Below are 225,326 nucleotides of genomic sequence, written 5' to 3'. Positions count from 1 at the left end.
CAACTGGTTCGCGCCGAATCTGACCGAGTGGCTGGAACCGATGCTCGCGCATCTCAAGCACCAGGGCGCCTTCTCGGTGAAGATGGGTCCGCCGGTGATCATCCGGCGCTGGGAGGCCACCTCCATCAAGGCGGGCATCCAGAACCCGGATGTGAAGCGTCTTCGCGACATCGAGGCCGACTTCATCGAACCGCGCGCCTTCGAGGTCGCCGACAAGCTGCGCCGCATGGGCTGGCAGCAGGGCGAGGACGGGGGAGCCGGTTTCGGTGACGTGCAGCCCCGTTACGTCTACCAGGTGCCACTCGCCAACCGCTCCCTGGAAGAGGTGCACAAGAACTTCAACCAGCTGTGGCGCCGCAACATCAAGAAGGCCGAGAAGGCCGGCGTCGAGGTCGTCCAGGGCGGTTACCAGGACCTCGAGGAGTGGCAGCGGCTGTACGAGATCACCGCGGTGCGCGACCATTTCCGGCCCCGCCCGCTGTCGTACTTCCAGCGGATGTGGACGGCCCTCAACACCGAGGACCCCAACCGGATGCGGCTGTACTTCGCCCGGCACGAGGGCGTGAACCTCTCCGCGGCGACCATGCTGATCGTCGGCGGGCACGTCTGGTACTCCTACGGCGCCTCCGACAACATCGGCCGTGAGGTCCGGCCCTCGAACGCTATGCAGTGGCGGATGCTGCGCGACGCCTACGCTCTCGGCGCGACTGTCTACGACCTGCGGGGCATCTCCGACTCGCTGGACGAGACCGATCACCTCTTCGGCCTGATCCAGTTCAAGGTGGGCACGGGCGGCCAGGCCGCCGAGTACCTCGGCGAGTGGGACTTCCCGCTCAACAAGCTGCTCCACAAGGCGCTCGACATCTACATGTCGCGCCGCTGATGTCGCGATCTTCGCTTCAATAGCTCCCATACCTCTGATACACCGCAGCCACTAGAAAGGTTCCGGGTCCGGCCATGGCGCTCACGCTCTACGTCGACACCGCGCGCTGGCGGGCGCACCACAAGCACGTGCAGGAGCAGTTCCCGGGGCTGGTCCCGGTCTGCAAGGGCAACGGCTATGGCTTCGGGCACGAGCGGCTGGCGGAGGAGGCCACCCGGCTGGGCTCGGACGTCCTCGCCGTCGGCACGACCTACGAGGCCGCGCGGATCAAGGACTGGTTCGGCGGTGACCTGCTGGTGCTGACGCCGTACCGACGGGGCGAGGAGCCTGTACCGCTGCCCGACCGCGTGATCCGCTCGGTGTCGTCGATCGACGGGGTCTACGGCCTCGTGGGCGCCCGCGTGGTCATCGAGGTGATGTCCTCGATGAAACGGCACGGCATCAGCGAGCAGGATCTGCCGCAGCTGCACTCCGCCATAGAGAATGTTCGCCTCGAGGGCTTCGCGATCCACCTGCCGCTGGACCGCACCGACGGCTCGGACGCCGTCGAGGAGGTCATCGGCTGGATGGACCGGCTGCGCGCGGCCCGGCTGCCGTTGCACACCATGTTCGTCAGCCATCTCAAGGCCGAAGACCTCGCCCGGCTGCAGCAGCAGTTCCCGCAGACCCGCTTCCGCGCCCGCATCGGGACCCGGTTGTGGCTCGGGGACCACGACTCCACCGAGTACCGCGGCGCCGTCCTGGACGTCACCCGCGTCTCCAAGGGGGACCGCTTCGGCTACCGGCAGCAGAAGGCGGCCTCAGACGGCTTCCTGGTCGTCGTGGCCGGCGGTACGTCGCACGGCGTGGGCCTGGAGGCTCCGAAAGCCCTGCACGGTGTCATGCCGCGCGCCAAGGGGGTCGCCCGCGCCGGTCTGGCCACGGTCAACCGGAACCTTTCTCCGTACGTCTGGGGTGGCAAGCAGCGCTGGTTCGCCGAACCGCCACACATGCAGGTGTCCATCCTGTTCGTGCCCTCGGACGCCCCGGAACCGAAGGTCGGCGAGGAGCTGGTGGCCCATCTGCGGCACACCACCACGCAGTTCGACCGGATCGTCGACCGCTGAGCGACGCGAGGCGACCGTTGAGCGCCGTGAGAACGGGTCACTGAGCGCCCCCTGGACCGGACGAAGGGCCGTCCACGGAAACTTCCGTGGACGGCCCTTCGCGTGCGTGCCCCAATCGGCGTACGCCACGCAGGCTCTGTTCGCTCAGAGCGAACGGTCGGCGGCTCCCTGGTCGTTGCCCCACTCCACCTGCGGTCCGTCGAAGTGAGCCGCGTGCCGTGGTGGATGGGCGGCTGGGCCGAACACGAAGACGTCCTCCGCTCCGTCGAGCACACCGCCCGAGGGATCGTCGTCGCCGGCCCGCCGTACCACGTCCCGTTCCGGCATGAGGATGTCGCGCAGGACCATCGCGCACAGGTAGGCAGTGCCCAGGAGATGCAGTCCGATGGCCCAGTGATAGCCGTCGGTCGGCAGGCCCTTGTGGGCGTTGCCGCTGGTCGTGTACGCGAGGTACAGCCAGATCCCCAGGAAGTACGCCACCTCGCACGCCTGCCAGATGAGGAAGTCCCGCCACTTCGGCCGAGCCAGCACGGCCAGCGGCACCATCCACAGGACGTACTGCGGCGAGTAGACCTTGTTGGTGAGGATGAACGCGGCGACGATCAGGAACGCGAGCTGGGCGAAACGCGGCCGGCGCGGAGCCGTCAGGGTGAGTGCGGCGATACCTGCGCAGGACAGCAGCATCAGCAGCGTGGCAAAGGTGTTGACGGTCTCGGTGCTCCACGGGTCGGTCGAGTTCTGGGCCAGGATCAGCCAGAAGGAGCCGAAGTCCACGCCCCGCTCCTGGCTGAATGTGTAGAACTTCGACCAGCCGTCGAAGGCGAAGAACATCACCGGCAGGTTCACCACGAGCCAGGAGACGGCCGCGCCTCCCAGGGCCTTGCCGAAGTCCCGCCACTTGCCCGCGCGCCAGCACAGCACGAACAGGGGCCCGAGCAAGAAGATCGGGTAGAGCTTGGCGGCCGTGGCGAGCCCCAGGAGGACACCGAAGGCGAGCGAGCGTCCCCGCGCCCACATCAGCATCGCGGAGGCCGTCAGAGCGACCGCCAGCAGGTCCCAGTTGATGGTGGCCGTCAACGCGAAGGCGGGCGCCAGAGCGACCAGCAGACCGTCCCAGGGCCGACGGGCATGCGTACGGCTCACGCAGACGACGATGATGGCCGCGCACACCATCAGCATCCCGGCGTTGACCATCCAGTACCACTGCTCCTGGTGCTGGATGCTGCCGCTTCCGGGCGTCAGCCAGGCGGCGACCTCCATGAACACACCGGTCAGCACCGGGTATTCGAGGTACTGCATGTCACCGGGAAGCTTGTCGAAGTACGGGACGAGTCCGTCGGCGAAACCGCGTCCCTGATAGAGGTGCGGGATGTCCGAGTAGCAGGCATGGGTGTACTGGGAGCTGGCGCCGAAGAACCAGCCACCGTTGTAGCAGGGCGCCTTCTGGACCAGGCCCAGCGCGAACACGCCGATGGCCACGAGCGCGATGACCCGGACGGGGGTCCACCAGGACGTCCCCAGCAGGGCACGTCGCCCTAGTGGGCCGCCGATGAACTCGCTGCCGCTCCTGGAGACCTCGTCGTCCTTGGTCGGATGCACTGGATCCGGCTCGTGCACGCTCGTTGGCGTCGATTCAGCACTGGGCATGCGGCCCATCCTGCCGTACGAGGCTAGGAGTACGCCGAGGGCCGCCGCACCTGGTGGGTGCGACGGCCCATGTTTCACGTGAAACACCCTCGACGGGGCATTTGGTGACTAACCGCTTGAGCCGCTGAAGAGGCCCCCATTGCCGTTGCCGTTGGTGTTGCCTCCGTTCGTGTCCGTCGACGTGGCCGTGGGCGTCGAGGTCACACCTCCGTCGGTGCCACCGTTGTCCGTACCGCCCGCGTCGCTGCACTGCCAGTCGAACCGGCAGGACTCGGTCGCGGTGGGCGTCGGTGTGATGAAGGTCTGGCTGGGCGTCGGGGTCGGAGTCGGGGTGGGCGACTCGGTCTCCGTGGGCGTCGGAGTGGGGGTCGGGCTCGGCTCCTCATTGACGATCTCGCCGATGGGCTCCGGCGTCGGGAAGTCGATCGACTTCTCGTTCTTCAGCGCCTGCTCCATGTAGTCGTGCCAGATCTCGGACGGGAACGAGGCACCGTGGATCTTCTCCTGGCCACCCGTTCCGTACATCTCCAGGAAGGTGCGGTTCTTCTTGGTCTCGTCGTCGTCCAGCCGGAACATCGTGATCGCCGTGGACAGCTGCGGGGTGTACCCGACGAACCAGGCGGACTTGTTGCCGTCGGTGGTACCGGTCTTGCCCGCCACGTCACGGCCGGTCAGCTGGGCGTTGGTACCCGTACCGTCCTCGACCACGGTCTTGAGGACGTCGGTGACGTTGTCGGCGACCTTCTTCTCGAAAGCCTGCTTGGGCTTCGCCTCGTGCGTGAAGACGTCGCCGTCCTTGCTCGTGACCTTCTCGACGGAGTACGGCTCGTTCTGCTTGCCGCTGGCCGCGAAGGTGGCGTACGCGCCCGCCATGCGGATCGCGCTGGGGTCGGAGATGCCGATGGAGAAGGACGGGAAGTTGGTGCCGGCCAGGCTGTTCTCCTTGAGACCCGCGTCCATGGCCGATTCCTTCACCTTGTCCAGGCCGACGTCCATGCCGAGCTGCACGAAGGCGGAGTTCACCGACTCCCGCATCGCCTCACGAAGGTCGATCTGGTACTTGGGCGGAGAGCCGTAGGACTGCTTGCCGTCGTTCTCCTGGAGCCACTCCTTGCCCTCCTCGTTCTTCCAGATCGTACGGTCGTAGTTCTTGATCTTGAGGTCGTTCTTGCCGCTGAACAGGCTCTTCGCGTTGACGACCGTACGCTCGTCCTGCGCCTGGCTCTCGCCGAGATCCGGATCGCGCACGCCCCACTTCATCGCCGCGGCGAGCACGAACGTCTTGAACGTCGAACCGACCTGGGCACCGGTCGAGTCGCAGTTGTTGGTGAAGTGGGTGGTCGCGTCCTCGCCTCCGTAGCAGGCCCGGATCGCCCCGGTGGACGGCTCCACGGACGCCCCGCCGAATTGGACATAGGTGTCCTTCGTCGGGCGCTTCTTCGGATCGATGTTCTCCTTGCGGACCTTCTTGACCGCTGCCTCGAGCTCGCCGACCTTCTTCTTGTCGAAGGTCGTATAGATCGAGAAGCCGCCCTGCTGGAGCCTGTCGGCACTGACGATCTTGTTGTTGATCAGGTAGGCCTTGGCGAGGTCGACCAGATAGCCGGTCTGTCCCTTGAGCTGGGTGTTGGACCGAGGGTTCTGCCACTTGGGAAGCGCGGTGTACCTGGCCCGCTCTGTCGCGCTGAGGTGGCCGTACTCGACCATCTTGTCGAGGGTGTCCTGCATCTGCCGCAGAGCACGCCTGGCGTTGTCCTGCGGCTTGGCGTTCGCCGGGTCGATGGAGATCGAACCCGCCGGGTCGTAGTACGTGGCGCCCTTCAGCATGGCGGACAGGAAGGCACACTCGCCCGGGTCGAGGTCTTTGGCCTGCTTGTTGAAGTACGCGCGTGCGGCCGCCTGGATGCCGTAGGCGTTGCGACCGTAGTACGCGGAGTTCAGGTAGCCCTCCATGATCTCGTCCTTGTTGACCGTGGCACCCACCTTGACGGAGATGAAGATCTCCTTGAACTTACGGGTGACGGTCTGGGACTGATCGTCCAGGCGTGCGTTCTTGACGTACTGCTGGGTGATGGTGGAGCCACCCTGGGTGTTGCCGCCCCTGGCCATGTTGAACACGGCGCGGGCGATGCCCTTGGGGTCGATGCCGCTGTCGGTGTAGAACGTCTTGTTCTCCTGCGAGACGACGGCGTATTGCATCGCCTTCGGGATCTGCGCGAGGTTGACGATCTGGCGGTTCGTCTCACCGCCGGTGGAGACCATCTCAGTCTTGTCGGACCAGTAGTAGACGTTGTTCTGCGACGTCGCGGTCTCGGCGACGTTAGGAACGCTCACGAGCGCGTACCCGACGCCGGCGATCGCGACCAGGCCTCCGACGAAGCCGATGAACAGGCCCGTCACCAGCTTCCAGGACGGCACCCAGCGCGCTACGCCGTACTTACCCGCGCGCGGGTAGTCGATGAACCGCTTCCTGCCGGGGTCGGACGCGCGGCCCCGGCCGGGCGGCGCCCCGCGCCGACCTCCGCGGCCCTGCTCCGGCACTCTGCGGCGACCGCCGCCGGTGCTTCTCTGGGCCGCACGTCGTGCCTCGGCGCGGCTGCCGTACGGCCGCTCCTCGCCTCCCGGACCGTAGGAATCCGACTCTTGGGAGCTCGTCCCATAGGAGTCGGCAAGAGACCCGGTGGCGCCTCGCGGAGCCGCGCGGCGGCCGGAGGACGAGCCGGACTGGCCGCGTCGGGCCGCGGCACGTCCGCCTCCCTGCGGCTGCGGCTGTTTGCGACGGTGCTCGCTCATCGAACGACTACTCCTCGGGCAGGCGCACCTTTGCGCGCCTGGAAACGGCGGCTGGTTTCCGGTCCCCCCGAAGTACGGATGTGGTCGGTCCCGCATTCATCCGTACTGCACCGGGACAGCGACGCCCCCCAGGCGTCACTCGGTTCCCGGTGGTTTGCATGCCGCACAGACTACGCACCGTCAAAACCAGCCGAGCCCCGAAGTTCACCCCAAATCAGGCAACTTGGTGCGCATGAATCATTGATGTGATCCCGTTCACCGTCCCCCCACTTGTCGCTTCCGGATGAGCGTTCTATCGTCTTGATGTATCGAGTCGATACATCGGTGCGAGATAGAGACGAGGAGGCGACGATGAGCCGGCGTTCCGGGATCCTCGAATTCGCCGTACTCGGCCTGCTCCGTGAGTCCCCGATGCACGGCTATGAGCTGCGCAAACGCCTCAATACATCGCTGGGCGTGTTCCGCGCGTTCAGCTACGGCACGCTCTACCCCTGCCTCAAGACGCTGGTCGCCAACGGCTGGTTGATCGAGGAACCGGGGCACACCACCGAGGACGCCCTCGCCGCACCACTCGCAGGGCGTCGCGCCAAGATCGTCTACCGGTTGACGGCCGAAGGTAAGGAGCACTTCGAGGAACTGCTCTCGCAGACGGGTCCCGACGCGTACGAGGACGAGCACTTCGCCGCTCGTTTCGCCTTCTTCGGGCAGACCTCGCGCGACGTCCGCATGCGAGTCCTCGAAGGCCGCCGCAGCCGCCTCGAGGAGCGCCTGGAGAAGATGAGTGCCTCGCTGGCACGCACCCGGGAGCGCCTCGACGACTACACGCTTGAGCTCCAACGCCACGGGATGGAGTCCGTGGAGCGCGAAGTGCGCTGGTTGAACGAGCTCATCGAAAGCGAGCGGGCCGGCCGGGACCTGAAGGGTCCCGGCCATGGAGAACCCACTCGCGACACCACAGAGGGAGCGCCGGGCGTCCTGCCCCGGACCGGGGACACACCCGGTCCGGATACGCCCGGCGACACCGCCACGTGAGGTCCCTGCCAGGACCTCACTCGTACACACAGGGAGCAACCGGAATGGGTTCGGTTCGCGTAGCCGTAGTCGGCGTGGGCAACTGCGCCGCGTCGCTGGTTCAGGGAGTCGAGTACTACAAGGACGCCGATCCGGCGGCCAAGGTCCCCGGGCTGATGCACGTCCAGTTCGGCGACTACCACGTTCGGGACATCGAGTTCGTCGCGGCGTTCGACGTGGACGCCAAGAAGGTCGGCCTCGATCTCGTGGACGCCATCGGCGCCTCCGAGAACAACACCATCAAGATCTGCGACGTGCCCAGCACCGGTGTCACCGTCCAGCGCGGCCACACCCTCGACGGTCTCGGCAAGTACTACCGCGAGACGATCGAGGAGTCCGCCGAGGCCCCGGTCGACATCGTCCAGGTCCTCAAGGACAAGCAGGTCGACGTCCTGGTCTGCTACCTGCCCGTCGGCTCCGAGGACGCGGCGAAGTTCTACGCCCAGTGCGCCATCGACGCCAAGGTCGCGTTCGTCAACGCCCTCCCGGTCTTCATCGCCGGCACCAAGGTGTGGGCGGACAAGTTCACCGAGGCGGGCGTCCCGATCGTCGGCGACGACATCAAGTCCCAGGTCGGCGCCACCATCACGCACCGCGTCATGGCGAAGCTGTTCGAGGACCGGGGCGTCGTCCTGGACCGCACGATGCAGCTGAACGTCGGCGGCAACATGGACTTCAAGAACATGCTCGAGCGCGAGCGTCTGGAGTCCAAGAAGATCTCCAAGACGCAGGCCGTCACCTCCCAGATCCCCGACCGGGACATGGGCGCGAAGAACGTCCACATCGGCCCGTCCGACTACGTCGCGTGGCTCGACGACCGCAAGTGGGCCTACGTCCGCCTTGAGGGCCGTGCCTTCGGCGACGTCCCGCTGAACCTCGAGTACAAGCTCGAGGTCTGGGACTCCCCGAACTCCGCCGGTGTCATCATCGACGCCGTACGTGCCGCGAAGATCGCCAAGGACCGCGGTATCGGCGGCCCGATCCTGTCGGCCTCCAGCTACTTCATGAAGTCCCCGCCGGTCCAGTACTTCGACGACGAGGCCCGCGAGAACGTCGAGAAGTTCATCAAGGGTGAAGTCGAGCGCTAAGGCTCACTCAAAACGCTCCTGCCAGGGCTACAGAGGGTCTCCGGGCGGTATCGCCCGGGGGCCCTCGCCGTATGTGAGGCTGTGCCCATGTCCGTCGTGCGTGATCTGCGGGTTCTGCTGCGCTTGCGGGACTTCCGGCGCCTGCTCTCCGTGCGCCTGCTCTCCCAGGGCGCGGACGGTGTCTACCAGATCGCGCTCGCCGCCTACGTCGTCTTCTCCCCGGAGAAGCAGACCTCGGCCACGGCGATCGCCTCCGCGATGGCGGTCCTGCTGCTCCCTTACTCCCTGGTGGGCCCCTTCGCCGGCGTCCTCCTGGACCGCTGGCGCCGCCGTGAGGTCTTCCTCTACGGCAACCTCTTGCGCGCCCTGCTGGCTTCGGTGACGGCCGTCCTGATGCTCAGCCACGTCCCGGACTGGCTCTTCTACGTCTCCGCCCTGTGTGTCACCGCCGTCAACCGTTTCGTCCTGTCCGGCCTGTCCGCCGCACTGCCTCGTGTCGTGGACGAGGAACGGCTGGTGATCGCCAACTCTCTCTCCCCGACGGCCGGAACTCTTGCCGCGACCGCGGGCGGCGGCCTCGCTTTCGTCGTACGACTGCTGGTCGCCGACTCCAACGCGGTCGTGGTGCTGCTGGGAGCGGGGCTGTACCTGTGCGGTGCGCTCGCCGCATTGCGCATACCACCGGAGTTGCTGGGCCCGGACCGTGCGTTGATCAAACCCCACCTCGGTACGGCGCTCGCCGGAACGGCCCGCGACCTGTTCGCCGGTATCCGGCACCTGGCCGCACCCTCACGACGGTCGGCCGCCCGGGCGCTCGGCGCGATGTCACTCATGCGGTTCTGCTACGGCGCTCTGCTCGTCATGGTGCTGATGCTCTGCCGGTACGCCCTGACGTCCGATCCGGACGACGGACTCGCCCTGCTGGGGCTGGCGTTGGGAATCTCGGGCGCCGGCTTCTTCGTCGCCGCAGTCATCACCCCATGGGCCGCAGGGAAAATCGGGCCGGAGCGTTGGATCGCCGTGTGTGCGGCAGCCGCTGCAGGTCTGGAGCCCGCTCTCGGACTCCCCTTCGCCACCGTCCCGATACTCATCGCGGCGTTCGTCCTGGGCCTGATCACCCAGGGCGCGAAGATCGCCACGGACACGATCGTGCAGTCCTCCGTCGACGACGGATTCCGAGGCAGGATCTTCTCCGTCTACGACGTCCTGTTCAACATCGCCTTTGTGGGCGCCGCAGCCGTAGCCGCGCTGATCCTGCCGCCGGATGGCCGCTCGGTGACCCTGGTCCTCACCGTCGCCGTCCTCTACGCAGCGGTCGCCGTGGTGATGACGAAGGAACGACGGATGGCAAGGGAACGATGAAGGGGCGATGTTTCACGTGAAACACCGCCTCTCGATGCGCCGGGGGTCATGTTTCACGTGAAACATGACCTCGCTTCACGGCCTCAGTCCTGCGTGGCCCACCACTCCTTGAGCGCGGCCACCGCTTCGTCGTGCCCCATCGGCCCGTTCTCCAGACGAAGCTCCAGCATGTACTTGTAAGCGCGGCCCACGGCAGGGCCTGGTCCTACGCCGAGGGTCTCCATGATCTGGTTGCCGTCGAGATCGGGCCTGATCGAGTCCAGCTCCTCCTGCTCCTGAAGCTGGGAGATCCGCTCCTCCAGACCGTCGTACGCACGCGACAGCGCGGCCGCTTTGCGCTTGTTCCGGGTCGTGCAGTCCGAGCGGGTCAGCTTGTGCAGCCGGTCGAGCAGCGGTCCCGCGTCCCGCACATAGCGGCGCACCGCCGAGTCCGTCCACTCCCCGGTGCCGTATCCGTGGAACCGCAGATGCAGTTCAACGAGCCTCGAGACGTCCTTCACCAGCTCGTTGGAGTACTTGAGCGCCGTCATCCGCTTCTTGGTCATCTTCGACCCGACCACTTCATGGTGGTGGAACGAGACCCGGCCGTCCTTCTCGAAGCGCCGAGTGCGCGGCTTGCCGATGTCGTGGAGCAGTGCGGCCAGACGGAGGGTCAGGTCGGGCCCCTCCTTCTCCAGCGCGATGGCCTGCTCCAGCACGATCAGCGTGTGCTCATAGACGTCCTTGTGCCGGTGGTGCTCGTCACTCTCCAGACGCAGGGCCGGAAGCTCGGGCAGCACGTGCTCGGCAAGCCCCGTGTCGACCAGCAGCGTCAGGCCCTTGCGCGGATGGGCGGACAGGACGAGCTTGTTCAGCTCATCGCGCACCCGCTCGGCGGAGACGATCTCCAGACGCCCGGACATCTCCGTCATCGCGGTGACCACCTCGGGCGCCACCTCGAAGTCGAGCTGCGCCGCGAAGCGTGCGGCCCGCATCATCCGCAGCGGGTCGTCCGAGAAAGACGCCTCCGGGGTACCGGGCGTCCGCAGCACACGCGCGCCGAGGTCGTCGAGGCCGCCGTGCGGGTCGATGAACTTCTTCTCCGGGAGAGCGACGGCCATCGCGTTCACGGTGAAGTCACGCCGGACGAGGTCCTCCTCGATGGAGTCGCCGTACGACACCTCGGGCTTGCGTGAGGTCCGGTCGTACGCCTCGGACCGGTAGGTGGTCACCTCGATCTGGTAGCCGTCCTTCTGCGCCCCCACGGTGCCGAAGGCGATCCCGACCTCCCAGACGGCGTCCGCCCACGGCCGAATGATCTTCAGAACGTCCTGCGGTCGGGCGTCGGTCGTGAAGTCCAGGTCGTTGCCGAGCCGGCCGAGCAGTGCGTCCCGGACCGAACCGCCGACCAGGGCGAGTGAGAACCCGGCCTCCTGGAAGCGGCGGGCGAGGTCGTCGGCGACAGGTGCGACCTCGAGCGGTCCGTTCACCGCGGGGTCCTGCACCTGGCTCGGGGCACTGAGGTTGTCTTTGTTGGCGTTCGGCACAACAGAAGAGGGTACGTGGCCCGGGCGTCTCCCAGCGCCTTCATTAAACGTGCACAGACTCGCCATCCGGACCTGCACAAGGTCTGCTCCGGAGACTCACCTACACGCTCCCCTTTATACGTGCACATTCAGGACAGTGCGGCAGTGTCTCCCGATCTTGTGGAGCAGTCCGCGGCACTTCCCCTCAGCGCGCATCGTTACCATGCGGGGACGCACATTCCGACGACCACTGACGACGACGAGGGACGGGCGAGCGCGTGGCCGAGGCGGCAGACTTCCAGGGGACGAGTCCCTCACCTGCCCGTCGCTGGCTGCGGCGCACCGGGGCCCTGCTCGCAGGGGCACCTCTGCTGGCCGGACTGTGCCAGCTGTCCACCGCGGCTCCCGCTCGGGCCGCCGACGACTCCGGATCGGTGTCCGTCGCGGTCGACACACTCAGCCCGAGTGCCCCTACGGACGGTGACACGCTCACCGTGTCGGGGACGGTGACCAACAACGGCAAGCAACCCGTCACGGCCGCCCATGTGGGTCTGCAGGTAGGCCCCGAGTTGAACACCCGCTCGTCGATCGACACCGTCACCGACGACAGGGACTCGCTCCAGGGCGCCACGGGATCCGAGGTCGGCGGCAAGTATGTGGCGAAGTTCGCGAAGCTGACCCCCGGGGTGGCCGAGTCCTTCTCCATCTCCGTGCCGGTCGACGAGTTGGATCTCGGCGGCGCCGGCGTCTACCAGTTCGCCGTCTCCCTCTCGGGCAAGACCTCGGCGCAGCCGTGGGACCGGACACTGGGCATCCAGCGGACTTTCCTGCCCTGGCAGACCGACGAAGTGGACACGAAGACGAAGACCACCTTCCTGTGGCCACTGATCTCCACTGTGCACATGACGGCGGAGACCGGCTCGAACGCGCAGCAGACACCGGTCTTTCTCAACGACGACCTCGCCGAGGAGATCTCGGCGGGCGGCCGACTGGACCAGATGCTGTCGCTCGGCGAGAACCTGGACGTCACATGGGTGATCGACCCGGACCTGCTGGCGTCCGTCGACGCGATGACCCGCAGCTACCGGATTCAGGGCGAGGGCGACACCACCACTGCGGGCACGCACCAGGCACTCGCCAAGCAGTGGCTGGCCAGGCTGCAGAAGGCGGTGGAGGACAAGGAGGTCGTCGCACTGCCCTTCGCCGACCCCGACCTCGCCTCACTGGCCCACAACGGCACGAGCGTCACCGGTTCGCTGAGCCACCTCGACGAGGCCACCGACGTCGCGGCCACCACGGTGAGGACCGTGCTCCATGTGACGCCGAGCACCGACTTCGCCTGGCCCGTGAACGGCGCGGTGGACCCGTCGATCGTCAAGGTCGCCACCTCCGCCGGCGCCGACAAGGTGATCGCCCGCAGCGACAGCCTCCAGGAGACCGCCGGCCTGTCGTACACGCCCTCCGCGGCCCGCCCCATCGGCGGGGGCACCACAGCGGTCGTCGCGGACGCCCGGCTGTCGACCGCGTTCCAGGGTGATCTCACGAGGGCCTCCTCCGCCGCACTCGCCGTCCAGCGGTTCCTTGCCCAGAGCCTCACTCTCGACCTCCAGACGGACAAGCAGCGCAGCATCGTCGTCGCCCCGCAGCGCATGCCCACGGCGAGCCAGGCCGGCGCCATGGCCGAAGCGATCACCGCTCTGCAGGGCGGGAACTGGTCCCAGACGCAGAAGCTCACGGCGGCGGCCGCGGCCAAGCCCGACCCCGAGGCCACCACCAAGGTGCCCTCGGCGTCCGCCTACTCCTCCTCGCTGCGCAAGCAGGAGCTGTCGAAGTCGGCCTTTCAGCAGATCGCCAGCACACAGAACAAGCTCGACAACTTCAAGGTGATCCTCTCCGACCAGTCCCGCGTTGTGACCCCCTTCGGACGGGCCGTGAACCGCGAGATGTCCACGTCGTGGCGAGGCCGCGCCATCGAGGCGAGCGGCTTCCGCAACGACGTCGAGGCCTACCTCGACGAGCTGATCTCCCAGGTCAGCCTGATCGACAAGTCGGAGACCAAGCTCTCCGGCCGCAGCGCCACGATCCCCGTGACGGTGCAGAACAACCTGGTTCAGGGTGTGGAGCACCTGAGGCTGCGGCTGACCTCGCTGAGCCCGAACCGGCTCGAGATCGGCGGCTCCTCCTACTACGAGCAGCCGGTGGAGGTCTCGGGCGGCCACAGCCAGACCGTGAAGTTCACCACGACGGCCAACGCCAACGGCAAGGCCTCGGTGGTCGCCCAGCTGTACACGGAGGACGGCCAGCCGTACGGCGACGCCGTCAAGTTCGACGTGAAGGTCACCGAGTTCACGGCCACCGTGATGCTGGTCATCGGCGGCGGTGTCCTGCTGCTGGTCCTGGCAGGCTTCCGGATGTACACCCAGCGCAAGCGCGCGGCCGCCCACGCGGCCGAGCAGAACGGCCCCGACGACGAGGCGGCCGAAACCGTGGACGGTCCGGAGAACCCCGGGGGCCCCGACGACCGTCTCAAGGAGGAGTCCGGCACCGGCACGGGGGCAGGCGACCCGGAGCAGCCGAGTGACCTGACAGCGGACACCGCAACGGAAAGCGCCGACCCGTCCGGCACGGGTGAGAGAGTGGACCGTTGAGGATGTCGTGGCCGGTGGGCCCGGGACGATGAGGTGGGGTAACCATGAACGCGCCGTACGACGGTGATCGCGGTCAGGGCGCGGACAGCTCGGGTAACCCCGAGGGGCCGCCGCCCGAGCATGGCCAGGTGCCGCCGCAGGCTCCCGCGGACATGTATCTCCAGGACGCGTACGACCAGGACCCCTACCGGGCCCAGGACCTCTATGCCCAGGACCCGGTCGCCGAGGCCCTCTACGACCGTGCCGCACATCCCCCGCCGCCTCCCGGCACATATCAGCCGCAGCAGCCTCTGTACTCCCAGCCGCCCCAGTCCCCTTACGCCCCCGACCCGCACGTGTGGGCACAGACTCCGGCGCCCGAACCGGAGGGTCCGACGCAATACCTGCCGTACGGCGACAACCCTCGCACCACTCAGTTCGTGGGTGTCGACGACCTGATGAGCCAGGCCGGGGACGAACGCCATGAGCCGGACGCCTTCGCCCATCTCTTCCGTGACCAGCAGCAGGGCGGCGGCCGTCCGACGGATCCCCCGTCGGTGCCGGGGCCGTCGTCGCCCGCAGCGCAGTTCCAGGCACCCGCGGCCACAGCTCCCTCGGCCGACGAGACCATGAATCTCGGTACCGCGCCGGCTGCGACGGCGCACGCCTCCCCCGCTCCCGGGAAGAAGGACGGGAAGGCGGGGGGCCTGCTGAAGTCGAGTGCCGTGATGGCGGCGGGCACGATGGTCTCGCGTCTCACCGGTTTCGTCCGCTCGGCGCTGATCGTGTCGGCGCTGGGTGTCGGTCTGCTCGGTGACACCTTCCAGGTCGCCTACCAGCTGCCCACGATGATCTACATCCTGACTGTCGGCGGCGGCCTCAACTCCGTGTTCGTACCGCAGCTCGTGCGCGCCATGAAGGAGGACGACGACGGCGGCGAGGCGTACGCCAACCGGCTGTTGACCCTGGTGATGGTGGCGCTCGGCGTACTCACCGGGCTCGCGGTCCTCGGTGCCCCGTTCCTGATCCGGCTGCTGTCCGACTCGGTGGCCGGCGACCCTGCGGCCAACGAGGTCGGCATCACCTTCGTCCGCTATTTTCTGCCCTCGATCTTCTTCATGGGCATCCACGTGGTGATGGGCCAGATCCTCAACGCGCGCGGAAAGTTCGGCGCGATGATGTGGACCCCGGTCCTGAACAACATCGTCATCATCGTGACGCTCGGCATGTTCATGTGGGTCTACGGCACCGCGGCCGACTCCGGCATGAAGGTCACGAACATTCCGCCGGAGGGGCAGCGACTCCTGGGCATCGGCGTCCTGCTCGGCCTCACCGTCCAGGCGCTGGCGATGATCCCCTACCTCCGCGAGACCGGCTTCCGGATGAGGCTGCGCTTCGACTGGCGGGGCCATGGCCTCGGCAAGGCCGTGACGCTCGCCAAATGGACCGTGCTGTTCGTCCTGGCCAACCAGGCCGGCGCGATCGTCGTCTCGCAGCTGTCCACTGCGGCGGGCAAGGACTCCCCGGTCGACGGCACCGGCTTCGCCGCCTACGCCAATGCCCAACTCATCTGGGGCCTGCCACAGGCCATCATCACCGTCTCCCTGATGGCGGCTCTGCTGCCGCGTCTGGCCCGCTCGGCGGCCGAGGAGGACGGCGGCGCGGTCCGTGACGACATCTCCCAGGGCCTGCGCACCACGGCCGTCGCGATCGTGCCGATCGCCTTCGGGTTCGTCGCCCTCGGCATCCCGATGTGCACGTTGATCTTCGGCTCGTCCGGTATCAGCGAGGCCACGAACATGGGCTTCATGCTGATGGCCTTCGCCCTCGGCCTGATCCCCTACTCCGTGCAATATGTCGTCCTGCGGGCCTTCTACGCCTACGAGGACACTCGCACCCCCTTCTACAACACGGTCATCGTGGCAGCGGTCAACGCGGGTTCCTCAACGCTGTGTTACGTGGTGCTGCCACCGCGCTGGGCCGTGGCGGGCATGGCCGCCTCGTACGGTCTCGCCTACGCGATCGGTGTCGGCGTCGCCTGGAACCGGCTGCGCAAGCGCCTCGGCGGCGACCTGGACGGCAACCGTGTCCTGCGGACCTACGCCCGGCTCTGCATCGCCTCGGTACCGGCGGCGTTGCTGAGCGGCGCAGTCTGCTACGGCATCGGTCACTCGCTCGGCCAGGGAGTTGTCGGTTCGTTCGCCGCTCTGATCGCGGGTGGAGCGGTTCTGCTCGGGATCTTCTTCGTCGCCGCTCGCAAGATGCGGATCGAGGAGCTCAACTCGCTGGTCGGCATGGTCCGGGGGCGTCTGGGGCGCTGAGCCAGGGGTACGCGCACAACCATCGTCCGCCACTGTGTGTCGTGCATAGCGTCGGACTGTGGGCACAATTGGATTCTGCGTCGCACGGCGCGCAATGTATGGGGAGGCAGGGAACGACGGTGGCGGAACGGAGCACGGCTGCCGTCGACGTGGCAGACAACAGCGGTGACGAACCGCTGACCGCCCAGGCGGACCAGTCCACGGCCGACGGCGTGGCCAAGAACCGGGAGCTGGACACGGAAGACGTCGAGGCACAGGGGAGTGGTGGGACCGAGGGTCCTGGCAAGGCGTCACCGCCGGAGTTGCACAGCGGCCACAAACTCGCCAGACGCTACCGTCTCGAGGAGTGCGTCACCCGTCTGGACGGGTTCAGCAGCTGGCGTGCCGTCGACGAGAAACTCCGTCGGGCCGTCGGCGTGCACATCCTGCCTGCCGACCATGCGCGGGCGCGTTCCGTCCTGGCCGCGGCCCGTTCGTCCGCGTTGCTGGGCGACCCGCGTTTCGTCCAGGTCCTCGACGCCGTCGAGGAGAACGACCTCGTCTACGTCGTCCACGAGTGGCTGCCCGACGCGACCGAGCTGACCACGCTCCTCGCTCCGGGCCCGCTGGAGGTGTACGACGCCTACCAGATGGTCAGTCAGGTGGCGTCCGCCATGGCCGCGGCCCACCGCGAGGGGCTCGCACATCTGCGGCTGAACCCGAACGCGATCCTGCGTACGTCGAGCGGGCAGTGGCGCATCCGCGGCCTCGCCGTGAACGCCGCGCTGCGGGGCGTGAGTTCGGAGAGTCCGCAGCGCACGGACACGGAGGCGATCGGCGCGCTCCTGTACGCGGCGCTCACTCAGCGGTGGCCGTACGAGAGCGACGCCTACGGTCTGGCCGGTCTGCCCAAGGACGTCGGTCTCATCGCGCCCGACCAGGTGCGGGCGGGTGTCCACCGCGGGTTGTCCGAGCTGTCCATGCGCGCGCTCGCCAACGACGGGGCCACCGCCTCGCGGCACGAGTCGGCGTGCACCACTCCCGAGGAACTGGTCAAGGCGATCGGCGAGATGCCCCGCATCCGCCCGCCGGAGCCGACGTTCACGGCCCCTCCGGAGTACCAGCGCACGACCTACCAACAGGGCACGTACGGCCGCCCGGCCCCTCACTCCGGCGTCACTCAGCCGGTCCCGGCCCCGCCTCCCCCCCTTCAGAGCCGCACCGGCAGGGCTCTGAAGTGGGCGGTCTCGGCCCTCCTCATCGCCGCGCTGGGACTGGGCAGTTGGCAGCTGGCGGACGCGCTGATGGACCGGGGCGGCAAGTCGGACGAGAACCAGACCCAGACGACCGACGACGGCGACAAGACCCCGACGAAGGCGGCCAGCGCTCCGATCACCATCGCCAAGGGGTTCGACTTCGACCCGTTCGGTGACGGATCCGAGAAGCCGACCGACATAAAGAAGGCCTACGACAACGACATCTCGTCGTACTGGCAGACGGACTTCTATCAGGGCGCCAACTTCGGAAACCTCAAGCCCGGCCTCGGGATAATCCTCGACCTCGGCAAGGTCCAGGACGTCGGGAAGGTCACCGTCACGTTCAAGGGCAACACTTCCGTGGAACTGCGTGCCGCCTCGAGCGACGCGAGTTCCAGGCCGACGGCCTTCGACGCCTACACCAAGGTCGCGGAGGGCTCGGGTACCGGAGTCCCGCTCAAGCCGGACAAGGCCGTGAAGTCCCGCTACCTTCTGATCTGGCTCACCAAGCTGCCCCTGACGGAAGAAGGCACTTACCGCGGCCGGGTGGCGGACATCAAGGTCGCCAGTTAACGCACTGAGGGAGGGGGTCCGATGGCAGATGACACCGCGTACGGCGACACCAGCGATCAGGACCTCCTGGCCCTTCACGTAGACGGCGACCCCGACGCCTTCGGTGAGCTCGTGCGGCGGCACCGCGACCGGCTCTGGGCCGTCGCCCTCCGCACGCTCGGAGACCGCGAGGAAGCCGCTGACGCCGTTCAGGACGCCCTTGTGTCCGCCTACCGGGCCGCGCACACGTTCCGGGGCCAGTCCGCGGTCACGACCTGGCTGCACCGGATCACGGTCAACGCCTGCCTTGACCGGGCCAGAAAGGTGGCCTCCCGCAAGACGTCTCCTGTGGACGACACCGAGCGCCTGGAGCAGCTCCTCGAGCCGCACGAGTCCGCTGCGGCGCCCGCAGAGCGCAACGACCTCCACCGCCAGCTCCTGGAGGCCCTCGGCACGCTCCCGCCCGACCAGCGGGCCGCCCTCGTCCTGGTGGACATGCAGGGCTACCCGGTCGCCGAAGCCGCTCGGATGCTCGACGTGCCGACGGGGACGGTGAAGAGCCGCTGCGCGCGAGGCAGAGCCAGACTGCTCCCCCTTCTCACTCATCTGCGGCCGGAAAGAGCCGGAGACGGCAGAGAAGCGGGCGCTGGACGGAACCGGACGCAGGGGACATCCGTCCCACCCGCAGCGGGACCTCCGTCGGAAGGCCCGCCGGATTCGGGATCAAGCGATTCAGCTGCAGTGAAGGGCGGAGGTGGGCGAGCGTGAGTTCCACGACAGACACAGCCGGGCACCCGGACGTCGCGGAGATCTCCGACCTCACCGAAGGCCTCCTCCCCGCCTCCAGGACGGCAGATGTACGTCGCCATCTGGACGAGTGCGAACTCTGTGCGGACGTGCACGCGTCGCTGGAGGAGATCCGCGGACTGCTCGGCACACTGCCGGGCCCACCACAGATGCCGGCCGACGTCGCCGGCCGGATCGACGCCGCCCTCGCTGCGGAAGCTCTCCTGCAGGCAACCGCTCCCGAGGTTGTGAACGCACCGGCGCCGGTCGAGACGACGCATGTTTCACGTGAAACATCGACCACCGTCGCCCGCCCCACGGGACATGCCCGTACTGCCACCACCGGCCCCGGCCGCAAGGACCGCAAGAGGAACGGACGCCGCAAGGTTGCCGTCCTCGGTGCCGTCTTCACGGTCGCCGCACTGGGATTCGGCTCCGTTCTGCTGTCAGCGTTGGACGGCGGCAAGCCGACCGGCGCGGCACACGGACAGGCGACCACCTCCGCCGACACCTTCTCCGCGAGCGGGCTTGAGGAGCAGGTCTCGGAACTTCTCACCGAGAAGAAGAGTGCGAGCAGCGGCGGGTCTCGGGCTCCGCACACCAGCATGGGTGCAAATAACATCCCGGACTCCGGAGATCCCCACATTTTCATGACTCCCGCGGTTCCCCAGTGCATCCAGAAGGGCATCCACAGCAGTGACTCGCCGCTCGCGACCGAGGAGGGCGTCTACAAGGGCACGGACGCGCTTCTCGTCGTGCTGCGAGACCCTTCTGACAGCACCCGGGTCACCGCCTACGTCATGGATGCGTCCTGCGTGAAGAACGCACCGACGGGCACCGCGAAGCTTCTGCTGAAGCAGTCCTACACACGCTCCTGAGCGCTCACGCTTCGTCTCGTTCCTGCGTGGTAATCCGTACGATGTGGCCTCTCCGTGTGCCCGGACACACCGGGAATGCGCGCCCCTTAGGATCCGTTGGGTGGGGTGAGAGTTCTGAGTGGGCTCCACAGGTCCGACGACGCAGTCCAGAGACGAGGAACCAAGCCGTGAGCGACGTCCGTAACGTGATCATCATCGGCTCCGGGCCCGCCGGCTACACGGCGGCGCTCTACACCGCGCGCGCGTCGCTGAAGCCGCTGGTGTTCGAGGGCGCCGTCACCGCCGGCGGCGCGCTGATGAACACCACCGAGGTGGAGAACTTCCCCGGCTTCCAGGACGGCATCATGGGCCCCGAGCTCATGGACAACATGCGCGCCCAGGCCGAGCGCTTCGGTGCCGAACTCGTCCCTGACGACATCGTCAACGTCGACCTGACCGGCGAGATCAAGACCGTCACCGACACCTCGGGCACAGTGCACCGGGCGAAGGCAGTGATCGTCACCACCGGCTCGCAGCACCGCAAGCTCGGCCTCCCGAACGAGGACGCTCTCTCCGGGCGGGGTGTCTCGTGGTGCGCCACCTGTGACGGCTTCTTCTTCAAGGACCAGGACATCGCCGTGATCGGCGGTGGTGATACCGCGATGGAGGAGGCGACCTTCCTCTCCCGCTTCGCCAAGTCCGTGACGATCGTCCACCGTCGTGACACCCTGCGCGCCTCCAAGGCGATGCAGGAGCGCGCCTTCGCCGACCCGAAGATCAAGTTCGTGTGGGACAGCGAGGTCGCCGAGATCCAGGGCGACCCGAAGCTCTCGGGCCTGAAGCTGCGCAACCTCAAGACCGGCGAGCTCTCGGACCTGGCGGTCACCGGCCTGTTCATCGCGATCGGCCACGACCCGCGCACCGAGCTGTTCAAGGGCCAGCTCGAGCTGGACGGCGAGGGCTACCTGAAGGTGGAAGCACCTTCGACCCGCACCAACCTGACCGGTGTCTTCGGCGCCGGTGACGTGGTCGACCACACCTACCGCCAGGCAATCACCGCGGCCGGCACCGGATGCTCCGCCGCTCTCGACGCCGAGCGCTTCCTCGCCGCCCTCGCGGACGAGGAGAAGGCCGAGCCCGAGAAGACCGCTGTCTGACCCCCATCCCGCCCCACCGCACCAACCCAGTTAAGGAGCCCGCCGTGGCCGGCACCCTGAAGAATGTGACCGACGATTCCTTCGAGCAGGACGTCCTGAAGAGCGACAAGCCCGTTCTGGTGGACTTCTGGGCCGCCTGGTGCGGTCCGTGCCGTCAGATCGCGCCGTCCCTCGAGGCGATCGCCGCCGAATACGGCGACAAGATCGAGATCGTCAAGCTCAACATCGACGAGAATCCGGGTACGGCCGCCAAGTACGGCGTCATGTCCATCCCGACGCTGAACGTGTACCAGGGTGGCGAGGTCGCCAAGACCATCGTCGGTGCCAAGCCGAAGGCCGCGATCGTCCGCGACCTCGAGGACTTCATCGCCGAGTGATGTTTCACGTGAAACACGATGGGGCCGGCCCGAAAGGGCCGGCCCCATCGCATTACAGGGGGCGCAGCGCTGGTTCCTTCTGTACCGCCCCCAGAAGCCGGTCCAGTGCCATCTCCACGTCTTCCTTCCACGAGAGCGTGGTGCGCAGTTCCAGCCTCAGTCTCGGATACGCGGGATGGTGCCTGACCGTCTTGAAGCCCACGGCGAGGAGATGGTCCGCGGGAAGCAGGCAGGCGGGCTCTTTCCAGCGAGCGTCGCCGAAGGCCTCGATGGCCTTGAAGCCCCGCTGCAGCAGATCCTTGGCGACCGTCTGCACCATCACCCGGCCCAGTCCCTGTCCCTGATAGCCCGGCATGATGAACGAGGTCATCAACTGGACAGCGTCCGGAGAGACAGGGCTCGTGGGAAACGCCGTCGAGCGGGGAACGTACGCGGGAGGGGCGTAGAGGACGAAGCCGACCGGTACGTCGTCGACGTAGACGACTCGACCGCACGATCCCCAGTCGAGGAGGACGGCGGAGATCCAGGCTTCCTTCTCCAGAGCGGGTGTTCCCGCCTTTACCGCGGCTTCTCCGCTGACGGGGTCCAACTCCCAGAAGACGCACGAGCGGCAACGCCGGGGGAGGTCCGGGAGGTTGTCCAGCGTGAGCGGTACGAGCCGACGCCCCATGAAGGCTGATCCTCGCTTCCTTCGCCCGCCGCGTCGCGGGCTGCCGTCAGAGCGCTCCGTTCCCTGAGCAGGCTGCCGACGAATCCGCCGACCGCCCCCAGTCCCAGGCCCGCGCTCACCAGTCCGCTTCGGCTCATCGTTCGCATGGCCCCTGCCTCTCCTCAGAGGTACTGCCGGGTGGATGTGCCGCACCCATTCGCATCGTATCCACACAGCGATTCCATCGATACCGCCTGAAAGCAAAGAGCGGGTCGTGTCCGGTACACACCGGACACGACCCGCTCTTCATGCCTCGCCCGGGCGGTGCCGCGATGGCAGGCTCAGGCGTCCGTCTCCTCGGTGTCGTCATCCAGCAGGCTCTTCTGCAGAACCGGTCCTTCACCCGGGGCGAGGGAGCTGAGGATGCGCTCGAGGTCCTCCATCGAGGCGAACTCGACCGTGATCTTGCCCTTCTTCTGTCCCAGGTCGACCTTCACCCGTGTCTCGAAGCGGTCCGAGAGACGGGTCGCCAGGTCGGTCAGGGCCGGGGAGACGCGGGCGCCGGCACGTGGCCCCTTGGAGCGTTGAGCGGTCTGCGGCCGCGACCCCATGAGGGTCACGATCTCCTCCACTGCACGCACCGAGAGCCCCTCGGCCACGATCCGGTGCGCCAACCGGTCCTGCTCCTCCGAGTCATCGACGGAGAGCAGCGCCCGGGCATGTCCGGCGGAGAGAACTCCGGCAGCCACCCGGCGCTGGACCGCAGGGGAGAGCTTCAGCAGACGCAGTGTGTTGGAGACCTGCGGGCGGGACCGCCCGATACGGTCCGCCAACTGGTCGTGCGTGCAGTTGAAGTCCTTCAACAACTGGTCGTAGGCGGCTGCCTCTTCCAGCGGGTTCAGCTGAGCACGGTGCAGGTTCTCCAGGAGGGCGTCCAGGAGAAGCTTGTCGTCGTCCGTGGCCCGCACGATCGCCGGGATCGCCTCCAGGCCCGCCTCACGGCATGCCCGCCAGCGCCGCTCGCCCATGATGAGCTCGTAGCGGGCGGGACCCAACTGCCGCACGACGACCGGCTGGAGGAGGCCGACCTCCTGGATGGAGGTGACCAGTTCCTGAAGGGCGTCCTCGTCGAAGACCTCACGCGGCTGGCGCGGGTTCGGCGTGATGGAGTCGAGAGGGAGCTCCGCGAAGTGGGCGCCCATGGGAGGCGCGGGCGCCTCCGCGTAGCCGTTGAGTGACGACTCCTCGGTTTCATGTGAAACAGGCGGCAGCGTAGCCACCTTCGCCGCGGCCACCCCGCGGTCGGTCGTCAGCACCGGGAGAGCCGTCGGGGAGGCGGAACCCGCGCCCCCCATCGCCGCCGGGGTCGGCGTCTTCTCTGTCGGGGCAGCGGGGATCAATGCGCCGAGCCCACGGCCCAAACCCCTCCGTCGCTCGCTCACTGGATCCCCTCCACCATGCTCGGGTTGCTCTGTGCGCCGATGTGCGCCTGAGTCGGGTCATAGCTGACGCCGACTCCCTTCAACGCGATCTCTCGCGCCGCCTCAAGATAGGACAGGGCACCGCTCGATCCGGGATCGTAGGTCAGCACCGTCTGTCCATAGCTCGGCGCCTCGGAGATACGGACCGAGCGAGGAATGCTCGTCCGTAGCACCTCGTCGCCGAAGTGGGTGCGCACCTCGTCCGCGACCTGGGACGCAAGGCGCGTCCGGCCGTCGTACATGGTGAGCAGGATCGTCGATACGTGCAAGGTGGGATTGAGGTGACCCCGCACCAGGTCGACGTTACGCAGCAGCTGGCCCAGGCCCTCCAGCGCGTAGTACTCGCACTGGATCGGGATGAGGACCTCCGCACCAGCCACCAGCGCGTTGACCGTCAACAGGCCAAGTGAGGGCGGGCAGTCGATGAGGATGTAGTCCAACGGCTGCTCGTACGCCTGGATCGCCCGTTGCAGTCGGCTCTCACGTGCCACCAGGGACACCAGCTCGATCTCCGCACCGGCGAGATCGATCGTGGCGGGGGCGCAGAAGAGCCCTTCGACATCAGGGACCGGCTGGACCACCTCGGCCAGCGGCCTGCTCTCGACCAGGACGTCGTAGATCGACGGGACTTCGGCGTGATGGTCTATGCCCAGCGCGGTGGAAGCGTTGCCCTGGGGGTCGAGGTCGATCACCAGGACTCGGCCGCCGTGCAGAGCTAGCGAAGCGGCAAGGTTGACGGTCGTCGTCGTCTTGCCCACCCCGCCCTTCTGGTTGGCGACGACCATGATCCGGGTCTGCTCGGGCCGTGGCAGGCCCTCGCCGGCACGGCCCAAAGCCTCTACCGCAAGTTGGGCAGCACGACCGATCGGAGTGTCGTCCATCGGGGGCGGTGTTTCACGTGAAACATCCTCCCCCATCGACTCGGTTCGGGGACCGGGGACCGGATCGGTCATCGGTCCCGCGATGTTGGCGTCGGACCGCAAGGATTCACTCTCCTCGACTTCAGGCTCGCAATGAACAGAGCCTCCCATGCCATCGGGGTCGTGAACCAGTGAGGCCTGTTGTTCTGTGGAGAAATCCACCTCTGTGGACAACTCCGTTACCTCTCCGAGTGACCCAAGAGGCTTTCGGTCCCGGGGTTCGGCCGCGGCGCGGCCCCGGCTGATGATGCCGTGCAGCAGTGAGCGACGTTTCACGTGAAACACGATGCAGGGCGATCGTGCCCGTTCTGCCGCGACACTCCGGCATGTAGAGGTTCGGCAGCTTGTGTGGAGTACGTCTCGCCGTCAGGTGGGATCAGCGACGTCGACGAGTGCGGCCGGTACGGGCCGCCTTGGCGCGCTTGGCCGCGAAACGCACACCGCCGGGACTCTCCCCGACCTCGACCCTCACCACCGTGGACAACGGGTCGACCACACCCTCACCCACATGCAGGATGGAGGTCTCCACGGCGCCGAGCTTGCTCAGGGCCGTACCTGCCGCCTTGAGCTCCTCTTCCGCGGTGTCGCCCTTCAGCGCGAGCATCTCGCCGTAGGGACGCAGCAGCGGGACGCCCCACGTCGCCAGTCGGTCGAGCGGAGCCACGGCCCTCGCTGTCACCACATGCACGGGGGTCAGCTTGCCCATGACCTCCTCGGCACGGCCACGCACGACCGTCACATGGTCCAGGCCCAGCAGCTCCACGACCTCGGTCAGGAAGGTGGTGCGGCGCAGCAACGGTTCCAGCAGCGTGATCTTCAGATCCTCGCGTACGAGGGCCAGGGGGATGCCGGGCAGACCGGCACCGGAGCCGACGTCGCAGACCGTCACGCCCTCGGGAACCACCTCCGAGAGCACCGCGCAGTTCAGCAGATGCCGCTCCCAGAGGCGGGGCACTTCACGCGGGCCGATGAGACCGCGCTGCACCCCCGCCTCGGCGAGCAGCTCCGCGTAGCGAACCGCGTCGTCGAAGCGATCGCCGAACACCTCACGCGCCTGCTCAGGCGCAGGCGGGAGCTCCGCTGCCTCCGTCACGGGGAACCGTCCTTCCGTACCGCATCAGCGCACGTGCGCCGACAACCAGAACTATCAGGCTGACAAGGTTCGGCCCCGCCTGCTCTACAGACAGACGGGGCCGGAGGAACGTACGGGCCGATCAGGCGGGAAGCACGACGACGAAGCGCTGCGGCTCCTCGCCCTCGGACTCGCTGCGCAGGCCGGCGGCCTTGACCGCGTCGTGCACGACCTTGCGCTCGAACGGCGTCATGGGCGCGAGCTTCACGGATTCGCCGGTGTTCTTGACCTCGGCGGCGGCCTTGGCACCCAGCTCGGAGAGCTCGGCGCGCTTCTTGGCCCGGTAACCGCCGATGTCCAGCATCAGCCGACTGCGGTCCCCGGTCTCCCGGTGCACGGCCAGGCGGGTGAGCTCCTGTAGGGCTTCCAGCACCTCGCCGTCCCGGCCGACCAGCTTCTGCAGGTCGCGGCCGCCCGCGTCGCTGATGATCGAGACAGCGGCGCGGTCGGCCTCGACGTCCATGTCGATGTCGCCGTCGAGATCGGCGATGTCGAGCAGACCCTCGAGATAGTCCGCCGCGATCTCGCCCTCCTGCTCGAGGCGGGTCAGGGTGTCTGCACCGTCGGCAGCGGCGGAGGTGGTGCCTTCCGTCACGGGATGGACTCCTTCTTACTTCTTGGACGGGGACTTGGGCCGCTGCGGACCCTTGCGCTGTCCGGACTGGGCCTTGCTGCGGGTACCGCCGCCGGGCTGCTTCTTGACGGGTGCGGCGGGCTTGGCGTCCTCGGGCTCGTCGGACTTGCTCAGCGAGATCGGCTCCGACGACGAGGCGTCACCGGCCGCCTTACCACCCGTGGCCGCCGCACCGCCCGACTGCCGCTGGGACTTGCTCTGCCGCTTGGGCTGCTGACGCTTGGGGGCTGCCGCGCTGGTCGACGTGCCGTCCTCGGTCTGGACCGCGGCCTGGGCCTCACTCTGGATCACGGAGCCGTCGGCCTGGGCCGCCAGGCCGGCCTTGTTCAGACCGTTGATGAACTTGCGCTCGAACTCGTTGCGGTCGCGGCCCTTGGCGACGATCGCCTTGATGATGGTGCGCTCGCTGCGCTTGCGGGCCTTGCCGTGGTTCGTGACGTGGTGGGTGAGGCGCTCCAGGTAGGCGGCCTGGGCCTTGGAACCCGGCGTCGGGTTGTTGCGGATGACGTACATCTGCTGGCCCATGGTCCACACGTTGGTGGTCAGCCAGTAGACGAGGACACCGACCGGGAAGTTGATGCCGAAGACGGCGAACATGAGCGGGAAGACGTACATCAGCATCTTCTGCTGCTGCATGAACGGCGTCTTGACCGTGGTGTCGACGTTCTTCGTCATCAGCTGGCGCTGCGTGTAGAACTGCGACGCCGACATCATGACGATCATGACCGCAGTGACGACCCGCACATCGGTGACCGTGGCGCCCAGAGCCTGGACGGTGGCGGAGCCGTCCTTGAACTTCGCGGCGAGCGGGGCGCCGAAGATGTGTGCCTTACGGGCGCTGGCCAGCAGCGAGTCGTTGATGACACCGATGGTGTCGCCCGTCGCGATGCCGTTGAGCACGTGATACAGGGCGAAGAAGAACGGGGACTGCGCCAGGATGGGAAGGCACGAGGAGAGCGGGTTGGTGCCCGTCTCCTTGTACAGCTTCATCATCTCTTCGGACTGACGCTGTTTGTCGTTCTTGTAGCGCTCCTGGATCTTCTTCATCTCGGGCTGGAGCGTCTGCATGGCCCGCGTCGACTTGATCTGCTTCACGAAGAGCGGGATCAGGCAGATACGGATCAGGATCACGAGGGACACGATCGACAGGCCCCAGGCCCACCCGGTGTCAGGGCCGAAGATCTTGCCGTACACCGTGTGGAACTGGACGATGACCCAGGAGACGGGTGTCGTGATGAAGCTGAAAAGACTGGCAATCGTGTCCACTAATCATGCTCCTTGGGCATGGGACGGAGTCTCTGCGGCCGGGCTCGAAGGAGTCTGTCCCTCGGTGGCCGAGGCGGCGGAGGGCCCGCCCCTACGTGCACGCCAGGCGTTACGCAGCATTTCGTGCCACCGCGGACGCTTGCGCGGCGGGACATGGTCCACACCGCCCAGCGACCACGGATTGCACCGCAGGATGCGCCAGGCGGTGAGTGCCGTTCCCTTGATCGCACCGTGCCGGTCGATGGCCTGGTAGCCGTAGTGGGAGCACGACGGGTAGTACTTGCACACCGGCCCCAGCAGCGGGCTGATGGTCCACTGGTACAGCTTGATCAGCGCCAGCAACGGGTACTTCATCGTGCGCCCCCTCCCAGCAGCCGCTGAACGGCGGCATCCAGGTCTCGGGCCAGCTGTTCGTGATCGGCGTCGCCCGCCTCGGGCAGCGCTCGTACGACTACCAGGCTACCGGGGGGAAACAGAGCGACCCTGTCGCGCATCAGATGACGCAGTCTGCGCTTCACCTTGTTGCGTACGACCGCGCCGCCCACGGCCTTGCTCACGACGAAACCCGCACGCGTCGGGGGAGCGCTCTCCCCAGGCGCGTGCGGGTCCGTGGCACCGCTACGAAAATGGACGACGAGGGACGGGCGTCCGGCCCGGCGCCCTCGTCGTACTGCGGTCGCGAAGTCCTCGCGCCGCCTCAGCCGGTTCTCGGTGGGCAGCACGACGGCATGACCTGACCGGGATCAGGCGGACAGGCTGGCGCGACCCTTGCTGCGGCGGTTCGCCAGAATCGCGCGCCCGGCACGGGTACGCATCCGCAGACGGAAGCCGTGGGTCTTCGCACGACGACGGTTGTTCGGCTGGAAGGTGCGCTTGCTCACTCGGGGGCTCCAGAAATAAATCGGTGGTTGCGGGTGCCGTCCTGGCTGTCACCGTGCGCCCACGAGTAGCTCGCAGTAACGCCCGAGTGCACCGCTTCCCGATCACCCGAAGCGATCTGTGCCCATCGGAGGCAGGCGGCAGCAGCCATCGACAACTCGACCTGGTTACGGTACGCGCGGCTGCGCCATCCGGTCAAACCAGTGGTCACCAGGAGACACTATCCACAGGCTGGGGACAACAACTTGAACCGCACCCGTCGCCCTGACTACCGTGGCTGAACTCCGATTCGTTCCGTTGACCCCTCTGTTTCGGCTCCACCCCATTTGAATCCCAACTCGTCCCACAACCACACGTTCGTGGGACCCGCGAGAGAGCGTGCCCTGTGGCTGACGTACCTGCCGATCTTGCCGCAGTGTGGCCACGCGTACTCGAGCAGCTTCTCGGCGAGGGCCGCGTCCAGGGTGTGGAGGCGAAGGACGAGCACTGGATCCGGCGCTGCCAGCCGCTGGCGCTGGTCGCCGACACCGCTCTGCTCGCCGTACCGAACGAATTTGCGAAAGGCGTACTGGAGGGCCGGCTGGCCCCTGCGGTCAGCGAGACGCTGAGCCGCGAGTGCGGTCGTCCGATCCGTATCGCGATCACGGTCGACGACTCCGCGGGCGAGCCCCAGGCACCGCCCGCGCCTCCCGCCCCCCGGCCCCAGTCGCGCTACGAGGAGCCGGAGCTTCCCTCCGGCCAGTACGACAACCAGTACGAGGGCTACGGCCGTCACCGCGCCGACGACTCCCGTCCCAACCGCGGCGAGCAGCGCCCCGGGCAGGGCGATCACGCGCCCCGCCCCGACCAGCTCCCGACCGCCCGCCCCACCTACCCCTCGGAGTACCAGCGCCCCGAGCCCGGCGCCTGGCCGCGGCCGCCACAGGACGAGTACAGCTGGCAGCAACAGCGGCTCGGCTTCCCGGAGCGCGACCCGTACGCGTCGCCGTCGCAGGAGCCGTATCCGCAGGAGTCGTACGGCCCCCCGTCGCAGGACTACCGCCCGCAGCATGTGGAGCGCCCGTCCTACGACAGTCCGCGCCGCGACTACGACGAGCGGCCGGACTACGACAAACCGCGTTCCGACTACGACCAGCCCCGGTCCGACTACAGCCAGCGCGACACCCGCCGGGACCTGCCCGATCCCCCGCCCGGCTCCGGACACGTGCATCGCGGCGGCCCGGTCGGCTCCAGCCTGCCCACCACCGGCGCTCCCGGTCCGCTCGCCGCGCAGCCCGCGCCGGCGACCGGCCCCGGTGAGCCCACCGCGCGGCTGAACCCTAAGTACCTCTTTGACACCTTCGTCATCGGCGCCTCCAACCGCTTCGCCCACGCGGCCGCGGTGGCGGTCGCCGAGGCGCCCGCCAAGGCCTACAACCCCCTCTTCATCTACGGGGAGTCGGGACTCGGCAAGACCCACCTGCTGCACGCGATCGGGCACTACGCGCGCAGCCTGTATCCCGGCACGCGCGTGCGGTACGTGAGCTCGGAGGAGTTCACCAACGAGTTCATCAACTCCATCCGCGACGGCAAGGGCGACAGCTTCCGCAAGCGCTACCGCGAGATGGACATCCTGCTCGTCGACGACATCCAGTTCCTCGCGGACAAGGAGTCGACGCAGGAGGAGTTCTTCCACACCTTCAACACGCTCCACAACGCGAACAAGCAGATCGTCCTGTCCAGCGACCGGCCGCCCAAGCAGCTGGTGACACTGGAGGACCGGCTGCGGAACCGTTTCGAATGGGGTCTGATCACCGACGTCCAGCCGCCCGAGCTGGAGACGCGGATCGCGATCCTGCGCAAGAAGGCGGTGCAGGAGCAGCTCAACGCCCCACCCGAGGTCCTGGAGTTCATCGCCTCCCGGATCTCGCGCAACATCCGCGAGCTGGAGGGCGCGCTGATCCGGGTGACGGCGTTCGCGTCGCTCAACCGGCAGCCGGTCGATCTGGGCCTGACCGAGATCGTCCTCAAGGACCTGATCCCCGGCGGCGAGGACTCGGCCCCGGAGATCACCTCCACGGCCATCATGAGCGCCACGGCGGACTACTTCGGCCTGACCGTCGAGGACCTGTGCGGCACCTCGCGCGGGCGGGCGCTCGTCACGGCCCGCCAGATCGCCATGTACCTGTGCCGCGAGCTGACGGATCTGTCGCTGCCGAAGATCGGCGCGCTGTTCGGCGGCCGCGACCACACCACGGTCATGCACGCCGACCGCAAGATCCGCAATCTGATGGCCGAGCGGCGCTCCATCTACAACCAGGTCACCGAGCTGACGAACCGCATCAAGAACGGCTGACCGAGGCAGAGTTACGACGGTTTCGACGCTGAAGGGCGCCGCTGGGACGAGATCCCGGAGGCGCCCTTCTTCATGCCGCCGTAGCCGGCTGTTCGATTCCCCGCCGGGTTACGGCCTCTCTCCACAGATCCGGTGACTTTCTCCCGTCCACATCCTGGGGACTGCGAAGTTGTCCAGAACACGGTCCACAGGCTCCCTGCCGAAGGACCATCACACCAGGTCAGGTGGCTGTGGATTCGTGGACGAACGATCTCCACAGACTGTGGACAACGAGAAGATCCACAGGCTGTGCACCGAGTTGTCCACCGCCAACCCACAGGCCGGGGTCGGTTGTCCCCAGCGATCAGCGAGTTCTCCACATGCCTGTCCACTGTTCGGCAACGCGACGCGCCTGATCACCGGGTCGAGTGAAAGGCGTCACACGAAGGTGCCGGGTTGGGCTGTGGGAAACGTGGGTAAAGCTGGGGACGGCCCTGGGGAGAACTCACCTCAGGCTGTGCACGGAGTGTGCAGAACTTTCTGTTCTCCACAGATACGGCAAGTTGTCCACCGCCTCCGCCCACAGGGCCAGTGGACAAAATTTGCCCTCTGAGCTGGGAAAACGGGGTTATCCACGGTATCCACAGCCCCTACTACTACTCCCAACTAGAGAGAGCTGGGAATCCGTTTCGAAGTGGGGCCTGTGCACAACTCGCTGTCCGGCTCCCGACTGCCCCTCGTCACGACTTGACCCCGATAGGCACCTACTGTCAGTGGGGTGCGTCAGACTGTTCCCCGGTGTCCTTCCCGGCACAGGGACCGACGACACCGAGACAGACGACGAAGCCAGGCAGGCCGAGCAGCGCCGGCAACAGCAGGAGGCGGCAACAGTGAAGATCCGGGTGGAACGCGACGTACTCGCGGAGGCAGTGGCCTGGGCGGCGCGCAGCCTCCCGGCCCGTCCGCCGGCGCCTGTCCTCGCCGGCCTTCTCCTGAAGGCCGAGGAAGGCCAGCTGAGCCTGTCCAGCTTCGACTACGAGGTCTCCGCGCGGGTGTCGGTGGAGGCCGAGGTCGAGGAGACGGGCACGGTGCTGGTCTCCGGCCGTCTGCTCGCCGACATCTGCCGCGCCCTTCCCAACCGTCCGGTGGAGATTTCCACAGACGGTGTACGGGCCACGGTGGTCTGTGGCTCCTCGCGATTCACACTCCACACCCTGCCTGTGGAGGAGTACCCGGCGCTGCCGCAGATGCCGAGCGCGACCGGCACCGTCCCCGGTGAGGTCTTCGCCTCCGCCGCCGCCCAGGTGGCCATCGCCGCGGGGCGTGACGACACGCTTCCCGTCCTGACCGGTGTGCGCATCGAGATCGAGGGCGACACCGTCACGCTGGCGTCCACCGACCGCTACCGCTTCGCCGTCCGCGAGTTCCTGTGGAAGCCGGAGAACCCCGAGGCGTCCGCGGTCGCCCTGGTGCCCGCCAAGACGCTCCTGGACACCGCCAAGGCGCTCACGAGCGGCGACAGCGTCATCCTCGCGCTGTCCGGTTCGGGCGCGGGCGAGGGGCTGATCGGCTTCGAGGGCGCGGGCCGCCGTACGACCACGCGTCTGCTCGAAGGCGACCTGCCGAAGTACCGCTCGCTGTTCCCGACGGAGTTCAACTCCATCGCCGTGATCGAGACCGCCCCCTTCGTGGAGGCCGTCAAGCGTGTGGCCCTGGTCGCTGAGCGAAACACCCCGGTGCGGCTGAGCTTCGAGCAGGGAGTGCTGATCCTGGAGGCCGGCTCCAGCGACGACGCACAGGCTGTGGAAAGGGTGGACGCACAGCTGGAGGGCGACGACGTCTCGATCGCCTTCAACCCGACCTTCCTGCTGGACGGCCTGAGCGCCATCGACTCCCCGGTGGCCCAGCTGTCCTTCACGACGTCCACCAAGCCCGCGCTGCTGAGCGGCAAGCCGGCTCTGGACGCCGAAGCGGACGAGGCCTACAAGTACCTGATCATGCCGGTGCGGCTGAGCGGGTGACCATGCCGACCGGCTTGGGCTGGACGGCTGCTGGGGGTGTGGGGGTCGTCCCCCACAAGATCGCAGTATGCCGGTGCGCCTCAGCGGCTGAGTCAAAGCCCCAGGTGGGGGCATACGTTTGAGCGCGTATGCCCACAGGTGTGCGTGAGCGTCCGGGTTTAGGCTCGTACGTGGGTACGAGAGTGCTCTCACGCCACAGCAACCTAAGGAACCACTGATGGAGCTCGGTCTCATCGGCCTCGGCAAGATGGGCGGCAACATGCGCGAGCGGATACGCCGCGCAGGCCACACCGTGATCGGATACGACCGCAACCCGGACCTCGCCGATGTCCACAGCCTGAAGGAGCTTGTGGACGCGTTGCAGGGACCGCGGGTCGTGTGGGTGATGGTCCCGGCCGGCGCGCCGACCCAGGCGACCGTCGACGAGCTGGCCGAGCTCCTGGAGCCCGGTGACGTGGTGGTGGACGGCGGGAACTCCCGCTGGACGGACGACGAGAAGCACGCCGGGGAGCTGGCCGCCAAGGGCATCGGCTTCGTCGACTGCGGCGTCTCCGGTGGTGTGTGGGGCCTAGAGAACGGCTACGCGCTGATGTACGGCGGTGACGCGGAGAACGTCGCCAAGGTGCAGCCGGTCTTCGACGCCCTCAAGCCCAAGGGCGACGCCGGTGCGGTGCACGCCGGCAAGGTCGGCGCCGGCCACTTCGCGAAGATGGTCCACAACGGCATCGAGTACGCGATGATGCAGGCCTACGCCGAGGGCTGGGAGCTCCTGGAGAAGGTCGACTCGGTGACCGACGTCCGGGAGGTCTTCCGCTCCTGGCAGGAGGGCACGGTCATCCGTTCCTGGCTCCTCGACCTCGCGGTCAACGCCCTCGACGAGGACGAGCACCTGGACAAGCTGCGCGGTTTCGCACAGGACTCCGGCGAGGGCCGGTGGACCGTGGAAGCCGCCATAGACCACGCGGTGCCGCTGCCGGCGATCACCGCGTCGCTGTTCGCGCGGTTCGCGTCCCGTCAGGACGACGCGCCGCAGATGAAGATGATCGCGGCGCTGCGCAACCAGTTCGGCGGCCACGCGGTCGAGACGAAGTAATCCACAGGGCTGCGGAGCGATCCACAAGTCCGTAGTCCACAACCTGGGGGAGGTCGGCGACCGACCATGCACGTCACGCACCTGTCGCTGGCCGACTTCCGCTCGTACGCCCGGGTCGAAGTCCCGCTCGACCCGGGCGTCACCGCGTTCGTGGGCCCCAACGGGCAGGGCAAGACGAACCTGGTCGAGGCGATCGGCTACCTCGCCACCCTCGGCAGCCACCGGGTCGCCTCCGACGCCCCCCTGGTCCGGATGGGCGCCGACCGCGCGATCGTCCGGGCGCAGGTCAGACAGGGCGAGCGGCAGCAGCTGGTCGAGCTGGAGCTCAACCCCGGCAAGGCGAACCGTGCCCGGATCAACAGGTCCTCGCAGGTCAGGCCGCGTGATGTGCTCGGGATCGTGCGGACCGTGCTGTTCGCGCCGGAGGATCTCGCGCTGGTGAAGGGCGACCCGGGCGAGCGGCGCCGCTTCCTGGACGAGCTGATCACCGCCCGCTCCCCGCGCATGGCCGGCGTCCGCTCGGACTACGAGCGCGTCCTCAAGCAGCGCAACACCCTGCTGAAGTCGGCAGCGCTCGCGAGGAGGCACGGCGGTCGCTCGATGGACCTGTCGACCCTCGACGTGTGGGATCAGCACCTCGCGCGCGTGGGTGCCGAGTTGCTCGCCCAGCGGCTCGATCTGATCGCCGCGCTCCAGCCGCTGGCCGACAAGGCGTACGAGCAACTGGCGCCCGGCGGCGGCCCGGTGGCCCTGGAGTACAAGCCGTCCGCGCCGGGCGAGGCACACACGCGTGAGGATCTCTACGAGCAGTTGATGGCCGCGCTCGCGGAGGCGCGCAAGCAGGAGATCGAGCGGGGTGTGACCCTCGTGGGACCGCATCGGGACGATCTGCTTCTCAAACTCGGTCAGCTGCCCGCCAAGGGATACGCCTCGCACGGCGAGTCTTGGTCGTACGCGCTGGCGCTGCGCCTCGCGTCGTACGACCTGCTCAGGGCCGAGGGCAACGAACCCGTGCTGATCCTCGACGACGTGTTCGCCGAGCTGGACACCCGTCGCCGTGAGCGCCTGGCCGAGCTCGTCGCGCCCGGTGAGCAGGTTCTGGTGACGGCGGCGGTCGACGACGACGTGCCGCACGTGCTGACGGGGACGCGGTACACCGTGTCCGAGGGGACGGTGGAGCGCGTATGACCGACGAACAGCCCCCCGCCGAGATTCCCAAGCCCGCCGAGCCGTCCGGCGTCGACCTCGCGCGCGTGGCGCTCAGGGCCGCGAAGGAGCAGGCACGCGCGCGTGGGGACGCGGCGCAGCAGAAGCGCCAGGCCCGGCGCGGTGGCGGGCTTCGCTCCGGGGCGCGCGCCGACGGACGCGATCCCATGGCGTTCGGGGCGGCGATCAACCGCCTGATCACCGAGCGTGGTTGGGAGACTCCCGCCGCGGTCGGCGGGGTGATGGGGCGCTGGCCGCAGATCGTGGGCGAGGACGTGGCCAAGCACTGCGAGCCGGAGAAGTACGACGAGGACGAGCGGGTCCTGGTGGTGCGCTGCGACTCGACCGCGTGGGCGACGAACCTGCGGCTGCTCGCGCCCCAGCTGGTGGCCCGTCTCAACGAGGATCTCGGGCACGGCGCCGTGAAGTTGATCAAGGTGAACGGCCCCGGCGGCCCCCCTCGTCGCTACGGTCCGCTGCGCGCTCCCGGCAGTACGGGACCCGGTGACACCTACGGGTGATGGACATCACATCAAGGGCGTCGGCGGTGCCATCGAGGCATCGGCGGCGCCTTTGTCGTAGCCCCGTACGCGGTGGCGAATTCCGACCTGACTCCCAAGTAGCCATGGGTTGACAGCTCGAAGCGCTGAGCGCCTGCGTGAGCCTCTTGGAGCCCCGCTCCGTATATGGGGACCCGGAAGACGCCGGTTGAGGGCGGCACATGAGGACTCAGGTACCGGCAAACCCCCATCACTGTCGGCGCTACCGGTAGACTGGAAGCGAATCCCGCCCCAAACGTGGGGACCGCCCGGGAAACGCTGAGCAACGCTGATCAAGGCTTACCAACGCAACATGCCGCAGCCGCTCCGGCAACCCGCCGACGAGCCTGGCTCGTGCTGTGCCAGAAAGGGCGCTTCGTGGCCGATTCCGGCAACCCCAACGAGAACATCCCGTCCACCGACGCCGAGGCGACCTCGTCGAACGGCGAGGTAACCGCCTCGTACGACGCCAGCGCCATCACCGTCCTCGAGGGTCTGGACGCGGTCCGCAAGCGACCCGGTATGTACATCGGCTCGACCGGCGAGCGCGGCCTGCACCACCTGGTGCAGGAGGTCGTCGACAACTCCGTGGACGAGGCGCTGGCCGGTCACGCGGACACCATCGACGTGACGATCCTGGCCGACGGCGGCGTGCGCGTCATCGACAACGGCCGAGGCATCCCGGTGGGCATCGTCCCCTCCGAGGGCAAGCCGGCCGTCGAGGTCGTGCTGACGGTGCTGCACGCGGGCGGCAAGTTCGGCGGCGGCGGCTACGCGGTCTCCGGCGGTCTGCACGGCGTGGGCGTCTCCGTGGTGAACGCCCTGTCCAGCAAGGTCGCCGTCGAGGTCAAGACCGACGGCTACCGCTGGACGCAGGACTACAAGCTGGGCGTCCCGACGGCCCCGCTGGCCAAGCACGAGGCGACGGACGAGCACGGCACGTCGGTCACCTTCTGGGCCGACGGCGACATCTTCGAGACCACCGAGTACTCCTTCGAGACGCTCTCCCGCCGCTTCCAGGAGATGGCGTTCCTCAACAAGGGTTTGAGGATCAAACTCACCGACGAACGCGAGTCGGCGAAGGCCACCGCCGGAGCGGACGAGGCGGGCGCCGACGAGAAGGACGAAGTCAAGGTCGTCGAGTACTACTACGAGGGCGGCATCGTCGACTTCGTGAAGTACCTCAACTCCCGCAAGGGAGACGTGGTGCACCCCACCGTGATCGACCTGGAGGCCGAGGACAAGGACAAGCTCCTGTCCCTCGAGGTCGCGATGCAGTGGAACAGCAGCTACACCGAGGGCGTCTACTCCTTCGCGAACATCATCCACACGCACGAGGGCGGCACGCACGAGGAAGGCTTCCGCGCGGCGCTGACGAACCTCGTCAACAAGTACGCGCGCGACAAGAAGCTGCTGCGTGAGAAGGACGACAACCTCACGGGTGACGACATCCGCGAGGGTCTGACCGCGATCATCTCGGTGAAGCTGAGCGAGCCGCAGTTCGAGGGCCAGACCAAGACCAAGCTGGGCAACACCGAGGTGAAGACCTTCGTCCAGAAGGTCGTCTACGAGCACCTCACCGACTGGCTGGACCGCAACCCCGTCGAGGCCGGGGACATCATCCGCAAGGGCATCCAGGCGGCCACCGCGCGCGTGGCGGCCCGCAAGGCCCGTGACCTGACGCGCCGCAAGGGCCTCCTGGAGACCGCGTCCCTGCCGGGCAAGCTCTCCGACTGCCAGTCGAACGACCCCACCAAGTGCGAGATCTTCATCGTCGAGGGTGACTCCGCCGGCGGTTCGGCCAAGTCCGGCCGAAACCCCGAGTACCAGGCGATCCTCCCGATCCGCGGCAAGATCCTGAACGTCGAGAAGGCGCGGATCGACAAGATCCTGCAGAACCAGGAGATCCAGGCGCTGATCTCGGCCTTCGGTACCGGGGTCCACGAGGACTTCGACATCGAGAAGCTGCGCTATCACAAGATCATCCTGATGGCGGACGCCGACGTCGACGGCCAGCACATCTCCACGCTGCTGCTGACCTTCCTGTTCCGCTTCATGCGGCCGCTGGTCGAGGCCGGGCACGTGTATCTCTCCCGTCCCCCGCTGTACAAGATCAAGTGGGGCCGGGACGACGTCGAGTACGCCTACTCGGACCGCGAGCGCGACGCACTGATCGAGATGGGCCGGCAGCGCGGCAAGCGCATCCGCGAGGACTCCATCCAGCGCTTCAAGGGTCTCGGCGAGATGAACGCCGAGGAGCTGCGCATCACGACCATGGACCAGGAGCACCGCGTCCTCGGCCAGGTCACCCTCGACGACGCCGCCCAGGCGGACGACCTCTTCTCCGTTCTGATGGGCGAGGACGTGGAGGCCCGCCGCCAGTTCATCCAGCGCAACGCCAAGGACGTCCGCTTCCTCGACATCTGAGTCGGTCTCAGCTGACCGCACCAGGAAGGATCTTCACCCGCAATGGCCGACGAGAACACGCCCGTCACCTCTGAAGAGGGCGGCGTCATCGCCCAGCGTGTCGAGCCCGTCGGGCTCGAGACGGAGATGCAGCGTTCGTACCTGGACTACGCGATGTCCGTCATCGTGTCCCGTGCGCTGCCGGACGTCCGGGACGGTCTCAAGCCCGTCCACCGCCGCGTCCTGTACGCCATGTACGACGGCGGCTACCGCCCCGAGCGCGGCTTCTACAAGTGCGCGCGCGTGGTCGGCGACGTCATGGGCAACTACCACCCCCACGGCGACTCCTCGATCTACGACGCCCTGGTGCGCCTCGCCCAGCCGTGGTCGATGCGGATGCCGCTGGTGGACTCCAACGGCAACTTCGGCTCCCCGGGCAACGACCCGGCGGCGGCGATGCGCTACACCGAGTGCAAGCTCGCGCCGCTGTCGATGGAGATGGTCCGTGACATCGACGAGGAGACCGTCGACTTCACGGACAACTACGACGGCCGCTCCCAGGAGCCGACCGTCCTGCCGGCCCGCTTCCCGAACCTGCTGATCAACGGCTCGGCCGGTATCGCGGTCGGCATGGCGACCAACATCCCGCCGCACAACCTGCGCGAGGTCGCTTCCGGCGCCCAGTGGTACCTGGAGAACCCGGAGGCCTCCCACGAGGAGCTCCTGGACGCCCTCATCGAGCGCATCAAGGGCCCCGACTTCCCGACCGGCGCGCTGGTCGTCGGACGCAAGGGCATCGAGGAGGCGTACCGCACCGGTCGCGGCTCGATCACCATGCGCGCGGTCGTCGAGGTCGAGGAGATCCAGAACCGCCAGTGCCTGGTGGTCACGGAACTGCCGTACCAGACCAACCCCGACAACCTCGCGCAGAAGATCGCCGACCTGGTGAAGGACGGCAAGGTCGGCGGCATCGCGGACGTCCGAGACGAGACGTCGTCGCGTACGGGCCAGCGGCTCGTGATCGTTCTGAAGCGTGACGCGGTCGCCAAGGTCGTACTGAACAACCTGTACAAGCACACGGACCTGCAGTCGAACTTCGGCGCCAACATGCTGGCGCTCGTCGACGGCGTCCCCCGCACCCTCTCGCTCGACGCGTTCATCCGGCACTGGGTGGCGCACCAGATCGAGGTCATCGTCCGCCGTACGAAGTTCCGGCTGCGCAAGGCCGAGGAGCGGGCGCACATCCTGCGCGGTCTCCTCAAGGCCCTGGACGCCATCGACGACGTCATCGCGCTGATCCGGCGCAGTGACACCGTCGACATCGCGCGCACGGGCCTGATGGAGCTCCTGGAGATCGACGAGATCCAGGCCAACGCCATCCTCGAGATGCAGTTGCGCCGCCTCGCCGCCCTGGAGCGCCAGAAGATCGTCCAGGAGCACGACGAACTCCAGGCGAAGATCACCGAGTACAACGAGATCCTGGCCTCGCCGGTCCGCCAGCGCGGCATCGTGAGCGCCGAACTCACCGCGATCGTCGAGAAGTACGGTGACGACCGCAAGACCATGCTGGTGCCCTACGACGGCGACATGTCCATCGAGGACCTCATCGCCGAGGAGGACATCGTCGTCACGGTGTCGCGGGGCGGTTACGTCAAGCGCACCAAGACCGTCGACTACCGCGCCCAGAAGCGCGGCGGCAAGGGTGTACGCGGTACGAAGCTCAAGGAAGACGACATCGTCGACCACTTCTTCGTCTCCACCACGCACCACTGGCTGCTGTTCTTCACCAACAAGGGCCGCGTCTACCGGGCCAAGGCGTACGAACTGCCGGACGCCGGCCGTGACGCGCGTGGACAGCACGTCGCCAACCTGCTGGCCTTCCAGCCGGACGAGGCGATTGCCGAGATCCTCGCGATCCGCGACTACGACGCGGCGCCTTACCTGGTGCTCGCCACGAAGGCGGGTCTGGTCAAGAAGACGTCACTGAAGGATTACGACTCTCCGCGTTCCGGTGGCGTCATCGCCATCAATCTGCGTGAGCGCGAGGACGGTTCTGACGACGAACTGATCGGTGCCGAACTCGTCTCGGCCGACAGTGATCTGCTTCTGATCAGCAAGAAGGCGCAGTCGATCAGGTTCACCGCCTCGGACGACACCCTGCGTCCCATGGGCCGTGCGACCTCGGGTGTCAAGGGCATGAGCTTCCGTGAGGGAGACGAGCTGCTCTCGATGAATGTTGTTCGACCCGGTACGTTCGTGTTCACTGCTACGGACGGCGGGTACGCGAAGCGGACCCCTGTCGACGAGTACCGCGTCCAGGGTCGCGGCGGCCTCGGTATCAAGGCCGCCAAGATCGTGGAGGACCGCGGATCGCTCGTCGGAGCGCTGGTGGTCGAGGAGACCGACGAGATCCTCGCCATCACGCTGTCCGGCGGTGTGATTCGTACGCGAGTCAGCGGGGTCAGGGAGACGGGCCGTGACACCATGGGCGTCCAACTGATCAACCTGGGCAAGCGCGATGCCGTGGTCGGCATCGCACGTAACGCCGAGGCGGGACGTGAGGCGGAGGAGGTCGACGGCGATGTGGCCGACGACGAGACCGTCGAAGGTGCCGCCGAGACCATCGGCACGGACGAGGGTGAGGCACCCTCGGTCGAGTAGCACGAGGAGAGAGTCATCGTGAGCGGAGCCACGGGCGCCGGATCGACCGGAACCTCTACGGGGTCTTCCCCCGGCTCGGAGGCGGACGGCGGCGGCCGTGGCTCTGCCGCGCGTGGGGCAGAAACGCAGCCAACAGATACGCACACGACTCAACTCAAGGCGATCAAGCCGCCCGCGACGGACTCGCGCTCGCCCGAGACTCATGGATCCCAGGGGGGACCTGTGACGGACACCCAGCCGCCGGCCCGGCCGACGGCGCCCGCCGCACCGCCGACGGCGGCGGCCCAGCCGCAGCCCGCGGTGCAGCCCCAGCCTTCGCCCTCTCCGCTGCCGGGGGAACGCCGGCCGCAGCAGCAGGCCGGTCCGTACCACCCACCGCAGGCCTACCCGACGCAGGCCACCCCGGCCGGTGCCGTACGCCGCCCGCGCACCGGCGCGCGCACCATGCCCCGTACCCGCAAGGCACGTCTGCGGGTGGCCAAGGCCGACCCGTGGTCCGTCATGAAGGTCAGCTTCCTGCTCTCCATCGCGCTGGGCATCTGCACGATCGTCGCGGCCGCCGTGCTGTGGATGGTCATGGACGCGATGGGCGTCTTCTCGACGGTCGGCGGGACGATCTCCGAGGCGACCGGCTCGAACGAGTCGAACGGCTTCGACCTCCAGGCGTTCCTCTCCCTGCCGAACGTCCTGATGTTCACGTCGATCATCGCGGTCATCGACGTCGTCCTCGCGACGGCTCTCGCGACCCTCGGCGCGTTCATCTACAACCTCTCCGCGGGCTTCGTCGGCGGCGTCGAGCTGACGCTGGCGGAGGACGAGTAACGCTGCCTCAAACCTGCGGAGGCGGTCCTCGGAGAACCGATTTTGGGACTGCCCACGTCGTGCGCTAATCTTCAGGAGTCAGCGCGCGGGACACACCCCGCAGAGCGCGGCGGGGCTATAGCTCAGTTGGTTAGAGCGCATCCCTGATAAGGATGAGGCCACAGGTTCAAATCCTGTTAGCCCCACCAGCACGAAGGCCCCCAGGCGAGCACGCCTGGGGGCCTTTGACATTTACGGCAGACATCAGCCGATGATCGGCCCGCACCGGGAGGGGGCGCCGCCGACCGCGGGCCCGTGGTGGCGTGCGCGGGGGGTGGCGTCCAACTTGTTCCTGCACCGGCAAGCAGGAACGGCGTAGGTTGCCGGATCAAGGCCCTGCGCCGGCTCAACCCCCTTTGGGAGAATCCCAGCACCGCACTCCTTGAAGACGACAAAGGTGGTTCGACCTCATGAGATCGACTCGCGTGATCCTCGCTGTGGCCGCAGGCGCTCTTGCCCCGGCGCTGTTACTCACTACGCCGTCCATGGCCGCCCCCATCGCCCCCGCTGTGACCGCCGCGACGGCCGACTCGCCCTACGACGAGATGAGCGCGGACGACCTGCGGGTGGCGATATCCCGCATCCTCGCCGACCCCGACAGCGGCAAGCGCGTGATCCGGGAGGCGAACGCGCTCCTCGACAGCGGCACCGTGGAGGAGATGCGCGCTTGGCTGGAGACGGGCTACCCCCTCGCCCAGGCCGAGGACGACCGGGTCGCGCTCGCCAGGATTCTCGCCGACCCGGACAGCGGCAGGCGCGTCCGTGCGGAAGTCAACCAGCTTCTCGACAACGACAATCCCCAGCAGACGCGCGCCTGGCTGGAGACGGGCTACCGCCTGGCCCAGGCCGAGGACGACAGGGTCGCCATTTTCCGGCTCCTCGCCGATCCCGGCATCAGCGACGCCCTGCGCGCAGCGGCCGGCGCCGCCCTCGACGACAACACCCCGGAAGCGCTGCGCCACTTCCTGGAGGTCGGCCAGTACGAGGTCGACTAGCGGCCGGTCCGACGGATCACGTTCTGAGCGTGGGGCACCCTGCGTCGACTCCTTGTCCGTGAGCCCCCGGTGTCGCCGGCTGGGTTGATGTCCCTCTCACGGTTCCTGCTTCGGCACCGTCGATGAGCCGGACCGCCCCGCCGCGTGACACCAGCAGCTGACACCAGCAGACGCGAACCAGCCCAGTCACTGCCGTATCGCGGACGTCCGCCCTGCGGTCAACGGCGAAGATTCGTGGCTGAGCAATGCCTGTGACCGACCAGCCCCACCAGCACGAAGGCCCCCAGCCGATCTTGGTTGGGGGTCTTGTCATCGTCGGCGAATATCAGTCGCGGAGGCCGCCTCGCGCGTGCCTAGACTCGGCAGATGACCTTGGAATGGGAACAGGTAATCGTTCACTCGGTGGATCCGGCGGCCCTGGGGCAGTGGTGGGCCGAGGCTCTTGGCTGGGTGGTGGCTCACACGTCCGATGACGAGTTCGAGATCCGCCCGGAGCCGGACCGCCTGCCAGGGCTGGAATTCGTCAGGATCGCCGAGAGCAAGAAAGTCAAAAGTCGGCTGCATCTCGACTTCAGGCCTGATGACCAGGCCGCCGAGGTGGCTCGCCTTGAAGCTCATGGTGCCAAGCGTGTCGACATCGGTCAGGGTGACCAGTCGTGGGTCGTCATGGCGGACCCTGAAGGCAACGAGTTCTGTGTGCTGGGCCAACGGCGTCAGTGAGAACGCCTGAGCGGGGGCTGGGGCCGGCGCACACGGATGGCGTGTCCATCGTGTGCTGCGTCGTCCGAAGCCCGTCCTCCTGGCTCCACCGGACACGAAGACCTTCAGCCGGTTCCGGTTGGGGGTCTTCGGCGTACGGGCGGGTGTTTCCGTGCGGTGCTGTGCGCGACGTCGTCATTTCTTCAGCGCTTCTTTTATGCGTCTTCGGTGCGTCTTTGCGGAGTCTTTGATGCGTATTCAATGCGTTTAGGCGTTTTATCGCGTACTGCAATAGTGCGTAGCGACGTCAGGCACAGTCCGCTGCAGCCGGTTCGGCTGGGTCCGCTTCCGTGGTTGCGGCCGCGTCGGTGTCGGCGAGGGAGCGGGAGCGGCAGCTGGGGGTCTTGCCGTGGGCCTCGGCCCGGATGCGCTGCTTCATCGTGGGAGGCAGGGATCTGACGTAGGACCAGAGGCCATGGGCCATCGCCAGGGGCTCCGGGTGTGCGACGGCGCTGTTGCGGGCCGGCTGGGTCTGCGGTACGGCAGCGGCGGCGGTCGTCGTGATGAGTCCGAGCGCCGTGAACAGCGCGAGGAAGGCGGTGATGACGACGGTCCACAGCTTCATGACCTTGTTCAGGGCCATGGTCCCTCACTTTCGGGTCGGTCGATTTGCGTACTTTCCTCATGATGTGTATGGGCGTCGCGAAATCACGGACCCGGGCCTGTGGCGCGTCGATCTTCGGATGAACACCACACGGATGGGTGCATAGAAGAGGAAAAGCGGAGAAATGCGGTTGACAGGGGCTGAAGTGACCGTCCGTGGAGGTGTGATCACCCTCTGATCGGAGGTCTCTGCTCCGCTTCTACTGGGCCGTCCGCGACGGGAGTTGAGGGCCGGGACGCAGGTCACCGATCGGTATCGGTCGGTGTGTATAGTCGGGCGCCAGAGGTCCCCTACGTCAAGGAAAGACGAGGTCGCGCGGTGAAGAAGCTTCTCCTGGTCGCACTGGCCGCCATCGGCGGGCTCCTCGTGTACCGCCAGATCCAGGCGGATCGCGCCGAGCAGGATCTGTGGACGGAGGCGACTGACTCCGTGCCCACGGGTTCGTGAGTACCGAGATCCGATTCTGAACAGACCCCGGCCGTTGTTGCGGTCGGGGTTTTGTGTTGCCCGGGGCCGGCGACCGGGGGTTTCGGATGGTCCTACGGATTGCGAGGGTGCGTGGCGGTCCTGCGGGGCAGGATGGGCCACGGTCGGCCGCACAGGTGGTCGAGTCGCATCGATGGACGGTCGTAGGAGCTCGGGCGCGGGCACGGAGGGGTGGCGCGGGATGGGGCGGCGTACGGCGTGGTGGCAGTTGGCCGTCGTGGGGATCGTGCTGGGCGCGGTAGCTGGTGCGCCGGGGTCTCCTGGCTTCGCCGCCTCGGCCTCGCCCTCCACATCTCCCCCCGCCTCTGCTTCGTCCTCCGTCTCTCCTTCTTCCTCCGCTACGACTTCCTCGTACGCCTTCGCCGAAGGCGCCCCGTCGATCACCGGAGCGGCGGACACCGCGGACGCCGAGAGCCTTGAACCCGGCACGACCTACCGGAGTTCGCTGCCGAGTGACGGCAAGGTCTACTACCGCCTCCAACTCGACGGCACGTCGACCGTGTACGTCGCCGCAACGGCCGTACCCCCGACGAACCTGGCGGTCACCCCCACCGAAGGCGTCAGGGTGTCCGTGCAGGACGCCGACGGCCGTTCCTGCTCCGCGGCGGACACCGCCAGCATCGGCGCCGGCCGCAGCCCGCGTCCCCTCACCGTGTGGGGCGCTCGTCAGCTCTCGCCGAGCCGGTCGCTGTGCCAGGGCGCCGGTACGTACTACGTCGTCGTCGAGCGGGTGCTGCGCACCGAGTCCTCGCCGGGCGACTGGGACCTGGAGCTCGCGCCCGTGCTGGAACCGCGGTTGCGGAAGACCGGTTCCACCAGTGCGCCCGAGGCCTGGGACTCGGCCACGCCCTCGCCTCCCGCCGGCGCTGCCGTGCGGGTGCGCGGCGGCGGGGGGTTCGGCTCGGCGACCGCGCTGGAGCAAGGGGTCTGGCGCGACGACGTGAGGCCCGGGCAGACGCTGTTCTACGAGGTGCCGGTCGACTGGGGACAGCAGGTGTACGCCACTGCCGACCTGAGCAGTTCGAGCAGCAGCGGGACGGGTGGGGGATTCGTGCCGGGCGGCGTGAATCTGGCGCTGTACAACCCCGTGCGCGGCCTCGTCGACGACACCAGCATCAGTTACAACGGCAGCCAGAAATCGGGTGCTCTCGCTGCACTGCCGCCGGTCGGGTACGACAACCGGTACGCCGTTTCCGACCGGGTGAACGGGATGCGGTTCGCGGGGGCCTATTACCTCGTCGTGCATCTCGCTGCGCGGGTGGGTGAGGAGTTCGGTGACGGGCCGGTCGGCCTGATGCTGCGTGTGCGGGTGAAGGGGGAGGCGACGGTCGGGCCCGGTTACGCGGGACAGTCCGAGCCGTCGGGAATCTTCCAGGTGGGGCTGCTCGGGAGGGGCTCCGGGGCGGCGGGTGAGGCGGACTCGAGCGACGGTGACGGTGGTGGGGGCGGCGGTGGTGATGCCGGAATGAGGCTGGTGGCCGTCGGGGGGATCGGGGCGGGGACCGTGGTGTTGGTGGTGCTCGGGGTGTGGGTTGTGGTGGGGCGGCGGAGGGCTGCCGGGGTGTAGGGGGCGGGGCTGCCTGGGCGGTTGGCTGCGGGCCGCGGACCTGCCGGGGTGCGGGGTTCATGGGGTGCTGGGGCTTGGGCATACCGGGGCGGGGATTCCGTGGTTCTTCGGATCACGAGTGGCTGCCTTGCCGCAGGTCGGTGCCTGCGTGGGATGTCGGGCGCGGGTGAGTCAGGACCGTGGCTGAGTCGGGCTACGGCTGGGTCCCCCTGCGGTTGGTGCGGGCCTGCAGGTGATTCAGGACTGCAGGCGCCCGTGGGACGAGCGGCTTGGGATTGCGGCCGCCCGAGGTGCCGGGCCCTCAGATCTGGGTGAGTGCCCAGAACCCCACGGCGTAGCAGGCCAGGGCCAGCAGCAGGAGGGGGATCGCCACCTTTGCGGGTGGGCCGCTGCGGCGTGCTCGCGAAAGTGACGGGGCGGGGGGTGGAACCTGCGGGCTCTGAGCGGTGTACGAAGCAGTAGAGGGATCAGCTTGGGGCTGGTGCCGGACTGGTGTCGGGGTCTGCGCGGGGAAGCGTGGGGCGTGGGGTTGGGCGGAGGGCAGGACATGAGTGGGGGGTGTGGGGTCGTGGGAGGAGACGTAGGCGGAGTGGGCCGGGGCGGGCTGGTACGGCTGTGCCTGGGCCTGCGGGTGGTAGTGATGCGGTTGTGCCTGGCGCTCCGGTGGGGTGGAGGGCTGGGAGCCGGAGTCTGCGGGCCGGGGTGGTGGCAGATGGAAGCTGCCGGTGTCCGATACCGAGGGCGGCTGGGTGGGGGCGGGCGGGGCGTACTGCACGGGCCAGGGTGTTTGGGAGCCCGTTCCGGGGGCGGTGGCCGGGAAGGACGCGTCGTTGCCTCCCGCACCGGTGTTGGGGTGAGCGGCCGGGGCGTGGGTGCCTGGGGAGGACAGGGGGCCCGCCTCGTCGGCCCAGGGCGGCTGGTTGGCGGGTTCGGGCCATGGCGCCGGGTTCGTTTCCCTGGGCCAGGACGTCGAATTCGCCTCACTCCGCCAGGGCGGCGTATGTCCTTCGACAGGCGGAGATACGGGACTGCTCTGTCGGGCATGCCGAGCGGCCTTGCTGCCTTCGCTGAGCCAGGGCGCGGCGTTACTTTGCCCGGGCTGGGGAGGTTCGCTTCTCTCACTGGGCCGGGGCGACTCGCTGTCCTCGGGTCGGAGGGCTGCTTCGTTGCCTTCGCCGGGCCAGTAGGGGACCTCGCTCGCTTCCCGGGGCTGGGAGGAGACTGGCCCATTCCCGTCGCCGGGCCGGAATGGGGCCACGTCCGCTTCACCGGGCTGGGAGCCCACCCCGTTTCCCTCTCCGAACCAGGAGGACGCTCCACCGCTCCCATTGGCCGCACCGGGCCGAGAAGTCATGCCGTGGCCCTGACCGGGCCAAGACGACGCCCCGTCCACCTCACCGGCACCGGAGGCAACATCGGCATCGGCACCGAATCCAACACCGGCACCAGAGCCGGCTCCCGCCCCAGCACCAGCGCTGGGTCCAGCAGAAGCACCGGAGCCGACACCGGCGCCCGGTCCAGTGCCGGCGCCCGGCTGAACACCGGCGTTCGGTCCAGCACCGGCGCCCGATCCCGTACCGGCCCCCGGCCCAGCACCGGCCCCACGCCAGTCAGCCGCCCCGTCCCCTCCGCCGACGGCAAAAGCCCCCGAGGTTCCTCCGCCCCGGCGGGAAGGCGCACCACTCCCTCCGTCGGCGCCGGAAGGCACTCCGCCTCCGCCGACTCCGGAGGGCACCCCGCCTCCTCCACCCCCGGAGGGCACCCCGCTCCCCCCGGCGCCCCAAAACGACCCCCCGCTCCCGTCACCGGTCCCGAAGCGTGGATCTCCCCCCGCCCCGGAGGCCCCGTTCCGTGTCCTGCTCGGGTCCACGCCCGGGGCTCGCTTGAGGGGGCCTTCCGGGCCGAACCCGGGAGGCAGGGAGCCGAGTTGGTCGAAGATTTCGATGGTCTCGTCGTCGGGGCCGGGCTCCGGGAGGAGTTCTCTGGCGGCGGCGAGTGCTTTGCGGGCCCCCGTGGCGGTGCGGAAGCGGGCCTGGGGATCCGGCTGGAGGAGCGAGGCCACGACCTGCCAGAGCGGTTCGGGGACGCTCTGAGGTGCTCCGGGAGTGCCATGGGTGGCGAAGTACTCGATGAGTGCCTTGGCGTCGGGCTTGGCGCCCTCCAGGAGGTACAGCGCGACCAGACCGACGGCGAACAGGTCGGCGGGGAAGTCCGGTTCCGCGCCCATCATCTGCTCGGGGGCGAGATAGCCGGGCGTGCCCACGACGAGGTTGGTCTCGGTCAGGCGTGGTTCGCCCAGCCGCATGGCGATGCCGAAGTCGGACAGCCGCAGTCGTGGGCGGGCGGTGCCGGTGGCTTCGAGCAGGATGTTGGCGGGCTTGATGTCACGGTGCACGACACCTTCCGCGTGCACCGCGGCCAGCCCCGCGAGGAGTTGGTCGAGCAGGGTGCAGACGAACACCGGTGGCAGGGGTCCGTAGTCCCCGACCAGATGGACCAGCGAACCGCCGGCGACCAGGTCCATGGTGAACAGGACCTTGTCGTCATCGGCGGCCCAGCTGGCGGGCGCGAGGACATGGGGGTGATCGATCCGCAGGGCCTGTTCGCGGACGAAGCGCAGCAGGGAATGCGCGTCGCTCTGCAGCAGGACCTTGGCGGCCACATAGCGGCGGCGCCGGTGGTCCCAGGCACGCCAGACGGCGCCGACGCCTCCGCGTCCGATCGGATCGGCCAGCTCGTACCGGCCGGCGAACACCTCACCCATGACTGCGCGTCGCTCCTCCCCCTGCGGTTACCCCCCTTGCTTCCCCCTCGATGAGCGATACGACCCCTCGTGGCCTCCCGGATGAGAGATACGGCCCCGTGTTCCTCGTCTCCTCGGCGGCTGACACACCCCCGTGTGTCAGCCCCCGGCGAGAAGCGCGACCCCCTCGCGCTCCTCCGTGCTGCCTGCACATCCACGACCCGGCTGCCGAACCCCCTTCGGCCACCGGGCGGACGGCTCAGTTCTGGTGGGACTGGTAGTGCGTGACCGCGTCCGAAGTGCGGCCGGCGCCGTAGACCCGGAGGAACTCTGCCAGTTCCGGGTGGGTCGGGGCGAGGGTGTCCGCCGCGTCGATTATGTCTCCGGCGGCGGCCACCGAGCGCAGCAGCGACTGGATCTCGCGGACGACCCGTTTGACCGTCGGCGCTCCCGAACTGCTCGTCGTGGTCGTGGTGTTGCTGAGCACCGAGCCCCCCTGCGACTTCTTGATCTCGTCCATGCGCTCGGTCGCCTCGGCCGCGCTCACGCTGCCGTCCGCGACCTGCCCCGCCAGGTCCTGCAGCAACTGCACCCGCTGGACCACGGCGGGATTACCGATCTTCGCCCGCTGACCGCTCATCAGCTGAGACAGCATCGGAGCCGACAGCCCCAGTACCCCCGCGAGACGAGCCTGGTTGAGGCCCAGGTCGTCTATGAGCTTACGGAAGAGCGCCCCCAGCGGCTCCCCATACCAGTTCCGCTGCAGTTCCCGCGCTCTTGCGGTCGCTTCCTGCTGTGCGGCGTCCATGTGCGTCTCCCCATCGCTTCCCCAAAAAACCGTGGTTCGCGACAGCGAACCACGCCGAGCATCTTACGGAGAGTGGTCGTTCGCGGGGACCCCCAATCTTTTTGCGGAATACCCGGGGTGACCCGGTACTCTGGTCTGCGACGCCCACCGGTAAGTGGTTTTTCCGGCGGACGTCTCTCTTCCCGGGGCCTTAGCTCAGTTGGTAGAGCGCTGTCTTTGCATGGCAGATGTCAGGGGTTCGACTCCCCTAGGCTCCACTTCAGGAGACCCCTCCGACCTGCGGATACGCGGGCGGAGGGGTTTTTCGTGTGCCACCGACGCCTGGGCCGCGGTCCGCACCGAGAACGCGGTACCGCCGACCCGCTCACCACCCGCCCGCAGGACGCAGGCCACGTGGCTGACGCCGCGTACCAGGGGCCCCGCGGTGCCTCCTCCGGGACTATGGCGACTCCATCACCGAGGGGCTCGGCGACCCGGGATGCTCTCGTCATCGTCGAGCCCCGCGCCATCCCACTCAGCAGCCCCAACTTCCACAACTCGGTGGTGATCCGGAACCCCCGGGCCGCACCCTGAGAACCCCGCCCACCGGTGAGTAAAGCAGCCGAGGAAGTCACACGGCACTCCGCGGGCCGGCGCGGACCCACCGGCCTACCTCATCAGGGAGCGGTAGGCCGCCGACGACCTCGGATGGGCCCGGCAGCCCCACACTCCGTGCGGGCAGTAGTCGGTGATCGCCTGGTAGAGGGGGCGCTCCCGGGCGAACCAGGTGAGCATGCCGTACACGTAGGCCGGGTTGTCACCGTTCTCATACAGGCCCCACTCCTGGTACGAGAACGGTTTGCCGTGGGCGCGGGCGAAGCGGACGTGGGCGAGCAGGCCGTACGGCTCGCTCACCTGGTCGGTGAAGCTCAGGCCGCGCGGGGCGTCGTAGGCGTCCATGCCGACGATGTCGACGACCTCGTCGCCCGGATAGCAGCGCGGCCACGGGATCGCGTCGCGGCCGCGGTTGGGCGTGAACTCGAAGCGGAAGCGCTGACCGGGTACCGAGCGCATCGCGCGCACGATCCTCGTCCAGTACGCCTTCCACGCGGCCGGATCGGGGGCGCAGCGGTGGGTGTAGGTGGTGCCGTTCATCTCCCAGCCGAGCACGATGATCGTGTCCGGGACGCCGAGAGCCGTCAGCCGGCGGGCCAGGGTGCGGAAGTGGCCGTCGTAGTCGCCGTCCGCCCCGCGCCGCAGCTCGGTGCGGACCGCACTGTCGGGGAGGTCGGCCTCGGTGCGTTCCAGCATCGGCACGTCGAGGACGAACATCCGCCGCGGGTCGGCCCGCCGCCATGACGCCCAGGACTCCAGATAGTCCGGCGCGCCCTCGATGTTGCTCCAGCGGTCGCCGGGCAGATACACGTGCCCGACACGGGGTGCGGGCCCGCCGAGCCAGGCGCCCAGTTCGCCGAGACGGCCCACGTCGGCGGGCTCGTAGCCGACGTACGCGCCGTACGCGGAAACCGCCGAGGGCTCGGGGGCGCGAGCGGTGCAGGCCGAAGCCAGGAGCAGCAGTACGGCGGCCAGGGCGGCCGGCCCACGGCGCGAGGGCTTCATCAGGGCGGCGGTCCATCCGGTGCGAAGACATGTCCCTGCGAACTGTGACGCACGCAGGCCCTGCCGCACCGGTTGGCTCACACCGTCGGGTGAACACGACGGTGGGGCGGAAAACTTCCGCCCCACCACTGGTACACGCCGATGTCGGCGTCAGCGCCCTTCGTCGTGCTTTGCGGCGTCCTCCTCGGCCTCCTTCGCCTGGACCTCCGGATCCAGGACGGACTGACCGCTGCCGTCCACGGACGTCAGCCGGCCCGTCTCGGGCACCTCGGTCGCGGCGGGCGGCTCGACCAGCCAGTCGGGGTTGGCCTGCTTGTCCCACCACTTCCAGGCGGCGAAGGCGCCCCCCGCGACGAGACCAGCGACCGCCAGCGCCTTGGCAAGGCGTCCTGCACGGGCCCGCCGCTCGTGCTTGCGGACCAGCTTCTGGACCTCCTTGGCCGTGATCTGCCCCCGCAGTGCGGCCAGCGCGGCCACGCTCCGGGCCGTGGCCTCATCGCGGACCGGACCGGCCGCGGCGACGGCCTGCTCGATCATCGGGCGGGAGTAGTCGGCGGCCTGGCGGGCCGCCTTGCGGGTGCGTACGGCGGCCTCGTGGGCGGCCTGGTCGACCTTCGGCGGAACATGCGTGCGGGCCTGCTCCAGGCGCGGCGCGACATGGGCGCCGTACTGGACACGCGCCTGATCGGCCGCCTGCGAGACCTTCGGCGCGAGCCGTACGCGCGCCTCCGTCGCGTAGTGCGAGGCCTTGTCCTTGGCCGTGTCGGCGTAGGGCGCCACCACTTCCGCGGCGTGCAGCACGCTGTCCTTCGCCGAGCCGGTCGCGGCGCGCACGCTGTCGATGCGGGTCACGGGATCCTCCTCCTCGGTGGCGTATGGTATTTCGACTTTCCACCCTTTTACGGATCATGCCTGCCGGAGTGCAGCCCGGCACCTGAGGGCGGGCATCCGGATCAATAACGGATGAATACGTGGCAACAGGAGCTTGTCGACGACAATGCCACGGATCGCCGCTCCGCGCCCCTGCCCGGACCCTCCTCGGCCGGATCCGTGCGAGGATCGGTCGGGCACAAGCAGACAACGGAAGGCAGATCGTGGCCGAGCAGCTTTACGCCACCCTGAAGACCAACCACGGCGACATCGAAGTCCGGCTTCTGCCGAACCACGCCCCGAAGACGGTCAGGAACTTCGTCGAACTCGCCCAGGGCGAGCGCGAGTGGACGCACCCGGGCACCGGGGAGAAGTCCACCAAGAGGCTCTACGACGGCACGATCTTCCACCGCGTCATCAGCGGCTTCATGATCCAGGGCGGCGACCCGCTGGGCACCGGCATCGGCGGCCCGGGCTACGAGTTCGAGGACGAGTTCCACCCGGACCTCGGCTTCAACAAGCCCTACCTCCTCGCCATGGCCAACGCGGGCCCCGGCACCAACGGCTCGCAGTTCTTCATCACCGTCTCCCCGACGGCCTGGCTGAACCGCAAGCACACCATCTTCGGCGAGGTCACGGACACGGCCAGCCAGAAGGTCATCGACGCCATCGCCGGCGTCAAGACCACCCGCCCCAACGACCGGCCCGTGAACGACGTCGTCATCGAGCAGGTCGTCGTGGAGACCCGCCAGGGCTGAGCCCCGGGCGACCACCACGAAGGGAACCAAACGCCCCGCTCAACCGTAAGGATGAGCGGGGCGGTGCACGTGGGCACGACGACTCAGGGCGACTTAGGGGATGGCATGAATCAGGAGGCGGGCAGCACACCGGAGGCCCAGAACCTGCCTGGCTGCTACCGGCACCCGGACCGTGAGACCGGCATCCGCTGCACCCGCTGCGAGCGCCCGATCTGCCCCGAATGCATGGTCAGCGCCTCCGTCGGCTTCCATTGCCCCGAGTGCGTGCGCGAGGGGGGCGGACCGGCTCCGACCGCGGCGAGGCCCCGCACCATCGCGGGCGGGACGGTCACGGCCGACCCCCGGCTGTTCACGAAGATCCTGATCGGGATCAACGTCGCGGTGTTCATCGCCATCCAGGCCAAGGATTCCCTGGCGACTGACCTCAGCCTCATCGCTGCCTGGCCGCCGGCGCCGTTCGCGCCCACCGAGGGAGTCGCGGACGGGCAGTACTACCGCCTGGTGACCTCGATGTTCGCGCATCAGGAGATCTGGCACATCGGCTTCAACATGCTGAGCCTGTGGTGGCTCGGCGGCCCACTCGAAGCGGCCCTGGGCCGCGCGCGTTATCTCGCGGTCTACTTCGTCTCCGGTCTCGCGGGCGGCGCCCTGGCCTATCTGCTGGCCGATCCGGGCACTCAGACGCTCGGCGCCTCAGGCGCCATCTTCGGCCTCTTCGGTGCGACCGCTGTCCTGATGCGGCGGCTCAACTACGACCTGCGGCCGATCATCGCCCTCCTGGTGATCAACCTGATCTTCACCTTCGGCTGGAGCAGCATCTCCTGGCAGGCCCACATCGGCGGACTGGTTGCCGGTGTCGTCACCGGGTACGCGATGGTCCACGCCCCACGGGAGCGGCGGGCGCTGGTGCAGTACGGCACCTGCGCGCTGGTCCTGCTGGTCATCGTGGGCATGACGCTGTTCAGGACCGCCCAGCTGACCTGAGCGGGCCCGTTGTCCACAGCGAGTGCCGGATCTTGTGCATACAGTGCCAGAACAGCTGTGCTCCCTGGTGCTGACCTGCGTTTGGGCAGGTCAGGCAGGGGGCGAACAGGCTTGCGGGGGCTGGTGCGATGGTCGTACCGGCGTCAACGCTCGATGGGTTATCCACAGATCGTCGTCTTTTCCCCAGGTCCTGTGGAAATTGCTCCAGGCTGTGGATAACTCAGCGGATACCCCTGGGGAGAGCTACTTCCACTGGGTGGAGACGCCGAATCCGGCGGCGATGAAGCCGAAGCCCACCACGATGTTCCAGTTGTCCAGAGCGTCGATGGGGAGCGAGCCGTCCGTCACATAGAAGACGACGATCCAGGCGAGCCCGATGAGGAACATGGCCAGCATCACGGGGGCTACCCACGCGCGGCTGGTCAGCTTGATGGCGGTCGCCTGCTTCGCCGGGGGCGGCGTGTAGTCGGCCTTCTTGCGGATACGTGACTTCGGCACGAGGGTCTCTCCTGTCGATGCGCTGCGTGGCCGCGCAGGTAACTGGTCGGGCTCGGGGCAGCGTACAAGGGGACACTGAGTGCTCCCCCGGGCGTCCGTTAGCGTAGTGCTTCCGTAGCGCCGAAGGAGATAAGGGTACGTTGAGCAATTCTGCCGACTCACCCCAGTCCGGATCCAGTCCTGTCCGCAGGCGGGGTTTCCGGCCGGTGAGGGTGCTCACGGTGGCCGTCTTCGCTCTCGCGGGACTCATTTTCTTCACGAGTTTCAATACGGCCAAGGGCACCAACATCCGCACGGACGCGTCCCTGCTGAAGCTCTCGGACCTCATCCAGGAGCGCAGCCGCAGCAACGGCGGGCTCGACGAGTCGAACGGCTCGCTGCGCCGGGACGTCGAGGCGCTGGCCGAGCGCGACGACGGCAGCACCAAGGCCGAGGACGACAAGCTCGCCGCCCTGGAGGACAGGGCGGGCACCCAGAAGATCAAGGGGAAGGCGGTCACGGTAACGCTCGACGACGCCCCGCCGAACGCCACCGCCAAGCTCCCCGGCTACCCCGAGCCCCAGCCCGACTACCTGGTCATCCACCAGCAGGACCTCCAGGCCGTGGTCAACGCCCTGTGGAAGGGCGGCGCGCAGGGCATCAAGGTCATGGACCAGCGGCTGATCTCCACGAGCGCCGTGCGCTGTGTCGGCAACACCCTGATCCTCCAGGGCCGTGTCTACTCGCCGCCGTACAAGATCCAGGCGGTCGGTGACCCCGGGAAGCTGAAGCAGGCGCTCGCGGACTCCAAGGCGATCCAGAACTACATGGTCTACGTCAACGTCTACGGCCTCGGCTGGAATGTCGTCGACGACGGCACGGTGACTCTTCCCGGCTACTCGGGCACAGTGGATCTGCAGTACGCCAAGCCCGTGGAGTGAGCACGGTGTGAGCCCCTGGAGCCGCCGGTGCGTGTCGTCGTCAGGACCGTCAGCGAGCTGTGCATCACCGTCGGCGCCCTGATCGTGTTGTTCGTCGCCTATGTGCTGTTCTGGACCGGTGTGAAGGCCGACACCGTCATGGACGACCAGATCGACCAGTTACAGAACCAGTGGTCCAAGGGGAGCGTGCAGCAGCCGAAGGTGACGGCCGGTGCCACCGCGACTCCGGCGGAGCCGGCGCCGTACCGGAGCGGGCAGCCCTTCGCGATCATGTACATTCCGCGGCTTGGTTTCACGTGGAACAAGCCCGTGCTCGAAGGCACCCGGGTCGGCACCCTGAAGAAGGGGCTCGGCCACTACGCGAACACCGCGCAGCTCGGCCGGCGGGGCAACTTCTCGGTCGCCGGGCACCGGCGCACCTACGGGGATCCGTTCAAGGACTTTCCGAAGCTTCGGCGCGGTGACGCGGTCGTCCTGACCGACGGGACCACCTGGTTCACGTATCGGATCGACAAAGGGCCATACAAAACAGTGCCCACCGACATTGAGGTGATCGATCCTGTGCCACGTAAATCCGGGTACACGCGGCATGGCCGCTATCTCACGCTGACCACGTGCGATCCGGAGTGGGGACACAGTCACCGGCTGATCGTCTGGGCACATCTGGACTCCACACAGCCTGTGGAGGACGGCAAGCCTGTTGCCCTGCGCCGTTAGTCTGGTGCGGTACGGCGTGTGTGTGGGTGCCGTGGTGCGACGGAAGGGACGGCATGTACGGCTGGATCTGGCGGCATCTGCCGGGGAACGCATGGGTGAAGGCGTTCCTCTCACTCATGCTGGTCGTTGCTGTGGTCTACGTCCTGTTCCAGTACGTGTTCCCGTGGGCCGAACCGCTGCTGCCCTTCAACGATGTGACGGTGGACAACCAGTGAGCGCGCGCATTCTCGTCGTCGACAACTACGACAGCTTCGTCTTCAACCTCGTCCAGTACCTGTACCAGCTGGGTGCGGAGTGCGAGGTGCTGCGCAACGACGAGGTGTCGACGGCGCACGCCCAGGACGGCTTCGACGGCGTCCTGCTCTCGCCCGGCCCCGGCACGCCGGAGGAGGCCGGGGTCTGCATCGAGATGGTGCGCCACTGTGCCGCGACCGGGGTGCCCGTCTTCGGTGTCTGCCTCGGCATGCAGTCGATGCAGGTGGCGTACGGCGGCGTGGTGGACCGCGCCCCCGAGCTGCTGCACGGCAAGACCTCCCTCGTCGAGCACGAGGGCAGGGGCGTCTTCGCCGGGCTGCCGACGCCGTTCACGGCGACCCGGTACCACTCCCTGGCCGCCGAGCCGGCGACGGTCCCGGCCGAGCTGGAGGTCACCGCGCGGACGCACGACGGGATCGTCATGGGGCTGAGGCACCGTGAACTCCCGGTCGAGGGCGTGCAGTTCCACCCGGAGTCGGTGCTGACGGAGCACGGGCACCTGATGCTGGCCAACTGGCTGGTGGAGTGCGGCGACCAGGGCGCGGTGGCGAGGTCGGCGGGGCTCGCCCCGGTGGTGGGCAGGGCCACGGCGTGACGGCCCTGCGCCCCGAGCGCGAGGACTTGTACGGCGACGCGTCGTACGAGTCCTACGGCGGCGATGCCTACGGCGGGGAGTCCTTCGGCGGTGGTTCCTACACCGAGAAGCCCTACGCCGAGGAGCCGCGCGTCGAGGAGCCATACGCCGAGGAGTCTTTCGGCAGGGCACCTGCGGGCGCGGAGTCGGCGCCGTACGTGCCGCCGGCCGATGACGAGACGGTGGCGCTGCGGATCCCCGATCCGCCGCCGCCCGCCATATCTGCCTCTGCGGCCTCTTCCGTCACATCCGCCACTGGATCCCCACAGGGCGGCCGTGCGGCCCGCAGAAAGGCCGCCAAGGGCCGTCACGGACGTCATGGTGCCGGAGCCGCCCCCGAAGCGCAGCCCGAGCAGGAGTCGCCGGACGGGAAGCCGCTCTCCCGGATCGAGGCGCGACGGCAGGCAAAGGCGCGCAAACCCGGCGCGGCCGTCGTCGCGAGCCGGGCGCTCGGTGAGGTGTTCATCACCACCGGTGTGCTGATGCTGCTGTTCGTCAGTTACCAGCTGTGGTGGACGAATGTGCGGGCGCACGCGCAGGCGGACAAGGAGGCCAGCAGCCTCCAGAACGACTGGGCGAGCGGCAAGGGCGCGCCGGGCACCTTCGAGCCGGGCCAGGGCTTCGCTCTGCTGCACATCCCCAAGCTGGACGTGGTGGTGCCGATAGCCGAGGGCGTCAGCAACAAGAAGGTCCTCGACAAGGGCATGGTGGGTCACTACAGCGAGGGCGCGCTGAAGACGGCGATGCCCGACGCCAAGACCGGAAACTTCGCCCTCGCCGGGCACCGCAACACCCACGGCGAGCCCTTCCGTTACATCAACAAGCTCTCCCAGGGCGACGCGATCGTCGTCGAGACGCAGGACAAGTACTACGTCTACAAGATGACGTCGACGCTGCCGGTGACGGCTCCGAGCAACACGAGTGTGATCGACCCCGTCCCCAAGGGATCCGGTTTCACCACGGCCGGCCGCTACATCACTCTCACCACTTGCACGCCGGAGTTCACCAGCAAGTACCGGTTGATCGTCTGGGGCAAGATGGTCGAGGAACGGCCGCGCAGCAAGGGCAAGCCGGATGCGCTCGTCCAGTAAGGGCAGATGACTAGTGGCAGCGACCACCGAGCAAGAGCAGAACACCGGCACTCCAGCGCCGCGTCGCCGCGGCCCCGGCCGGATCGCCATGGCGGTCAGTTTCTTCGGTGAACTCCTCATCACCGCGGGCCTGGTGCTCGGCCTGTTCGTCGTCTACTCGCTGTGGTGGACGAACGTCGTCGCGGACCGCGCGGCGGACAAACAGGCCGACAAGGTGCGCGACAGCTGGACCGAGCGGACCACCGGCGGTCCCGGTGCGCTGGACACCAGGAACGGCATCGGCTTCCTGCACGTCCCCGCGATGAAGAACGGCGAGGTCCTGGTCGAGAAGGGCACCGCGACGAAGATCCTCAACGACGGCGTCGCCGGCTACTACACCGACCCCGTCAAGGCCACGCTCCCCACCAGCGGCAAGAAGGGCAACTTCTCCCTCGCCGCCCACCGCGACGGCCACGGCGCGAAGTTCCACAACATCGACAAGGTCAGGACGGGCGACGCGATCGTCTTCGAGACCAAGGACGAGTGGTACATCTACAAGGCCTACGCCGTTCTCGCCGAGACCTCGAAGTACAACGTCAAGGTCCTGGGCCAGATCCCCAAGGAGTCCGGCAAGAAGAAGGCCGGCCACTACATCACGCTGACGACGTGCACGCCGGTGTACACCTCCCGCTACCGGTATGTGGTGTGGGGCGAGTTGGTACGCACGGAGAAGGTGGACAGCGAGCGGACGCTGCCGAAGGAACTGACCTGACTGAGCTCCTTGAGGGAGCTCAGTCACCTAGCATGACGAAGGCCCGAAGCCGCAACTATCTCTTGCGGCTTCGGGCCTCTCTGCGTCGGGCCGTGCCTACTCCAGGACTTCCAGCGGTTCCCCGGCGCTCCACTGCTCCAGCAGCCCACGGTGTACGACGGTGATCCCGGTCTCGGCGGCGATGCTCAGGGCCTCAGGGGTGAAGGGACAGGTCGCCACGTAGAGGGCCACATCCGCGTTGTGGAGAACCTTCGCCGCCCCGACGAACTTCTGGACCTCCGGGCTGGTGATGTTGAGGTAGGGCGCGAACCTCTTGCACTGCACGACGAGCCGTCGTCCGGCGGCAGTGAGCCCGATGATGTCGACACCCCGGTCCCCGCGACCGCCCTGTACGACGACGTTGGTGCAGCCGTCCCGGCGCAGCAGTTTGGCGATGTGGTGTTCGAACGTGCGGCCGTTCATGGCGTCCATGGCGGCCATGACTCCGACGGTGGGCCGGTCGTCCCGTACGCCTTCGAGTCGTTGAAGGCGGGTGTGGTGCTGATGCAGCCGTCGCTCGATGCGCTGGACTCCTGCCCGCAGGGCGATCAGTTCCTTGCGGTGCTCGCCCGATGTTTCGATCAGGGCGTTGAACATCGGTACGACGGTCTTGCCGAGGATGTGGGTGATGCGTTGGTCGATGCGGTCGCCGAGGGAGACGGTGTCCGTGTGGACAGAGTTATCCACAGGCTGGGTGCGGGCCAGGTACTCCATGTCCAGGAGGTACACACGCACCTGACGTGCGACTTCGCTGTCGCGGAGGAGCATGGCGACGTTGAGGACGGCTCGGCGGGAGAAGAGAGCGAGGGATGCGGTGCGCGACTGGAGCCCACTGAGTTCCTTGAAGGAACTCAGTTCTGAACCTGTCAAAGTGTGGTACCCGTTGGCTTCCAGCTCGGCGCGGTGGTCGAGCACGAGCGAGCGAATGGCTGTGAGGCCGACCTCGAAGTACGCCGCCACCATCGCCGTGGTCACATGCATCCCGTCCGGCAGTAGCGACAGTGCTTTGACCCTGTCGAGTACGTTCGTCCGTTCCAGCACGCCGTCGCGCAGGGTCCTGGATTCCAGCAGTGCCGATTCGTTGATCACGTTCTGCCCTTCCGGTTGAGGCATGGCCCATGGCCAGGGCAGAGCTTCGTCACCCCACCCCAACGGATCAACGAGTCGTAAGCATGGGAAGACACGATCGGTATGCGAACACGTCGGCGGAAGGTCACCGGCTCCACTCCCGATGCGGACGCGGGTCGGCATGACAAAGCCCCGTCGCCCTGTGGTGGGCGTCGGGGCTTGTCACTGTGCGGAGTTCTCCGTGCGGTCAGCCGCTCCCGCCTCCGAAGAAGTTTCCGCCGCCGTTGTTGCCGCCGTTGTTGTTGCCGCCGACGCCCACAGTGGCCAGGGTGATCGGGGTGTTGCCCGGGTCGTCGACCTCGTTGCCCCCGCCCGGGTCCTGCTGGGCCACCAGGGCGGTGTCGCTCTGGTCGCTGCCGTTGGCGAACTGGATGTTCGTGAAGCCGGCGCTGTTGAGGATCTGCTTGGCCTGGGCGACCGTGCGGCCCCTGACGTCTGGGACCTCGACCTTGTCCTTCGGCTTGCCGATCTGGATGTTGACCGGGGAGTTCTTGTCGACCTGGGTGCCGGCTTGCGGTGTGGTCGAGATGACCTTGTTGATCTTGCTGGTGTCGTCGGTCTCCACCTGGGTGCAGTTGCCGACGAGGTTGTTGGCCTGCATCTGTGCCCTGGCTTCGTCACAGGACCGGTCGACGACATCCGGGACCGTGGACTTAGCTTCGGCCTTGGCGATGGTGAGGGTGACGGTGGAGCCCTTCTCCACCTCCGCGCCCAGTTTCGGGTCCTGGTTCAGGACGGTGCCCGGCTCTTCGGTGGACACCTGCTGCTTGGTCTTGACGACGAACTGGTACTGGTCGTCCTCCAACGTCTCCGTGGCCTTGTCGACATCCAGGCCGAGGACACTGGGGACGGCCACCTTGGGCGCCCCGGTGGACACCACGATGCTGACGGCGGAGTTCTTGTCGACCTTGGTGCCGCCCGTCGGGTTCTGCTCGCAGACGTTGCCCTTGGCCGTGTTCTCACACGCCTTCTGCGTGACGTCACCGACCTTCAGGTCGACGTTGCCCAGCTGTTTCGTGGCGTCGGCCCGCGACTGGTTGACGATGTTCGGCACGGCCACCTGGTCGTTGCCCGCGCCCCCGTTGCCGCTGAAGATCCACTTGCCGATCAGGATCGCGCCGACGAGCACCAGGATGCCCGCCACCACCAGCAGGATCGTCGAGGTGTTCGACTTCTTCTGGCGGCGCCGGTCGGGGCGGTCGTCGTAGCCGAAGCCGCCGTCGTCCGGGCTCATGGGCGGCAGCATGGTGGTGGCGCCCGCGTCCGAGCGCAGGGCCGTGGTCGGCTGGTCGTCCGGGTAGCCGCCGTAGCCCACCGAGCCCATCGCCGCGGTGGCCGCGACCGGCTGGCCGTCGAGGCAGGCCTCGATGTCGGCGCGCATCTCGTCGGCCGACTGGTAGCGGTAGTTCGGGTCCTTGACCAGGGCCCGGAGGACGATGGCGTCCATCTCGGGCGTGATCTCCGGGTCGAAGACCGACGGGGGCTGCGCCTCCTCGCGTACGTGCTGGTACGCGACGGCCACCGGGGAGTCGCCCACGAAGGGCGGACGGACCGTCAGCAGCTCGTAGAGGAGACAGCCGGTGGAGTAGAGGTCGGACCTCGCGTCGACCTGCTCGCCCTTCGCCTGCTCCGGCGAGAGGTACTGCGCGGTGCCGATGACCGCGGAGGTCTGCGTCATCGTCATACCGGAGTCGCCCATGGCGCGGGCGATGCCGAAGTCCATCACCTTGACCTGGCCGTTGCGCGTGAGCATCACGTTCGCCGGCTTGATGTCCCGGTGGACGATGCCGCTGCGGTGGGAGTACTCCAGTGCCTGGAGGATCCCGATGGTCATCTCCAGGGAGCGCTCCGGCAGCAGCTTGCGGCCGGAGTGCAGCAGCTCGCGGAGCGTGGAGCCGTCGACGTACTCCATGACGATGTACGGGATCGAGACCCCGTCGATGTAGTCCTCGCCCGTGTCGTAGACCGCCACGATCGCGGGATGGTTGAGCGAGGCGGCCGACTGGGCCTCCCGGCGGAACCGGGCCTGGAAGGACGGATCACGCGCGAGGTCCGCGCGCAGCGTCTTCACCGCCACTGTGCGGCCGAGGCGCGTGTCCATGGCGAGGTAGACCTCCGCCATGCCACCACGGCCGAGCACCTGGCCCAGCTCGTACCGGCCGCCGAGGCGACGCGGCTCTTCCATAGCTTCCTACCAGCCCTCTCCGTCGGTCCCGACCGGCACGTGTGTGCGGTCGGAGGCTGCACTCCGGGCCTACCGTACCCGGCTAGCTTTGTGTGACCTGGCCAAGTGCGTCAGCCGATACAGGACCGGTATCGCAACGTGCACCGATGTGAAGGCGACGTGAGCGGGGTCACTTCTTGGAGTCGATGACCGCCTCCATGACGCTCTTGGCGATGGGCGCCGCGAGACCGCTGCCGGAGATGTTCTCGCGCACCGCGTTGTCGTCCTGGACGACCACGGCCACGGCGACCGGAGCGCTGTCGCCGACCTTGGCGTACGAGATGAACCAGGCGTACGGGTTCTTGCTGTTGTTCTCGCCGTGCTGGGCGGTACCGGTCTTGCCGCCCACGGTGACGCCGTCGATCTGCGCCGTCGTGCCGGTGCCCTTCTGGACGACCGTCTCCATCATCGACTGGAGGATCTGCGCGTTCTCCGCCGACAGCGGCTCGCTCATCTTCTCCGGCTCGGTCTTCTCCAGGGTGTCCACGTTCGGGGCCTGGAGGGAGTCGACCATGTACGGCTTCATCAGGGTGCCGTTGTTGGCGACGGCCGAGGCGACCATGGCCATCTGGAGCGGGGTCGCGGCGGTGTTGTACTGGCCGATCGAGGACAGCGCGGTCTGCGAGGGGTTCATGTCGTCGGAGAAGACCGGTGCGCTGGAGCGGACCGGCGTGAACTGCTCCTCGGTGAAGCCGAACTTCTTGGCCTCTTCGAGCATCTTGTCGTTGCCGAGGTCGGCGCCGATCTTGCCGAAGACGGTGTTGCACGAGTACTGCAGCGCGACCCGCAGGGTGGCGTTCTTGCAGGGGATGTTGCCCTCGTTCTTCAGCTGGGTCCTGGTACCGGTCATGGTCCAGGGCAGCGGGGAGTCGGTCTTCTCGTCGGCCGTCTTGTACAGGCCGTTCTCCAGCGCGGCGGCCGCGGTGACGACCTTGAAGGTGGAGCCGGGCGGGTAGACCTCGCGCAGCGCCCGGTTGAGGCTCGGGTCGTCGGGGTTGTTCTTCTTGTCGAGCTTCTTCCAGGCCTCCGCGTCGGCGTCGCTGCCGCCGGCGATGGTCGACGGGTCGTACGACGGGTAGGAGGCCAGCGCAAGGATCTTGCCGGTGGAGGGCTCGATGGCGGCGACCGCGCCCTTGCCGCCCTGCTTCTTCAGACCGTTGTAGGCGGCCTTCTGCGCGGCGGCGCTGAGGGTGGTGACGACGTTGCCGCCCTCCTTCGGCTTGCCGGTGAGCATGTCGAGGGTGTTGCGGAAGAAGAGCCGGTCGTCGGTGCCGGTGAGGATGCCGTCCTCGATGGACTCCAGCTGGGTGGCGCCGTAGGACTGCGAGACGAAGCCGGTGACCGGCGCCCACATCGCGCCGTCCTTGTAGGTGCGCTTGTACTTGAAGTCGCCCGAGGTCGTCTCCGCGTGCCCGGTGATCGCCTTGCCGTCGACGATGATGTCGCCGCGGGGAGTGGCGTACCGGGCGATGAGGACGCGGCGGTTGTTCGTGTCCTCCCTGAGGCTGTCGGCCTTGACGTACTGGAGCCAGTTGTCGCGGACGAGCAGGGCCAGGACCAGGAGGCCGCAGAAGATCGCGATCCGGCGCAGGGGCTTGTTCATGACGGGCGGACCACCTGGGTCATCTCGGCGTCGGGGCTGGGGGCGGGGGCGGGCGCCGGGCGGCGTGCGGTGTCGCTGATTCTGATCAGGATGCCGATCAGGGCCCAGTTGGCGATGACGGAGGAACCGCCGTACGCCAGGAAGGGCATCGTCATACCGGTCAGCGGGATCAGGCCCATCACGCCGCCGGCCACCACGAAGACCTGGAGCGCGAAGGCGCCGGACAGGCCGATCGCGAGGAGCTTGCCGAACGGGTCGCGGGCGGCGAGGGCGGTGCGGACGCCGCGCTCCACGATCAGGCCGTAGATCAGCAGGATCGCCATGAGACCGGCCAGGCCCAGCTCCTCGCCGAAGGTGGCGAGGATGAAGTCGGAGTTGGCGGCGAAGCGGATGAGCTCGGAGTGGCCCTGTCCCCAGCCGGTGCCGAGGGTGCCGCCGGAGCCGAAGGCCCACAGGGCCTGCATGGCCTGCTCGGAGTGGACGAGGCCGTCATTGCTGCCGTTGCGGCTGAGCAGGTACTCGTGCATGGGGTCGAGCCAGGCCTGGACACGGGTCTGGACGTGGGGCTCGAAGCTGGCCACGCCGACGGCGCCGGCGCCGGACATCAGCAGACCGAAGACGATCCAGCTGGTCCGCTCGGTGGCGACGTACAGCATGATGATGAACATTCCGAAGAACAGCAGCGAGGTACCGAGGTCGGTCTCGAACACCAGGATGAGGATCGAGATCATCCAGACGACGATGATCGGTCCGAGGTCGCGGCCGCGCGGCAGGTACAGGCCCATGAAGCGGCGGCTGGCGAGGGCGAGCGCGTCCCGCTTGACCATGAGGTAGCCGGCGAAGAACACCGCGAGGACGATCTTGGCGAACTCGCCGGGCTGGATGGTGAAGCTGCCGACCTGGATCCAGATCTTGGCGCCGTAGGTGATGTTGGCGCCCAGGCCCGGCACCAGCGGGAGGAGCAGCAGGACCAGCGCGCCGACCATGGAGATGTAGGTGTAGCGCTGCAGGACGCGGTGGTCCTTGAGGAAGATCAGGACGACGGCGAACAGCGCGATGCCCATCGCCGTGTAGATCAGCTGGTTGGTGGCCTTGCCGCCGGCGACATGGATCTGCTGGAGCAGCTTGGACTGGTCGAGACGCCAGATCGCGACGAGTCCGAGGCCGTTGAGCAGGGTGGCCAGGGGCAGCATCAGCGGGTCCGCGTACGGGGCGAACTTGCGGACGACGAGATGGGCGACGCCGGCCAGCAGACCGAGGCCCAGGCCGTAGCTCAGCAGCCCGGTGGGGACCTCGTCGTTGATGGCCAGGCCCACGTTGGCGTACGCGAAGACCGGGATCAGGACGGCGAACACCAGCAACGCCAGCTCGGTGTTGCGGCGGCTCGGGGCGCCGATCGCGCCGATCGTGGACGTGTGGTGCGTCGACGTGTTCGAAGTACTGCTGCTCATCGTGTGACAGGGCCTCTCACGGCGTGCCTACTGCGTACCGCAGTTCCCGACGACCTGCTTCTCCTCGTCCGAGAGGGTGGGGCCGGGGGTGGGAGTGGGCGTCGGGGATGCGGAAGCGTTCGGGGACGGGGAGGACGTGCTCGTCGGGGTCGGTGTGGCCTTGGACGTCAGGGAGGACTGAGTGGTTCCCGTGGTGCCGCCGGCCTGGCCCTCGCCCGTCTTGGAGTTCTTCTCGCTCTCCTTGGCCTGCGCCTCGGCCTGCTTCTTGCACGCGGAGGCCTGGACGCCCAGTTCGTCGATCTTCTTCTGGGCCGTCTTCAGGTCGCCCTCGGCGATGGTGCCCTCGACCGACTTCTGCTGGTACGGCGGCAGGTACTTGAGTTCGATCTCGGGGTGGTCCTTGGACACCTTCGAGAGCGAGACCCACGCCAGGTCCTGGCTGATGCCGCGGTACAGCGCCACGTGCTCGTCGTTGACGCCGACGTAGTACTGGGTCTGCGTCCAGCGCCAGCCGCCGTAGAGGCCACCGCCGATGACGGCGAGCGCGAGGACCGAGTAGAAGGATCTCTTCAGCCACTTACGGCCCTTGCGGGGCTTGACGAAGTCGTCGTCGGAGTAGTCGCCGAAGCTGCCCGCGGGGATGTAGCCGGTGGTGTCGGAGGAGCCGGGATTGCCGTACTCGCCGCCTCCGCCCTGCCCGTGGCCCTGGCGGCCGAGCCCGGAGGCGCGGCCCGCGGGGGTCTGCATGATGTTGTTGTCGTGCAGCTGGTGCTGGTTCTCGGCGACCGCGCCGACCACGACCGGGGTGTCGGAGAGCTGCCCGGCGAGGGTGTCCCCGGTGTCCAGGTCCAGGACGTCCGCGACGATGACGGTGATGTTGTCGGGGCCGCCGCCGCGCAGTGCCAGCTGGATGAGCTCCTGCACGGTCTCCTGGGGGCCCTGGTAGCTGGCGAGGGTGTCCTCGAGCGTCTGGTGGGAGACGACGCCGGACAGACCGTCGGAGCAGATCAGGTAGCGGTCGCCGGCGCGGACCTCACGGATGGAGAGGTCGGGCTCGACGTGTTCGCCGCTGCCCAACGCCCGCATCAGCAGCGAGCGTTGGGGGTGGGTGGTGGCCTCTTCCTCGGTGATGCGGCCCTCGTCGACCAGGCGCTGCACCCAGGTGTGGTCCTGGGTGATCTGCGTGAGGACACCGTCGCGCAGCAGGTACGCGCGCGAGTCGCCGACGTGCACGAGGCCGAGGCGCTGGCCCGTCCACAGCAGCGCGGTCAGCGTGGTCCCCATGCCTTCGAGCTGGGGGTCCTCCTCGACCATGGAGCGCAGCTGGTCGTTGGCGCGCTGGACGGCCACGCCGAGCGAGGTGAGGACGTCGGAGCCGGGCACGTCGTCGTCAAGGGCGACGATGGTGGAGATGGCCTCGGAGGAGGCGACCTCGCCGGCGGCGGCGCCGCCCATGCCGTCGGCGATGGCGAGCAGGCGGGGCCCGGCGTATCCGGAGTCCTCGTTGCCCTCCCGGATCATGCCTTTGTGCGATCCGGCGGCGAAGCGCAGTGACAGACTCATGCGCACCTCGCCCGTCGGCTCCGGGTACATCCGCACGGTGCCCACCCTCCGGTCGGGAGCGCGCCGGGGCCCGGGGTGGGGGCCCACACCGCGTGCTCGCTCCGCTCGCGCCTATTCATGATGTAGCACTACTTCCGCAGCTCGATGACGGTCTTGCCGATGCGGATCGCCGCGCCCAGCGGAATCGGTGTCGGGGTCGTCAGCCGCGTTCGGTCGAGATACGTGCCGTTGGTGGAGCCCAGGTCCTCGACGATCCACTGACCGTCGCGGTCCGGGTAGATCCTGGCATGGCGGCTGGAGGCGTAGTCGTCGTCCAGCACGATGGTGCTGTCGTGCGCCCGGCCCAGCGTGATGGTCTGGCCCTGCAGCGCGACGGTGGTGCCGGTGAGGGTGCCCTCGGACACGACGAGCTTGGTGGGGGCGTTACGGCGCTGGCGGCCGCCGGCGGCCGGTTGCTGGCGCTGCTGCGGAGGCGCCTGCCGCTGGGCCTGCTGGGCCCGGCCGGCTTCCCGGCGCGAGCCGCGCTGGGTGACACGCGTACCGAACAGGTCGCTGCGGATGACCTGCACGGCCACGATCACGAACAGCCACAGTACGGCCAGGAAACCCAGCCGCATGACCGTGAGGGTCAGCTCTGACATTGCCCCCGCTTCACCCTTCGGCTTGCCGGTAAATGATGGTGGTACTGCCCACGACGATCCGCGAGCCGTCGCGGAGCGTAGCGCGGGTGGTGTGCTGCCCGTCCACCACGATGCCGTTGGTGGACCCGAGATCCTGGATCGTCGAGGGCGTTCCGGTCCGGATCTCACAGTGCCGGCGCGAGACGCCGGGGTCGTCGATCCGCACGTCGGCTTCGGTGCTGCGGCCCAGCACCAGCGTGGCGCGGGAGATCTGATGGCGGGTGCCGTTGATCTCGATCCAGTGGCGGGTACGGGAGCCCGGCGCGGGCGCGCCGACCGGGCCGCCGGCGCCGGGGCGCTGGGCCTGGGCCGGCTGCGGATAGCCGTAGCCGCCGGGGGCGCCACGGCCGGGAGGCGGGGCGGACGGCATGGGCGGAGCGCCTGCCGGAGCGGCCGGCGGGTAGCCGTAGCCACCGGCTCCCGCGCCCGGCGCGGCGGGCCGGGCGGCCGGGGCCGCGGTTCCGGGAGCCTGCTGGTCGGTGGAGCCGGCGAGCGTACGGCTGCGCACCCGGTACAGACCGGTGTCGAGGTCGTCCGCCTTCTCCAGGTTGACCTTGATCGGGCCCATGAAGGTGTAGCGCTGCTGCTTGGCGTAGTCGCGCACCATGCTGGCGAGTTCGTCGCCGAGCTGGCCCGAGTAGGGGCTGAGCCGCTCGAAGTCCGGCGTGCTCAGCTCCACGATGAAGTCATTGGGTACGACCGTGCGGTCGCGGTTCCAGATGGTGGCGTTGTTGTCGCACTCCCGCTGGAGCGCGCCCGCGATCTCCACCGGCTGCACCTCGGACTTGAACACCTTGGCGAAGGTGCCGTTGACCAGACCTTCGAGACGCTGCTCGAACTTCTTCAGGACTCCCATGAGGCACCTCCTCCGTCCTTGCCGTCCTGGGTACTGCGCTGTGTGCTGCTTACCTGGTACTGCTTACTGATCGTATCCACGCGCCGGTGAATCGGCTGGTTCCCCCTGTCGGCACTGTCGACGGGTGTCGACGCCTCCGAAGTTCCCTGTGGAGCTCCACTTCGAACTCCGCTGTCGAACTCCTCTGTCAAGGATCGTAGAGGCGGCCGCAGACCAGTGTCCCGCACCTGACTGTGGAGCCCGACCGGCTCCTGGGGAGACGGGTGCTACCGGTACGAGGTTGATACGTGAACAAGCACAGGTGGTTACGTGGCCGACGGCACCCGGGTTCGGTGGACCGCTGCCGAACCCGCTGGTGGGCGGCTGCCCCCGGATATGGGATGTGAATCCACCTCCTCCACCGTGCTAATGTTCTGCGTGTCGGAAGGCGCCGCACCGCAAGGCCAGGAGCCCGAGGACACACCCAATGCGCGGGTGGCGGAATAGGCAGACGCGCTGGATTCAGGTTCCAGTGCCCGAAAGGGCGTGGGGGTTCAACTCCCCCCTCGCGCACCATGAAGAACCGACGGAACGGGTCTTCACCAGTGACGAAAGTCATGGTGAGGGCCCGTTTCTCGTTGTCGGGTCGTGCCTGCCCGGAGACGGACGTGGCAGGGTCTCGGCGGTGAGGTATCTCACGGTATCGGGGCCCTGCTTTTGGTGCTGTTCGTTGTCTTCCGGGGAGGGTCGGCTTCCGGGTCGGTGGCGGCGAGGCTCGCTGTTCGCGGGGCAGCTCGCAGTGCTCATGGGGCACTGGGGCGCTCGCGTCGAGGCAGCCGCTCGACGACCAGGTCGTAGGAATCCTCGACCGCGTCGGTGACCAGCCGCTCGGTGATGCCGGGTCCCGGGCCCAGGGAGATCCAGTGGCGTTTGTCGAGGTAGCGGCCCGGTGTGATCGAGGCGTAGCCGCGTACGTGAGCGCGGGCGCGTTCGGGTTCGCACTTGACCGTGATGATCTGATCGTCCGGGTCGTCGGTGACGATCAGGAACACCTTGCCCGCGACCTTGTACACGTCGAGTCCCGGGGTGAAGGGGTGGCCGTGGCTGACGTCGGGGAGGGCCAGGGCCGCTTGGCGGGCGGTGTCCTGGAGCCGGTCGCCGGCCGCGCTCACCGGGCCGCCCGCGTGCCGGTGCCGTAGGTGTGCGGGTCGACGGGCCGCACGGCCCTGGGCAGGTGGGCGACGACGAGCCGGTAGGAGTCGGTGACGAGCTCCTTGATGAGCTCCTTGTCGACGCCCTCCCCGCTCTCCAGGGTGATCCAGTGCTTCTTGTTCATGTGGTAGCCGGGCGTGATGTGGCTGTACTGCTCCCGCAGGGCGTCGGCCTCGCCGGGGTCCGCCTTGAGGATCACGACGGGACGCCCGGGGACTTCGGTCATCAGCATGAACACCTTGCCTCGTACCTTGAAGACCTCCCAGTCGTCACCGAAGGGATGCTCGAGCTGGGCTCCGGGAAGCTCCTCGGCGCAGGCGGCGGCGGTCTTGTGCAGGGCGGATCCATTCATGGGTGGTGAGCCTTCTCGGGTGGTGACGGACTGGGGCGTCGAAGGAGGCGGAGGGCGCGCCGCGCAGGCGCGGTGGCACCTCCCATCCTTGCGTCGAAGCCGACGGGAAGGGCGGTAGGCTGCGGACACATGATGGTCGACAGGCGACACTCGGGGTCGAGCGGGCAGGCCGGACCGGCTGCGGTTCCGCTGTACGGTTTCCAGCCCCCGGTCGGTACTCCCTACGGCCTTGAGGTGAGTACCGTCGAGGAGTTCTTCGCCCAGCACGACGACTGGCCGTGGAGCCCGCCCCGTCCTGGCCGTGCCACCTTCCACTACCTGATCCTGGTCACCGAGGGTGAGTTGCGGCACGACGTCGACCACGTGACGCGGACCGTCGCCCCCGGCCAGTGGCTGTGGGTGCGTCCCGGGCACGCGCAGTGCTGGCATCCGCCCGGCGCGGCCCGCGGCCCGTTCATCCTGTTCGAACCGGACGTGCTGCGGCCCGACCTCGCCCGTCTGCTGGCCCCGCTCACCGCGCACGACGCCCCCGCCGTGCTCGGCCCGCACCCCGACGACACCGCCTGGCTCCAGCAGACGGCACTCCAGCTCCTGGACGAACACCGCGCACTGGGGCGCCGCCCCCTCGACGTCCACCACGCCCTGCGGCGCAGCCTGCTCGAATCGCTGCTGCTGCGCCTGGCCAACTCGCCGGGCATCGCCCCCATCGGCACGGCCACGGCCGGCACGGACCGTGCCGACCGGTACGTGCGCTTCCTGGACGCCCTGGAGCTGCACTTCCGGGAGCTGCACCAAGCCGCGGACTATGCCGAGTTGCTCGGGTGTTCGGTCCGCACCCTGAGCCGCGCCGCCCGGGACGCCACCGGCAAGGGGGTACGTGAACTCATCGACGAGCGGCGCCTCCTGGAAGCCCGGCGCCTACTGGGAGCTGCCCGATGGGATGCCCGGACGGTGGCCGTCCACCTCGGCTTCACCGATCCCGCGAACTTCGGCCGCTTCTTCCGCGACCGCACCGGCCTCACCCCGGCCGCCTACGCGACGTGAGAAGTGAGGACCGACACGTGAACGGAAACGAACGCCTTCGCTCCGATCCGCACCCGGCCGGGCTTGCGCGACAGGGGGCGAACAGCGTGGAGGAACTCGGCATGAGGCCGACCGACAGCCGCCGGCGACGCCGCACCGGCGACGATGCGGGCCGTCGTCGCCCGGACCGGCGCCCCGGTGACCGTCAGGGGCGGGCGATGTTCTTGAACAGGTCGAGGACCGCCTGGTAGCGGGCGCCGGGCTCGTGGGGAGGTTTGCCGACGCTTCCCGAGGTGGGCCGGTCCGTGACGGCGGGCCACAGGCGGGTCTGCTCGCCGGTGACGAAGTCGAGGACGATGTCGCGGATACGCGTGTCACGGTCGGCCTGTTCAGGGCTGCGGCCCGGCTGTTCCTGGCCGACCAGGGCGTACATCTCGGTGCCGTGCACGGCGGGTGGCCGCCCACGGCCGTGAGCCGTTCACCGGGCCACGCAGGATCGCGGTCGCGATGGCAGAGGTGTACGACCCCGCGGCCTGATTTTTTGTGCCCGTTGTTTCACGTGAAACATGCGCCGTACCGCCGTAGCGGAACAGTGGGTTGTAGTCGTACGACGGCCGGGTCGCCCTGCGAGAGGCGGCCCGGCCGTCGCTCCGCCCGTGGCCCCGGGGTGGGCCCGCGAGCGGGGTGACGCCGACCGGGACGGGGGAGGTACCGATCGGCGCCGGATCAGGGAGTCACTCCCGCATGCCGGCCAGTTCCACCGCCCGGCGCCGCATGGCCAGCCCGGCGGGGGCGACCGAGAACACCACCGCGAGCACGGCACAGGCACCCACGGTCGCCCCGAGTTCCGCCCACGGCATCTCCACCGGGCTCCACACCGACAGCAGACCGAGCGCGCTCCACATGCCCGCCAGGTTGAGCCCGGCGACCAGGAGTCCGAGCACTCCGCCGACCGCGACGACCATCAGGGCCTCGCCGGCGACCAGCCGCAGCACCTGCCACTGGGTGGCCCCGGCCAGCCGCAGGACGGCCAGGTCGCGCACCCGGTCGGAGGTCGCCATGACCATCGTGTTGGCCAGGGAGATCCCGGTGTACAGGAGGGCGATGCCGAGGACCAGTATGAAGCCGTACCGGGTGGTCCGGTTGGTCTCGGGGTAACTGGCCTGCACCCACTGGGCCTTGGTGAAGACATGTCCGCCCGCCGTGGTGAGCGCGGCGGCCACGGCGGCCGGGTCGGCACCGTCGGCGAGAGCCACGTCCACCCGGTCGACGCTCGCGCCGGGGGCGTTGGCGGGCGTGACGTAGGCGCCGTTGTTGCCGGTGCCGGTCGTCATCACCGCGGCGATCCGCAGCGACTTCTTCGTGCCGTCCCCGAGCCATACGTCCACGCTCTGTCCGACGGTGTGCTTCTCCCACTCCTCGTTGACGATGATCGAGTCGTCGTCGAGATCGCTCACCTTCCCGGCGGCCAGCGGCAGATGCACGGTCTTCGCGAGGGGGCCCGCCTCGGCCGCGCGGGCCTCGGACTTGATGAGCGCGACACCCTCCTCCAGGACGTACACGGCACTCGACGAGGTCGTCGAGACCACGGCACCCTTGACCGCTTTGAGCTTCTTCACCGTCGCCGCGTCGAACCCGGCGTCCCCGGCCGGGGTGACGACGAACGAGGCGGCCGTCTGCTCGCGGGTCTCGGTGGCCTTCGCCTCGTTCAGGGTGGCCGTGGCGCCCAGCAACGAGCCCGCGAGGGCGACGGTGACCAGGACGGGCGCCGCGATCGCCGCCGTCCGACGGATGCCGGCGGCCGCGTTCTCCCGCACCAGCATCCCGCCCGCGCCGGGCAGTTGGGCCGGCAGCCAGGCGATCAGCCGGGTGAGCGGACGCACCAGGATCGGCGCGAGCAGTGCGATCGCGGTGATCAGCAGCATCGGACGGCTCACATAGGTCTTGCGGTGCAGCAGCTCGCCCGGGTCGGAGAACAGGGCGAGCCCCAACGTCACCGCCGCGGTCACCAGCAGCCCCGCCCCGAACACCCAGCGGCCCCAGGTCATCGCCTTGGTGTCCACGGACGCCTCGCGCAGCGCCTGGGTGGGCCCGGTGCGGCCGGCCCGCCAGGACGCGGCGATCACCCCGAACAGCGCGACGAGCAGACCGGTCCAGAAGGCCATGTGGTACGGCCAGGTGAAGTCGCCGATGGTGAACCAGCTGGGCGCGAGATCGCCGTCGACCACCCACGCGGCGAGCTTCGGGGCGCCGTACGCACCCAGCGCACAGCCGGCCGCCGACGCCAGCACGCCGACCACCAGGGCCTCCGCGAACACCATCCGCCGGATCTGGCCGGGCGTGGCCCCCGCGGTGCGCAGCAGGCCGAACTCCCGACGCCGCTGGGCGACCGCGAAGGCGAACGTGGACGCCACCACGAACACCGACACGAACGCGGTGACCCCGCCGGCGGTGCCGAACATGGCGTTCATCGCGGTGAGCGCCTCGCTGTCGCGGTCCGGGTCGGCGTCCGCGAGACGGCGGTCGGTGCCGGTGAGGACCTGGAGATCCAGGCCCCCGACGGCCTCGCGCACCTCCGCCGCATCTGCCTCGACCACCAACTGGGTGCTCTTGGGGGACAGTTCGGCGGCACGGGCGTCGGTGTAGAAGACGGCCTCCTCGAAGTCGCGCGAGGCGACGGTGCCGACCACCGTCACGGTGCCGCGGTCGGTCGTGACGCGCTCACCGGGCCGCGCCCAGTCGCCGCTGACGACCACTTCGTCGGCTGCGCGGGGAGCACGGCCCGCCTCGATCTCGTACGGTGCGAAGGCGGCCGTGGACCAGGGGTGGCCGACCAGGTCGCCGGGGCCTGTGGCGGCCCGCACGGCGAAGGACCGGTCCGCGACGACCGTGCCGAGCCGCCGCAGCTTCGCCACGGTCTCCTCGGGCACTGCCCGCGGGTGGGCGAGCTTCTGGGTGCGGTCGCCGATCGGGGTCGGCACGGACAGCGTGTCCTGCCCCTGGACGACGACCGGTGCCGCGGCGAACCGCTCCGGCTGTCGCTCGGGCGCGTCCAGGGAGGAGGCGAGAGCCAGGCCCATCACGGCGAGCAGGGCGACACCCAGCGAGAGCGCGACGAAGCTGCCGACGAAGGTGACCCAGCGGGTACGCAGGGTGCGCAGGGCGACGCTCAGCACGGCACTGCCTCCAGCTTGGTCATCCGGGCCGCGATGTCGTCCGCGCTCGCGCCGATCAGCTCACCGTTGACACGGCCGTCGACGAGGAAGACCACGCGGTCGGCGTACGAGGCGGCCACCGGGTCGTGGGTGACCATGATGATCGTCTGTCCCTCGCGGTCGACCATGGAGCGCAGCAGTGTCAGCACCTCACGGCTGGTCTGCGAGTCCAGGGCGCCGGTCGGCTCGTCGCCGAAGAGGACATCGGGGCGTGTGATCAGCGCGCGGGCCAGCGCGACGCGCTGCTGCTGGCCACCGGACATCTCGGTGGGCCGGTGCCGGGCACGCTCGCCGAGACCCACCTGCTGGAGCACCTCCCGGACCTGGGACTTCGGCACCCGCCGGCCGGCCAGCCTCAGCGGCAGGGCGACGTTCTGCTCGGCGGTCAGCGCGGGCAGCAGGTTGAACGCCTGGAAGACGAACCCGATGCGCTCGCGTCGCAGCAGCGTCAGCTTGGTCTCACTGAGCCTGGTCAGCTCGGTGCCGCCCACCGAGACCGAACCCGAGGTGGGACGGTCCAGCCCCGCCGCGCACTGGAGCAGGGTCGACTTGCCGGAGCCGGAGGGGCCCATGACAGCGGTGAAGGTACCGCGCGGGAAGGAGAGGGAGACCTGGTCGAGGGCCGTCACGGCGCTGTCGCCCGACCCGAAGCTCCTGCTGACGGAGCGCAACTGGATGGCGTCGTTGTTCATCTGTCCCAACTCGTTCGGTGTCGGTCCTCCCGCGCACCTGGGCGGGACGGAGGGGTCGGGGCCCGGACAGGCCCTTGGGGAGCCGGCGCCGGCACGGCCATTGTGGGCGGGGCCGAGGTGCCGGGACCGGCGTTGCGCGTGGCAGGTGACTGCCGTGGCAACAGGCTGCGTGGGCCGCCGCCTGGGCGCTGTCACCCGGGTCCGGCGGGCCCGATGACATAGCCGATGAGGACGAACGCCGGGGCCCACACCGCGCTGCTGACCACGGACCACAGCAGATAGCGCCGCAACGGCATCCGGGTCGCCCCGCACAGGGTCGGCACCAGGGTGCGCAGGACGGCGGTGAAGCGGCCGACGAACACCGCGCCGGCGCCCCGGCGTTCGATGAGCCCGAGAGCCCGCTCGGTGTACCGGCGTCCGCCCGCCCGTGCCTGGAGCGGTGCCAGCACCCGGCCCTTCCAGCGCCGCCCGACCGCGTATCCGGCCAGGTTGCCGAGGACGGCACCGATGAGCGCGGTGAGCAGCGCCGCCTCGACCGTCACATGGCCCTGCCAGGCGAGCATCCCGCCCAGCACGACCGCCGTCTGCCCCGGCAGCAGCGCGCCGATCACCGGCAGAGCCGCCTCCAGCGCGGGCAGCAGCACCACGGCGAGAATGCCGACGCCGCCGTGCGCCGCCATCTGCTCCGCCAGCCAAGCCGTCATCCGGGTGCCGCCTCTCTCGTCCTCTCGGTGAGTCCACGAAACCGCGTGCGGACACTCCGGCGCAGTGCGGCAGGGACGAGACTTGGGGTAGGGCTGGGCATACCCCCAGGGCTCGGGCCGGCTCACCGGGCTGTCGCGAGGGCTCGCCGTGGGAGCTCGGCGGGGGAGAGCGGATCAACTCGCGTAGCGCGCCGTGACGGCCGTAGGACCGGCGCTCAACCCGCCGCCGTGAGCCGCCGGTCGGCGGTCTTGCCGGCGCTCCCGGTCACCGCCGCCAGGCGTACCAGTTCGTGGAAGCGGTAGCGCGGGCGGCCCTCCGCGTCGATGCCCGCCATCTCCAGCAGCGCGCCCTCGACCAGCCGCTCCAGCAGTTCCTCGGCCATGTCCTCGGACAGCCCGGCCTCCACTCCGGCCTCGGCCGCGGTGAACGTGCCGCCGGCGGGCGACGCCAGCACACCCGCGAGATCCCGTTCGGCCTGCGGCCGCGCCCGCAGCGCGGAGCCGAGGACGCGGCCCACGTCCAGGTCGCCGATGCGCAGCTCGCCGAGCCGCAGCGCGGGGTCGGCCAGCCGCCGGGCCAGCCGCGCCGCCGGCCGGTGCGGACGGGCGGCGAGCCGGATCGCGGCGGCCCGTAGCGCGAGCGGCACCCCGGCACAGGACCGCACGATCATGTCGGCCGCCTCCGGCTCGACCACGATCCGGCCGTTCCCGGCGATCGTGGCGAGCAGCGCGNGGGGTCGGCCAGCCGCCGGGCCAGCCGCGCCGCCGGCCGGTGCGGACGGGCGGCGAGCCGGATCGCGGCGGCCCGTAGCGCGAGCGGCAGCCCGGCACAGGACCGCACGATCATGTCGGCCGCCTCCGGCTCGACCACGATCCGGCTGTTCCCGGCGATCGTGGCGAGCAGCGCGAGGGAATCCGAGGCGCCCATCGGCTCCAGGACGACGGTGCGTGAACCGGGCACGGCGGTCAGCCGGTTGCGGCTGGTCACCAGCACCGCCGCGTCCGTCGTGGGCGGCAGCAGCGCGTCCAGCTGGAGCTCGCCCGCCGCGTCGTCCAGCAGGATCAGCAGCCGGCGCCCCGCCGTACGGGTGCGATAGCGGTGGATCAGGTCGTCCAGTCGGTCCGGGGCGTCCTGCGCCGCCATGTCCTCGCTCCGCTCACCGAGCGCCCGCAGCAGCCGTACGAGCACCTCGGCCGAGTCCTTGACCGTGCCGTCCTCGTTCCGTAGCCGGGCGTGCAGCAACCCGTCGGGAAACTCCCCGGCCATGGCGTGCGCCACCTGAAGGGCGAGGGCGGTCTTGCCGACCCCGGCCATCCCGGTGATCAGCAGGCGCCGCGTCCGGAAGCCCGCGAGCCGGCCGGCCGGCGCCAACTGCGCGCACAACTCGGCGAACTCGCCCTCCCGGCCCGTGAAGTCGGCGGTCGCCGGCGGCACCATGACCGGCGGCGACCCCAGGGACACCGGCCCGGTGGCGGGCGGCTGCGGCAGCAGACCCAACTCCCCGCTGAGCACCCCCTGGTAGGTGGCCGTCAGGTCGGGCCCCGGGTCCACCCCGAGCTCCTCGGCGAGCACCCCGCGCCCCTCGTGGAAGACCCGCAGCGCCTCGGCCTGCCGCCCGCACCGGTACAGGGACGTCATCAGCTGGGCGCGCAGCCGCTCCCGTACCGGGAACTCGGCGACCAGACCCGTCAGTTCGGAGACGACCCGCTGGTGCCGGCCCAGGACGAGGTCAGCCTCGATGCGGTGCTCCAGGGTGCTGGTGCGGGCCTCCTCCAGCCGCGGCAGCTCCGCCTCGGCGAGATGGGACGTCACATTGGCCAGCGCCGGACCCCGCCACAGCTCCAGTGCCCGCCGCAGGGTCTCGGCCGCGTCCTCGAACCGCCGCTCCTCCAGCGCCCGCCGGCCCAGCCGGTCCAGCCGCTCGTACTCCGAGACGTCGACGTGGGCACCGGCCGCCGTCAGCTGGTAGCCGGGCTGGCGCCGGACCAGGTCGACCCCGGGGCCGAGCAGCTTTCGCAGCCGGGATATGTAGGTGTAGATCTGCGCGTTCATGGTGGCGGGCGGACTCCACCCCCACAGCAGTTCGCTCAGCCGTCCGTCGCTCACCACCCGTCCCCGGGCGAGCAGCAGCACGGCGAGAACCGTGTGCACCTTGGAGCCGGACAGCGCGATGCGCCGGGCCCCGTCTCTCGCCTCCACCGGTCCGAGAAGCTGGAATTCCACGTGTGACTCCCCCATCTCGTGCGGCCATGGCCCAGGAAACGGCCCGGCCGGCGCGGAACGCCGAAGCGTCGTCCTTTGGCCATTGTTCGCACCGCACGTTGGCGGAATTGTGCCTTCAATTTGGCAGCAGCCTGCCGTGGCAAGAGCCTGCGAGCGGACGGCCGTGACCCGTCGTGGGGCGGCCGGGACCGCCGCACGACTGCCCGGGCGGCCGTACGGCAGATCCGTGTCCCGCCGCTGACCTGGCCGGATCCCGTCGCTCCCGCCGCCGGGGGTATGGCTGGCCCTACCCCCGGCCCGCCCCCTGGACCCATGGCCGGGTGCCCCGCCGTCCTTCTACGGTGATTCCCATGCACCCTCGGAATGTGTGGCAGGCCATGTCCCGGCCGGGCTTCCTGCTGTCGGCGTGGCCCTGGCGCTCGGTCGGCTACCTGCTGACCGGCGCGGTCACCGGAGTCCTCGCCCTTGTCGGGCTGGTGACGCTGGCGGCCGTCGGCGGGGCGCTCGCCATAGTGCTCGTCGGGCTGCCGCTGCTGGTCGTGCTGGCCCTCGCCGGTCTTCCGGTGGCCTGGGTGGAGCGGCGCAGGCTCGGCCTGGTCGACCTGGACCCGGCACCGGACCCGCACCAGGCACCGGCCGCCGAGGGACTGATGTCCTGGCTGACGACCCGGTTGAAGGAACAGGTCACCTGGCGCGAACTCGCGTACACCGTGCTGTTCGCGGGCCTGCTGTGGCCCCTGGACGCGCTGGTGTTCACGGTCGCGCTGCTCTTCCCGGTCTCCATGGCCGCCACTCCGCTGTTGATGGCCACCATCGGCGAGGGCCGCGAGACGAAGGTGCTCAAGCAGTGGACGGTCACCACCTGGCCGACGGCGTTCGGGGTCGCCGTGCTCGGTGTCCTGCTGCTGGCTCTCGGCGCCTACGTCCTGGGCGTCGCGGCCGGCGCCCGCGCCGAGCTGACCCGGCTGCTGATCGCCGACCGGGACGGCGACCTGGGCGCCAGGGTCGTCGAACTCAGCCGGTCACGGGTGCGGTTGGTGGACGCCTTCGAGGCGGAGCGCCGACGCATCGAACGCGATCTGCACGACGGCGCCCAACAGCGCCTGGTCGCCCTGTCGATGACCCTGGGCCTGGCCCGCCTCGACGCCCCGCCCGGACCGCTCGCCGACCAGCTCGCCAAGGCCCACGACGAGGCGGGCAAGGCCCTCGCCGAGCTGCGCGAACTCATCCACGGCATCCACCCGAAGGTCCTGGCGGACTACGGCCTCGGGGCCGCCGTGGCCGACGCCGCCGACCGCTCCGCGGTTCCCGTGGACGTGGATCTCCCGCTGCCGGGACGGTTCGAGCAGGCGGTGGAGGCGGCCGCGTACTTCGTGGTCTGCGAGGCCCTCGCCAACATCGCCAAGCACAGCGGGGCCGGCCGCGCCCAGGTGGGCGGGGGGTACACGGGCGGGCGGCTGGTCATCGAGGTGCGTGACGACGGCCGCGGCGGCGCCGACGCCTCGGCGGGCAGCGGACTGACCGGACTCGCGGACCGGGTATCGGTCCTGGATGGCAGACTCTCCCTGTCCAGCCCGCCGGGCGGACCGACCCTGCTGCGTGTGGAGTTCCCTTGCGAGGTGACCGAGTTGAGCGAGGCGGCCGATCGCTTCGCGTAGTCCTGGCCGAGGACAGTGTGCTGCTGCGCGAGGGCCTCATAGGCCTGCTGGGCCGCTGCGGTCACGAGGTGGTCGCGGCCGTCGGCGACGCGCAGGCGCTGATCGCGGCGGTCGAGGAGCACGGCCCGGACATCGTGGTCACCGACGTCCGCATGCCGCCCGGCTTCCAGGACGAGGGCCTGCACGCGGCGGTCCGTCTCCGGGAGAGCCGCCCCGCCCTGCCGGTGCTGGTGCTCAGCCAGTACGTGCAGCGGACGTACGCCTCCGAGCTCCTCGACTCCGGCGACGGCACGGGCGTCGGCTATCTGCTCAAGGACCGTGTCGGCCAGGTCGAGGAGTTCGTCGACGCGCTGTCCGAGGTCGCGGACGGCGGCACGGTCGTGGACCCCGAGGTCGTACGGCAGCTGCTGCGCCGGCGCCGTGATCCGCTGGAGCGGCTCACCCCGCGCGAGCGGGAGGTGCTGGCGCTGATAGCGGAGGGCAAGTCCAACGGGGCCATCGCGCGGGAGCTGGTGGTGTCGGAAGCGGCGGTGGGCAAGCACATCGGGGGAATCCTGACGAAGCTGGATCTACCGCCGGCGGACGAGACGCATCGAAGGGTGCTGGCGGTCCTCGCCTATTTGCGGGCGTGACCGCCTTCTGCGGCGCTCTGGGCTTGTGCCCGGTTCGAGGTCGGTGGGGGTGACCTCCTTCTATAGCTGCGGCATGTGTTCGGCATAGGGCTTCGGCCTTCGCTGGGCCACGCCCCGGTGAATCCTCGTCGGGGCGTGGCCCATGCCCCGGAGGAAGAGCCCATGCGCCGTCGTCTCGCCGCGCCGCTGTTCACCGTCTCCCTCGCCGTGACAGCCGTCCTGCTACCGGCTTCCGCCGCCCAGGCCGCCCCGGCCGACAAGGCCGCCGTGCTCAGCAGCTGGACCCAGACCGGCGCAAGCAGCTACAGCGCCTTCTTCGCCGCCCGTGCGAACCAGGGCGCCTGGAGCGCGTACGGCTTCGACTGGTCGACCGACTCCTGCACGACCTCTCCTGACAACCCCTTCGGATTCCCGTTCGCGAACGCCTGTGTCCGCCATGACTTCGGCTACCGCAACTACACGTCGGCAGGCACCTTCGATGCCGCCAAGGCCCGCCTGGACGACGCCTTCTACGCCGACCTCAAGCGCGTGTGCGCCACGTACTCGGGTGTGAAGAAGACGTCGTGCGACGCGACGGCGTGGACCTACTACCAGGCGGTGGACAAGCTGGGCTGAGCCACTGTCCACGGAGTTCTTCCACAGCTGCGGAGTTGTCCACAGGGTCTGACGCGTTTTGGCTGGTGGTTGTACGGTCGGCACGAGTTGATGTTCCTGCGAGTCACGGGGGAGGCGGTCGCGGTGACCGAGGCCGATGTGGAGACGACGGCCGGGGCGCGGGCCGGTGAGACGGCCGGCGCTGCGGCAGGGGCCCGGCGGCACTTGGTGCGCGGCTTCGCGCAGTGGCCCGTGGAGGGCTCCCCCAAAAAGGAGGGCAAGGCACTGCGGGAGAGCGTCCCGCGTGCCGCCCATGCCGCACTGGACCTCGAGATCTCCCGTCCCGCCGCGGTGGAGGCGGTCGAGGAGTCGAGCCGGGGCCGCCTCCCTGAGCTGACCCCGCTGCGGGTGGGGCGGATGGCGGCCACACCGTTCGCCTTCCTGCGCGGCTCGGCGGGCCTCATGGCGTACGACCTCGCCCGCACGCCGATGACCAGGATCCGCGCCCAGATCTGCGGCGACGCCCACGCGGCCAATTTCGGGCTGTACGGCGACGCCCGCGGCGACCTGGTCATCGACCTCAACGACTTCGACGAGACGGTGTACGGCCCCTGGGAGTGGGACCTCAAGCGGCTCGCCGCGTCCCTGGTCCTCGCGGGCCGGGAGATCGGCGCCGACGAGGAGACCTGCCGCGCGGCGGCGCACGGCGCGGTGGGTGCCTACCGGCGCACCATGCGGCTGCTCGCCAAGCTCCCGGTGCTGAACGCGTGGAACGCGATCGCGGACGAGGAACTCGTCTCCCACACCGACGCCCATGATCTCGTCGGCACGCTGGAGCGGGTCTCGGAGAAGGCGCGAGCCAACACCAGCGGGCGCTTCGCGGCGAAGTCGACGGAGCCGACCGAGGACGGCGGCCGGCGGTTCGTGGAGGCCCTGCCGGTGCTGCGCCGGGTGCCCGACGCGGAGGCCGCGGCGGTGGCCGCGTCCCTGGAGCACTACCTGACCACCCTCTCCGAGGACCGTCTCCCCCTGCTGGCCCGCCACGCGGTGCACGACGTGGCGTTCCGGGTGGTCGGCACGGGCAGCGTGGGCACCCGTTCCTACGTCGTCCTGCTGCTGGACCACCGCGGTGAACCGCTGGTCCTCCAGGTCAAGGAGGCGAGGGCCTCGGTCCTGCTGCCCCACCTGGTCACCGCCGGCTTCGAGGCCCCGTCGGTGGACCACGAAGGCCGCCGGGTGGTCCTGGGCCAGAAGCGGATGCAGGTCGTCAGCGACATCCTGCTGGGCTGGACGACCGTCGAGGGCCGCCCCTTCCAGGTCCGCCAGTTCCGCAACCGCAAGGGCAGCGTGGACCCGGCCGCCCTCTCCGCCGACCAGATAGACGACTACGGCCGTATGACCGGCGCTCTTTTGGCCCGCGCCCACTCCCACAGTGCCGACCCCCGCCTGATCTCCGGCTACTGCGGCAAGAACGACGAACTCGACGAGGCGATCGCCACCTTCGCGGTGACGTACGCGGACCGGACGGAGGCGGACCACGCGGAACTGGTGGCGGGGATCCGGTCGGGAAAGGTGGCGGCGGAAACGGGGGTGTGAGGAGGCCGGAGCGCTGGGTGGGCGTGGCACTCCTCACTCAGGGGCGCGGGCAACCGCGCGACCGGCCCCCTACCCCCGCTCACCCCACTCACCCGCGCCCGCCCGACTACCCGCACCGGCACATCCGATGGGGCCCGGCCCGGCCGGCGCGGCTACGCTGTTCGGATGACGTCCCCGGAAGCCGATCCTCACGGCACAGACGCCGCAGGCACCGCGCGGCTGGAGCGTGCCGTACGGGCCGCCGAGCAGGCGCTCATCGAGTACGAGATCGCGGTGGACACCTTCCGCATCGAGGTGGAGAACTTCTCCCGCCTGCACCACCAGAAGCTCGGCCCCATGTACACCCGTCTCGACGAGCTGGACGCGCAGATCGCGGAGATCCGGGCCGCCCGCACGGGCGATCCCGAGGACCTGCGCAAGGCGGACGAGGCCCGTGCCCGGGTGATGCCGATGCCCGGCGTCGAAGAGCTGTTCCACGGCTGGATGGACGGGGAGGGCCTGTTTCCCGAGGCCGAGGCGATGCTCACGGACCAGCCGGTGCGGCCTCCGCAGCGGGTGCGCCCCAGCGACGAGGCCCGCAAGCTCTACCGCGAGCTCGTCCGTAAGGCCCACCCGGACCTCGCCCAGGACGAAACCGAGCGGGCGCGGCGCGAGGAGTTCATCACCCGGGTCAACGGGGCCTACTCCCGTGGGGACGAGCCACTCCTGCGGGAACTGTCCGAGGAATGGGCCGCCGGGCCGAAGCCCCCGGAGCAGGGACCCACCCCCACCGAGGAGCTCTACGCCCGTCTCGAATGGCTCGCCCAGCGCAAGGAACTGCTCTCCGTGGTCGCGCGGGAGCTGGAGGAGAGCGCGATCGGCTCGATGCTCCGGATGGCGCCGGACGACCCGGACCGCCTCCTGGAGGAGATCGCCGAGAAGCTCCTCGCCGACGTCTCCACACGCGAGGCGGAGCTCGCGGAGCTGCTCGCACAGGAGTGACCGGCATCGTCCCGAGGGCGTCGGGTAGCGTCGGCTCCATGAATTTCGGTGCTGGTGTGCCCACGGTCCAGGTCACGGACCTCAAGGACGGCGATTTCCTGCTGGACGTCCGGGAGGACGACGAATGGCAGGCGGGTCATGCCGAAGGGGCGTTGCACATCCCCATCAGTGAGTTCGTGGCCCGCTACGGCGAGCTGACCGAGGCCGCCCCGCAGGACGGCCGCGTCCATGTGATCTGCCGGTCCGGCGGCCGCTCGGCCCAGGTCACGATGTACCTGGCCCAGCAGGGCGTCGACGCCGCGAACGTCGACGGCGGCATGCAGCTGTGGGCCGAGGTGGGCCGCCCCGTGGTGACCGACGACGGCCGGCCGGGCTTCGTCCTCTAGCCTTCCGCGGTTCCGGGCGGCGGACGCTCAGTCGTCTCCGCCGCTCGGGTTGCGGTCGTAGCGGCTCGCGCGGCGGGCCAGCTCGCCCGCCGCGAGGGTCGCGGCGGACACCGCGCGCGTCCAGCGTGGGCCGCCCCGGGCCGCCCACCAGACGCAGACGCACCCCCCGATGGTGAGCACGAGGATGCAGGACAGGGCGAGCACCATCATGCTCGGCCTCCTTCCGTCGGCGCGTTCCGTCATCCTCTCAGTCGCCGATCAAGGGCCGCGCGGTTTCGCCTATCCCAGAGGATGCGCCGCCAGCAGATCCCCCAACGCCTCCTCGTGCGCCGCCGCCGGGCCGAGCGACAGCTCCAGATGCTTGGCCCAGGCGTGGTACCGGTGCAGGGGATAGTCGACGTCGGCGCCGAACCCGCCGTGCAGATGCTGTGCCGTCTGCACCACCCGCCGTACCCCCTCGGAGGCCCAGATCTTCGCCACGGCGACGTCTCCCGCGACCGGCAGTGTGCCCGGTGCTCCCGAAGCGATCCGCCAAGCGGCCTGCCAGAGTGTCACCTCCATCGCGCGCAGGTCGATGTAACGGTCGGCGGCCTGCACGGCGACCGCCTGGAAGGTGGCGACCGGGAATCCGAACTGCTCCCGCTTGCTGGTGTATTCACTGCTCATCCGCAGCACCCGCTCGCCCAGACCGAGCGCCAGCGCACACGTCCCCGTGGTCAGCAGATCCCGCAGCCACTCCCACGCGCCCTCGACGTCGATCACGTCCCGCGCGGCGATCCGCGCCGACTCCAGCCGCAGCTCGCCCAGCCGCTCCCCGCTGGTGGAGAACTGCTCGGCCGACGCGACCCCCTCATGGACGCGGGGCACCAGCGCGAGGACGGTCCGGTCCGTGGCCGTGTGTGCGGGGACGAGGACGTAGTCCGCGTCGTACGCCCACGCCACCGCCGTCTGCACACCGTCCAGGATCCAGTCGGCCCCCTCCCCGTCCTCCTGCCGTGCGGTGACGGCGAGTTCGGCCGGGTCATGGCCGGTGCGGCCGCTCGCGGCGACGGTCAGCGCGACCTCCCCGCGCCCGGCCCGCTCCAGCAGCTCCGCCCTCAACTCCGGCCCGCCGTACGCCTGTACGGCCGCCATGGCCGCACTGTTCTCCAACAGCGGCACCCGTGCCAGCACCTTCGCCGACTCGCGCAGCACCAGGCACAGCGCGACGGCGTCCAGACCCGCCCCGCCGTACTCCTCGGCCGACAGCAGGCTCAGCAGGTCCGCGTCGGCGAGCCTGGCCCACAGCGCGCGGTCGAACGTGTCGGCCACGGCGCCCGTGGTCAGCGCCGGAGACGGCACCGCGTCCGGCGCGACATCGGCGAACACCCCCCGCGCCGCCTCGGCCGCCGCCTGCTGCTCCTCGCTGAAGGTGAAGTCCACGGTCCCTGTCCTTCCGACGGGTCGGCAGATCGGGTCAGCTGATCTGACGGTCCGTCAAGATAGAACAGGTTCTAGAAGAAGGGAACGGGCTCTCCCCGACCTACCTGTCGAAGTCCAGCTCCACCTTCTCCGTCACCGGATGCGACTGGCACGCCAGTACATAGCCCGCCTGGGTCTCCTCCGGTTCCAGCGCGAAGTTGCGGTCCATGCGCACCTCGCCGGAGACCAGGAAGGCCCGGCAGGTTCCGCACACCCCGCCCTTGCAGGCGTAGGGCGCGTCGGACCGGTTGCGCAGCACCGTCTCCAGAAGCGACTCACCGTCCTGGACGGGCCAGCTGCCGCCCCGTCCGTCGAGCCGGGCGGTCACCGTGCTGTGGGCGGGCGCGGGGGCGGTCTGCGCCGGGACGGGCCCCGCGTCCACATGGAAGATCTCCTCGTGGATACGGGTACGGGCAACCCCGAGCTCCCGCAACGCCTTCTCCGCACCCTGGACCAGTCCGAACGGCCCGCACAGGAACCATCCCGCCACCCGGTCCACCGGCAACAGCGCCGGAAGGAGTCCGGTCAGCCGCTCCCGGTCGAGTCGCCCGGACGGCAGTCCCGCCTGCTGCTCCTCCCGGGAGAGCACCGTGACCAGCTGGAAGCGCTCGGGGTGGCGGTCCTTCAGGTCGGCGACCTCCTCCAGGAACATGGTGGACGCGGAGGTGCGGTCGCTGCGGATCAGGCAGAACCGGGCCCCGGGCTCGCGCGCCAGCAGCGTCGCCACGATCGACAGCACCGGCGTGATGCCACTGCCGCCGACGATCGCCGCGTACAGACCGGGCGCCGGGTCGAGGGTGAACCGGCCCGCCGGTGTCATCACCTCCAGCTCGTCACCGACGTTGATCTCCTTGAGTGCGTACGTGGAGAAGGCCCCGTCCTCCACCAGCCGTACGCCGACCCGCAGTTCGCGAGGTCCCTCTCCGTCGGGTGCCGGGGAGCAGATCGAATAGGTCCGGCGTATCTCCCGGCCGCCGGCCGTGCGGCGCAGGGCGAGATGCTGGCCGGCGGCGTGCCGGTACTCCTCGCGCAGCTCGGGCGGCACGGTGAGGGTCAGGGCCACGGAGTCGTCGGTGAGCCGGTCGACCGCGGCCACCGGGAGCGGGTGGAAGCGGGCCATCACAACTCCTTGAAGTGGTCGAACGGTTCACGGCAGTCGAGGCACCGGCGCAGCGCCTTGCACGCGGTGGAGGAGAACCGGCTGAGCAGTTCGGTGTCGGCGGAACCGCAGTGCGGGCAGCGGACGGCCTCGGCCGCCGTGTCGAGCGTCCGCATCGGCCCGAGGCGCACCGCGACCGGCCCGGCCGCCGCCGCGACGCGGGGCGGCGCTATGCCGAACTCCCGCAGCTTGCGGCGCCCTTCGTCCGTGATGTCGTCGGTCGACCAGGCGGGCGCGAGCACCGTGCGGACGGTGACCTCCCGCACGCCGTGCGCCCGCAGCACCCGCTCGATGTCCAGGGACATCGCCTCGATCGCCGGGCAGCCGGTGTACGTCGGGGTCAGCTCCACCTCGACCGAGTCCGCGCCCCGGACATGCACCGCGCGCAGCACACCCAGCTCGCGCAGGGTGAGGACGGGCAGTTCGGGGTCGGGCACCGAACCGGCGAGCTCGAACAGCTCGGTCTCCAGCGGGGTGAGCGTCACCATGACGCCCCCGGGTGACTGCGGTGCAGGTGCTGCATCTCGGCGAGCATCCGCCCGAAGGGCTCGGTGTGCAGGCCCTGTCGTCCCGCCCCGGCGGCCCATGCGCCCGTGCGCGGCCCTTCGGGGACGGTCAGGGTGGACTGGCGCAGGACCTCCCCCACGGACGCGAGCCAAGCGGCCTCGATGCGCTCCCGGTCGACGTCCACTCCCTCCACCGGCTGGAACATCTCGCCGGTGAACCGCCACAGGGCCTCGCACGCCCGCCGGGTCCGCTCGTGACTCTCCTCGGTGCCGTCGCCGAGCCGCAGGGTCCACTGCTCCGCGTGGTCGCGGTGGTAGGCGACCTCCTTGACGGCCTTCGCGGCGAGCGGGGCGAAGGGGCCGTCACCCGCGGCCAGTTCGGCGTAGAGCAGGTGCTGGTAGGTGGAGAAGTAGAGCTGGCGGACGATGGTGTGGGCGAAGTCGCCGTTCTCCTGTTCCACCAGCTGGAGGTTGCGGAAGGCGCGCTCCTCGCGCAGATACGCCAGGTCGTCCTCGTCGCCGGCCATGGACAGCAGCAGCCGTGCCTGGCCGAGCAGGTCCAGGGCGATGTTGGCGAGGGCGACCTCCTCCTCCAGGACCGGGGCGTGGCCCGCCCACTCGCCCAGGCGGTGCGAGAGCACCAGCGCGTCGTCGCCGAGGGCCAGGGCGGCCGCGGTGGGAACCGGTGAGGGCGTGGGAGCAGCCGTCGTCTCGGGTGTGCTCACAGGTGCTTCACCCCCTCCGGGATCTCGTAGAACGTCGGGTGCCGGTACGGCTTGTCGGCGGACGGCTCGAAGAACGGGTCCTTCTCGTCGGGCGAGGAGGCCGTGACGGCGGACGAGGGGACCACCCAGATCGAGACGCCCTCGCCGCGCCGGGTGTACAGATCGCGTGCGTTGCGCAGGGCGAGCTCCGCGTCCGGGGCGTGCAGGCTGCCGGCGTGGGTGTGGGAGAGGCCGCGGCGCGAGCGCACGAAAACCTCCCACAGGGGCCAGTCGGTGTTCGTCATGCGCGCGTCGCTCCTGTCTCGCCGGTGTGCTTCGCCGCGTAGGCCGCGGCCGCCTCCCGCACCCAGGCGCCCTCTTCGTGCGCCCGCCGGCGCTGGGTGATCCGCTGTTCGTTGCACGGTCCGTTGCCCTTGAGGACCTCCCGGAACTCCGTCCAGTCGATCGGGCCGAAGTCGTGGTGCCCGCGCTCCTCGTTCCACCGCAGGTCCGGGTCGGGGAGGGTGAGGCCCAGGGACTCGGCCTGGGGGACGCAGATGTCGACGAAGCGCTGGCGCAGCTCGTCATTGGAATGGCGCTTGATCTTCCAGGCCATGGACTGCGCGGAGTGCGCGGACTCGTCGTCGGGCGGGCCGAACATCATCAGGGACGGCCACCACCAGCGGTCCACCGCGTCCTGGGCCATCGCGTGCTGCCCGGGTGTGCCGTTGCTCAGGGCCAGCAGCAGCTCGTATCCCTGGCGCTGGTGGAAGGACTCCTCCTTGCAGATGCGGACCATCGCTCGCGCGTACGGGCCGTAGGAGCAGCGGCACAGCGGGACCTGGTTGGTGATCGCGGCGCCGTCCACCAGCCAGCCGATCGCGCCGACGTCCGCCCAGGTCAGGGTCGGGTAGTTGAAGATCGAGGAGTACTTCTGGCGGCCGGAGTGGAGCTTGTCGAGGAGCTCGTCGCGGCCGGTGCCGAGGGTTTCCGCCGCGCTGTAGAGGTAGAGACCGTGCCCCGCCTCGTCCTGGACCTTGGCCATCAGGATGGCCTTGCGGCGCAGGGAGGGCGCACGGGTGATCCAGTTCGCCTCCGGCTGCATGCCGATGATCTCGGAGTGGGCGTGCTGCGCGATCTGGCGGACGAGGGTCGCGCGGTAGGCGTCGGGCATCCAGTCGCGCGGCTCGATGCGCTCGTCGGCGGCCACGGCTGCGTCGAAGGCGCTCTCGTACGCGGCTGGGTCGCCGACGGCGCCCCGAGCGCCGTACGTCTGTGTGCTCACCGTCTGGTGCGCGGCTGCTGTCGCCATGAGGCCCCCTCGACCTGGGCTCCGCCGGAACCTGCTCCCGACCGATCGTTCGGTTCGTGCGATTCCATGGTGTGCCGGGCGCCGTAAGGTGTCAACCGCTGTGGAAAACCTACGGAGCCCCCTGTGGAAAACCTGGCCGGTAGTGAGAACGGCCACGGCGGGGCCGGTCGGAAGGGGCTGTGCGGGGCGGTCGGGCCTGAGTACCGTGCCGGTGCGAGCCGCGGCGAGGCGGGTGCGCGCGGCGGTGGACGGACCGGAATCGGGATCGGGGCGGAATGGACGCGTACGACGGAGGCTCGAACGCCCGGCGACAACCGGGCGCCCCGAGCGAGCCGGGCGATACCCCTGAGCCTGGCGGGCAGGACGGGCAGGAAACGGCGCAGGCGCCAGGTGAGCCGGCCGCGCCCTCCCGGCCGCGGGCGCAGTCCTCCGCGCCGGGTCGTGAGCCCGCCGACGTGCCGTCGGCCGCACCGGATCCGTACGCCGAGCCCATGGAGAGCCGGCCCTCCGTCCCTGCCGCGATACGCGAGGCCGCAGCCCTGGCGCCGGCCCCAGCAGCCCCCGCCCCCTACGGCGAGCCCCACCCCCCTACCGGCGTGGCCGCGCTCTCCCTCCGCTATCAGATCGGTGTCGCCCTGGCGCTCGCCGTCGTCGCCGTCGCCGTCTGTGTGCACATCGGGATGGTGTTCCTGCACGTCGCGCCGCAGAACACCGTGACCAAGCAGCACGGCAAGGCGGTCGACGACTGGGTCTACCCGGAGTTCGAGCAGAACTGGAAGCTCTTCGCGCCGAACCCGCTCCAGCAGGACATCGCGGTGCAGGTCCGCGCCCGGATACGCGGCGTCGACGGCGGCAGCCGTACGACCGGGTGGTACGACCTGTCCGCCCAGGATGGCCGGGCCATAGACGGCAATCCGCTGCCCAGCCACACCCAGCAGAACGAGTTGCGGCGCTCCTGGGACCTCTTCGTCGCCACGCACGACGCCGACAACCGCCCGGTCGGCCTGCGCGGCACCCTGTCCGAGACCTATCTGCGCCGCCTCGTGGTGCTGCGCCTGGATCGCGACGACGCGACCGCTCGGGGCGGCGTCCTCGTGAGCGTCCAGGTCCGCTCCAGGACCACGAACGTGCCCTCGCCGAAGTGGAGCGAGGAGAAGATCTCGGTGCAGCCGGTCTACCGCGAGCTCTCCTGGTGGCCCGTGACGGCGGACGACACCGAGGGGAGCACCCGGTGAACCGATTCGCCCTGGCGGTGTCGACCGGCATCGCACGCGTCACCGAGGCCGCCCTCGGCCCGTACCAGACCGCGATGATCCGCATCGGCTTCAGCGCGACCTGGCTGCTGTTCCTGCTGCGCGAGTTCCCGCACCGCCAGGAGCTGTACGGCCCGGACGGTCCGTGGAACTGGAACCTCGCCGAGCAGCTGATATCGATCAACGGCGCGTTCACGGCCCTGATGTGGTCGGACGGCCAGTTCTGGTTCGAGACCGTCTATGTGCTGGCCGTCCTGTCGAGTCTTCTGCTGCTGCTCGGCTGGCGTACCCGCGCGATGTCCGTGCTCTTCATGGTCGGCGTGCTCTCGCTGCAGAACCGCAGCATCTTCATGGGCGACGGCGGCGACAACGTCCTGCATCTGATGTGCATCTATCTCGTCTTCACGCGCTGCGGCCAGGTCTGGTCGCTGGACGAGCGACGGGCCCGGCGCACGCGGGAGGCACGCGCGCGTGGGGAGCATGTCGTGGACCGCGCCGGTCCGGCCTTGTGGGGCGTCCTCGGGCTCGTGCTGGTGTCGGCGGCCTTCCTGGGCAAGCTGAACGGTGACTGGTTCGTCCCGGCGCTTCTGTGCGTGCTGTGGTCGGCGCAGGCACTGTGGTGGGTGGTCGGACGGTTCGCCCGGTCCGGTCAGTCGCGGATCATGCTCGACGTCGTCGCCAACATCGTGCACAACGGTGCCCTGCTCGTGATCATGGCCGAGGCCTGTCTGATCTACGCGACGGCGGGCTGGTACAAGATCCAGGGCTCCCGTTGGCAGGACGGCACCGCCGTCTACTACCCCCTCCATCTGGAGTCCTTCTCGCCGTGGCCCGCCCTCGCCGACCTGCTGTCGGCGCACGGCGTCATGGTGATGCTGGTGACGTACGGCACCGTCGCCGTGCAGGTCGCGTTCCCGTTCACGCTGTTCAACCGGCGGGTGAAGAACATTCTGCTGGCCGCGATGATCACCGAGCACGCCGTGATCGCGGTCGTCCTCGGCCTGCCGTTCTTCTCGCTGGCGATGATCGCCGCCGACTCGGTCTTCCTGCCGACGTCCTTCCTCCGCCGACTCGGCGACGGGGTCGCACGCACGCGTGGCCGCCTGTGGGCGCGTTTCGCGGGCGGGGGCGGCCCGGGGCTGCCCCGGCAGCGCGGTCCGAAGGGGCTCCAGGGGCGACCGGTCCCCGAGCAGCCGGGCGCACCGAAGGGTGCACCGAAGGCGGCGGGATCCGCGCGCACCCCGGGTCCCGCCGGCGGTCCTGGCGACAACCCCGGCGACCCCGAGAACCCCGATCACACGCACGTAGGCTTCCCCGCATGACCGGTCCCGATCCCGTGAGCCTGTGGCACCGGCTCGCCGACACCTCCGTGCTGCTCGACGGTTTCCACACCCTCAAACACGCCGTGCGCTTCGGGGCCGACGTCCCGGTGGCGGTCGCCGTCGACCGGGGCGCCGCGCTCGCCTTGGCCGAGGAGCTGGCGCCGGACGTACGGGACACCCTGGACGCGCTGCTGACACAGGTCCCCGAGTCGGCGTACGCGTCCCTCGTGCCGCGTCCGCACCCCACGGCGGTGGCGGCCCTGGCCGTACGACCGTCCCGGGCCGCGCATCTCGAGAAGCTGGCGCACACGCCGCGTACCGCCCCCGTCGTGGTCCTCGACAATCCGCGCAATCTCGGCAACGCCGGGGCCGTGATCCGGCTGGCCGCGGGCTTCGGGGCGACCGGCGTGGTCACCACGGGCACGCTCGACCCCTGGCACCCGACCGTCGTACGCGGAGGGGCGGGCCTGCACTTCGCGACCGTGGTCGAGCGCCTGACCGTCGCCGAGCTGCCGCCCGGCCCGGTGTTCGCCCTGGACCCGGAGGGCGACGACATCCGGGGCGTGAAGCTCCCGGACGACGCCGTCCTCGCCTTCGGCTCGGAACGCAGCGGGCTGTCGCCCGAACTGCGCGCGCGTGCCGGTCATCTGGTGGCGCTGCCGATGCGCCCCCAGGTCTCCAGCTACAACCTGGCGACCAGCGTGGCGATGACGCTCTACCACTGGAGCCTCGGCGGGTCCTAGGCCTCCCGGCGCACCTCGACCACCCGGAAGCGGTTCGCTACGAACGCCCCGTCGCACAGCGCGGCGTTCGCCGCGGGGTTGCCCCCCGACCCGTGGAAGTCGGAGAACGCGGCCGTCTGGTTGACGTAGACCCCGCCCACGAGGTTCAGCGACAGCTGCGCCGCCTCCTCCAGGCAGACCTCCTGGACGGCCTGTTCGACCTCCTCGTCGGTGGTGTACGCGCCGACCGTCATGGCGCCCTTCTCACGAATGGTCCGGCGCAGCAGCTCGACCGCGTCGGAAGCCGAGTCCACGGCCACGGCGAAGGACACCGGCCCGAAGCACTCGCTCATGTAGGCGGCCTCGTCGTCCGGCTTGGCTCCGTCCAGCTTGACGACGAGGGGGGTGCGGACCACCGCGCCCGGGAACTCCGGGTTGGCGATCTCCCGCGACGCCAGGGCCACTTCTCCCAGCCCCGCCGCGGCCTCCAGGCGTGCCTTCACGTCCGGGTTGACGATCGCGCCCAGCAGTCCGTTCGCGCGCGCGTCGTCGCCGAGGAGGCCGTCGACGGAGCGGGCCAGGTCGGCGACCACCTCGTCGAAGGTCTTCGGGCCCTCGTCGGTGCGGATGCCGTCCCGGGGGATCAGCAGGTTCTGCGGGGTCGTGCACATCTGGCCGCTGTACAGCGACAACGAGAAGGCCAGGTTGGCGAGCATCCCCTTGTAGTCGCCGGCCGACTCCACGAGCACCGAGTTGACGCCGGCCTTCTCCGTGTAGACCTGCGCCTGACGGGCGTTGGCCTCCAGCCAGTCGCCGAACGCCGTCGAGCCGGTGTAGTCGATGATCCGGATCTCCGGGCGCGTGGCCAGGGTCTTGGCGATGCCCTCGCCGGGGCGCTCGGCGGTGAGCGCCACCAGGTTCGGGTCGAAGCCGGTCTCGCTCAGGACATCCCGCGCGACCTGGACCGTCAGCGCGAGCGGCAGCACCGCGCGCGGGTGGGGCTTCACCAGGACCGCGTTGCCGGTGGCCAGGGAGGCGAACAGGCCCGGATAACCGTTCCACGTGGGGAAGGTGTTGCAGCCGATGACCAGTGCGATGCCCCGGGGGACCGGTGTGAACTGCTTGGTGAGCGCGAGCGGGTCGCGCTTGCCCTGCGGCTTGGTCCACTCCGCGGTGTCGGGTGTGCGGACCTGCTCCACGTACGCGTACGCCACCGCCTCCAGGCCCCGGTCCTGTGCGTGCGGGCCGCCGGCCTGGAACGCCATCATGAACGCCTGGCCGCTGGTGTGCATGACCGCGTGCGCGAACTCGTGGGTCCGGTCGCTGATCCGCTTGAGGATCTCCAGGCACACCACCGCGCGAATCTCCGCGCCCGCGTCCCGCCAGGCCTTCTGGCCCGCCTTCATCGCGGGCAGCAGCACGTCCAGGTCCGCGTGCGGGTACTCGACGCCCAGCTCGATGCCGTACGGCGAGACCTCGCCGCCCACGAAGTCGTCCGTGCCGGGCTGGCCGAGGTCGAGGCGGGTGCCCAGGAGGGCGTCGAAGGCGGCCTTGCCCGCCGCCATGTCGAGGCTGCCGTCCGCACCGTAGGCCTTGGGATGCTCCGGGTGCGGGGACCAGTACGCGCGGGTGCGGATCGCTTCGAGCGCCTGGTCGAGGGTGGGCCGGTGCTTGGCGATCAGCTGGTGGACGGTCAGTTCGGCGGCCATGCGGGACCAACTCCTCGTCTTTCGAACTCTTCGTCGAGCTCATGACCTGGGCAGAAACATGGGCAGGAACAGCCAGACAGAGTTAGAGTAACCGAACGATCGGTCGGGACAAGGGGGTCCGCCGCATCTGTGGAAAACCCCGTGCGGGAGGATCGCGCACATGACAGGACTCGACCTCAGCAGCCCCGTGGCAGTTGTCGGCACCGGCACCATGGGCCAGGGCATCGCCCAGGTCGCGCTGGTCGCCGGGCATCGCGTACGGCTGTACGACGCCGCCCCCGGCCGTGCCCGGGAGGCGGCCGACGCGATCGGTGCCCGCCTTGACCGGCTCGTCGAGAAGGACCGGCTCACTGCCGCCGACCGGGATGCGGCGCGCGCCCGTCTGGCGGCAGCGGAGCACCTCACCGACCTCGCGGACTGCACCCTGGTCGTCGAGGCCGTCCTGGAGCGACTGGACGTCAAGCAGCAGCTCTTCCGGGAGCTGGAGGACATCGTCGTCGAGGACTGTCTGCTCGCCACCAACACCTCCTCCCTGTCGGTGACGGCCATCGCCGGTGCCCTGCGCCACCCGGGCCGCTTCGTGGGCCTGCACTTCTTCAACCCCGCCCCGCTGCTGCCGCTGGTCGAGGTCGTCTCCGGGTTCGCCACCGACGTCTCCTCGGCCACGCGCGCGTACGAGACGGCCCGCGCATGGGGCAAGACGCCGGTCGCCTGCGCCGACACCCCGGGCTTCATCGTCAACCGCATCGCGCGGCCCTTCTACGCCGAGGCGTTCGCGGTCTACGAGGCCCAGGGCGCCGAGCCCGCCACCATCGACGCGGTCATGCGCGAGTGCGGCGGCTTCAAGATGGGCCCCTTCGAACTGACCGACCTGATCGGCCAGGACGTCAACGAGTCCGTGACGCACTCCGTGTGGCGGGCCTTCTTCCAGGACGTGCGCTTCACGCCCTCGCTGGCCCAGCAGCGGCTGGTCGAGTCGGGCCGGCTCGGCCGCAAGAGCGGACAGGGCTGGTACGACTACACGGACGGCGCCGAGCGCGACGAGCCGCACACCGCGGAGCCGGCGCAGGCGCCCGCGTACGTCGTCGCCGAGGGCGACCTGGGCCCCGCGTCCGAACTGCTCGCCCTGATCCGCGAGGCGGGCATCCCGGTCCGCGAGGACGAGGAGGACCACGGCTCCCGGCTGGTCCTGCCGAGCGGCGGACAGCTCGCCCTCGCCGACGGGCAGACCTCGGTGGAGTTCCGGGACGTCGTCTACTTCGACCTCGCCCTCGACTACCGCAGGGCCACCCGCATCGCGCTGTCCGCGTCCCAGGACACCTCGCAGCAGACCCTCGCCGAGGCCGTCGGGCTCTTCCAGGCGCTCGGCAAGGACGTCAGCGTCATCGGTGACGTGCCCGGCATGATCGTCGCCCGTACGGTCGCCCGCATCGTCGACCTCGCGCACGACGCCGTCGCCAAGGGCGTGGCCACGCAGGAGGACATCGACACCGCGATGCGGCTCGGGGTGAACTATCCCCTCGGCCCGTTCGAGTGGAGCCGCAGGCTGGGCCGCAACTGGGCGTACTCCCTCCTCGACGACCTGCACCTGCGCGACCCCTCAGGACGGTACGCGCCCTCGCTCGCGCTGTACCGCCACGCGTACGCCTCCGACAAGCGGGAGGGCAGCACCTCATGACGACCGCCAAGCGGGACACGTACACCCCGGAGACGCTGCTGTCCGTCGCCGTCCAGATATTCAACGAACGCGGCTACGACGGCACCTCCATGGAGCACCTCTCCAAGGCGGCCGGTATCTCCAAGTCGTCGATCTACCACCATGTGTCCGGCAAGGAGGAACTCCTGCGCCGGGCCGTCAGCCGGGCCCTGGACGGCCTCTTCGGGATCCTCGACGAGGAGCACGCGCGCGTGGGCCGTGCCTCCGTCCGCCTGGAATACGTCGTGCGGCGCATGGTCGAGGTGCTGATCGCCGAACTCCCCTACGTCACCCTGCTGCTGCGCGTGCGCGGCAACACCGGCACCGAGCGCTGGGCCCTGGAGCGCCGCCGTGACTTCGACCACCGGGTCGCCGAGCTCCTGAAGGCGGCGGCCGCGGACGGCGACGTACGCGGCGACGTGGAGGTACGCCTCGCGACCCGCCTGGTCTTCGGAATGATCAACTCCATCGTGGAGTGGTACCGCCCGGACGGGCGAGGGATGAACGAGCGCGAAGTCGCCGACGCGGTCGTGCAGTTGGTGTTCTCCGGGCTGCGCGAACAGCCCTGACGTCAGCCCTGCGGTTCCAGGTCCTCGTCCTCGAAGACCAGGAGGGTGCGGGTGCTGAGAACCTCCGGGATCGCCTGGAGGCGGGTCAGGACCAGCTCGCGCAGGGATCTGTTGTCGGGTGTGTGGACGAGGAGCAGCACGTCGAAGTCCCCGCCGACCAGGGCGATGTGGGAGGCCCCGGGCAGCTGTCTGAGCTGTTCGCGGACCGTCCGCCAGGAGTTCTGGACGATCTTCAGGGTGATGTACGCCGAGGTGCCCTGGCCCGCGCGCTCGTGGTTGACCCGGGCCCCGAAGCCGCGGATGACGCCGTCCTCGACGAGCCGGTTGATACGCGCGTAGGCGTTGGCGCGCGAGACATGGACCCGTTCGGCGACCGACCTTATCGACGCGCGGCCGTCCGCCTGGAGCATCTGGAGGATGTCCAGGTCGATGGCGTCGAGCGGACGCGGGGGCGGGAGGGGGACGCCGCTCTCCGGGCCTTCGGCCAGGGCGCCGCTCTCCGGGCCTTCGGCCATTTGTTCAGGTGCCATGTCCCCCCGCCTCCCTGCCATGGACGTACTGCGTTCATTGGAGGCTGTGGAGAACCGTTTGTCCACAGCCTGAGGGGGCCGGTAGCCAAAATGTGCCGACGACCGAACAATCGGTAGGTGAGGCGCCTCACACACCCGTGGTGCGCCACCAGCCGCTCCCACGAGGAGGTGCCGTCATGACGGTCATGGAGCAGCGGGGCGCGTACCGGCCATCGCCGCCGCCCGCATGGCAGCCCCGCACGGACCCCGAGCCCCTGCTGCCCGACGCGGAACCACGACGCGTCCTCGGCACCGACGCGGCCGCGAAGGCCGACCCGGCCCTGCTGCGCCGCCTGTACGCCGAGGTGGTGCGCGGCCGCCGCTACAACACGCAGGCCACCGCCCTCACCAAGCAGGGCCGTCTCGCGGTCTACCCCTCCAGCACCGGGCAGGAGGCCTGCGAGGTCGCCGCCGCGCTGGCCCTGCAGGACCGCGACTGGCTCTTCCCCAGCTACCGCGACACCCTCGCCGCCGTCGCCCGCGGCCTGGACCCCGTCCAGGCGCTGACCCTCCTGCGCGGCGACTGGCACACCGGATACGACCCGCGCGAACACCGCGTGGCTCCCCTGTGCACCCCGCTCGCCACCCAGCTCCCGCACGCCGTCGGCCTCGCACACGCGGCCCGCCTCAAGGGCGACGACGTGGTCGCGCTCGCCATGGTCGGCGACGGCGGCACCAGCGAGGGCGACTTCCACGAGGCGCTGAACTTCGCCGCCGTCTGGCAGGCCCCGGTGGTCTTCCTGGTCCAGAACAACGGCTTCGCGATCTCCGTCCCGCTCGCCAAGCAGACCGCGGCCCCGTCGCTGGCCCACAAGGCCGTCGGCTACGGCATGCCGGGGCGGCTGGTCGACGGCAACGACGCGGCCGCCGTGCACGAGGTCCTCAGCGCCGCCGTACGCCATGCGCGCGCGGGCGGCGGACCCACCCTGGTGGAGGCGATCACCTACCGTGTGGACGCCCACACCAACGCCGACGACGCGACCCGCTACCGCGGCGACGCCGAGGTCGAGACATGGCGCGGGCACGACCCGATCGCCCTCCTGGAGCACGAGCTGACCGAGCGCGGCCTGATCGACGGGGCCGGCATCGAGGCCGTGCGCCAGGACGCCGAGGAGTTCGCCGCCGGGCTGCGCGAGCGCATGAACCAGGACCCGGTCCTCGACCCCATGGACCTGTTCGCCCATGTGTATGCCGAGCCCACCCCGCAACTGCGTGAGCAGCAGGCCCAGTTGCGTGCAGAGCTCGAGGCCGAGCACGACTCTCACGGGGGTACGCACCGATGACCACCGTCGCCCTCAAGCCGGCCACCATGGCGCAGGCCCTCACGCGCGCGTTGCGCGACGCGATGGCGGCCGACCCCACCGTGCACGTCATGGGCGAGGACGTCGGCACCCTCGGCGGTGTCTTCCGGGTCACCGACGGGCTCGCCAAGGAGTTCGGCGAGGACCGCTGCACGGACACCCCGCTCGCCGAGGCGGGCATCCTCGGCACGGCCGTCGGTATGGCGATGTACGGGCTGCGGCCGGTCGTGGAGATGCAGTTCGACGCCTTCGCGTACCCGGCGTTCGAACAGCTGATCAGCCATGTGGCGAAGATGCGCAACCGCACGCGCGGCGCGATGCCGCTCCCCATCACCATCCGCGTCCCCTACGGCGGGGGCATCGGCGGGGTCGAGCACCACAGCGACTCCTCCGAGGCGTACTACATGGCGACGCCGGGGCTCCATGTCGTCACGCCCGCGACCGTCGCCGACGCCTACGGCCTGCTGCGCGCCGCCATCGCCTCCGACGACCCGGTCGTGGTCCTGGAGCCCAAGCGGCTGTACTGGTCGAAGGACTCCTGGAACCCGGACGATCCCCGGACCGTTGAACCGATAGGCCGCGCGGTGGTGCGGCGCTCGGGCGCGAGCGCCACACTCATCACGTACGGCCCGTCGGTGCCCGTGTGCCTCGAAGCCGCCGAGGCCGCGCGGGAGGAGGGGTGGGATCTCGAAGTGGTCGACCTGCGCTCACTGGTGCCGTTCGACGACGAGACGGTCTCGGCCTCGGTACGGCGGACCGGGCGCGCGGTCGTCGTGCACGAGTCGGGCGGGTTCGGCGGACCCGGCGGGGAGATCGCGGCCCGGGTCACGGAGCGCTGCTTCCATCATCTGGAGGCGCCGGTGCTGCGTGTGGCCGGGTTCGACATCCCCTATCCGCCGCCCATGCTGGAGCGTCATCACCTGCCCGGCGTGGACCGGATCCTGGACGCCGTGGGGCGTCTGCAGTGGGAGGCGGAGAGCTGATGGCGCAGGTGCTGGAGTTCAGGCTGCCGGACCTCGGCGAGGGCCTGACCGAGGCGGAGATCGTCCGCTGGCTGGTGGAGGTCGGCGACGTCGTCGCGGTCGACCAGCCGGTCGTCGAGGTCGAGACGGCCAAGGCGATGGTCGACGTCCCGTGCCCCTACGCCGGTGTCGTCACGGCCCGTTTCGGCGAGGAGGGCAGCGAACTCCCGGTGGGGGCCCCGCTGATCACGGTGGCGGTCGGAGCGGCGGCCCCCGGCGGTTCGACGGAGGCATCCACCGGTTCTACGGCGGACTCCGGTGGTTCGGCGGGGGGCTCGGGGAACGTCCTTGTCGGGTACGGCACCTCGGAGGCACCCGCGCGGCGGCGGAGGGTACGGCCGACACCCGCCGTGCCCGCGGCCGCGAACGGCCGGAGCGTCGCCGCCGGGCCGTTTGAGGAGCCGGACGACGGGCCCCGGGTACAGACGGCCGCCCAGGACGCGTCCGGGGCGGTGGCGACCGGAAGGGTGGACGGGCCCGTTCCCGTGATCTCACCCCTGGTGCGCCGGCTCGCGCGCGAGAACGGCCTCGACCTCAAGGAACTCACCGGCTCCGGCCCCGACGGACTGATCCTGCGGGCGGACGTCGAGTACGCCCTGCGGGCCGCCGCCGTACAGACGCGCACGGCACCCGTGCCGGCCGCCACCCCGGCGACAGCTGCTGCGACAACCCCCGGAGGGACCCGCGTCCCCCTCAAGGGAGTCCGGGGCGCCGTGGCCGACAAGCTCTCGCGGAGCCGGACCGAGATCCCCGACGCCACCTGCTGGGTGGACGCCGACGCGACGGAACTGATGCGCGCGCGTGCCGCGATGAACGCGACCGGCGCTCCGAAGATCTCCCTGCTCGCGCTGCTCGCCCGGATCTGCACCGCCGCCCTCGCCCGTTTCCCCGAGCTCAACTCCACCGTGGACATGGCGGCCAGGGAGATCGTCCGGCTGGACGCCGTGCATCTCGGGTTCGCCGCGCAGACCGAGCGCGGCCTGGTCGTGCCGGTCGTGAAGGACGCACACGCGCGTGACACCGAGGCCCTGTCCGTGGAGTTCGCCCGGCTGACCGAGGCGGCCCGCACCGGCACCCTCACCCCCGCGGAACTCACGGGTGGCAGCTTCACGTTGAACAACTACGGCGTGTTCGGCGTCGACGGCTCCACACCGATCATCAACCACCCCGAGGCCGCCATGCTCGGCGTCGGCCGCATCGTCCCCAAGCCGTGGGTGCACGAGGGCGAGCTGGCGGTGCGCCAGGTCGTCCAGCTCTCGCTCACCTTCGACCACCGGGTGTGCGACGGCGGCACCGCGGGCGGCTTCCTGCGGTATGTGGCGGACTGCGTGGAACAGCCGGCGGTCCTGCTGCGCACCCTGTGACCGCGGCGCCGGCACACGCGGGCGGGGTGCTCCGGCACACCGCAGTCGCGGCGCCGGCACCCGCACGGCGTGATCGCGGCGCCGCCGCACGTTCCCTGTGATCGCGGCGGCACGCATACTCGGGGGGTGACTCCGTACGAGCCCTCGCGCGATCCAGGCGCCGGTCCGGTGTACGACGTGGTCGTGCTCGCCGGGGGTGCCGCCCGGCGACTCGGCGGCGCGGACAAGCCCGGAGTGCGGGTGGGCGGACGCGCCCTGCTCGACCGCGTCCTCGCCGCCTGCGCCGACGCGGGCACCACCGTCGTCGTCGCCGACCCCCGCCCCACCGCCAGGCCGGTGACCTGGGCCCGCGAGGACCCGCCCGGCGGCGGCCCGCTGGCCGCCCTGGACGCCGGCCTGCGGCACACCACGGCGCGGTACGTCCTGGTGCTCTCCGCCGACCTGCCCTTCCTCCAGGAGGGCACCGCACGGCTGCTGCTCACCGTCCTGCGCACGGGCGGCGCCGGCGGTGTGCTGCTCACTGACGCCGACGGCCGCGACCAGCCGCTGGTGGCCGCGTACCGCTCGACCTCGCTGCGCCATGAGCTCGCCGCGCTCACCAAGGAGCACGGCGCTCTCACCGGCCTTCCGCTGCGGCGGCTGACCGCCGCCCTCGATCTCACCCGCGTCCCCGACCCCGTCGCGTCCTTCGACTGCGACACCTGGGACGACATCGCCACCGCCAGGGCACGCATCAGGGAGCATGGGCACGTGTTGGATGAATGGATTTCCGCAGTCAAGGACGAACTGGGCATCGACCTCGACGTCGACACCGGCGTGCTGCTCGACCTCGCCCGTGACGCCGCGCACGGCGTGGCCAGGCCGGCGGCACCGCTGACCACCTTCCTCGTCGGCTATGCCGCCGCACGGGCAGGCGGCGGTTCCGAGGCGGTCGCCGAGGCCTCGCGCAAGGCCGTGGCCCTGGCCCTGCGCTGGGCCGACGAGGCCGACGGCGAACCCGCCGCCACGCCCGACGGGGGCCCCGACACCCGCCCGGACGCCGGATGACGGCCCGGTCCCTGCGGAGCGGCGAGAACGCCGAGGACGCCGACGAGTTCGACGTCGAGGAGGCGCTGGCGCTGGTGAAGGAAGACAACGGCGCCGCCCACCGTGCCCCGGCACCCCCGCCCCAGGCCTCCGGCCGCGCGCCCGACCCGCACGCCCACCACAAGGCGACAGCCTGGGCCGAGGCCCGCGCCACGGCCGCCCGGGCCGCCCGTGCTGTGACCCGCAGCGCCCGCCGCGCCCCCGTCTCCGTACGGCTCGAGGACGCCCTCGGTCTCACCCTGGCCGCTCCCCTCGACGCCCTCACCGACCTCCCCTCCTTCAACACCTCGGCCATGGACGGCTGGGCGGTCGCGGGCCCCGGTCCCTGGGCGGTACGGGACGAGGGCGTCCTGGCAGGACACGCCGAGCCCGCGCCCCTCACCGACGGCGAGGCGGCCCGGATCGCCACCGGCGCCCGCATCCCCCCGGACACCACCGCCGTCCTGCGCAGCGAGCACGGACAGACCGACGAGAAGGGCAGGCTGCACGCCACCCGGGAGGTCGTCCACGGCCAGGACATCCGCCCGCGCGGACAGGAGTGCCGTAGCGGCGATCAACTCCTGCCGCCCGGCGCCCTCGTCACCCCGGCCGTCCTCGGCCTTGCCGCGGCCGCCGGATACGACACCCTCGCCGCTGTCCCCCGCCCCCGCGTCGACGTCCTCGTCCTCGGCGACGAGTTGCTCACCGAGGGTGCTCCGCGAGACGGCCTGATCCGGGACGCGCTCGGGCCGATGCTCCCGCCGTGGCTGCGCGCGCTCGGCGCCGAGGTCACCGCCGTACGCCGGCTCGGTGACTCCGCCGCGGCCTTGCGCAAGGCGATCACCGGCTCCGACGCCGACGTGATCGTCACGACCGGCGGCACCGCGGCCGGACCCGTCGACCACGTCCACCCCGTCCTCGGCCGTATCGGCGCCGAACTCCTGGTCGACGGCGTCAAGGTGCGTCCCGGCCACCCCATGCTGCTGGCCCGCACCAAGGGGAACCAGCACCTCGTCGGCCTGCCCGGCAATCCCCTGGCGGCGGTCTCCGGCCTGCTCACCCTCGCCGAGCCGCTGCTGCGCACCCTGGCCGCCCGCCCGGCCCCGGAGCCGTACACGCTGCCCTTGAGGGACGAGGCCCACGGTCATCCGTACGACACCCGGCTCGTCCCGGTCGTCCTGCGCGGTGACAGTGCGGTTCCGCTGCACTACAACGGCCCGGCCATGTTGCGGGGCATCGCTGCCGCGGACGCCCTCGCCGTCGTACCGCCCGGGGGTGCCCGGCGGGGGCAGGAGGCCGAACTGCTCGACCTGCCCTGGGCGTCCGCCGGCATCGGAGTGTGTTTCACGTGAAACTTCCGGGCCATGACGCGATCGCCCGCCAGGCGGACGAGCATCTCGTGACCCACAAGGTGAAGCTGCCGCGCAAGGTGGTGGAGCACCCCTTCCGACAGGTCGCCAAGCGGGTGCTGATGGCCCTGCTGGTTCTCGCGGCGACCGCCCTGATCGTCTACGCCGACCGGGACGGCTACAACGACAACTCCGACCAGTCCGTCGACTTCCTCGACGCCTGGTACTACGCGACCGTCACCCTCTCCACCACGGGATACGGCGACATCACCCCGGTCAGCGATGCCGCCCGGCTCACCAACATCTTCGTCATCACGCCCCTGCGTGTGCTGTTCCTGATCATCCTGGTCGGCACGACGCTCGAAGTCCTCACCGAACGCACCCGGGAGGAATGGCGGCTCAACCGCTGGAGGTCCACCTTGCGCGACCACACCGTCGTCGTCGGCTTCGGCACCAAGGGCCGCTCGGCGATCCAGACCGTCTGCGCGACGGGTCTGAAGAAGGAGCAGGTCGTGGTGGTCGACCCCAGCGGCAAGGCGATCGACGCGGCGACCGCCGACGGCTATGCGGGGATCGTCGGGGACGCCACCCGCAGTGAGGTGCTCAGGCGTGCCGAGGTGCACCGGGCACGGAAGATCATCATCGCCACCCAGCGCGACGACACGGCCGTGCTCGTGACCCTGACCGCCCGGCAGCTCAACAAGGGCGCCAAGATCGTGGCCGCCGTGCGCGAGGAGGAGAACGCGCCGCTGCTCAAGCAGTCCGGTGCCGACGCGGTCATCACCAGCGCCAGTGCGGCCGGCCGACTCCTCGGTCTTTCGGTGCTCAGTCCCGCCGCCGGCATGGTGATGGAGGACCTCATCCAGCAGGGCAGCGGGCTCGACATCGTCGAACGACCGGTCATAAAGGCCGAGGTGGGAAAGAAGCCGAGGGAGACGGACGACCTGGTGGTGAGCGTTCTGCGCGGGCACCGGGTGCTCGGCTACGACGATCCGGCCATCGGGACCCTGGAGCTGACGGACCGGCTGATCACGATCGTGCGCGCGACACCGGGCACCCAGGTGGCACCCGACGCACGCCTGCTGCCTCCGATGCCCTCGCAGTGATCACTTGCGGTTGTAGAGCCGCATGGTGACCGGCCCGAAGACCGCGATGAACAGGCCCGCCCACCCCAGCGACCAGGCGATCTCGTCGGCGGGCCAGTCGCCCGCCATCAACCCGCGCACGGCCGAGGACAGATGGGTGATCGGGCTGTTGTTGACGAAGGCCTGGAGCCAGCCCGGCATCGTGCGGGGGTCGACGAAGACGTTGGACAGGAAGGTCAGCGGGAAGATCACCATCATGCTGACGCCCATCACCGACTTCTCCGTGCGCAGCAGCAGCCCGAACATCGTCCAGATCCACGAGAAGGCGAACGAGAAGACGACGAGCAGGGCGATTCCGGCGACCACGCCACCGACGCCGCCGTCCGGGCGAAAGCCGAGGATCACACCGACGGTGAGCATCACGACGGACGCGATCGTGTAGCGCAGCGCATCGCCGAGCAGATAGCCGACCATCACCGACGGCCGCCAGATCGGCAGCGTGCGGAACCGGTCGAAGACGCCCTTCTCGATGTCGGTGTTCACCGAGACACCGGTGTACATCGTGATCATCACGACGGACATCACCAGGATGCCCGGCAGCAGGAACTGGATGTACTCCTTCGGGGACCCGGCCAGGGCGCCCCCGAACAGGTACGTGTACATCAGCACCATCATGATCGGGAACGCGGTGACGTCGAAGAGCTGCTCCGGCACATGCTTGATCTTGAGGATCGCCCGCCAGCCGAAGGTCAGCGAGGCCGACAGGGCGCTCGGGCGCGGCGGCCGCTCCCCGGTGACCAGCAGTGCGGCCAGCGACTCCGCGCTGACGGGGGCGAGGTCCTGGGCCTCGGTCTGCGTCGCGGTGCTCATGCCGCCACCTCGTCCTTGTCGTCGCGGGCGTCGTGCGTGTCATGTCCGGTGAGCGCGAGGAAGACCTCGTCGAGGCTGGGCTGGCCCAGCGAGAAGTTGTCGACGGTGATCCCGGTGCGGGCCAGTTCGGCGAGGGCGCGCGAGGCCTGTTCGGCGGCTGTGTCACCCGGCGCCGAGCCGAGCCGGGCCGTCAGTGCGACCGAGTCGGGTTCCAGCTGCACCTGGGCGTCCAGGGCCCGTCGTAGGATCTCCGCCGCCTCGGGCCGCCGCCCGCCGTCCCTGAGACGCAGATGTACGGTCCCGGCGCCCACCGAGGCCTTCAGCTCGCCCTTCGTGCCCTCGGCGATCACCCGGCCGTGGTCGATGACGGCGATCCGGGCGGCCAACTGGTCGGCCTCGTCCAGATACTGCGTGGTCAGCAGCACGGTGGTGCCCTGGGCGACGACCGCGCGCACGATGTCCCAGACCTGGTTGCGGCTGCGCGGATCGAGGCCGGTGGTCGGCTCGTCGAGGAAGAGCAGTTCGGGTGTGTTGAGGATGGACGCGGCGATGTCGATACGGCGCCGCATGCCGCCGGAGTAGTGCTTGACCTGCTTCGCGGCCGCCTCCGAAAGACCGAAGGCTTCCAGGAGCTGCCCGGCGCGCTCGCGAGCGGCCTTCTTGGGGTGGCCGAGGAGGCGGCCCAGCAGGACCAGGTTCTCGGTGCCGGTGAGGTCCTCGTCGACGGAGGCGTACTGGCCCGTGAGGCTGACCCGGCCGCGGACCTCGTCGGCCTCGCGGACCACGTCGTGGCCGAAGACGTGAGCCTCGCCGCCGTCGGGCCTGAGCAGGGTGGCGAGCATCTTCACGGTGGTGGTCTTGCCGGCGCCGTTCGGGCCGAGGACGCCGTAGACCGTGCCGGCCGGCACGGCGAGGTCGACTCCGTCGACGGCCCTGGTCTCGCCGAACGTCTTCACCAGGCCCGCCGTTTCGATGGCCGGGGCTGACGTGTGCTGGCTCATGCTGGGATGTCCTTCCGCGTACTTGGGCTACGCATGGGGGGACCTTTACCGTCGCGCAAACTCATCGGTGGTGCACAGCGAATTTCGGGGAGACCAGTCCAAGGACGGAGAGCGCGTGGGACCGCGGACCGAGCAGCGGCGGGTGCCGAGGGAGCGCGGGGCATGAGGAGTAGCGTCGGGCGCATGTATGCGATCACGATTCCCGAACCCGGTGGACCCGAGGCGCTGGTCTGGAGCGAGGTGCCCGATGCCGTGGCCGGCGAGGGCGAGGTGCTGGTCGAGGTGGTGGCCAGTGCCGTCAACCGCGCCGACATCCTGCAACGGCAGGGCTTCTACAACCCCCCGCCCGGCGCCTCCCCCTACCCCGGCCTGGAATGCTCCGGACGGATCGCCGAGATCGGCCCCGGTGTCTCCGGCTGGGCCGTGGGCGACGAGGTGTGCGCGCTGCTCGCGGGCGGCGGCTACGCGGAGAAGGTCGCCGTACCGGCCGGACAGCTGCTGCCCGTGCCCAAGGGCCTCGACGTGCGGCGGGCGGCCGCGCTGCCCGAGGTGGTCTGCACGGTCTGGTCGAACGTCTTCATGATCGCCCACCTGCGCCCCGGCGAGACCCTGCTGGTGCACGGCGGCTCCAGCGGCATCGGCACGATGGCGATCCAGCTCGCCAAGGCGGTCGGCGCCAAGGTCGCGGTGACCGCGGGCACGCCGGAGAAGCTGGACCGCTGTGCCGAGCTCGGCGCGGACATCCTGATCAACTACCGGGAACAGGACTTCGTCGAGGAGGTCAGGAAGGCCACCGACGGAGCGGGCGCCGACGTCATCCTCGACAACATGGGCGCGAAGTACCTCGACCGCAACATCCAGGCACTCGCCGTCAACGGACGGCTCGCGATCATCGGTATGCAGGGCGGCGTCAAGGGCGAGCTGAACATCGCCACGCTGCTGAACAAGCGTGCCGCGATCAGCGCGACCTCGCTGCGGGCGCGGCCGGTGGGGGAGAAGACGGCGATCGTGGCGGCCGTACGCGAGCACGTGTGGCCACTGGTGGACGCCGGGCACATCCGTCCCGTCGTCGACCGCGAGCTGCCGATGAGCGACGCGGCCGCCGCACACCGGATCGTCGAGGAGAGCGGCCACATCGGCAAGGTCCTGCTGGTCGGGCAGTAGGTGTTCCGGCGTTCCGGTACGGCCCTACCCGCGCCGTATCCGCAGCGCGAACAGGCCGAGCCCGAGCCCGAGGCCGACCAGTACCAGCCCGGTGCCGAGCGGCAGGATGAACACCTTGGGTGCGGCCGCGGGCCGCTGCGCGGGTCGTGACGGTGCCAGGGCGGTCCGCGGAGGCGGCTCCGACACGGGGGTCAGGTCACCGTCCCCGACATCGGCCTCCCCGGCGTCCGTCTCCCCGGAATCCGTGCCGTCGGCCTCCGCGTCCTCGTCCTCCGGCTCCTCCCGCCGCCCCGGGCGCTCCCGCCCCTCACCCGCACGGCTTCCGGCGCGGGACGGGGTGGCGGCGGAGGGGGAAGGAGCGAGGGAGGTAGAGGGCGAGGCGCGCTCCGGGCCGTGGCCCCGTGGCGAATCCGAGGGTTCCGCGGGCGGGGAGGGCGCCGGGTTCGTGTCAGGGTGCCGCGGTCCGTGAGCCTCGACCGTGCTCGACGGGTTGTCGGAGGGGGAGGCCGACGAGCCCGGGGCGGTGCGCGGCGGGGTGCCGGTGGCCAGGGACCAGTCGGTCCTGCGTAGCAGCCAGGCCGGCGACCGCGCATCGGTGAAGGAAGGCGACGCGCTCGCGGCGCCGCGAGCGCGTCCCGAGATCGTCGGGCCCGCTGAGGTGAGGGGCGGCAACTCGGCGCCGTAGGCCCGAGGTGTCCCGTACAGCCGGCCGCCCTGCGGCAGGACGACGGTGCTCGAGCCCACCACGATCGCCAGCACCGCCGCGCGTAGCCAGGGAGTCACGGGACAAGACTGGCATCAAGGACGGAGACCGGCATTCCGGGCAGGGCCATGGGAGCGATCCGCTCCCCGGGCGGTGGATCAGCGCGTAGCGGGGGCACCTCACTGGTGAGGTGTAGGAGTGCGAGAGAATGGCGGCATGGAGATGCCGAGGAACGAAGGTTCGCCGGAAAGTCCCCAGATCCTGGTCGTGGGCCAGGACGGGATGGCGCTGGGCGGCGGGGGTGACGACGACTCCCGCGAGGTTCCGGTCACGGAGATGGTCGAGCAGCCCGCGAAGGTCATGCGGATCGGCAGCATGATCAAGCAGCTGCTCGAAGAGGTGCGCGCGGCTCCTCTCGACGAGGCCAGCCGGGCGCGGCTCAAGGAGATCCACTCCAGCTCGGTGAAGGAGCTGGAGGACGGTCTGGCCCCCGAACTCGTGGAGGAGCTGGAGCGGCTCTCGCTGCCCTTCAACGACGACGTGACCCCGAGTGATGCGGAACTGCGTATCGCGCAGGCCCAGTTGGTGGGCTGGCTCGAGGGTCTCTTCCATGGGATCCAGACCACGCTGTTCGCCCAGCAGATGGCCGCGCGGGCCCAGCTGGAGCAGATGCGCCGTGCGCTGCCCCCGGGCGTCGGCGGCCATGAGGAAGGTGTCGACCCGCGTGCCGGTGGCCGTTCGGGCGGACCGTACCTGTAACCCCCGACCTGACAAGGGCCCGGCAGCCGACGCTGCCGGGCCCTTCATGTCGCCGGTGGAAGCGCTCGTTCGGGTTCTTCTTCGCGGGAGGTCCGTGCCCGGTCGGCGTGCCGGGGACCGGCGGCGTGACCTTGGCCACGGAATCCCGTTCCGGGCCGCCCGGGTCCCGCGGAAGCGAGGTGCCCGTTCCGTGACCGTACGCGAAAGAAAGGTTGCGCGGGCGTTACAGGTGCCCTACGGCCGGTACACAGGATTTGCACGCCGAGACGTAGTACAGGTTTGATGGCCGGTCCGTCTCGGGCCGGCCCCCGGGCTCATCCCGGACCGGTGGCTTGCGCGAAGGCTGTAGCGTGGCCGACGGAGACCGTGACAACACCGCGCGCACCGCGGGCAGAAACGACGGCGAGGACCGATGGCACAGCAGCAGCGCGCTCAGGGCCCGTCCGACCCCGAGGCGACTGGCGGCGGAATGTCAGATGCGCCGGAGCTGTGGGGTAACGGCGGACTGGTGGGGGACGGCCGATATCGGCTGACCCACAGACTCGGCCGGGGTGGTATGGCCGAGGTGTTCGCGGCCGAGGACGTGCGGCTCGGCCGCACCGTGGCGGTCAAGCTGCTGCGCGCCGACCTCGCCGAGGACCCGACCTCCAAGGCCCGCTTCACGCGCGAGGCCCAGTCCGTGGCCGGCCTCAACCACCACGCGATCGTCGCCGTGTACGACTCCGGCGAGGACTACGTCGGCGGCCAGTCGGTGCCGTACATCGTCATGGAGATCGTCGAGGGACGGACGATCCGGGATCTGCTGCTCAACGCCGAGGCGCCCGGTCCCGAGCAGGCCCTGATCATCGTCTCCGGGGTCCTGGAGGCCCTCGCCTACTCGCACCAGCACGGCATCGTGCACCGCGACATCAAGCCGGCGAACGTGATCATCACGCACAACGGCGCCGTCAAGGTCATGGACTTCGGCATCGCCCGCGCCCTGCACGGCGCGTCCACGACGATGACGCAGACCGGCATGGTCATGGGCACCCCGCAGTACCTCTCCCCGGAGCAGGCCCTCGGCAAGGCGGTCGACCACCGCTCCGACCTGTACGCCACGGGCTGTCTGCTGTACGAACTCCTCGCGCTGCGGCCGCCGTTCACGGGTGAGACCCCGCTCTCCGTCGTCTACCAGCACGTCCAGGACATCCCGACGCCTCCGTCGCAGGTCTCCGACGCCGTCCCGCCGGAGCTCGACGGCCTGGTCATGCGCTCGCTCGCCAAAGAGCCGGACGACCGTTTCCAGACGGCCGAGGAGATGCGCGGGCTCGTCCAGTACGGCCTGCAGATGCTGTACGACCAGGGCGGCCACACCGGTACCTGGAACACCGGCCCGGTGACGGCGCACGACGGCCGCGGCACGCCCTCCGCGGGCTTCGCGAGCACCAGCGTGCTGCCGCACCCCGGCGACTCCTCCGGCACCACCCAGATTCCCCAGCCGATCCTGCCGTCCGGTTACAGCGGCGGGGACGACGGCGGCTTCGAGGGACACGGCAACCGGGGCAGCGGCCGCGGCAAGCTGTGGATACTCGCCGTCCTCGCGGTGATCGCCGTCGCGGCGGGCGTCGCCCTGGCGCTCAACGGCGGCGGCGGTGGCGGGGGCGGTGGCGGCGCCGGCAGCTCCGTGACGCCGTCCACCTCGCAGTCCACCGACGACCAGACGGCCAGCGAGACGCCGAGCGACGAGCCGACCGAGGAAGAGACCGACACGTCCACGGACAACAGCGGCGACTCCGGCGGCTCCGGCTACACGCCGTCCTATACGCCGTCGTACACGCCCTCGTACACGCCTTCGCCCACGGAGACCCAGCCGTCCGAGACGGCGACGGAGCCGACGGACACGGCCGAGCCGACCGATACGGCGCCGGAACCGACGGAATCGCCGGACCCGACCGACCTGGTCGGGGGCACGCAAGGCGGCGACGGCGGGAACTCCTGACCGCCCGCAATCCTTCACGCGCGCGTGGCCCCGGGAACGGGCGCCACGCGCGCGTGCCGTTTCCGAGGCCGCCGCGTCATCCGACGAACGCGTCGCACACCGCCTCGTACTCCCGCGTCCACCACACCACCAGCGCCGACGCCGCCGGGAACTGGGAATCCGCGCGGGTGTCACCCCGCTCGTAGTGCCAGCGCAGCATCCAGAAGTCGTTGAGCCGCTCCCACCACACGCGATGCACGGCCGCCGCGAGTTCCGAGGGCGTGGCTCCCGCCGTACGCCGGTACGCGCGCGCGTACGCCCGCACCTTCGGCAGGTCGAGCGTCCCCGCGGGGCGTACGAAGAAGATCGCGGCGGCGCGTACGGCCTCCTCCGCGCGGGGCTGCACGCCGAGCCGGTCCCAGTCGACGATCGCGGCGGGCGCGTCGCCGCGGTAGAGCAGGTTGAAGGGATGGAAGTCCCCGTGCACCCAGCCCACCTGCCCGCCGTGCGGAGGCCGCCGTCCCACGTGCTGTTCGAGCAGTGACCGCCGTTCCAGGAGCCGGTGCCGGGCCAGCTCGTCGAAGGAGTCGGCCGGTCGGTGTCCGCGCACCCGTGCGAGGAGGTCGTCGATGAGCGCGAAGGTGGCGGCGGGGTCGGCGCCGGCGTCGACGGGGGGCGTGGTCTCGGCGTTCTGGGCGTGCGGCTTCCCGGCGCGGGCGCCGTCGGCACGCGCTGCGGGGCGGCGCATGGATACGGCGCGTTCCGCACCCGGTGCGCTCCGGCCCGCCCGCGCGCGGTGCCGGCCGTCCGGCACCCCTTCTCCTGGCCGTGCGAGGCGTCGGCCATTCGGTGTTCCCGCGCCCGACGACGTGCGCGGCTCGCTGTCCGGGGCGCCTTCGTCGGTTGGTGCTGCTCCGCCCGCCGACGCACTCGTCTCCCCCTGCTCGCGCCCCGCCATCGGCATCACCCGCTCCAGACTCGCGTGCACCACCCCCAGCAGCGCCCCGAGTCGGCCGCACTGTTCGGCGGTGAGCTGGGCGCCGTGGCGATGGCGGCCCTCGATCCACGGGTGGAGGGCGTAGGCGTGGCCGCCGACGACCGCGACCGTGCGGCCGTCGTGGGCCGGGAGGGGTGGGGCGACCGGGACGCCGAGGGCGGCCAGGCGCTGGGTCGCGCCGTGCTGGCGGGCGATCGCCTCGGGGGCGGCCGTCTCGGGGTCGAAGTGGTGCTTGAGGAAGTAGCGGCCGCGCGTCGTACGGAGCCGGTAGCCGCGGTTGAGGAGGCCTTGGTCGACGGGATCGCAGGCGAGGACGGATCCGGCGGCGTACTGGCGGAGGAGGGCGCCCAACGGGGGCGCATGAGGCATGAGGGGTGGTACAGGAGAGCGCGGCACGCGCCAGATGCTAGGGCACGATACAGCGCCGTGAGCTGGGCGTTGTCACGTAAAGTCACAGACCGACACAGTAAGTCGCTGCCGGTCTTCTTCGGTCACGGGACGTCCTCGAAGTGGCTGGGTTTGTACGCCGTGCAGGCACGGCCAGGAGAAATGGCCTGACTTTTACTTCTTCACGCCCTCGGCAAGTCGAACGCGGAAGCTCTTCCGGTGACCTGGGTCGACGGGATAACGTGCCGTTGCTCCGGCCTGCTGCAAGGCTGTGACCAGCGCCCCTTCACGGCTTTCCCGATTTACTTGGAAATCCAAGCAAAATCGCAGGTCAAAGGGGGTTTCACAGAAATGTGGCGCACTGGGTAACGTGATTCTTGCAGGGCGCTCGCCGGGGCACCTGTCACGCCTGTTCCGGCCAAGTGGCACCCACCCCGTGCACGGGTGTCGGAAACAGGTGAGCCGCTTCCCCAGGCTCTGAACGAGCTGGGGGGACCCCCAGCTCCCGGCAACCCCGAGGGCCGGACCGACGGAGGAGCACACGTGACCGTGGAGAGCACTGCCGCGCGCAAGCCGCGACGCAGCGCCGGGACGAGGAAGTCCCCGAGCACCAAGCCCGAACTGGTTCAGCTGCTGACGCCCGAGGGCAAGCGCGTCAAGAACGCCGAGTACGACAAGTACGTCGCCGACATCACCCCCGAAGAGCTCCGCGGCCTCTACCGCGACATGGTGCTCACCCGCCGCTTCGACGCCGAGGCCACCTCCCTGCAGCGCCAGGGCGAGCTGGGCCTGTGGGCCTCGCTGCTCGGCCAGGAGGCCGCCCAGATCGGATCGGGACGGGCGCTGCGCGACGACGACTACGTCTTCCCCACCTACCGCGAGCACGGCGTGGCCTGGTGCCGCGGGGTCGACCCGACCAACCTGCTCGGCATGTTCCGCGGGGTGAACAACGGCGGCTGGGACCCCAACGGGAACAACTTCCACCTCTATACGATCGTCATCGGCTCCCAGACGCTGCACGCCACGGGCTACGCGATGGGCGTCGCCAAGGACGGCGCCGACTCCGCGGTCATCGCCTACTTCGGCGACGGCGCCTCCAGCCAGGGTGACGTGGCCGAATCGTTCACCTTCTCCGCGGTCTACAACGCGCCGGTCGTGTTCTTCTGCCAGAACAACCAGTGGGCCATCTCCGAGCCGACCGAGAAGCAGACCCGCGTCCCGCTCTACCAGCGCGCGCAGGGCTTCGGCTTCCCCGGCGTACGGGTCGACGGCAACGACGTGCTCGCGTCGCTGGCCGTCACCAAGTGGGCCCTGGAGCGGGCGCGCGGCGGCGAGGGACCGACGCTCGTCGAGGCCTACACCTACCGCATGGGCGCCCACACCACCTCGGACGACCCCAGCAAGTACCGGGCCGACGAGGAGCGCGAGGCATGGGAGGCGAAGGACCCGATCCTGCGCCTTCGCCGGTACCTGGAGGCCTCAAACCACGCGGACGAGGGATTCTTCGCGGAACTGGAGACCGAGTCCGAGGCGTTGGGCAGGCGAGTGCGTGAGGCGGTGCGTGCGATGCCGGATCCGGACCGCTTCGCCCTCTTCGAGCACGCGTACGCGGACGGACACGCGCTCGTCGACGAGGAGCGGGCCGAGTTCGCCGCCTACCAGGCGTCGTTCACGGATGGGGAAGGGGCCTGATCATGGCAGCGGAACACGTGACATCCACGAACATGGCACTGGCCAAGGCGATCAACGAATCGCTCAGGCGCGCCCTGGACACCGACCCCAAGGTCCTCGTCATGGGCGAGGACGTCGGCAAGCTCGGCGGCGTCTTCCGCGTCACCGACGGCCTCCAGAAGGACTTCGGCGAGGACCGGGTCATCGACACCCCGCTCGCCGAGTCCGGGATCGTCGGCACCGCGATCGGCCTCGCCCTGCGCGGCTACCGACCGGTGGTGGAGATCCAGTTCGACGGCTTCGTCTTCCCGGCCTACGACCAGATCGTCACCCAGCTCGCGAAGATGCACGCGCGCTCGCTGGGCAAGGTCAAGATGCCCGTCGTCGTCCGCATCCCCTACGGCGGCGGCATCGGCGCCGTGGAGCACCACTCGGAGTCGCCCGAGGCGCTCTTCGCGCACGTGGCGGGCCTGAAGGTGGTCAGCCCCTCCAACCCCTCCGACGCGTACTGGATGATGCAGCAGGCCATCCAGAGCGACGACCCGGTGATCTTCTTCGAGCCCAAGCGCCGGTACTGGGACAAGGGTGAGGTCAACACCGAGGCGATCCCCGACCCCCTGCACAAGGCCAAGGTGGTCCGTGAGGGCACCGACCTGACCCTCGTCGCGTACGGCCCGATGGTGAAGCTCTGCAAGGAGGTCGCCGACGCGGCCGCCGAGGAGGGCAAGTCGCTGGAGATCCTGGACCTGCGCTCGGTCTCGCCCCTGGACTTCGACTCGATCCAGACCTCGGTGGAGAAGACCCGGCGCCTGGTCGTGGTCCACGAGGCCCCGGTGTTCTTCGGTTCGGGCGCGGAGATCGCGGCCCGGATCACCGAGCGCTGCTTCTATCACCTGGAGGCCCCGGTGCTCAGGGTCGGCGGCTATCACGCCCCCTACCCGCCGGCCCGCCTGGAGGAGGAGTACCTGCCGGGCCTGGACCGGGTACTCGACGCCGTCGACCGTGCCCTGGCGTACTGAGGAGAGGGTCGTGACGACGATGACGGAAGCGTCCGTGCGCGAGTTCAAGATGCCCGACGTGGGCGAGGGGCTCACCGAGGCCGAGATCCTCAAGTGGTACGTCAAGGCCGGGGACACGGTCACCGACGGCCAGGTGGTGTGCGAAGTGGAGACGGCCAAGGCGGCCGTCGAACTGCCCATCCCCTACGACGGGGTGGTGCGCGAGCTGCGCTTCCCCGAGGGCACCACGGTGGACGTGGGCACGGCGATCATCGCGGTGGACGTGGCGGGCGGGGCCCCCGCGGCCCCGGAGACGCAGGCCGAGGCTCCCGAAGGCTTGGCGGTTTCCGAGGCTCCCGAGGCTCCCGAGAAGAAGCCGGAGGGCCGTCAGCCGGTCCTGGTCGGCTACGGCGTGGCGGCCTCCTCGACCAAGCGCCGGCCCCGCAAGGGCCCGGAGGTTCCGGTCCAGCAGGCGTCGGTGGCGATCCAGACCGAACTGAACGGTCACGGCCCGGCCCCCGCGAGCCCGGCCGCCCCGGCCCCCGCGAGCCCCGCCACCACCGTGCAGTCCCGCCCGCTGGCCAAGCCCCCGGTGCGCAAGCTGGCCAAGGACCTGGGCGTCGACCTCACCACGGTGATCCCGTCCGGCCCGGACGGCATCATCACCCGCGAGGACGTCCACGCGGCGGCCGCCCCGGCCGAGGCGCCCGCGCCGGTGGTGACGCAGGCCCCGGTCACTGCCGCGGCGGCTCCCACCGCGTCGTACGACGCGGCCCGCGAGACCCGTGTCCCGGTCAAGGGCGTCCGCAAGGCGACGGCCGCGGCGATGGTCGGTTCGGCGTTCACGGCCCCGCACGTCACGGAGTTCGTGACGGTGGACGTGACCCGCACCCTCAAGCTGGTCGAGGAGCTCAAGCAGGACAAGGACCTGCAGGGCCTGCGGGTGAACCCGCTCCTGCTGATCGCCAAGGCCCTGCTGGTCGCGATCAGGCGGAACCCCGACATCAACGCCTCCTGGGACGAGGCGAACCAGGAGATCGTGCTCAAGCACTACGTCAACCTGGGCATCGCGGCGGCCACCCCCCGTGGCCTGATCGTCCCGAACATCAAGGACGCCCACACCAAGACGCTGCCGCAACTGGCCGAGTCGCTGGGCGAGCTGGTGGCCACGGCCAAGGAGGGCAGGACCAGCCCGGCCGCGATGCAGGGCGGCACCGTCACCATCACCAACGTCGGCGTCTTCGGCGTCGACACCGGCACGCCGATCCTCCCGCCGGGAGAGGCCGCGATCCTCGCCGTCGGCGCGATCAGGCTCCAGCCCTGGGTCCACAAGGGCAAGGTGAAGCCCCGCCAGGTCACCACCCTGGCGCTGAGCTTCGACCACCGCCTGGTGGACGGGGAGTTGGGCTCCAAGGTCCTGGCCGACGTGGCGGCGATCCTGGAGCAGCCGAAGAAGTTGATCACCTGGGCGTGATCTGCCCGCGGTGGACACGTCGTCCCACGCTGAAGGGGCCCGGCGCTTGCGCGACGGGCCCCTTCGTGGTCCGGCGTCAGCTGATCTTCGCGTAGCCGTAGTTGATGAGCTTCTTCACGTCGGCCGTGCGGTTGGCCGCGTCGGGGGCGGTCATGACCGCGCCGATGACGGACTCGCCGTTCTTCGTGGCGGCGAAGACGAGGCAGTACTTGGAGTCGGTGCCCGAGCCGGTCTTGATGCCGAGCGTGCCGTTCCAGCCGAGCAGGGTGTTGGTGTTCGTCCAGGCACCCATGGTGCGGGTGCTGCCGGTCTTGGTGATGGTCTTCGCCGTGTACGACTTGGTCTTCACCACGGACTTGAAGGTCGAGCTCTTCATCACGTTGCGGGCGAGCAGCGTGAGGTCTTTCGGCGTCGAGGCGTTCGAACCATTGCTTATTCCGTCGAACGAGTCGAACTTGGTGTTCGTCATGCCGAGGCTGCGGGCCGTCGTGTTCATCTTCGCGATGAACGACTTGGTCCGCGCGGAGACCGTCGAGCCCGTGCCGAACTTGTCGGCGAGGGCCATCGCGGCGTCACAGCCGGAAGGCAGCATCATCCCGTAGAGCAGCTGACGGACGGTCACCTTGTCGCCGACGATCAGGTGGGCGGACGAAGCGCCCTTGGAGACGATGTAGTCGCTGTACGCCTTCTTGATCGTGACCTTGGCGTCCAGGTTCAGGTTCGACTGCGACAGCACGACCTTCGCAGTCATGATCTTCGTGGTGGAAGCGGTGAGCCGCTTGGTGTTCGGCGCCTTGCTGTAGAGGGTCGAGCCGGTCGCGCTGTTCATCAGGAATCCGCCCTTGGCGGTGATGGTCGGCGTCGTCAGCGCCTGCGCGGGTGCCGCGGTGAGAGCTCCGGTGGCGAGCACTGCGCCGGTCGTGATCGCAACGGCTGCGGCTCTGCGGACACGGAGGCCCTTGATGGCGGTAATCAACTGAAATACCCCGAATACGTCGAATGCCCCTGGGTGCGGCCGAGTTGGAAGGGGAAGAAAGTGGGGCCGCACGTGTGTGACACGTAAGTAGCACACAAGGTTGTGCCCCGGCTGGGGCGGGTGGGGTTTTCACGGACGGGAGTTCCCGCCGAGGTCCGAATACTGGAACGGGACTCACCATGCGTACGTGTTGTATCTATGCTGTGGGCATGAGTCTGGCCGTGAAACAGCCTCCCGCCGCCGAGCGCGTCTACGCCCACGTCAAGCAGGGTGTCCTGGACCGCCGTTACGAGGGCGGCACCCTGCTCACCGAGGGCGAACTGGGGGAGGCCGTCGGGGTTTCCCGTACGCCCGTGCGAGAGGCGCTGCTGCGTCTCGAGGTCGAGGGGCTGATCAAGCTTTACCCGAAAAAGGGGGCGCTGGTCCTGCCGGTCTCCGCCCAGGAGATCGCCGACGTAGTCGAGACCCGGCAGCTCGTCGAGGGACACGCCGCCCGCAAGGCCGTACCGGCCTCCCCGCAGCTCATCGCGCGCCTCGAGGAACTGCTCGCCCGGCAGCAGGAACAGGCCGCCGCCGGGGACCTGGCCGGCGCCGCCGTCACCGACCGCTGCTTCCACGCCGAGATCGTCCGAAGCGGCGGCAACGAGATCCTCAGCCGGCTCTACGACCAGCTCCGCGACCGCCAGCTCAGGATGGGCGTCGCCGTGATGCACGCCCACCCGGACCGCATCACCAAGACCCTCGCCGAGCACGAGCAGATCCTCCAGGCCCTGCGCTCCGGCGACGCGGAGGCGGTCGTAGGCCTGATTCACGGGCATGTCGAGTGGTTCTCGCATCTGGCCCGGGGTGAGGTTCGATGAGGTCCACTCTTCCGGGTGACCCTCCGGGCGGCCGGCGCGCGATGGCCGTGTGGGGCATCGGCGTCTCCGTCTACTTCGTCGCGGTCATCTTCCGTACCTCTCTCGGGGTCGCCGGCCTCGACGCGGCCGACCGCTTCCATGTGAACGCCTCGGCGCTGTCGACCTTCTCGATCCTCCAGCTCCTCGTCTACGCCGGCATGCAGATACCCGTCGGCCTGCTCGTCGACCGGCTCGGCACCAAGAAGGTGCTGACGCTCGGCGTGGTGCTCTTCACGGCGGGGCAGCTCGGCTTCGCGTTCTCACCCTCGTACGGAACGGCCCTCGCCTCGCGCGCCCTGCTCGGCTGCGGTGACGCGATGACCTTCATCAGCGTGCTGCGCCTGGGCACCCGCTGGTTCCCGGCCCGGCGCGGGCCCCTGGTCGCGCAGCTCGCCGGGCTCGCCGGCATGGCGGGCAACCTGGTCTCCACGCTGGTCCTGGCCCGGCTCCTGCACGGCATCGGCTGGACCCCGGCGTTCGCGGGCAGCTCGCTCGCGGGTGTGGTGGTGCTGGTTCTGCTGGTCCTCTTCCTCAAGGACCACCCCGAGGGGCACGAGCCGGAGCCGTTCCCGCACCAGGGGGCGGCCTACGTACGGCGGCAGATCGCCGCGTCCTGGCGGGAGCCCGGCACCCGGCTCGGGCTGTGGGTGCACTTCACGACCCAGTTCCCGGCGATGGTGTTCCTGCTGCTGTGGGGCCTGCCATTCCTCGTCGAGGCGCAGGGGCTGTCCCGGGCGGTGGCGGGCGAACTGCTCACTCTCGTCGTGCTGTCCAACATGGTCGTCGGTCTGGTCTACGGCCAGGTCGTCGCCCGGCACCACGAGGCGCGGCTGCCGCTCGCGCTCGGGACCGTGGGGGCGACGGCGCTGCTGTGGGCGGCCACGCTGGCCTACCCCGGCGAACAAGCGCCGATGTGGCTGCTGATCGTGCTGTGCGTGGTGCTCGGCTCGTGCGGACCGGCCTCGATGCTCGGTTTCGACTTCGCGCGGCCGGCGAACCCGCCGGAGCGGCAGGGGACCGCGTCCGGCATCACGAACATGGGCGGGTTCGTCGCGTCGATGACCACCCTGTTCGCCGTCGGGGTGCTCCTCGACGCGACCGACGACAACTACAGCGTCGCCTTCTCCTCCGTCTTCGTGCTCCAGGCGCTCGGCGTCAGCCAGATCCTGCGGCTGCGCGGGCGGGCGGCCCGGCGGGAGCGGGAGCGGCTGGTGGCGAGCCGGGTGGAGACGGTCCACGTGCCCGCCTGACCGGACGTCAGAGCGCCGGGCCCGCCTCGTCCGCCGGGGGACGGACTCCGTCACCCGCTACGGCGTCACCGTGAAGTTCCTGAGGATCGCGGACGTCAGTTCCGGGTCGCCCTCCGCCTTCACCCGGTCCGCCGCCGCCTCCAGGCTCACGCGGCCGCAGGCCAGGCGGACGTAGGTCTCCCAGTCGAGGGTCAGGGTGGCGGCCGGACCGAGAGCGGGGGCGGTCTCCAGGGTGCCGCGGCCCTGGATGTCGACGCGTATGGTGCGCAGGAACTCGATGGGACCGTGCACGTCGAAGACGATCGCCGAGCTGCGGGGGGCGTCGGCCTTGACGGCCACTATGTCGGGGAGCGCTTCGAGCAGGACGTCTCGGGCGATGTGCGCGCCGGGGGAGTCGAGGTCGCCGGGCCGGCCGAGGGCGGTGCGCAGGTCCTGTTCGTGCACCCAGACGTTGAAGGCGTGCTGGCGCATGGAGTCCGCGAGGGTCAGTTCGGTGCCCAGCGGGCCGCGCACCTTCGTGCCGGGGTCGCGGGAGTCGTTCCGCAGCTGGCGGTTGCGGCGGATGACGACGTACTCCAGCTCGGAGGTCATCTCCGGTGCCGTGTGGTGGCGGCGGACGTCGACCTGCATCTCCATGTACCGCTGGTGGTCGTTGGTGACGTGGAAGAGGTCGCGCGGGAGGGTGTGGATGGGGCGCGGGTCGCCCAGCATCTCGCAGTCCAGACCGATGACATGGGACACCACGTCCCGCACCGACCAGCCCGGACAGGGAGTGCGGCGGTTCCACTCTCCCTCCACGAGGGGCGTCACCAGCTCGGATATCGCTTCGATGGAGTGGGTCCAGGCGTCGGCGTAGGGCTGGAGGGTGGGATGCAGACTCACGGAACGGGACCCCTCGGCGGTCGGAGCACGGGCTGGTGATGGCGGCGTTGCCAATGGAGGTGGTGGCTGTCGGCGGGTGTCTTGGAACGCTAAGTTACGCTGCTGCGAGGCACCCCGGCAGTGCTTTCGTGTGACGATCGTAGGCCCGTAAGGGACGGCTCGAATGCCAGGACGGTGGTAGTGTGCGCGCCTCTCTGATCCAGATCGACGTGGATGAGGACGAATCGGTCGAATCGCGTCGGCGCCGCGTGGCGTCGCTGGTACGGGATCAGGCCGGGGCCGACCTTGTCGTGCTCCCGGAGCTGTGGACCACCGGGGCGTTCGCCTTCGAGGAGTTCGGGAGCGAGGCCGAGCCGCTGGAAGGGCCGACCTACGAGGTCATGGCGAAGGCGGCGAGCGACGCGGGCGTGTGGCTGCACGCGGGCTCGGTCCCGGAGCGGGCCCCTGACGGCACCCTCTACAACACCTCCCTCTTCTTCTCACCCTCCGGTGAACTGGCCGCCTCCTACCGCAAGATCCACCGCTTCGGCTTCGACAAGGGCGAGGCCGTGCTGATGGGCCGCGGCGAGGACCTGGTGACGGTCCGTCTGCCGGAGACGACCGTCGGCCTCGCCACCTGTTACGACCTCCGTTTCCCCGAACTCTTCCGCGGTCTCGTCGACGCGGGCGCCGAGACCCTGGTGATCCCGGCGGGCTGGCCGGAGCGCCGCCGGGCGCACTGGACGCTGCTGGCCCGGGCGCGGGCGGTCGAGAACCAGGCGTTCGTGCTCGCTTGTGGAACGGCCGGGACGCACGCGCGAGTTCCGCAGGCCGGTCACTCGATCGTGGTGGATCCGTGGGGCGAGGTCCTCGCGGAGGCGGGCGCCGCCGAGGAGATCCTCACGGTGGAGTTCGACCCCGGGAAGGTGTCCGTGACCAGGGAGCAGTTCCCGGCCCTGAAGGACCGGGTGCTCTGAGACCTCACAGGTCAGTCGTCCTCCCGCTCCTTCTCGGCGAGGTGGATCACGCACACCGCCACCGCGATGAGCAGCGCCGGATCCGCGTCGTCCCGGACGATGTCGACGCCGTAGGTCTCCCGCACGTGCAGCCATCTGCGAGAGACCACCGCGAGCAGCTCACCGTCGTACTCGACGGCGAACTCCCGGTCGAGGATCTTGCCGCTGACGTCGAGTTCGGTACTGCCGTCGGCGAGGGCCACCCGGTAGTGGTTGCGCAGCAGCGACAGGCGTTTCCGCCTGATCGTCGCCAGCGGCTCGCCGTCGCGTTCGATCAGCATGGTGTCGCGCAGGGCGAGCATCTTCTGACGGATGTCGATCAGGACCCGCCCGCTGGTGTCCTTCAGCTCGAAGGTGTCCCTGAGGCGCATCGCCTTGCCGTCGACGAGGAAGACCTTGTTGCCCTGGTCGTCCTCGATCCAGTAGTCGTCACCGAAGCCGAGGAGCCGGTCGCGTACGAGGAATCTCATGTCCTTACCGCTTCCCCGGCGCCGGCTCCGCAACGCCGCCGGTAGGCCGACGGGCTGAGTCCCTCTCGCGCCGCACGCGCGTGTGGAGGTGTCCTGGCGTCCCCAGGGGGACACAGCGGTGCGCCCGCGAGGCCCGGTGACGGTCAGGGCTCCTCCGGCCGTTCTCGCGCCTGCGGGCAGCGGGCCCGGCGACTCGTCCGCACGGCGGGAACGGGCCGCTCCACGCACGGCCGCCGCACACCACCGCGATGGGCGTCGAAGACGAGCCCGCGGGACACCGCCTCCGCGACCTCGGCCGACAGGGTGACCCGCAGGGCCACCTGCTGCGGTCCCAGGACACGGTCGCGGGAGCGTTCGTTCCCCCTGGCAACGACGTCGACCGGGACGCCCACGAGCTGATCCGCACGACGATCCTCGACCCGTACGGGCGAGCCGGCCGCGCCGGGAACAGTCGGTCCGGTCGGCGCGGTTGCATCGACGAGGGACCGGCGGGATGCGGTCCCCGGAATCGCGGTACGCCCGCCGCACACTCGGACCGAGATGTATTTCCGCAGGAGGACTTCTTCATGACTGGCCGGCCCCTGACGCTCATGGCAGTACACGCCCACCCCGACGACGAGGCCACCGGAACCGGCGGAGTCCTCGCGCGGTACGCGGCGGAAGGCATCCGCACGGTTCTCGTGACCTGTACCGACGGCGCTTGCGGTGACGGGCCGGGGGGTGTCAAGCCGGGGGATCCCGGACACGATCCGGCGGCGGTCGCCCAGCTGCGCCGCCAGGAACTCGAGGCGAGCTGTGAGGTCCTGAAGATCAGCGATCTGGAGATGCTGGACTACGCCGACTCCGGGATGATGGGCTGGCCGAGCAACGACGCGCCGGGATCCTTCTGGCGGACCCCCGTGGAGGAAGGCGCGGCCCGACTCGCGGAACTCATGCGGCACTACCGACCTGATGTGGTCGTCACCTATGACGAGAACGGCTTCTACGGTCACCCCGACCACATCCAGGCCCACCGCATCACGATGGCGGCGCTGGAGATGACCGAGCTGACGCCGAAGGTGTACTGGACCACGATGCCCCGCTCGATGATGCAGCGGTTCGGCGAGATCATCCGCGAGTTTCATGAGGACATGCCCGAGCCGGACCCCGCCGAGACCGCCGCGCTGGCCGAGATCGGCCTCCCCGACGACGAGATCACCASATGGGTGGACACCACGGCGTTCAGCGGTCAGAAGTTCGACGCGTTGGCCGCGCACGCCAGCCAGGGCGACAACATCTTCTTCCTCAGGATGGGCAAGGAGAGGTTCGGCGAGTTCATGGGCGTGGAGACGTTCGTACGCGTCAAGGACGCCACCGGCGCGGCCGTACCCGAGAACGACCTCTTCGCCGGCCTGCGCTGATCTTTCCGACCGGCTGTGACGGAAGGGCGGGCCCGCTTTCCGGGCCCGCCCTCTCGTTCTGCTGCCGACCGCCCGGTGGAGTGCGGACTAGTCGGCGAAGAGCGCGCCGAACTGTGCGCTGCCCGAGGTGGAGACGCCCACCGCGGTCACGGAGAGGGCGCGGGAGCCGGTCGTGCCGATCTTCGTGCCGGTGGAGGGCAGGTAGGTCACCGCTCCGTCGCCGCCGTCCTCGTACGACCCGATGACCAGGTCCGCCTTGCCGTCGCCGTTGACGTCGTCGAGCTTGACGTCGGCGCCGAACAGGTCGCTCTTCTCGTCGGTGCCGGGGACGCCCGCCGTGCTCTGCGCGAAGGACTGGAGGCCGGTGGACGTGTTGACGCCGCTCGCCGAGCCGTACAGGACCGTGACCATGCCGGCGTTGGTGACGCTGCCGAGGTCCTCGTTCGGGGTGGAGACGACAAGGTCCTGGTACCCGTCGCCGTTGACGTCGCCCAGGTCCAGGTCCCAGCCGAAGGCGTCACCCTTCTCCGAACTGCCGGGGACGTTCCCGGTGTTCTGTGTGATGCCGGTGGTCGAGGCGGGGCCGGACGCGGAGCCGTAGGTGACGCTGACCTTGCCGCCGTTCGCGGAGTCCGGGATGGTCTGGCCGTCGCTGGTCGTGGCGTCCCATCCGGCGCCGGTGACGATGTCGCCGTAGCCGTCGCCGTTGATGTCACCGATGCCGGTGACGATGCCCGGCTTGAGCGTCTTGACGCCCGCGACGCTCAGACCGCTCGCGGTGCCGGGGACGAAGTAGTTGGTGTTCCAGCCGTTCTGGGTCTGCGTCTCGTAGCCGTCGACCACCAGGTCGGTACGGCCGTCGCCGTTCACGTCGCCGGCGGTGAGCTGCTCGGGGCCGTACGGGAAGCCGGCCGAGCCGGGCATGATCGGCGGCTTCACGGTGTAGCGGCCGCCGGGCAGGCCGGTGGAGCTGCTGAAGCCGCCCTTGTAGACGTAGAGGGTGGCGGCCGAGCTGCCGACGGCCAGGTCGGCCTTGCCGTCGCCGTCGAAGTCGCCGGCGGCCAGGGACAGGCCCCAGTTGTCGTGCGAGGAGACGGCCGGGTCCGGTACGTCACTGGCCTTGCCGGTGAGGCCGCTCGCCGAGCCCCACAGGATCGCGAGGGCGCCGCCGTCGGTGTCGGTGCCGACCTTCTCGTACGGCGAGGCCACGGCGAGGTCGTCGTAACCGTCGCCGTTGAAGTCGGCGTACGCCGTCGCGCCGCCGAACAGGTCGCCGGTCTCGGCACTGCCGGGCACGGTGCCGGAGTTCTGGCTCAGGACCGTGCGCTTGGCCGAGGTCACGCCGGTGGTGCGACTGCCGTAGAGGGCGACGACCTGGCCGGCGTTGGCGTGGCCGCTGACGGAGGCGGTGGCGGCCGTGGCGAGGACGTCGCCGACGCCGTCGCCGTTGAAGTCGGCCTTCGCGACCTTGAACGAGTCGGCGGCGGTGGCCGTCGTCACCGAGACCGTGAGCAGACCGCCCGTCAGCGCGGCCGCGGCGGCCGTCGCGAGGGCGAGTCGCACGTACGGATGGTGGTACTGGTGCATGCGGGTTCTCCTGCGGCATGCGGGGGATGCCTGGCGGGCATCCGCGTCAATGGGGTGCGAACCGTCCGTGTTTGCCACGTGTTCTCCTCTGGGACACGGCCAGTTGGCGATCAAGAGACCTCTGGCGGGACCCAAGGGTTGTACGTGATTCCGGCGCACCACCGAGACGAGGCCCGCCGCGTACGACGGGCCACCCGGTCTGCCTTCAGGAGTGCGGTCAGCGCCTCCGCGGAACCAGCTTGAACAGCGCGGCCCCGGCCGCCACCAACGTCGTGGCAGCCACCACCATCGCCATGCTGTTCAACCACAGCCCGGTCGCCGCGAGCGTGGCGCCCCCGGCACCGGTCGTTCCCGCGCCGATCACTCTTCCGTACATGTTGTTTCTCCTTCGAGGGACGTGAGGGTCACGTGGCCACCCACTTCTCCTCGCTGCGGCGCAACAGGCCCCACAGCGAGGTGAAGTAGACGGCGTGCTGGAAGAGGTCGTAGAGAATCTCGGGGATCATCAGCGCCGCCATCAGCACGGCACGCGGCCCCGCCCGGCGCACCGAGACCGTCTTCTCGACCACGAAGACGAGCCCGATCGCGGTCCAGAAGGGCGAGAAGCCGGGCCAGCCGTACAGCGCGGTGTACGTGACCATGTAGGTCAGATAGACCAGGAAGGACAGCGCGCCGAACCCCATGAGGAACTGCTGCATGAAGTAGCGGGCGGTGACACGTGTCCAGCCGTAGTCGCGCAGGTTCTCCAGCGCCCCGCGCTGCCAACGCAGCCGTTGGTGCCACAGCTTGCCCAGGCTGGGCATGACCTCGGTGGTGACCGCGCAGCCGGCCGGGGACATGGTCCGGTAGCCGAGGGTCTTGACCGCCTTGGTCATCTCGTCGTCCTCGGTGAGCGAGGCGAGGCTGTAGTAGGCGTGGCCGCCGCCGAGCACTCCGTCGCGGCGGGCGACGCGCACCTCGCGCAGGACGCGGGCACGGAACATGGTGCCGGTGCCGGTGAGCACCTGGGCCTTGCCGCCGGTGCGCTCCAGTTCCCAGGCGTAGCGGTGGAACTCCATGCGCTGGAGCAGTCCGAGCAGACCGCCGCCGTCCTCGCCGTAGAAGACCCCGCCGACGGCGCCGACCTTGCGGTTGAAGGTGCCCATGGCCGTCTCGCTGAACCAGGGGTTGAGCACGGTGTCGGCATCCTGCACCAACAGCAGGTCGCGGTCCTCGAGATGGGGCAGCACCCAGGCGATGGCCTGGTTGAGGGCGCCGGCCTTCTTGTGCGTGTTGCCCTGGGTGGCGAAGACCTGGGCGCCGTGCGCGACGGCGATCTCGGCGGTGGCGTCGGTGCAGTTGTCGGCCACCACGACGATCAGGTCGGGACGCCGGGTCTGCCGCCACAGGCCCTGGATCGCGTCGGCGATACGGTCCTGCTCGTTGTGGGCCGGTATCAGCGCCACCAGGCGCTGCGGGCCGTCGAAGTCGTCGGGGGCGGCGTGCGCGCGGCGAGCGGCATGCCGGTGAGGGCGCGGTGATCCCGGATGGGGGGCCGCGACGGTCGTCGTGGGGTGAAGCACGGGGAGCCCCCGGGTGTGCTGGTGGTTCACGCCCGGCACTGCTGACCCCCCGGGCTCTCAAGGATCCCGAGTCTTCACGACTTTCACACAAGCAGACAAGTCATCCCGGATCACAGATTGCTCAAGGTTGTCCTATGAATCCGACTTAAACGCCGTATCCGTCGGAGTATCCGTCCCGGCGCACATGTCGCTCCTCCTCGACGACTGTCGGCGTGGTGGGCGGTACCACCACGCGCCGCCGCCGGGCGATGCTGCTGAACGTCGTCACGCCGATCAGCCCCACGATCATCAGGATCACACCGACCAGGTCGAGGTTGACCCCCTGCATGTGCCAGTCGGTGGCGAACGTGAGGATTGCTCCCACGGCGATGAGGATGATGCACCCGCCGAGGCCCATGAGTGTCGCCTCCCTGTCAGGTCCGGTCGTTCCGGCCCGAACCTGCGGGTACCCCCACTTCCCGCGAACTACCCCTGCAGGAACGCCACCAGAGCATTGGCCAGCAGATGCGGGTCGTCCGCGCCGCACAACTCCCGGACGCTGTGCATCGACAGGATCGCCACACCGATGTCGACGGTCTTGATGCCGTGCCGGGCCGCGGTGATCGGACCGATGGTCGTGCCGCAGGGCATGGAGTTGTTGGAGACGAAGGACTGGAAGGGCACGCCGGCCTTCTCGCAGGCGGCGGCCCACACGGCGCGGCCCGAACCGTCCGTGGCGTAGCGGTTGTTGACGTTGACCTTGAGGATCGGGCCGCCGTTGACCCGCGGGTGGTGCGTCGGGTCGTGCCGCTCCGCGTAGTTGGGGTGCACGGCGTGCCCGGTGTCGGAGGACAGACAGACCGTCCCCGCGAAGGCCCGCGCCCGGTCCTCGTACGACCCGCCGCGCGCGAACACCGAGCGCTCCAGGATCCCGCCGAGCAGCGGCCCGTCGGCGCCCGTGTCCGACTGCGAACCGTTCTCCTCGTGGTCGAAGGCGGCGAGGACGGGGATGTACGGCGGCTCCGAGCCGGCCACCGCGGTCAGGGCCGCCACCCCGGCGTGCACCGACAGCAGGTTGTCCATGCGCGGGCCCGCCACCAACTCCTTGTCCCGGCCCAGGTAGGCGGGCGCCTCCACGGAGTGCGTCATCAGGTCCCAGCCGGTCACCTGGCCCGCGCCGAGCCCCGACTCCTCCTCCAGGAAGGCGATCAGGTCACCGTCGCGCACATCGTCGCCCAGACCCCAGATGGGCTGCAGATGCCGCTGCTTGTCGAGCTTGAGCCCCTCCGCCGACACCGCGCGGTCCAGGTGGATCGCCAACTGCGGCACTCTGAGCAGCGGCCGGTCCACGTTCACCAGCCGCGTCGAACCGTCCCGCAGGGTCAGCCGGCCGGCCAGCCCCAGGTCACGGTCCAGCCAGGAGTTCATCAGCGGCCCGCCGTAGATCTCCACGGCGACCTGGCGCCAGCCGTGCGCCCCGGTGTCCGGCAGCGGCTTGACCCGCAGGTTCGGGGAGTCGGTGTGCGCGCCGACGATGCGGTACGGCGTGTGGGGCGCCGCACCCTCGGGGACGTACCAGGCGATGATCGCGCCGCCGCGCAGCACGTACTTGCCGCCGCTCCCCGAGGCGGAGGCCCCCTCGGTCTCCGCGTCCCAGGCGTCCGTCTCCGAGACCTGGCGGAAGCCGGCCTTCTCCAGCCGCTCGGCGGCGTTCGCCACCGCGTGGTACGGCGTGGGGCTCGCCGCCAGGAAGGTCATGAGGTCGTCGGTGTGGCCGCGGTCGAGGCGGTGGGGTGCGCTCATGGGTTCACCTTAACGACGTACGAGGGCCCGCTCCCGGCGATGCGGAGCGGGCCCTCGTGAGGACGTGTGCAGCTGTACAGGTGTGTCCTAGAACGCGGCCTCGTCCAGCTCCATCAGGTCCAGCTCGACGCCCTCGGCGATCTTGCGGGCCAGCGTCACGCCGGGCAGCACGTTGGCCGCGAAGAACTTCGCCGCCGCGATCTTGCCGGTGTAGAACGCCTTGTCCTTCGCGGAAGCGGTCTCCAGCTTCTCGGCGGCGATCGCGGCACCCTTGAGGAGCAGATAGCCGACGACGACGTCACCGGAGGCCATCAGCAGGCGGCTGGTGTTGAGGCCCACCTTGTAGATGTTCTTGACGTCCTGCTCGGTGGCCGCGAGGTCGGTCAGCATCAGACCGACGATGGCCTCCAGCTCGACGGCCGCCTTGGCCAGGTGCTCACGGGCGCCCGCGAGGTCCTCGCCGCCGGTGCCCAGCGCCAGGAACTTCTTGATGTCCTCGGCGAGGGAGTTGAGGGCCGAGCCCTGGTTGCGGACGATCTTCCGGAAGAAGAAGTCCTGGCCCTGGATCGCCGTCGTTCCCTCGTACAGGGTGTCGATCTTGGCGTCGCGGATGTACTGCTCGATCGGGTACTCCTGGAGGAACCCGGAGCCGCCGAAGGTCTGCAGCGACTGGGCGAGCTGCTCGTAACCCTTCTCGGAGCCGTAGCCCTTGACGATCGGCAGGAGCAGGTCGTTGAGCGCCTCCAGCGCGGAGACGTCCTCGCCCGCGGCCTCCTTGACCTGGATCTCGTCCTGGATGGAGGCCGTGTGGAGCACCAGCGCGCGCATGCCCTCCGCGTACGCCTTCTGCGTGATCAGCGAGCGGCGCACATCGGGGTGGTGGGTGATGGTGACCTTGGGCGCGGTCTTGTCCATGAAGTTCGCGAGGTCGGGGCCCTGGACGCGCTCCTTGGCGTACTCCAGCGCGTTGAGGTAGCCCGTCGACAGTGTGGAGATGGCCTTCGTGCCGACCATCATCCGCGCGAACTCGATGATGCGGAACATCTGGCGGATGCCGTCGTGCTTGTCGCCGATCAGCCAGCCCTTGGCGGGGTGCCGGTCGCCGAACGTCATCTCGCAGGTGTTGGAGGCCTTGAGGCCCATCTTGTGCTCGACGTTCGTCGCGTACACGCCGTTGCGCTCGCCCAGCTCGCCGGTCTCGAAGTCGAACAGGTACTTCGGGACGAGGAAGAGGGACAGCCCCTTGGTGCCGGGACCGGCGCCTTCCGGGCGCGCGAGCACGTAGTGGAGGATGTTCTCCTCCATGTCGTGCTCACCGGAGGTGATGAAGCGCTTGACGCCCTCGATGTGCCAGGAGCCGTCCTCCTGCTGGACCGCCTTGGTGCGGCCGGCGCCGACGTCGGAGCCCGCGTCGGGCTCCGTGAGCACCATGGTCGAGCCCCAGGTCTTCTGCACGGCGATCTTGGCGATGTGCTTCTGGACGTCGTTGCCCTCGTCGTAGAGGATGCCGGCGAACGCCGGGCCCGAGGAGTACATCCACACGGCCGGGTTCGCGCCGAGCAGCAGCTCCGCGTAAGACCAGATCAGGGAGCGCGGGGCCGTGGTGCCGCCGATCTCCTCGGGCAGGCCGAGCCGCCAGTACTCGGAGTCCATGAAAGCCTTGTAGCTCTTCTTGAAGGACGCCGGAACCGGCGCGGTGTTCGTCTCTGGGTCAAAGACCGGCGGGTTGCGGTCGGCGTCCGCGAAGGACTCCGCGAGCTCGTTCTCCGAGAGTCGGGTCAGCTCCTCCAGGATGCTCTTCGCGGTCTCGACGTCCATCTCCGCGAACGGACCGGTGCCGTACACCTTGTCCCGCCCGAGTACTTCGAAGAGGTTGAACTCGATGTCGCGCAGATTCGACTTGTAGTGCCCCATGGCGACGGCTCCGTTAAGAGTTCGGCGAGGCACGTCGTTCCTCGCGCTAGTTCACATACCAACAAGTAGCTACGATGATGCTACCCGCCGGTAATAAGTCGCAACCCCAATCCGGCCATATGTGACAGTTCACACCGCGATGGTCAGCGTGGCGGTGTAACCCTGCGCCACGCTCCCCTTCACCGCCGCGAGCTGTTGGTCGTGGCCGTCCCTGAAGACGCTGTCCGACTCCAGCGAGAGCCGGCCCAGGTTGTCCACGCTGCTCTCGTAGCCCTCGGTGGCGTACACCGTGTCGCAGACGTCCTTCGGGAGCGCGAGCTGCGAGGTACTGGTGATCGCGGTGGCCGTCGTGGCGTCCGCGAGGCTGCCGTAGACCTCGAAGTGGATGTGCGGCCAACGGCCGGTGTAGCAGCCGGGGAAGACGCTGGTGAAGGTGACCCGTCCCCGGTCGTCGGTCTCCTGGACACCCCGCAGGTAGTTCTCGTCGGTGACGCCCTCGGTGTACAGCGAGTAGCCGCCCTCACGGTCGCAGTGCCACACGTAGACGGCCGCGCCCCGCTTCGGGGTTCCGCAGCCGGAGGCGGCGTCCACGACCGTGAGCGTCAAGGTGAGAGGGACGCCCTCGGCGGTGCCGCCCGCGGAGTCGCCGAAACTCCTGGTGATGTCGGCGCGGACGACCCCGCTCTCCTTCAGCACATTCACGCCGTTCGAGCCGTCACCGGGGTAGGGCCCGGCGGTCTCCTCGGGGACGGTGACGCATTCGGCGGAGCTCGCTGAACCCGCTGAACCCGCGGCGCTCGCCGAGGGCGAAGAGGTGTCGTCGGCGGTGCACCCCACCAGGGGCACCAGACCCGCCCCCACCCCCGCCATGAGCCGGATCATCCGCCGGCGGGCGAGCACGGGAAGGTCGTAGGAGAGCCCTCTGTCGTGCTCGTGGATCTCGAGCTCATGGACCTCGTCGTCGTGATGTCGGCGCATGGACCGACGCTACGAGCGGCGGCCGCCGGAAGCCCAGGGCCGGCGGCTGTCGGGTCGCTGTCGGTTTTCCGGGTGCCGGTGGCCGCCCACCGCCACCACCCCCTCGGTACTCTTACGCCCATGTACGGCTACGACCAGAGCGCTGGTGCCCAGCAGCAGTACGGCGTCCCGCCACAGCAGCCCATGGCCGGCGGTGTGGGCGGTTACGGCCAGCAGCCGCCGCTGTACCCCGAGCCGTCCCCGCCCTCCCTCGCGGACGCGGTGCGCGCCTTCACCACCGGGCAGATGTCGGCCGAGGACTTCCAGCAGGTGTTCGCCACGTCCAAGGTCTACTGCCCACGCGGCGACAACCCCGGATTCCTCGCCCTGCACAACACCCAGCAGCCGGTGATCCCCATGTTCACCACGCTCAAGGAGCTGCGGCGGTACGCGGGCAAGGAGTCCAAGTACTTCGTGATCACCGGCGCCGAGGTCCTCGACCTGCTGCCGACGGGCTACGGGTTCGTCCTCGACATGGAGGGCGAGCACCGGATCGTCTTCGACGCGAAGGCGGTGGAACAGATGGTCGAGTTCGCCATGCGGAGGATGTACGGGTAGCGCGCTCACCGCCCCGCGTGTTGAGGCGCCCGGGGCATCAGGAACCCGGTGTTCCGAGGCGCAGTGACAGGCCGTCCAGGACGATGTCCAGGGCGGCCTCGAACTTCGCGTCCCTCAGCGCCGCCGGGTCCGTGGTCACCGCCTCCTCCGTCTCGGCGTAGCCCTGGGACAAATGGCTGTGGGGGGCCGTGGCCTGTTGCACCGCGGGCAGGAGGCGGGCGATCAGGCCCGACTCGGAGTCGCCGGAGCGGGCGACCGTGGTCAGCCAGGCGGCCTCCGTGGTGCTCATGCCGATCACGTACGACAGCACCGCGTCGATCGCCGTGCCGGGATCGGGGAATCCGGCGGCCGTGAACAGGGCCGCCAGCCGCTCCGAGTAGGACATGAGGTTGGGACCGAGATAGGCGAGGCCCGCCTGGCCGAGCACCGGGGGCAGCCACGGGTGCCGCAGAGCCGTCGTACGGAAGGACCGGGCCGCCTCCGTGACGGCCGCGCGCCACTCGGGGCCGTCCGCCGACGCGACGTGGATCTCCGCGGCGACCTCGTCCACCGCCAGCTCCATCAGCTCGTCCTTCGTGGCCACATGCCGGTAGAGAGAGGCCGCACCGGCATTCAGCCGGGTGGCGAGCTTGCGCATGCTCAGCGCCTCGACGCCCTCCGCGTCCAGCATGACGATCGCCTCGCGCACGATCGCGGCACGGCTGAGCGCCGGCTGGTCGGACTCGCGCTGCGGGCGGGCCCAGACGGAGGGGATGGGGCTTGGCTTCGGCGTCATCGGTACTCCTTCTTCCGTGGCCCTTCTTCCGCGACCCGACCTGCTGCGTACGTCGTTCGCGGTGAGCGTACAGCAATCGAAGCTTGCGAACAGTGTTCCGGCGTGCGTACAGTGTTCGCAACGAAGGAACGGTGTTCACGAAGCCGGAGGGGAACTGTCATGGACGACGTCTTGAAGGCCCGCAATCCACGCCGCTGGTGGATCCTGGTCGTGCTCTGCCTCAGCAGCCTGGTGCTGGTCGTCGACAGCATGGCGCTGACCGTGGCGGTACCGGTCATGACCGAGGAGATCGGGGCGAGCGCCCAGGACACCCAATGGATCCTGGACTCCTACATCCTGGTCTTCGCCGGCCTCCTGCTCACCTCCGGCAGTCTGGGCGACCGGTTCGGCCGCCGGAAGGTGATGCTGATCGGGCTCCTTCTCTTCGGGGCCGCCTCACTCGCCGCGACCTGGTGCACCACACCCGGCGAAGTCATAGCCGCACGCGTCGCGATGGGCGTCGGCGGCGCCCTGATCATGCCGTCCACGCTCTCGATCCTCATCACCGTCTTCGACGAGGACGAGCGCGGCAAGGCCATGGCGGCCTGGAGCTCGGTGTCGATGCTCGGTCTGGTCGGCAGCCCGGTGCTCGGCGGCATCCTGATCGACCACTTCTCCTGGCAGTCGATCTTCTACCTGAACGTGCCGGTCGTGGCCCTGGCGATCGTCGCCGGTCTGACGCTGATGCCGGAGTCGAAGGCGCCCTGGCAGAAGGCCGACCCGCTGGGCGCCGTGCTGTCGGCGGCCGGCATGACCGCCCTCGTCTGGTGGATCATCGAGCTCCCGCAGCACGGGGTGTGGACGGCCGCCCTGCCCGTGGCCCTCGTGTCCCTGACCGGCTTCGTCGTCTGGGAGAACGTCACCAAGTCCCCCATGGTCCCGCTGGTCCTCTTCAAGCACCGCGACTTCAGCGGCGGTTCGCTCTCGCTGGCCCTGGTCCAGACAGGCAACGGCGGTCTGCTGCTGGTGCTCACCCAGTACCTCCAGTTCGTGCTCGGCTACTCACCGGTCAAGGCGGGCCTGGCCTTCCTGCCCCTGGCGGTCACGGCCCTGCTGGGCAACGGCGTAGGCGTGAAGCTCGCCGCGAAGTACGGCAACCGGTGGGTGATCCTCGCGGGCATGCTGGTGATGGTGGCCTGCTTCGCCCTGCTGACCACGGTCTCGGCGGACTCCGGCTTCACCGTCCCGGCAGTGGCGCTCGGGCTGCTCGGGCTCGGCGCGGGTCTGGCGATGCCGGCCGCGGTGGCGGCCCTGATGGATACGATCCCCGAGGACAAAGCAGGCGTCGGCTCGGCCCTGAACGACACTGTCCAGCAGGCCGGCACCGCGCTGGGCATCGCGATCCTGGGCTCGCTCCTGTCGAGCGGCTTCGCGGGCCGGATGCCCGAGGGGACGCCGGAGCAGGCGAGGCACTCGATAGCCGCGGCGGTGGCCCTGAAGGATCCGGGGCTGGCGGCGGCGGCCCGCGAGGCCTTCACCGCCTCCATGTCCATGACCTTCACGGTCAGCGCGATCGGTGTCCTGGCGGCGGCGCTGCTGGCGACGCTGGTGATGCGGGACGACCGCCGGACATCGGAGAAGACGGCTGATCGGGAACCGGAGCTCGCCACCTGACCTCTTCAGGGGGTGCGGGGTCTCGGAGAAGCCTGGAGGGAATGCCCTCCGGGCTTCTGCCGTTAGAGGTGGCAGAAAGTTCAACGCTCAACTAAACTCGAACCACAAGGAGGTACCGACATGCCTGCAGTGACTGTCGACAACCCGCTGACCCTGCCTCGCGTGGCCGCGACGGCGGACGCGGTGGCCCGTCCCGTCCTCGGCGTGACCACGGCGCCGAGTGGCTTCGAGGGCGAGGGCTTCCCGGTGCGACGGGCGTTCGCCGGGATCCATTACCGGCACCTGGACCCGTTCATCATGATGGATCAGATGGGCGAGGTGGACTACCCTGCCGGCGCCCCGAAGGGGACCCCCTGGCATCCACACCGTGGCTTCGAGACCGTCACCTACATCATTGACGGCACCTTCATCCACCAGGACTCCAACGGTGGTGGAGGCACCATCACCAACGGCGACACTCAGTGGATGACCGCCGGCTCGGGCCTCCTGCACATCGAGACTCCGCCCGAGTCGCTGGTGAAGTCCGGCGGGCTGTTCCACGGGCTTCAGCTCTGGGTCAACCTCCCGGCCAAGGACAAGATGAAAGACCCGCGCTACCAGGACATCCGCGGCGGCCAGGTTCAGTTGCTGACCTCGCCGGACGGCGGCGCACTGCTTCGGGTGATCGCGGGCGGGCTGGACGGCCACCAGGGCCCCGGCATCACACACACCCCGATCACGATGATCCACGCGACTTTGGCGCCGGGCGCGGAGATCACGCTGCCGTGGAGCAAGGAGTACAACGCTCTCGCGTATGTCCTGGCAGGACGCGGCAGCGTCGGTGCCGAGCGCCGCCCGATCCACCTGGGCCAGACCGCCGTCTTCGGCTCCGGTTCCTCTCTCACCGTCCGCGCGGACGAGAAGCAGGACTCCAACGCGCCGGACCTGGAAGTCGTGCTCCTGGGCGGACAGCCGATCCGCGAACCGATGGAGCACTACGGCCCGTTCGTGATGAACACCCGCGAGGAGTTGCAGCAGGCGTTCGACGACTTCCAGAAGGGACGGCTGGGGACGATCCCCGCCGTGCACGGGATGTCGGAGCACGGCCTGTAGAGGCTGCGAGGACGAGTACGGTACGACAAGGCCCGAAGCCGCAAGCTTGGATTGCGGCTTCGGGCCTCTTCTGCAGGGGCGCTGAGGGGCTACGGCAGCACGTAGAACGGTGCGCCGTCCGGAGCCCGGCCCACCTGCCGCACGCACCCCTGCTCGGACAGCAGCTCCAGGCAGTCGCGGACGCGGTCGGGTGTCAGCCCTGTGCAGACGGCGATCTCCGCCGTGCTGTAGTCGGCTCCGCCGTGCAGGAGGGCCGGGGCCAAGTGGGCAGCCACCTTGTGGATGTCCTCGGTGACGACGAGGTTCCTGGTCTTCCAGTTGATCAGGAGCTGTTCGGGCGTCAACTCCGGTGCCTGAACAGGGCGGGCTCGATCGGTGGGCCGTCGGAGGGTCTGGGCGATGTCTCGCAGCACCTCGACCATCACGGTCTGGCCGTTGTTGATCTGCCGCAGCAGCTCCTCCGTCCGGATGCTCCGCTGTTCGAGCGAAACGAGGGCATCGGCGATCTGCTGGGGCATGACGTAGGCCGAGCAGGCGGCGGGGGCGGGCTGCACGGCCGCTGGTTCCAGCGCGTAGGAGCCGTCGCGCTGGATGGTGGCGATGACCTCCGAGACCCACTCCTTGAAGTGCCGGGACGCCGGCTTCGTGCAGCCGTTGACCAATCGGATCAGACCCTGGAGATTCACCAGGTTCATGTCTCGTCGCCACTCCCGACCTGCGGGAATGCTGAGAGTGTGCCTTCCAGTCACACTCTCGAGAAAGTCCCGGTGTTCTTCGGGAACGTGGTCCAGCAGTGCCTTTCGGGTGGTGATGTACCCCAGCTCCTTGCACACGTCCACCGCCGGAAACCAGTGCGTCCCATCCGGCATCGTCAGCCTCCGCACTCGCGCGCCCGTCGCCGCGAACACGAAGTCGTTGATGTCGATCGCGTCATTTCGCTGTTCCGTGCTGTTCTGCTCGTCCATCGAGCATCACCTCCGCATCGGAAGCTAGGCACCGGTCCTTGCAACTGATGTCCGAAGGAAGATCGTTCACCCGATATCGCGAAAGAAGTATCGATTCAGTCGCCGTCGTGGAGCCGCGGATCCAGCCCCGTAGTCGCCTGAGCCGCAGGCGCGCTACTCCGAGCCCTCCCCCGACGACTCGTACAGCTCGAACCAGATGCTCTTGCCCTCGCCCTGGGGGTCCACCCCCCACCCGTCCGCGAGCAGCTCGATCAGCATCAGGCCGCGGCCCGAGGAGGCCAGTTCGCCGGGGCGGCGCTTGTGCGGGAGGTCGTCGCTGGTGTCGGTGACCTCGATGCGCATCCGGCGGTCGCCCGTCTCACCGCGGACCTCGGCGAGCAGCAGCGCGTCCGCGTCGGTGTGGACCAGGACGTTGGTCAGCATCTCGGACAGCAGCAGGACCGCCGAGTCGACCTGGTCGGTCGAGGACCAGTCGTGCAGCAGTTCGCGCAGTTGCTGGCGGGCCACCCCGACCCGTTCCGGTTCCGCCTGGGCGACCGAGAGCATCGTGCGGCGGACCGTCGGCGCGGTGAGGGCCGTGTCCCCGCAGCCGCAGCCTTCCCCCTGCCGGCACAGCAGCAGGACCGCGATGTCGTCCTCGCGGCGGTCGGCGAGGGGGCCGGTGGTGTGGTGGGAGGAAGGGCCGTGGACGGCTTGGACGAGGGCGTCGGCGAGTTCCTCCAGGTCGCCGTCGTGGCTTTCCAGGATGGTGCGGATGCGCTTCCAGCCGGTGTCGAAGTCGTGGCCGCCGGTCTCGATCAGCCCGTCGGTGCAGAGCATGAGCGTCTCGCCGGGTTCCAGGGCGATCCGGGTCGTGGGGTAGTCGGCGTCGGGGTCGATGCCCAGCGGGAGGCCGCCTTCGGTGTGGCGGGCCAGGACCGTGCCGTCGGCCATGCGGATCGCCGGGTCGGGATGCCCGGCCCGCGCCACCTCCAGGACGCCGGTCGCCGGATCGACCTCGACGTACAGGCAGGTCGCGAAGCGCATGTCGGAGGGGGCGTCGACGCCGTACGTCATGCCGTTCAGGAAGCGTGAGGCGCGGGAGAGGACCGCGTCGGGGCGGTGGCCCTCGGCGGCGTAGGCGCGCAGGGCGATCCGGAGCTGGCCCATGAGGCCCGCCGCCCGTACGTCATGGCCCTGGACGTCCCCGATGACCAGGGCGAACCGTCCTCCCCCGGACGTCGTCCGGGAGGTGCCGCCGGGCAGCGGGATCATGTCGTACCAGTCGCCGCCGACCTGGAGGCCGCCGCCGGTGGGGACATAGCGGGCGGCGACGGTCATGCCCGGTATCTGGGGGCCGAGGGTGGGGAGCATCGAGCGCTGGAGGCCGTCGGTCAGTTCGCGCTCCGACTCGGCGAGGCCCGCGCGGGACAGGGCCTGGGCCAGCATCCGTGCGACCGTCGTGAGGACCGAGCGCTCGTCCGGTGTGAACGCGACCGGGTAGGCGAAGGCCGCCATCCACGCGCCCATCGTGCGACCGGCCACCGTCAGTGGCAGGAACGCCCAGGACTGGCGGTCGAAGCGCTGGGCGAGCGGCCAGGTGACCGGATAGCGGGAGTGGTAGGCCTCGGGGCTGGAGAGATAGACGGCACGGCCGGTGCGCACGACCTCGGCGGCCGGGTAGTCCGTCTGCAGGGACATGTGGGAGAAGGGGCTCTCGTCTCCGGGCTGCTGTCCGTGGTGGCCGATGATCGTCAGGCGGTCGCCCTCGACGCCGAAGACGGCCAGGCCGTCGGGGCTGAAGCCCGGCATGGACAGGCCCGCGGCCACCCGTAGTACTTCGGCGGTGGAGCGGGCCTCGGCCAGGGCGCGGCCCGCGTCCAGGAGGAAGGCTTCGCGGGAGCGTCGCCAGTCGCCGGTGACGGCGGTGCGTCCGGCGGGGGTGCCGGGGGTCGGCTCGGTGACCTCCTGGAGGGTGCCGATCAGCTGGAACGACTTCTTTTCCTTGTCGTACGACGGCTTGGAGCGGCTGCGTACGGTACGGATCACCCGGCCCCGCTCGTCCATGATCCTGATCCGGACCTCGGCGAGCGTGTCCTCGGCGACGGCGAGTCCGACGACGCTGATGATCTCGTTCCAGTCGACCGGGTGGAGACGGGCCCGTGCCTGGGCCTCTGTGAGGGTGGTCAGCTGGGCGGGCAGCTCAAGCAGCCGAGCTGCCTCGGCATCGACCGTGACCAGCTCGGTGGCGGTGTCCCAGTGCCACAGGCCGGTCGCGAGGGCGGTGAGGACGTCCCCCACGGCGGGCAGGGGCTCACCAGTGCGCATTGCCCTACTTTAAGAACAGGAGTTCCCGGAGTGCCACTGTTGGCCAAGTCGTAATGGTGGGAGACGGTCCTGGGGGCCCCGGTAGGCTTGGGGGAGTTTCACGTGAAACAAACCCCGATCCGCGAAGGCTGGATGAACGACGATGCATCGGTACAGGTCCCACACCTGCGGCGAGCTCCGCTCCTCTGACGTCGGCACCGACGTCCGACTGAGTGGCTGGCTGCACAATCGGCGCGACCTGGGCGGCATCCTCTTCATCGATCTGCGCGATCACTACGGCATCACGCAGCTCGTCGCCCGTCCGGGCACGCCCGCGTACGAGGCTCTCGACAAGCTGACCAAGGAGTCCACGGTCCGCGTCGACGGCAAGGTCGTCTCCCGCGGCGCGGAGAACATCAACGCTGACCTGCCCACCGGTGAGATCGAGGTCGAGGTCGGCGAGGTGGAGCTGCTCGGCGCGGCCGCCCCGCTGCCGTTCACGATCAACACCGAGGACGGGGTCAACGAGGAGCGGCGCCTGGAGTACCGCTTCCTCGACCTGCGCCGCGAGCGCATGCACAAGAACATCATGCTGCGTACGGCGGTGATCTCCGCGATCCGTCACAAGATGACGGCGCTGGGCTTCAACGAGATGGCGACCCCGATCCTGTCGGCGACGTCCCCCGAGGGCGCCCGCGACTTCGTGGTCCCCTCCCGGCTGAACCCGGGCAAGTTCTACGCGCTCCCCCAGGCGCCGCAGCAGTTCAAGCAGCTGCTGATGATCTCGGGCTTCGACCGCTACTTCCAGATCGCGCCCTGTTTCCGTGACGAGGACGCGCGCGCGGACCGCTCGCCGGGCGAGTTCTATCAGCTCGACGTCGAGATGAGCTTCGTCGAGCAGGAGGACGTCTTCCAGCCGATCGAGAAGCTCATGACCGAGCTGTTCGAGGAGTTCGGCAACGGCCGTCACGTCACGTCTCCCTTCCCGCGGATCCCGTTCCGCGAGGCGATGCTGAAGTACGGCTCCGACAAGCCGGACCTGCGCGCCCAGCTGGAGCTCGTCGACATCACCGACGTCTTCGAGGGCTCGGAGTTCAAGGCGTTCGCCGGCAAGCACGTGCGTGCGCTGGCGGTGCCGGACGTCTCCGCGCAGCCGCGGAAGTTCTTCGACCAGCTCGGTGACTACGCCGTCTCCCAGGGGGCCAAGGGCCTGGCCTGGGTCCGGGTGGCCGAGGACGGCTCGCTGTCCGGTCCGATCGCGAAGTTCCTCACCGAGGAGAACGTCGCCGAGCTGACCAAGCGCCTGTCGCTGGCGGCCGGTCACGCGGTGTTCTTCGGCGCGGGCGAGTTCGACGAGGTCTCGAAGATCATGGGCGCGGTGCGGGTCGAGGCCGCCAAGCGTGCCGGGCACTTCGAGGAGGGCGTGTTCCGGTTCTGCTGGATCGTCGACTTCCCGATGTACGAGAAGGACGAGGAGACCGGCGCGATCGACTTCTCGCACAACCCGTTCTCCATGCCGCAGGGCGGTCTTGAGGCCTTGGAGAGCCAGGACCCGCTGGACATCCTGGGTTGGCAGTACGACATCGTCTGCAACGGCGTCGAGCTGTCCTCCGGCGCGATCCGGAACCACGAGCCCGAGATCATGCTGAAGGCGTTCGAGATCGCGGGCTACGACCGCGAGACCGTCGAGGAGAAGTTCGCCGGCATGCTGCGCGCGTTCCGCTTCGGCGCCCCGCCGCACGGCGGTATCGCCCCGGGTGTCGACCGCATCGTGATGCTCCTCGCGGACGAGCCGAACATCCGCGAGACCATCTCCTTCCCGCTCAACGGCAACGCCCAGGACCTGATGATGGGCGCGCCGACGGAGCTGGAGGAGGCCCGGCTGCGGGAACTGCACCTGTCGGTGCGCAAGCCGCAGCCGAAGTAGGGCTTTGCGGTTGTAGGTGGCTCGGAACCGAGGTCGGTTCCGAGCCACTTCGCTTTTCACCGGCCGGTTCTTCTTCGACGGGGAGTCGGTCCTGTCTTCACCAAGTTCACATACATGTCCACGCATCAGCCCATTGACCCGGAGGATGGCCCTCCGTATCGTCCTCCGGGCTCAGGTACGTGACACGTGGTCATGTATATGAACAGCAAGGGAGACAACGATGTCAGAGCCGCTCGTCCCCGAGGCGGAGAGTCGTGCCGTGGCCAAGTTCCTGCGCCGCATGATGCCGCTGCTGGTCCTGATGCTGCTGGTCAACAACCTGGACCGCACCAATGTCGGCTTCATCCAGGAGGACCTCCAGGCGGACGTCGGTGTCAGCGCGACGGCGTACGGCTTCGGGGCGGGGCTCTTCTTCATCGGGTACGCCTTGTTCGAGGTGCCCAGCAACATGCTGCTGGAACGATTCGGCGCCCGCGTCTGGCTGACCCGCATCATGATCACCTGGGGTCTGGTGATCGTGGCCATGTGCTTCATCCACAACGTCACGACGTTCTACGTCCTGCGCTTCCTGCTCGGCGTCGCGGAGGCGGGCTTCTTCCCCGGCGCGATGCTCTACATCACCCAGTGGCTGCCCGACGCCAGCCGCGGCCGGGCCACCGCGATCTTCCTGGGTGGTTCGGCCGCCGCCGGCATCGTGACCGGCCCGATCACCGGCGCCCTGCTGGAACTGCACGGCGCGGGCGGGATCGCCGGATGGCGCTGGATGTTCGGCCTGGAGGGCACCTTCTCGGTGCTCGTCGGCATCGCCGCCGGGTTCTTCCTGGTCTCCCGGATCGAGGACGCGCGCTGGCTCGACGCCGACGAGAAGGCGGCGCTGCGGGCCGCGGTCACCGAGGATCAGCAGGTCCGCAGCCGCGCGCCGAAGGTGTCCCGGCTCAAGCTGCTGGTCCACCCGCAGGTCCTGCTGCTGACCGGTGCCTTCTTCGCCATGACCCTCACCGGCTACGCGATCACCTTCTGGCTCCCCAGCCTGGTCGAGGAGATCGGCGGACTGTCCTCCTTCGAGGTCGGCGTCCTGTCGGCGATCCCCGCGGTCTGCTCCATGATCGCCATGTACTCCATGAGCCGTTTCACCGACCGCGCCCCGGATCGCCGCCCCTACCTCGCCATCACCCTGGTCCTGTCCGCGGTCGGCACCTATCTCGCCACCCTCGGCAGCCCCTGGTTCGGCCTCGCGGCGATCACCCTCGCCGGCGTCGGCTCGAAGTGCGCGGCCACGCTGTTCTGGCCCATGGCCCAGTCCGGGCTCGACCTGCGGATCGCCGCACCGGGCCTGGCCCTCGTCAACTCCATCGGCAATCTCGGCGGTTTCGTCTCCCCGTTCCTCTTCGGCTATCTCAAGGACACGACCGGCAGCACCAACGGCGGCCTCTACATCCTGACGGCGGCCTCGCTGCTCGCGGTGATCGCGGCGAAGTACCTGCGGGGCGCCCGGGCCGGTGCGGACCTGAAAGAGCCCACAGCAAGCCACAGCCCGCTCCCACGCTGAGGACAGTCTTCTTACCTAACTTCGCCTCTCATGACGGGAAACCAGCCGAAACACAAGAAGGACCTGACGCGGCGCAAGGTCGTCGTCGCCGGAGCGGGCGCGGCCGTGGCGGTGGGTGGGGGCGGCACCCTCGCCGCGTCGGGTGCGTTCGCGAGCGGGACGAGCACGACCGCCTCGGCGAGCAGCACCTCCACCGCTGCCGAGGCCTGCTACAAGCTCACCTCGGAGACCACCGAGGGGCCGTACTACATCGACGCCGACAAGATCCGCCAGGACATCACCGAGGACAAGGAGGGCATCCCCCTCACCCTCAGGCTCAAGGTGATCGACTCCGAGACCTGCAAGCCGATCGCCGACGCCGCCGTCGACATCTGGCACTGCGACGCGCTCGGCATCTACTCGGGCTACGAGTCCTCGTCGGCCGGCGGCGGCACCGCCCCGACCGACGCGCCCTCGGGCACGCCGAGCGGTACCCCGACGGGTGAACCGCCGACGGGCGCCCCGACCGGTGGCCCCAGTGGCGGCGTCCATCAGGAGCCCACCGACGACGAGCGCTATCTGCGCGGCACCTGGAAGACCGACAAGCACGGCCAGGTCACCTTCAGGACGGTCTTCCCGGGCTGGTACCGGGGCCGTTGTGTGCACATCCACACCAAGGTGCACGTCAACGGCGAGTGGACGGACGCCGGTTACGAGGGCGGCAACACCTGCCACACCGGCCAGTTCTTCTTCGACGAGGAGTCCGTGCTGGCCTCCGCCGAGGTCGAGCCGTACTCCACCAGCACCACCGAGCGCACCACGCTCACCGAGGACACGATCTACGACCAGAGCGGCACGACCGGCGGCCTGCTCAAGCTGAAGTACAACAAGAAGAACATCGCCAAGGGCGTCATCGGCTCCCTCACGATGGGCGTCGACCCGGAGGCGACGAACGACAACAATTGAGGTGACTCCGCGACCACGTACGCAGGCGCCCGGGACGGTGAAGACCCGGGCGCCTTCGGCTGTTTCAGATGATCCAGAGCAGCCCGTCACCGCCGAGCATCGTGCCGTACGGCTGGGCGAGGCCCACGGACGACGCCGTGAACAGCTTGCTGCCGGTGGCCGTCGGCCGGGTGGAGCCGCCGGGGAAGACCCGGACCGCACCGGTGCAGTTGTTCTCGCCGGACACGCCGGACACGCCGGGCGGCCCGGGGCTCGGAAATTTCTTTGCCCCTCGCGGCAACCCCCCTGATCCCGGCGACCACTTGAGGGCGAGTGAAGCGCCTTCACCGGGGCTTCACGAACCGCACATGTCCCACCACCGCTCGTAAGGAAATCCCCGTGGCCTCTGCCTCCCACCGCCGGTCCCTCCGCACCCGTCGCACCCTGGTGGTCTCCGCCGCCGTGGTGGCCGCGGGGGTCGGTGCCGGTGCCGTCGTGATGAACGCGAACGCCCAGGCCGTGGACCTGTACCACCAGACGCTCGCCGCGAAGGACGGCTGGGCCTCCTCCGGGACGGGCACGACCGGCGGCACGAAGGCCGACTCCGCGCACACCTTCACCGTCTCCACCCGGGCACAGCTGGTGAAGGCGCTGGGGTCGGTGTCCGAGACCACCCCGCGGATCATCAAGGTCAAGGGCTCGATCGACGCCAACACGGACGGCGCCGGCAAGAAGCTGACCTGCGCGAACTACGCGTCGGGGACGGGCTACTCGCTGGCCTCCTACCTGAAGGCGTTCGACCCGGCCACCTACGGCCGCTCGAAGCTGCCGTCGGGCAAGCAGGAGACCGCGCGGGTGGCCGCGCAGAAGAAGCAGGCCGCGAACATCGTCTTCAAGGTGCCCGCGAACACCACGATCGTGGGGGTGCCGGGCACCAAGGCCGGCATCTCCGGCGGGATGCTCCAGATCCAGAACGTGAACAACGTCGTGGTCCGCAACCTCACCTTCGCCGGCACCGAGGACTGCTTCCCGCAGTGGGACGCGACGGACGGCGACAAGGGCAACTGGAACTCGAACTACGACTCGGTGACGCTGCGGGGCGCGACCCATGTGTGGGCGGACCACAACACGTTCACGGACGCCCCGCACCTGGACTCCGCGAACCCGAAGTACTACGGCCGCGAGTACCAGATCCACGACGGGGAGCTGGACATCACCAAGAGCTCGGACCTGGTGACCGTCTCCCGCAACCAGTTCACCAACCACGACAAGACGATGCTGATCGGCAGCAGTGACAGCGAGCCGAGCGGCAAGCTGCGGGTCTCGATCCACCACAACGTGTGGAAGGGCATCGTCCAGCGGGCGCCCCTGGCCCGCGTCGGCCAGATCCACGTCTACAACAACTACTACGACGTCACGGCCCTGAACGGCTACGCGCTGCAGTACAGCATCAACTCCCGCGCCAAGGCCCAGGTCGTCGCCGCGGACAACTACTGGAAGGTCCCGTCCACGGTGAAGGTGTCGAAGCTGCTGAGCGGCGACGGCACGGGCGCGATCGCGGGCTCCGGCAACCTGGTCAACGGCACGGCGACGAACCTGGTCGCGGCCTACAACGCCGCGTCCTCGAAGGACCTGAAGACGAGCGTGAACTGGACCCCGACCCTGACGTCGGGCCTGGAGTCGTCGGCCTCCGCGGTGAAGAACCTGCCGATGTCGCTGGCCACGACGACGGGGGCCGGGGTGCTCTCCTAGCTCAGGTGTCGTACGTCCCGTCCCACGGTTCCGCGAAGGCGAGGCGGTCGGGGTAGAGCTCCGCCCACTGTTCGCCCTCGTCCTCGCGGATCACCAGGCCGAAACGGACGCCCTCGTGGGTGATGCTGAAGGGACGGATCGCGATGTCCGTGTAGGAGCGGCGGGGGAGGCTGCGCAGCAGGGTCCCCCGGTGGACCTGGGCGCGGGTCAGCGGGGAGGCGTCACCGCTCGGGTCGCGTTGCTGCTCCGCCCAGGTGCCGGCGCACCAGATGTCCGAGTCGCGGTAATTGCCCTCGGTGTCGAAGGTGTGCAGAACCGCGTACAGGCGCTTCTGCTCTTCCCAGCCCTCCTCGAGGTGGAACCCCTCGGGGAAGGCATATGTGATCGACGCCAGGAACTGACCCTCCGCATACCGCCCGATCGTCTCGGTGCGGTGCTTCGGCTCGTACGCGACAGGAATGACCCCGGGCACTGCCATGGCGCAAACCATACGGCTTGGCGCGGACACGGCGATGCCCGGGTCGGTATCCGGACTGCTCCGGGACTACTCCGGGGAGCCGCCGAAGCGCTCCTTGTACGTCTCCAGGTCCTCGTCGGTCAGCTTGGCGAACAGGACCGGGGGGACCGTGAAGGGGGTGCCGGGGGTGAGGGCGGTGAGGGTGCGGGCTTCGTCGGCGGTGATCCAGGTGGCCGTGTCGTCCTTGAGGGCGAAGGCCTGGCGCATGGCGGCCGAGGTCGCGGGGATGAACGGCTCCGAGACCACCGCGTACAGGTGGATCAGGTTCATCGCCGTGCGCAGGGTCAGTGCCGCGCCGTCCTTGTCCGTCTTGATCTCCAGCCAGGGGGCCTTCTCCTCCAGGTAGGAGTTGCCCGCCGACCACAGGGCGCGCAGCGCCGCCGCGGCCTTGCGGAACTGGAGCGCCTCCATCTGGGACTCGTACTCCGCGAGGAGGCGGGCGATCTCCTCGCCCAGCTTCGCCTCCGCCTCGCCCGGCTCGCCGCCGGCCGGGACCTCCTCGCCGAAGCGCTTCTTCGAGAAGGACAGGACGCGGTTGACGAAGTTGCCGAGGGTGTCGGCCAGGTCCTTGTTCACCGTCGCCGTGAAGTGCTCCCAGGTGAAGGACGAGTCGTCCGACTCGGGGGCGTTGGCGATCAGGAAGTAGCGCCAGTAGTCGGCCGGGAGGATGTCCAGGGCCTGGTCGGTGAAGACGCCCCGCTTCTGGGACGTGGAGAACTTCCCGCCGTAGTACGTCAGCCAGTTGAAGGCCTTGACGTAGTCGACCTTCTTCCACGGCTCGCGCACACCGAGCTCGGTGGCCGGGAACATCACCGTGTGGAAGGGGACGTTGTCCTTCGCCATGAACTCGGTGTAGCGGACGGTGGTGTCGACGTCGTACCACCACGACTTCCAGTCCCGGTTCTCCGGGTCCAGATCCGCCCACTCCTTCGTCGCGCCGATGTACTCGATCGGGGCGTCGAACCAGACGTAGAAGACCTTGCCCTCCGCGGCCAGCTCCGGCCAGGTGTCGGACGGGACGGGGACGCCCCAGTCCAGGTCACGGGTGATCGCGCGGTCGTGCAGGCCCTCGGTCAGCCACTTGCGGGCGATGGAGGAGGCCAGCTGCGGCCAGTCGTCCTCGTGCCGCGAGACCCACTCCTCGACCTCGTGCTGCAGCTTCGACTGGAGCAGGAAGAGGTGCTTGGTCTCCCGGACCTCGAGGTCCGTGGAGCCTGAGATCGCCGAGCGCGGGTTGATCAGGTCGGTCGGGTCCAGGACGCGCGTGCAGTTCTCGCACTGGTCGCCGCGGGCCTTGTCGTAGCCGCAGTGCGGGCAGGTGCCCTCGACGTAGCGGTCCGGGAGGAAACGGCCGTCGGTGGGCGAGTAGACCTGACGGATCGCGCGCTCTTCGATGAAGCCGTTCTCGTTCAGGCGGCGGGCGAAGTGCTGGGTGATCTCGACGTTCTGCTCGCTGGAGCTGCGGCCGAAGTAGTCGAAGGCCAGCGCGAAGCCGTCGTAGACCGCCTTCTGCGCGTCGTGCGCCTGCGCGCAGAACTCGGCGACCGGCAGGCCCTGCTCCTTCGCGGCCAGCTCGGCCGGGGTGCCGTGCTCGTCCGTCGCGCAGATGTAGAGGACCTCGTGGCCGCGCTGGCGCAGGTAACGGGAGTAGACGTCCGCCGGGAGCATGGACCCCACCATGTTGCCCAGGTGCTTGATCCCGTTGATGTACGGAAGGGCGCTGGTGATGAGGTGTCGAGCCATCGGGGGCTGCTCCCAGGTTGGTCGTGCGGGTGAGTCGCTTCGCGAGTCCTGAAATCGTATCCGACATGGGTGGGCCGCCCGCTTCCCGTTTTACGGGGTGGGAGGCGGGCGGCCCGGTGGTGAGCTGTGGTGATCTTCGGGGGTTACGGGCGCCAGTTCGCCAGGATGCCCTCGTAGATCTCCGCGTCCGTGAGTTCCTTCGGGGTCTCGCCCGCGAGGAAGTGGGACGTGTTGGGGAGCTTGAGCTTGCGGAGGTAGTCGAAGGCCTTGTTCTCCGGGTCACCGAAGGCGACGAAGGAGAAGAAGACGGCGGGGTGGGTCTTCGCCGCCTCCGTGAGGGCCTGGGTGGCGGGGGTCTTCGCGTCCGGGGCGCCGTCCGTCTGGAAGACGACCAGGGCGGGGGTGTCGGGGGAGTTCTTCCCGTGCTGCGCGAGGACTTCCTCGACGGCCGCGTGGTAGCTGGTACGGCCCATGCGGCCGAGCCCTGCGTGCAGGTCGTCGATCTTGTTCTCGTGCTCGGTGAGGGTGAGCTCGCCGGTGCCGTCGAGTTCGGTGGAGAAGAAGACGACGTGCACCTTGGACTCGGGGTCCAGGTGGGCGGCGAGGGCGAGGGTCTGCTCGCCGAGGGCCTGGGCGGAGCCGTCCTTGTAGTACGGCCGCATGCTCGCGGAGCGGTCGAGGACGAGGTAGGTCGTGGCGGCGGTGCCGGTGAGGCCGTGGGTGGTGAGGGCGGTGGCGGCGGCGGTGTAGGCGGTGCGGAGGGTGGCGGGTACGGCGTCGATGTTCCCACCCGCATCCGCTGCCGCGGGGGCCGGGGTTTCGGGGGCGACGGCCGGCTCCGGCTCCGGTGTCGGGGTGACCTCGGCGGTCGGCTGCGGCTCCGGTTCCACGACGGTCTCGGGCTCCGGGTCCGAAGCCGGCTCGGGCTCGGGCGTGACCTCGGCGACCGGCTGGTCGGCCCCGACAGCGACGGGCTCGGGCTCGGGCTCCTGGACGGAAGCCGGCTCGGGCTCGACGGCGGAGTCGGGCGTGACCTCGGCCGCCGGTTCGGGCTTCGGCTCGGGGGCGGCCTCTGCGGTGGGCGTCACCTCGGGTTCCGGGGCGGCTTCCGGCTCGGGTTCGACGACCGGCTCCGGTTCCGGTGCGACCTCCGCCACCGGCGGCTGCTCCTCCGCCGCAGCGACCGGCTCTTCAGCGGCGGGCTGCTCGGTAACCGGCTCTTCGGCAGGGGTCTCCGGTTCGGCCGCGTTCTTCGCCACCGGTTCCTCGGCGGGTGCTTCCTCCGCCACCGGCTCTTCAGCGGCGGGCTCCTCGGTGGCCGGCTCTTCGGCGGACGTTGCCTGGACGGCCACGTCCTCCGCCACCGGCTCCTCCGCGGACGCCCCGGCCTCAGCCGCTGGCTCCTCCGGCGTCGATTCCTCGGGTACCGGCTTCTCGGCCGCCGGCGTCTCGGGCGCCGCCTTGTCCGGGGCCGGCTGTGTCGGGATCTGTGCGGTCTTCGGGGTCCCTGCGTCCTCCGTCGCCGGGGTCTCCGCCGAAGGTGCCGGCTTGGCCGCTGCCGCCTTGTCGAAGGCCGCTGCGACCAGTTCGTGCTCGGAGGAGGTGGAGAGGGTGGAGGTACGAGGTTCGGGGACCGTCGCCGCCTTCGTAGGCGCCGGAGAGGGGACCGTCGGTGCCGCCTCCTGCGAAGGAGTCGTCTCCGCACCCTCTGCCTCGGTGGCAGCGCCCTTGCGTGATCGGCCGCCGAACGCGTTCCGCAGGAGAGTGAGAATGCCCATGTGCGCAACCCTTCGCATGAGTTGTAGCCCGTCAATCCCTGGCCAGGACGGACACGTAAGGTTAGCGGCCCCGGACGGCGATCTTGGGCAGGGGCTGGTGACCGGGGTCCCGGGCGTCAAGACCTACTTCCGGACTTCACCCGCGCGTGGCGTCAACTCCGCTACGTCCACCCCGGGTTCATGCACCGTTCACCACCCTGTCCCGTTCTCGCACGGACGCGCACCTACCGTCCGTCAAGCGAGCTTCAAGGGGAAGCAAGGGGAGAGCAAAGTGCGCGTACAGCTGCCATTGATCAACGCCGTCCATGGACGGTCCGCCCTGACCTGCCGTTTCCGGTGTGGTGACGCCTGTTTCCACCCGGCGCCCAACACCTCCTCCAACCCGTACGTCGGCGATGTCATCGCCACCGCGCTCAGCCGCCGTTCGATGATGCGTGCCGCCGCCGTCGTGACGGTCGCCGCCGCGGCCGGCACCACGGGCGCCGTGGTCACGGCCCCGTCGGCCGAAGCCGCCGCCCAGCAGGCCAAGCCCCAGCCCAAGGGCAGGGCCGCGCGCGGGCTCCGGTTCACCCCCGTCGCGCCCAACACCGCCGACACCGTGACCATCCCGGCGGGCTACTCCCAGAACGTCGTCGTCCGCTGGGGCGAGCCCATCCTGCGCGGCGCCCCCGCCTTCGACCCGGACCGGCAGACCGCCGCCGCCCAGGCCGGCCAGTTCGGGTACAACAACGACTTCCTCGCGCTGCTGCCCCTGCCGGGCGAGCGTGGCCGGCAGGTACTCGTCGCCAATCACGAGTACACCGACGAAGTGCTCATGTTCCGTGGCTACGACGCCGCCGACCCGACCCGTGAGCAGGTCGAGATCGCCTGGGCCGCGCACGGGCTGTCCGCCGTCGTGGTGGAGGAGAACAAGAGGAACGGCGCGCTCACCGTCGTACCCCGGCACCACCTCAACCGGCGCGTCACCGCCACCACCGAGTTCCGGCTGACCGGGCCCGCCGCGGGGTCCGACCTGCTCAGGACCTCCGCCGACGCCACCGGCCGGAAGGTCCTCGGCACGCTCAACAACTGCTCCGGCGGCACCACCCCCTGGGGCACCACCCTCCACGGCGAGGAGAACTTCAACCAGTACTTCGCCAACGCCGGCCGGGCGACGGACAAGCGTTACGGGATCGGGACCGGCGCCAGCGAGCGCAAGTGGGAGCGCTTCGACAAGCGGTTCGACGTCGCCCAGGAGCCCAACGAGGTGCACCGCTTCGGGTACGTCGTCGAGCTCGACCCGTACGACCCCTCCTCCGCGCCCCGCAAGCACACCGCGCTCGGCCGGTTCAAGCACGAGGGCGCGACCGTGCGGCTCACGCACGACGGGCGCCCCGTCGTGTACTCCGGGGACGACGAGCGGTTCGACTACTTCTACAAGTTCGTCGGCAGCAAGCGGATGAAGCACGGCGGCGGCAGGGCCGTGCGGGAGCACAATCTCTCCCTGCTCGACGAGGGGACCCTGTACGTCGCCCGCCTCACCGGTGACTCCCCCGCCCTCGAGATCGACGGGACCGGGAAGCTTCCCGCCGACGGGGAGTTCGACGGTGGCGGGGAGTGGATTCCGCTGGTCACCGCCACGGCCAAGGGTGCCGTGTCGCACGTCGAGGGGATGACCGCCGATGAGGTGTGCGTCTTCACCCGGCTCGCCGGCGACAAGGTCGGGGCGACCAGGATGGACCGGCCCGAGGACATCGAGCCCAACCCGCACTCGGGCAAGGTGTACGTCGCGCTCACCAACAACACCAACCGCGGTGTCGGCGCGAACGCGCCCGCCGACGAGGCGAACCCCCGCAACGCCAACAAGCACGGGCACATCCTCGAGCTCACCGAGCGGTGGAACCGGGCCGACAGTACCGAGTTCGCCTGGACGCTGTTCCTCGTCGCCGGGGACCCGGAGGACCCCGCCACCTACTTCGCGGGCTTCCCGAAGGACGACGTGAGCCCCATCTCCTGCCCGGACAACGTGGCCTTCGATCCGCACGGCAACCTGTGGATCTCCACGGACGGGAACCAGCTGGGCACGCACGACGGGCTGTTCGGTGTCGCCACGAAGGGGGAGCGGCGCGGTGAGCTCAAGCAGTTCCTGACCGTGCCGACGGGGGCCGAGACCTGCGGCCCGCTGGTGCAGGACCGGCGGGTGCTGGTGGCGGTGCAGCACCCGGGGGAGATCAGCGGGGCGACGGTGGAGAAGCCGGCGAGCACCTGGCCCGACGGCCCGGGGAAGATCGTGCGGCCGGCGGTCGTGGCGGTGTGGCGCAAGGACGGGAGTGACATCGGCGTATAGGCGGACGACCCCGCGCCGCTAGGTGGGTTGCGCGACCGCCCTGGCTGCCGCCACCTCCTGCCGCAGGGGCTCCAGTACGCTGCCCGCCGGTCCGGTCAGGTCCGTTCTGACCGCGTACAGCACGTCCACCTTCCGCAAGCCGTCCGCCAGCTCACGGAGTTGGAGCACCACTTGCTCCACCTCGGCGGCGGACGGCCGGGCCGCCCCGTGCCGTACTCGCACCCTCGCCGCCGTCGTCGCGTCCACGATCCGCTCGACCGCGACGACCAGCGGCCACCAGGCCGCCGCCCGGCGGCCGGTGGGCGGCGGCTCGGTCAGCGCGCGCTGGAACTCCGTGCGGATCACCGAGAGGTCGCGGTAGAGGCGGCGGCGCATACGGGCGCGGGCGGCGGGGTCGGGGGCGGACCCGAACGCCGACTCCACATAGCGGGCCGTGTCGGCGACCGCGTCGGCGAGCCGGTCGCCGACCCGCGTGTGCCAGCTCTCCGGCCACAGCAGGTACCCCGCGACCAGGGCGATTCCGCAGCCCATCAGGGAGTCCAGCAGGCGGGGCATCAGCAGGGCCGTGCCCTGGTGGTTGAGGACGTCCGACAGCAGGAGGATCACGGGGGTGATCGCCGCCGTCTGGTAGCCGTAGCCGCGAGGGGTGAGTGCCGGGATCAGCGGGGCCAGCAGGAGCATCACCAGGACGTCCCACCCGCCGCGCGGTACCTGCGAGAGCACCGCCGCCGCGACCACCAGCCCCGCCACCGTGCCCAGCGCCCGCAGCAGCGCCCGCGAGAACACCGAGCCGAAGTCCGGTTTCAGCACGAAGGTGATCGTCAGGGCCACCCAGTAGGAACGGGGGACGGGGATGATCGAGACCAGCGCCTGGGCCGACCCGATGCACAGCGCCAGCCGCAGCCCGTAGCGCCATGACGCCGCCGACAGGGCGACGTTGCGTGCGGCGCGGGCGGCCCGGACGCCGAGCGCGGCCGGGCGGCCGAGGCGGTCGTCGATGCCGCGCGGGTCCACATCCGGTACGGCGACGACCTCGGCCGCGTGGCGCAGCGCGTGGTCGACGGCTCGGGCGGTCTCCGACACCGGCACGGGGAGGCTCAGGCCTATCGGGCCCGTGTAGCCCGTCTCCACCGCCCGGGCGAGGTGGCGGACCGTCTCCGGGATCTCCGTTGCCAGCGGCTCACCGGACAGGTGGGCCGCGGGGGCCGCCTCCACCACCGGGGTGATCGCGTTCAACTGGGCCAGCAGGCGGGTCAGTTCGGCGCTGCGGCCGTGGTGGCGGGCGCGCCGGGCCAGGACGAGGTCGTACGACTGGTTCAGGGACTGGGTGACGGCGTGCCGTGCCTCGTCGTACTCCGCTCGACCGCAGGCGGCCATCAGGTCGGCCACCGTCCGGTACGTGGCCGCGACCGCCGTCCGCTCCGGCACCCCGGACCTGAGCGGCCAGGCGAGCAGGGCCAGCAGCAGGACGAGGAGGCCACCGCCGGTCATCAGCAGCGGGGCCAGCCACCAGTCGCCCGGCATCGGCAGGCCCGCGCCCACCACCGAGTTCAGCAGCAGGAGCAGGCCCGAGACCGAGGCCACCGCGCCGATCGTCGAGATCATCCCGGAGACGAGGGCGACGCAGGTGACCGCCACGACCGCGGTCCACCCATGGCCGTAGACCAGGGAACCGAGCGTGATGCCGAGCGCGCCGAACAGCTGGGGGACCGCGATGTTGAGGATCCGCATGCGGTACGCGTCGGCGGTGTCGCCGATGACCCCGGACAGGGCGCCCATGGAGGCGAGGGCGCCGTACTCCGGCTGATCGACCCAGAGGCCGATCGCCAGGGGGAGGGACATCGCGATCGACGCGCGGGCCACGGCGGCCCGGTTGACGGGTGAGTGCTGCGGTTGGAGGTTCCGGACCAGCCAGTCGGGCGGGGTGAGGCCGATGCGGGACATGCGGCCATTATGAACACCCAGGTCAACCGGGCCTGTGCAGGGCGATGTCCACCAGCAGGGCACGGTGGTCGGTGTCCGCCAGGTCCAGGAAGCGGGCGTCGCTCGCCGAGAAGTCCCTGGACACCAGCACGTGGTCGATCTGCGCGCCGATGGCCGGGGCGGTGCGGGCCGGCCAGGTGGGTGTGCGGTCGGAGCCGGCGAGGCGGGCCGCGTCGCGCAGCCCGGTGTCGAGGATCGCGCGGAAGGCCGCGTGGTCCTGGGAGGCGTTGAAGTCGCCGGCCAGGACGGCCGGGGTGCGGCCCGTGGCGGCGGCGAAGTCGCGCAGCCTGCCCAACTCCAGCCGCCACAGGCCCAGTTGGCCGGGCAGCGGGGGCATCGGGTGCGCGAGTTGCAGCCGTACGGCGTGACCGCGCACGTCGGCGACGGCCCCGGGCATGCCCATGGTGCTCCCCGGGATCCCGGCGGCGGGCTTCAGGGGGAAGCGGCTGAGGACGACGGACCCCGTCGAGCCGGCGCCCTCCACGGACCGCCGGTACGGATAGCTCTCGGACAGGGACCGCCGCAGTGCCGCCGAGCAGCCGTAGTCGCATTCCTCCACGAAGACGATGTCCGGTCCTTCCTCGCGGACGGCGGTGACGAGGGCGTCGGTGGCCCGTCCGAACTCGACGTTCGAGGTCAGGACGCGGAAGGAGGCGAGCACCCGGCCGTCGGGCTCGCCGCCCTGTCCGTACGGGGCGATGAACCACGCCAGCAGCCCGAGGAGCACGCCCGCCCAGATCGTCCCGGGCCACCACCGGGTGAGCAGGGTGAGGGCCAGCCCCGCTCCGGCGGGCGCGAGCAGCCAGGGGAGAAAGGCGAGGAACTGGGGGACGGGGGTGATGCCGTCCGTGTCGGCGAGCCGGCATCCCAGGATCACGCTCACGGCGGCGAAGAGCAGGGCGGCGGTCCAGATACCGAGCCTTCGGCGGGTCACCGTCCGAGCCTACGAGCGGGCGTCGACCTTCGCCAGGAACTCCCCGAGCACGGTGTTGAACTCCCCCGCCCGTTCCAGGTTGGGCAGGTGCGCCGCCCCCTCGAAGACGTGCAGCTCCGACTCCGGGAGCGCCGCGTGCATGGCCTGCGCGTCGGCGACCGGTGTGTAGGTGTCGTCGGCGCCCACGGCCACCAGCGCCGGGACGACGACGCGGGTCAGCAGCTCGCGGTGGTCGGGGCGGGCGGCGCGGGCGCGCAGGGCCGCCGCGGCGGACTCCGGCCGGGTGGCCGTCATCATGCCGTGGACGTGCGCCTTGACCTCGGGGGAGGCATACGGCGCGACCATCTTCTCCAGCACCTCGTCGGCGTACCCGCGCATGCCCTCGCGCAGCAGCCGGTCCGCCGTCGCGTGCCGGACCCGCGCGCCCTCGGGGCTGTCCGCCGCCGGGAAGGTGTCGGCGAGGACCAGGCCCCGGATCCGCTCGGGGAAGAGCCGGTAGCAGCCCATGGCGATCTGACCGCCCATGGACAGGCCTGCCAGCACGCACGCCGTCACATCCAGTTCGTCCAGCAGCGCCTCGATGTCCTCGGCGAACCGCTCGAAGCGCTCGACCGGCGCGGGCGGCACCGCGGTGCCGTAGCCGCGCAGGTCCGGGGCGATGACGCGGCGGGAGGCGGAGAACGTCTCGATCTGCGGGCGCCACATCGTGTGGTCGAAGGGGTGGCCGTGGACCAGCACCAGGGGGATCGCCGTCATGACGCCGACCCTAGGTCGGCCCCACATCTCGGTGCAATAAAATCTTTGCCCTCAGTGCAATCACAGGGGGCCTTGGTGCACGACTACCGCCGTATCGCCGACCGCATAGCCGCCGACATCACCACCGGACGGCTCCGGCCGGGCGAACGCCTGCCCCCGCAGCGGAAGTTCGCGCGCCGGCACGGGATCGCCGCGTCGACGGCGGAACGGGCGTACGGCGAACTCGTACGGCGGGGACTGGTCGTCGGGGAGGTGGGCCGCGGCACCTTCGTGAAAGCCACCGCGCCGGTGCGGCCCGGCCGGGGGCTCATCGAGGACACGGGGACACCCGTCAACCTGGAGCTCAACTACCCCTCCGCCGAAGGCCAGTCCGAGCTCCTCGCCGAAGCCCTCGCACCCCTGCTGCGCCCCGACGTCCTGACCGAGGCCCTCCGCCCGGCCGCCGCCACCGGCACACCGGCCGCCCGCGAGGCCGTCGCCGCCCTCCTCACCACCCCGGGCTGGCGCCCCGACCCGTCCCGGATCCTCTTCACGGGCAACGCCCGCCAGTCCGTCGCCGCCGCCCTCGCCTCCCTGGCGCGGTCGGGCGGCCGGGTCGGCGTGGAGGAGCTGACGTATCCCGTGGTCAAGGAGATCGCTGCCCGGCTCGGCATCACGCTGGTGCCGCTGGCCACGGACGAGGAGGGACTGCGCCCCGAGTCGGTGGCCGCCGCCCATCGCACGGCGCCCCTGTCGGCCCTCTATGTGCAGCCGACCCTGCACAATCCGACGTCCGTGACGACCAGTTACGAGCGCAGGCGTCAACTCGCGCTTACCGTCAATGACTTGCACCTTCCCGTCGTGGAGGACCGCATCTGGTCGTTCCTCGCGGAGGACGACGACCCGCTCGCCGCCCTCGCCCCCGCCCTCACCCATGTCGTCGACGGTCTCTCCAAGCGGGTCGCGCCCGGGCTCACCGTCGGCTTTCTCGTCGTACCGGAAAAGCGGGTGGACGCGGTGGCGGACGCCGTCCGCTCCGGTGGGTGGAGTGCGGGGCGGTTCGCGCTGGAGGCGGGGGTTCGGTGGACGGTGGACGGGACCGTGGCGCGGCTGGTCCAGGCGAAGCGGGCCGACGCGGCGCGCAGGCAGCGGGTGCTGGCCGAGTGCCTGGGCGGGTTCGCCGTACGGTCCGATCCGCGCGCGTACTACGCCTGGTGGCAACTCCCGGCCCCCTGGCGGGCGGACACCTTCACGGCCGCCGCCGCGGCGCTCGGGATCGCCCTCACGCCCGGGCCCTCCTTCGCCGTCGACCCGAACCGCACCCCGGACGCGGTCAGGCTCGGGCTCGCGTCGGCCGCTGTGCCGGATCTGGAACGGGCCCTGCGGGCCCTCGCCCGGCTCGCGGCCAGCCGTACCGACCACTGAGCCAGCAGGTCAGAGCCACCGCGAGACCGACGGCCACGAGCAGCCAGGAGACCGTGCGCAAGGTGGCGGTCAGGGCGTCGTAGACGGCGCCCACGGCCGGGCGGTGCACCGGGTCGGGCAGATCGGTGAGGGTGAGCCGGCGGCCCACGGCGACGGCGAGGCTGAGCAGCGCGCCGCCGAGTGCCGTGCCGAGGGCGGTCGCGGTGAGGGCGCGGCGGCGACAGGCGGCGACCGCGATCCCGGCGACGGCGAGGACGGCGGCCGAGACGGGCAGCCAGAAACCGGCGACTTCGAGCACGTCGTAACCCTTCCGGAGACGGTCCAGCTGGGAGGCCGGGAGCACGGCGATCTCGGTGGGGGGCAGGGTGACCCGGTGCTCCACCCGGGCGGCGATCGGGGCGATGTCGACGGTCACCTCGTGGTGGCCGCCGTCCCGGACTGCCCTCAACACGGCTTGGTGGACGGCTCTGTTGCCCTCGTCCCACGCGGTGCCGAAGGCCGGGGTCCGGGTGAAGGAGCGCACCAAGGGCCGTACCGGCTCGCCGACTTCGCCCTCCACCGCGTCCGCGACGCTGTCCCGCACGGCGGGGTCGGCGGCGAGCGGTGCCATCGTCGTGACGTACCGGCCCGTGTCGGTGAGGCCGTACGCCGCCCAGGCCGCCACCGCGCCGAAGGGCACGAGCAGACAGGCCAGGGCGATCAGGGCGGCCGACAGGGCGCCGCGGACACGAGAGGTCACCCTTCAAGGCAAGACGACGGCGGGCGGCCGCGCGAGCCGTGGAGCCGGCGATTCCGCCCTCCGGTGGAGGGTTCACCCGAACGGGTGTCTCATGGATCAGGGGAGATCAGGGGCGGATCGGGGGGAGACCCGGGGAGAAGGAGGCCGATCCATGCGCACCACTACGGGCCTGCGGACCCTGGCCGTGGCCATGCTCACCGGCGCCACGCTCACCGTCACGGCGGCGGGCGGCTTCGCGGCGGCAGCCCCGCCCACGTACGCCGAAGGCCATGGGCACGGCGGTCCGGTCCGGGGCACCATCGTCTCCCGCACCCCGGTCGACGTACGGGCCGCGCCCACCACGCACTCCGCCGCCGTCGACCGGCTCCCGCCGGGCAGCCACGACCGGGTGAGGTGCATGGTCCGCGGGCAGAGCGTCAACGGCAACCCGTACTGGTACTGGTTCACCGGGGCCCGGGGCTGGGTCAGTGCCGCGTTCGTCGACACCGGCCGGCGTTCCGTGCCGACCTGTGCGGATCCGTGTCCGCAGTGGAAGAACGTGGGATGAGGGAAGTCGTGGGCCCCGGCCATTTCCTGGCCGGGGTCCATGCGCGTCCGCTAACGGATCCGGTTCCCCTCGCCGTCCTCGTGCGTGTAGTAGCGGTAGAAGAACACGACGAAGATCCCCGCCGCGACCGCCAGCGCCAGCGCCGTCGAGCGCAGCACGCTCTCTCCCGTCTGGCTGTACAGGAACCCGACGGCCGCCCCGGCGAAGCCGGACTTCACGGCCGAGTGGAGCTCCCGCTTCAGCAGGGGCGCGAACGTCGCCACGGCGATGCACAGCACGATGAACGCGATGGCCGTGACACAGCCGAACAGCACGTTCCAGCCGGTGATCGGCCCGCCGTCACGGCGGTTCGCCGCGGCCCAGTAGCCGTAGACCAGCCCGAGCACGACCGGGATGCCGTACCTGGCGGCCGTGTGCACCTTGGCGTCGAAGACATCAGGTGTCCGGGCGAATCCGCCCGCGGGTGCCGCATGAGCCATGAGAGCACTCCTCTCTCTCCACCCCGATACACCCCCGGCTTCCAGAGCACACCTGGGAAGGGGCCCTGGCAAGTCGAATGCCGTGATTGCTGTGCGCGGGGCCGACGAGCGGGCAGGAAAGGGACGTTTGCCGCCCTGGGAACTCCCCTTCGCAGCCACAGCGGTTACCGTGCTGCCGTAAGTGATCGACGGGGGATGGGGAGGGACCGATGCCCGGAACCGTGCTGCTGCTCGCCGCCTCACCGGTGGGCAAGAGCCGTCTGGTGGACGCGGCGTCCGTGCTTCCCGTTCTCGCGGCCGTGCCGCCCGCCGTGCTCTCCGGCACCGACACGGCCAATGTCGTGGAACTCGCCGACCCCCTGGAGCCGCAGGCCGTCCTGACCCGGCTGCGCGCCGTCGCGGCCACGCCGGGCCCGCTCACCGTCTTCATCGCGGGCCAGCTCGCCCTGGACCGCCGCCAGCACCTCCCCCACCTCGCGCTGGCCCGCACCACCCCGGCCACCGTGCGCTACACCGCGCTGCCCTGGCAGTGGATCCGGGAGGAGTTCCGGCTGCGTTCCCCCGGGTCGACGACGCTCCTGGTCGACCTGCACGCCGACGCGGATGCGTGGGGCTGGCTGCGGACGCACGCCCTCGACTCCGGGCGCAACAACGCGGTGTTCGGGCGGATCGCGCCGCCGCCCTCCCGGCGTACGGTGGCCGGGCCGGCGTACATGAAGACGATCGCGACGATCCTGCGCAGCGGATGGCGTCCGCCGGTCGAGCAGCTGCATCAGCAGGCGTTCGGGCGGCTGGGCCCCGACGCCTACGGGGACGTCGTGTTGACGGTGCCGCCCGCTCCGGTGGCCGTCCCCGGGGGCTTCGCTCCCAGACCCGCCTATCGGCCTGAACAGCCTCGTCCTCACACGCCGGAAAGGCCGAAGACACCCGACCGTCCTCAAGAGGACCCCCACGTCCAGATCACCGCCGCCGTCCAGGCCGGCCGGCACCAGGACGCCGACGCGCTCGCCCTGGCGCACGAGCAGGCCGCCACGCGTGCGCACGGGGTGGCGTCCGAGCAGGCCCTGCACTGGTCCGAGGTGCGGGCGGACCTGGCGATGTTCGCGCGGGACTCGGCGCGCAGCTGCCGGATCTGGCTGACCGTGGCCGAGACGCGGCTGACCGCCCAACAGAGCCCGGACTCGCCGACCGTGGAGAAGGCCGTGGACCGTGCCCACCACCAGTGGGGGCAGGTCCGTGACAAGACCCAGGCGCAGGAACTCGGCGCCCTGCTCGCGCAGTTGCGCGCCCGCGTTCCCGGCCGTCGCCCGGGCGCCCTGGAGAACGTGGAGAAGCAGCTGCGGGAGCTGCAGGCGACACCGTTCTAGACGAGACAGGCCAGCGCCCCCGACACCAGGGTCCGCACCCCCGGCGCCACCGTCGACAGGTCCGGGGCGAAGTGCGGGCTGTGGTTGCTGGGGACGGCGTCGAACTTCTCCATCAGGTCCGCGCCCGGTGCCGCCTCCCAGGTCTCGGCGGGCGTGGAGGTCACGAACCAGTAGGAGTACGGGAGTTCGCCGAGCGCGAGCTTCGAGAAGTCCTCGCTGGCCATCGCCGGGCCGGAGTCGAAGACGGTGGCGGTGCCGAAGACCTCGCGGTGCACGGCGGCGATCCGGTGGTCGGTCTCCGGGTCGTTGACCGTGGCCGGGAACGAGCCGCCCAGGGTCACCTCGGGTTCGCGCGGGCAGCCCGCCGCATGGCACTCGCCCTCGGCGATCCGGCGGATCGCGGCGATCATCCGGTCCCGTACCGCCTCGGACTGGGTCCGCAGGTTGAGGGAGATACGGGCGGTGGCGGGAATGATGTTCGGGGCCGTGCCCGCCTCGATCCGGCCGACGGTCAGCACGGCCGACTCGCGCGGCTTGATCTCCCGGCTGACGATCGTCTGGAGCCGCGTGACGATGTAGGCGGCCGTGACGACCGGGTCGACCGTCGTCTCGGGGCGCGAGCCGTGGCCGCCCCGGCCGTGCACCACGATCTCCACGTCCGTCGTCGCCGACATGATCAGGCCCGGCACGTGCGCGTACAGGCCCGCCGGGCCCGGTACCACGTGCTGGCCGAGCAGGACGTCCGGGCGCGGGACCCGGTCGTAGAGCCCGTCGGCGACCATCGCGGCCGCCCCGCCGCCGGCCTCCTCGGCGGGCTGGCCCACCAGGAGCAGCGTCCCGGACCAGGCGTCCCGGCCGTCCGCGAGCGCCTTCGCCGCCCCCGCCAGCCAGGTCACGTGCAGGTCGTGCCCGCAGGCGTGCATCACCCCGGGCGACTCCGAGGCGTACGGCAGTCCGGTCAGCTCCTCGACCGGTAGCGCGTCCATGTCGGCGCGCAGCAGGACGGTGGGCCCGTCGCCGTTGCGCAACAGACCCGCGACGCCGGTGCCGGCGATGCCCTCGGCCGTCTCGAATCCGGCCGCCTTCAGCCGCTCGGCGAGCCGGGCCGCCGTGCGGTGCTCCTCGAACGACAGCTCGGGGTGACGGTGCAGGTCCCGGTAGAAGTCCTCGAGGTCGGGGACCGGGAGGTCCGCGGTGAGGTCCAGGGCGGTTCGGGCCGGGGCAGAGGTCATGGCGACCAGGGTGTCACCCGCGGGGAGGTCTCACCATGTCCCGGGTGCCCCGGATGCCGGGAAGCGGCCACCGACGCGAGGGGGGAGTGTGCGTCGGCGGCCGCGGTCGGGCAGGCCCGTGCGTCAGAACGCGGGGACCGCGGAGGGGCGGGCCTTGTTCACGTTGCTGAGGAAGTTCTTGCCGATCTGGAAGTTGGCGTTGCCCCAGTCGCCGTTCAGCTTGCCCTGGAGGCTGCTGTTCAGCCCGGAGAAGTTGACCAGGGCGGGGGTGTCCCAGCCGCCGTTGCCCCAGGCCACGGGCGTCTCGCCCCACTTCGCGAAGCGGAAGGCGTGGGTGCTCGCGCCGTCCTTGTGGTAGACGATCTCGACGTGGTTGCCGTTCATCGGCACCTCGTTGATCGGGTGGGTGCTGTAGCCGCCGTGCCGGGAGGCGGCCAGGTAGCGCGGCTTCTCCTCGCCCTGCTTCTGGAACACCACGACGGACTCCCAGTCGTGGCGGTGCCCGCACTCGCTGATGCCGGTGGGGTCGCACTGGTCCTTCTCGAAGTACAGCGTGTACGCGTACGCGCACCAGCCGTTCTTGCACAGCGACTGCGCGTAGGTGTTCGCCTTGCCGAGGTGTCCGGAGCGGCACTTGCCGGTGAGCGAGCCGGACGGGTTGAGACCGCCGTTGACGTTGCCGTTCGCGTCGACCGCCGCCGCCGGGAAGCAGCTGTCCGAGTCGTAGTCGAAGTACGGCTGGTACTTCGCCTGGAACGTGCTGCCGCTGTACGAGAGGGGGTTCAGGACGCCGGCGTTCGCGCTGCCCGTCAGGCCGACGGTGAGGGCGGCGACGCCGCCGGCGACGAGGGCGGCCTGGCCGAGGCGGGACTTTCTGCCGCTCTTGAGTGCCTTGAACATGCGGGGTGCTCTCCAGTCACGTGCTCTGCCGGGGGGATCCGGCGAGGTGGGGGCGGTGCGGCACCGAGCGTGGTCGGCGAGGGGTTGATCGGCACCCTGCTGTGTCAGGTCAATCAATCGGGGCCACTTCGACCTGGGGAAACGTGAGCGGCGAGGCGATCCGCCGATTCGGCGACACCCTTCGGTCACCTATGGGCAACCGTTCCGTTTCCCGGTGACTCGTATGGTCATCGCGCCTGATGTCGCTTTCGTCGGGTGTACGGAGGTGCGAGCGCGTGGGGCGTCCGGAAAGACCGCTGGACCCGGAGTCCGGGCCCGTCCAGCGGCTCGCGTGTGAACTGCGCGAGCTCAGGAGGGCGGCGGGCGGTCCGTCGTACCGGACGATGGCCGAGGCCGCGGGTTTCTCGGCGACGACCCTGTCCCAGGCCGCCGCGGGCGAACGGCTGCCCTCCCTCGCCGTCGTCGAGGGGTATGTGCGGGCCTGCGGGGGCGATCCCGGGGAGTGGGCGCCGCGCTGGAAGGAGGCGGAGGCCCGGCTCGCCGGGTCCCCGCCCGAGGAGGAACCGGAGGGACCCGCGCCGTACCGCGGCCTCGCCCGGTTCGAACCCGACCACCGGCACCTCTTCTTCGGCCGGGACCGGGTGCTCGCCGAGGTCGGCGAACTGGTCCGCGACCACCGGTTCGCGGTGCTCTTCGGCCCCTCCGGCAGCGGGAAGTCGTCCCTGCTGCGGGCCGGCCTGATCCCCCGCCTCCAGCAGGAGATCGCCGACCGCGACGACCCGGCGGTGCTGCGGATCCTCACTCCTGGCCCGACCCCCGCCACCAGCTACGGCCATCTCCTCGCCCCGGCCCGGGGCGAGCCGGAGAGCTGGGTGGTCGTGGACCAGTTCGAGGAGGTCTTCAGCCTCTGCCGCGACCCCCGTGAGCGCTCCCGCTTCATCGACCTGCTGCTCGCCGCCCGCGACCCGGAGCGCCGGCTGCGCGTCCTGGTCGCCGTACGCGCCGACTTCTACGCCCGCTGCGCCGAGCACCGCGACCTCGCGGACGCCCTGCGCGGTGCCGGGCTGCTGCTCGGCCCGATGACCGCCGAGGAACTGCGCGAGGCGGTGGTCGGACCGGCCCGGGCGGCCGGGTTCCTGGTCGAACGGACGCTGACCGCTCGCCTGGTGGAGGAGGTCCAGGGCGAGCCCGGCGGCCTGCCGATGCTCGCGCACGCCCTCCTGGAGACCTGGCGGCGCCGCAAGGGCCGCATGCTCACCCTCGCCGGATACGAGTCCGCCGGCGGGGTGCGCGGCGCGATCGCGGCGACCGCCGAGGAGATGTACGGCGCCCTGACCCCGGCCCAGGCCCGCGCCGCCCGCCATCTGCTGCTGCGCATGGTCGTCCCCGGCCAGGGCACCCCCGACACCCGGCGCCCCCTCACCCGGGCCGAACTGGCCGAGTGGGCGGACCCGGACGTGCCGGCCGTGGTGGAGCGCCTGACCGCGGCCCGGCTGCTGACCGCCGACGAGGACGGCGTCCAGCTCGCCCACGAGGCGCTCATCAGCTGTTGGCCCCGGCTGCACGGCTGGCTGGAGGAGGACCGCGCGCGCCTGCGCCACCACCGGATGCTCGCGGACGCGGCCCGCACCTGGGTGGAGCACGACCGTGACCCCGGCGATCTGTACCGGGGCACCCGGCTGGCCCGCGCCGAGGAACTCTTCCCGGACCACCGGACCGATCCCGCGCTGACCGTGACCGAGCGGACCTTCCTCGCCGCCGCCGTCGGGGCCCGCGAGAGCGAACGCCGGGCCGCCACCCGGATCAGCCGCAGACACCGCGCCCTGACCGTGTCCCTGTCCGCCGTCCTCGCGGTCGCCCTGCTGACGGCGTTCGCGGTCTACCGCGAGTACGACGACAACCGGCGCGGGCGCACCCAGAACGCGGCCCGCCGGGTCGCCGACGTCGCCGACGCGCTGCGCACCACCGACCCGCGCACCGCGCTGCTGCTCGGGGCCGCCGCCTGGCGGGTGGCCGAACTTCCCGAGACCCGCCGCGCCCTGCTCGGCTCCCTCGCCCAGGCGGAGACGGACACCTTCACCGACCCCACGCCCGGCGACGGAGTGCGGCGCATGCTCACCGCCGACGGCCGTGTCCTGCTCAGCGCCGACGGCGGCGAGTGGCGCACCTGGGACGTGACCACCCACCGGCGCACCGGCTCGGGAAAGGTGCCGCGGGGCACGGTGACCGGGGTCGGCCCGCAGACGCGGGTGCTCGCCGTCACCGGCAGCGACTACGCGACCGTCCGCCTGTGGGACACCGTCACCGGCCGCTGGACCGGCGGATCCGTGACCCTGCGGGACACCGGCGACGTCGACCTCACCGCCGACGGCCGCGCCGTCCTCACCACCGAGGGTTCCGCGGTACGGCTGCGCTCGGTCACCGACGGCCGGGTGCTGTTCGAGACCCCGGCCCCGGAGACCGCGGATCCCGAGGTGAGCGCCGACGGCACGCGCGTGGCCGTCTGCTCCTCGCAGGGGATCCCGCAGCTGTGGGACACCGCCACCGGCCGCGCCCTGCCCGGCGCCTGGCGGAAGGACCACGTCTGCGGCGCGGACACCTCCCTCCTCGCCCTCGGCACCGGCCGGCTGGCCGCCGTCACCGGCAGCGGAGTGCGCGTCTGGGACACCGGCACGGGCCGCCGGATCGCCGAGCTCGACGACACCGGCGTGCAGTACCTGTCCGTCAGCCCCGACGGCGCCTTCATGGCCACCGCCGACCACGAGGAGGTGCGCGTGTGGCGGCTCACCGACCCGGGCGCGCCCGTCCTGCGGCACACCCTCAGCAACCAGCACCTCTACGGCGGCCTGCGCTGGGACCGCGACGGCCGCACCCTGCGCTACGTCGAGGGCGGCACCGTCCACACCCTCGACCTCGGCGCGTCCGTCACCCACGGCTGGCGGACCGGCCCGGTGGACGAGGTCCGGCTGAGCCCGGACGGCCACCGCTACGCCACCGCGAGCCGCACCGGCGACCACTACGTCTTCCGGCTCCACGCGACCTCCGACGGCCGCGTCCTGCACACCTTCCCCCCGGTGCGGGTCCCCGCCTCCGCCGACCCGGCCCTGCCCACCGTCCCCGCCGACACCCTGCCCGTGGCGGCCTTCAGCACCGACGGCACCCGGTTCGCCTACGGCGTCTCGGCACCCGGCCGGGAGGCGGTGGCCCAGCCGATCGCCGTGTGGGACGTGCACCGCGCGCGGGCGGTGGCCACGCTGGACCTGCCGGGCGGGGCGGCGATCGGCCTGGCCCTCGGCGCGGGCGGCCGCACCCTGGTCGCCGCCCGTTTCACCGGCCTGGGCACGGTCGCCGACGAGGTGTGGGACGTCGCCCGCCGACGCCGTACGAAGCTGGTCACCGACGTGACCGCCGCCCACCTGGCCGTCCGCCCCGACGGCCGACTCCTGGTCGCCGACGGCCGCACCGCCGTCCTGCCCGCGGGCCGCGTCACCCGGCTCGACCTGGTCCAGGGCGACCAGATCGGCGCGCTCGCCTTCACCGCCGACGGTTCGCTGCTGGCGGCGGGCGACGGCACCGGACGGGTCGCCCTGTGGGCCCAGCACCTCACCCGCCGCGAGGGCGTCCTGCGCAACGTCTTCCCCGCGCCGCTCGCCGCCGACCCCGAGGGCGTGAGCGCGCTCGCCTTCAGCCCGGACGGCGGCACGCTGGCCGTCGCGGGCACCGCGGGCAGCCTCCAGCTGTGGGACGTCGCCACCCAGCAGCCGCTGGGCAGCCCATTGACCACGCCGGGCGAGGAGATCGACACGCTCGCCTTCGGCGCCGACGGTTCGACCCTGTACGCGGGGAGCGCGCACGTCCCGCTCCAGAAGTACCCCGTCGATCCGGGGCGGGTGCTGGAGAAGGTGTGCGCGCGGGCGGGCGGCGCGGGGCTGAGCCGGGCGCAGTGGCGGACCTACGTTCCGGAGGTGCCGTACCGGAGGGTGTGCGGCTGACCCTGCTGATCCGGTCGGCCCGGTCGGCCCGGTCGGCCCGGTCGGCTTGGGGGAACCTTTACCCGGGCTCGGCCGTTGCCGGGGTGAGATCACTCAGACGAGTACCGAGGTGACGTCAATGGCACTGTTCGACCGGCTCAAGGACCAGGCCAAGAACCTGCAGCAGCAGGCGCAGGGCGGGCGCGGCACGACGACCGGTGGCACGGCCGGACACGGCGCCTCGCGCGGCGCCTCTCGCGGTGGTTCGCGCGCCCAGCTCGTCGGTGTGCTGAAGACGCAGCTCGGCTCCCTCAAGACCGAGCTGAAGAGCGGCGCCTACCGCGACGCCAGCATGGCGATGTGCGCCCTGGTCGCTGCGGCGGACGGCCATGTGGACGCGGCCGAGATCCAGCAGATGGAGTCGCTGATCCTCGGTAACGAGGTGCTGCAGAACTTCCCGCCGGAGCAGCTGCGCACCCGCTTCCACAAGCATGTGGACCAGCTCACCCGCAACTTCGCGCAGGGCAAGGCGGAGGCGCTCCAGGACATCGCCAAGGCCGCCAAGAAGCCCACCGAGGCGCGCGCGGTGATCCAGACCGGCATCGTCATCGCCGGCGCCGACGGTCACTTCTCCCAGGCGGAGCAGTCGATCCTGCGGGAGGCCTGCGCGACCCTGGGCCTGCAGCCCGCGGAGTTCCAGCTCTGAGGACCGCTTCCGCAGCCGGTCTCACTCCGATGAGTGCCGGGTGACCTGCTGGACCTGATCCGCCTGCTCGGCCGGTCTCTCCCCCGACGCCTTCGCCGGCCCCGCGTTGGCGGCCAGGACCAGTGTGGCCACGGCCACGACCGCAGCGGCGAAACCCCTGGCGTAGCGCGCGGTGGTGCTGGTGCGTTCGAGCACGGCGACCTCGCAGCGGTGGCGGTGAGTACCCATGGCGGTGACGGCGTATTAAGCAGGGTTAATACGCCGTTTAACCTAGGGGCTGCGAGAGCCGAACGGCAAGAGGGGCTTGGGGAGTTGGCCATGTCGGAGCGGGACGACCCGGGCGTCATCGGGCGACGGGTGCAGCAGCTGCGGGTCGAACGCGGACTGACACAGAAACAGCTGGCCGAACCGGCGTACACACCGGCCTACATCTCCACTCTGGAGTCCGGGCGGGTGCGCCCCTCCGACGACGCGCTCCGGCATCTCGCCGACCGCCTCGGCGTCGGGTTCGAGGAACTGACGACCGGCCGTCCGGCCCGTCTCGTCACCGATCTGCGCCTGCGCCTCACCGAGGCCCAGCGCACCCTCGCCACCGGGGAGGCCGAGGAGTCCGCCGCGCAGTACGGCCGTCTGCTCGCCGAGGCCGACGCGCTCGACCTCGCCGAGGTGCGGGCCGCCGCCCTGCTCGGGCTCGGCGAGTGCGCCGTGGAGACGGGCGAGCTGGGCTTCGCACGCCAGTACTTCGAGCGGGCCGAGAAGGCCCTCGGCGACGACGTACCCCTGCCCGCCCGTGTCCCCGCCCTGCGCGGACGCGCCCTCGCGCACTACCTCACCGGTGAACTCCGCTACTCCGTCTACCTGTTGGAATCCACCATCGACGAGCTCAACCGCGGTGGCCTCCACGACCCCGACGCACTGCTCCTCCTCTACGCCAGCGTCATCGGCCCCTACATGGACATGGGCGCCCACGCCCGCGCCGCCCAGGCCGCCGAACTCGCCCTGGCGCTCGCCCCGCAGGCCGGCGACCCCGCCCTCGTCGCCCGGATGCACCGGTCCGTCGCCCGCACCCTGCTCGCCGAGGGCCGCCTCGCCGAGGCCGACGCCTCCCTCGCCAAGGCCGCTGAGCTCTACCGCCGGCTCCAGATCCGTACCGAGCTCGCCAACTGCCACTGGATGCGCGGATACGTCTACGCCCAGAACGGCGAACTGGAGCGCGCCGAGGACGAGTTGAGACAGGCCCTCGACATGCTCTCCGCCAAGCGGGCCGCCCTCTACTCCAGCCAGGCCGCCGTCGAGCTCGCCGATGTGCTGCACCGGCGCGGCAAGTCCGACGAGGCCGCCGCCCTGCTCCACGGCGTGCTCAGCGACCTCAGCTCCGAGCGCGGCGCCCTGCACTCCGCCGCCGCCCACCGCCTCCTCGGGATCATCGCCGAGGACGCCCGGGACACCGAGGCCGCCGAGGAGCACTACGTCCGCGCCCTGAGCCTCCTGGAGCGGGCCGGCGCCGTCGGTGACCTGGCCGACCTGTGCCGACTGCTGGGCGATCTGCTGCGCCGTACGGGACGGGTCGAGGCGGCACTGGACGCGTACCGGACGGGCCTCCGCCACCGCACGGCCCCCGGCACCACCACCCTCGGCCCGGCCCCCGCCCAGCCCCCTCTGTGAGGACCCCGGGCCCGCGACGGGGTGTTTCTGTACGCCGTCGGAACAGCGGGGAGTGCCGGTCCGCCATGTCCGTCCTGGGTGTTTCGGCCGGTGGACGAGGGGTAGCCGGGCGGTGCCCCTGGGTGGGTACGCCATGAGCGGCGCCCCCCGCCCCCGGCGAGCCCGCTTGGGGGCCGACGACGGACGAGCTCGGCGCTGACCGAAGGAGGCGGTGGTCGTGGGGCCCACCGACGACCGCGGCGACACCCACGGCGACGAGCCGGGTCCGTTCTCCGGAGCGGGCGGCGATTCCGGAGCGTACGCCGGACGGGACAACGTTTCCGGCTCGTGCGGAGCGCCGGGGGATGAAACGCGGCCGGCGGCGGAACGCGAGGGTCGGGGCGGTCGGGAGCGCCAGGTCGAGCGGGACCGGGCGGCCGGGCGCGAGCGGGGGGCCGGGCGCGGGCGGGACGTCGGGCGGGACCGTGACGCCGGCCGCGAGCGGGACCGTGAGGCCGGCTACGAACGCGACGTCGGACGCGGCCGTGAAGCCGGCCACCCCCACCAAGTGGGCCCGGACCGTGAAGCCGGCCACCCCCGCCAAGCCGGCCCCGACCGCGAGGCCAGCCATGCAGTGGAGCGGGATCACATGCGGGTCTCCGATGTGATCGCGGAGGGGGTGCGGGGCGCCGGCCCCGCGGAGATTCCGGGCAAGCTGTGCGTGGCCGCCGTCCGGCTACTGCCGGTGGCCGACGCGAGCGTGTCGCTGCGCAGCGACGGCATGCCCGTCCAGCTCAGCGCCAGCAGCCCCCGGGCCGAGCGTCTGTCGGAGCTCCAGGCCACCTTGGGAGACGGACCCTGCACGTCCGCCGCCAAGTCCCGCGCCGCCGTGCTCGCCACCGATCTGACGGCCGGCCGGGACGCCGACCGCTGGCCGGTCTTCGCCCAGCAGGCCACCGCCGCGGGGGTACGGGCGGTGTACTCGATGCCGCTCGGCAACGACACCGTGTGCGTGGGCACCCTCGACCTCTACCGGGACGTCCCCGGCGAGCTCACCCGGCGGGAGCTGCGCATCGCCGAACTCGTGGCCAACGTCATGACCGTGGCCCTGACGGCACTGCCCCGGGGACAGGAGAACGGTTCCGAGGGCGACGACCTCTGGCTCAGTGGCCTGGCCAAAGCGCACGACGAGGTGTACCAGGCCGTCGGCATGATCATGGTGCAGCTGGGCGTCGACTCGGACGAGGCGCTGGCCCGGCTGCGCGCGGACGCCTTCGCGGACAGCCGCACCGCGCTCGAGGTGGCGCACGACGTGGTCGGGCACGTGAAGCGGTTCGACGAGGACTGACCGCTCAGATCTCCACCCGCCCCTGCTTCCTGATCTCCGTCAGCCGCTGGGCTCCCAGCTGTACGGCGGCCTGCGTGGCCTCCGTCTGTACGTCGCCCAAGCCGCCGTTCGTCACACTGATCGCGTCGTCCCCCACGCGGACGGCGGCGACGTCCAGCGTGAGCGTGGTCGGTTGACCGTTCGGGGACTGTCCGGTCAGCCACACCCGCAGCCCCTGCCGGGCGTTCCCCGCCTCCGGCAACGGCGCCTCGGTGACCTGCACCCCGAAGACGGCCCCGGTGGTCGTGGTGGCCCCGAACTGCGCGCACGTCCGCGGAAGGCCCTTCAGCCAGGCCAGGGTCTTGTCGATCTCCGCCTGCGGACGCGCGAGCACCTGATACCGCATCTGCGCCTTGTTCCACTCGTCGTCCATGCCGACGACCGCACTGGGCTGGGCATCGGCCCCGAACAACTCGTCGGCGTACAGCGCGTCGAGCAGCCGCTGGCACTCCCGCCGGTCGGCCTTCGCCTTCAGGACGCCGTCGTGCCAGGTGGCCACCCCCTGGGTCGGCGTCCAGGGCTCCCCGAGGTCCACGTCGGTGACGAGAGCGGCCCGCGCCATGGCCTCGGTGAGGGCGGAGGAGGGAGCGGCGGACGTCTTCGGGGACGGCGGGGGCGCGCTGGTGGGGGGCGTGATCGGCGGCTTGGCAGCGGTGGGCGGGGTGGACAGAGCGGAACAGGCGGTGGCGGCGAGAAGCCCACAGAGGGCGAGAGCGCAGGCGGCGGCGCGGGGCGGGGTCATGCCTCCAGTGATCACCGGGTTCGCGGAGGTCACCAGTGGTCCGGGCCGTATGGGTTACGGGCTGCCGGTGCCGTCCAGGGAGCGGATCGCACGGTGGCCTGCGATCCGGGCGCCGGGTGCGCCATGCTGGTCCCGTGGATCTCGAGCCGTACCGGGGTGAGTTGGTGGCGTACTGCTACCGGATGCTGGGCTCGTTCCACGAGGCCGAGGACCTGGTGCAGGAGACGATGCTGCGCGCCTGGAAGGCCCGGGACCGGTACGACCCCACCCGTGCCTCGGTGCGGACCTGGTTGTACCGGATCGCGACCAACGTGTGTCTGACCGCGCTGGAGGGGCGTACGCGGCGGCCGTTGCCGTCCGGGCTCGGTGCGCCGAGTGAGGATCCCCGGGCGCCGCTCACTCCGGCCCTCGACGTTCCCTGGCTCCAGCCGTTCCCCGACGCACGGTTCGACCTGGAGGTACGGGCCGACATGCGGCTCGCGCTGGTGGCGGCGATGCAGGTCCTGCCACCGCGCCAGCGTGCCGTGCTGGTGCTGCGTGAGGTGCTGGAGTTCACCGCCGCCGAGGTCGCCGAGCAGCTGGGGACCACGGCCGCGGCCGTCAACAGCGCGCTCCAGCGGGCCCGCGGCGCCCTCGCGGAGGCAGGTGCCGCGGAGGAGGTCGTGGAGCCGGACGACGCCGGGGCCCGCGCGGTGATCCAGCGGTATGTGCGGGCGTTCGAGACGGCCGACGTCCCCGCGCTCGTCCGGCTGCTCACGGAGGAGGCCGTTCTGGAGATGCCGCCGGTGCCGCTGTGGTACCGGGGCAGCCGCGATTACGGCCGGTTCATGGACCGCGTGTTCGCGATGCGCGGTACGGGCTGGGTCACGACCCCCCTCACCGCCAACGGCCAGCCCGCGCTCGCCGCGTACGCACCCGAGCCCGACGGCTCGCATCGCCTGCACACGCTTCAGGTGTTCACGGTCACCGCCGGCCGGGTCGCGCACAACGTCGTGTTCGCCGATCCGCGGGTGTTCGAGGCGTTCGGCCTGCCCCGGCGGATTTCTTCCGAGGAGATTCGCCGGGAGCGATGAGTGGAGCGGGTGCCGCCGGTAGGTAGAGGCGGGCATCGACCGAAGGGACTCCCACCATGAGCGTCATCGTCATCGAGTTCGTCACCCTGGACGGGATCGTGTCCGACCCGGACGGCTCCGCCGAAACGCCGACCGGCGGCTGGGCCTTCCGGCACGGCCCGGAGACGGTCGCCGGGGACAAGTTCCGGCTCGGCCGCACCCTCGACGACGGGGTCATGCTGCTGGGTCGTACGACATGGCAGTTGTTCTCGCGGATCTGGCCCGGGCGGGACGACCCCTTCGCGGCGCGGATGAACGCCGCGCCGAAGCTGGTCGCCTCCCGCACGCTGACCGACACCTCGGCGTGGGGGAACTCCCGGGTCATGGACGGCGGTCTCGTCGACGTCGTCAACGGCGAGAAGCGCGACGTGATCGTCACCGGCAGTACGAGCGTCGTACATGCGCTGATGGCCGAGGACCTCGTCGACGAGTACCGCCTGCTGACCTTCCCCACGATCCTCGGCACCGGCGAGCGCCTCTTTCCCGCGGACAAGTCCCCCACCGACCTGGAGTGCCTCTCGGCGGAGCGGTCGGGCGGGGCGGTCCTGACGCGGTATCGGAGGACGAGGGGCTGACCACCCTTCCGGGCGTGCCGGCCACTGCTCTCCCGCCGGTCTGAACACGCTGTACCCGGCGTCGAGCCGCGTCTACGCACTCTGCCCGCCGACAAGCGCGGCCGCCTCCTCGCGGGCGGCCGCGATCGGGTCGGCGAAGACGCGCAGTCCGTGGGCGACCAGCGCGCCCTCGTGCAGCAGCATGAGCGTGCGAGCCTGCTCGGGGGCCAGATCGGTGAAGAGCCGGAGCATCCACCGCTTCTGCCCGGTGATGATCGCGTACGCCGGATGGGCCGGGTCGCTGATCTCGGCGTGGGCGTTGACCATGGCGCACCCCTTGGGGCTGTTGTCGTCCATCCACTCCCGGGAGGCGTCGAAGACCGCGCGGACCCGGTCGACGACCTCGGGTCCCGCCGCCTCCAGCCGCTCCATGACATACGTCCGCCAGCGTTCGTCCCGGTCGGCGAGGTACTCCACGACGATCTGCTCCTTGGAGCCGAACCGGTCGTAGAGCGTCTTCTTCGTCACCCCGGCCTCGGCGGCGATCAGGTCCACGCCGACCGCGTGGATGCCCCGCTCGTAGAACAGCCGGGACGCCGCCGCGAGGGCGCGCCGCGCACCCGGGGTCATGCTGATCCGCCGTACCTGCTGTGCACCGTTGTCTCCCACCTCACCCACTATACCGATCTGTATAGTGGGTGAGGCAAGGAGGTATACAGACCGGTATATTTTTGGGTGGTGACTCCCATGAACGTCCTGCTCTCCGCCGCCTTCATCGTGTGCTGGAGCTCGGGATTCGTCGGCGCCAAGCTCGGCACGCAGGACGCGGGTGCGATGACGCTCCTGATGTGGCGCTTCCTGCCGCTGGCAGCCGTCCTCACCGCGGTGGCCGTCCACCGGGGCCGCGCTCCCTGGCGTGCCCTGACACCCCGCGACCTGGCCCGCCAGGCCCTGATCGGACTGCTCTCCCAGAGCGGCTACCTGCTCACCGTCTACTACGCCATCCAGCTCGGCGTCTCCAGCGGTACGACGGCCCTGATCGACGGCACCCAGCCGCTGGTCGCCGGGGCGCTCGCCGGCCCGCTGCTGCGCGAGTACGTCTCGGCCCGGCAGTGGCTCGGACTGTGCCTGGGCCTCGCCGGGGTCGCCCTGGTCACGACGGCCGACGCGGCGGCGACCACGGGCGTGGCCTGGTGGACCTACCTCGTCCCGTTCGCCGGGATGCTCTCGCTGGTCGCGGCCACCTTCCTCGAACGGCGCTCCCGCATCCCGGTGACCCCGACCGTGTCACTGACCGTCCACTGCGCCACCAGCGCCCTGGTCTTCACGGCCGCCGCCCTCACGACCGGCACCGCGACCTTGCCCACCACCGGCCCCTTCTGGCTGGCCACGCTCTGGCTCGTAACCCTCTCCACCTTCGGCGGCTACGGCCTCTACTGGCTCGTCCTCCAGCGCTCCGGAGTCACGGAGGTCAACACCCTCATGTTCCTCATGGCCCCGGTCACGGCGGTCTGGGGAGCCCTGATGTTCGACGAGCCGTTCACCAGGCAGACCGGGGTGGGGCTGGCGGTCGCTTTGACGGCGGTGGGGGTGGTGCGGGGGGCGGGCTCGCGGGCGGGGGAGGCGGAGGCGAGCCGGCCCGGCTGACGGTCCCCGGAGAACACGGCCGCTCGGCTGGACCCGACCTTGGCAGGCGCCGCCGTTGGCGTCACCGCAAGGGCGAAGAGCTGTCCACCCCTCGGCTCGGTACGCTGCCGTCCGGAGGCGCGAATGTTCGACGCAGTGGCTTTCGGCGCTGGTGGTGCCATCTTCCTGCTTGTTGGCATGTGGTTCGTCCGGCGGTAACGCCGCAGGTACGGCAGCACTCTCGCGGGCTGGGGTGGACTGGCTCTCGGATTAGGGCTGTTGATACGCGCCGCAGGATCCTTGACCGGAGACCGCCAGCCGCTCGGCGTCATCCTCGCCACCTGCTTCGCAGTGATCAGTGTGGCCGGCTCCGTCCTGGTGGCGTGTGGCCGGGATACGCTCCGGAACGGTCGCGTCGGCCGGAAACGCTGGAAGCTGCCGCCGATCCATCCATGACGGGTTGCACTCCAACATGCTTTCCAACTGTGCTGGCGGGGTGTTGGGGCCCGTGCAGGGGCCCTCATCCACGTTCGTGGGCGGCTGGCCGTTAGGTGTGGGGACGGCTCCAGGTCTCGCCTGAACGGCCGTGAACGGGGCTGTCTGAGACGGAAAAGTGAGACGGCCGATGAGTGGCCCGCTCGTGAGACGGGGCCGCTCTCGGCCTCACGCGTTGTGACACGCGGAGTCGGGCGGGACGCGGTGCGGATAGGGGCCCTCCTGCGCCTGGCCGCGCAACCAGTCGGCGAGCCACTGCGCGAGTGATTGCCTGAGTGGTGCCGGGGCGTGCCGGATGCAGCACAGGTTGGGGTCCCAGTCCCACATCTGACCGTCGGACGTACGGAAATCGATCAGGGTCCACATCGCGCAGCCACGGTCCATGAGCGGAACGAGTCCCGACGGAAGGGCATCCCCATCGGGGCCGCCGAACGCGTGATAGGCCATGGTGATGTCGGCGCAGTCGCTGAACCAGTCGTCGGTCTCGGTCAGCGAGACCACCCGCCAGGGCCCGAAGCCACCATTGGCGACTTCGAGATACATCCGCTTCAACAAGCCGGGCATCGGACGGCCCACGACGCGCTCAAAGGCAGCGACGTCCTCGGTGGATGCGGGACCCGGCAGCCCCCGGCCCGCCACATGCGTACGGATCGCCAGGACGAGTTCGTCATCAGTCACCCCAGGATCCTCAGCGACGTGGTTCCCCTTGTCGATGCCACGACACAGCAGGGTGCAGGATCTGGAACGGGGAATGACACGACCGGTTGGCTCCGGAGGACTTTGGGGAGTGGGACCGTGCGCCCGTTGGTAGTCGCCGACGACTGCTCAGCGGCCTCGAGTGGCCCGGGGGGATCGGCGCAGCGGACGCGACCCGTCTGGAAGCTGCCGTCTACCGGCTGAGGAAGTAGATGCCGACCGTAACCGCGCCGCTGCCCGCGAGGATCTGCACGAGCGCGATCGCTTTGAGGTGCAACACCCCTGCTGGAGGACCGCCGTAGATGCGGGGCGGCTTGTTCCGTTGCGTGCTCATCGCCTTCGCGTAGAAACGGGTCGCCGCCTTCTTGTAGTCGGTGGCGATGACGCTCCCTGCGCACAGCAGGCCGGCTCCCACAAGGATGAGGAAGACGGCATCGGCCATGCCTGGACCAGCACTTGCCGGAGCGGATCCAGCAAGGTCAGCGGTGCTTGTCGACTATGGCAACCGATGCCGGGATGCTCGCTCTGTGGGATCCGCAGAGCTTTACAGGCATCGTGGACCACGACACGTGGGACCCGCAGCTCGGCGAGGACGAGGACGTTGAACGCCACATCCGTACGGGCTCCCTGGTCCCCATCAACATCCGAAGTGACGGCGCCTTCGGAGTGCTGGTCCGCGTCGGCGGCCCTGACCGGCCTGGCCGGCTGACGGAGCGGGAGAGCAGGCACCGGCTTGTCAGCTCGGAGGCCTACTCGTTCTGTTCGTCGGGACAGGTGTGGCTCAGTGGTATCGAGGCGGTGGGTGCCGAAGCGTGGCCGGGAACCGTCCAGTTCGATCTGCCCGTGGGCCGGTACGCAGTGGTGATCCACCTGATCGCGTGGGAGGACGAGGCGGGCAGCGTCAACGAGGACGGCACTCCCTCTGTGACTGCGCTGCCTGACTTCGTCGCGCTCGTCTCTCCCGCAAGTTCTGAACGGGACAGGTTCCGTACCGACGTGGAAACGTTCGACCGGCCCGGCGAGCCACGCTGATCGGCACGTACGTCCCCCGGCTCAGGACACCTGCCCCAACAACCCCCGCACCGCCTCGTCCACCACCCGGTACCGCACCACGCGCCCCTCCTTCTCCCCCGCCACCACCCCGGCCGCCCGGAGCAGCCGTAGCGCCTGGGAGACGGCGGGGTCGTTCATGCCCGTCGCGATCGCGAGGTCGGAGACCGCCAGGGGGCCGGTCCGGTGCAGGGCCAGGAGGAGGGAGAGGCGGTTCGGGTCGGCCAGGAGGGCGAAGCGGTCGGACCAGGTGCGGACGTGTCCCGGGTCGCCGATCGCGGCGATGGCGTCGCACACCCGGTGTCCGTCGATCGTGCGGCGGTCGGCTCGGTCGGCCGGGACGAGGTGCATGGGGCTCATCCTCGCAGGAGGCCCTGTGTGATCTTCCATACCTGCGCAGGTGTGCAGCTATGCAGGAGACCCCGCCCCCGCCTACGGTGGGCGGGCCGTGGTGCTCGGGAAGCCGGTGACGACCCCTCAAAGGTCCAGTCCGGTGCGGCCCTCGCCACTGTGATCGGGGAGTTTCCCTCCCACGTCCCTCGCGGGACAGCCACTGGCCGTCACCATCAGGCCGGGAAGGCGGGCAGGGAAACGCACGACCCGTAAGCCAGGAGACCGGCCACGGCAGCTCACGCGTTCATCCACGAGGTGCTGGAGTGACCACCGTATGACTGACCCTGCGCTGCCCGAGACCGCCGCCGCCTCCTTCCGCTGGCGACGCGAGGACACCGTCAAGACGGCCGGTCTGATGGCCGCGATAGCCGCCCTGCACGTCGTCGCCTTCGGCATCCTCTTCCTGCTGGTCGTCCCTGAGCACTACGAGGTGGGCGACAAGGCCTTCGGCATCGGGCTCGGCATCACCGCCTACACCCTCGGTATGCGGCACGCCTTCGACGCCGACCACATCGCCGCGATCGACAACACCACGCGCAAGCTGATGGCGGACGGCAAGCGGCCGGTGTCCGGAGGGTTCTGGTTCGCGCTCGGGCACTCCAGTGTCGTGGTCCTGCTCGCCGCGCTGATCGCCGGCGGCACCCAGCTGGCCGGCAAGGTCATGAACGAGGGGTCGAGTACCCACCAGGTGCTCGGATTTCTCGGTACGACGGTCTCCGGGTCGTTCCTCTATCTCATCGCCGCCCTCAACCTGGTCGCCCTCATGGGCATCCTGAAGGTCTTCCGGGCGATGCGGGAAGGGACGTACGACGAGAAGCAGTTGGAGCAGCATCTCGACTCGCGCGGCTTCATGAACCGGATCCTCGGGCGGCTCACCAAGTCCATCACCCGGCCGGGGCAGATGTTTCCGCTGGGCTTCCTGTTCGGGCTCGGCTTCGACACGGCGACGGAAGTGACCCTGATGGTGATGGCCGGGTCGGGTGCGGCCGCGGGTCTCCCCTGGTACGCCATCCTCTGTCTGCCGCTGCTCTTCGCCGCGGGCATGAGCCTGTTCGACACCCTCGACGGCACGTTCATGAACTTCGCCTACCAGTGGGCCTTCGCCAACCCCGTCCGCAAGGTCTTCTACAACCTCGCCATCACCGGCCTGTCCATCGCGGTCGCCTTCTTCATCGGCACGATCGAGCTCGTCGGCGTCCTGCACGACAAGTTCGACCTCACCGACGCCCTCACCACCTGGATCGCCGACATCGACCTCGACAACGTCGGCTACGTCATCGTCGGCCTGTTCGTGGTGGTGTGGGCGGCGGCGATCGCCTACTGGCGGCTCGCGAAGGTGGAGCAGCGGTGGGGCGTCAGCAGTTCTTGAGGGACCAGATGGGGCTCGCTGGCTAGGCCCCCTCCACCGCCGTCAGCCACAACTTCACGTACCGCTCCACGTCGACGCCCAACCCCACGTCCACGAGGGTCACTTCACGTTCGCCCTCGTGGATCTCGGACTCGCCGGGACGGCGGCGGCGGTCGACGACGGTCTGGCCGCGGGTCGGGCCCGGGGCCAGGCTCACCTCCACCGGCAGGAGTTCGGTGGTCAGTCCGCCCGGGTCGACGACCGCGCAGACCGCGCCCGCGTCACCGAGGCCGCCCGTGGGGGTGGGGTCACCCGAGGTGGCCGGGTCACGGTGGGCGAGGAGTTCGCCGGCCATGCGCAGGCTGGGCTCCGAACTCGCGCGCAGCCGCTGGACGTCGGCGGCGGGGACGACGACCCGCTCGAACACGTCCAGGCCGTACATCGTGATCGGCACGCCCGCGGTGAGCAGCACGGCGGCCGCCTCGGGATCGTGCCAGACGTTGAACTCCGCTACGGGCGTGGCGTTTCCGGTCGCCACCGCACCGCCCATGAACACGATCCGCTCGATGTTCCGCACCACGTCGGGGTGGGTGCGGAGCAGCAGGGCGATGTTGGTGAGCGGCGCGGTGGGGATGAGGGTGACCGGCGTCGGGGAGGCGAGGATCTCCCGCCTGAGCAGGGTCACCGCGTCCACGTCCACCGCCACCCGGGTCGGCGCGGGCAGCCCCAGGTCACCCATGCCGTCGAGGCCGTGCACGTGCTGCGCGGTGCGCACGGGCTCGATCAGCGGCCGCGCGGCACCCCGGGCGACGGGGATGTCCCCGGCGCCCGCCTGCTCCAGGACGGTCAGCGTGTTGCGGACGACGCCGTCGACGTCGGTGTTCCCGGCGACACAGGTGACCGCGCGCAGGTCGATCCCCGGATGCCGTACGGCGAACAGCAGGGCCAGGGCGTCGTCGACACCGGTGTCGCAGTCGATGATCACCGGGATGGGCTGACCGGTCACGGCGGGGGTCCTTTCGTCACTGGCGTACGGGTCCGACCTTACGCAGCCGCCCAGAGTTCGGCCCCGCGATCACCGGCCCGGGCACCGATCCGTTCCAGCAGCTCGTCGACCGGTACGGCTCCTGGCCTACGGCCGTCCCGCAGTCGTACGGCCGCACAGCCGGCGTCGGCCTCCCGCTCCCCGATCACCGCCTGGTACGGCACGAGGCGCGCGGCGCGGACGCGGGCGCCGAGGGTGCCGTGGCCGGGGCCCGAGAGTTCGGCCCGGATGCCGCGCGCTTCGGCCCGCCGTACGAGGTCAAGGGCCCGCTCCTCCTGGGCGTCGCCCACCGGCAGGACGACCAGCTGCACGGGCGCGAGCCACACCGGAAAGGCGCCGCCGTGCGCCTCGATGAGATGGGCGACGGCCCGTTCCACGCTGCCGATGATGCTGCGGTGGACCATCACCGGGCGGTGTTTGGTGCCGTCGGGGCCGATGTAGTGGAGGTCGAAGCGTTCGGGCTGGTGGAAGTCGATCTGGACGGTGGAGAGGGTGGACTCCCGGCCGGCGAGGTCGGTGATCTGAACGTCGATCTTGGGGCCGTAGAAGGCGGCCTCGCCCTCGACGGACTCGTACTCGATGCCGTCCAGGACCTCTTCGAGCAGGGCGGTGGCGCGGCGCCAGAGTTCCGGATCGGGGACGTACTTTCCGTCGCGGTCGCCGGGGAGGGAGAGCCGGTACCGGCTGGCACGGATGCCGAGGTCGTCGTAGGCACGCCGGATGAGTCCGAGGGCGGCGCGGGCCTCCGCCACGGCCTGCTCGGGGGTGCAGAAGATGTGGGCGTCGTTGAGCTGGATGGAACGGACGCGGGTGAGACCGCCGAGGACGCCCGACAGCTCGGAGCGGTACATGCCACCCAACTCGGCGACACGCAAGGGAAGTTCACGGTAACTGTGGGACCGCGACCGATAGATGAGGGCGTGATGGGGACAGAGGCTGGGCCGCAGCACCACCTCCTCGCCACCCAGTCGCATCGGCGGGAACATGTCGTCGCCGTAGTGCGACCAGTGCCCGGAGATCTCGTACAGCTCCCGCTTCCCGAGCACCGGCGAGTACACATGCCGGTACCCGGCGGCCCGCTCCACCTCCCTGACGTACTCCTCCAGGACGTGCCGTACGACGGCCCCGTCGGGCAGCCAGTACGGCAGCCCCGCGCCCATCAGCGGATCGGTGTCGAACAGGTCGAGCTCACGGCCGAGTCGGCGGTGGTCGTGCATGGGGTTCATGGGGTCCTCCCTCGCGGTGGGGGGCGAGGGACCGACGGGAACGACGAAGCCCCGGGGCACTCGCCCCGGGGCTTCGGACTGCGTCAGCTGTCAGCGCGCCGGGACCTGCTCCGGCGTCGTCGTGATGGAGGGGATGACTTGGGCGCGCTGCATGGGGTGAGGGTAGGGGGAGGGGCGGGGGTGGGGCGACGGGTTTTTTGGTGCGGTGAGGTGGGGTGACCTGTTGGGGACCTCCCCGCGTCCGCGTCTGCTGCCGTTGTCCGGAGTGGGTCAGGTCAGGGCCCGGTACTCGGGGGACGGGTCGGCCAGTTCGGGGTGCTCTACGGGGTAACGGTGCCCGTGGATCCGGCTCATCGCCCAGTGCCAGGCCGCGGTGGGGCTCGTCGGCGGGTTCGTACGGGTAGCAGTCGAGTGCCGCGGCCCAGGACTTCGGCAGTGACATGCCGCCGTGGTGACGCATGACCCAGGCGTAGGCGCGGCGCTCGGACCGGAGGAGGTCGAGGTATTCGGCTTCGGTCCAGGTCATGGGGGTGGTGGTCAGGGGCGGGCGTGGTGCAGGGACCGTATGAAGGTGGTCCAGGTGTCGGGGACGACGTGGAGTATCGGTCCGTGGGGGTTTTTGGAGTCACGGACGGCGATGACGCTGGGCAGATTGCGGGCGACTTCGACGCACTCGCCGTTGCCGCTGCTGTGGCTGGACTTGGCGAACTCGAAGTGCGGCACGGTCACAGCTCCTTGCGGATGCGTTCGATCAACTCGACGGAATCGTGAAGAGCGAGTCCGTTCCTTGCGATCCGCTCGAACTTGGTGTTGTGCCGTGCGGCGTCCGCCTCGCTCTCCAGCCACAGCGTAGACGAGGTCGTGTCCATGTAGACCACGTCCATCGCGCCGGGTTCGGCGAAGGAGACGACACTGAAGGCGCTGGTCATGCCGGGGTGGGAGCCCGCGAGGAACGGGACCACCTGAAGCTTTACGTTGGGGAGCCGGGACACCTCGACGAGGTGATCCAGCTGGGTCCGCATGACCTCACGGCCGCCGACCAGTTGACGCAGAGCTCCTTCGCCGACAACGGCCCACAGATCGAGCGGGCTGCTGTCCGTCAGCCGCCCCTGCCGGGCGACCTTCGCCTCAACGAACCGCTCGATCTCACCCGGCTCGTCCCAGTCGGCGTTGCCGATCGCCAGCGCCCTGGCGTAGTCCGGCGTCTGCAGCAAACCCGGGACGAAGGCCCCTTGCCAGGTCCGGATGCCGGTCGCGATGTCCTCCAGGGCGACGTACTCCACCAGGGAACGCAGCTCGGGGTACTGGTTCCACCACCCCTTGGCCTTGCGGCGCTCCCGGTCGGTCCTGGCGAGGCTCAACAGCCGTTCCACGGCCTTCGGATCGGTTACGCCGTACAGCTCGCACAGGATCTTGATGTCGGGATCACGGAACGGCACCCACCCGCGCTCCATCTTGGCCACCTTGGCGGCCGTCGCCGACAGCGCCTCCGCAGCCTGCGGCTGGGTCAGGCCGGCCCGGTCCCGCAACCTCAGCAGCTCACCGCCCAACTTGCGCGCGAGGACGGTGGATACGCGGGTTCCGCGCGTGAACTGGCCTGTGGACACCTCGGGTCACCTCCTGATCGTGGCCAGTGTGCGGTTCACCGGAGCCACAGCACAACCGAAACTGGAGACATATTTCCCCGGGACCGCTTGCGCGCAGGGTGAGCGCATCGCTACCTTCAGTACTCGATCGCTCACGTGGCGAAACCAGTTGGCGGAAGTGCACCGTGCTGCCCGCACGGCGGAGCCACCCCGACTCCCCGCTCCCCGGAGGAACCCATGACCGACTCCTGCCCTCCCGGTCCACCCAAGTCGTACGACCGCTACGACCAGGTCAGCTACACCCCGTACCCGCGCAGCATCCCCCTCGCCCGCAGACGCGTCGCCGGACTCGCAGTCGACTGGGGCCACCCCGACCTCGCCGGTGACGCAGCGCTCCTGGCAAGCGAGTTGTGCACGAACGCCCTGCTGCACGGCTGCCTACGAGACCGTCTCTTCCGCGTCGAGACGACCCTCACCGACACCGCCCTCCGCATCGCGGTGACCGACCCGAGAGGAGAACGCCTGCCCGGCACCCAACCGGCCCACGCTGAGGATCAGTTCGGCCGTGGGCTGCTCATCGTCCGCGTGCTGGCGGGCCGTTGGGCGGTGGAGAGGCTCACGGTCGGCAAGACGGTGTGGGCGGAACTGGACCTGCCGGAGAAGCAGAGTGCGTGTCACTCCGACAAGTAACCAGCCCCGCACATCGGCAAGCACGAGGTGTGACGCAGCGCACCTTCATCGACCGATGGTTCCGTTGCTGCCCCTCGGTCATACCAGCGACAACACCGAAGCAACACAACGGACAGACAGGACGGCTGACATGACCGCCACCGTGAAGGGCCCCGCCAGCTACTTCCCGTCCATCGAGAAGAAGTACGGTCGCCCGATTGCGGAGTGGAAGGGCCTCATCCACTCCTCGCCCCTGACCAAGCACATGGAGCTCGTGAACTGGCTCAAGGCCGAGCACGGGCTGGGCCACGGTCACGCCAATGCCCTCGTCGCGCACACCCTCGCCGAGCAGTCCGGCAACTGAGCTGCCACGCACGGGAGCAACCCTCAGGCCGCCATCAGCGCCGCCAGGGCGCGGTCCATCGCGGAGTTGAACTCTTCCGGCGTCAGCGGCAGACGGGACTTGATGTCCCGACTCCACTGGTCGGCGAGTACCTCGGCGGAGCCCGCCTCGACACCGTCGAGCGCCGCGTCTGCCAGGTCCGACGGAGCGAGCTTGTCCACGGGCCAGCCCGCCGCCATGTCGGTGTCGGCCAGGCCGAGGTGCACCGCTGTGACGAGCGTGCCCTGCTCGGCGAGCTCAAGGCGGACGCCGTTGGTCATGGCCCAGGCGGCGGCCTTGGTCAGGTGGTAAGCGTTGGCGCCCGCGCCCCCGAACCACGACATGGCGGAGAGGACGTTGACGATCGCGCCCCCGCCGTTCCTGGCGAGCGTCGGCGCGAACTCCCGGATCATTCCCAGGTGGCCGAACGTGTTGGTCTCCAGCTCGTGCCGCACCGCGTCCAGCGAACCGGTCACCAGGTCGGTCCCCGTATTGATTCCCGCGTTGTTGATGAGCAGCGAGACGTCCGGGGCGGCCTCGGCGGCGGCCCTCACGGACGCGGGGTCGGTGATGTCGAGGGGCAGCACCTCGACCCCGGGCAGGTCCACGGTCTCCGGTCGGCGGGCCGTCGCGTAGACCTTGCGGGCGCCCCTTTCGAGCAGGCGCTGGGCGAAGGCGCGGCCCAGGCCGCGGTTGGCTCCGGTGACAAGGGCGACGGAGTTGTTGATATCCATGGCCGTACGCTAAAACCTGACGCCGGCGTCAGAGGCAAGTGCTGGTCGTCAGGGCCACGGGTGAGAGGAATCACCCATGATCCCCATGACCGTCACAGTGGCCGCGGCCGAGCGATCGATCCGCATCGGCGAGGTGGCACGAGGTGCCGGCGTCTCAGTGCCCGCCGTGCGCCGGCCACTACGAGCAGCAAGGGCCGCTCATCGCGGAGCACAGCCCGCCGGCCGGCGCCCGCCTCGAAGACGGCCACCTCGCCGAACCCCCCGAGACAGGGCGACGCTCGCCGCGGGCCTGGAAGTGCTGCCGGTGACCACCCATTGCTGGCAGATATATTTCGCAGCTCGATATATGCTCGATGCATGACCAGACAGAATCCGCCCTTGACTGAACCGCAGTACTTCATCCTGGCTGCACTCATGGACGGTCCGTTGCACGGTTACGGCATCATCAAGGCTGCCGAGCGGGCCACCGACGGGCGGCTCCGGATCGCTGTCGGCACTCTCTACGGCGCGCTGGAGCGGATGGAGCGGGCCGGGCTGGTGGCCGCCGGTCATGAGGAGATCGTGGACGGGCGGGCGCGGCGCTACTACCGGCTGACCGAGGACGGCACCGAGGCGCTCGGCCGGGAGGCGCTGCGGATGCAGCAGGCGGCGGCCGTCGTCATCGGACACTCGCGGGACGCCGGAGCGGCCCCGGCATGAATCGTCTGCTGCTTGCGGCCTATCCCGAGCCCTACCGTTCCCGGCAGGGAGAGGAGGTGCTGGCCTGCCTGTCCGAGGCGTATCCCGGTCGCTCCTGGCCCCCGCCGCGGGAAGTCGCCGCCCTGGTGCGCGTCGGTGTGCAGGCCCGCGCCCGTGCCGTCGTCGACGACACGGCCCGGCCGTGGTGGCTGGACGGCATCCATCTGGCCGCCCTGGCCCTCGCCGCGCTGGCGCTGGTTCCGTACTTGCAGGATGTGTGGCACTGGGCACTGCACATCGACCCCGGACAGCACGCCATGGCCTTCCACTTCTCCGGCTGGTACCCGTGGGCCGAAGGCCCCACCCGGATACGGCTGCTGCCCTACGGGCTGCTCCCGCTGGGCTGCCTGATCGCCCTGCTGCGCGGCAGACCGTGGATCGCGCTGCCGGCCGCGGCAGCCATGATGTGGGCCGGCGCCACGTCCCCCGGCCGCACCCTCTTCGGCGACGAGGGCAAGGCGGGCCTGGGCTACTACGGTCTCGGCGCCCCGATAACGGCCCGTGACCTGGTGCTGTCGGGGGTACTGTGCGCCGCGTGCGCCGTGCTGGCGTTCTGCCGTCCCAGCCGTCTGCGACGCCGCTCGTACCGCTGGCTGGCCCCCGTCGTCCTCGCCATGTCCGTGGCCGGGGGCCTGCACATCATCTCCGTCAGTCCGGCTTTCCAGCGCGGCTTGTTCGTCCTCGAAGTCGCCGCGTTGATCGCCGCGTGGGTGGCGACGGCCGCCACCGGCGACCACCGGTGGCTGATCCCCGTCGCGGCGTTCGCGATCGTCCGCACGCAGGCGATCGTCGTCCGGCCGGACGCGTTCATGCAGTCCTTTCCGGACCTGGTCGTCCTCATCCTGCTGATCGCACCCCTCCCCGCCCTGGCGATCGCCGCCCAGCGCCGACAGGGGCAGGCACTCGCCGAATAGGAGCGGACCCCCGTGGGCCGGCCGAGCCCGGCGGCCCACGTGCCGCGTGCCGGAAGACGTGCGTGACCGAACTCCCCCCGACGGAAGAAACAGAGCGATGACTCAGCACGATTCTCAGCCCCTGCCCGCGCACCGCCCGGGGGCCTCTAGGCAGGCCCCCGAGGCTCCCCACGACCCCGGTCCGTCGCGTACGACACGGCTGTGGATGCCTGCTCTGCTGTACAGCCTGGGGTTCCTGACGGTCTATCTGCTCGCCATCTGCACCCCGTCGGGGCAACGAGCTGAGAACGCCCTGTTCGGTCTCGGTGAACAGGGCGGCGAAGAAGCCTGGCTCTACCCCCTGTCAGGAGCGGAATACGGCTCGACGCCCCTGCCGCCGCTGGAATTGAGCGCCAAGCCCACCCTGATGGTGGGCCTGGCCGTCATCGTGGTCCTCACCCTGGTGCGGCGGTGCTGGCGTCAGGGATGCGCGGCGCTCGCGGTCGTCATTCTCACGACCGGAAGCCAGGATGTGCTCAAGTCGACCATCCTGCCCCGCCCCGATCTGGTGGGCGCGCCGGAGAACCTCCTTGATCAGGGTTTCCCCAGCGGGCACACGGCCATCCCCGCCGCGCTGACCCTCGCCGCCGTCCTGGTGGTCTCCCCCCGCATCCGCCCCTACGTCGCCACGGCCGGTGTGCTGTGGCTCGCCTGCATCGCCGCCTACAGCGCGACCGCCGGCGGCCACCGGCCCAGCGAAGTGCTGGGAGCCACACTGTTGGCCTGTGCCTGCTACGGCCTCGCAACCTGGCTGCTGCCGCCCGCCGCCGTGCCAGGCGCCACGTGGAGCCCCCGTGCGCTGCCCGTCATCACCCTGACGTCGGCAATGGCCGTCGCCCTCGTTTCCGGCGCACGGAACGACACCCTCACAAGGTCACTGGTCTCCGCGGCGACGGCCTTCATATGTGCGGTCCTGGTCTGGTACGCCGCAGTCGGGCGGCCCGCACACACCGCACGCCGCACACGCCCCGCCCTGGACTGACCACCCGGCCGGCTCCGGGCGGGAACCGGCGCATCCCGGCAGCAGGGCAGCATGATCCGCCGCTGCATCATCCGCATCATCTGGCGAAACCGTTATGCCGACGACCGGCACCTACGCGCCGTCGTCGACAGGGCGAACGTTGCCTGATGCGGCACTATCGAGGTGCCGCGAGTACGTCCCGGAGTACGTTCTCGAGCGTGACGCGGGCCGGCTCGTGCCTCAGGGTCTCCTCGATGCCCTCGTAGATGCCCTGCATTGCCTGCTGGATGCCGTGACCCACCACGCATTCCTGGTCCGGGGTGGTGCGGTGCATCGCGAACAGCGGGCCGGGTTCGACTGCCTCGTACACGTCGAGCAGGGTCATCGACTCCAGCTCGCGTGCCAGCGACCAGTCGGCGCCCGCGCCCCGCCGGGACTCCACGAGCCCGGCCCTGCGCAGCTCGCCGAGCAGCCTCCTGATCACCACCGGGTTGGTGTTCGCGCTGGTCGCGATCTGCTCGGAGGTGGCGACCTCCCACGGCGGCTACAACGCCTGAACCCGAACCCCTGCCGCACGCCCCGAAGGACATCGCGCCTTCGGGGTCACCTCAGTAGCCTGCCCCGGCCATCAAGGCCCCACGGCGAAGCACCACTTGTCCGAGATCTGCACCAGTAGGAAGATCCTCTGACCATGCACCCGAGGAGGCCACATGCTGCGAGCCGTACGGCACGGCGACTACGCGCCACTGGCCTTCTACGCGGTGGCAGTCGTCTTCTGCTCCCGGTAAAGGTCCATAGACCCGTGAATGCTTCAGATCCGCACGTCAACGCCTTCGCCGAGATCTTCGGCGATCCGCCGGCCGACCACGCCGTACCTGTCGACTGGGCGGCAGTCGAGTCCTGGTTGGGGACGAGCCTGCCCGCCGACTACAAGGCCATCGTCGCCGTGTACGGACCACTCGACATCGGCGCCTGGCTCTGGCTTCACATGCCAGGTGTCAACCGCGGTTGGTTCGACTACGGGGCGTGGGTCCAGCAGGCTCGGCGTGACGCCCCCGGCGTCCTTCCGTTCGGCGCCACCCGTACCGCCGACACCCTCTACTGGGACACCACAGCATCCGACGACCCCGACCAGTGGCCGGTCGTCATGCACTGTCAGGACGACGAGAACGCGGGCCGCGACCCCTGGCGGCGCTTCGCGACCCCGCTCGTGCCGACGCTGGCCCGGCTCGTGGCCGACGGCATGCGCCCGGTGGCCACCCGAAGTGGCATGCAAAGCGACCTGGAGCACACCCCGTGGACACCGCCGCCTCGGCGACCGGAGCCAACTGCTCAGCAGCGGGCAGCGCTCACCACGGGCAGCGGGCTGGAGACTTTGACCGCACTCGTCCCGCCGCCGGAGACACCCTCGCTCGGTAAGCACAACTGGGACTGGCTCTACGAACGGCTTGGTACACGTCTGCCCGGCGAGTACGTACGACTGATGGAGCGGTACGGGGCCGGCACCTGGTGCGGCTGGCTCCGCTTCAACATCCCCTTCGGCGAGGACCAGTACGCGCTCACACCGTGGGCCGAGTGGTACGCCGAGACCTACCAGGGGCAGCGAGCCGAGTTCCCTGAGTATCACCCCCTGGCGGTCTATCCCGAGCCCGGGGGATTCCTGCCCTTCGCCGATTCCATCGACGGCGACCAACTGTGCTGGCTGACCGAAGGGGCCACGCCGGACGACTGGCCGTTGATCGTCGTGCCGCGCCATGCCGACCAAGGCCCACCGCTCAACGAAGACCTCACCACAACCGTGCTGGAGTGGCTGCGCGGCCGGTTCGCGACCGAGGGGCTGCCCCCGCTCGGACGCCGCGACGAGGACCCCCTCGACTACATCGAATTCGAGCCCTACGACGCAGAACCAGCCGCTGATGACCAATGATTCAGCACCACGTCGGTCGAGCTGCGGGAGCTGAGGCGTTCCATCATCCGCATCACCCACCCTGGTTCAGGCCGTCCTGACTTGCCTCTGGCCAGGTCGGACCGAGGATGTCCAGCCAACGCCGAGGATGCGCCGGTGGCGCGGTGCCCTGGACGCTTCCGACCAGTCGCCGGCCTCACGCCTCCGCCCCCCACCGCTCGGGCCCGCCCCCCTTCCACTCGATCCACGGCGACCGCGCCACCTCCGCCGCGTCGATCTCCAGGCCCGCCCGCCGGAGGAATTCCGCGACGTCGGTCAGGTTGTGGGCCAGGCCGAGGATCTCGCCGTCCACGCGTACGCGGCGGCCGCCGGTGGGGGACGGGGGGTGCACGATCACGCGGATCGGTCCGGACATGTCCTCAGGATCGTCCGGGGCGTACGGTCCCGCACTTCGGTCCGTCATCGTTCGAGCCGTTCGTTCATGGTGCCGATGTCCGACCGTCCCAGGTCACGCAGTTCCCGCCACTCGGCGGGGCGCGGGCGCCCGCGCTGCCAGTGGGGATGGAAGAACACCTGGGCCGACAGCCGGTGCAGTTGTCGGCGCAGTTCGGTGTGGCCGGGGCGCTCGGCGAGCTCGTGGTAGATGGCACTCCACTCGCGCTGTGCCCGGGCGAGGTCGTCGGGGAACGATCGCATGCCCGGATTCAATCATGTGTTCGATTTATTGGGCCATGGCGGGCACGGCGATGAGTTCCGGGGAGGTGCCGGGTCTACAGGGACGACGGAAGCCCATACAGCTCACCAGCCCATCCAGCCCGTCCAGACGACCGGAAAACGACATGACCGCCACCTACACCTTCGACGTCTTTTCCAGTCTCGACGGCTATGCCGCCGCCGGCGGTGACTGGACCGGCTACTGGGGCAAGCAGGGGCCCGAGTTGCTCGACCACCGCCTCGCCCTCTACCGCGAGGAGCAGCGGATGGTGTTCGGGGCCACCACGTACCGGGCGTTCGCGCAGATGCTGGCCGAGAGCACCGAGGACTCCGACGTGCGTGACCCGTGGGTCACCCGGATGAGGAACCTGCCGGCGACGGTCGTGTCGACGACGCTGGAAGGGCCCCTCGACTGGCCGGACGCGACCGTCGTGAGCGGCGACGCCGTCGATGTCGTGGCGCGGCTCAAGAAGGAGTCCGACGTGCCATTGCGTTCGCACGGCAGCCTGTCGATGAACCGGGCGCTGATGGCCGCCGGTCTGGTCGACCGAGTGCAGGTGACGCTCTTCCCCGTCATCACCGGCCGGACCGGCCTCGACCCGGTCTTCCGGGGTGCGGACGACTTCGATCTGGAGCTGCTGGAGAGCCGGACGCTCGACGGGCACATCCAGGAGCTCGTCTACCGGCCCACCCTGCACTGAGGGCCGCAGACAACCGAAAGGGCCGCCCGCACCGCGAACGGTGGGACGGCCCCGTCAGTTCAGAAGGGGTCAGGCGCGCGAGGCCTTACGGCGCCGCGTGGCCAGCACGATGCCCGCGCCACCCGCGAGCAGCACGGCCGCGCCGCCCGCGATCAGCGGGGTGTTGCTGCTGGCGCCCGTCTCGGCGAGGTTGTCGCCGCCGCCACCGTTGGGGGTGGGCGCACCCGGAGTCGTGGTGGACTCCGAGGCCGACGGGGTCGGGGTGGACGTCGACGGGGTCTCCGAGGCGGGAGGCGTGCTCTCGGAGGCCGGCGGGGTGGACTCCGAGGCAGGCGGGGTCGACTCCGAGGCCGGCGGCGTGCTCTCCGAGGCCGGCGGGGTGGCCGGAGGCGTCGACGGCGGGGTGGCCGTGCAGTCCTTCGTGCCGCCGTTCCAGGCCGCGATCAGCTTGTCCTTGATGACCGGGTGGTCCGGGCCCTTGGGGAGGTCGCCGTGCGTGAAGCCGTCGTTGGCGTCCAGCTTGCCGTCGAACTTCGTGTTGCCCCGGTAGAGGTCGATCTGCGCGTAGCAGCCGAGGTCCGGGATCGAGATGTCGAGGGAGTCGACGGCGCCGGCCTTGACGGTCACGGTGTCGAAGTCGTGGAAGACCTGCTCGCCGGAGGTGGCGAACGTCGGGCCGTGCGCGCGGTAGGACGCGAGAGAGGCCGTGCAGGTGGACGCGTCGCCCGCCGCGCGGACCTTGACGTGGACCTTGCCGTCGTCGGTCGGCTTCAGGTTCAGGTCGTCGACCTTGACCGAGGCGAAGAAGTTCTTGCCGTCGAGGGAGAACTCGCAGCGGTCGGTCTCGGTCTTCGAGCCGGCGCCCGTACCCGGCTTGTAGCTTCCGCCGTCCTCCCAGCCCTTGCCGCCGGGGCAGTCGGATGCCGAGGCGACGGAGGCGAGGGCAGCGGAGAAGGCGAGCGTCGCGGCGCCCGTCCCCAGCAGGCGCCGCAGGGTGACACGTCTCGCTATGGACATACGTATCCCGTCAGGATGAGAGTGAGTGGTCTCAGAAAACACTGGGCCCATTGGTCACATGCGCCACGGTGTTCACACATCGTGGATCTCCTTGCGGAACGCTGTCAACCTGCGGTGATACAACGCCCGTTCAGGGGTCATCACAATTTCGACACACCGGGAACGATCTACTCCGCATCACCCCGGGTTCACGTTTCCGGCGAGTGGGCAGATATCCCCTTTGTCGTCCCGCAGATCGACCGCATCGCAGAGGAGCCCGCGTGACCGTCCGCACCACCACGCCCGACCTCTCCGGCAAGGATCCCGACTGGTGGCGGCAGGCCGTCGTCTACCAGGTCTATCCCCGCAGTTTCGCCGACGCCGACGGTGACGGCCTCGGGGACATCAGGGGCGTCACCGAGCGCCTCACGCACCTGGCCGCCCTGGGCGCCGACGCACTGTGGCTGAGCCCCTTCTACCCCTCCGAGCTCGCCGACGGCGGCTACGACGTCGCCGACTACCGGGACGTCGACCCGCGTCTCGGGACACTCGACGACTTCGACGCGATGGTCACCGAAGCGCACCGGCTCGGGCTGAAGGTGATCGTCGACCTCGTCCCCAACCACACCTCCCGTCGGCACGTCTGGTTCCAGGAGGCCCTCGCCGCCGGCCCAGGATCCGCCGCGCGCGAGCGGTACGTGTTCCGGGACGGACGCGGCGCGCACGGCGAACTCCCGCCCACCGACTGGCAGTCGGTCTTCGGCGGCAGCGCCTGGCGGCGGGTGCCGGACGGGCAGTGGTACCTGCATCTGTTCGCCCCCGAGCAGCCCGACCTCAACTGGTCGCACGACGAGGTCCGTGAGGACTTCCGCACCACCCTGCGCTTCTGGTCCGACCGCGGGGTCGACGGCTTCCGCGTGGACGTGGCGCACGCGCTGGCCAAGGACCTGACCGAGCCGTTGCGCGACCTCGGTGACCTGCCCGGCGTCGCCGAGGAGGCCCTGGGGCAGCTGCCGCCGGGCGGCCACCCCTACTGGGACCGCGACGAGGTCCACGAGATCTACCGCGACTGGCGCACGATCCTCGACTCCTACACCCCGCCCCGCATGGCCGTCGCCGAGGCCTGGGTCCCGGGCCCGCGCCGCGCGCTGTACGCCCGCGCGGACGAACTCGGCCAGGCCTTCAACTTCGAGTACCTCCAGACCGCCTGGGATGTCGGCGAGCTGCGCCAGGTCATCACCGACTCCCTCACCACCGCCCGCGCGGCCCACGCCTCGGCCACCTGGGTGCTCTCCAACCACGACGTCGTACGGCACGCCTCCCGCCTCGTGCTGCCACCGGGCACCGACGAGAACGCCTGGCTGCTGTCCGGCGGCCACGCGCCCGCCGTGGACGCGCAGCAGGGCCTGCGACGCGCTCGCGCGGCCACGCTGCTCATGCTCGCGCTGCCGGGATCGTCGTACGTCTACCAGGGCGAGGAGCTCGGTCTGCCCGAGGTCGCCGACCTGCCCTTCGAGGTGCTCCAGGACCCGATCTGGGAGCAGACGGGCCGGGTCCGCAAGGGGCGCGACGGATGCCGGGTGCCGCTGCCGTGGACGACGAGCGGTCCGTCGTACGGCTTCGGGGCCGGCGGTGCCTGGCTGCCGCAGCCGGAGTCGTTCGCCGGGTACGCCGTCGAGGCCCAGGACGGTGTCGAGGGCTCCACGCTGGAGCTCTACCGCACCGCCCTGCGCCTGCGCCGAAAGCTTCTTCAGGGCGAGGACCTCACCTGGGGGGACGACTCACCGGCCGACGTGCTGGACTTCGTCCGGCACGAGGGCTGGCGGTGCGTCACCAATCTGTCGGAGCGGGCCGTCCCGCTCCCGGCGGGGGAGGTACTGCTCACCAGCAGCCCGCTGGAGGACGGGCTGCTGGGTCCCGACACGACCGCCTGGCTCGGCTAGACCTGAGGGCTAACCGATGGTCGGCGTCGGGGTCGCGCCCCCGGCCGGGGTGGCGCCGTTCGCGTTCTCGCCGGGGATCCCGAGCGGCGTCGACGTCGGGTTGGCCGGCGGGCTGAGCACGACCATCGGCGCGCCGGGCTGCGGGGCCGGCGGAGTGAGGTCGGTGCTGGGCAGCTTCGGCGGAGTGGTCTGCATGAAGAGGGCCTGGTCGAAGTTGACGAAGCCGGTCTTCTCCATGACCGTCATGTGGTCGAGCACCGTGTCGTTGGCCATGTCGGCCAGCGAGCGCACCAGTGAGTTCTTGGTGGTGGAGCGGATCTTCGAGATCGTGTTGAAGATCGAGCCGTGCGTCACCCGCAGGATGTTGGCGAAGTTCGTGTCGAACTGCTGGCCGCTGCTCGACTCGATCGTGTTCACGAAGCCCACCTGCTGCGGACTCGCCACGTTCGGGATGGTGATGTTGAGCATCGGGGCGATCTTGCGGCAGGCATCGTCCAGCGCCGCGTGCCCGTCGATCAGATGCTTTCCGGCTTCCTTCACCTCCGGGGTGGTGCCCTTCTGCAGGGCGACCTGCCCCAGCGGGTACTCCCACAGACCCGCCGCCCGCACCTTGACGACGAAGTCGCGGTCCTGCTCGGTCAGCGGGCCCCACTGCGTCTGGGCGATGATTCTGTCCTGAGCGGTCGTAGCCTGGCTGACACCCAGCATGGACGGGTACGCGAGAGCGCCCAAGGTCAGAGTGAGGGCTCCGCCCACGAACAGCGTTCCCATCGCGTTGCGCGAGAGTGGCACCGTGCCTCCTGCCCGGTAGGGGTTTCCCGCCGGGAGGCGGGTCGGACGCACAGGAGTACGCACGCGGGGCCGCAGTTGTTCATCACCACTTCCGGAGGATGACCGGGGTCACAGACGCACCGTCAGGACAGGCCGTCGGCCGCAGGTTGACCGTCCGTTGACCGGTTCGCGGCGAAGTCCTGGTGCAATCGCGGGAGAGCCGTGACGGGCCCCGGACCTAGATTCGCCGCATGTCCATGCCACAGCGGTCGCAGCGGCCCCTTCCCGTCCTCCCCTACCGCAAGCCCACAAAGGGCCGCGACTACTGGGTGATCGACGACGTGCTCCCGGACGTCGACGCCGTACGGGAACGCTGTCTCGCCAAGGACGACTGGGTGAAGGGATACCCGTACACCTCGGAGACCTGGCCCGGACTGCGCACCATGCCGGGGCTCGCACCCGCCGAGCTCGGGAGGGTCGAACGGCTGGTGAAGCAGGCGACCGGGGCCAGGGAGCTGTGGGTGCAGCGGGCGCCCGGCGGGGGCACCCTCAACCACAACTGCGTGCAGGTCGTGGGGAAGGGCGAGAGCGAGCCCCGGCCGCACACCGACTCGCGGGCGCTGTGCCGGTACGCCGCCGTGCTGTATCTCAACCCCGGCGTCCCCAAGGACTGCGGCACCAGCTTCTACCGGCAGGCCATGCCCGGCGGACGGCTCGGCGGCAACGTGGTGCAGGCCCCGCACAACAACCTCGTCGAGGCCCTCGGTACCCGGTTCGTCGCGCCGGACGCCTTCGAGGAGGACGTACGGGTGCCGCACCGGTACAACCGGCTGCTCCTCTACAACGCCAACCTCGTGCACAGCGCGACCGGTTACTCCGGCAGCACGCTGGAGGAGAAGCGGATGACGGCCGTCTTCTTCTGGATGGCGTGACCACGCCCAGCGCCTGCCCGGCGGACCGGCCCTAGTGACGGACCGCTCTGGGCACCTTCGCCCGCACGTCCCCCGACAGGTCGTGCGTGCTGCGCGCGGTGCCCTTGCCCGAACCACCCGCGGGCACGTCCGACACGGTCAGCACGACCGCGTCCAGCAGCTTGCCGTTCCGGTCGGTGAAGTCGACCTCGACGGTGAAGGACTTCGCCGAGTCCGCGGAGTTGGTGGCGGTGACCTCCACCGTCGTACGGCCGTCCGAAGCGGTGGTGGGGGTCCCGAGCCGTACGTCGTCCCTGGCGTCGACGCCGTTCCTGATGTCGTCGAACCGCCTGCCCGCCTCCGCCGTGGCCGACGACACCGCGTCCCCGGCGCGGGAGGCGGCCGACGCGACCTTGCTCGCCACCGACGACGGGCTGTCGTCGTCGGAGCAGGCGGTCAGGCCGGTGAGGGCCAGAGTCGTCAGCAGCGCGGCAGTCGTCCAGCGGGTCATCTCGCCTCCAGCGGGGTGTCCCTCCAGTGAAGGGCTCTCCCCCCGCGACCGCACGCCCGGCGTCACCCGAACGGCTCACTCCCGTGGTGGCCGCCCCCGCTCCGCCCGATGGTCGAAGCACATCGACCCCGAAAGGCGGGACACGGTCATGACGCAGCAACCGCACGCCACACAGCCGTCCGCGGGCACATCCCCGGCCCCGGCCCCGACCCCCGCGCCGGGCCTCGGCCCGACGCCCACCGAGGCCGCGTGGGCCACCGGCGGCGTCGTCTTCGCCGGTGTGCTGATGCTGATGAACGGCGTCCTGGCGATCTTCCAGGGCATCTCCCTGCTCGCGAAGGACGACGTCTGGAGCCGCGTCGGCGACTACGTCTACAAGATCAACCTCACCGGCTGGGGCGTGATCCTCCTCTGCCTGGGCGCGCTCGCGGTCGTCACCGGCGCGTTCGTCCTCAAGGGCGCCGCCTGGGCCCGGATGACCGGCATATTCCTGGCCTCGCTGAGCATGATCGCCCAGTTCCTCTTCCTGCCCTACGCCCCGTTCTGGTCGCTCATCATGGTCGGCGTCGACTTCTTCGTGATCTGGTCGCTGGCGGTGTACCGGCCGGAGACGCGGGTCTGATCCCGAACAGCGGGAGCCGTGTCGCAGGCCCGGTCACACGTGTCCGAGGCCGCCGCTGCCGAAGCCGCCACTGGAGCCGGGCAGCCAGCGTTTGCGGTCCTGGTCCTTTCCTCGTCTGCTTCCCGAGTGATGGAGCTGGTACGGCATCAGCCGTTCCTGCTCGTCCGCGGTGACCGGCAGCTCGTCCGGCTCGCGCATCTCCCGCATCTCACGGATCGGCCCGGTCTCCGGGAGGTGCGGCTGCTCCTTGCTGAGCGGCCGTGGAAGCTCCCGTTCCTGGACCCTCATGCCGAACACCACGGCACACACCAGTGCGCCGGCGATGAACAACCCACCGGCAAAGGCGGCGATCACGTTGACCACTTCGCTCGACGAGGCCGCCAGGACAAACGTCGCGGTACTCATAGTCCGATTATCGCCTAATCGGGACGAAAGGGGAGTCTCGGGGGACCACGGTGACCCGGTGGAAGTTGCATGCGGCAGGTCCGACAGGCCGGGACCCCGCCTGGTGGGCCTTCAGGGCCATGCTGACCAGGCTCATCAGCAGGTCGACGTCGGTCTCGCAGTCGAGGTGGACGGTGACCCAGCGGGAGCCCGGCAGCAGCCGGACCGCGGTCGATTCCTGGAGATCGTCGTGGAATCGGCGGATGGCCGGTTCGGTGAGGTGCAGATCCACGTCCCGCCCCGGGTGGAAGTGCACGATCTCACTGTGCCCGGAGCGCAGTGCCAGCCCCGCTCCGCAGCTGGGCAGGCCCGTGCTGAGGTCGGACCACGCCTCCAGGCGCTCCAGGGCGCGCTCGGCCAGAGTCATGCGCCCATCGTCGCCCGCTCACCGCCTCGCAACCAGAGGTTGAGCGAAACGTAACCGGGGCGTGAGGTGTCGCGGGGACCTCGCTCGAGGTCTGTTTCACGTGGTTCGTCCGCGTACGGCCCAGGCGCGTGCCGAGAGCGGGATCGAACCGTCGGGGGCGGTGGGGGCGGCCACGCGCAGGGCTTCACGCAGGTCGTCCCGGGCGGCCGGGGGGAGGGCGGTGACATAGCCCGGCGCGGGGCCCTGGCCGGCCAGGAAGGGACCCCACAGGTCGGCGAAGTCGGCGAAGACGGTGGGTACTTCGATCGCGCGCACGATCACGTCGGTGAGCCCCGCGGTCGTCCACAGGTCGTGCAGCGGCTGGGGACGACAGCCGGGGAACCGCAGACCCTCGTCCAACTCGGCCGCGGCCGGGTCGAGTTCGGCGGCGGTGTCCCAGAAGAGGCGCAACAGGCGCATCCCGTCGGCGTAGTCCCACACGTACCCGGCCACCAGAGCGCCGCCCGGCCGGACCGCGCGGGCCATCGCGCTGACCGCCGCCGCGGGGTCGGGCAGGAAGTTCAGGGTCAGACCGCTGACCGCCACATCGAAGGCGCCGTCCCGGACGGGAAGCGCCATGGCGTCCGCCACGACCCCGGCCCGGCCCGCGCGGACGAAGCCCTCGGAGCGGTCGCAGCCCACGACGAGGCCGGGCCGGCAGCGTTCCCGGACCACCGCCGACAGCACCCCGGTGCCGCACCCCACGTCCAGCCACCGCAGTCCGCCCGGCCGGCCGAGCCAGGCCGTGAACTCGCGCGCGACCGCCCGGCTCCAGCGGCCCATGTAACGGTCGTAGGCGGCGCCGGACGCCCACACGTCGTATCGCTGTCCGTCCATGGCCCCCACGATCCTCGCCCCGCGGGATTTCCTCTCGGCTTCTGGTCTTCGGGCCCGCCGGACATCCTGTCTCTGCGTGGGGGCCGTCGGGCTTGGTCCTCGCTCTTCTGCGAGGCCTGCCGGGCCTGCTCCCCTGCGGGGCCCGCCGGGCTTGTTCTCTGCCCTGTCGCGGGGCCTGCCGGGCCCGCTCCCCGCTCTTCCGCGGGGAAGCCGCTTCCCGCCTTTCCACCTGCCCGCCGTGCGCCGAGTTCCACGCGTCCTTCCACCGCCAGGGCCCGGGGCACCCTGTTTCCCCGCTCGGGCTCGCCAAGCACCCCATTTCTCCAACGGACCCCGGAGAACGTCCGCGTGAACCGATCGCCGGGTTCGCGACGATGAGGGGGTGAACCGATCGTTCCGAAGGGGGACTCCGTGAGTGAGAACACCGTCCGGCCCGCCGTGCGCTCGGCGCGTGGCTCCGCCCGCCTCGCCGTCGCCGGCCTCGGGCTCGCGGGTGCCGCCTACGCGCTGCGGGCCGTGTGGGACATCCGGCTCGCCGTCGCGGGGGAGCCCGCCTCCGGGCCGCCGGACCAGGGCGAGGGCCGGCACCGGCCGCTGAACGCCCTGGAGGACTCGTACCACCAGATCAGCTCGGCCGGAAGCATCCTCACGCTGGTGTGCGCGGCCCTGTTCATCGGCTGGCTGTGGCGGATGCGGGACAACGCGCGGGCCCTGTCCGGCGAGCGCCCGCGCTACGCCGGCATCTGGGTCTACGCCGCCTGGCTCGTGCCGATCGCCAACCTCTGGATCCCGCGCGGCATCGTCGCCGACATCCACCACAAGAGCGCCCCGGACCGGAAGCTGCCCGTCGTGGTGAACGTGTGGTGGGCGCTGTGGCTGGTCGGCATGGTCACCGGGCTCGGCCTCATGTACGACGGCGACACCGACGACCTCATCGCCCGCGCCTACCACGGCGTGACCACGCTGCTGGTCTCCGATCTCGCCGTCGTCGGCGCTGCCGTCGCCGGGATCCTCATGGTGCGCACGCTGACCGCAACGCAACTTGTGGACATCGGTGCTCAGTTGCGTACACCAAGTGGTGATCCCTTGAAGGAAACGGTCAGGGCGTTTGATCGGGATTGAGGGCACTTACTGTTGCGCCTACGTGACAGCCCCCCACCCACAGGATCGCCATGCGCCCCATCCCCTCCGTCATGGCCGTCTGTGTCTCGGCCCTTGTGCTCACCTCCTGCTCGGTGGGCAGCAGCGACACCGCGGTGAGCCCCAAGAAGGGCGACGACATCACGCTGGGCCTGCTGCTCCCCGACCGGGACACCAGCCGCTTCGACCGGTTCGACTACCCGCTCATCAAGAAGGAGGTCGCGACCCTCACCCGCGGCAAGGGCAAGGTCAGTTACGCCAACGCCGGGGCGAGCGAGAAGCGGCAGAGCCAACAGTTCCAGCAGATGGTCGCCGACAAGGTGGACGTGATCCTGGTGGACGCGGTGGACTCCAAGGCGATCGAGCCGGAAGTCCAGAAGGCGAAGGACGCGGGCATACCCGTCATCGCCTACGACCGGCTCGCCCAGGGCCCCATCGACGCCTACGTCTCGCACGACAACGAGCTCGTCGGCGAGGTGCAGGGCCGGGCCGTCGTCGAGGCGCTCGGCGACAAGGCCGAGAAAAGCAAGATCGTCATGATGAACGGCTCCCTCGCCGATCCCAACACCGCCCTCTTCAAGAAGGGCGCGCTGGACGAGCTCAACGGCAAGGTCGTCATCGCCAAGCAGTACGACACCAAGGACTGGCTGCCGTCGGTCGCCAAGGCCAACATGAAGGCGGCGATCGCCTCGTTCGGACTGAACAACATCGCCGCCGTCTACTCGGCCAACGACGACATGGCGGGCGCGGTCATCGACGAGCTCAAGGAGGCGGGGGCCACGAAGATCCCGCCGGTGACCGGGCAGGACGCGAGCCTCGCCGCGGTGCAGCGGGTCGTGTCGGGCGAGCAGTACATGACCGTGTACAAGTCCTTCCTGCTGGAGGCGACCAACGCGGCGCAGATCGCGGTGTACAAGATCCAGGGCCGCGACCTCCAGTTCGACGCGCTCATCCGCGACAAGGTCGACAGCCCCACCCAGAAGGACATCCCGTCCCTGCTGGTGCCGGTGGTCGCGCTGACCAGGGACAACATCCGGCAGACGGTGATCAAGGACGACGTGTACACCGTGAAGCAGATCTGCACCGCCCAGTACGCGGCGGACTGTGCGGCGATCGGCCTCAAGTAGCGGGTACAGCAGGCTGTACTTTCCGCCTTCCGGCCGTACTCCGAACTCCTTTTCCGCCTAGGGTCGTTGTCCTGCAGCCAGAGGGGGGGTTCGGATGGCCGGCGCCGACGTCAGGAGCCTTGCCCTGGGGACCGCCATGACCGCGGCCGCCGCGCTCGGCCAGCTGGTCTCCGGACTCGGTACGGCCGTCCTGGCGCCGTTCGTGCTGTTGTGGCTGGTGCTGGCGCCCGGCGGGGTGCGCGTGCTGCACGCCCTGGCCGGCATGGAACGCGTCCGGCTCGCGCGGTGGGGCCCCGAGGTCATCGCCCCCGCGCCCCCGCCGACGCGGCTGTGGGCCGCCCGCGCCGACCCCACGACCCGGCGTGAACTGCTGTGGCTGGTCCGCCATCTCGTCGTGGGCCTGCCGCTGGGGCTGCTCGGCTTCGTCCTGCCGGTGCTCGCCGTACGGGACATCGCCTTTCCGCTGTACTGGCGGCTCACCCCGAAGGACGCGACCGCCACGTCCATCGGGGTCGGTGTGGCGCACTCCTGGCCGGAGGCCCTGGCCGTGTGCCTGCTCGGCGTGGGCTGGATCGCCATCATGCTGGGGCTCACGCCCGGCATGGCACGGCTCCAGGCGAGCCCGGGGCGCCGGCTGCTGTCGGCCGGTCCCGACGCGGATCTGTCCCTGCGCGTCGCCGAGTTGACCGCCACCCGGGCCGCCGCGCTGGACGCCCACGCCACCGAACTGCGGCGCATCGAGCGCTCGTTGCACGACGGCACCCAGAACCGGATCGTCACGGTGACCGTGCTGCTCGGGGCCGCCCGCCGCATGGTCGCCCGCGATCCGGTCGGGGCCGACGAACTCCTGGAGCGGGCCCAGTCCGCGGCCGAACAGGCGCTGGCCGAGCTGCGGACCGTCTCCCGCAGCATCCTGCCGCCGGTGCTCGCGGACCGGGGGCTGGCCGGGGCGCTCACCGGGCTCGCGGCGGAGAGCGCGGTGCCGTGCACGGTCGACGTCGAGATGCCGCGGCGATGTGCGGCCTCCGTCGAGGCGACCGCGTACTTCGTCGCGGCCGAGGCGCTGACCAACATCGCCAAGCACAGCAGGGCGTCCCGGGCCACGATCACGGTCCGCGCCCCCGGCTCACGGCTCCTGCTGCGGATCACGGACGACGGCCGGGGCGGCGCCGACGAGCACGCCGGCTCCGGCCTCACCGGCATCCGCCACCGCCTCGCCGCCCACGACGGCACCCTCCACCTGACGAGCCCACCGGGCGGCCCGACGGTACTGGAGGCGGACCTGCCGTGCGGTGTGTGAGCGGCTGTGTGGGGTGGGGCGTGGCCGGGTGTGAGGGCGTTCTTCGTTCGGCGGGGCCGCCGGGCGTGCCCGTTGGCTGGGGTGGCGGACCTGCCGTGCGGTGTGTGAGTGGCTGTGTGGGGTGGGGCGTGGCCGGGTGTGAGGGCGTTCTTCGTTCGGCGGGGCCGCCGGGCGTGTCCGTTGGCGGCAGTGGCGGATCTGCCGGTAGGAGCGCCGAGCGGCTGTCTGTGACTGGGCGCTTCGTCGTGCGGGGTGGGGCCGTGGCCCTGTGTGAGGACGTTGCTCGTCCGGCGAGTTCGTCGGGCGGCCGGATGAACCTGGAGATGGACCTGCCATGCGGATCGTGATCGCCGAGGACGACGCCCTGCTGCGGGAGGGGCTCGCCCTCCTGTTGCGTGCCGAGGGGCTGGACGTGGTCGGCACCGCCGGCACCGCCGAGGGCGCGCTCGACGCCATCGACGCGCACCAGCCCGACGTGGCCATCCTCGACGTACGGATGCCGCCCACGCACACCGACGAGGGGATCCGCGCGGCCGTCGAGGCCCGGCGGCGCAGGCCCGGGCTCGCCGTCCTCGTGCTCTCCGCCTACGTCGAGCAGAGCTTCGCGACCGAGCTGCTGACCGGCGGGGTCGGCGGGCTGGGCTATCTGCTCAAGGAACGGGTCGGCCGGGTCGAGGAGTTCCTCGACGCGCTGCGCCGGGTGGCGTCCGGCGGCACCGCCATCGACCCCGAGGTCGTCGCGCAGTTGTTCACGCGGTCCCGTGAGGACACCCGACTGGAGCGGCTCAGCCCGCGCGAGAAGGACGTACTCGCCCTGATGGCCGAGGGGTTGGGCAACAGCGCCATCGCGGAGAAGCTGTTCGTGACCGACGGGGCCGTGCACAAGCACATCCGGAGCATCTTCGCGAAGCTGGACCTGGCGCCCACGGACCAGGTGGACCGGCGGGTGGCGGCGGTGTTGCGCTACCTGGAGGACGCGCGCCGGGCCCGCTGAGGTACAGCCTGCTGTACCGGGAGTCGGGGCGTGCGCGGCAATGATCCCAGGGCGCCGCGCTGGTGTGCTGGAGCCATCACATCAGCCCCCTCCGAAGGGATCCGCGGTGAGCGTCCAAGTCCCCGTGAGCACCGACACCGGCACCGAGAACCGACCCGCTCCGCAGGCGGACGGCGGGCTGCGCGGCAGCATCCGCCGCAACCCCCTGACCTGGTTCTTCACACTGGCCTTCGCACTGAGCTGGGCCGCCTGGACGCCGTACGTCCTCTCCGAGAACGGCCTCGGCGTCTGGCACTTCGCCTTCCCCGGCTCCGGCGGCACCACCCAGGTCACGGGCGTCCTGCCCGGCGCCTACCTCGGCCCGATCGCCTCGGCCCTGCTGGTCACCGGCATCACGGAGGGACGCGCGGGCCTGCGGACCTGGCGGGCCAGGATGACCAAGTTCAAGGTGAGCTGGCGCTGGTACCTGATCGTCCTGCTCGCGGTGCCGGCCACGCTGACCCTCGCCTCGGCCGCGCTGGCCGGCCGCGGTCCCGCCCTGCCGCCCGTGACGGTCCTCGCCGCCTTCCTTCCCGGACTGCTCATCCAGATGATCACCACCGGTCTCGCGGAGGAGCCCGGCTGGCGGGAGTTCGCGATGCCGCGGATGCAGCGCCGCTACGGCCCTCTGCACGCGACCCTCTTCGTCGGCGCGCTGTGGGGCTGCTGGCACCTGCCGCTGTTCCTCACGGAGTGGGGCGGCGGGCCGCACGTGGCGTGGACCGTGCCGGTGGAGTTCATCGCGATGACGATCACGTTCAGCTGCGTGATGACCTGGGTGTTCAACAAGTCCGGCGAGAGCATGCCGCTGGTCATGCTGCTGCACACCGGCGTCAACAACTTCTTCTCCATCGCCTGGTCGGACATGTTCCCCTCGCTGTCCGACCGCGACCTCGCCCACGCCCTCCTCCTCAGCACGACGGCGGCGGCCCTGATCCTGCTGGCCGCGACCCGGGGCCGGCTGGGCCTGTCCGAACGGTGACCCCGCCCCACCGCACACGAACGGGCGCCCGGTGCCTCCCTCGTCGCCCCGGGAGCCCGTTCCGGTGCTTCCCTGATGCTGTTCGTCGCTCGCGCCGGATCGGATGTCGATTCGCCGCGGGAATGTCGACGGGCTCGCGGCTAGTTCTGCGCGCCGCCCGCGAACTGGAGGGAGATGTGCCGCAGCACCTCCGCGGAGGTGTCGGTGCGGCCCTCGTCGTGGACCTCGGCCAGCCGTACGAAGGCGAACGCGAAACAGTTGGCGATGCTCGCGATGGCGGGCCCCAGCTCCTCGGCCACGGCGTCCGCCGCCGCGAGGCCACTGGCGTCCGCGGGCAGGTGGATCCGTGGGAGGGTCTCCACGAGAAGCGCGGAGATCGCCCCGGTCAGCGCGGCCTGCCGGTCGGGGTGTTCGCGGGCCTGCCGGCGCATCTCCAGTGCCTCGGTGAGGATGCCGACGACGTTCTGCATGACCTCTCGCTGCTCCATGGACGCAGCGTAAGCGCTGCGCGGGCAGGCTTGTGCGGGGCGATGTCGGCGGGGTGTGTGGCGCAGAGCACAGGAACTGCGGGTCGAGGTGCGGAGCGTTACGGGTGTGAGGGAAACAGAAGTGGCGGAACCGGACCGGGCACGGATCCGGGCCGGTGACCGGGCGGCGTTCGGGGAGCTGTACGACCGGTACGCGCGGGCGGTCTACAACCATGCCCTGCGGCTGACCGGGAACTGGGCGGAGGCCGAGGAGGCGATGTCCGAGACCTTCCTCGCCGCCTGGCGGACGAGACAGACGGTGGAGGCGGAGGGCGGCTCGCTCAAGCCCTGGCTGCTCGGCATCGCCACGCACAAGGCGTACAACGCCAACCGGGGTCTGCGGCGCAGGCTCGCCTTCCTGGCCCGCAGCCCCGAGCCGCGCCCGGTCGAGGACTTCGCCGAGGAGACCGCGGGCAGGATCGACGACGCCCGCCGACTGGCCGTCGTACACCGGGCGCTGGGCCGGATCGGACGGCAGGACCGTGAGGTGCTCGCGCTGTGCGTGTCCGCCGGGCTCGACTACCGGCAGGCCGCAGAAGCGCTCGGCGTCCCGGTCGGCACGGTGCGCTCCCGGCTGTCCCGCGCCCGGGCCCGGCTCGCGCGACTGAGCGCGGAGGAACAGGGGCGAACCAGGACGGAACCACCCCGGGCCCACGGAGAGATGGAGAGTGAGGCCGCGCTCGCGGCCCTGTTCCTGCGGGAGGAGACCCGATGAGCGAGGCCGAGGAACTGTTGTCGGCGGAGTGGGACCTCCCGCCGGAGTGCCACCGTCACTTCAAGGACGTACTGATGCAGCAGATCGATCACGACACAGCGGTCACGCCTCGGCGGAGCCGGTTCCTGCGGCCCGCCGTACTGGTTCCGCTGGCCTCCGCGGCCCTGGCCGGCGCCCTGCTCGTGACCCTCTCCGTGGACGGCCGCGGCCCGGCGACCGGGTCCGCCCCGTCGGTGACCACGGCCGGCGCCTCCGTCACCCTCAACCGGATCGCCACGGCCGCCATGGCCAGCGACACGGTCCGGGTGCGGGACGACCAGTTCGTGTACGTCAGGACGCTGGAGCGCGAGAACAAGGGCGACTTCAGTGGCCCCGTGCGGCTCGGCGCCCTGCACACCGAGGAGCGCTGGACCTCCCAGGACCCCGGCCCGCTCCGGGTCACCGGGTGGATCAAGGCCAGCGGCAAGGACGCGATCATGCCGGACCAGATGCTCCCCATCGAGTCCCCCGATCCCCGTCCGGCGGGCGTCGACCACCCCACCTACCGGTGGCTGGCCTCGCTGCCCACCGACCCCGACGCCCTGCTCGCCAGGCTCCGCAAGGAGGCCAGGCCGGTCGAGGGCGAATCGCGGGACCAGGCGGTCTTCTCCCTGATCGGCGATCTGATCGGCGGCACGATCATGCCGCCCGCGAACGCCGCCGCCTTCTACAAGGCGGCCGCGAAGCTGCCAGGTGTGCGGGAGATCCCCGACGCCGTCGACGCGGCCGGCCGGCACGGGATCGCCATCACCCTCGACGACACCGGCTTCGCCACCCGCGACGAGTGGATCTTCGACAAGGAGACCCTCGCCCTGCTCGGCTCCCGCTTCTACGTCACCGACCCGGACCGGGGCATCACGACCGAGACCCTGTTCGGCACCACCGCCGTGATGAAGACCGCCGTCGTCGGTGGGAAGGGCGAGGTGCCCGCCCGGGCCGCGGCACGCTGACGTCCCTCTGATGCCCGGTGGCGCACAATGGCCGTCATGAGCATCGTCAAGATCAACGTCCTCACGGTCCCCGAGGAGCAGCGCGAGACGCTGGAGAAGCGGTTCGCCTCTCGCGCGGGGACCGTCGAGAACTCGGACGGATTCGAGTGGTTCGAGCTGCTGCGCCCCGTCGAGGGCACCGACACCTACCTCGTCTACACGCGCTGGCGTGGCGAGGAGGACTTCCAGAAGTGGATGTCCGGGATGTCGCAGGCCTCGCACGGGGGCGGCGGCGAGCAGGGCCGTCCCAGGCCCGCCGCCTCCGGCTCGACGCTGTGGACCTTCGAGGTCGTCCAGCAGGCCGCGCCCAAGCAGTGAAGACGAGGGGACCCCGGGTACGGATCACGCGGCCCGGGGTCCCCGCGGTGTACTACAGCGTGACCGGCTTGCCGCCGAAGGTCACGACCAGGCTGCCGTCGGAGGCGTAGGACCAGCCCAGGGCGCCCGCGTAGGTGGAACAGCGGGAGCCGTTGGTGCCGGACCAGAACTGGTTGGAGCTGTCGGCGTCACCGGCGTACCGGTCGTTGCCTCCGCTGTTGCACGAGGTGTTGCTGCGGAAGACCGAGGTGCCGGTCTCGAAGTTGAAGTTGCGCTCGGTGTTGGCGATGGAGACGTTGCTCGTGATGGTCATCGAGCCGGGGTTGCTGTTGTAGGTGAACCCGTGGTGGCCGTTGCCGTAGGCGACGCTGTGCCGCACCACGTGGTTGACCGCGATGTCGTCGCCGCCGAGCTTGAAGCCGTTGCGGTCGCCGTTGCCGGCCTGGGAGCCGTCGGTGAGCGTGCCGTTGCCGTAGGACAGCGAGTACTCGATGGTCACCGGGCCGATCGCGCCGGTGTCGGTCTTGGTGTAGAGGTCCCAGCCGTCGTCGATGTTGTTGTGCGAGACGGTGTACCGGAACACGTTCCCGGTGCCGGTGGTGAGCTTCGCGGCGAAGCCGTCGGCGTCCTCGCCGTCGGAGTCGGCGTTGTCGTGGGATTCGGCGCTCAGGATCAGGTTGTTGGCCGGCCACTGGCTCGCCGGGGTGGAGGAGGCGATCCGGCCCAGCTGGAGGCCGGTGTCACGGTTGAAGCGGGTCACCGTGCGCTCGACGACGTTGTTGCTGCCGCCCACGTAGATGCCGTTGTCCCCGGCGCGTTCGACGACGAGGCCGTAGATCTTCCAGTAGTTGGCGTTGAGCTGGATTCCCCGGTTGGTGGAACTCTCGCTCTGTGCCGAGAAGTTGAGCACCGGTGTCTCGCCCGGGTAGGCGGAGAGCGTGGTGCGTGCGGACGAGGTGCCGTTGCTGCCGGCCGGGATGGTCACCGTCGAGGAGTAGGCGTACGTCCCACCGCGCATGTAGATCGTGCCGCCGGCCGAGATACGGCTGATCGCCGAGGTGAGGGTGGTCGGGGCGGTCACCGTGCCGGCCGCGCCGTCGGTGCCGCTCGGTGACACGTACAGGGCGCTGCTCGACGGCGGCGGGGTCGTCGTGCCGGACGTCTCGGCGTCCAGGTAGTCGACGTTGGGCAGGCCGTTCGCGGTGGTGGGGTTGAGCCGGATCGTGTTGCTGCCGGAGTTCACCGGGACGGTGAGGGTCTTGGTGGTCCAGCCGGTCCAGGCGCCGGTGGACTCGAAGGACGCCGAGGAGACCGTCGTGCCGTTCACGATGATGTCCGCGGGGCGGGCGGTGGTGGTGCCGTTGGCGAAGCGGACGCTCAGGGTCGCCGTGCCCGATGCGGGTGCGGACACGGTGAACTGGGCGTAGGCGCCGGTGGCGTTGGTGCCGTTGCAGAAGCCGCTGCCGGAGTAGCCGGCGTACTCGGTCTCGACGGCTCCGGTGCAGGTGGCGGGCGCGGACTCGGCCTCGTAGCGGGTGGTGGCGGCCTGCGCTGTGGTGCCGGACAGTGCGACGAGCGTGCCGGCGATGAGGCCGACGGATGTGATGACTGGTCTCAGGTGCATCGTTCGTCTCCATGGTGTGCGGCGACGGGGGCACGTATCGTTGGGAAGGTAAGCGCTTGCCATGGCCGCGTCAACGGTTATGTATGTGATCGTTGTTCATGGGCGTGAATTGGATACGGTGGCGGCATGACGCTCTTCGTGAAGATCTGCGGCCTGAGGACCGAGCAGGACGTCGACACGGCCGTCGAGGCCGGCGCCGACGCCATCGGGTTCGTCTTCTCCGACAGCCCGCGCCGCATCGACCCCGCGACGGCGGCGCGGCTGGCCGCCAGGGTGCCCGAGAGCGTCGTGACGGTGGGTGTGTTCCGCCGCGAACCCCTGGAGTACGTACGCTCCGTGGCCGCGGAGTCGGGCATCGGGGCCGTCCAGCTGCACGGCCCCGAGGACCGCGACTACTACGCCGAACTCGCGTCCGGCGGCTGGACCCTGATCCGCGCGGCCGCCTTCGGCGACTCCGTGCCGCGCTGCGGCGAACTGGGCGAGGACATGCTGCTCCTCGACGCCCCGGTGCCGGGGTCCGGCATCGCCTGGGACTGGTCCCGCAAACAGGTGGCCGGGGCCGGGGAGAAGTGGCTCCTGGCCGGGGGCCTCACGCCGGAGAACGTCCGGGAGGCCGTCGACGTCACCCGCCCCTGGGGCGTCGACGTCTCCAGCGGCGTGGAGGCAAGCCGGGGCGTCAAGGACCCGACCCTGATCACCGCGTTCGTCGAGGCGGCACGGGCGGGGGCCGCCACCTCGGGGTGAGTCTCGGGGCGTCGGTGCTCGGCAGGGGCAGCGCCGTGGGGGGACGGTCGTCGTTGCCGGGTGAGGGTTGGTCGTGGCTTGTTGCGCAGTTCCCCGCGCCCCTGGGGGTGTGCCGTGTTCGTCGGCTTCCCGTTGGGGGCTCCGAAAGTCGGTGCGGCCCGTTGTCGAGTGCGGGTTGGTCGTGGCTTGTCGCGCAGTTCCCCGCGCCCCTGGGGGTGTGCCGTGTTCGTCGGCTTCCCGTTGGGGGCTCCGAAAGTCGGTGCGGCCCGTTGTCGAGTGCGGGTTGGTCGTGGCTTGTCGCGCAGTTCCCCGCGCCCCTGGGGACGTGCCGTGTTCGTCGGCTTTCCGTTCGGGGCTGCCGTTGCCCGCGCCCCTGGGAGTGTGCCGCGTCCGCCGAACCGGTCGGCGGACGCGGCTACTTGGGTTACTTCGACGCCGACGGCGTCACCGCGTCCGCCGGTTCCCCCTTCTGGGGGACGAACGCCAGGGCGTCCCAGGCGATCGAGGCGTCGCCGGTGCCGTCCGCCGTGGCCGAGCTCAGTGAGACGCTCGGGGTGCCCTTGAACTCGTAGGAGCCCAGGGAGACCCAGGTGTTCCTGCCGCCGGTGTCCTGGGAGATCGTCTTCTCCACGACCGTGCCGTCACCGACGTCGATGCGGTACGTCGCCGACGGGGTGTTGGCCTCGTGGTCGGGCAGGTGCACCATGACCTCCGCCCGGCCGCCGAGCTTCCGGTCCGGCGTCCAGGTGCCGGTGACGACCGAGTCGGTGTAGCTCGGCACCCGGGTGTGGGTGAGCCAGAAGTGCCCGCCGAAGCCCGCGCCCAGCTGATGGAAGTCGATCTTCGAGGGATAGACGGTCGCGCCGTTCTGCTGCGCCGAGCCGAAGGTGAACGTCAACGTCCCCCGGCTGGTCCAGTTCTTCTCGCCCGCACAGGGGTTGGCGCCACCGACCCGGAACTTCACCGTGTTCGGCACGTCGTCCACGATCAGCGCGTTCGCCGGGAGGGTGGACGCGCAGGCCGCCGGGTGCGGAGCCGCGACCGCCGGCTCGGGGTCGGTCGCCTGGTACTTCAGCACCTCTGTGCCACAGGTGGTCGTGCAGTCCGTCCAGCTCACCGGCTGGTGCCACCAGCACTTGAAGTCGTCCCGCTGGCAGGGCCCCTCGGGCTGGGTCGACCCCTCGACCTTGCGCGGCTTGGTGATGTCGCAGTCGTTGAGCGTGGGCTTGCAGAACGTGTCGTGCGGCGGCTGGGCGTCGGGCGCGTTGCCGGTGGGCCAGTCGCCGACGGTGAACGCCCGCACGGTCGCTCCGGTCGTCGGGTCGGTCTTCTGTTGGGAGTAGGCCGCCCAGCCGAGCACCCGTTCCGGGTACGACCACAGGTTGGGGTTGCGGGCGTCGTCGTAGCCGGAGGAGAGGAACATCTTCCGGTCGGCCGGGTAGAGGCCGTTGGCCGGGTTGTTGAACCAGCCGAGGCCCCAGGGGGCGCTCGCGTCCGTCGAACTGGGCAGGTTGAAGCCGCTGTTGTAGGCCCACAGCGCGAGCCACCAGTTCTCCAGGTACTGCGGGTCGCCGCCGTTGACGAGCAGACCCTTGTCGTACAGCTGGTTCCACTTGTCCTGGAGGATCTGGAGCCCCGCGGCGATGTTGGCCGCGTAGTCCACGGTGATCGCCTGCTGCTGCTCGGCGGTGTAGGTGGTGTCCGCCGCGGCCATGCCGCTGGTCACCTGGGAGATGCCGTAACCGCAGTCGGCGGCCGCCCAGTTGACGGTGTGCACGCTGCCGGCGTTGCCGTAGTAGCCGCCCTGGATGAAGTTGCTGCTCTCGCCCGCGGCCGCCCGGGAGCTTGCCTGGAGCAGGTTGGACTCCTGGGAGAGCACTCCCAGCATGATCTGCGCGGGCACCCGGCCGCCGCCCTTGAGCTGGGTGGACGGGAACAGGCCCTGCGGGGTGTACGACGGGAGGTCGCTGCCGTTCCAGCCGCTGCGGCGCCGCACGTCGAGCTTGCCCTGCACGGCGAGGTCCGTCGCCCACTCGGCCTGCGCGGTCGAGGGCTGGAGCGACTGGAGCTTCGGGTCGTTGCGGGTGACGGCGCAGGCGCGGTCGGGGTCGGTGGTGGAGGTCGACGGGTCGTCGTCGCCGGGGGTGACGCTGTTGGTGTGGATCCCGTCCGTCAGGGCCGGGGACTGCTCCTCGCCCTGATTCCCCTTCGGCGCCCTGGGCTTCACCCGGAAGCCGAAGGCGGTGTCGGAGCCGGGCACCACCGCGTCGATGCCGACCGACTGGGCGATGTCCGCGGCGGCCTTCCTGCCGCCGGCCGCCTCGGTGCCGTTGCCGACGGAGGTCAGCGCGAGGTCGCCGGTGGTGGAGACCTCGGCCCAGGCCGGCACGTCCAGCGTCCGCCAGCTCTTCGGCAGGGCCGGCACGGCGTCCTCGGCGTCCTTGCCGGTCACGAAGACCCGGCCGCCGTTGCCGTGCACCGCGAGGGCGCCGAGCGCGCCGGAGCCGAGGAGCTTGTCGGAGCCCGCCGAGGTGACCCGTCGGACCTGCACCTTCTTTCCGGCCGGGACCTGGTAGGCGAGCCCGCTGTGCGCGTCAGGCACCAGCCGGAACGGTGTGCCGTCGGTCCTGGCCAGGGTGCTGGTCGCGCCCTTTGCGTCCACCGAGACCACGGAGTCGCCCCGAGCGGCCGCGATCTTGTTCCCGAGGGGCACGGCGGAGGTGAGCTGACCGGCGACGGTCTGCTGCCGGACCAGCTCTCCCTTTTGGGCGTCGACGGTGAGCAGTTGCGTGCCCTCGCCCTCGGAGCGGGTCAGGACGGCCTGTTCGCCGTCGCCGCAGCCGGGGTTGAAGTAGGCGAGGGAGACCAGCTCGGGCAGCTTGGTCACGGTGCCGTCGGCCAGGTCGACCACGGCCGCGAACGCGCCCTGCTGAAAGCCCTGTTGGTCGTTGACGGCCTGCCGGGGCGCGTACACCACGACGGCACGGTCGCCGGACCCGGTCACACAGGTCTGGCCGATCCACTGGTCGGTGTCGACGCCCGGCTCGGAAAGGGTGGCCGCGGTGTGCCACGTGTAGGCGTCGGCCGCGTCGGCGACCAGGACGTGCAGTCCGGTGCCGTCACCGTCGTAGGTGACGATCCGGTCGCCGGACTTCTGCCAGCCGGAGGGGAGTTGGGAGGTGTCGGTGACACGGTCGCCCGGTGTCGGAGTGGGCGGGTCGGAGGGGCTGGTCAGGGCCGCGGACGCGAGAGGGGCGACGAGGGCCAATGCCAGTACGGACATGCCCGAGGCCGCGAGTATTCTCCCGCGCCGGCTTTTCGGCACCCAGCGGTGCCTTCCTCCTGGATATTCACGAGTGGTGCGCAAGGAATTCCGCCTGGATTCATTTGTGAAGGTCGGGTACCGGCAACGTTCCCCCAGGCCGGTGACGCGGAAGTTATCAGTCCGCCATGAAGGCAACGGGCGTTCGAGGTGGGCTACCGGGCGGTATCCACGGAATGTCCACGAGATCCCGGCAACGTATTACTCCTCGTTGAGGTCTCATCTACAGGTAACCCCTGAAACCCCCCACGCATTACGAGGAACAGTGAACGTGTCGAAGAGCAGCAGACGTCTCAAGATCGCATTCGTTTCCGTCGCCGTGGCCCTCGCGGGTCTGGCAGCCGCCGGTCCCGCCGCCGCGGCCGCCCCGGCCAGGTCTGCCCCGGCCACCGCGCAGGCCCAGCAGACCGCCGTACCCGTCGACTTCGTGGACCTGCCCACCACGGCCCTCGTCGCCGACGGCGAGCGGCACGAGGTCACCGTCACCTACCGCAACGACTCCTCGGCGGACCGGACGGTCGCCCCGCAGCTCCTCGTGGAGTCGCCGGACGCCGGTCCGTTCCTTACCCCGTCGGACGTCGTGGTCGAGCAGCGCACCGCGCACGGCTGCTGGCGACCGGTGCAGACCGCGAGCCAGACCGGCACGCTCTTCACCGACCTGACGACCGCTCAGCGCACGCTCCACGCCGGTGAGACCCTCACCCAGGTCTACCGGATCACGGTCGTCGACCCCGACGCCCAGGGCACCGTGCAGCCGAGGATCGCGCTTTACTGACCGCTTGTTGTGACGCGAGAGGGCCCGGGCCTCCTTCCGGGACCCGGGCCCTCACGCCGCTATCGCAGCGAGCCGATCCGGTCGATCCGGTCGCTCACGCCGTTGCGGAGTTCCGTGAGCGTCGTACCGGGCGGTGCCACCGTCGGTGTGGCCGACGGCGGTTGGGTCTCGTCCGCGCAACTCGCGCCACGGGCCGGGACCTTGAGGTCCACCAGGTAGCCGGTGATCGCGTCCGACGCGCAGGCGCTGCGGCCGAAGGCGGTGTGCCCCTCGGCCCTGAAGGTGAGCAGGCGGCCGTTGTCGAGCTCACGGGAGAGGGCCACCGCGTCCTGGTACGGGGTGTCCGGGTCACCGGTGTTGCCGATGACGAGGATCGGTGCGGAGCCCTTGGCCCGGAAGGAGCCGCTGTAGCGGCTGACGTGCTCGCCCTTCCACTGCACGCACGCGGTGGCGTGCTGGTGGTCGTAGGTGGGCGGGCCGTAGGCCATGGCGGGGCCCAGCAGCGGGGCCAGCTTGGCGTTGGTGGTGACCTGGCTCCTCAGCAGGGCCCGGTCGGTCGGGTACTTCTTGTCGACGCACTCGACGACGACGTTCGGATTGAGGAAGTCGTAGCTGGCCGGGGACGGCGGCCGCAGCAGGAACGACGTGTTGTCGCGCTGCTGCGCCTTGCGCAGGGCCTCGCCGAAGGAGGGCCAGATGACCTTGCCCTCGTTGATGTTGAACATCAGCCGGTAGACGAGGGTGTAGCCGTTGGCCTGGCCCCCGTTGGCGGTGGGCACCGGGTTGGCGTCCAGGTCCGCCTTGAGCTTCTGGAACGCGGCCCGCGGATCGCCGTCGCCGAAACCGCAGGTCGCCTGGTCGGCCTTGCACCAGTCCAAGAAGCGGCCCATCGCGCCGTCCAGGGCGAGGTACTGCGGCCGGTCGTAGGCGTAGGGCCGGCTGGTGTAGTGCTCCGGGTCGTACGCCCCGTCGAGCGCCAGCGCGCGGACCCGGTCCGGGAACATCGCGGCGTAGACCGTACCGATGTAGGACCCGAACGAGCGGCCGTAGTAGGTGAGTTGGTCCTCACCGAGCGCCTGCCGCAGGAGGTCGATGTCCCGTGCCACGTACTGGGTGCCGACGTACGGCAGCAGGTCGCCGGCGTTGTCCTGGCAGGCCTGGTCGAAGTCGGCGGCCTGCTGGACGGCGGGCTTGTAGGCGCCGGGGCCCGGGACGCCCTTGGCGGCGGTGACGGCGTTCGTGTACGTCGCGTCGTCCCAGCACACCACCTGGGAGCTGCGGCCCACCCCGCGCACGTCGTACCCGAAGACGTCGAAATCGTCGCGCAGCGCGGCCGGCAGGTCGTCGTAGTTGCCGCGCACGAAGTCCACGCCGGAGTTTCCGGGGCCGCCGGGCTGCAGGAACAGCGTGCCCTTGCGCTTCGAGGGGTCGGCGGCCTTCTTGCGTATGACGGCCAGGGTGATGGTCCTGCCCTGCGGTTCCCGGTAGTCCAGGGGCACCTGTGCGTCGGCGCACTCGAAACCGCCCTGGCAGTCCGACCAGGTCAGGGTCGGTACCGGGGCGGTCTCGTGCTGCTCGGAGGCCCACACCTGCGGACCGGTGCAGGCCACGGCGAGCGCGCTCGCCGTGGCTCCGGCGAGTCTGAGTCGTCTGAACTTCACTGTGTTTGTTCCCCCTTGGGCTGGTCGAGCCTCAAAGAACTGGTGGTCTCACACAGAACACACAGGGGAACACGCGTTCCGGTTCCCGCCGGGCCGTGAGGGAACGGAAAAGGCCGTAGTCCCGGAGGTGGACCCGGGGGCGGCCGTGTACTGCGTTCTCAGTAGCGGGGATTGTCGGCAGGCGCACGACGACTTGGCGGGTCTCGTCCGGACAGTCTTGGTGGACCGTCCGGCACCAGATGTGGAGACCCCCGCCGTGGCTACTTTCCTTTACCGCGTGGGCCGCCTGGCCTTCCGGCGACGCTGGTACGTCGCCCTGGTCTGGGCGGCCGTCCTGGCCGCCGTCGGGCTGGGAGCGCTGAAGGCGCCCGGCGCCGCCGACGAGGGGTTCTCGATGCCGGGCATCGAGTCCCAGAAGGCGTTCGACCTGATGGAACAGCGCTTCCCGGGGGCCACGGCCGACGGCGCCACCGCGCGGGTCGTCTTCGTCGCGCCGAAGGGGCAGAAGGTCACCGCCGCCGACCACCGCAAGGCCGTCGAGGACACCGTCGCCGACCTGGCCGACGGCTCGCAGGTGGCGAGCGCCGTGAACCCGTTCCAGGCGAAGGCCGTGAGCAAGGACGGTACGACCGCGTACGCGACCGTCACCTACAAGGTCGCCGCGAACGACCTCACCGACGCGAGCAAGGAGCAGCTGGAGCACGCCATCGAGGAGGCCCGGGACACCGGGCTGACCGTCGACGCGGGCGGCTCCGCCATGGCCGACGGCGGTGGCGCGGGCGGTGCGGCCGAGCTGATCGGTGTCGCGATCGCCGCGGTCGTCCTCCTCGTCACCTTCGGCTCACTGGCCGCGGCCGGACTGCCTCTGCTGACCGCGCTCATCGGCGTCGGCGTCAGCATGGCCACGATCCTCGCCCTCTCCGACGCCCTCGGCCTGTCCACCACCACCGGCACCCTCGCGATGATGCTGGGGCTCGCCGTCGGCATCGACTACGCCCTGTTCGTCGTCTCCCGGTACCGGGAGGAACGCGCCAGGGGCAGGGCGCCCCAGGAGGCGACGGCCCTCGCGGTCGGTACGGCCGGTTCCGCGGTCGTCTTCGCGGGTCTCACCGTCGTCATCGCCCTGGCCGGGCTCGCGGTGGTCGGCATCCCGATGCTCACCAAGATGGGCCTGGCCGCGGCGGGCGCGGTCGTCGTCGCCGTACTGATTGCGCTGACCCTGGTTCCGGCGTTCCTCGGCTTCTGGCCGAACGCGGTGCTGCGCCGCAAGGACCGCGGGCCGCGCCATATCCGAGAAGAGGCCAGGGACAACGGCGGCACCCGCTGGGCCCGGTTCGTCCTGCGCCGCCCGCTGCCCGTACTGATCCTCGGCGTGGTCGGCCTCGGCGCCCTCGCCCTGCCGATGACCTCCCTCCAGCTGGGCATGCCCGGCGACGAGGCCAAGCCGACCTCCACCACCGAGCGCCGGGCCTACGACGCGCTCGCCGAGGGCTTCGGGCCGGGCTTCAACGGTCCGCTGACCGTCGTGGTGGACGCGAAGGGCGACGACGACGCGCAGGCGGCCGCGGCGGCGATCTCGAAGGACATCGGTGCGACGAAGGGGATCGTGTCCGTCTCCCCGGCCCGCTTCAACGAGGCCGGCGACACCGCCGTCTTCTCGGTCGTGCCGTCCACCGCGCCGACCGACGAGAAGACCAAGGACCTCGTCACGGCCATCCGCGGCGAGCGCCCCGGCATCGAGTCCGAGACCGGGGCGACCTACGAGGTCACCGGCACCACCGCGCTGAACATCGACATCTCGGAGAAGGTGCAGTCCGCGCTGGTGCCCTATCTGATCGTCGTGGTGGGCCTCGCGATCGTGCTGCTGCTGGTTGTCTTCCGGTCCCTGCTCGTCCCGCTCAAGGCGGCTCTCGGCTTCCTGCTCTCGGTCCTGGCCTCCCTCGGCGCGGTCGTCGTGGTCTTCCAGGAGGGGCACGGCGCCGGACTGCTGGGCGTGGAGACCACCGGCCCGATCATGAGCCTCATGCCGATCTTCCTGGTCGGCATCGTCTTCGGCCTCGCCATGGACTACGAGGTGTTCCTCCTCTCGCGGATGCGTGAGGCCTACGTCCACGGAGAGACGGCCCACCAGGCCGTCACCTCCGGATTCCGGCACAGCGCCCGGGTGGTCGTGGCCGCCGCGCTGATCATGATCGCGGTCTTCGCCGGGTTCATCGGCGAGAGCGACTCCATGATCAAGATGATCGGCTTCGGCCTCGCGTCCGCCGTCCTGCTCGACGCCTTCGTGGTCCGGATGGCCATCGTGCCGGCCGTGCTCGCCCTGCTCGGCGACAAGGCCTGGTGGCTGCCGAAGTGGCTGGACCGGATCCTGCCCCGGGTGGACGTGGAGGGCGAGGCGCTCACCAGGGGCACCGCCGACCCCGAGCCCGCCCCCGCCGACCGGGAGGCCGCACCCGTCTGACCGTTCCTGAAGACCGAGCAGGGTGAGCCTGATCAGCCGCACACCCGAACGGTCTTGGGCACTCCCCCACTGCCTGACGCAGGCCCTGCAAGCCGACGCCGTACCCGGCGTCCCGGATCGCACGATCACGTTGACCCGGTCGTCCCAGAGCTCCGCCGACCCCCACCCCCCACCAGGGGCCGCCCGTGTCGTACGGCACGGGCGGCCCCGTTCCCTCACCATGGGTCCCTGAGTCCACCCACCGGAGAACCCGATGACCACCAGCCCGGAGCGGCGCTACACGGACCGCCTGGAGGAGTTCGCGGACCGCCATCCGTTCCTCGTCGACCTGGCGCTGATCGCGGTACTGATGGGTTCCGCGACCCTCGGAGCCTCGCTCACCCTGCCCAACGCGGAGACGCCGGGCGACGACAGGACCGCCGTCCTGCTCCTGGGGATCTCCTGCCTCGCCCTGTTCCTGCACCGCACCCACCCGCGCGTCACCGTCGTGGTGAACGCCCTCTGCGCCACCGTCGTGATCGCCCAGGGCTATCTGCTCACCCCCCTCCTCCTCGCCCCGGTCATGTCGTCCCTGTACTGGCTGGCCACCCGCACCGAACGGGAGACGATCCGCCGCTACGGCATCGCCACGATGGCGGCGCTGACGATCGCGGCGGCCGTGTCCGACTCCATGGACCACCTGTCGCTGCTGCTCCGCACGATCGGCCCGTTCTTCTGGCTGCTGCTGCCGCTGGCGGCCGGCACCATGACCCGGCTGCGGCGGGCCTATCTCGAGGCCACCCAGGCCCGCGCCGAACACGCCGAACGCACCCGGGAGGAGGAGGCGCGACTCCGGGTCACCGAGGAACGCATGCGGATCGCCCGGGAGTTGCACGACGTCGTCGCCCACCACCTGGCCCTCGCCAACGCCCAGGCCGGTACCGCCGAGCACCTCGCGCTGGTCAACCCGCCGCAGACCAAGCAGATCCTGCACGACCTCACCGGCACGACCTCGTCCGCGCTGCGTGAGCTGAAGGCCACGCTGGGCCTGCTGCGGCAGACCGGCGACGAGGGCTCCGCACCGCCGGAACCGGCCCCCGGCCTCGCCCGGCTGCCCGAACTGGTCTCCTCGTGCGCCTCCGCGGGCATCACCGTCACCGTCGCCACGGAGGGGGAGCCGCAGGACCTGTCGCCGGGCGTGGACCTGACGGCCTTCCGGATCGTGCAGGAGGCGCTCACCAACGTCACCAAGCACGCGGCCACCCAGACCGCGCACGTCCGCTTCGTCTACTCCGGCACCCGTCTGATCATCACGGTCACCGACGAGGGGCCGCCCGCCGCGGCCGCCCACGAGCCCGTGAAGGGCTTCGGCGTCATGGGCATGCGCGAACGCGCCCACTCCATCGGTGGTGAACTCCGGGTCGGGCCGCGGCCCGAGGGTGGCTTCGAGGTGAGCACCGCGTTGCCGTTGCAGCCGACGGCGAGCGGGCAGGAGAGTGCGGGATGAGCGGCGGACAGGTGTCACTCCGGGTTCACCGGGAGGTTGCCGCCCGCGGGGCCCCGTGCCCGTTGTGCTGCTTTCCTGGGCAGTGGATTTCCTGCTGCACGCGATCATCGGCAAGTACGTGGAGGGACGGGTGACGAGCTGTGGCTGACGTGGATCTCGACCGGGCGCTGGAGGTCGCGACAGAACTCGCGGCCCGGGCGTCGGAGGCGATCCGGCGCCCACGTGACCCGGGGGCCGAGGTGCGGGAGAAGGACGGCCCCGCGGACATCGTGACCGCCACCGACGAGGCGGTGGAGACGCACACCCGCGAGGTGCTCGGGCGGGCCTTCCCGGACCACGGGATCGTCGGCGAGGAGTACGGCACGACGGAGGGCTCCGCCGGTGCCCCGCACTGGGTGATCGACCCGGTCGACGGCACCACCAACTACGCCCACGGACTGGGCTGGTGCTCCTTCTCGCTGGGCCTGGCCGCAGCCGACGGCACCCCGCTGCTCGGTGTGGTGGCGGACCCGTGGCGCGGTGAGACGTTCACCGCGGTCCGCGGCAGGGGGGCGTATCTGAACGGCACCCGGGTCCACGCGGCCGCCCACACCACCCTCACCGGCCATGTCTTCCTCACCGAGTGGGCGGCGCACGCCCACTGGCCCGGCATGGACGCCCTGCTCGCCGAACTCGCCGACCGGCACTGCACGGTTCGGGTGATGGGCTCCACGGCCCTGTCCCTCGCGCAGGTCGCGGCGGGCCGGGCGACCGCGGCCGCGATCGGCTCCTTCCACGCGGTCGACGGACTCCCTGCGCTGCTGATCGCCCAGGAGGCGGGAGCGGTGGCGCTGCCCGAACTGCCTTCCCACAATCAGCCGTTGCTGCTCGTGGCGCCGGGCGCCGCCGAGGAGATGACCGATCTCTGGCACAGGTCGGGGGCGGCGGCCGGCTGACGGCTCCTGGTCGAGATCTGACCAGGAGATAACCGTCAGTGAGGCGTCAAGAGGCTGATCGGAGCACATACTTCAGCAAGCGGGAGGGTCCCGGGGGAACTCTGACGGGGAGCGGTCTGATGCGTGCCGACGGTGTGGGACTTGGCAAGGTCCAGGTGCGGCTCAAGTGGGACCCGAGCCCCTACGGGGAGCCGGCCCGGCACCTCGACATCGTCGCCGCGACCTACGCGGTGGACGACCCGTACGGGCGGCCGGAGTACGTCGTGCACACCGAGAGCCGCTCGCCGGACGGCACCATCACCATGATCCGGCACAGCGAGACCGGCCTCGGCCTCGGGGTCGTCGAGGTGATGGAGCTGGAGTTCGAGCGCCTGTCGTCCGCCTACGGGCGGGTGGTGGTCGGCGTCGCCATCCACCAGACCGGCGGGCCCCGCACCTTCGGCGACCTCTCCCACGCCGGGGTGCTCGTCGTCGAGGGCTACCGCAGGCTGCTGGCCGACGACTTCGCGGGCGTCGCGGACGCCACCGCCGCGACCATCGCGGAGTTCACCAGGGACGCGTCCGGGGCGTGGCACGCCAAGGAGCTGATCCGGGGGTTCGACAGCAACCCGACGGGATTCATGGCGGAGATGGGGAACGTACGGGGATGAGGGGGACCGGCCGCGGGCCCGCCCCCCTCGCCGCCGTCAGGCGGACGGGTTGACGACCACCTTCGCCGAGTTGTTCCTGGTCCTCGGGTCGAAGGCGAAGGACGCGCTGCCGTCGTAGGGACGGACGACGACCCGGCCCCTGGCGTCGGGGACGACCTGGTCGACGCGCAGCCGGAACGGGAAGTCGACCTTCAGGTCGGGCCTGGTCCAGGTCGGCAGGGTGCACACGTAATGGGGGACGTCGGAGGCCGGGCCGGTCCGGCAGGTGCCGGGCACGGATGTGGCGGTGGTGCCCGGCGGGAGGTAGTAGTCGATCGCGGGGACCGGGTCTCCCGAGGCGACGTCAGCGACCCAGGCGGGGCCGCGGTTGACGAAGCGGAAACCGGCGGCGACGGTGTCGCCCTGCGCGCCGCTCACCTCCGTGCCGTGCACGGCGAAGTCGGCGGTGTTGTCGGCGTCGATGTGCCAGGCGCGGCCGTTGTCCGAGGTGTCGAGGTCGGGGACGTCACCGCCGGGCTCGACCTCGTAGTCGAACCGCTCGTACAGCGCGTGGCCGGTGACGGCGAGCCGCAGCGGCTCGGGCAGTTCCACGGTGGCGCCGGGCGCGACCTCGGTGTCGAAGGAGCAGGTCACGTACGTCATGGCCGGGTACTGGGCGTCGGTGTCGTCCGGGCCGGTGTAGGTGCACTGCGGGAAGCGGGTGGTGACGCCGAGGCCGTACGTCGCCCACAGCTTCACACTGAAGCCGTGGGCGGTCTCGTCGCCGGTGTTGGTGACGGAGAACGGCACGGTGAGGCCGGTGCCGGGCGCGACACCGGTGACGTCCTGCGGGGCGCTGACGCCGAGATCGGGGCCGGAGCCGACAGTGACGAAGGTCTCAGCGGAGTACTCGGGGGCGGTCAGTGTGCCGTCGGGGCCGCCGGTGGCCGTGGCGGAGTACTCGATCGCGCCCTGCGCGCCCACGGCGGCGCCCGCCGCGGCCCGCACCTTCAGCTGCAGCTGCGGGCTGTAGCGGACCGGCACGTCACCGGTGTCACACACGGCGACGGTGCCGGCGTCGTCCGGCGCGCAGTTGCCGGGCCAGGCGATCTCGGCGACCCCGGCGAGCCCGGAGGCGTCGACGGTCAGCCGCCCGTCGGTCACGGTGAAGTCGCTGTTGTAGTGCTGCAGGCCGAGCGCCAGCGACCGGTACTGCGCCGCACCGCCGTCACCGGGCGCGACGACGACCGCCTGCTCGTACGGCGCCTGGATCTCCAGCCCGTCGCTCTGCGCCGCGTCATCGGCGAACGCGACCCCACTCCCGAGCCCGGCGACGACCAGCGCCCCCACGACCCCGGCACGGACAAAAATCATGACATACCCCACATGGGACAAAAGGATCCCGGCGCGGTGATCCGGCACCGGGCGCGAGTTGGACGACACGGCTGGAGCGAAAGTTGTAGGTGGGGAGGGGTTCTTACCGACTTCTTGATCGGCTGGAGCGGAGGTTGTGACGCGCTCCACGGTCCGTAGCCCGTCCGTGTTCGAATCGGGACCTGGACAGACGGAGCGGGCGGGGCCCCCGTAGGCGCATACTGAGGAGGATGACAAAGCCTGCTGCACCGAAGCGTCATTTGCCCACCAGTCCCTTCAAGGCCCCGGTCGCCCCCGCGCCCAAGCACTTCGCCGTCGGCGACCAGGTCACCCACGACATGTACGGTCTCGGCCGGGTTATCGGCGTCGAGGACGGAATCGCCGTGCTCGTGGATTTCGGCTCGTCGCAGATGCGGATCCTGAGTCCGTACTCCAAGATGACCAAGCTGTAGGAGAAAGGACCCCCTCTCATCGATCTGACCTCGCTGTTCTCCGCTCCGGAAGGACAGCCCCAGCGCACCCCCGTGGCTCTGCCGCCTCCCACCACGAACCCGTTCCAGGCCCCGGACTTCGGGGAGGACGAGGACGAGGACTTCCCGCGACCCGAGGCGGCCTAGCTCGTTCGGACGCGCTTCCGGGTCGGGGCCGTCACCCTGGCCCGCGCCGTACGCGCCGGCCAGGGGCCCGGGCTCTTTTATAGCTATGGGCGCTTACTTGTCATGAACACGTCATCCAATCCGTTCTCACAGCCCACGCCCAGAGAGGCATGCGAGCGTGATTTCCGGTTAGGCGCACCGGGATTACTCGATTCAGCGGGCAGGTGAGAAGAGATCTCTTTCATGGCGAAGGCACCGGACTCGACGGCCGAGGCGGAACAGGAGCAGGAAGGAGCGGACACGGCGGTCGGCGTCCGCAGACCCCCAGCCCCGGTCGCACCCCGTGCGAGCCGGGGTTTTCCGTCCGCGGTCTCCCGCACCGGCCGGGTGAGCGGACTGGACGGACTGCGCACCCTCGCGGTCGCGCTGGTCATCGTCCACCACGTGGAGCCCGACGTGCTGCCGGGCGGCGCGGTCGCCGTGGACGTCTTCTTCACCATCAGCGGCTTCGTCATCACCCGCCTCCTGCTCGCCGAGTACGTCCGCCGCGGCGGCATCTCCCTGATGTCCTTCTACCGGCGCCGCTGGCTGCGGCTGGTCCCCGCGCTGCTGGCCCTGTGCGCGGTCTGCGTACTGCTGGCGTCGACGACGTCCCTGTGGGGCTTCGACGGCTCGATCCAGGCCGCGGGCCTGTCGGCCGTCTTCCTCACCAATGTCGTACGGGCCATGGAGTCCGGGCCCTACTCCGACCTCACCAGCCCGCTCGCGCACACCTGGTCGCTGGGCGTGGAGGAACAGTTCTACCTGCTGTGGCCGCTCGTTCTGCTCTTCGCCCTACGGCGGTTCCGGGCCCGTACGGTCCTCCTGTGCACGGCGGCCCTGTGCGTGCTGCCCCTGCTGTGGCGCTGCGTCCTGTGGAACCCGGAAGCGGCCCACCGCATCTACAACGGCACCGACACCCGCGCCGACCAGCTGCTGGCCGGCGCCCTGGTCGCCGTGGCCCTGGCCCGACTGCGGTCCGACGACCCTCGCCTGGCCCTCCTGCGCACCTGGTCCGGCCGCCTCGCGTGGCCGGCACTCGCCCTGCTGGGACTGGTCGCCTGGCAGGTCCCGGTGACGGAGGACCTCGGCGCCTGGACGGCCGCGTGGTACACGGTCGGCTTCCTCGCGGTGGCGGCCCTGTCCGCGACCCTGGTCACGGCGCTCGAACTACGCCCCGAGGCCCGCATGTCCCGGCTGCTGGCCCTGACCCCGCTGGCCTGGGTGGGCCGCAACCTGAGCTACGGCATCTATCTCTGGCACTACCCGGTCGTACGGCTCCTGGCCTCCCTCGGCGTGCAGGAGGGACGGCTCGCGGCGACGGTGGTGCTGACGCTGCTGATGGCGCTGCTGTCGTACTACGCCGTCGAGAAGCCGTTCCTGCGGAGGGCGCGGGTGGGGAGGGCGCCGACGCCTGCGCCTGCGCTGGCGGTGACGTAGGGCACCGTTTCCTACACTCGCACGATGAACAACTACACATGCACCCACTGCGGCACAGTCGGTCTGACGGACGGTTTCATCGAGGACGCCGGCGAGCACTCGCGCGGGTATGCGCGTTGGATCGAGGGCGCGTTGGAGCGGGGACTCTTCGGGGGCGCCAAGCGGATGGGCCGCCCCCGGCGGCAGATAGCGGCACTCCGCTGCCCCAAGTGCGGACACCTCGAACTGTTCGCCACGGACGAGGTGTAGCCGGTTCCCCTTGTGCAGCACCTCAGTTGAAGGGAACGGCGTCCGCGGGGTCGGTGTGCCAGTTGGTGACGACCGGTTCGTCGACGGTGATGGTGCCGACCGGCAGGGAGACCGGGTCGGGGTCGTCGTCACCGACGGCGACGATGATGCTGTCCAGCTCCTTGCCGCCGTCGGTGCCGGTGGTCTTCGGGTTCACCCCGGCGTAGGCGGCGGTGCTCCCGCTCAGCTTGATCTGCTGCCCGACGGACTGCTCCGCGGGACCCGCCTGGGTCCCGTCGGATCCGAACGCCACGGTCGGCAGCGCGGCGGGCAGGTAACAGGTGATCCCCGGCTTCGCCTTCGCGACGACCAGGATGTACCCGCCGGCCTGGCTCTCGGACCTGGTGCTCCAGGAGATGTCGTTGGCCCCGCAGCCCTGCTCGACGGGCTCGCGCTTGCCGTCACCGGTGTCGACGCCGGAACCGACGCCGTCCTCGGAGCCCTTGCCCTTGCTCGTCCCGGTGTTCGCCGCGTGAGAGCCCTGGCCGCCCCCGGTCGACGAACCGGACGGAGTGGCCGCGGTGGCGACCGGATTGCTGGACGAAGACCCCTGCGAGGCGCCGGAGTCCGTGACCGCGTCGGCGTTCTGGCACGCCGTCATCAACATGGCTCCACCCATCAGAGCGGCGGACACGAGGAAGGCCTTGCGACGGTTGTCGGACATGAAATCCCCCTGGGAATCGATTGGTTGCTCGATCCATATGAGGCGCCTACGAGCCGGAGGGATCCCGGAGCCATCATTTGAGGACAGCGTTGTCACAGGCCGGTGACATGATCACAAGAGCTGCTGAGCGGAGCGCGGGTCAGACCTGACCGAGGTCGATCTCCACCGGGAAGGGGGCCGCTGCCTTCAGTACGCCGGTGAACACGTCTCCGTCCCGGTAGGTCTTCGTCGCGGGGTCGAGTACGTAGGTGTACACGAGGGGGACGCCTGTCGCGGCCTGCTCGATCCGCCAGTAGAAGCCGATGCCTGCCTTGGCGTACTGGTCGACCTTCACGATCCGGTCGGTGGTCTCCGAGCCTGGTGACACCACCTCCGCGACCAGCAGAACGTGCTCGGGGCGGGTGGGCGCGATGTCGATCGTGTCCGCGCGGTACACGACGACGTCCGGGCGGCGATTGGTGAGCGGGACGTCCTGAAGCCGGACGTCGAAGTCCGTGTCGGCGTTCCACTCCGGGCCCGCGGCGGCATCCAGGGAGTTCGCCAGAATCCGTGCCAGCCGGTTGTGTCGCTTGGACGCGCTCGGAGTCACGACCACCATCCCGTCCACGATCTCGATGCCGGCGCACTGCTCCTCGGACCAGGACTCGTACTCCTCCGCCGTGATCTGCTCATGCATCCACGCCGGGGCCACCATCTCGGCCGTCACGAAGCACCTCCCGGACACTGAGTCGCGGGCGCGATCCCGCTGGTTTCAGCGTACTGTCTGCGGTCGTCACCAGGGATCGGGACAGGATCAGCGGCACGCGGCCGCCGTCTTTCTGAGCTGTCGCCGGAGGACACCCGGTGGAGGACGGCGTTGCTGGTGGACCGGCCGGCCATGGTCTGACGCACCCTCCTTCACCCGAGCCGCTCGACCATCACGCGTCCCCCTGCGGACGCCGTACCGCCCGTCAGGCAGCCGCCGACGCCCGCGCCCCCGCGTCGGCCCCCCGGCCTTCCCGCCACCAGGACGCGCCCCACGCCAGCGCCGCTCCTCCCACCGCGTACGCGCCCAGCACCCACAGCGCCGAACTCGTCGCATGGCCCGAGAAGTACACCGTGTTGCGGACCAGCGTCGTCCCCGCACCCGGCGGCAGCGCCTGGCCGATGGCGCTCCAGAAGTCGGGGAGCAGGGGGGCCGGGTAGACGCCGCCCGAGCTCGGGTTGCCGAGGACCACGAACAGCAGGACGACCAGTCCCGTGCCGAGCAGGCCCAGCAGGGTCTGCAACCCCAGCGCCGTCGCCGCCGAGGCCATGACCGTGAGGGCTCCGATCGCGCTCAGTGCCCAGAAGTGGCCGCCCAGCGCGTCGAACACCGGGCCCACGATCACCGCTCCGGCCACGCCCGACACCACCGCGTACGGGATCAGGACCGCGAGGCGGATCAGGGTGCGGGGACGGTTCGCCGGGCGGGAGCCCGACGCCATGCCCATGATCGTCGCGGTGAGATAGCCGCCGATCACCCAGCCCAGGACCAGGTAGAAGGACGTCATGCCGCGGCCGTCGCCGGGGTTGGGCGGGCGGATGTCCGTCACCGCGATCCCGCGTTTCTCCGACGCCTCGATCCGCTGGGCGATCTGGGTCGCCGTCTGGGAGACCGACGGGCCGCCCGCCGAGGCGACGAGCAGGGTGTCATGGGTGCCCGTCGCGTCGAAGAGGAAGGCCGCGTCCGTACGCCGGGTCAGGACCCACTCGCGCGCAACAGCCGTGCTGGAAGCCGCCGTCGCCTTCACCGGGTCGCCGTCCAGGGCGTTCAGCTGGGCGACGATCTTCGCGGACACCTGTTGGGGGGCCACCACGGCCACCGGGATCCGCTGCGGGGTGGGGGAGTGGAAGGCGCCCACGTACGAGACGATGAAGGCCAGTTGGACCAGCAGGCCGCCGAGCACCAGGCCGAAGGCCCTGAGCGTCACGGCGTCCTTGAACTCCGCCGCGAAACCAGGGAACTTGGAGGCGGGCGCCGTAGGGGATCCGCCTGAGGGAGGGCTGGAGGGTGCGTTCACGGGCGCATCGTCGCACAGGAGGGTGAAGTCACCGTTCCATTTGCAGTCCCTTGCACATCGGGCAACCCGGCCAACCTAATCGCCCGGTAACCCCAGTTCCGCCCAGATCGTCTTCCCCGTGGCCGTCTGCCGGCTCCCCCATCGCTCCGCCATCTGCGCGACCAGCAGCAGCCCCCGCCCACCCTCGTCGAACACCCTCGCCCGCCGCAGATGCGGAGCCGTGCTGCTGCCGTCGGACACCTCGCAGATCAGCGCCGTGTCCCGGATCAGCCGTAGGACGACCGGGTCGTCGCCGTAGCGGACGGCGTTGGTGACCAGCTCGCTGACGATCAGTTCCGTCGCGAAAGCCGTATCGCCCAGCCCCCACGCCGTCACCTGCTCGCTCGCCGACTTCCGTGCCCGCGCCACGGCCGCCGGGTCGCGCGGGAGCTGCCAGGTGCGGACCCTCGCGGTGTCCAGGGCCGACGTGCGGGCCAGCATCAGGACGATGTCGTCGGCGGGGCGGGCCGGCAGGACCGTCCGCAGGACCCGGTCGCAGGTCTCCTCCAGCGGGCCCGCCTTTTCGGCGAGCGCCCCGCGCAGCAGGTTCAGGCCGTCCTCGATGTCGCGGTCGGCCGCCTCGACCAGGCCGTCGGTGTAGAGGGCGAGCAGGCTGCCCTCCGCCAGTTCCACCTCGACGGACTCGAACGGCAGACCGCCCAGGCCGAGCGGGGGGCCGGTCGGGAGGTTCAGGAAGCGGACCTCGCCGTCGGGGGTGACCACGGCCGGCGGCGGGTGGCCGGCACGGGCCATCGTGCAGCGGCGGGAAACCGGGTCGTAGACCGCGTACAGGCAGGTGGCCCCCACCTCGCCCGGCGTCGGGGCCTGAGCCCGCCCGCCGGCCTGCGGCCCTTCCTCCCGGTCGAGCCTGACGACCAGGTCGTCGAGCTGGGTGAGGAGCTCGTCGGGGGCGAGGTCCACGTCCGCGAGTGTCCGTACGGCCGTCCGCAGGCGGCCCATCGTCGCCGAGGCGTGGATGCCGTGGCCCACCACGTCACCCACGACCAGGGCGACCCGGGCGCCGGACAGCGGGATGACGTCGAACCAGTCCCCGCCGACGTCCGCGCCGGAGCCCGCAGGGAGATAGCGGTACGCCACCTGCATCGCCGCCAGGTCCGGCGGGCGCTCGGGGAGGAGGCTGCGCTGGAGGGTGAGCGCGGTGCGGCGTTCATGGGTGTAGCGGCGGGCGTTGTCCACGCTCACCGCCGCCCTCGCGACGATCTCCTCCGCGAGCAGCACGTCGTCCTCGCTGAAGGGCTCCGCCGTACGGTGCCGCAGGAAGTGCACCAGGCCCAGGGTGACCCCACGGGCGCGCAGCGGCACCATCATCACCGAGTGGATCATGTGCCTGCTCACGGCTTCGGCGCGGCCCCGGGAGGCCTCGATCCACCGCTGCATCCCGGGGTCCGCGGCCGACGTCAGGGTGCCGCGGCCGGCGATCAGGGCCCGCATCGGGGGTGTGTCCACCGGGTAGAGCGTCGTCGCGCCGGTCGGGACCACCGACTCGGGGCAGCCGTCGAGGACCGACCGCTGGGCCGTACGGCGCAGGGTGACCGGCCGGTCCGGCGGCACCGGTTCCGGTTCCTCGCCGAGCGCCACCGACTCCAGCAGGTCCACGGTGACGAAGTCCGCGAAGCCCGTCACCGCCACCTCGGCGAGCTCGTCGGCGGTCCGGGTCACGTCCAGGGTGCTGCCGATGCGGATGCTGGCGTCGTTGAGGATGGCGAGGCGACGGCGGGCCCAGTACTGCTCCGTGGTGTCGAAGACGGCCGCGGACACGCCCCGCACCGCCCCGCTCTCGTCCTTCAGCGGCGAGAGGAACATCGACCAGGCGTGGTCCCGGACCTCGCCGGGCGCCTGTCCGAAGTTCTCGTGGAAGACCGGCTCGCCGGTGCGCAGGACCTGCCGCTGGAGGCGGTCGTACTCGT

The 225,326-nt window shown here is 70.1% G+C and carries 204 protein-coding genes, 3 tRNA genes, 3 pseudogenes and 1 riboswitch (2 of these 211 cut by a window edge); of the genes and pseudogenes, 111 read left to right on the top strand and 99 right to left on the bottom strand.

The window, feature by feature from the left end; genetic code table 11:
* Together femX and BFN33_RS10160 are read left to right on the top strand one after the other, a co-directional pair.
* On the top strand, positions 1-883 hold the 3' portion of the coding sequence (gene femX / locus BFN33_RS10165; RefSeq protein WP_057609122.1) for a peptidoglycan bridge formation glycyltransferase FemX. 236 nt of this gene lie to the left of the window's left edge; the window shows 883 of its 1,119 coding nt (coding positions 237-1,119); its start codon lies beyond the left edge, outside the window; it ends in the stop codon at positions 881-883.
* Positions 884-957: 74 nt separating this feature from the next.
* A complete protein-coding gene (locus BFN33_RS10160) occupies positions 958-1,989 on the top strand; it encodes an alanine racemase (protein WP_069759553.1) in 1,032 nt (343 codons plus the stop codon).
* Between the two features lie 144 nt (positions 1,990-2,133).
* Here BFN33_RS10160 and BFN33_RS10155 read toward each other — a convergent pair whose 3' ends face one another.
* Positions 2,134-3,636, bottom strand: a complete 1,503-nt coding sequence (locus tag BFN33_RS10155; protein WP_069759552.1) for a glycosyltransferase family 87 protein — start codon at positions 3,634-3,636, stop codon at positions 2,134-2,136.
* Positions 3,637-3,744: 108 nt separating this feature from the next.
* Positions 3,745-6,429: a transglycosylase domain-containing protein gene (locus tag BFN33_RS10150; protein WP_079140740.1), complete on the bottom strand. Its 2,685-nt coding sequence runs from the start codon at positions 6,427-6,429 to the stop codon at positions 3,745-3,747.
* Positions 6,430-6,780: 351 nt separating this feature from the next.
* On the opposite strand from BFN33_RS10150, the gene BFN33_RS10145 reads away from it, so the two are divergent.
* The 3 genes from BFN33_RS10145 (at position 6,781) to BFN33_RS10135 (ending at position 9,950) form a co-directional block, all read left to right on the top strand.
* Entirely contained in the window at positions 6,781-7,461 is a 681-nt protein-coding gene (locus BFN33_RS10145; protein WP_069759551.1) for a PadR family transcriptional regulator, read from the top strand.
* 44 nt (positions 7,462-7,505) lie between these two features.
* Positions 7,506-8,588 (top strand): inositol-3-phosphate synthase, encoded by a 1,083-nt coding sequence (locus BFN33_RS10140; RefSeq protein WP_069759550.1) that lies wholly within the window; start codon positions 7,506-7,508, stop codon positions 8,586-8,588.
* Positions 8,589-8,675: 87 nt separating this feature from the next.
* Entirely contained in the window at positions 8,676-9,950 is a 1,275-nt protein-coding gene (locus tag BFN33_RS10135; RefSeq protein WP_069759549.1) for an MFS transporter, read from the top strand.
* Positions 9,951-10,033: 83 nt separating this feature from the next.
* On the opposite strand, the gene BFN33_RS10130 is transcribed toward BFN33_RS10135, so the two are convergent.
* A complete protein-coding gene (locus BFN33_RS10130) occupies positions 10,034-11,476 on the bottom strand; it encodes a CCA tRNA nucleotidyltransferase (protein WP_069759548.1) in 1,443 nt (480 codons plus the stop codon).
* A 257-nt stretch (positions 11,477-11,733) separates the two neighbouring features.
* Between BFN33_RS10130 and BFN33_RS10125 the strand changes: the two genes are divergently transcribed.
* From BFN33_RS10125 to trxA, 7 genes are all read left to right on the top strand, one after another.
* Positions 11,734-14,103: a DUF6049 family protein gene (locus BFN33_RS10125; protein ID WP_069759547.1), complete on the top strand. Its 2,370-nt coding sequence runs from the start codon at positions 11,734-11,736 to the stop codon at positions 14,101-14,103.
* A 44-nt stretch (positions 14,104-14,147) separates the two neighbouring features.
* Positions 14,148-16,403: a murein biosynthesis integral membrane protein MurJ gene (murJ, locus tag BFN33_RS10120; RefSeq protein WP_069759546.1), complete on the top strand. Its 2,256-nt coding sequence runs from the start codon at positions 14,148-14,150 to the stop codon at positions 16,401-16,403.
* A 119-nt stretch (positions 16,404-16,522) separates the two neighbouring features.
* On the top strand, positions 16,523-18,211 hold the full coding sequence (locus BFN33_RS10115) for a protein kinase family protein (RefSeq protein WP_069759545.1): 1,689 nt from the start codon (positions 16,523-16,525) through the stop codon (positions 18,209-18,211).
* A 21-nt stretch (positions 18,212-18,232) separates the two neighbouring features.
* Positions 18,233-18,958, top strand: coding sequence for an RNA polymerase sigma factor SigM (sigM, locus tag BFN33_RS10110; protein ID WP_069759544.1), 726 nt, complete (start codon positions 18,233-18,235; stop codon positions 18,956-18,958).
* The gene (locus tag BFN33_RS10105) at positions 18,955-19,854 is read left to right on the top strand and encodes an anti-sigma factor (RefSeq protein WP_069759543.1); all 900 of its coding nucleotides are present in this window, start codon (positions 18,955-18,957) and stop codon (positions 19,852-19,854) included. The genes sigM and BFN33_RS10105 overlap by 4 nt, the downstream gene beginning before the upstream one ends.
* A 167-nt stretch (positions 19,855-20,021) precedes the next feature.
* Positions 20,022-20,990, top strand: a complete 969-nt coding sequence (gene trxB, locus BFN33_RS10100; RefSeq protein ID WP_069759542.1) for a thioredoxin-disulfide reductase — start codon at positions 20,022-20,024, stop codon at positions 20,988-20,990.
* A gap of 44 nt (positions 20,991-21,034) precedes the next feature.
* Entirely contained in the window at positions 21,035-21,367 is a 333-nt protein-coding gene (trxA, locus tag BFN33_RS10095) for a thioredoxin (protein ID WP_007383275.1), read from the top strand.
* Positions 21,368-21,419: 52 nt separating this feature from the next.
* On the opposite strand, the gene BFN33_RS10090 is transcribed toward trxA, so the two are convergent.
* From BFN33_RS10090 to rpmH, 9 genes are all read right to left on the bottom strand, one after another.
* Positions 21,420-22,037, bottom strand: coding sequence for a GNAT family N-acetyltransferase (locus BFN33_RS10090; protein WP_069759541.1), 618 nt, complete (start codon positions 22,035-22,037; stop codon positions 21,420-21,422).
* 320 nt (positions 22,038-22,357) lie between these two features.
* Positions 22,358-23,458: a ParB/RepB/Spo0J family partition protein gene (locus BFN33_RS10085; protein WP_069759540.1), complete on the bottom strand. Its 1,101-nt coding sequence runs from the start codon at positions 23,456-23,458 to the stop codon at positions 22,358-22,360.
* Positions 23,455-24,528, bottom strand: a complete 1,074-nt coding sequence (locus tag BFN33_RS10080; RefSeq protein WP_078935937.1) for a ParA family protein — start codon at positions 24,526-24,528, stop codon at positions 23,455-23,457. Before BFN33_RS10080 ends, BFN33_RS10085 begins: the two co-directional genes overlap by 4 nt.
* A gap of 265 nt (positions 24,529-24,793) precedes the next feature.
* Positions 24,794-25,510, bottom strand: coding sequence for a 16S rRNA (guanine(527)-N(7))-methyltransferase RsmG (rsmG, locus tag BFN33_RS10075; RefSeq protein ID WP_069759539.1), 717 nt, complete (start codon positions 25,508-25,510; stop codon positions 24,794-24,796).
* 121 nt (positions 25,511-25,631) lie between these two features.
* Positions 25,632-26,144, bottom strand: a complete 513-nt coding sequence (locus BFN33_RS10070) for a R3H domain-containing nucleic acid-binding protein (protein WP_069759538.1) — start codon at positions 26,142-26,144, stop codon at positions 25,632-25,634.
* 15 nt (positions 26,145-26,159) lie between these two features.
* Positions 26,160-27,449 carry a membrane protein insertase YidC gene (gene yidC, locus BFN33_RS10065; RefSeq protein WP_069759537.1) on the bottom strand — a complete coding sequence of 430 codons (1,290 nt, stop codon included), beginning with the start codon at positions 27,447-27,449 and terminating at the stop codon, positions 26,160-26,162.
* Positions 27,450-27,452: 3 nt separating this feature from the next.
* Positions 27,453-27,803, bottom strand: coding sequence for a membrane protein insertion efficiency factor YidD (gene yidD / locus BFN33_RS10060; RefSeq protein WP_037707204.1), 351 nt, complete (start codon positions 27,801-27,803; stop codon positions 27,453-27,455).
* Positions 27,800-28,171 (bottom strand): ribonuclease P protein component, encoded by a 372-nt coding sequence (gene rnpA, locus BFN33_RS49620; RefSeq protein ID WP_059208182.1) that lies wholly within the window; start codon positions 28,169-28,171, stop codon positions 27,800-27,802. The genes yidD and rnpA overlap by 4 nt, the downstream gene beginning before the upstream one ends.
* A gap of 21 nt (positions 28,172-28,192) precedes the next feature.
* Positions 28,193-28,330, bottom strand: a complete 138-nt coding sequence (gene rpmH / locus BFN33_RS10050; RefSeq protein WP_005482975.1) for a 50S ribosomal protein L34 — start codon at positions 28,328-28,330, stop codon at positions 28,193-28,195.
* Positions 28,331-28,713: 383 nt separating this feature from the next.
* On the opposite strand from rpmH, the gene dnaA reads away from it, so the two are divergent.
* From dnaA to BFN33_RS09995, 11 genes are all read left to right on the top strand, one after another.
* Complete coding sequence (gene dnaA, locus BFN33_RS10045) at positions 28,714-30,663, top strand: chromosomal replication initiator protein DnaA (protein ID WP_069759536.1); 1,950 nt, start codon at positions 28,714-28,716, stop codon at positions 30,661-30,663.
* A gap of 869 nt (positions 30,664-31,532) precedes the next feature.
* Positions 31,533-32,663 (top strand): DNA polymerase III subunit beta, encoded by a 1,131-nt coding sequence (dnaN, locus tag BFN33_RS10040; RefSeq protein WP_062041034.1) that lies wholly within the window; start codon positions 31,533-31,535, stop codon positions 32,661-32,663.
* A 217-nt stretch (positions 32,664-32,880) separates the two neighbouring features.
* Positions 32,881-33,756, top strand: coding sequence for a phosphogluconate dehydrogenase (NAD(+)-dependent, decarboxylating) (gene gnd / locus BFN33_RS10035; protein ID WP_069759535.1), 876 nt, complete (start codon positions 32,881-32,883; stop codon positions 33,754-33,756).
* A 66-nt stretch (positions 33,757-33,822) separates the two neighbouring features.
* Positions 33,823-34,944 carry a DNA replication/repair protein RecF gene (recF, locus tag BFN33_RS10030; RefSeq protein ID WP_069759534.1) on the top strand — a complete coding sequence of 374 codons (1,122 nt, stop codon included), beginning with the start codon at positions 33,823-33,825 and terminating at the stop codon, positions 34,942-34,944.
* Positions 34,941-35,483 carry a DUF721 domain-containing protein gene (locus BFN33_RS10025; protein WP_069759533.1) on the top strand — a complete coding sequence of 181 codons (543 nt, stop codon included), beginning with the start codon at positions 34,941-34,943 and terminating at the stop codon, positions 35,481-35,483. Before recF ends, BFN33_RS10025 begins: the two co-directional genes overlap by 4 nt.
* Before the next feature lie 372 nt (positions 35,484-35,855).
* Positions 35,856-37,928 carry a DNA topoisomerase (ATP-hydrolyzing) subunit B gene (gene gyrB, locus BFN33_RS10020; protein WP_069759532.1) on the top strand — a complete coding sequence of 691 codons (2,073 nt, stop codon included), beginning with the start codon at positions 35,856-35,858 and terminating at the stop codon, positions 37,926-37,928.
* A 42-nt stretch (positions 37,929-37,970) separates the two neighbouring features.
* Positions 37,971-40,568, top strand: coding sequence for a DNA gyrase subunit A (gene gyrA / locus BFN33_RS10015; protein ID WP_069759531.1), 2,598 nt, complete (start codon positions 37,971-37,973; stop codon positions 40,566-40,568).
* A gap of 18 nt (positions 40,569-40,586) precedes the next feature.
* Positions 40,587-41,390: a DUF3566 domain-containing protein gene (locus tag BFN33_RS10010; RefSeq protein ID WP_069759530.1), complete on the top strand. Its 804-nt coding sequence runs from the start codon at positions 40,587-40,589 to the stop codon at positions 41,388-41,390.
* Between the two features lie 111 nt (positions 41,391-41,501).
* Positions 41,502-41,578, top strand: a tRNA-Ile gene (locus tag BFN33_RS10005).
* 261 nt (positions 41,579-41,839) lie between these two features.
* Positions 41,840-42,424 (top strand): ALF repeat-containing protein, encoded by a 585-nt coding sequence (locus tag BFN33_RS10000; RefSeq protein ID WP_069759529.1) that lies wholly within the window; start codon positions 41,840-41,842, stop codon positions 42,422-42,424.
* A gap of 366 nt (positions 42,425-42,790) precedes the next feature.
* Positions 42,791-43,144, top strand: a complete 354-nt coding sequence (locus BFN33_RS09995; protein ID WP_069759528.1) for a VOC family protein — start codon at positions 42,791-42,793, stop codon at positions 43,142-43,144.
* A 286-nt stretch (positions 43,145-43,430) separates the two neighbouring features.
* Here the strand turns inward: BFN33_RS09995 and BFN33_RS09990 are convergent, their stop codons facing one another.
* The gene (locus BFN33_RS09990; protein WP_069759527.1) at positions 43,431-43,766 is read right to left on the bottom strand and encodes a DUF6344 domain-containing protein; all 336 of its coding nucleotides are present in this window, start codon (positions 43,764-43,766) and stop codon (positions 43,431-43,433) included.
* 339 nt (positions 43,767-44,105) lie between these two features.
* Here BFN33_RS09990 and BFN33_RS49610 point away from each other — a divergent pair, with 339 nt between their 5' ends.
* Complete coding sequence (locus tag BFN33_RS49610) at positions 44,106-44,234, top strand: DLW-39 family protein (protein WP_003999697.1); 129 nt, start codon at positions 44,106-44,108, stop codon at positions 44,232-44,234.
* Positions 44,235-44,454: 220 nt separating this feature from the next.
* The gene (locus tag BFN33_RS09985) at positions 44,455-45,840 is read left to right on the top strand and encodes a hypothetical protein (RefSeq protein WP_069759526.1); all 1,386 of its coding nucleotides are present in this window, start codon (positions 44,455-44,457) and stop codon (positions 45,838-45,840) included.
* A gap of 1,867 nt (positions 45,841-47,707) precedes the next feature.
* On the opposite strand, the pseudogene BFN33_RS49605 reads toward BFN33_RS09985, so the two are convergent.
* Both BFN33_RS49605 and BFN33_RS09970 read right to left on the bottom strand, forming a co-directional pair.
* A pseudogene (locus BFN33_RS49605) lies at positions 47,708-48,604 on the bottom strand (serine/threonine-protein kinase); the annotation flags it as partial.
* A gap of 238 nt (positions 48,605-48,842) precedes the next feature.
* Positions 48,843-49,391: a DNA-binding protein gene (locus tag BFN33_RS09970; protein WP_031036313.1), complete on the bottom strand. Its 549-nt coding sequence runs from the start codon at positions 49,389-49,391 to the stop codon at positions 48,843-48,845.
* A gap of 184 nt (positions 49,392-49,575) precedes the next feature.
* On the opposite strand from BFN33_RS09970, the gene BFN33_RS09965 reads away from it, so the two are divergent.
* Positions 49,576-49,648 (top strand) — tRNA-Ala (locus BFN33_RS09965).
* Positions 49,649-50,039: 391 nt separating this feature from the next.
* Here the strand turns inward: BFN33_RS09965 and BFN33_RS09960 are convergent.
* Both BFN33_RS09960 and BFN33_RS09955 read right to left on the bottom strand, forming a co-directional pair.
* Complete coding sequence (locus tag BFN33_RS09960) at positions 50,040-50,990, bottom strand: glycoside hydrolase family 26 protein (RefSeq protein WP_069759523.1); 951 nt, start codon at positions 50,988-50,990, stop codon at positions 50,040-50,042.
* Between the two features lie 150 nt (positions 50,991-51,140).
* Positions 51,141-51,842: a DUF5324 family protein gene (locus tag BFN33_RS09955; RefSeq protein ID WP_069759522.1), complete on the bottom strand. Its 702-nt coding sequence runs from the start codon at positions 51,840-51,842 to the stop codon at positions 51,141-51,143.
* A gap of 242 nt (positions 51,843-52,084) precedes the next feature.
* Between BFN33_RS09955 and BFN33_RS09950 the strand changes: the two genes are divergently transcribed.
* Positions 52,085-52,618, top strand: coding sequence for a peptidylprolyl isomerase (locus BFN33_RS09950; protein WP_069759521.1), 534 nt, complete (start codon positions 52,085-52,087; stop codon positions 52,616-52,618).
* A 105-nt stretch (positions 52,619-52,723) separates the two neighbouring features.
* Entirely contained in the window at positions 52,724-53,602 is an 879-nt protein-coding gene (locus tag BFN33_RS09945; RefSeq protein WP_069759520.1) for a rhomboid family intramembrane serine protease, read from the top strand.
* Between the two features lie 243 nt (positions 53,603-53,845).
* Here BFN33_RS09945 and crgA read toward each other — a convergent pair whose 3' ends face one another.
* Positions 53,846-54,100, bottom strand: a complete 255-nt coding sequence (gene crgA / locus BFN33_RS09940; RefSeq protein WP_069759519.1) for a cell division protein CrgA — start codon at positions 54,098-54,100, stop codon at positions 53,846-53,848.
* Positions 54,101-54,240: 140 nt separating this feature from the next.
* Here crgA and BFN33_RS09935 point away from each other — a divergent pair, with 140 nt between their 5' ends.
* The 6 genes from BFN33_RS09935 to BFN33_RS09915 are packed head-to-tail and all read left to right on the top strand — an operon-like array spanning position 54,241 to position 58,468.
* A complete protein-coding gene (locus BFN33_RS09935) occupies positions 54,241-55,020 on the top strand; it encodes a DUF881 domain-containing protein (protein ID WP_079140738.1) in 780 nt (259 codons plus the stop codon).
* A 27-nt stretch (positions 55,021-55,047) separates the two neighbouring features.
* Positions 55,048-55,737, top strand: coding sequence for a class E sortase (locus tag BFN33_RS09930; protein ID WP_069759517.1), 690 nt, complete (start codon positions 55,048-55,050; stop codon positions 55,735-55,737).
* A gap of 53 nt (positions 55,738-55,790) precedes the next feature.
* Positions 55,791-55,952 (top strand): hypothetical protein, encoded by a 162-nt coding sequence (locus tag BFN33_RS53095; protein WP_031036334.1) that lies wholly within the window; start codon positions 55,791-55,793, stop codon positions 55,950-55,952.
* The gene (locus BFN33_RS09925; protein ID WP_007383306.1) at positions 55,949-56,587 is read left to right on the top strand and encodes an aminodeoxychorismate/anthranilate synthase component II; all 639 of its coding nucleotides are present in this window, start codon (positions 55,949-55,951) and stop codon (positions 56,585-56,587) included. The genes BFN33_RS53095 and BFN33_RS09925 overlap by 4 nt, the downstream gene beginning before the upstream one ends.
* Complete coding sequence (locus BFN33_RS09920; RefSeq protein WP_069759516.1) at positions 56,584-57,717, top strand: class E sortase; 1,134 nt, start codon at positions 56,584-56,586, stop codon at positions 57,715-57,717. Before BFN33_RS09925 ends, BFN33_RS09920 begins: the two co-directional genes overlap by 4 nt.
* A 13-nt stretch (positions 57,718-57,730) precedes the next feature.
* Entirely contained in the window at positions 57,731-58,468 is a 738-nt protein-coding gene (locus tag BFN33_RS09915) for a class E sortase (protein WP_069759515.1), read from the top strand.
* Between the two features lie 96 nt (positions 58,469-58,564).
* Here the strand turns inward: BFN33_RS09915 and BFN33_RS09910 are convergent, their stop codons facing one another.
* The 7 genes from BFN33_RS09910 to BFN33_RS09880 form a co-directional block, all read right to left on the bottom strand.
* Positions 58,565-59,596: a restriction endonuclease gene (locus tag BFN33_RS09910; RefSeq protein WP_069759514.1), complete on the bottom strand. Its 1,032-nt coding sequence runs from the start codon at positions 59,594-59,596 to the stop codon at positions 58,565-58,567.
* A gap of 226 nt (positions 59,597-59,822) precedes the next feature.
* Positions 59,823-61,820, bottom strand: a complete 1,998-nt coding sequence (gene pknB / locus BFN33_RS09905) for a Stk1 family PASTA domain-containing Ser/Thr kinase (RefSeq protein WP_069759513.1) — start codon at positions 61,818-61,820, stop codon at positions 59,823-59,825.
* Positions 61,821-61,989: 169 nt separating this feature from the next.
* Entirely contained in the window at positions 61,990-63,462 is a 1,473-nt protein-coding gene (locus BFN33_RS09900) for a penicillin-binding protein 2 (protein ID WP_069759512.1), read from the bottom strand.
* Positions 63,459-64,913, bottom strand: coding sequence for an FtsW/RodA/SpoVE family cell cycle protein (locus BFN33_RS09895; protein WP_069759511.1), 1,455 nt, complete (start codon positions 64,911-64,913; stop codon positions 63,459-63,461). Before BFN33_RS09895 ends, BFN33_RS09900 begins: the two co-directional genes overlap by 4 nt.
* A 27-nt stretch (positions 64,914-64,940) precedes the next feature.
* Positions 64,941-66,506, bottom strand: coding sequence for a Stp1/IreP family PP2C-type Ser/Thr phosphatase (locus BFN33_RS09890; RefSeq protein ID WP_069759690.1), 1,566 nt, complete (start codon positions 66,504-66,506; stop codon positions 64,941-64,943).
* 98 nt (positions 66,507-66,604) lie between these two features.
* A complete protein-coding gene (locus BFN33_RS09885) occupies positions 66,605-67,117 on the bottom strand; it encodes an FHA domain-containing protein (RefSeq protein ID WP_037707129.1) in 513 nt (170 codons plus the stop codon).
* Between the two features lie 10 nt (positions 67,118-67,127).
* Positions 67,128-68,012, bottom strand: coding sequence for a DUF3662 and FHA domain-containing protein (locus BFN33_RS09880; RefSeq protein WP_069759510.1), 885 nt, complete (start codon positions 68,010-68,012; stop codon positions 67,128-67,130).
* A gap of 468 nt (positions 68,013-68,480) precedes the next feature.
* Between BFN33_RS09880 and BFN33_RS09875 the strand changes: the two genes are divergently transcribed.
* Positions 68,481-68,567 (top strand) — tRNA-Leu (locus BFN33_RS09875).
* 227 nt (positions 68,568-68,794) lie between these two features.
* Here the strand turns inward: BFN33_RS09875 and BFN33_RS09870 are convergent.
* On the bottom strand, positions 68,795-69,163 hold the full coding sequence (locus BFN33_RS09870) for an MmcQ/YjbR family DNA-binding protein (RefSeq protein ID WP_069759509.1): 369 nt from the start codon (positions 69,161-69,163) through the stop codon (positions 68,795-68,797).
* Complete coding sequence (locus BFN33_RS09865) at positions 69,160-69,555, bottom strand: MmcQ/YjbR family DNA-binding protein (protein WP_069759508.1); 396 nt, start codon at positions 69,553-69,555, stop codon at positions 69,160-69,162. The genes BFN33_RS09870 and BFN33_RS09865 overlap by 4 nt, the downstream gene beginning before the upstream one ends.
* Positions 69,556-69,684: 129 nt before the next feature.
* Here BFN33_RS09865 and BFN33_RS09860 point away from each other — a divergent pair, with 129 nt between their 5' ends.
* Positions 69,685-70,599, top strand: coding sequence for an AraC family transcriptional regulator (locus BFN33_RS09860; RefSeq protein ID WP_069759507.1), 915 nt, complete (start codon positions 69,685-69,687; stop codon positions 70,597-70,599).
* Positions 70,600-70,783: 184 nt separating this feature from the next.
* On the opposite strand, the gene BFN33_RS09855 is transcribed toward BFN33_RS09860, so the two are convergent.
* The 5 genes from BFN33_RS09855 to BFN33_RS09830 form a co-directional block, all read right to left on the bottom strand.
* The gene (locus BFN33_RS09855) at positions 70,784-71,026 is read right to left on the bottom strand and encodes a hypothetical protein (RefSeq protein WP_069759506.1); all 243 of its coding nucleotides are present in this window, start codon (positions 71,024-71,026) and stop codon (positions 70,784-70,786) included.
* A 286-nt stretch (positions 71,027-71,312) separates the two neighbouring features.
* Positions 71,313-73,754 (bottom strand): FtsX-like permease family protein, encoded by a 2,442-nt coding sequence (locus BFN33_RS09850; protein WP_069759505.1) that lies wholly within the window; start codon positions 73,752-73,754, stop codon positions 71,313-71,315.
* On the bottom strand, positions 73,748-74,485 hold the full coding sequence (locus tag BFN33_RS09845; protein WP_069759504.1) for an ABC transporter ATP-binding protein: 738 nt from the start codon (positions 74,483-74,485) through the stop codon (positions 73,748-73,750). Before BFN33_RS09845 ends, BFN33_RS09850 begins: the two co-directional genes overlap by 7 nt.
* Positions 74,486-74,676: 191 nt before the next feature.
* Positions 74,677-75,189: a DedA family protein gene (locus BFN33_RS09840; RefSeq protein ID WP_069759503.1), complete on the bottom strand. Its 513-nt coding sequence runs from the start codon at positions 75,187-75,189 to the stop codon at positions 74,677-74,679.
* Positions 75,190-75,922: 733 nt separating this feature from the next.
* The coding region (locus BFN33_RS09830) for an AfsR/SARP family transcriptional regulator (RefSeq protein WP_256122699.1) at positions 75,923-77,413 on the bottom strand (1,491 nt) is incomplete at its 3' end.
* A gap of 377 nt (positions 77,414-77,790) precedes the next feature.
* Between BFN33_RS09830 and BFN33_RS09825 the strand changes: the two genes are divergently transcribed.
* The 6 genes from BFN33_RS09825 (at position 77,791) to BFN33_RS09800 (ending at position 83,260) form a co-directional block, all read left to right on the top strand.
* Positions 77,791-79,071, top strand: a complete 1,281-nt coding sequence (locus BFN33_RS09825; RefSeq protein WP_069759501.1) for a sensor histidine kinase — start codon at positions 77,791-77,793, stop codon at positions 79,069-79,071.
* 17 nt (positions 79,072-79,088) lie between these two features.
* A complete protein-coding gene (locus tag BFN33_RS09820) occupies positions 79,089-79,703 on the top strand; it encodes a response regulator transcription factor (RefSeq protein ID WP_256122698.1) in 615 nt (204 codons plus the stop codon).
* 162 nt (positions 79,704-79,865) lie between these two features.
* On the top strand, positions 79,866-80,318 hold the full coding sequence (locus BFN33_RS09815) for a phospholipase (RefSeq protein ID WP_069759499.1): 453 nt from the start codon (positions 79,866-79,868) through the stop codon (positions 80,316-80,318).
* Positions 80,319-80,408: 90 nt separating this feature from the next.
* Positions 80,409-81,893 carry a DUF2252 domain-containing protein gene (locus tag BFN33_RS09810; protein ID WP_079140736.1) on the top strand — a complete coding sequence of 495 codons (1,485 nt, stop codon included), beginning with the start codon at positions 80,409-80,411 and terminating at the stop codon, positions 81,891-81,893.
* A gap of 165 nt (positions 81,894-82,058) precedes the next feature.
* A complete protein-coding gene (locus tag BFN33_RS09805) occupies positions 82,059-82,874 on the top strand; it encodes a hypothetical protein (RefSeq protein ID WP_069759498.1) in 816 nt (271 codons plus the stop codon).
* Between the two features lie 56 nt (positions 82,875-82,930).
* The gene (locus BFN33_RS09800) at positions 82,931-83,260 is read left to right on the top strand and encodes a rhodanese-like domain-containing protein (RefSeq protein WP_069759497.1); all 330 of its coding nucleotides are present in this window, start codon (positions 82,931-82,933) and stop codon (positions 83,258-83,260) included.
* Between the two features lie 27 nt (positions 83,261-83,287).
* Here the strand turns inward: BFN33_RS09800 and BFN33_RS09795 are convergent, their stop codons facing one another.
* The 7 genes from BFN33_RS09795 to paaA all read right to left on the bottom strand — a co-directional run bounded on the left by BFN33_RS09795 (position 83,288) and on the right by paaA (position 88,402).
* Positions 83,288-83,470 (bottom strand): hypothetical protein, encoded by a 183-nt coding sequence (locus tag BFN33_RS09795; protein WP_069759496.1) that lies wholly within the window; start codon positions 83,468-83,470, stop codon positions 83,288-83,290.
* Positions 83,471-83,539: 69 nt separating this feature from the next.
* Positions 83,540-84,682, bottom strand: a complete 1,143-nt coding sequence (locus BFN33_RS09790) for an acyl-CoA dehydrogenase family protein (protein WP_069759495.1) — start codon at positions 84,680-84,682, stop codon at positions 83,540-83,542.
* 100 nt (positions 84,683-84,782) lie between these two features.
* Positions 84,783-85,841 (bottom strand): 2Fe-2S iron-sulfur cluster-binding protein, encoded by a 1,059-nt coding sequence (locus BFN33_RS09785; RefSeq protein ID WP_069759494.1) that lies wholly within the window; start codon positions 85,839-85,841, stop codon positions 84,783-84,785.
* Entirely contained in the window at positions 85,841-86,368 is a 528-nt protein-coding gene (gene paaD, locus BFN33_RS09780) for a 1,2-phenylacetyl-CoA epoxidase subunit PaaD (RefSeq protein WP_069759493.1), read from the bottom strand. The genes BFN33_RS09785 and paaD overlap by 1 nt, the downstream gene beginning before the upstream one ends.
* The gene (gene paaC / locus BFN33_RS09775) at positions 86,362-87,111 is read right to left on the bottom strand and encodes a 1,2-phenylacetyl-CoA epoxidase subunit PaaC (RefSeq protein ID WP_069759492.1); all 750 of its coding nucleotides are present in this window, start codon (positions 87,109-87,111) and stop codon (positions 86,362-86,364) included. Before paaC ends, paaD begins: the two co-directional genes overlap by 7 nt.
* On the bottom strand, positions 87,108-87,395 hold the full coding sequence (gene paaB / locus BFN33_RS09770; RefSeq protein ID WP_059208219.1) for a 1,2-phenylacetyl-CoA epoxidase subunit PaaB: 288 nt from the start codon (positions 87,393-87,395) through the stop codon (positions 87,108-87,110). The genes paaC and paaB overlap by 4 nt, the downstream gene beginning before the upstream one ends.
* Positions 87,392-88,402: a 1,2-phenylacetyl-CoA epoxidase subunit PaaA gene (gene paaA, locus BFN33_RS09765; protein WP_069759491.1), complete on the bottom strand. Its 1,011-nt coding sequence runs from the start codon at positions 88,400-88,402 to the stop codon at positions 87,392-87,394. Before paaA ends, paaB begins: the two co-directional genes overlap by 4 nt.
* Positions 88,403-88,677: 275 nt before the next feature.
* On the opposite strand from paaA, the gene BFN33_RS09760 reads away from it, so the two are divergent.
* The 3 genes from BFN33_RS09760 to BFN33_RS09750 are packed head-to-tail and all read left to right on the top strand — an operon-like array spanning position 88,678 to position 91,720.
* Positions 88,678-89,637: a DUF5819 family protein gene (locus tag BFN33_RS09760; RefSeq protein WP_069759490.1), complete on the top strand. Its 960-nt coding sequence runs from the start codon at positions 88,678-88,680 to the stop codon at positions 89,635-89,637.
* Positions 89,634-90,977 carry an HTTM domain-containing protein gene (locus BFN33_RS09755; RefSeq protein ID WP_069759489.1) on the top strand — a complete coding sequence of 448 codons (1,344 nt, stop codon included), beginning with the start codon at positions 89,634-89,636 and terminating at the stop codon, positions 90,975-90,977. The genes BFN33_RS09760 and BFN33_RS09755 overlap by 4 nt, the downstream gene beginning before the upstream one ends.
* Positions 90,974-91,720, top strand: coding sequence for an RNA methyltransferase (locus tag BFN33_RS09750; protein WP_069759488.1), 747 nt, complete (start codon positions 90,974-90,976; stop codon positions 91,718-91,720). The genes BFN33_RS09755 and BFN33_RS09750 overlap by 4 nt, the downstream gene beginning before the upstream one ends.
* On the opposite strand, the gene paaN is transcribed toward BFN33_RS09750, so the two are convergent.
* Positions 91,717-93,408: a phenylacetic acid degradation protein PaaN gene (gene paaN / locus BFN33_RS09745; RefSeq protein WP_069759487.1), complete on the bottom strand. Its 1,692-nt coding sequence runs from the start codon at positions 93,406-93,408 to the stop codon at positions 91,717-91,719. The genes BFN33_RS09750 and paaN overlap by 4 nt on opposite strands.
* A gap of 160 nt (positions 93,409-93,568) precedes the next feature.
* Between paaN and BFN33_RS09740 the strand changes: the two genes are divergently transcribed.
* Positions 93,569-95,086 carry a 3-hydroxyacyl-CoA dehydrogenase gene (locus tag BFN33_RS09740; RefSeq protein WP_069759486.1) on the top strand — a complete coding sequence of 506 codons (1,518 nt, stop codon included), beginning with the start codon at positions 93,569-93,571 and terminating at the stop codon, positions 95,084-95,086.
* Entirely contained in the window at positions 95,083-95,673 is a 591-nt protein-coding gene (locus BFN33_RS09735; protein WP_069759485.1) for a TetR/AcrR family transcriptional regulator, read from the top strand. Before BFN33_RS09740 ends, BFN33_RS09735 begins: the two co-directional genes overlap by 4 nt.
* A gap of 2 nt (positions 95,674-95,675) precedes the next feature.
* On the opposite strand, the gene BFN33_RS09730 is transcribed toward BFN33_RS09735, so the two are convergent.
* The gene (locus BFN33_RS09730) at positions 95,676-96,188 is read right to left on the bottom strand and encodes an Lrp/AsnC family transcriptional regulator (RefSeq protein WP_370743271.1); all 513 of its coding nucleotides are present in this window, start codon (positions 96,186-96,188) and stop codon (positions 95,676-95,678) included.
* A 191-nt stretch (positions 96,189-96,379) separates the two neighbouring features.
* On the opposite strand from BFN33_RS09730, the gene pdhA (BFN33_RS09725) reads away from it, so the two are divergent.
* The 6 genes from pdhA (BFN33_RS09725) to BFN33_RS09700 all read left to right on the top strand — a co-directional run bounded on the left by pdhA (BFN33_RS09725) (position 96,380) and on the right by BFN33_RS09700 (position 103,449).
* Positions 96,380-97,525 carry a pyruvate dehydrogenase (acetyl-transferring) E1 component subunit alpha gene (pdhA, locus tag BFN33_RS09725; protein ID WP_069759484.1) on the top strand — a complete coding sequence of 382 codons (1,146 nt, stop codon included), beginning with the start codon at positions 96,380-96,382 and terminating at the stop codon, positions 97,523-97,525.
* On the top strand, positions 97,522-98,526 hold the full coding sequence (locus tag BFN33_RS09720) for an alpha-ketoacid dehydrogenase subunit beta (RefSeq protein ID WP_069759483.1): 1,005 nt from the start codon (positions 97,522-97,524) through the stop codon (positions 98,524-98,526). The genes pdhA (BFN33_RS09725) and BFN33_RS09720 overlap by 4 nt, the downstream gene beginning before the upstream one ends.
* Positions 98,526-99,929: a dihydrolipoamide acetyltransferase family protein gene (locus BFN33_RS09715; protein WP_069759482.1), complete on the top strand. Its 1,404-nt coding sequence runs from the start codon at positions 98,526-98,528 to the stop codon at positions 99,927-99,929. The genes BFN33_RS09720 and BFN33_RS09715 overlap by 1 nt, the downstream gene beginning before the upstream one ends.
* Before the next feature lie 126 nt (positions 99,930-100,055).
* The gene (locus BFN33_RS09710) at positions 100,056-100,976 is read left to right on the top strand and encodes an NTP transferase domain-containing protein (RefSeq protein ID WP_069759481.1); all 921 of its coding nucleotides are present in this window, start codon (positions 100,056-100,058) and stop codon (positions 100,974-100,976) included.
* Positions 100,973-102,346 (top strand): molybdopterin molybdotransferase MoeA, encoded by a 1,374-nt coding sequence (locus BFN33_RS09705; protein WP_069759480.1) that lies wholly within the window; start codon positions 100,973-100,975, stop codon positions 102,344-102,346. Before BFN33_RS09710 ends, BFN33_RS09705 begins: the two co-directional genes overlap by 4 nt.
* Positions 102,334-103,449, top strand: a complete 1,116-nt coding sequence (locus tag BFN33_RS09700) for a TrkA family potassium uptake protein (RefSeq protein ID WP_079140735.1) — start codon at positions 102,334-102,336, stop codon at positions 103,447-103,449. The genes BFN33_RS09705 and BFN33_RS09700 overlap by 13 nt, the downstream gene beginning before the upstream one ends.
* Here the strand turns inward: BFN33_RS09700 and BFN33_RS09695 are convergent, their stop codons facing one another.
* Both BFN33_RS09695 and BFN33_RS09690 read right to left on the bottom strand, forming a co-directional pair.
* Positions 103,450-104,298, bottom strand: coding sequence for an ABC transporter permease (locus tag BFN33_RS09695; RefSeq protein WP_069759478.1), 849 nt, complete (start codon positions 104,296-104,298; stop codon positions 103,450-103,452). It abuts the gene before it with no gap.
* Positions 104,295-105,299, bottom strand: a complete 1,005-nt coding sequence (locus BFN33_RS09690) for an ATP-binding cassette domain-containing protein (protein WP_069759477.1) — start codon at positions 105,297-105,299, stop codon at positions 104,295-104,297. The genes BFN33_RS09695 and BFN33_RS09690 overlap by 4 nt, the downstream gene beginning before the upstream one ends.
* 183 nt (positions 105,300-105,482) lie before the next feature.
* On the opposite strand from BFN33_RS09690, the gene BFN33_RS09685 reads away from it, so the two are divergent.
* Positions 105,483-106,463 (top strand): NAD(P)H-quinone oxidoreductase, encoded by a 981-nt coding sequence (locus tag BFN33_RS09685; protein WP_069759476.1) that lies wholly within the window; start codon positions 105,483-105,485, stop codon positions 106,461-106,463.
* 24 nt (positions 106,464-106,487) lie between these two features.
* Here BFN33_RS09685 and BFN33_RS09680 read toward each other — a convergent pair whose 3' ends face one another.
* Entirely contained in the window at positions 106,488-107,246 is a 759-nt protein-coding gene (locus BFN33_RS09680) for a hypothetical protein (RefSeq protein ID WP_069759475.1), read from the bottom strand.
* Positions 107,247-107,382: 136 nt separating this feature from the next.
* Here BFN33_RS09680 and BFN33_RS09675 point away from each other — a divergent pair, with 136 nt between their 5' ends.
* Together BFN33_RS09675 and BFN33_RS09670 are read left to right on the top strand one after the other, a co-directional pair.
* Positions 107,383-107,925: a bacterial proteasome activator family protein gene (locus tag BFN33_RS09675; RefSeq protein WP_057609005.1), complete on the top strand. Its 543-nt coding sequence runs from the start codon at positions 107,383-107,385 to the stop codon at positions 107,923-107,925.
* A 412-nt stretch (positions 107,926-108,337) separates the two neighbouring features.
* Positions 108,338-109,903 (top strand): protein kinase, encoded by a 1,566-nt coding sequence (locus BFN33_RS09670; protein WP_069759474.1) that lies wholly within the window; start codon positions 108,338-108,340, stop codon positions 109,901-109,903.
* Between the two features lie 76 nt (positions 109,904-109,979).
* Here BFN33_RS09670 and BFN33_RS09665 read toward each other — a convergent pair whose 3' ends face one another.
* On the bottom strand, positions 109,980-111,248 hold the full coding sequence (locus BFN33_RS09665) for a phosphotransferase (RefSeq protein WP_079140734.1): 1,269 nt from the start codon (positions 111,246-111,248) through the stop codon (positions 109,980-109,982).
* Positions 111,249-111,809: 561 nt separating this feature from the next.
* Here BFN33_RS09665 and pdhA (BFN33_RS09660) point away from each other — a divergent pair.
* From pdhA (BFN33_RS09660) to BFN33_RS09650, 3 genes are read left to right on the top strand one after another with little or no spacing between them, the layout of a single operon-like run.
* Positions 111,810-112,958 carry a pyruvate dehydrogenase (acetyl-transferring) E1 component subunit alpha gene (pdhA, locus tag BFN33_RS09660; RefSeq protein WP_069759472.1) on the top strand — a complete coding sequence of 383 codons (1,149 nt, stop codon included), beginning with the start codon at positions 111,810-111,812 and terminating at the stop codon, positions 112,956-112,958.
* 2 nt (positions 112,959-112,960) lie between these two features.
* The gene (locus BFN33_RS09655) at positions 112,961-113,956 is read left to right on the top strand and encodes an alpha-ketoacid dehydrogenase subunit beta (RefSeq protein WP_176742345.1); all 996 of its coding nucleotides are present in this window, start codon (positions 112,961-112,963) and stop codon (positions 113,954-113,956) included.
* Between the two features lie 10 nt (positions 113,957-113,966).
* Positions 113,967-115,409 carry a dihydrolipoamide acetyltransferase family protein gene (locus BFN33_RS09650; protein ID WP_069759471.1) on the top strand — a complete coding sequence of 481 codons (1,443 nt, stop codon included), beginning with the start codon at positions 113,967-113,969 and terminating at the stop codon, positions 115,407-115,409.
* Between the two features lie 76 nt (positions 115,410-115,485).
* Here the strand turns inward: BFN33_RS09650 and BFN33_RS09645 are convergent, their stop codons facing one another.
* Positions 115,486-116,334, bottom strand: a complete 849-nt coding sequence (locus BFN33_RS09645; RefSeq protein ID WP_069759685.1) for a D-alanyl-D-alanine carboxypeptidase family protein — start codon at positions 116,332-116,334, stop codon at positions 115,486-115,488.
* A gap of 260 nt (positions 116,335-116,594) precedes the next feature.
* Between BFN33_RS09645 and BFN33_RS09640 the strand changes: the two genes are divergently transcribed.
* Together BFN33_RS09640 and BFN33_RS09635 are read left to right on the top strand one after the other, a co-directional pair.
* Positions 116,595-117,245 carry a GntR family transcriptional regulator gene (locus tag BFN33_RS09640; protein WP_069759684.1) on the top strand — a complete coding sequence of 217 codons (651 nt, stop codon included), beginning with the start codon at positions 116,595-116,597 and terminating at the stop codon, positions 117,243-117,245.
* A complete protein-coding gene (locus BFN33_RS09635; RefSeq protein WP_088245290.1) occupies positions 117,242-118,534 on the top strand; it encodes a nitrate/nitrite transporter in 1,293 nt (430 codons plus the stop codon). The genes BFN33_RS09640 and BFN33_RS09635 overlap by 4 nt, the downstream gene beginning before the upstream one ends.
* A gap of 57 nt (positions 118,535-118,591) precedes the next feature.
* On the opposite strand, the gene BFN33_RS09630 is transcribed toward BFN33_RS09635, so the two are convergent.
* On the bottom strand, positions 118,592-119,416 hold the full coding sequence (locus BFN33_RS09630; RefSeq protein ID WP_069759469.1) for a maleylpyruvate isomerase family mycothiol-dependent enzyme: 825 nt from the start codon (positions 119,414-119,416) through the stop codon (positions 118,592-118,594).
* A gap of 182 nt (positions 119,417-119,598) precedes the next feature.
* Between BFN33_RS09630 and BFN33_RS09625 the strand changes: the two genes are divergently transcribed.
* Entirely contained in the window at positions 119,599-120,372 is a 774-nt protein-coding gene (locus tag BFN33_RS09625) for a carbon-nitrogen family hydrolase (protein ID WP_069759468.1), read from the top strand.
* Positions 120,373-120,383: 11 nt separating this feature from the next.
* Here the strand turns inward: BFN33_RS09625 and BFN33_RS09620 are convergent, their stop codons facing one another.
* Both BFN33_RS09620 and BFN33_RS53090 read right to left on the bottom strand, forming a co-directional pair.
* Positions 120,384-120,881 (bottom strand): LURP-one-related/scramblase family protein, encoded by a 498-nt coding sequence (locus tag BFN33_RS09620; RefSeq protein WP_069759467.1) that lies wholly within the window; start codon positions 120,879-120,881, stop codon positions 120,384-120,386.
* Between the two features lie 143 nt (positions 120,882-121,024).
* Complete coding sequence (locus BFN33_RS53090) at positions 121,025-121,273, bottom strand: hypothetical protein (RefSeq protein ID WP_176742344.1); 249 nt, start codon at positions 121,271-121,273, stop codon at positions 121,025-121,027.
* A gap of 174 nt (positions 121,274-121,447) precedes the next feature.
* Between BFN33_RS53090 and BFN33_RS09615 the strand changes: the two genes are divergently transcribed.
* A complete protein-coding gene (locus BFN33_RS09615; protein WP_069759683.1) occupies positions 121,448-122,281 on the top strand; it encodes a PIG-L family deacetylase in 834 nt (277 codons plus the stop codon).
* Between the two features lie 87 nt (positions 122,282-122,368).
* On the opposite strand, the gene BFN33_RS09610 is transcribed toward BFN33_RS09615, so the two are convergent.
* The 7 genes from BFN33_RS09610 to BFN33_RS09585 form a co-directional block, all read right to left on the bottom strand.
* Entirely contained in the window at positions 122,369-123,868 is a 1,500-nt protein-coding gene (locus tag BFN33_RS09610; protein WP_069759466.1) for an FG-GAP and VCBS repeat-containing protein, read from the bottom strand.
* A 217-nt stretch (positions 123,869-124,085) separates the two neighbouring features.
* Positions 124,086-124,244 carry a hypothetical protein gene (locus BFN33_RS53085; RefSeq protein WP_176742343.1) on the bottom strand — a complete coding sequence of 53 codons (159 nt, stop codon included), beginning with the start codon at positions 124,242-124,244 and terminating at the stop codon, positions 124,086-124,088.
* Between the two features lie 28 nt (positions 124,245-124,272).
* Positions 124,273-125,313 carry a glycosyltransferase family 2 protein gene (locus BFN33_RS09605; RefSeq protein ID WP_069759682.1) on the bottom strand — a complete coding sequence of 347 codons (1,041 nt, stop codon included), beginning with the start codon at positions 125,311-125,313 and terminating at the stop codon, positions 124,273-124,275.
* A gap of 262 nt (positions 125,314-125,575) precedes the next feature.
* Positions 125,576-125,827 carry a DUF6458 family protein gene (locus BFN33_RS09600; RefSeq protein ID WP_062040842.1) on the bottom strand — a complete coding sequence of 84 codons (252 nt, stop codon included), beginning with the start codon at positions 125,825-125,827 and terminating at the stop codon, positions 125,576-125,578.
* Between the two features lie 68 nt (positions 125,828-125,895).
* A complete protein-coding gene (locus BFN33_RS09595; RefSeq protein WP_069759465.1) occupies positions 125,896-127,212 on the bottom strand; it encodes a M18 family aminopeptidase in 1,317 nt (438 codons plus the stop codon).
* An 87-nt stretch (positions 127,213-127,299) separates the two neighbouring features.
* Positions 127,300-129,126, bottom strand: a complete 1,827-nt coding sequence (locus BFN33_RS09590; protein WP_069759464.1) for an acyl-CoA dehydrogenase — start codon at positions 129,124-129,126, stop codon at positions 127,300-127,302.
* 129 nt (positions 129,127-129,255) lie between these two features.
* Positions 129,256-130,104, bottom strand: a complete 849-nt coding sequence (locus tag BFN33_RS09585; protein ID WP_069759463.1) for an intradiol ring-cleavage dioxygenase — start codon at positions 130,102-130,104, stop codon at positions 129,256-129,258.
* Positions 130,105-130,224: 120 nt separating this feature from the next.
* Between BFN33_RS09585 and BFN33_RS09580 the strand changes: the two genes are divergently transcribed.
* Complete coding sequence (locus BFN33_RS09580) at positions 130,225-130,701, top strand: SseB family protein (RefSeq protein ID WP_057608985.1); 477 nt, start codon at positions 130,225-130,227, stop codon at positions 130,699-130,701.
* Positions 130,702-130,738: 37 nt separating this feature from the next.
* Here the strand turns inward: BFN33_RS09580 and BFN33_RS09575 are convergent, their stop codons facing one another.
* Entirely contained in the window at positions 130,739-131,476 is a 738-nt protein-coding gene (locus BFN33_RS09575) for a TetR/AcrR family transcriptional regulator C-terminal domain-containing protein (RefSeq protein WP_069759462.1), read from the bottom strand.
* Positions 131,477-131,635: 159 nt separating this feature from the next.
* Here BFN33_RS09575 and BFN33_RS09570 point away from each other — a divergent pair, with 159 nt between their 5' ends.
* Together BFN33_RS09570 and BFN33_RS09565 are read left to right on the top strand one after the other, a co-directional pair.
* On the top strand, positions 131,636-133,129 hold the full coding sequence (locus BFN33_RS09570; RefSeq protein WP_069759461.1) for an MFS transporter: 1,494 nt from the start codon (positions 131,636-131,638) through the stop codon (positions 133,127-133,129).
* 120 nt (positions 133,130-133,249) lie between these two features.
* Positions 133,250-134,221 (top strand): pirin family protein, encoded by a 972-nt coding sequence (locus tag BFN33_RS09565; protein WP_069759460.1) that lies wholly within the window; start codon positions 133,250-133,252, stop codon positions 134,219-134,221.
* Positions 134,222-134,310: 89 nt separating this feature from the next.
* On the opposite strand, the gene BFN33_RS09560 is transcribed toward BFN33_RS09565, so the two are convergent.
* Both BFN33_RS09560 and BFN33_RS09555 read right to left on the bottom strand, forming a co-directional pair.
* Positions 134,311-135,186: a Bro-N domain-containing protein gene (locus BFN33_RS09560; RefSeq protein ID WP_069759459.1), complete on the bottom strand. Its 876-nt coding sequence runs from the start codon at positions 135,184-135,186 to the stop codon at positions 134,311-134,313.
* A 153-nt stretch (positions 135,187-135,339) separates the two neighbouring features.
* On the bottom strand, positions 135,340-137,493 hold the full coding sequence (locus BFN33_RS09555) for a SpoIIE family protein phosphatase (protein ID WP_069759458.1): 2,154 nt from the start codon (positions 137,491-137,493) through the stop codon (positions 135,340-135,342).
* A gap of 142 nt (positions 137,494-137,635) precedes the next feature.
* On the opposite strand from BFN33_RS09555, the gene aspS reads away from it, so the two are divergent.
* The 3 genes from aspS (at position 137,636) to BFN33_RS09540 (ending at position 141,893) form a co-directional block, all read left to right on the top strand.
* A complete protein-coding gene (gene aspS, locus BFN33_RS09550; protein ID WP_069759457.1) occupies positions 137,636-139,399 on the top strand; it encodes an aspartate--tRNA ligase in 1,764 nt (587 codons plus the stop codon).
* A gap of 220 nt (positions 139,400-139,619) precedes the next feature.
* Complete coding sequence (locus BFN33_RS09545) at positions 139,620-140,948, top strand: MFS transporter (RefSeq protein WP_069759456.1); 1,329 nt, start codon at positions 139,620-139,622, stop codon at positions 140,946-140,948.
* Between the two features lie 30 nt (positions 140,949-140,978).
* Complete coding sequence (locus tag BFN33_RS09540) at positions 140,979-141,893, top strand: dioxygenase (RefSeq protein WP_069759455.1); 915 nt, start codon at positions 140,979-140,981, stop codon at positions 141,891-141,893.
* A 64-nt stretch (positions 141,894-141,957) separates the two neighbouring features.
* Here the strand turns inward: BFN33_RS09540 and BFN33_RS53080 are convergent, their stop codons facing one another.
* Positions 141,958-142,119, bottom strand: coding sequence for a hypothetical protein (locus BFN33_RS53080; protein WP_176742342.1), 162 nt, complete (start codon positions 142,117-142,119; stop codon positions 141,958-141,960).
* 152 nt (positions 142,120-142,271) lie between these two features.
* Here BFN33_RS53080 and BFN33_RS09535 point away from each other — a divergent pair, with 152 nt between their 5' ends.
* Positions 142,272-143,624 carry a polysaccharide lyase family 1 protein gene (locus BFN33_RS09535; protein WP_069759454.1) on the top strand — a complete coding sequence of 451 codons (1,353 nt, stop codon included), beginning with the start codon at positions 142,272-142,274 and terminating at the stop codon, positions 143,622-143,624.
* Between the two features lies 1 nt (position 143,625).
* Here BFN33_RS09535 and BFN33_RS09530 read toward each other — a convergent pair whose 3' ends face one another.
* The 3 genes from BFN33_RS09530 to BFN33_RS09520 all read right to left on the bottom strand — a co-directional run bounded on the left by BFN33_RS09530 (position 143,626) and on the right by BFN33_RS09520 (position 147,662).
* Positions 143,626-144,102: a hypothetical protein gene (locus tag BFN33_RS09530; RefSeq protein ID WP_059208266.1), complete on the bottom strand. Its 477-nt coding sequence runs from the start codon at positions 144,100-144,102 to the stop codon at positions 143,626-143,628.
* A 66-nt stretch (positions 144,103-144,168) separates the two neighbouring features.
* Entirely contained in the window at positions 144,169-145,884 is a 1,716-nt protein-coding gene (gene metG, locus BFN33_RS09525) for a methionine--tRNA ligase (RefSeq protein ID WP_069759453.1), read from the bottom strand.
* Positions 145,885-146,027: 143 nt separating this feature from the next.
* The gene (locus BFN33_RS09520) at positions 146,028-147,662 is read right to left on the bottom strand and encodes a VWA domain-containing protein (protein WP_069759452.1); all 1,635 of its coding nucleotides are present in this window, start codon (positions 147,660-147,662) and stop codon (positions 146,028-146,030) included.
* 271 nt (positions 147,663-147,933) lie between these two features.
* Between BFN33_RS09520 and BFN33_RS09515 the strand changes: the two genes are divergently transcribed.
* Entirely contained in the window at positions 147,934-149,988 is a 2,055-nt protein-coding gene (locus BFN33_RS09515) for a PhoX family phosphatase (protein ID WP_069759451.1), read from the top strand.
* Between the two features lie 18 nt (positions 149,989-150,006).
* Here the strand turns inward: BFN33_RS09515 and BFN33_RS09510 are convergent, their stop codons facing one another.
* From BFN33_RS09510 to BFN33_RS09500, 3 genes are read right to left on the bottom strand one after another with little or no spacing between them, the layout of a single operon-like run.
* Complete coding sequence (locus BFN33_RS09510; protein WP_069759450.1) at positions 150,007-151,932, bottom strand: FUSC family protein; 1,926 nt, start codon at positions 151,930-151,932, stop codon at positions 150,007-150,009.
* Between the two features lie 22 nt (positions 151,933-151,954).
* Positions 151,955-152,905 carry an endonuclease/exonuclease/phosphatase family protein gene (locus BFN33_RS09505; RefSeq protein WP_069759449.1) on the bottom strand — a complete coding sequence of 317 codons (951 nt, stop codon included), beginning with the start codon at positions 152,903-152,905 and terminating at the stop codon, positions 151,955-151,957.
* 9 nt (positions 152,906-152,914) lie between these two features.
* Positions 152,915-153,661 (bottom strand): alpha/beta fold hydrolase, encoded by a 747-nt coding sequence (locus tag BFN33_RS09500; protein ID WP_069759448.1) that lies wholly within the window; start codon positions 153,659-153,661, stop codon positions 152,915-152,917.
* A gap of 75 nt (positions 153,662-153,736) precedes the next feature.
* On the opposite strand from BFN33_RS09500, the gene BFN33_RS09495 reads away from it, so the two are divergent.
* On the top strand, positions 153,737-155,065 hold the full coding sequence (locus tag BFN33_RS09495; protein ID WP_069759447.1) for a PLP-dependent aminotransferase family protein: 1,329 nt from the start codon (positions 153,737-153,739) through the stop codon (positions 155,063-155,065).
* Here the strand turns inward: BFN33_RS09495 and BFN33_RS09490 are convergent.
* Positions 154,974-155,804 carry a hypothetical protein gene (locus BFN33_RS09490; RefSeq protein WP_069759446.1) on the bottom strand — a complete coding sequence of 277 codons (831 nt, stop codon included), beginning with the start codon at positions 155,802-155,804 and terminating at the stop codon, positions 154,974-154,976. The two genes, BFN33_RS09495 and BFN33_RS09490, sit on opposite strands and share 92 nt — an antisense overlap.
* 151 nt (positions 155,805-155,955) lie before the next feature.
* Here BFN33_RS09490 and BFN33_RS09485 point away from each other — a divergent pair, with 151 nt between their 5' ends.
* Positions 155,956-156,351 (top strand): hypothetical protein, encoded by a 396-nt coding sequence (locus BFN33_RS09485; RefSeq protein WP_069759445.1) that lies wholly within the window; start codon positions 155,956-155,958, stop codon positions 156,349-156,351.
* Between the two features lie 50 nt (positions 156,352-156,401).
* Here the strand turns inward: BFN33_RS09485 and BFN33_RS09480 are convergent, their stop codons facing one another.
* Positions 156,402-156,830, bottom strand: a complete 429-nt coding sequence (locus BFN33_RS09480; protein ID WP_069759444.1) for a hypothetical protein — start codon at positions 156,828-156,830, stop codon at positions 156,402-156,404.
* A 209-nt stretch (positions 156,831-157,039) separates the two neighbouring features.
* Between BFN33_RS09480 and BFN33_RS09475 the strand changes: the two genes are divergently transcribed.
* A complete protein-coding gene (locus BFN33_RS09475) occupies positions 157,040-158,197 on the top strand; it encodes a hypothetical protein (protein WP_069759443.1) in 1,158 nt (385 codons plus the stop codon).
* Here BFN33_RS09475 and BFN33_RS09470 read toward each other — a convergent pair.
* Together BFN33_RS09470 and BFN33_RS09465 are read right to left on the bottom strand one after the other, a co-directional pair.
* Entirely contained in the window at positions 158,194-159,429 is a 1,236-nt protein-coding gene (locus tag BFN33_RS09470) for an amidohydrolase (RefSeq protein WP_069759442.1), read from the bottom strand. The two genes, BFN33_RS09475 and BFN33_RS09470, sit on opposite strands and share 4 nt — an antisense overlap.
* Before the next feature lie 123 nt (positions 159,430-159,552).
* Entirely contained in the window at positions 159,553-160,329 is a 777-nt protein-coding gene (locus tag BFN33_RS09465) for an NPP1 family protein (protein WP_069759441.1), read from the bottom strand.
* Between the two features lie 275 nt (positions 160,330-160,604).
* Between BFN33_RS09465 and BFN33_RS09460 the strand changes: the two genes are divergently transcribed.
* A complete protein-coding gene (locus tag BFN33_RS09460) occupies positions 160,605-164,321 on the top strand; it encodes a hypothetical protein (RefSeq protein WP_069759440.1) in 3,717 nt (1,238 codons plus the stop codon).
* A 118-nt stretch (positions 164,322-164,439) separates the two neighbouring features.
* Complete coding sequence (locus tag BFN33_RS09455) at positions 164,440-165,006, top strand: tellurite resistance TerB family protein (RefSeq protein ID WP_069759439.1); 567 nt, start codon at positions 164,440-164,442, stop codon at positions 165,004-165,006.
* 21 nt (positions 165,007-165,027) lie between these two features.
* On the opposite strand, the gene BFN33_RS09450 is transcribed toward BFN33_RS09455, so the two are convergent.
* Positions 165,028-165,234: a hypothetical protein gene (locus tag BFN33_RS09450; RefSeq protein ID WP_069759438.1), complete on the bottom strand. Its 207-nt coding sequence runs from the start codon at positions 165,232-165,234 to the stop codon at positions 165,028-165,030.
* 90 nt (positions 165,235-165,324) lie between these two features.
* On the opposite strand from BFN33_RS09450, the gene BFN33_RS09445 reads away from it, so the two are divergent.
* Positions 165,325-166,671 carry a helix-turn-helix transcriptional regulator gene (locus BFN33_RS09445; RefSeq protein WP_069759437.1) on the top strand — a complete coding sequence of 449 codons (1,347 nt, stop codon included), beginning with the start codon at positions 165,325-165,327 and terminating at the stop codon, positions 166,669-166,671.
* Positions 166,672-166,888: 217 nt separating this feature from the next.
* On the top strand, positions 166,889-167,998 hold the full coding sequence (locus BFN33_RS55445) for a GAF and ANTAR domain-containing protein (protein WP_370743263.1): 1,110 nt from the start codon (positions 166,889-166,891) through the stop codon (positions 167,996-167,998).
* A gap of 4 nt (positions 167,999-168,002) precedes the next feature.
* Here the strand turns inward: BFN33_RS55445 and BFN33_RS09435 are convergent, their stop codons facing one another.
* Positions 168,003-168,779, bottom strand: a complete 777-nt coding sequence (locus BFN33_RS09435) for a hypothetical protein (protein WP_069759680.1) — start codon at positions 168,777-168,779, stop codon at positions 168,003-168,005.
* 134 nt (positions 168,780-168,913) lie between these two features.
* Here BFN33_RS09435 and BFN33_RS09430 point away from each other — a divergent pair, with 134 nt between their 5' ends.
* Together BFN33_RS09430 and BFN33_RS09425 are read left to right on the top strand one after the other, a co-directional pair.
* A complete protein-coding gene (locus BFN33_RS09430) occupies positions 168,914-169,852 on the top strand; it encodes a sigma-70 family RNA polymerase sigma factor (protein WP_069759436.1) in 939 nt (312 codons plus the stop codon).
* A 56-nt stretch (positions 169,853-169,908) separates the two neighbouring features.
* Positions 169,909-170,466 (top strand): dihydrofolate reductase family protein, encoded by a 558-nt coding sequence (locus tag BFN33_RS09425; protein ID WP_069759435.1) that lies wholly within the window; start codon positions 169,909-169,911, stop codon positions 170,464-170,466.
* Between the two features lie 72 nt (positions 170,467-170,538).
* Here the strand turns inward: BFN33_RS09425 and BFN33_RS09420 are convergent, their stop codons facing one another.
* Positions 170,539-171,075, bottom strand: a complete 537-nt coding sequence (locus BFN33_RS09420) for a TetR/AcrR family transcriptional regulator (RefSeq protein ID WP_069759679.1) — start codon at positions 171,073-171,075, stop codon at positions 170,539-170,541.
* 117 nt (positions 171,076-171,192) lie between these two features.
* Between BFN33_RS09420 and BFN33_RS09415 the strand changes: the two genes are divergently transcribed.
* On the top strand, positions 171,193-172,092 hold the full coding sequence (locus tag BFN33_RS09415; RefSeq protein WP_069759678.1) for a DMT family transporter: 900 nt from the start codon (positions 171,193-171,195) through the stop codon (positions 172,090-172,092).
* A gap of 642 nt (positions 172,093-172,734) precedes the next feature.
* On the opposite strand, the gene BFN33_RS09410 is transcribed toward BFN33_RS09415, so the two are convergent.
* Together BFN33_RS09410 and BFN33_RS09405 are read right to left on the bottom strand one after the other, a co-directional pair.
* Positions 172,735-173,244, bottom strand: a complete 510-nt coding sequence (locus BFN33_RS09410; protein WP_069759434.1) for an SMI1/KNR4 family protein — start codon at positions 173,242-173,244, stop codon at positions 172,735-172,737.
* Between the two features lie 211 nt (positions 173,245-173,455).
* The gene (locus BFN33_RS09405) at positions 173,456-173,704 is read right to left on the bottom strand and encodes a hypothetical protein (RefSeq protein ID WP_069759433.1); all 249 of its coding nucleotides are present in this window, start codon (positions 173,702-173,704) and stop codon (positions 173,456-173,458) included.
* A 14-nt stretch (positions 173,705-173,718) separates the two neighbouring features.
* Here BFN33_RS09405 and BFN33_RS09400 point away from each other — a divergent pair, with 14 nt between their 5' ends.
* Positions 173,719-174,294: a hypothetical protein gene (locus tag BFN33_RS09400; RefSeq protein WP_141757956.1), complete on the top strand. Its 576-nt coding sequence runs from the start codon at positions 173,719-173,721 to the stop codon at positions 174,292-174,294.
* A gap of 21 nt (positions 174,295-174,315) precedes the next feature.
* On the opposite strand, the gene BFN33_RS09395 is transcribed toward BFN33_RS09400, so the two are convergent.
* The gene (locus BFN33_RS09395) at positions 174,316-174,663 is read right to left on the bottom strand and encodes a metalloregulator ArsR/SmtB family transcription factor (RefSeq protein ID WP_037706958.1); all 348 of its coding nucleotides are present in this window, start codon (positions 174,661-174,663) and stop codon (positions 174,316-174,318) included.
* 81 nt (positions 174,664-174,744) lie between these two features.
* Positions 174,745-174,951: riboswitch (cobalamin riboswitch) on the top strand.
* Between the two features lie 28 nt (positions 174,952-174,979).
* Here BFN33_RS09395 and BFN33_RS09390 point away from each other — a divergent pair.
* On the top strand, positions 174,980-176,074 hold the full coding sequence (locus BFN33_RS09390) for a HoxN/HupN/NixA family nickel/cobalt transporter (protein WP_069759431.1): 1,095 nt from the start codon (positions 174,980-174,982) through the stop codon (positions 176,072-176,074).
* Between the two features lie 22 nt (positions 176,075-176,096).
* On the opposite strand, the gene BFN33_RS09385 is transcribed toward BFN33_RS09390, so the two are convergent.
* The 4 genes from BFN33_RS09385 to BFN33_RS09370 form a co-directional block, all read right to left on the bottom strand.
* Positions 176,097-177,059, bottom strand: a complete 963-nt coding sequence (locus BFN33_RS09385) for a nucleoside hydrolase (protein WP_069759430.1) — start codon at positions 177,057-177,059, stop codon at positions 176,097-176,099.
* A gap of 38 nt (positions 177,060-177,097) precedes the next feature.
* Positions 177,098-178,315: a threonine--tRNA ligase gene (thrS, locus tag BFN33_RS09380; RefSeq protein WP_069759677.1), complete on the bottom strand. Its 1,218-nt coding sequence runs from the start codon at positions 178,313-178,315 to the stop codon at positions 177,098-177,100.
* 546 nt (positions 178,316-178,861) lie between these two features.
* Positions 178,862-179,047: a DUF397 domain-containing protein gene (locus BFN33_RS09375; RefSeq protein WP_069759676.1), complete on the bottom strand. Its 186-nt coding sequence runs from the start codon at positions 179,045-179,047 to the stop codon at positions 178,862-178,864.
* Between the two features lie 2 nt (positions 179,048-179,049).
* Positions 179,050-179,931: a helix-turn-helix transcriptional regulator gene (locus tag BFN33_RS09370; RefSeq protein ID WP_069759429.1), complete on the bottom strand. Its 882-nt coding sequence runs from the start codon at positions 179,929-179,931 to the stop codon at positions 179,050-179,052.
* 216 nt (positions 179,932-180,147) lie between these two features.
* Between BFN33_RS09370 and BFN33_RS09365 the strand changes: the two genes are divergently transcribed.
* Both BFN33_RS09365 and BFN33_RS09360 read left to right on the top strand, forming a co-directional pair.
* Positions 180,148-180,600 carry an ATP-binding protein gene (locus BFN33_RS09365; protein ID WP_069759428.1) on the top strand — a complete coding sequence of 151 codons (453 nt, stop codon included), beginning with the start codon at positions 180,148-180,150 and terminating at the stop codon, positions 180,598-180,600.
* Between the two features lie 130 nt (positions 180,601-180,730).
* On the top strand, positions 180,731-180,943 hold the full coding sequence (locus BFN33_RS09360; RefSeq protein ID WP_069759427.1) for a DUF4287 domain-containing protein: 213 nt from the start codon (positions 180,731-180,733) through the stop codon (positions 180,941-180,943).
* 23 nt (positions 180,944-180,966) lie between these two features.
* Here the strand turns inward: BFN33_RS09360 and BFN33_RS09355 are convergent, their stop codons facing one another.
* Positions 180,967-181,695 carry an SDR family oxidoreductase gene (locus BFN33_RS09355; protein ID WP_069759426.1) on the bottom strand — a complete coding sequence of 243 codons (729 nt, stop codon included), beginning with the start codon at positions 181,693-181,695 and terminating at the stop codon, positions 180,967-180,969.
* A gap of 357 nt (positions 181,696-182,052) precedes the next feature.
* Between BFN33_RS09355 and BFN33_RS09350 the strand changes: the two genes are divergently transcribed.
* The 4 genes and pseudogenes from BFN33_RS09350 to BFN33_RS55240 form a co-directional block, all read left to right on the top strand.
* Positions 182,053-182,394 carry a PadR family transcriptional regulator gene (locus tag BFN33_RS09350; protein WP_069759425.1) on the top strand — a complete coding sequence of 114 codons (342 nt, stop codon included), beginning with the start codon at positions 182,053-182,055 and terminating at the stop codon, positions 182,392-182,394.
* A complete protein-coding gene (locus BFN33_RS09345; protein ID WP_069759424.1) occupies positions 182,391-183,347 on the top strand; it encodes a hypothetical protein in 957 nt (318 codons plus the stop codon). The genes BFN33_RS09350 and BFN33_RS09345 overlap by 4 nt, the downstream gene beginning before the upstream one ends.
* A 97-nt stretch (positions 183,348-183,444) precedes the next feature.
* Positions 183,445-184,368 (top strand): phosphatase PAP2 family protein, encoded by a 924-nt coding sequence (locus BFN33_RS09340; protein WP_069759423.1) that lies wholly within the window; start codon positions 183,445-183,447, stop codon positions 184,366-184,368.
* A gap of 36 nt (positions 184,369-184,404) precedes the next feature.
* A pseudogene (locus BFN33_RS55240) lies at positions 184,405-184,515 on the top strand (transposase); the annotation flags it as partial.
* Between the two features lie 7 nt (positions 184,516-184,522).
* Here BFN33_RS55240 and BFN33_RS09335 read toward each other — a convergent pair.
* Positions 184,523-184,882: pseudogene (locus tag BFN33_RS09335) on the bottom strand (Rrf2 family transcriptional regulator); the annotation flags it as partial.
* A gap of 267 nt (positions 184,883-185,149) precedes the next feature.
* On the opposite strand from BFN33_RS09335, the gene BFN33_RS09330 reads away from it, so the two are divergent.
* Positions 185,150-186,274, top strand: coding sequence for an SMI1/KNR4 family protein (locus BFN33_RS09330; RefSeq protein ID WP_079140733.1), 1,125 nt, complete (start codon positions 185,150-185,152; stop codon positions 186,272-186,274).
* 175 nt (positions 186,275-186,449) lie between these two features.
* Here the strand turns inward: BFN33_RS09330 and BFN33_RS09325 are convergent, their stop codons facing one another.
* On the bottom strand, positions 186,450-186,668 hold the full coding sequence (locus tag BFN33_RS09325; protein ID WP_069759674.1) for a hypothetical protein: 219 nt from the start codon (positions 186,666-186,668) through the stop codon (positions 186,450-186,452).
* A 44-nt stretch (positions 186,669-186,712) separates the two neighbouring features.
* Entirely contained in the window at positions 186,713-186,949 is a 237-nt protein-coding gene (locus BFN33_RS09320) for a hypothetical protein (RefSeq protein ID WP_069759422.1), read from the bottom strand.
* A gap of 143 nt (positions 186,950-187,092) precedes the next feature.
* Between BFN33_RS09320 and BFN33_RS09315 the strand changes: the two genes are divergently transcribed.
* Positions 187,093-187,668: a dihydrofolate reductase family protein gene (locus BFN33_RS09315; RefSeq protein WP_069759421.1), complete on the top strand. Its 576-nt coding sequence runs from the start codon at positions 187,093-187,095 to the stop codon at positions 187,666-187,668.
* Positions 187,669-187,737: 69 nt separating this feature from the next.
* Here BFN33_RS09315 and BFN33_RS09310 read toward each other — a convergent pair whose 3' ends face one another.
* Positions 187,738-188,685, bottom strand: coding sequence for an LAETG motif-containing sortase-dependent surface protein (locus tag BFN33_RS09310; RefSeq protein ID WP_069759420.1), 948 nt, complete (start codon positions 188,683-188,685; stop codon positions 187,738-187,740).
* A gap of 260 nt (positions 188,686-188,945) precedes the next feature.
* On the opposite strand from BFN33_RS09310, the gene BFN33_RS09305 reads away from it, so the two are divergent.
* Complete coding sequence (locus tag BFN33_RS09305) at positions 188,946-190,607, top strand: glycoside hydrolase family 13 protein (protein WP_069759419.1); 1,662 nt, start codon at positions 188,946-188,948, stop codon at positions 190,605-190,607.
* A 9-nt stretch (positions 190,608-190,616) separates the two neighbouring features.
* Here the strand turns inward: BFN33_RS09305 and BFN33_RS09300 are convergent, their stop codons facing one another.
* Complete coding sequence (locus tag BFN33_RS09300; protein WP_176742353.1) at positions 190,617-191,378, bottom strand: DUF4142 domain-containing protein; 762 nt, start codon at positions 191,376-191,378, stop codon at positions 190,617-190,619.
* A 251-nt stretch (positions 191,379-191,629) separates the two neighbouring features.
* Between BFN33_RS09300 and BFN33_RS09295 the strand changes: the two genes are divergently transcribed.
* Positions 191,630-192,310: a DUF6445 family protein gene (locus BFN33_RS09295; protein ID WP_176742341.1), complete on the top strand. Its 681-nt coding sequence runs from the start codon at positions 191,630-191,632 to the stop codon at positions 192,308-192,310.
* A gap of 31 nt (positions 192,311-192,341) precedes the next feature.
* Here BFN33_RS09295 and BFN33_RS09290 read toward each other — a convergent pair whose 3' ends face one another.
* A complete protein-coding gene (locus tag BFN33_RS09290; RefSeq protein ID WP_069759418.1) occupies positions 192,342-192,800 on the bottom strand; it encodes an FxLYD domain-containing protein in 459 nt (152 codons plus the stop codon).
* 148 nt (positions 192,801-192,948) lie between these two features.
* Here BFN33_RS09290 and BFN33_RS09285 point away from each other — a divergent pair, with 148 nt between their 5' ends.
* Positions 192,949-193,422: a hypothetical protein gene (locus tag BFN33_RS09285; protein WP_069759417.1), complete on the top strand. Its 474-nt coding sequence runs from the start codon at positions 192,949-192,951 to the stop codon at positions 193,420-193,422.
* Positions 193,423-193,455: 33 nt separating this feature from the next.
* Here BFN33_RS09285 and BFN33_RS09280 read toward each other — a convergent pair whose 3' ends face one another.
* The 3 genes from BFN33_RS09280 to BFN33_RS09270 form a co-directional block, all read right to left on the bottom strand.
* Positions 193,456-193,827, bottom strand: a complete 372-nt coding sequence (locus BFN33_RS09280; protein ID WP_069759416.1) for a DUF6479 family protein — start codon at positions 193,825-193,827, stop codon at positions 193,456-193,458.
* 7 nt (positions 193,828-193,834) lie between these two features.
* Entirely contained in the window at positions 193,835-194,233 is a 399-nt protein-coding gene (locus BFN33_RS09275; protein WP_069759415.1) for a luciferase family protein, read from the bottom strand.
* Positions 194,234-194,329: 96 nt separating this feature from the next.
* Positions 194,330-195,109 carry a class I SAM-dependent methyltransferase gene (locus tag BFN33_RS09270; protein ID WP_069759414.1) on the bottom strand — a complete coding sequence of 260 codons (780 nt, stop codon included), beginning with the start codon at positions 195,107-195,109 and terminating at the stop codon, positions 194,330-194,332.
* A gap of 411 nt (positions 195,110-195,520) precedes the next feature.
* On the opposite strand from BFN33_RS09270, the gene BFN33_RS09265 reads away from it, so the two are divergent.
* The 5 genes from BFN33_RS09265 (at position 195,521) to BFN33_RS09245 (ending at position 200,691) form a co-directional block, all read left to right on the top strand.
* On the top strand, positions 195,521-196,231 hold the full coding sequence (locus BFN33_RS09265; RefSeq protein WP_069759413.1) for a DUF4328 domain-containing protein: 711 nt from the start codon (positions 195,521-195,523) through the stop codon (positions 196,229-196,231).
* Between the two features lie 50 nt (positions 196,232-196,281).
* Positions 196,282-197,376, top strand: coding sequence for a sugar ABC transporter substrate-binding protein (locus BFN33_RS09260; RefSeq protein WP_069759412.1), 1,095 nt, complete (start codon positions 196,282-196,284; stop codon positions 197,374-197,376).
* Between the two features lie 94 nt (positions 197,377-197,470).
* Positions 197,471-198,676, top strand: coding sequence for a sensor histidine kinase (locus BFN33_RS09255; protein ID WP_069759411.1), 1,206 nt, complete (start codon positions 197,471-197,473; stop codon positions 198,674-198,676).
* Between the two features lie 334 nt (positions 198,677-199,010).
* The gene (locus BFN33_RS09250) at positions 199,011-199,670 is read left to right on the top strand and encodes a response regulator transcription factor (protein WP_069759410.1); all 660 of its coding nucleotides are present in this window, start codon (positions 199,011-199,013) and stop codon (positions 199,668-199,670) included.
* Between the two features lie 124 nt (positions 199,671-199,794).
* On the top strand, positions 199,795-200,691 hold the full coding sequence (locus tag BFN33_RS09245; RefSeq protein WP_305144222.1) for a CPBP family intramembrane glutamic endopeptidase: 897 nt from the start codon (positions 199,795-199,797) through the stop codon (positions 200,689-200,691).
* Positions 200,692-200,831: 140 nt separating this feature from the next.
* Here BFN33_RS09245 and BFN33_RS09240 read toward each other — a convergent pair whose 3' ends face one another.
* Positions 200,832-201,179 (bottom strand): hypothetical protein, encoded by a 348-nt coding sequence (locus tag BFN33_RS09240; RefSeq protein ID WP_069759408.1) that lies wholly within the window; start codon positions 201,177-201,179, stop codon positions 200,832-200,834.
* A 106-nt stretch (positions 201,180-201,285) separates the two neighbouring features.
* On the opposite strand from BFN33_RS09240, the gene BFN33_RS09235 reads away from it, so the two are divergent.
* Genes BFN33_RS09235 through BFN33_RS09225 form a run of 3 tightly spaced genes read left to right on the top strand, consistent with a single transcriptional unit; the run spans position 201,286 to position 203,279 of the window.
* A complete protein-coding gene (locus BFN33_RS09235) occupies positions 201,286-201,933 on the top strand; it encodes an RNA polymerase sigma factor (RefSeq protein WP_079140731.1) in 648 nt (215 codons plus the stop codon).
* Positions 201,930-202,922 carry a CU044_5270 family protein gene (locus tag BFN33_RS09230; protein WP_069759406.1) on the top strand — a complete coding sequence of 331 codons (993 nt, stop codon included), beginning with the start codon at positions 201,930-201,932 and terminating at the stop codon, positions 202,920-202,922. Before BFN33_RS09235 ends, BFN33_RS09230 begins: the two co-directional genes overlap by 4 nt.
* A gap of 36 nt (positions 202,923-202,958) precedes the next feature.
* On the top strand, positions 202,959-203,279 hold the full coding sequence (locus BFN33_RS09225; RefSeq protein WP_069759671.1) for an antibiotic biosynthesis monooxygenase: 321 nt from the start codon (positions 202,959-202,961) through the stop codon (positions 203,277-203,279).
* Between the two features lie 52 nt (positions 203,280-203,331).
* Here BFN33_RS09225 and BFN33_RS09220 read toward each other — a convergent pair whose 3' ends face one another.
* Positions 203,332-204,903, bottom strand: coding sequence for a carbohydrate-binding protein (locus BFN33_RS09220; protein ID WP_088245289.1), 1,572 nt, complete (start codon positions 204,901-204,903; stop codon positions 203,332-203,334).
* 126 nt (positions 204,904-205,029) lie between these two features.
* On the opposite strand from BFN33_RS09220, the gene BFN33_RS09215 reads away from it, so the two are divergent.
* Complete coding sequence (locus BFN33_RS09215) at positions 205,030-205,647, top strand: phosphoribosylanthranilate isomerase (RefSeq protein ID WP_069759405.1); 618 nt, start codon at positions 205,030-205,032, stop codon at positions 205,645-205,647.
* A gap of 424 nt (positions 205,648-206,071) precedes the next feature.
* Here the strand turns inward: BFN33_RS09215 and BFN33_RS09210 are convergent, their stop codons facing one another.
* Positions 206,072-208,930 (bottom strand): hypothetical protein, encoded by a 2,859-nt coding sequence (locus tag BFN33_RS09210; protein WP_069759404.1) that lies wholly within the window; start codon positions 208,928-208,930, stop codon positions 206,072-206,074.
* Positions 208,931-209,240: 310 nt separating this feature from the next.
* Here BFN33_RS09210 and BFN33_RS09205 point away from each other — a divergent pair, with 310 nt between their 5' ends.
* Positions 209,241-209,744, top strand: a complete 504-nt coding sequence (locus BFN33_RS09205; RefSeq protein WP_069759669.1) for a hypothetical protein — start codon at positions 209,241-209,243, stop codon at positions 209,742-209,744.
* Positions 209,745-209,803: 59 nt separating this feature from the next.
* Here BFN33_RS09205 and BFN33_RS09200 read toward each other — a convergent pair whose 3' ends face one another.
* On the bottom strand, positions 209,804-211,405 hold the full coding sequence (locus tag BFN33_RS09200; RefSeq protein WP_069759403.1) for an alpha/beta hydrolase: 1,602 nt from the start codon (positions 211,403-211,405) through the stop codon (positions 209,804-209,806).
* 256 nt (positions 211,406-211,661) lie between these two features.
* Here BFN33_RS09200 and BFN33_RS09195 point away from each other — a divergent pair, with 256 nt between their 5' ends.
* The 4 genes from BFN33_RS09195 (at position 211,662) to BFN33_RS09180 (ending at position 216,937) form a co-directional block, all read left to right on the top strand.
* Complete coding sequence (locus BFN33_RS09195) at positions 211,662-213,866, top strand: MMPL family transporter (protein WP_069759668.1); 2,205 nt, start codon at positions 211,662-211,664, stop codon at positions 213,864-213,866.
* Between the two features lie 253 nt (positions 213,867-214,119).
* On the top strand, positions 214,120-215,352 hold the full coding sequence (locus tag BFN33_RS09190; RefSeq protein WP_069759402.1) for a sensor histidine kinase: 1,233 nt from the start codon (positions 214,120-214,122) through the stop codon (positions 215,350-215,352).
* Between the two features lie 140 nt (positions 215,353-215,492).
* Complete coding sequence (locus BFN33_RS09185; protein ID WP_069759401.1) at positions 215,493-216,287, top strand: inositol monophosphatase family protein; 795 nt, start codon at positions 215,493-215,495, stop codon at positions 216,285-216,287.
* Positions 216,288-216,406: 119 nt separating this feature from the next.
* Positions 216,407-216,937, top strand: a complete 531-nt coding sequence (locus BFN33_RS09180; RefSeq protein WP_069759400.1) for a TerD family protein — start codon at positions 216,407-216,409, stop codon at positions 216,935-216,937.
* A gap of 36 nt (positions 216,938-216,973) precedes the next feature.
* On the opposite strand, the gene BFN33_RS09175 is transcribed toward BFN33_RS09180, so the two are convergent.
* Positions 216,974-218,290 carry a hypothetical protein gene (locus BFN33_RS09175; RefSeq protein WP_069759399.1) on the bottom strand — a complete coding sequence of 439 codons (1,317 nt, stop codon included), beginning with the start codon at positions 218,288-218,290 and terminating at the stop codon, positions 216,974-216,976.
* Positions 218,291-218,520: 230 nt separating this feature from the next.
* Here BFN33_RS09175 and BFN33_RS09170 point away from each other — a divergent pair, with 230 nt between their 5' ends.
* From BFN33_RS09170 to BFN33_RS09160, 3 genes are all read left to right on the top strand, one after another.
* A complete protein-coding gene (locus tag BFN33_RS09170; protein ID WP_037706913.1) occupies positions 218,521-218,742 on the top strand; it encodes a hypothetical protein in 222 nt (73 codons plus the stop codon).
* A gap of 387 nt (positions 218,743-219,129) precedes the next feature.
* The gene (locus BFN33_RS09165; RefSeq protein ID WP_069759398.1) at positions 219,130-220,365 is read left to right on the top strand and encodes an acyltransferase; all 1,236 of its coding nucleotides are present in this window, start codon (positions 219,130-219,132) and stop codon (positions 220,363-220,365) included.
* Between the two features lie 24 nt (positions 220,366-220,389).
* Positions 220,390-220,614, top strand: coding sequence for a hypothetical protein (locus BFN33_RS09160; protein ID WP_069759397.1), 225 nt, complete (start codon positions 220,390-220,392; stop codon positions 220,612-220,614).
* 22 nt (positions 220,615-220,636) lie between these two features.
* Here BFN33_RS09160 and BFN33_RS09155 read toward each other — a convergent pair whose 3' ends face one another.
* From BFN33_RS09155 to BFN33_RS09140, 4 genes are all read right to left on the bottom strand, one after another.
* Entirely contained in the window at positions 220,637-221,317 is a 681-nt protein-coding gene (locus BFN33_RS09155) for a DUF4232 domain-containing protein (protein WP_069759396.1), read from the bottom strand.
* Between the two features lie 139 nt (positions 221,318-221,456).
* Positions 221,457-222,023, bottom strand: coding sequence for a Uma2 family endonuclease (locus BFN33_RS09150; protein ID WP_069759395.1), 567 nt, complete (start codon positions 222,021-222,023; stop codon positions 221,457-221,459).
* A 244-nt stretch (positions 222,024-222,267) separates the two neighbouring features.
* The gene (locus BFN33_RS09145) at positions 222,268-223,359 is read right to left on the bottom strand and encodes a DUF3533 domain-containing protein (protein WP_069759394.1); all 1,092 of its coding nucleotides are present in this window, start codon (positions 223,357-223,359) and stop codon (positions 222,268-222,270) included.
* Between the two features lie 75 nt (positions 223,360-223,434).
* On the bottom strand, positions 223,435-225,326 hold the 3' portion of the coding sequence (locus BFN33_RS09140; RefSeq protein ID WP_069759393.1) for a SpoIIE family protein phosphatase. Its footprint extends 544 nt past the window's final position; 1,892 of the gene's 2,436 nt are visible here — the last part of the coding sequence; its start codon lies off the right edge, out of view; its stop codon occupies positions 223,435-223,437.

The organism is Streptomyces sp. LUP47B (assembly GCF_001746295.1).
Classification (GTDB): Bacteria; Actinomycetota; Actinomycetes; order Streptomycetales; family Streptomycetaceae; genus Streptomyces.
Note: the sequence above shows the minus strand (reverse complement) of the source record. Positions and strands in the feature narration are given on the sequence as shown.

Excerpts from the sequence above, each read along its gene's own strand:
- BFN33_RS09250 (WP_069759410.1), top strand. The coding sequence starts at position 199,011 with ATGCGGATCGTGATCGCCGAGGACGACGCCCTGCTGCGGGAGGGGCTC.
- sigM (WP_069759544.1), top strand. The coding sequence starts at position 18,233 with ATGGCAGATGACACCGCGTACGGCGACACCAGCGATCAGGACCTCCTG.
- BFN33_RS09450 (WP_069759438.1), bottom strand. The coding sequence starts at position 165,234 with ATGGGTACTCACCGCCACCGCTGCGAGGTCGCCGTGCTCGAACGCACC.
- BFN33_RS09670 (WP_069759474.1), top strand. The coding sequence starts at position 108,338 with ATGGCACAGCAGCAGCGCGCTCAGGGCCCGTCCGACCCCGAGGCGACT.
- BFN33_RS09995 (WP_069759528.1), top strand. The coding sequence starts at position 42,791 with ATGACCTTGGAATGGGAACAGGTAATCGTTCACTCGGTGGATCCGGCG.
- murJ (WP_069759546.1), top strand. The coding sequence starts at position 14,148 with ATGAACGCGCCGTACGACGGTGATCGCGGTCAGGGCGCGGACAGCTCG.
- metG (WP_069759453.1), bottom strand. The coding sequence starts at position 145,884 with ATGGCTCGACACCTCATCACCAGCGCCCTTCCGTACATCAACGGGATC.
- BFN33_RS09675 (WP_057609005.1), top strand. The coding sequence starts at position 107,383 with ATGGAGATGCCGAGGAACGAAGGTTCGCCGGAAAGTCCCCAGATCCTG.
- BFN33_RS09520 (WP_069759452.1), bottom strand. The coding sequence starts at position 147,662 with ATGGGCATTCTCACTCTCCTGCGGAACGCGTTCGGCGGCCGATCACGC.
- BFN33_RS09570 (WP_069759461.1), top strand. The coding sequence starts at position 131,636 with ATGGACGACGTCTTGAAGGCCCGCAATCCACGCCGCTGGTGGATCCTG.
- BFN33_RS10025 (WP_069759533.1), top strand. The coding sequence starts at position 34,941 with ATGACCGACGAACAGCCCCCCGCCGAGATTCCCAAGCCCGCCGAGCCG.
- BFN33_RS09845 (WP_069759504.1), bottom strand. The coding sequence starts at position 74,485 with ATGAACAACGACGCCATCCAGTTGCGCTCCGTCAGCAGGAGCTTCGGG.
- BFN33_RS09565 (WP_069759460.1), top strand. The coding sequence starts at position 133,250 with ATGCCTGCAGTGACTGTCGACAACCCGCTGACCCTGCCTCGCGTGGCC.
- BFN33_RS09600 (WP_062040842.1), bottom strand. The coding sequence starts at position 125,827 with ATGGGCCTCGGCGGGTGCATCATCCTCATCGCCGTGGGAGCAATCCTC.
- BFN33_RS09350 (WP_069759425.1), top strand. The coding sequence starts at position 182,053 with ATGACCAGACAGAATCCGCCCTTGACTGAACCGCAGTACTTCATCCTG.
- BFN33_RS09325 (WP_069759674.1), bottom strand. The coding sequence starts at position 186,668 with ATGTCCGGACCGATCCGCGTGATCGTGCACCCCCCGTCCCCCACCGGC.
- BFN33_RS10145 (WP_069759551.1), top strand. The coding sequence starts at position 6,781 with ATGAGCCGGCGTTCCGGGATCCTCGAATTCGCCGTACTCGGCCTGCTC.
- BFN33_RS09740 (WP_069759486.1), top strand. The coding sequence starts at position 93,569 with ATGACAGGACTCGACCTCAGCAGCCCCGTGGCAGTTGTCGGCACCGGC.
- paaB (WP_059208219.1), bottom strand. The coding sequence starts at position 87,395 with ATGACGAACACCGACTGGCCCCTGTGGGAGGTTTTCGTGCGCTCGCGC.
- BFN33_RS09895 (WP_069759511.1), bottom strand. The coding sequence starts at position 64,913 with ATGAGCAGCAGTACTTCGAACACGTCGACGCACCACACGTCCACGATC.
- BFN33_RS09970 (WP_031036313.1), bottom strand. The coding sequence starts at position 49,391 with ATGGACGCCGCACAGCAGGAAGCGACCGCAAGAGCGCGGGAACTGCAG.
- BFN33_RS09215 (WP_069759405.1), top strand. The coding sequence starts at position 205,030 with ATGACGCTCTTCGTGAAGATCTGCGGCCTGAGGACCGAGCAGGACGTC.
- BFN33_RS09860 (WP_069759507.1), top strand. The coding sequence starts at position 69,685 with ATGATGGTCGACAGGCGACACTCGGGGTCGAGCGGGCAGGCCGGACCG.
- BFN33_RS09890 (WP_069759690.1), bottom strand. The coding sequence starts at position 66,506 with ATGTACCCGGAGCCGACGGGCGAGGTGCGCATGAGTCTGTCACTGCGC.
- BFN33_RS09730 (WP_370743271.1), bottom strand. The coding sequence starts at position 96,188 with ATGGCCGAAGGCCCGGAGAGCGGCGCCCTGGCCGAAGGCCCGGAGAGC.
- BFN33_RS09470 (WP_069759442.1), bottom strand. The coding sequence starts at position 159,429 with ATGACCTCTGCCCCGGCCCGAACCGCCCTGGACCTCACCGCGGACCTC.
- BFN33_RS09275 (WP_069759415.1), bottom strand. The coding sequence starts at position 194,233 with ATGACTCTGGCCGAGCGCGCCCTGGAGCGCCTGGAGGCGTGGTCCGAC.
- BFN33_RS10150 (WP_079140740.1), bottom strand. The coding sequence starts at position 6,429 with ATGAGCGAGCACCGTCGCAAACAGCCGCAGCCGCAGGGAGGCGGACGT.
- BFN33_RS09655 (WP_176742345.1), top strand. The coding sequence starts at position 112,961 with ATGGCAGCGGAACACGTGACATCCACGAACATGGCACTGGCCAAGGCG.
- BFN33_RS09555 (WP_069759458.1), bottom strand. The coding sequence starts at position 137,493 with ATGCGCACTGGTGAGCCCCTGCCCGCCGTGGGGGACGTCCTCACCGCC.
- BFN33_RS09900 (WP_069759512.1), bottom strand. The coding sequence starts at position 63,462 with ATGAACAAGCCCCTGCGCCGGATCGCGATCTTCTGCGGCCTCCTGGTC.
- BFN33_RS09865 (WP_069759508.1), bottom strand. The coding sequence starts at position 69,555 with ATGAATGGATCCGCCCTGCACAAGACCGCCGCCGCCTGCGCCGAGGAG.
- BFN33_RS09585 (WP_069759463.1), bottom strand. The coding sequence starts at position 130,104 with ATGCGCCGACATCACGACGACGAGGTCCATGAGCTCGAGATCCACGAG.
- BFN33_RS09395 (WP_037706958.1), bottom strand. The coding sequence starts at position 174,663 with ATGCACCTCGTCCCGGCCGACCGAGCCGACCGCCGCACGATCGACGGA.
- BFN33_RS10135 (WP_069759549.1), top strand. The coding sequence starts at position 8,676 with ATGTCCGTCGTGCGTGATCTGCGGGTTCTGCTGCGCTTGCGGGACTTC.
- BFN33_RS09705 (WP_069759480.1), top strand. The coding sequence starts at position 100,973 with ATGACGGCCCGGTCCCTGCGGAGCGGCGAGAACGCCGAGGACGCCGAC.
- BFN33_RS09760 (WP_069759490.1), top strand. The coding sequence starts at position 88,678 with ATGGACGCGTACGACGGAGGCTCGAACGCCCGGCGACAACCGGGCGCC.
- BFN33_RS09635 (WP_088245290.1), top strand. The coding sequence starts at position 117,242 with ATGAGGTCCACTCTTCCGGGTGACCCTCCGGGCGGCCGGCGCGCGATG.
- BFN33_RS09575 (WP_069759462.1), bottom strand. The coding sequence starts at position 131,476 with ATGACGCCGAAGCCAAGCCCCATCCCCTCCGTCTGGGCCCGCCCGCAG.
- BFN33_RS09620 (WP_069759467.1), bottom strand. The coding sequence starts at position 120,881 with ATGAGATTCCTCGTACGCGACCGGCTCCTCGGCTTCGGTGACGACTAC.
- BFN33_RS09415 (WP_069759678.1), top strand. The coding sequence starts at position 171,193 with ATGAACGTCCTGCTCTCCGCCGCCTTCATCGTGTGCTGGAGCTCGGGA.
- BFN33_RS09360 (WP_069759427.1), top strand. The coding sequence starts at position 180,731 with ATGACCGCCACCGTGAAGGGCCCCGCCAGCTACTTCCCGTCCATCGAG.
- BFN33_RS10160 (WP_069759553.1), top strand. The coding sequence starts at position 958 with ATGGCGCTCACGCTCTACGTCGACACCGCGCGCTGGCGGGCGCACCAC.
- gnd (WP_069759535.1), top strand. The coding sequence starts at position 32,881 with ATGGAGCTCGGTCTCATCGGCCTCGGCAAGATGGGCGGCAACATGCGC.
- BFN33_RS09580 (WP_057608985.1), top strand. The coding sequence starts at position 130,225 with ATGTACGGCTACGACCAGAGCGCTGGTGCCCAGCAGCAGTACGGCGTC.
- BFN33_RS09225 (WP_069759671.1), top strand. The coding sequence starts at position 202,959 with ATGAGCATCGTCAAGATCAACGTCCTCACGGTCCCCGAGGAGCAGCGC.
- BFN33_RS09300 (WP_176742353.1), bottom strand. The coding sequence starts at position 191,378 with ATGGGAACGCTGTTCGTGGGCGGAGCCCTCACTCTGACCTTGGGCGCT.
- BFN33_RS09990 (WP_069759527.1), bottom strand. The coding sequence starts at position 43,766 with ATGGCCCTGAACAAGGTCATGAAGCTGTGGACCGTCGTCATCACCGCC.
- BFN33_RS09695 (WP_069759478.1), bottom strand. The coding sequence starts at position 104,298 with ATGAGCACCGCGACGCAGACCGAGGCCCAGGACCTCGCCCCCGTCAGC.
- BFN33_RS09285 (WP_069759417.1), top strand. The coding sequence starts at position 192,949 with ATGACGCAGCAACCGCACGCCACACAGCCGTCCGCGGGCACATCCCCG.
- BFN33_RS10000 (WP_069759529.1), top strand. The coding sequence starts at position 41,840 with ATGAGATCGACTCGCGTGATCCTCGCTGTGGCCGCAGGCGCTCTTGCC.
- BFN33_RS09355 (WP_069759426.1), bottom strand. The coding sequence starts at position 181,695 with ATGGATATCAACAACTCCGTCGCCCTTGTCACCGGAGCCAACCGCGGC.
- BFN33_RS09315 (WP_069759421.1), top strand. The coding sequence starts at position 187,093 with ATGACCGCCACCTACACCTTCGACGTCTTTTCCAGTCTCGACGGCTAT.
- BFN33_RS10090 (WP_069759541.1), bottom strand. The coding sequence starts at position 22,037 with ATGGGGCGTCGGCTCGTACCGCTCACGCTGGACAACCTCCCGGACCTC.
- BFN33_RS09610 (WP_069759466.1), bottom strand. The coding sequence starts at position 123,868 with ATGCACCAGTACCACCATCCGTACGTGCGACTCGCCCTCGCGACGGCC.
- BFN33_RS09540 (WP_069759455.1), top strand. The coding sequence starts at position 140,979 with ATGACGGGAAACCAGCCGAAACACAAGAAGGACCTGACGCGGCGCAAG.
- BFN33_RS09165 (WP_069759398.1), top strand. The coding sequence starts at position 219,130 with ATGGCGAAGGCACCGGACTCGACGGCCGAGGCGGAACAGGAGCAGGAA.
- BFN33_RS09840 (WP_069759503.1), bottom strand. The coding sequence starts at position 75,189 with ATGACGGCTTGGCTGGCGGAGCAGATGGCGGCGCACGGCGGCGTCGGC.
- BFN33_RS09640 (WP_069759684.1), top strand. The coding sequence starts at position 116,595 with ATGAGTCTGGCCGTGAAACAGCCTCCCGCCGCCGAGCGCGTCTACGCC.
- BFN33_RS09465 (WP_069759441.1), bottom strand. The coding sequence starts at position 160,329 with ATGTTCAAGGCACTCAAGAGCGGCAGAAAGTCCCGCCTCGGCCAGGCC.
- BFN33_RS09690 (WP_069759477.1), bottom strand. The coding sequence starts at position 105,299 with ATGAGCCAGCACACGTCAGCCCCGGCCATCGAAACGGCGGGCCTGGTG.
- BFN33_RS09595 (WP_069759465.1), bottom strand. The coding sequence starts at position 127,212 with ATGAGCGCACCCCACCGCCTCGACCGCGGCCACACCGACGACCTCATG.
- BFN33_RS09435 (WP_069759680.1), bottom strand. The coding sequence starts at position 168,779 with ATGACCCCGCCCCGCGCCGCCGCCTGCGCTCTCGCCCTCTGTGGGCTT.
- BFN33_RS09280 (WP_069759416.1), bottom strand. The coding sequence starts at position 193,827 with ATGAGTACCGCGACGTTTGTCCTGGCGGCCTCGTCGAGCGAAGTGGTC.
- BFN33_RS09455 (WP_069759439.1), top strand. The coding sequence starts at position 164,440 with ATGGCACTGTTCGACCGGCTCAAGGACCAGGCCAAGAACCTGCAGCAG.
- BFN33_RS09390 (WP_069759431.1), top strand. The coding sequence starts at position 174,980 with ATGACTGACCCTGCGCTGCCCGAGACCGCCGCCGCCTCCTTCCGCTGG.
- BFN33_RS09735 (WP_069759485.1), top strand. The coding sequence starts at position 95,083 with ATGACGACCGCCAAGCGGGACACGTACACCCCGGAGACGCTGCTGTCC.
- pdhA (WP_069759484.1), top strand. The coding sequence starts at position 96,380 with ATGACGGTCATGGAGCAGCGGGGCGCGTACCGGCCATCGCCGCCGCCC.
- BFN33_RS09530 (WP_059208266.1), bottom strand. The coding sequence starts at position 144,102 with ATGGCAGTGCCCGGGGTCATTCCTGTCGCGTACGAGCCGAAGCACCGC.
- BFN33_RS10155 (WP_069759552.1), bottom strand. The coding sequence starts at position 3,636 with ATGCCCAGTGCTGAATCGACGCCAACGAGCGTGCACGAGCCGGATCCA.
- BFN33_RS09290 (WP_069759418.1), bottom strand. The coding sequence starts at position 192,800 with ATGACCCGCTGGACGACTGCCGCGCTGCTGACGACTCTGGCCCTCACC.
- BFN33_RS09960 (WP_069759523.1), bottom strand. The coding sequence starts at position 50,990 with ATGAAGCCCTCGCGCCGTGGGCCGGCCGCCCTGGCCGCCGTACTGCTG.
- BFN33_RS09270 (WP_069759414.1), bottom strand. The coding sequence starts at position 195,109 with ATGGACGGACAGCGATACGACGTGTGGGCGTCCGGCGCCGCCTACGAC.
- BFN33_RS09425 (WP_069759435.1), top strand. The coding sequence starts at position 169,909 with ATGAGCGTCATCGTCATCGAGTTCGTCACCCTGGACGGGATCGTGTCC.
- BFN33_RS09715 (WP_069759482.1), top strand. The coding sequence starts at position 98,526 with ATGGCGCAGGTGCTGGAGTTCAGGCTGCCGGACCTCGGCGAGGGCCTG.
- BFN33_RS09170 (WP_037706913.1), top strand. The coding sequence starts at position 218,521 with ATGACAAAGCCTGCTGCACCGAAGCGTCATTTGCCCACCAGTCCCTTC.
- BFN33_RS09340 (WP_069759423.1), top strand. The coding sequence starts at position 183,445 with ATGACTCAGCACGATTCTCAGCCCCTGCCCGCGCACCGCCCGGGGGCC.
- BFN33_RS09420 (WP_069759679.1), bottom strand. The coding sequence starts at position 171,075 with ATGACCCCGGGTGCGCGGCGCGCCCTCGCGGCGGCGTCCCGGCTGTTC.
- BFN33_RS09750 (WP_069759488.1), top strand. The coding sequence starts at position 90,974 with ATGACCGGTCCCGATCCCGTGAGCCTGTGGCACCGGCTCGCCGACACC.
- BFN33_RS09795 (WP_069759496.1), bottom strand. The coding sequence starts at position 83,470 with ATGATGGTGCTCGCCCTGTCCTGCATCCTCGTGCTCACCATCGGGGGG.
- BFN33_RS09785 (WP_069759494.1), bottom strand. The coding sequence starts at position 85,841 with ATGGCCCGCTTCCACCCGCTCCCGGTGGCCGCGGTCGACCGGCTCACC.
- BFN33_RS09320 (WP_069759422.1), bottom strand. The coding sequence starts at position 186,949 with ATGCGATCGTTCCCCGACGACCTCGCCCGGGCACAGCGCGAGTGGAGT.
- BFN33_RS09985 (WP_069759526.1), top strand. The coding sequence starts at position 44,455 with ATGGGGCGGCGTACGGCGTGGTGGCAGTTGGCCGTCGTGGGGATCGTG.
- BFN33_RS09255 (WP_069759411.1), top strand. The coding sequence starts at position 197,471 with ATGGCCGGCGCCGACGTCAGGAGCCTTGCCCTGGGGACCGCCATGACC.
- BFN33_RS09590 (WP_069759464.1), bottom strand. The coding sequence starts at position 129,126 with ATGGGGCACTACAAGTCGAATCTGCGCGACATCGAGTTCAACCTCTTC.
- BFN33_RS09815 (WP_069759499.1), top strand. The coding sequence starts at position 79,866 with ATGCGCCGTCGTCTCGCCGCGCCGCTGTTCACCGTCTCCCTCGCCGTG.
- BFN33_RS09685 (WP_069759476.1), top strand. The coding sequence starts at position 105,483 with ATGTATGCGATCACGATTCCCGAACCCGGTGGACCCGAGGCGCTGGTC.
- BFN33_RS09945 (WP_069759520.1), top strand. The coding sequence starts at position 52,724 with ATGAATCAGGAGGCGGGCAGCACACCGGAGGCCCAGAACCTGCCTGGC.
- paaA (WP_069759491.1), bottom strand. The coding sequence starts at position 88,402 with ATGGCGACAGCAGCCGCGCACCAGACGGTGAGCACACAGACGTACGGC.
- BFN33_RS09210 (WP_069759404.1), bottom strand. The coding sequence starts at position 208,930 with ATGTCCGTACTGGCATTGGCCCTCGTCGCCCCTCTCGCGTCCGCGGCC.
- recF (WP_069759534.1), top strand. The coding sequence starts at position 33,823 with ATGCACGTCACGCACCTGTCGCTGGCCGACTTCCGCTCGTACGCCCGG.
- BFN33_RS09405 (WP_069759433.1), bottom strand. The coding sequence starts at position 173,704 with ATGGCCGATGCCGTCTTCCTCATCCTTGTGGGAGCCGGCCTGCTGTGC.
- yidD (WP_037707204.1), bottom strand. The coding sequence starts at position 27,803 with ATGAAGTACCCGTTGCTGGCGCTGATCAAGCTGTACCAGTGGACCATC.
- BFN33_RS09190 (WP_069759402.1), top strand. The coding sequence starts at position 214,120 with ATGACCACCAGCCCGGAGCGGCGCTACACGGACCGCCTGGAGGAGTTC.
- BFN33_RS09500 (WP_069759448.1), bottom strand. The coding sequence starts at position 153,661 with ATGACGGCGATCCCCCTGGTGCTGGTCCACGGCCACCCCTTCGACCAC.
- paaD (WP_069759493.1), bottom strand. The coding sequence starts at position 86,368 with ATGGTGACGCTCACCCCGCTGGAGACCGAGCTGTTCGAGCTCGCCGGT.
- BFN33_RS09885 (WP_037707129.1), bottom strand. The coding sequence starts at position 67,117 with ATGTCAGAGCTGACCCTCACGGTCATGCGGCTGGGTTTCCTGGCCGTA.
- BFN33_RS09480 (WP_069759444.1), bottom strand. The coding sequence starts at position 156,830 with ATGGCTCATGCGGCACCCGCGGGCGGATTCGCCCGGACACCTGATGTC.
- pknB (WP_069759513.1), bottom strand. The coding sequence starts at position 61,820 with ATGGAAGAGCCGCGTCGCCTCGGCGGCCGGTACGAGCTGGGCCAGGTG.
- BFN33_RS09445 (WP_069759437.1), top strand. The coding sequence starts at position 165,325 with ATGTCGGAGCGGGACGACCCGGGCGTCATCGGGCGACGGGTGCAGCAG.
- BFN33_RS09825 (WP_069759501.1), top strand. The coding sequence starts at position 77,791 with ATGTCCCGGCCGGGCTTCCTGCTGTCGGCGTGGCCCTGGCGCTCGGTC.
- BFN33_RS09230 (WP_069759406.1), top strand. The coding sequence starts at position 201,930 with ATGAGCGAGGCCGAGGAACTGTTGTCGGCGGAGTGGGACCTCCCGCCG.
- BFN33_RS09310 (WP_069759420.1), bottom strand. The coding sequence starts at position 188,685 with ATGTCCATAGCGAGACGTGTCACCCTGCGGCGCCTGCTGGGGACGGGC.
- BFN33_RS09155 (WP_069759396.1), bottom strand. The coding sequence starts at position 221,317 with ATGTCCGACAACCGTCGCAAGGCCTTCCTCGTGTCCGCCGCTCTGATG.
- BFN33_RS09175 (WP_069759399.1), bottom strand. The coding sequence starts at position 218,290 with ATGATTTTTGTCCGTGCCGGGGTCGTGGGGGCGCTGGTCGTCGCCGGG.
- BFN33_RS09805 (WP_069759498.1), top strand. The coding sequence starts at position 82,059 with ATGACGTCCCCGGAAGCCGATCCTCACGGCACAGACGCCGCAGGCACC.
- BFN33_RS09720 (WP_069759483.1), top strand. The coding sequence starts at position 97,522 with ATGACCACCGTCGCCCTCAAGCCGGCCACCATGGCGCAGGCCCTCACG.
- aspS (WP_069759457.1), top strand. The coding sequence starts at position 137,636 with ATGCATCGGTACAGGTCCCACACCTGCGGCGAGCTCCGCTCCTCTGAC.
- BFN33_RS09240 (WP_069759408.1), bottom strand. The coding sequence starts at position 201,179 with ATGGAGCAGCGAGAGGTCATGCAGAACGTCGTCGGCATCCTCACCGAG.
- BFN33_RS09880 (WP_069759510.1), bottom strand. The coding sequence starts at position 68,012 with ATGGGAGTCCTGAAGAAGTTCGAGCAGCGTCTCGAAGGTCTGGTCAAC.
- BFN33_RS10080 (WP_078935937.1), bottom strand. The coding sequence starts at position 24,528 with ATGGGAGGCTCTGTTCATTGCGAGCCTGAAGTCGAGGAGAGTGAATCC.
- gyrA (WP_069759531.1), top strand. The coding sequence starts at position 37,971 with ATGGCCGACGAGAACACGCCCGTCACCTCTGAAGAGGGCGGCGTCATC.
- paaN (WP_069759487.1), bottom strand. The coding sequence starts at position 93,408 with ATGGCCGCCGAACTGACCGTCCACCAGCTGATCGCCAAGCACCGGCCC.
- BFN33_RS09475 (WP_069759443.1), top strand. The coding sequence starts at position 157,040 with ATGCCCGGAACCGTGCTGCTGCTCGCCGCCTCACCGGTGGGCAAGAGC.
- BFN33_RS09220 (WP_088245289.1), bottom strand. The coding sequence starts at position 204,903 with ATGCACCTGAGACCAGTCATCACATCCGTCGGCCTCATCGCCGGCACG.
- BFN33_RS09180 (WP_069759400.1), top strand. The coding sequence starts at position 216,407 with ATGCGTGCCGACGGTGTGGGACTTGGCAAGGTCCAGGTGCGGCTCAAG.
- BFN33_RS09485 (WP_069759445.1), top strand. The coding sequence starts at position 155,956 with ATGCGCACCACTACGGGCCTGCGGACCCTGGCCGTGGCCATGCTCACC.
- thrS (WP_069759677.1), bottom strand. The coding sequence starts at position 178,315 with ATGCACGACCACCGCCGACTCGGCCGTGAGCTCGACCTGTTCGACACC.
- BFN33_RS10140 (WP_069759550.1), top strand. The coding sequence starts at position 7,506 with ATGGGTTCGGTTCGCGTAGCCGTAGTCGGCGTGGGCAACTGCGCCGCG.
- BFN33_RS09510 (WP_069759450.1), bottom strand. The coding sequence starts at position 151,932 with ATGTCCCGCATCGGCCTCACCCCGCCCGACTGGCTGGTCCGGAACCTC.
- BFN33_RS53085 (WP_176742343.1), bottom strand. The coding sequence starts at position 124,244 with ATGTACGGAAGAGTGATCGGCGCGGGAACGACCGGTGCCGGGGGCGCC.
- BFN33_RS09365 (WP_069759428.1), top strand. The coding sequence starts at position 180,148 with ATGACCGACTCCTGCCCTCCCGGTCCACCCAAGTCGTACGACCGCTAC.
- BFN33_RS09545 (WP_069759456.1), top strand. The coding sequence starts at position 139,620 with ATGTCAGAGCCGCTCGTCCCCGAGGCGGAGAGTCGTGCCGTGGCCAAG.
- BFN33_RS09810 (WP_079140736.1), top strand. The coding sequence starts at position 80,409 with ATGTTCCTGCGAGTCACGGGGGAGGCGGTCGCGGTGACCGAGGCCGAT.
- BFN33_RS09665 (WP_079140734.1), bottom strand. The coding sequence starts at position 111,248 with ATGCCTCATGCGCCCCCGTTGGGCGCCCTCCTCCGCCAGTACGCCGCC.
- BFN33_RS09560 (WP_069759459.1), bottom strand. The coding sequence starts at position 135,186 with ATGGACGAGCAGAACAGCACGGAACAGCGAAATGACGCGATCGACATC.
- BFN33_RS09260 (WP_069759412.1), top strand. The coding sequence starts at position 196,282 with ATGCGCCCCATCCCCTCCGTCATGGCCGTCTGTGTCTCGGCCCTTGTG.
- BFN33_RS09295 (WP_176742341.1), top strand. The coding sequence starts at position 191,630 with ATGTCCATGCCACAGCGGTCGCAGCGGCCCCTTCCCGTCCTCCCCTAC.
- BFN33_RS53095 (WP_031036334.1), top strand. The coding sequence starts at position 55,791 with ATGTACGGCTGGATCTGGCGGCATCTGCCGGGGAACGCATGGGTGAAG.
- BFN33_RS09345 (WP_069759424.1), top strand. The coding sequence starts at position 182,391 with ATGAATCGTCTGCTGCTTGCGGCCTATCCCGAGCCCTACCGTTCCCGG.
- BFN33_RS09160 (WP_069759397.1), top strand. The coding sequence starts at position 220,390 with ATGAACAACTACACATGCACCCACTGCGGCACAGTCGGTCTGACGGAC.